Origin of the sequence: Pseudomonas sp. MWU12-2037 (assembly GCF_023242345.1) — a bacterium.
In the GTDB taxonomy this organism is placed as follows: Bacteria; Pseudomonadota; Gammaproteobacteria; order Pseudomonadales; family Pseudomonadaceae; genus Aquipseudomonas; species Aquipseudomonas gingeri_D.
On record NZ_JALLIZ010000009.1, the window covers coordinates 57,138 to 280,980 of the forward strand.

At 61.6% G+C, this 223,843-nt stretch carries 215 protein-coding genes, 3 pseudogenes and 1 riboswitch (1 of these 219 running past the window's edge); of the genes and pseudogenes, 107 read left to right on the forward strand and 111 right to left on the reverse strand.

All coding sequences use genetic code 11. The annotated features are described in order from the left end of the window. Positions 1–29: 29 nt before the first annotated feature. The 4 genes from M5B42_RS17760 to M5B42_RS17775 all read right to left on the reverse strand — a co-directional run bounded on the left by M5B42_RS17760 (position 30) and on the right by M5B42_RS17775 (position 2,578). A complete protein-coding gene (locus M5B42_RS17760) occupies positions 30–254 on the reverse strand; it encodes a type II toxin-antitoxin system RelB/DinJ family antitoxin (RefSeq protein WP_248746577.1) in 225 nt (74 codons plus the stop codon). Positions 255–362: 108 nt separating this feature from the next. After that, the gene (locus M5B42_RS17765; RefSeq protein WP_248746718.1) at positions 363–671 is read right to left on the reverse strand and encodes a hypothetical protein; all 309 of its coding nucleotides are present in this window, start codon (positions 669–671) and stop codon (positions 363–365) included. A 459-nt stretch (positions 672–1,130) separates the two neighbouring features. Then, on the reverse strand, positions 1,131–2,327 hold the full coding sequence (locus M5B42_RS17770) for a type II toxin-antitoxin system HipA family toxin (protein WP_248746578.1): 1,197 nt from the start codon (positions 2,325–2,327) through the stop codon (positions 1,131–1,133). Continuing rightward, positions 2,327–2,578: a helix-turn-helix domain-containing protein gene (locus tag M5B42_RS17775; protein ID WP_248746579.1), complete on the reverse strand. Its 252-nt coding sequence runs from the start codon at positions 2,576–2,578 to the stop codon at positions 2,327–2,329. The genes M5B42_RS17770 and M5B42_RS17775 overlap by 1 nt, the downstream gene beginning before the upstream one ends. Before the next feature lie 198 nt (positions 2,579–2,776). Here M5B42_RS17775 and M5B42_RS17780 point away from each other — a divergent pair, with 198 nt between their 5' ends. Continuing rightward, the gene (locus tag M5B42_RS17780; RefSeq protein WP_248746580.1) at positions 2,777–3,919 is read left to right on the forward strand and encodes a Fic family protein; all 1,143 of its coding nucleotides are present in this window, start codon (positions 2,777–2,779) and stop codon (positions 3,917–3,919) included. A gap of 1 nt (position 3,920) precedes the next feature. Here the strand turns inward: M5B42_RS17780 and M5B42_RS17785 are convergent, their stop codons facing one another. Together M5B42_RS17785 and M5B42_RS17790 are read right to left on the reverse strand one after the other, a co-directional pair. Beyond that, positions 3,921–4,226, reverse strand: coding sequence for an XRE family transcriptional regulator (locus tag M5B42_RS17785; RefSeq protein WP_152741060.1), 306 nt, complete (start codon positions 4,224–4,226; stop codon positions 3,921–3,923). Then, positions 4,219–4,632, reverse strand: coding sequence for a type II toxin-antitoxin system RelE/ParE family toxin (locus M5B42_RS17790; protein WP_248746581.1), 414 nt, complete (start codon positions 4,630–4,632; stop codon positions 4,219–4,221). The genes M5B42_RS17785 and M5B42_RS17790 overlap by 8 nt, the downstream gene beginning before the upstream one ends. A gap of 208 nt (positions 4,633–4,840) precedes the next feature. Between M5B42_RS17790 and M5B42_RS17795 the strand changes: the two genes are divergently transcribed. From M5B42_RS17795 to M5B42_RS17810, 4 genes are all read left to right on the forward strand, one after another. Then, positions 4,841–5,302: an Lrp/AsnC family transcriptional regulator gene (locus M5B42_RS17795; RefSeq protein WP_248746582.1), complete on the forward strand. Its 462-nt coding sequence runs from the start codon at positions 4,841–4,843 to the stop codon at positions 5,300–5,302. Positions 5,303–5,591: 289 nt separating this feature from the next. Continuing rightward, a complete protein-coding gene (locus M5B42_RS17800) occupies positions 5,592–7,274 on the forward strand; it encodes an NAD(P)/FAD-dependent oxidoreductase (RefSeq protein ID WP_248746583.1) in 1,683 nt (560 codons plus the stop codon). A 13-nt stretch (positions 7,275–7,287) separates the two neighbouring features. Then, complete coding sequence (locus tag M5B42_RS17805; RefSeq protein ID WP_248746584.1) at positions 7,288–8,082, forward strand: carbon-nitrogen hydrolase family protein; 795 nt, start codon at positions 7,288–7,290, stop codon at positions 8,080–8,082. A gap of 48 nt (positions 8,083–8,130) precedes the next feature. Further along, entirely contained in the window at positions 8,131–8,325 is a 195-nt protein-coding gene (locus M5B42_RS17810) for a hypothetical protein (protein WP_248746720.1), read from the forward strand. Here the strand turns inward: M5B42_RS17810 and M5B42_RS17815 are convergent. The 4 genes from M5B42_RS17815 to M5B42_RS17830 form a co-directional block, all read right to left on the reverse strand. Beyond that, the gene (locus M5B42_RS17815) at positions 8,322–8,642 is read right to left on the reverse strand and encodes a DNA-binding transcriptional regulator (protein ID WP_103497065.1); all 321 of its coding nucleotides are present in this window, start codon (positions 8,640–8,642) and stop codon (positions 8,322–8,324) included. The genes M5B42_RS17810 and M5B42_RS17815 overlap by 4 nt on opposite strands. Continuing rightward, on the reverse strand, positions 8,626–8,991 hold the full coding sequence (locus M5B42_RS17820) for a type II toxin-antitoxin system RelE/ParE family toxin (protein ID WP_152741066.1): 366 nt from the start codon (positions 8,989–8,991) through the stop codon (positions 8,626–8,628). Before M5B42_RS17820 ends, M5B42_RS17815 begins: the two co-directional genes overlap by 17 nt. A gap of 220 nt (positions 8,992–9,211) precedes the next feature. Beyond that, positions 9,212–10,489, reverse strand: coding sequence for an aminotransferase class III-fold pyridoxal phosphate-dependent enzyme (locus M5B42_RS17825; protein ID WP_248746585.1), 1,278 nt, complete (start codon positions 10,487–10,489; stop codon positions 9,212–9,214). After that, positions 10,486–11,184, reverse strand: coding sequence for an MOSC domain-containing protein (locus tag M5B42_RS17830; protein WP_248746586.1), 699 nt, complete (start codon positions 11,182–11,184; stop codon positions 10,486–10,488). Before M5B42_RS17830 ends, M5B42_RS17825 begins: the two co-directional genes overlap by 4 nt. A 101-nt stretch (positions 11,185–11,285) precedes the next feature. On the opposite strand from M5B42_RS17830, the gene M5B42_RS17835 reads away from it, so the two are divergent. Next, a complete protein-coding gene (locus M5B42_RS17835; RefSeq protein ID WP_103497069.1) occupies positions 11,286–12,215 on the forward strand; it encodes a LysR substrate-binding domain-containing protein in 930 nt (309 codons plus the stop codon). Between the two features lie 232 nt (positions 12,216–12,447). Here M5B42_RS17835 and M5B42_RS17840 read toward each other — a convergent pair whose 3' ends face one another. From M5B42_RS17840 to bioB, 10 genes are all read right to left on the reverse strand, one after another. Then, positions 12,448–14,226 carry an acyl-CoA dehydrogenase C-terminal domain-containing protein gene (locus M5B42_RS17840; RefSeq protein WP_103497070.1) on the reverse strand — a complete coding sequence of 593 codons (1,779 nt, stop codon included), beginning with the start codon at positions 14,224–14,226 and terminating at the stop codon, positions 12,448–12,450. Between the two features lie 299 nt (positions 14,227–14,525). Then, positions 14,526–16,322 (reverse strand): acyl-CoA dehydrogenase C-terminal domain-containing protein, encoded by a 1,797-nt coding sequence (locus M5B42_RS17845; protein ID WP_248746587.1) that lies wholly within the window; start codon positions 16,320–16,322, stop codon positions 14,526–14,528. An 89-nt stretch (positions 16,323–16,411) separates the two neighbouring features. Beyond that, positions 16,412–17,704, reverse strand: coding sequence for a GGDEF domain-containing protein (locus tag M5B42_RS17850; RefSeq protein WP_248746588.1), 1,293 nt, complete (start codon positions 17,702–17,704; stop codon positions 16,412–16,414). A 228-nt stretch (positions 17,705–17,932) separates the two neighbouring features. Continuing rightward, positions 17,933–19,738 carry a phenylacyl-CoA dehydrogenase gene (locus M5B42_RS17855; protein WP_103497073.1) on the reverse strand — a complete coding sequence of 602 codons (1,806 nt, stop codon included), beginning with the start codon at positions 19,736–19,738 and terminating at the stop codon, positions 17,933–17,935. Positions 19,739–20,128: 390 nt separating this feature from the next. After that, positions 20,129–20,422, reverse strand: a complete 294-nt coding sequence (locus M5B42_RS17860) for a pyrroloquinoline quinone biosynthesis protein PqqE (protein ID WP_152741071.1) — start codon at positions 20,420–20,422, stop codon at positions 20,129–20,131. Between the two features lie 151 nt (positions 20,423–20,573). Beyond that, positions 20,574–21,254: a dethiobiotin synthase gene (gene bioD / locus M5B42_RS17865; RefSeq protein WP_248746589.1), complete on the reverse strand. Its 681-nt coding sequence runs from the start codon at positions 21,252–21,254 to the stop codon at positions 20,574–20,576. Next, positions 21,251–22,063, reverse strand: a complete 813-nt coding sequence (bioC, locus tag M5B42_RS17870; protein ID WP_248746590.1) for a malonyl-ACP O-methyltransferase BioC — start codon at positions 22,061–22,063, stop codon at positions 21,251–21,253. Before bioC ends, bioD begins: the two co-directional genes overlap by 4 nt. Continuing rightward, a complete protein-coding gene (locus tag M5B42_RS17875; protein WP_103497077.1) occupies positions 22,056–22,787 on the reverse strand; it encodes an alpha/beta fold hydrolase in 732 nt (243 codons plus the stop codon). Before M5B42_RS17875 ends, bioC begins: the two co-directional genes overlap by 8 nt. After that, positions 22,780–23,970, reverse strand: a complete 1,191-nt coding sequence (gene bioF, locus M5B42_RS17880) for an 8-amino-7-oxononanoate synthase (RefSeq protein ID WP_248746591.1) — start codon at positions 23,968–23,970, stop codon at positions 22,780–22,782. The genes M5B42_RS17875 and bioF overlap by 8 nt, the downstream gene beginning before the upstream one ends. A gap of 16 nt (positions 23,971–23,986) precedes the next feature. Then, the gene (bioB, locus tag M5B42_RS17885) at positions 23,987–25,042 is read right to left on the reverse strand and encodes a biotin synthase BioB (protein WP_100938536.1); all 1,056 of its coding nucleotides are present in this window, start codon (positions 25,040–25,042) and stop codon (positions 23,987–23,989) included. Between the two features lie 94 nt (positions 25,043–25,136). Here bioB and M5B42_RS17890 point away from each other — a divergent pair, with 94 nt between their 5' ends. From M5B42_RS17890 to rarD, 5 genes are all read left to right on the forward strand, one after another. Further along, positions 25,137–25,874: a ComF family protein gene (locus tag M5B42_RS17890; RefSeq protein ID WP_152741076.1), complete on the forward strand. Its 738-nt coding sequence runs from the start codon at positions 25,137–25,139 to the stop codon at positions 25,872–25,874. Positions 25,875–26,069: 195 nt separating this feature from the next. After that, positions 26,070–26,834 (forward strand): TOBE domain-containing protein, encoded by a 765-nt coding sequence (locus tag M5B42_RS17895; RefSeq protein ID WP_248746592.1) that lies wholly within the window; start codon positions 26,070–26,072, stop codon positions 26,832–26,834. A gap of 158 nt (positions 26,835–26,992) precedes the next feature. Next, positions 26,993–28,894: a PhoX family phosphatase gene (locus tag M5B42_RS17900; protein ID WP_248746593.1), complete on the forward strand. Its 1,902-nt coding sequence runs from the start codon at positions 26,993–26,995 to the stop codon at positions 28,892–28,894. 187 nt (positions 28,895–29,081) lie between these two features. Continuing rightward, positions 29,082–30,056 (forward strand): serine/threonine protein kinase, encoded by a 975-nt coding sequence (locus tag M5B42_RS17905; protein ID WP_152741079.1) that lies wholly within the window; start codon positions 29,082–29,084, stop codon positions 30,054–30,056. 102 nt (positions 30,057–30,158) lie between these two features. Continuing rightward, the gene (gene rarD / locus M5B42_RS17910) at positions 30,159–31,046 is read left to right on the forward strand and encodes an EamA family transporter RarD (RefSeq protein WP_248746594.1); all 888 of its coding nucleotides are present in this window, start codon (positions 30,159–30,161) and stop codon (positions 31,044–31,046) included. 216 nt (positions 31,047–31,262) lie between these two features. Here rarD and M5B42_RS17915 read toward each other — a convergent pair whose 3' ends face one another. After that, the gene (locus tag M5B42_RS17915; protein WP_248746595.1) at positions 31,263–31,784 is read right to left on the reverse strand and encodes an ACT domain-containing protein; all 522 of its coding nucleotides are present in this window, start codon (positions 31,782–31,784) and stop codon (positions 31,263–31,265) included. Positions 31,785–31,930: 146 nt separating this feature from the next. Between M5B42_RS17915 and M5B42_RS17920 the strand changes: the two are divergent. Next, positions 31,931–32,097 (forward strand): annotated as a pseudogene (locus tag M5B42_RS17920) (IS3 family transposase); the annotation flags it as partial. Between the two features lie 20 nt (positions 32,098–32,117). Here the strand turns inward: M5B42_RS17920 and M5B42_RS17925 are convergent. Beyond that, entirely contained in the window at positions 32,118–32,627 is a 510-nt protein-coding gene (locus M5B42_RS17925; RefSeq protein WP_152741081.1) for an RICIN domain-containing protein, read from the reverse strand. Positions 32,628–33,232: 605 nt separating this feature from the next. Between M5B42_RS17925 and M5B42_RS17930 the strand changes: the two genes are divergently transcribed. After that, a complete protein-coding gene (locus tag M5B42_RS17930) occupies positions 33,233–35,410 on the forward strand; it encodes a malate synthase G (protein ID WP_248746596.1) in 2,178 nt (725 codons plus the stop codon). A 188-nt stretch (positions 35,411–35,598) separates the two neighbouring features. Here M5B42_RS17930 and M5B42_RS17935 read toward each other — a convergent pair whose 3' ends face one another. Then, complete coding sequence (locus M5B42_RS17935) at positions 35,599–36,042, reverse strand: response regulator (RefSeq protein WP_103497087.1); 444 nt, start codon at positions 36,040–36,042, stop codon at positions 35,599–35,601. A 251-nt stretch (positions 36,043–36,293) separates the two neighbouring features. Here M5B42_RS17935 and M5B42_RS17940 point away from each other — a divergent pair, with 251 nt between their 5' ends. The 7 genes from M5B42_RS17940 (at position 36,294) to M5B42_RS17970 (ending at position 44,894) form a co-directional block, all read left to right on the forward strand. Then, entirely contained in the window at positions 36,294–38,228 is a 1,935-nt protein-coding gene (locus tag M5B42_RS17940; protein WP_248746597.1) for a putative nucleotidyltransferase substrate binding domain-containing protein, read from the forward strand. Continuing rightward, positions 38,225–38,932 carry a 3'-5' exonuclease gene (locus tag M5B42_RS17945; RefSeq protein WP_248746598.1) on the forward strand — a complete coding sequence of 236 codons (708 nt, stop codon included), beginning with the start codon at positions 38,225–38,227 and terminating at the stop codon, positions 38,930–38,932. The genes M5B42_RS17940 and M5B42_RS17945 overlap by 4 nt, the downstream gene beginning before the upstream one ends. Before the next feature lie 352 nt (positions 38,933–39,284). Further along, complete coding sequence (locus tag M5B42_RS17950; RefSeq protein WP_248746599.1) at positions 39,285–39,803, forward strand: RNA polymerase sigma factor; 519 nt, start codon at positions 39,285–39,287, stop codon at positions 39,801–39,803. Further along, positions 39,800–40,780, forward strand: coding sequence for a FecR family protein (locus M5B42_RS17955; RefSeq protein WP_248746600.1), 981 nt, complete (start codon positions 39,800–39,802; stop codon positions 40,778–40,780). Before M5B42_RS17950 ends, M5B42_RS17955 begins: the two co-directional genes overlap by 4 nt. Before the next feature lie 339 nt (positions 40,781–41,119). Beyond that, positions 41,120–43,525 carry a TonB-dependent siderophore receptor gene (locus M5B42_RS17960; RefSeq protein WP_248746601.1) on the forward strand — a complete coding sequence of 802 codons (2,406 nt, stop codon included), beginning with the start codon at positions 41,120–41,122 and terminating at the stop codon, positions 43,523–43,525. Positions 43,526–43,593: 68 nt separating this feature from the next. Further along, a complete protein-coding gene (locus M5B42_RS17965) occupies positions 43,594–44,712 on the forward strand; it encodes a PepSY-associated TM helix domain-containing protein (protein ID WP_248746602.1) in 1,119 nt (372 codons plus the stop codon). Then, the gene (locus M5B42_RS17970; protein ID WP_177102982.1) at positions 44,709–44,894 is read left to right on the forward strand and encodes a hypothetical protein; all 186 of its coding nucleotides are present in this window, start codon (positions 44,709–44,711) and stop codon (positions 44,892–44,894) included. The genes M5B42_RS17965 and M5B42_RS17970 overlap by 4 nt, the downstream gene beginning before the upstream one ends. A 181-nt stretch (positions 44,895–45,075) precedes the next feature. On the opposite strand, the gene creD is transcribed toward M5B42_RS17970, so the two are convergent. The 4 genes from creD to M5B42_RS17990 form a co-directional block, all read right to left on the reverse strand. Next, positions 45,076–46,449, reverse strand: coding sequence for a cell envelope integrity protein CreD (gene creD / locus M5B42_RS17975; protein WP_248746603.1), 1,374 nt, complete (start codon positions 46,447–46,449; stop codon positions 45,076–45,078). Between the two features lie 92 nt (positions 46,450–46,541). After that, positions 46,542–47,963 carry a two-component system sensor histidine kinase CreC gene (gene creC / locus M5B42_RS17980; protein WP_248746604.1) on the reverse strand — a complete coding sequence of 474 codons (1,422 nt, stop codon included), beginning with the start codon at positions 47,961–47,963 and terminating at the stop codon, positions 46,542–46,544. After that, positions 47,963–48,643, reverse strand: a complete 681-nt coding sequence (gene creB / locus M5B42_RS17985; protein WP_103499639.1) for a two-component system response regulator CreB — start codon at positions 48,641–48,643, stop codon at positions 47,963–47,965. The genes creC and creB overlap by 1 nt, the downstream gene beginning before the upstream one ends. Positions 48,644–48,701: 58 nt before the next feature. Then, positions 48,702–49,202 carry an ATP-dependent zinc protease gene (locus tag M5B42_RS17990; protein ID WP_248746605.1) on the reverse strand — a complete coding sequence of 167 codons (501 nt, stop codon included), beginning with the start codon at positions 49,200–49,202 and terminating at the stop codon, positions 48,702–48,704. 196 nt (positions 49,203–49,398) lie between these two features. Here M5B42_RS17990 and M5B42_RS17995 point away from each other — a divergent pair, with 196 nt between their 5' ends. After that, positions 49,399–50,304: an acyltransferase gene (locus M5B42_RS17995; RefSeq protein ID WP_248746606.1), complete on the forward strand. Its 906-nt coding sequence runs from the start codon at positions 49,399–49,401 to the stop codon at positions 50,302–50,304. A gap of 70 nt (positions 50,305–50,374) precedes the next feature. On the opposite strand, the gene M5B42_RS18000 is transcribed toward M5B42_RS17995, so the two are convergent. Continuing rightward, the gene (locus M5B42_RS18000) at positions 50,375–50,917 is read right to left on the reverse strand and encodes a DUF2780 domain-containing protein (protein ID WP_248746607.1); all 543 of its coding nucleotides are present in this window, start codon (positions 50,915–50,917) and stop codon (positions 50,375–50,377) included. Between the two features lie 221 nt (positions 50,918–51,138). Here M5B42_RS18000 and M5B42_RS18005 point away from each other — a divergent pair, with 221 nt between their 5' ends. The 3 genes from M5B42_RS18005 to M5B42_RS18015 all read left to right on the forward strand — a co-directional run bounded on the left by M5B42_RS18005 (position 51,139) and on the right by M5B42_RS18015 (position 53,229). After that, positions 51,139–51,726 (forward strand): fasciclin domain-containing protein, encoded by a 588-nt coding sequence (locus M5B42_RS18005; protein ID WP_248746608.1) that lies wholly within the window; start codon positions 51,139–51,141, stop codon positions 51,724–51,726. Positions 51,727–51,913: 187 nt separating this feature from the next. Continuing rightward, positions 51,914–52,558: a sigma-70 family RNA polymerase sigma factor gene (locus M5B42_RS18010; RefSeq protein ID WP_248746609.1), complete on the forward strand. Its 645-nt coding sequence runs from the start codon at positions 51,914–51,916 to the stop codon at positions 52,556–52,558. Then, the gene (locus M5B42_RS18015; RefSeq protein ID WP_248746610.1) at positions 52,555–53,229 is read left to right on the forward strand and encodes an anti-sigma factor; all 675 of its coding nucleotides are present in this window, start codon (positions 52,555–52,557) and stop codon (positions 53,227–53,229) included. The genes M5B42_RS18010 and M5B42_RS18015 overlap by 4 nt, the downstream gene beginning before the upstream one ends. A 48-nt stretch (positions 53,230–53,277) precedes the next feature. Here M5B42_RS18015 and M5B42_RS18020 read toward each other — a convergent pair whose 3' ends face one another. Both M5B42_RS18020 and M5B42_RS18025 read right to left on the reverse strand, forming a co-directional pair. Beyond that, a complete protein-coding gene (locus M5B42_RS18020; protein ID WP_248746611.1) occupies positions 53,278–53,937 on the reverse strand; it encodes an AAA family ATPase in 660 nt (219 codons plus the stop codon). Beyond that, positions 53,937–54,281, reverse strand: coding sequence for a type II toxin-antitoxin system Phd/YefM family antitoxin (locus M5B42_RS18025; protein ID WP_103499646.1), 345 nt, complete (start codon positions 54,279–54,281; stop codon positions 53,937–53,939). The genes M5B42_RS18020 and M5B42_RS18025 overlap by 1 nt, the downstream gene beginning before the upstream one ends. Positions 54,282–54,708: 427 nt before the next feature. On the opposite strand from M5B42_RS18025, the gene M5B42_RS18030 reads away from it, so the two are divergent. Then, positions 54,709–54,969, forward strand: a complete 261-nt coding sequence (locus tag M5B42_RS18030; RefSeq protein ID WP_248746612.1) for a short-chain dehydrogenase — start codon at positions 54,709–54,711, stop codon at positions 54,967–54,969. A gap of 242 nt (positions 54,970–55,211) precedes the next feature. Here the strand turns inward: M5B42_RS18030 and fdhA are convergent, their stop codons facing one another. From fdhA to glyA, 7 genes are all read right to left on the reverse strand, one after another. Next, a complete protein-coding gene (gene fdhA, locus M5B42_RS18035; protein ID WP_103498198.1) occupies positions 55,212–56,411 on the reverse strand; it encodes a formaldehyde dehydrogenase, glutathione-independent in 1,200 nt (399 codons plus the stop codon). A gap of 211 nt (positions 56,412–56,622) precedes the next feature. Continuing rightward, positions 56,623–57,480 carry a formyltetrahydrofolate deformylase gene (gene purU / locus M5B42_RS18040; protein ID WP_248746613.1) on the reverse strand — a complete coding sequence of 286 codons (858 nt, stop codon included), beginning with the start codon at positions 57,478–57,480 and terminating at the stop codon, positions 56,623–56,625. Positions 57,481–57,697: 217 nt separating this feature from the next. Further along, on the reverse strand, positions 57,698–58,330 hold the full coding sequence (gene soxG, locus M5B42_RS18045; protein WP_100938565.1) for a sarcosine oxidase subunit gamma family protein: 633 nt from the start codon (positions 58,328–58,330) through the stop codon (positions 57,698–57,700). Between the two features lie 210 nt (positions 58,331–58,540). Then, positions 58,541–61,558, reverse strand: coding sequence for a sarcosine oxidase subunit alpha (locus tag M5B42_RS18050; protein ID WP_248746614.1), 3,018 nt, complete (start codon positions 61,556–61,558; stop codon positions 58,541–58,543). Next, on the reverse strand, positions 61,555–61,884 hold the full coding sequence (locus M5B42_RS18055; protein WP_100938567.1) for a sarcosine oxidase subunit delta: 330 nt from the start codon (positions 61,882–61,884) through the stop codon (positions 61,555–61,557). The genes M5B42_RS18050 and M5B42_RS18055 overlap by 4 nt, the downstream gene beginning before the upstream one ends. Positions 61,885–61,898: 14 nt before the next feature. Continuing rightward, positions 61,899–63,149 carry a sarcosine oxidase subunit beta gene (locus M5B42_RS18060; RefSeq protein ID WP_100938568.1) on the reverse strand — a complete coding sequence of 417 codons (1,251 nt, stop codon included), beginning with the start codon at positions 63,147–63,149 and terminating at the stop codon, positions 61,899–61,901. A gap of 23 nt (positions 63,150–63,172) precedes the next feature. Then, positions 63,173–64,426 (reverse strand): serine hydroxymethyltransferase, encoded by a 1,254-nt coding sequence (glyA, locus tag M5B42_RS18065; protein ID WP_248746615.1) that lies wholly within the window; start codon positions 64,424–64,426, stop codon positions 63,173–63,175. 439 nt (positions 64,427–64,865) lie between these two features. Here glyA and M5B42_RS18070 point away from each other — a divergent pair, with 439 nt between their 5' ends. Together M5B42_RS18070 and M5B42_RS18075 are read left to right on the forward strand one after the other, a co-directional pair. After that, positions 64,866–65,906: a low specificity L-threonine aldolase gene (locus M5B42_RS18070; protein WP_248746616.1), complete on the forward strand. Its 1,041-nt coding sequence runs from the start codon at positions 64,866–64,868 to the stop codon at positions 65,904–65,906. A gap of 390 nt (positions 65,907–66,296) precedes the next feature. After that, complete coding sequence (locus M5B42_RS18075) at positions 66,297–66,560, forward strand: hypothetical protein (protein WP_248746617.1); 264 nt, start codon at positions 66,297–66,299, stop codon at positions 66,558–66,560. A 166-nt stretch (positions 66,561–66,726) separates the two neighbouring features. Here M5B42_RS18075 and M5B42_RS18080 read toward each other — a convergent pair whose 3' ends face one another. Next, positions 66,727–67,032, reverse strand: coding sequence for a cell division protein ZapA (locus M5B42_RS18080; protein WP_103498192.1), 306 nt, complete (start codon positions 67,030–67,032; stop codon positions 66,727–66,729). Continuing rightward, a complete protein-coding gene (locus M5B42_RS18085; RefSeq protein ID WP_100938572.1) occupies positions 67,029–67,259 on the reverse strand; it encodes a hypothetical protein in 231 nt (76 codons plus the stop codon). The genes M5B42_RS18080 and M5B42_RS18085 overlap by 4 nt, the downstream gene beginning before the upstream one ends. Positions 67,260–67,540: 281 nt before the next feature. On the opposite strand from M5B42_RS18085, the gene M5B42_RS18090 reads away from it, so the two are divergent. Next, positions 67,541–69,166: a methyl-accepting chemotaxis protein gene (locus tag M5B42_RS18090; RefSeq protein ID WP_248746618.1), complete on the forward strand. Its 1,626-nt coding sequence runs from the start codon at positions 67,541–67,543 to the stop codon at positions 69,164–69,166. Between the two features lie 227 nt (positions 69,167–69,393). On the opposite strand, the gene gbcB is transcribed toward M5B42_RS18090, so the two are convergent. Then, a complete protein-coding gene (gbcB, locus tag M5B42_RS18095) occupies positions 69,394–70,494 on the reverse strand; it encodes a glycine-betaine demethylase subunit GbcB (RefSeq protein ID WP_152741104.1) in 1,101 nt (366 codons plus the stop codon). 284 nt (positions 70,495–70,778) lie between these two features. On the opposite strand from gbcB, the gene gbcA reads away from it, so the two are divergent. Next, positions 70,779–72,074: a glycine-betaine demethylase subunit GbcA gene (gbcA, locus tag M5B42_RS18100; RefSeq protein WP_103495267.1), complete on the forward strand. Its 1,296-nt coding sequence runs from the start codon at positions 70,779–70,781 to the stop codon at positions 72,072–72,074. A gap of 138 nt (positions 72,075–72,212) precedes the next feature. On the opposite strand, the gene M5B42_RS18105 is transcribed toward gbcA, so the two are convergent. From M5B42_RS18105 to M5B42_RS18115, 3 genes are all read right to left on the reverse strand, one after another. Continuing rightward, complete coding sequence (locus tag M5B42_RS18105; RefSeq protein WP_248746619.1) at positions 72,213–73,457, reverse strand: metallophosphoesterase; 1,245 nt, start codon at positions 73,455–73,457, stop codon at positions 72,213–72,215. Positions 73,458–73,467: 10 nt separating this feature from the next. Further along, positions 73,468–75,336, reverse strand: coding sequence for a hypothetical protein (locus tag M5B42_RS18110; protein WP_248746620.1), 1,869 nt, complete (start codon positions 75,334–75,336; stop codon positions 73,468–73,470). 161 nt (positions 75,337–75,497) lie between these two features. Then, positions 75,498–78,950 carry a GMC oxidoreductase gene (locus M5B42_RS18115; RefSeq protein ID WP_248746621.1) on the reverse strand — a complete coding sequence of 1,151 codons (3,453 nt, stop codon included), beginning with the start codon at positions 78,948–78,950 and terminating at the stop codon, positions 75,498–75,500. 893 nt (positions 78,951–79,843) lie between these two features. Here M5B42_RS18115 and M5B42_RS18120 point away from each other — a divergent pair. Beyond that, complete coding sequence (locus M5B42_RS18120; RefSeq protein ID WP_248746622.1) at positions 79,844–80,305, forward strand: transglycosylase SLT domain-containing protein; 462 nt, start codon at positions 79,844–79,846, stop codon at positions 80,303–80,305. A 7-nt stretch (positions 80,306–80,312) separates the two neighbouring features. Here M5B42_RS18120 and M5B42_RS18125 read toward each other — a convergent pair whose 3' ends face one another. The 6 genes from M5B42_RS18125 to M5B42_RS18150 form a co-directional block, all read right to left on the reverse strand. Further along, positions 80,313–81,083, reverse strand: a complete 771-nt coding sequence (locus tag M5B42_RS18125) for an electron transfer flavoprotein subunit beta (protein ID WP_103495262.1) — start codon at positions 81,081–81,083, stop codon at positions 80,313–80,315. A 15-nt stretch (positions 81,084–81,098) separates the two neighbouring features. Continuing rightward, the gene (locus M5B42_RS18130) at positions 81,099–82,319 is read right to left on the reverse strand and encodes an electron transfer flavoprotein subunit alpha/FixB family protein (RefSeq protein ID WP_103495261.1); all 1,221 of its coding nucleotides are present in this window, start codon (positions 82,317–82,319) and stop codon (positions 81,099–81,101) included. Beyond that, positions 82,319–84,262, reverse strand: a complete 1,944-nt coding sequence (gene dgcB / locus M5B42_RS18135) for a dimethylglycine demethylation protein DgcB (protein WP_248746623.1) — start codon at positions 84,260–84,262, stop codon at positions 82,319–82,321. The genes M5B42_RS18130 and dgcB overlap by 1 nt, the downstream gene beginning before the upstream one ends. Positions 84,263–84,388: 126 nt before the next feature. Next, positions 84,389–86,449 (reverse strand): dimethylglycine demethylation protein DgcA, encoded by a 2,061-nt coding sequence (gene dgcA, locus M5B42_RS18140; RefSeq protein ID WP_248746624.1) that lies wholly within the window; start codon positions 86,447–86,449, stop codon positions 84,389–84,391. Between the two features lie 15 nt (positions 86,450–86,464). Beyond that, positions 86,465–86,995, reverse strand: a complete 531-nt coding sequence (locus M5B42_RS18145) for a DUF5943 domain-containing protein (protein WP_248746625.1) — start codon at positions 86,993–86,995, stop codon at positions 86,465–86,467. A gap of 95 nt (positions 86,996–87,090) precedes the next feature. Further along, positions 87,091–88,068 carry a dipeptidase gene (locus tag M5B42_RS18150; protein ID WP_100942521.1) on the reverse strand — a complete coding sequence of 326 codons (978 nt, stop codon included), beginning with the start codon at positions 88,066–88,068 and terminating at the stop codon, positions 87,091–87,093. Positions 88,069–88,337: 269 nt separating this feature from the next. On the opposite strand from M5B42_RS18150, the gene M5B42_RS18155 reads away from it, so the two are divergent. The 6 genes from M5B42_RS18155 (at position 88,338) to M5B42_RS18180 (ending at position 91,280) form a co-directional block, all read left to right on the forward strand. Next, on the forward strand, positions 88,338–88,739 hold the full coding sequence (locus M5B42_RS18155) for a lysozyme inhibitor LprI family protein (RefSeq protein ID WP_248746626.1): 402 nt from the start codon (positions 88,338–88,340) through the stop codon (positions 88,737–88,739). A gap of 86 nt (positions 88,740–88,825) precedes the next feature. Further along, a complete protein-coding gene (locus M5B42_RS18160) occupies positions 88,826–89,602 on the forward strand; it encodes a DUF4239 domain-containing protein (RefSeq protein ID WP_248746627.1) in 777 nt (258 codons plus the stop codon). Positions 89,603–89,671: 69 nt separating this feature from the next. Beyond that, positions 89,672–90,157, forward strand: a complete 486-nt coding sequence (locus M5B42_RS18165; protein ID WP_152741114.1) for a DUF3592 domain-containing protein — start codon at positions 89,672–89,674, stop codon at positions 90,155–90,157. A gap of 115 nt (positions 90,158–90,272) precedes the next feature. After that, entirely contained in the window at positions 90,273–90,527 is a 255-nt protein-coding gene (locus M5B42_RS18170; RefSeq protein ID WP_100942525.1) for a type II toxin-antitoxin system RelE/ParE family toxin, read from the forward strand. Beyond that, a complete protein-coding gene (locus M5B42_RS18175) occupies positions 90,511–90,834 on the forward strand; it encodes a helix-turn-helix transcriptional regulator (RefSeq protein ID WP_248746628.1) in 324 nt (107 codons plus the stop codon). The genes M5B42_RS18170 and M5B42_RS18175 overlap by 17 nt, the downstream gene beginning before the upstream one ends. Positions 90,835–90,863: 29 nt before the next feature. Next, positions 90,864–91,280, forward strand: a complete 417-nt coding sequence (locus M5B42_RS18180; RefSeq protein ID WP_248746629.1) for a DUF3010 family protein — start codon at positions 90,864–90,866, stop codon at positions 91,278–91,280. Between the two features lie 8 nt (positions 91,281–91,288). Here M5B42_RS18180 and M5B42_RS18185 read toward each other — a convergent pair whose 3' ends face one another. Continuing rightward, positions 91,289–92,233 (reverse strand): GlxA family transcriptional regulator, encoded by a 945-nt coding sequence (locus M5B42_RS18185; RefSeq protein ID WP_248746630.1) that lies wholly within the window; start codon positions 92,231–92,233, stop codon positions 91,289–91,291. A gap of 194 nt (positions 92,234–92,427) precedes the next feature. Between M5B42_RS18185 and choX the strand changes: the two genes are divergently transcribed. The 5 genes from choX (at position 92,428) to M5B42_RS18210 (ending at position 97,200) form a co-directional block, all read left to right on the forward strand. Beyond that, positions 92,428–93,372: a choline ABC transporter substrate-binding protein gene (gene choX, locus M5B42_RS18190; RefSeq protein WP_248746631.1), complete on the forward strand. Its 945-nt coding sequence runs from the start codon at positions 92,428–92,430 to the stop codon at positions 93,370–93,372. Between the two features lie 72 nt (positions 93,373–93,444). After that, positions 93,445–94,332, forward strand: coding sequence for a 3-keto-5-aminohexanoate cleavage protein (locus tag M5B42_RS18195; RefSeq protein WP_100942531.1), 888 nt, complete (start codon positions 93,445–93,447; stop codon positions 94,330–94,332). A 67-nt stretch (positions 94,333–94,399) separates the two neighbouring features. Beyond that, positions 94,400–95,365 (forward strand): L-carnitine dehydrogenase, encoded by a 966-nt coding sequence (locus tag M5B42_RS18200; RefSeq protein WP_100942532.1) that lies wholly within the window; start codon positions 94,400–94,402, stop codon positions 95,363–95,365. Positions 95,366–95,535: 170 nt separating this feature from the next. Further along, positions 95,536–96,012: a thioesterase family protein gene (locus tag M5B42_RS18205; RefSeq protein WP_248746632.1), complete on the forward strand. Its 477-nt coding sequence runs from the start codon at positions 95,536–95,538 to the stop codon at positions 96,010–96,012. A 24-nt stretch (positions 96,013–96,036) separates the two neighbouring features. Further along, positions 96,037–97,200, forward strand: a complete 1,164-nt coding sequence (locus tag M5B42_RS18210) for a gamma-butyrobetaine dioxygenase (protein ID WP_248746633.1) — start codon at positions 96,037–96,039, stop codon at positions 97,198–97,200. A gap of 202 nt (positions 97,201–97,402) precedes the next feature. Here the strand turns inward: M5B42_RS18210 and M5B42_RS18215 are convergent, their stop codons facing one another. From M5B42_RS18215 to M5B42_RS18225, 3 genes are all read right to left on the reverse strand, one after another. Further along, complete coding sequence (locus M5B42_RS18215; RefSeq protein ID WP_248746634.1) at positions 97,403–97,681, reverse strand: hypothetical protein; 279 nt, start codon at positions 97,679–97,681, stop codon at positions 97,403–97,405. 171 nt (positions 97,682–97,852) lie between these two features. Next, positions 97,853–98,125, reverse strand: coding sequence for a type II toxin-antitoxin system RelE/ParE family toxin (locus tag M5B42_RS18220; RefSeq protein WP_248746635.1), 273 nt, complete (start codon positions 98,123–98,125; stop codon positions 97,853–97,855). After that, complete coding sequence (locus M5B42_RS18225) at positions 98,109–98,333, reverse strand: TraY domain-containing protein (protein ID WP_248746636.1); 225 nt, start codon at positions 98,331–98,333, stop codon at positions 98,109–98,111. Before M5B42_RS18225 ends, M5B42_RS18220 begins: the two co-directional genes overlap by 17 nt. 348 nt (positions 98,334–98,681) lie before the next feature. Here M5B42_RS18225 and M5B42_RS18230 point away from each other — a divergent pair, with 348 nt between their 5' ends. Then, positions 98,682–98,942 (forward strand): hypothetical protein, encoded by a 261-nt coding sequence (locus tag M5B42_RS18230; RefSeq protein WP_103499517.1) that lies wholly within the window; start codon positions 98,682–98,684, stop codon positions 98,940–98,942. 185 nt (positions 98,943–99,127) lie between these two features. On the opposite strand, the gene M5B42_RS18235 is transcribed toward M5B42_RS18230, so the two are convergent. After that, the gene (locus M5B42_RS18235) at positions 99,128–100,231 is read right to left on the reverse strand and encodes a GlxA family transcriptional regulator (RefSeq protein ID WP_103499851.1); all 1,104 of its coding nucleotides are present in this window, start codon (positions 100,229–100,231) and stop codon (positions 99,128–99,130) included. A gap of 433 nt (positions 100,232–100,664) precedes the next feature. Then, complete coding sequence (locus M5B42_RS18240) at positions 100,665–102,044, reverse strand: L-serine ammonia-lyase (RefSeq protein WP_100942537.1); 1,380 nt, start codon at positions 102,042–102,044, stop codon at positions 100,665–100,667. A gap of 442 nt (positions 102,045–102,486) precedes the next feature. Here M5B42_RS18240 and M5B42_RS18245 point away from each other — a divergent pair, with 442 nt between their 5' ends. The 14 genes from M5B42_RS18245 to yccS all read left to right on the forward strand — a co-directional run bounded on the left by M5B42_RS18245 (position 102,487) and on the right by yccS (position 121,928). Beyond that, positions 102,487–103,434, forward strand: a complete 948-nt coding sequence (locus tag M5B42_RS18245) for a choline ABC transporter substrate-binding protein (RefSeq protein WP_103498301.1) — start codon at positions 102,487–102,489, stop codon at positions 103,432–103,434. A gap of 69 nt (positions 103,435–103,503) precedes the next feature. Further along, positions 103,504–104,349, forward strand: a complete 846-nt coding sequence (choW, locus tag M5B42_RS18250; protein ID WP_103498304.1) for a choline ABC transporter permease subunit — start codon at positions 103,504–103,506, stop codon at positions 104,347–104,349. Next, positions 104,346–105,524 carry a choline ABC transporter ATP-binding protein gene (choV, locus tag M5B42_RS18255; protein ID WP_103498302.1) on the forward strand — a complete coding sequence of 393 codons (1,179 nt, stop codon included), beginning with the start codon at positions 104,346–104,348 and terminating at the stop codon, positions 105,522–105,524. Before choW ends, choV begins: the two co-directional genes overlap by 4 nt. 211 nt (positions 105,525–105,735) lie before the next feature. Further along, positions 105,736–106,329 carry a transcriptional regulator BetI gene (gene betI / locus M5B42_RS18260; RefSeq protein ID WP_103498303.1) on the forward strand — a complete coding sequence of 198 codons (594 nt, stop codon included), beginning with the start codon at positions 105,736–105,738 and terminating at the stop codon, positions 106,327–106,329. 108 nt (positions 106,330–106,437) lie between these two features. Continuing rightward, on the forward strand, positions 106,438–107,910 hold the full coding sequence (betB, locus tag M5B42_RS18265) for a betaine-aldehyde dehydrogenase (protein ID WP_248746637.1): 1,473 nt from the start codon (positions 106,438–106,440) through the stop codon (positions 107,908–107,910). 187 nt (positions 107,911–108,097) lie between these two features. Continuing rightward, on the forward strand, positions 108,098–109,801 hold the full coding sequence (gene betA, locus M5B42_RS18270) for a choline dehydrogenase (RefSeq protein ID WP_248746638.1): 1,704 nt from the start codon (positions 108,098–108,100) through the stop codon (positions 109,799–109,801). A gap of 268 nt (positions 109,802–110,069) precedes the next feature. Continuing rightward, positions 110,070–110,765, forward strand: a complete 696-nt coding sequence (locus tag M5B42_RS18275) for an RraA family protein (protein ID WP_103498132.1) — start codon at positions 110,070–110,072, stop codon at positions 110,763–110,765. Between the two features lie 145 nt (positions 110,766–110,910). Next, on the forward strand, positions 110,911–112,353 hold the full coding sequence (locus M5B42_RS18280) for a TldD/PmbA family protein (RefSeq protein WP_248746639.1): 1,443 nt from the start codon (positions 110,911–110,913) through the stop codon (positions 112,351–112,353). Beyond that, positions 112,353–113,690, forward strand: coding sequence for a metallopeptidase TldD-related protein (locus M5B42_RS18285; RefSeq protein ID WP_248746640.1), 1,338 nt, complete (start codon positions 112,353–112,355; stop codon positions 113,688–113,690). The genes M5B42_RS18280 and M5B42_RS18285 overlap by 1 nt, the downstream gene beginning before the upstream one ends. Before the next feature lie 334 nt (positions 113,691–114,024). Continuing rightward, positions 114,025–114,858 carry an alpha/beta hydrolase gene (locus M5B42_RS18290; protein ID WP_248746641.1) on the forward strand — a complete coding sequence of 278 codons (834 nt, stop codon included), beginning with the start codon at positions 114,025–114,027 and terminating at the stop codon, positions 114,856–114,858. A 204-nt stretch (positions 114,859–115,062) separates the two neighbouring features. Beyond that, positions 115,063–116,493 carry a multidrug transporter subunit MdtD gene (gene mdtD, locus M5B42_RS18295; protein ID WP_248746642.1) on the forward strand — a complete coding sequence of 477 codons (1,431 nt, stop codon included), beginning with the start codon at positions 115,063–115,065 and terminating at the stop codon, positions 116,491–116,493. Positions 116,494–116,849: 356 nt separating this feature from the next. Then, positions 116,850–118,187 (forward strand): ATP-dependent RNA helicase DbpA, encoded by a 1,338-nt coding sequence (gene dbpA, locus M5B42_RS18300; RefSeq protein WP_247263367.1) that lies wholly within the window; start codon positions 116,850–116,852, stop codon positions 118,185–118,187. A gap of 252 nt (positions 118,188–118,439) precedes the next feature. Beyond that, on the forward strand, positions 118,440–119,618 hold the full coding sequence (locus M5B42_RS18305; RefSeq protein WP_248746643.1) for an NAD(P)/FAD-dependent oxidoreductase: 1,179 nt from the start codon (positions 118,440–118,442) through the stop codon (positions 119,616–119,618). A gap of 117 nt (positions 119,619–119,735) precedes the next feature. Continuing rightward, positions 119,736–121,928, forward strand: coding sequence for a YccS family putative transporter (gene yccS, locus M5B42_RS18310; protein WP_248746644.1), 2,193 nt, complete (start codon positions 119,736–119,738; stop codon positions 121,926–121,928). A 244-nt stretch (positions 121,929–122,172) separates the two neighbouring features. Here the strand turns inward: yccS and M5B42_RS18315 are convergent, their stop codons facing one another. Further along, positions 122,173–122,910 (reverse strand): transporter substrate-binding domain-containing protein, encoded by a 738-nt coding sequence (locus M5B42_RS18315; RefSeq protein ID WP_103499119.1) that lies wholly within the window; start codon positions 122,908–122,910, stop codon positions 122,173–122,175. A gap of 324 nt (positions 122,911–123,234) precedes the next feature. On the opposite strand from M5B42_RS18315, the gene M5B42_RS18320 reads away from it, so the two are divergent. Then, a complete protein-coding gene (locus tag M5B42_RS18320; protein WP_248746645.1) occupies positions 123,235–123,687 on the forward strand; it encodes a GNAT family N-acetyltransferase in 453 nt (150 codons plus the stop codon). Positions 123,688–123,827: 140 nt separating this feature from the next. Here the strand turns inward: M5B42_RS18320 and M5B42_RS18325 are convergent, their stop codons facing one another. The 4 genes from M5B42_RS18325 to M5B42_RS18340 form a co-directional block, all read right to left on the reverse strand. Continuing rightward, on the reverse strand, positions 123,828–124,124 hold the full coding sequence (locus tag M5B42_RS18325; RefSeq protein ID WP_103499122.1) for a winged helix-turn-helix domain-containing protein: 297 nt from the start codon (positions 124,122–124,124) through the stop codon (positions 123,828–123,830). 56 nt (positions 124,125–124,180) lie between these two features. Continuing rightward, positions 124,181–124,690, reverse strand: a complete 510-nt coding sequence (locus M5B42_RS18330; protein ID WP_103499123.1) for a M48 family metallopeptidase — start codon at positions 124,688–124,690, stop codon at positions 124,181–124,183. Between the two features lie 43 nt (positions 124,691–124,733). Next, positions 124,734–126,857 carry an EAL domain-containing protein gene (locus M5B42_RS18335; RefSeq protein WP_248746646.1) on the reverse strand — a complete coding sequence of 708 codons (2,124 nt, stop codon included), beginning with the start codon at positions 126,855–126,857 and terminating at the stop codon, positions 124,734–124,736. Positions 126,858–127,093: 236 nt separating this feature from the next. Next, a complete protein-coding gene (locus M5B42_RS18340) occupies positions 127,094–127,333 on the reverse strand; it encodes a hypothetical protein (RefSeq protein ID WP_103499125.1) in 240 nt (79 codons plus the stop codon). Between the two features lie 307 nt (positions 127,334–127,640). Here M5B42_RS18340 and M5B42_RS18345 point away from each other — a divergent pair, with 307 nt between their 5' ends. From M5B42_RS18345 to M5B42_RS18355, 3 genes are all read left to right on the forward strand, one after another. Continuing rightward, positions 127,641–128,312 carry a polysaccharide lyase family 7 protein gene (locus M5B42_RS18345; RefSeq protein WP_248746647.1) on the forward strand — a complete coding sequence of 224 codons (672 nt, stop codon included), beginning with the start codon at positions 127,641–127,643 and terminating at the stop codon, positions 128,310–128,312. 245 nt (positions 128,313–128,557) lie between these two features. Beyond that, the gene (locus M5B42_RS18350) at positions 128,558–129,085 is read left to right on the forward strand and encodes an RICIN domain-containing protein (RefSeq protein WP_248746648.1); all 528 of its coding nucleotides are present in this window, start codon (positions 128,558–128,560) and stop codon (positions 129,083–129,085) included. 541 nt (positions 129,086–129,626) lie between these two features. After that, complete coding sequence (locus M5B42_RS18355) at positions 129,627–130,013, forward strand: DUF3077 domain-containing protein (RefSeq protein WP_248746649.1); 387 nt, start codon at positions 129,627–129,629, stop codon at positions 130,011–130,013. 100 nt (positions 130,014–130,113) lie between these two features. Here the strand turns inward: M5B42_RS18355 and M5B42_RS18360 are convergent, their stop codons facing one another. Next, on the reverse strand, positions 130,114–130,257 hold the full coding sequence (locus M5B42_RS18360) for a hypothetical protein (RefSeq protein WP_177145724.1): 144 nt from the start codon (positions 130,255–130,257) through the stop codon (positions 130,114–130,116). A gap of 308 nt (positions 130,258–130,565) precedes the next feature. Here M5B42_RS18360 and M5B42_RS18365 point away from each other — a divergent pair, with 308 nt between their 5' ends. Then, positions 130,566–130,787: a hypothetical protein gene (locus tag M5B42_RS18365; protein WP_248746650.1), complete on the forward strand. Its 222-nt coding sequence runs from the start codon at positions 130,566–130,568 to the stop codon at positions 130,785–130,787. 15 nt (positions 130,788–130,802) lie between these two features. On the opposite strand, the gene M5B42_RS18370 is transcribed toward M5B42_RS18365, so the two are convergent. The 7 genes from M5B42_RS18370 to tkt form a co-directional block, all read right to left on the reverse strand. Next, positions 130,803–132,062, reverse strand: coding sequence for a type II toxin-antitoxin system HipA family toxin (locus M5B42_RS18370; protein ID WP_248746651.1), 1,260 nt, complete (start codon positions 132,060–132,062; stop codon positions 130,803–130,805). Next, on the reverse strand, positions 132,055–132,306 hold the full coding sequence (locus M5B42_RS18375) for a helix-turn-helix transcriptional regulator (RefSeq protein WP_248746652.1): 252 nt from the start codon (positions 132,304–132,306) through the stop codon (positions 132,055–132,057). Before M5B42_RS18375 ends, M5B42_RS18370 begins: the two co-directional genes overlap by 8 nt. Before the next feature lie 157 nt (positions 132,307–132,463). Continuing rightward, positions 132,464–133,528 carry a class II fructose-bisphosphate aldolase gene (gene fba / locus M5B42_RS18380; protein ID WP_100942561.1) on the reverse strand — a complete coding sequence of 355 codons (1,065 nt, stop codon included), beginning with the start codon at positions 133,526–133,528 and terminating at the stop codon, positions 132,464–132,466. 244 nt (positions 133,529–133,772) lie between these two features. Continuing rightward, positions 133,773–134,117 (reverse strand): MliC family protein, encoded by a 345-nt coding sequence (locus M5B42_RS18385; protein ID WP_248746653.1) that lies wholly within the window; start codon positions 134,115–134,117, stop codon positions 133,773–133,775. A gap of 109 nt (positions 134,118–134,226) precedes the next feature. Beyond that, positions 134,227–135,390, reverse strand: a complete 1,164-nt coding sequence (locus M5B42_RS18390; RefSeq protein WP_248746654.1) for a phosphoglycerate kinase — start codon at positions 135,388–135,390, stop codon at positions 134,227–134,229. Positions 135,391–135,406: 16 nt separating this feature from the next. Then, complete coding sequence (gene epd, locus M5B42_RS18395) at positions 135,407–136,456, reverse strand: erythrose-4-phosphate dehydrogenase (RefSeq protein ID WP_152742414.1); 1,050 nt, start codon at positions 136,454–136,456, stop codon at positions 135,407–135,409. Positions 136,457–136,685: 229 nt separating this feature from the next. After that, the gene (tkt, locus tag M5B42_RS18400; RefSeq protein WP_247263398.1) at positions 136,686–138,683 is read right to left on the reverse strand and encodes a transketolase; all 1,998 of its coding nucleotides are present in this window, start codon (positions 138,681–138,683) and stop codon (positions 136,686–136,688) included. 272 nt (positions 138,684–138,955) lie between these two features. Here tkt and M5B42_RS18405 point away from each other — a divergent pair, with 272 nt between their 5' ends. From M5B42_RS18405 to M5B42_RS18425, 5 genes are all read left to right on the forward strand, one after another. Next, entirely contained in the window at positions 138,956–139,951 is a 996-nt protein-coding gene (locus M5B42_RS18405; protein WP_248746655.1) for a metalloregulator ArsR/SmtB family transcription factor, read from the forward strand. An 18-nt stretch (positions 139,952–139,969) separates the two neighbouring features. Continuing rightward, entirely contained in the window at positions 139,970–141,160 is a 1,191-nt protein-coding gene (metK, locus tag M5B42_RS18410; RefSeq protein WP_152736860.1) for a methionine adenosyltransferase, read from the forward strand. A 188-nt stretch (positions 141,161–141,348) separates the two neighbouring features. Continuing rightward, on the forward strand, positions 141,349–141,744 hold the full coding sequence (locus tag M5B42_RS18415; RefSeq protein WP_248746656.1) for a DUF1090 family protein: 396 nt from the start codon (positions 141,349–141,351) through the stop codon (positions 141,742–141,744). A gap of 97 nt (positions 141,745–141,841) precedes the next feature. Further along, positions 141,842–143,512, forward strand: a complete 1,671-nt coding sequence (gene ligB / locus M5B42_RS18420; RefSeq protein ID WP_248746657.1) for an NAD-dependent DNA ligase LigB — start codon at positions 141,842–141,844, stop codon at positions 143,510–143,512. Between the two features lie 100 nt (positions 143,513–143,612). Next, positions 143,613–144,008, forward strand: coding sequence for a DUF1090 domain-containing protein (locus M5B42_RS18425; protein ID WP_103499424.1), 396 nt, complete (start codon positions 143,613–143,615; stop codon positions 144,006–144,008). A 179-nt stretch (positions 144,009–144,187) separates the two neighbouring features. Here M5B42_RS18425 and M5B42_RS18430 read toward each other — a convergent pair whose 3' ends face one another. Next, positions 144,188–144,637: a cytochrome c gene (locus M5B42_RS18430; protein ID WP_152736857.1), complete on the reverse strand. Its 450-nt coding sequence runs from the start codon at positions 144,635–144,637 to the stop codon at positions 144,188–144,190. A 146-nt stretch (positions 144,638–144,783) separates the two neighbouring features. Between M5B42_RS18430 and M5B42_RS18435 the strand changes: the two genes are divergently transcribed. Then, a complete protein-coding gene (locus M5B42_RS18435; RefSeq protein ID WP_152736856.1) occupies positions 144,784–145,935 on the forward strand; it encodes an MltA domain-containing protein in 1,152 nt (383 codons plus the stop codon). A gap of 146 nt (positions 145,936–146,081) precedes the next feature. On the opposite strand, the gene M5B42_RS18440 is transcribed toward M5B42_RS18435, so the two are convergent. Beyond that, entirely contained in the window at positions 146,082–146,468 is a 387-nt protein-coding gene (locus M5B42_RS18440; RefSeq protein ID WP_248746658.1) for an MAPEG family protein, read from the reverse strand. Between the two features lie 228 nt (positions 146,469–146,696). On the opposite strand from M5B42_RS18440, the gene M5B42_RS18445 reads away from it, so the two are divergent. Beyond that, positions 146,697–147,866, forward strand: a complete 1,170-nt coding sequence (locus M5B42_RS18445; protein WP_248746659.1) for an MFS transporter — start codon at positions 146,697–146,699, stop codon at positions 147,864–147,866. Here the strand turns inward: M5B42_RS18445 and M5B42_RS18450 are convergent. From M5B42_RS18450 to M5B42_RS18460, 3 genes are all read right to left on the reverse strand, one after another. Then, positions 147,863–148,087 carry a helix-turn-helix transcriptional regulator gene (locus M5B42_RS18450; protein WP_103498383.1) on the reverse strand — a complete coding sequence of 75 codons (225 nt, stop codon included), beginning with the start codon at positions 148,085–148,087 and terminating at the stop codon, positions 147,863–147,865. The two genes, M5B42_RS18445 and M5B42_RS18450, sit on opposite strands and share 4 nt — an antisense overlap. A gap of 12 nt (positions 148,088–148,099) precedes the next feature. Further along, the gene (locus M5B42_RS18455; RefSeq protein ID WP_248746660.1) at positions 148,100–148,648 is read right to left on the reverse strand and encodes a DUF2975 domain-containing protein; all 549 of its coding nucleotides are present in this window, start codon (positions 148,646–148,648) and stop codon (positions 148,100–148,102) included. Between the two features lie 128 nt (positions 148,649–148,776). Then, positions 148,777–149,184: a hotdog domain-containing protein gene (locus M5B42_RS18460; protein WP_152736852.1), complete on the reverse strand. Its 408-nt coding sequence runs from the start codon at positions 149,182–149,184 to the stop codon at positions 148,777–148,779. 316 nt (positions 149,185–149,500) lie between these two features. Here M5B42_RS18460 and M5B42_RS18465 point away from each other — a divergent pair, with 316 nt between their 5' ends. The 6 genes from M5B42_RS18465 (at position 149,501) to M5B42_RS18490 (ending at position 156,494) form a co-directional block, all read left to right on the forward strand. Beyond that, positions 149,501–150,004: an inclusion body family protein gene (locus M5B42_RS18465; RefSeq protein WP_100944655.1), complete on the forward strand. Its 504-nt coding sequence runs from the start codon at positions 149,501–149,503 to the stop codon at positions 150,002–150,004. 121 nt (positions 150,005–150,125) lie between these two features. Continuing rightward, positions 150,126–150,638, forward strand: a complete 513-nt coding sequence (locus tag M5B42_RS18470) for an AidA/PixA family protein (RefSeq protein WP_248746661.1) — start codon at positions 150,126–150,128, stop codon at positions 150,636–150,638. A gap of 146 nt (positions 150,639–150,784) precedes the next feature. After that, a riboswitch (S-adenosyl-L-homocysteine riboswitch) is annotated at positions 150,785–150,891 on the forward strand. Positions 150,892–150,912: 21 nt separating this feature from the next. Further along, positions 150,913–152,322, forward strand: a complete 1,410-nt coding sequence (locus M5B42_RS18475) for an adenosylhomocysteinase (RefSeq protein ID WP_248746662.1) — start codon at positions 150,913–150,915, stop codon at positions 152,320–152,322. Between the two features lie 133 nt (positions 152,323–152,455). Then, a complete protein-coding gene (metF, locus tag M5B42_RS18480) occupies positions 152,456–153,301 on the forward strand; it encodes a methylenetetrahydrofolate reductase [NAD(P)H] (protein ID WP_248746663.1) in 846 nt (281 codons plus the stop codon). 112 nt (positions 153,302–153,413) lie between these two features. Further along, positions 153,414–154,169 (forward strand): transporter substrate-binding domain-containing protein, encoded by a 756-nt coding sequence (locus M5B42_RS18485; RefSeq protein ID WP_248746664.1) that lies wholly within the window; start codon positions 153,414–153,416, stop codon positions 154,167–154,169. 450 nt (positions 154,170–154,619) lie between these two features. Continuing rightward, positions 154,620–156,494: a DEAD/DEAH box helicase gene (locus M5B42_RS18490; protein WP_248746665.1), complete on the forward strand. Its 1,875-nt coding sequence runs from the start codon at positions 154,620–154,622 to the stop codon at positions 156,492–156,494. A 161-nt stretch (positions 156,495–156,655) separates the two neighbouring features. Here the strand turns inward: M5B42_RS18490 and M5B42_RS18495 are convergent, their stop codons facing one another. Beyond that, a complete protein-coding gene (locus tag M5B42_RS18495; protein ID WP_103498390.1) occupies positions 156,656–157,252 on the reverse strand; it encodes a YceI family protein in 597 nt (198 codons plus the stop codon). A 31-nt stretch (positions 157,253–157,283) separates the two neighbouring features. Beyond that, positions 157,284–157,835 (reverse strand): cytochrome b, encoded by a 552-nt coding sequence (locus tag M5B42_RS18500; RefSeq protein WP_248746666.1) that lies wholly within the window; start codon positions 157,833–157,835, stop codon positions 157,284–157,286. Positions 157,836–158,119: 284 nt separating this feature from the next. Between M5B42_RS18500 and M5B42_RS18505 the strand changes: the two genes are divergently transcribed. Together M5B42_RS18505 and M5B42_RS18510 are read left to right on the forward strand one after the other, a co-directional pair. Continuing rightward, on the forward strand, positions 158,120–159,526 hold the full coding sequence (locus M5B42_RS18505) for an adenosylmethionine--8-amino-7-oxononanoate transaminase (protein ID WP_248746667.1): 1,407 nt from the start codon (positions 158,120–158,122) through the stop codon (positions 159,524–159,526). 176 nt (positions 159,527–159,702) lie between these two features. After that, a complete protein-coding gene (locus M5B42_RS18510; protein WP_103499348.1) occupies positions 159,703–160,422 on the forward strand; it encodes a 16S rRNA (uracil(1498)-N(3))-methyltransferase in 720 nt (239 codons plus the stop codon). A gap of 128 nt (positions 160,423–160,550) precedes the next feature. Here M5B42_RS18510 and M5B42_RS18515 read toward each other — a convergent pair whose 3' ends face one another. After that, positions 160,551–161,168: a hemolysin III family protein gene (locus M5B42_RS18515; protein ID WP_152736846.1), complete on the reverse strand. Its 618-nt coding sequence runs from the start codon at positions 161,166–161,168 to the stop codon at positions 160,551–160,553. 300 nt (positions 161,169–161,468) lie between these two features. On the opposite strand from M5B42_RS18515, the gene M5B42_RS18520 reads away from it, so the two are divergent. Both M5B42_RS18520 and M5B42_RS18525 read left to right on the forward strand, forming a co-directional pair. Beyond that, positions 161,469–162,038 (forward strand): chromate transporter, encoded by a 570-nt coding sequence (locus tag M5B42_RS18520; RefSeq protein WP_152736845.1) that lies wholly within the window; start codon positions 161,469–161,471, stop codon positions 162,036–162,038. 3 nt (positions 162,039–162,041) lie between these two features. Continuing rightward, complete coding sequence (locus tag M5B42_RS18525) at positions 162,042–162,584, forward strand: chromate transporter (protein ID WP_248746669.1); 543 nt, start codon at positions 162,042–162,044, stop codon at positions 162,582–162,584. A gap of 198 nt (positions 162,585–162,782) precedes the next feature. Here M5B42_RS18525 and M5B42_RS18530 read toward each other — a convergent pair whose 3' ends face one another. Next, on the reverse strand, positions 162,783–163,805 hold the full coding sequence (locus tag M5B42_RS18530; RefSeq protein ID WP_248746670.1) for a type II toxin-antitoxin system PemK/MazF family toxin: 1,023 nt from the start codon (positions 163,803–163,805) through the stop codon (positions 162,783–162,785). Positions 163,806–164,224: 419 nt separating this feature from the next. On the opposite strand from M5B42_RS18530, the gene M5B42_RS18535 reads away from it, so the two are divergent. Beyond that, the gene (locus tag M5B42_RS18535; RefSeq protein WP_248746671.1) at positions 164,225–164,563 is read left to right on the forward strand and encodes a DUF3077 domain-containing protein; all 339 of its coding nucleotides are present in this window, start codon (positions 164,225–164,227) and stop codon (positions 164,561–164,563) included. A 259-nt stretch (positions 164,564–164,822) separates the two neighbouring features. Beyond that, positions 164,823–165,737, forward strand: a complete 915-nt coding sequence (locus M5B42_RS18540) for a LysR substrate-binding domain-containing protein (RefSeq protein ID WP_103499352.1) — start codon at positions 164,823–164,825, stop codon at positions 165,735–165,737. Positions 165,738–165,826: 89 nt separating this feature from the next. On the opposite strand, the gene madM is transcribed toward M5B42_RS18540, so the two are convergent. The 10 genes from madM to M5B42_RS18590 all read right to left on the reverse strand — a co-directional run bounded on the left by madM (position 165,827) and on the right by M5B42_RS18590 (position 173,762). Next, positions 165,827–166,591: a malonate transporter subunit MadM gene (gene madM / locus M5B42_RS18545; protein ID WP_248746672.1), complete on the reverse strand. Its 765-nt coding sequence runs from the start codon at positions 166,589–166,591 to the stop codon at positions 165,827–165,829. 1 nt (position 166,592) lies between these two features. After that, complete coding sequence (gene madL / locus M5B42_RS18550) at positions 166,593–167,009, reverse strand: malonate transporter subunit MadL (protein WP_248746673.1); 417 nt, start codon at positions 167,007–167,009, stop codon at positions 166,593–166,595. A 65-nt stretch (positions 167,010–167,074) separates the two neighbouring features. Further along, complete coding sequence (gene mdcH, locus M5B42_RS18555) at positions 167,075–168,004, reverse strand: malonate decarboxylase subunit epsilon (protein WP_248746674.1); 930 nt, start codon at positions 168,002–168,004, stop codon at positions 167,075–167,077. Beyond that, positions 168,001–168,630 (reverse strand): malonate decarboxylase holo-ACP synthase, encoded by a 630-nt coding sequence (locus M5B42_RS18560; RefSeq protein WP_248746675.1) that lies wholly within the window; start codon positions 168,628–168,630, stop codon positions 168,001–168,003. The genes mdcH and M5B42_RS18560 overlap by 4 nt, the downstream gene beginning before the upstream one ends. Before the next feature lie 6 nt (positions 168,631–168,636). Then, positions 168,637–169,440: a biotin-independent malonate decarboxylase subunit gamma gene (gene mdcE / locus M5B42_RS18565; RefSeq protein ID WP_248746676.1), complete on the reverse strand. Its 804-nt coding sequence runs from the start codon at positions 169,438–169,440 to the stop codon at positions 168,637–168,639. Continuing rightward, the gene (locus tag M5B42_RS18570; RefSeq protein WP_248746677.1) at positions 169,437–170,288 is read right to left on the reverse strand and encodes a biotin-independent malonate decarboxylase subunit beta; all 852 of its coding nucleotides are present in this window, start codon (positions 170,286–170,288) and stop codon (positions 169,437–169,439) included. The genes mdcE and M5B42_RS18570 overlap by 4 nt, the downstream gene beginning before the upstream one ends. Then, complete coding sequence (locus M5B42_RS18575) at positions 170,281–170,580, reverse strand: malonate decarboxylase subunit delta (protein ID WP_121135287.1); 300 nt, start codon at positions 170,578–170,580, stop codon at positions 170,281–170,283. The genes M5B42_RS18570 and M5B42_RS18575 overlap by 8 nt, the downstream gene beginning before the upstream one ends. After that, entirely contained in the window at positions 170,580–171,470 is an 891-nt protein-coding gene (locus tag M5B42_RS18580; protein WP_248746678.1) for a triphosphoribosyl-dephospho-CoA synthase, read from the reverse strand. The genes M5B42_RS18575 and M5B42_RS18580 overlap by 1 nt, the downstream gene beginning before the upstream one ends. After that, positions 171,471–173,147, reverse strand: a complete 1,677-nt coding sequence (mdcA, locus tag M5B42_RS18585) for a malonate decarboxylase subunit alpha (protein ID WP_248746679.1) — start codon at positions 173,145–173,147, stop codon at positions 171,471–171,473. A 279-nt stretch (positions 173,148–173,426) separates the two neighbouring features. Continuing rightward, entirely contained in the window at positions 173,427–173,762 is a 336-nt protein-coding gene (locus M5B42_RS18590) for a hypothetical protein (protein ID WP_248746680.1), read from the reverse strand. Positions 173,763–174,195: 433 nt separating this feature from the next. Between M5B42_RS18590 and M5B42_RS18595 the strand changes: the two genes are divergently transcribed. Beyond that, positions 174,196–174,696 carry a hypothetical protein gene (locus tag M5B42_RS18595; protein WP_248746681.1) on the forward strand — a complete coding sequence of 167 codons (501 nt, stop codon included), beginning with the start codon at positions 174,196–174,198 and terminating at the stop codon, positions 174,694–174,696. 128 nt (positions 174,697–174,824) lie between these two features. Here M5B42_RS18595 and M5B42_RS18600 read toward each other — a convergent pair whose 3' ends face one another. Together M5B42_RS18600 and M5B42_RS18605 are read right to left on the reverse strand one after the other, a co-directional pair. Further along, entirely contained in the window at positions 174,825–175,259 is a 435-nt protein-coding gene (locus M5B42_RS18600; protein ID WP_248746682.1) for a hypothetical protein, read from the reverse strand. Beyond that, complete coding sequence (locus M5B42_RS18605; RefSeq protein WP_152736833.1) at positions 175,222–175,851, reverse strand: nucleotidyltransferase domain-containing protein; 630 nt, start codon at positions 175,849–175,851, stop codon at positions 175,222–175,224. Before M5B42_RS18605 ends, M5B42_RS18600 begins: the two co-directional genes overlap by 38 nt. Before the next feature lie 123 nt (positions 175,852–175,974). Here M5B42_RS18605 and M5B42_RS18610 point away from each other — a divergent pair, with 123 nt between their 5' ends. Next, positions 175,975–176,388, forward strand: a complete 414-nt coding sequence (locus M5B42_RS18610; RefSeq protein ID WP_177104258.1) for an RDD family protein — start codon at positions 175,975–175,977, stop codon at positions 176,386–176,388. A gap of 254 nt (positions 176,389–176,642) precedes the next feature. Here the strand turns inward: M5B42_RS18610 and M5B42_RS18615 are convergent, their stop codons facing one another. The 3 genes and pseudogenes from M5B42_RS18615 to M5B42_RS18625 all read right to left on the reverse strand — a co-directional run. Beyond that, positions 176,643–177,995 (reverse strand): S8 family serine peptidase, encoded by a 1,353-nt coding sequence (locus M5B42_RS18615; RefSeq protein WP_152736832.1) that lies wholly within the window; start codon positions 177,993–177,995, stop codon positions 176,643–176,645. Positions 177,996–178,378: 383 nt separating this feature from the next. Continuing rightward, positions 178,379–178,587, reverse strand: a pseudogene (locus tag M5B42_RS18620) (OprD family outer membrane porin); the annotation flags it as partial. A 913-nt stretch (positions 178,588–179,500) separates the two neighbouring features. Next, positions 179,501–179,650 (reverse strand): annotated as a pseudogene (locus tag M5B42_RS18625) (chemotaxis protein CheW); the annotation flags it as partial. Positions 179,651–179,836: 186 nt separating this feature from the next. On the opposite strand from M5B42_RS18625, the gene M5B42_RS18630 reads away from it, so the two are divergent. Further along, positions 179,837–180,340 carry a hypothetical protein gene (locus tag M5B42_RS18630; RefSeq protein ID WP_248746683.1) on the forward strand — a complete coding sequence of 168 codons (504 nt, stop codon included), beginning with the start codon at positions 179,837–179,839 and terminating at the stop codon, positions 180,338–180,340. A gap of 23 nt (positions 180,341–180,363) precedes the next feature. Here M5B42_RS18630 and M5B42_RS18635 read toward each other — a convergent pair whose 3' ends face one another. From M5B42_RS18635 to pilG, 6 genes are read right to left on the reverse strand one after another with little or no spacing between them, the layout of a single operon-like run. Further along, the gene (locus M5B42_RS18635; RefSeq protein WP_100944631.1) at positions 180,364–180,819 is read right to left on the reverse strand and encodes a chemotaxis protein CheW; all 456 of its coding nucleotides are present in this window, start codon (positions 180,817–180,819) and stop codon (positions 180,364–180,366) included. Continuing rightward, positions 180,812–186,739, reverse strand: a complete 5,928-nt coding sequence (locus tag M5B42_RS18640; protein WP_248746684.1) for an Hpt domain-containing protein — start codon at positions 186,737–186,739, stop codon at positions 180,812–180,814. The genes M5B42_RS18635 and M5B42_RS18640 overlap by 8 nt, the downstream gene beginning before the upstream one ends. A 10-nt stretch (positions 186,740–186,749) precedes the next feature. Next, positions 186,750–188,807 (reverse strand): methyl-accepting chemotaxis protein, encoded by a 2,058-nt coding sequence (locus M5B42_RS18645; protein ID WP_103494424.1) that lies wholly within the window; start codon positions 188,805–188,807, stop codon positions 186,750–186,752. Between the two features lie 3 nt (positions 188,808–188,810). Then, entirely contained in the window at positions 188,811–189,362 is a 552-nt protein-coding gene (locus tag M5B42_RS18650) for a chemotaxis protein CheW (RefSeq protein ID WP_103494425.1), read from the reverse strand. Positions 189,363–189,374: 12 nt separating this feature from the next. Further along, positions 189,375–189,740: a twitching motility response regulator PilH gene (gene pilH, locus M5B42_RS18655; RefSeq protein WP_103494426.1), complete on the reverse strand. Its 366-nt coding sequence runs from the start codon at positions 189,738–189,740 to the stop codon at positions 189,375–189,377. Positions 189,741–189,785: 45 nt separating this feature from the next. Then, positions 189,786–190,193 (reverse strand): twitching motility response regulator PilG, encoded by a 408-nt coding sequence (gene pilG / locus M5B42_RS18660; RefSeq protein WP_100944626.1) that lies wholly within the window; start codon positions 190,191–190,193, stop codon positions 189,786–189,788. Positions 190,194–190,444: 251 nt separating this feature from the next. On the opposite strand from pilG, the gene gshB reads away from it, so the two are divergent. From gshB to M5B42_RS18695, 7 genes are all read left to right on the forward strand, one after another. Then, positions 190,445–191,398 carry a glutathione synthase gene (gshB, locus tag M5B42_RS18665; RefSeq protein WP_100944625.1) on the forward strand — a complete coding sequence of 318 codons (954 nt, stop codon included), beginning with the start codon at positions 190,445–190,447 and terminating at the stop codon, positions 191,396–191,398. Between the two features lie 77 nt (positions 191,399–191,475). Further along, positions 191,476–192,375: an energy transducer TonB gene (locus tag M5B42_RS18670; RefSeq protein WP_103494428.1), complete on the forward strand. Its 900-nt coding sequence runs from the start codon at positions 191,476–191,478 to the stop codon at positions 192,373–192,375. Between the two features lie 52 nt (positions 192,376–192,427). Then, positions 192,428–192,997 carry a YqgE/AlgH family protein gene (locus M5B42_RS18675; protein ID WP_103494429.1) on the forward strand — a complete coding sequence of 190 codons (570 nt, stop codon included), beginning with the start codon at positions 192,428–192,430 and terminating at the stop codon, positions 192,995–192,997. Then, the gene (gene ruvX, locus M5B42_RS18680; protein WP_103494430.1) at positions 192,997–193,437 is read left to right on the forward strand and encodes a Holliday junction resolvase RuvX; all 441 of its coding nucleotides are present in this window, start codon (positions 192,997–192,999) and stop codon (positions 193,435–193,437) included. Before M5B42_RS18675 ends, ruvX begins: the two co-directional genes overlap by 1 nt. 67 nt (positions 193,438–193,504) lie before the next feature. Further along, positions 193,505–194,011, forward strand: a complete 507-nt coding sequence (gene pyrR / locus M5B42_RS18685; protein WP_152736827.1) for a bifunctional pyr operon transcriptional regulator/uracil phosphoribosyltransferase PyrR — start codon at positions 193,505–193,507, stop codon at positions 194,009–194,011. A 13-nt stretch (positions 194,012–194,024) separates the two neighbouring features. Next, a complete protein-coding gene (locus M5B42_RS18690) occupies positions 194,025–195,029 on the forward strand; it encodes an aspartate carbamoyltransferase catalytic subunit (RefSeq protein ID WP_103494432.1) in 1,005 nt (334 codons plus the stop codon). Beyond that, complete coding sequence (locus M5B42_RS18695) at positions 195,026–196,297, forward strand: dihydroorotase (protein ID WP_177100994.1); 1,272 nt, start codon at positions 195,026–195,028, stop codon at positions 196,295–196,297. Before M5B42_RS18690 ends, M5B42_RS18695 begins: the two co-directional genes overlap by 4 nt. 208 nt (positions 196,298–196,505) lie before the next feature. Here M5B42_RS18695 and M5B42_RS18700 read toward each other — a convergent pair whose 3' ends face one another. After that, complete coding sequence (locus M5B42_RS18700) at positions 196,506–196,925, reverse strand: TM2 domain-containing protein (protein ID WP_152736825.1); 420 nt, start codon at positions 196,923–196,925, stop codon at positions 196,506–196,508. Between the two features lie 252 nt (positions 196,926–197,177). On the opposite strand from M5B42_RS18700, the gene M5B42_RS18705 reads away from it, so the two are divergent. After that, the gene (locus tag M5B42_RS18705) at positions 197,178–197,831 is read left to right on the forward strand and encodes a C40 family peptidase (RefSeq protein ID WP_103494435.1); all 654 of its coding nucleotides are present in this window, start codon (positions 197,178–197,180) and stop codon (positions 197,829–197,831) included. A gap of 179 nt (positions 197,832–198,010) precedes the next feature. Here the strand turns inward: M5B42_RS18705 and M5B42_RS18710 are convergent, their stop codons facing one another. Both M5B42_RS18710 and M5B42_RS18715 read right to left on the reverse strand, forming a co-directional pair. Beyond that, complete coding sequence (locus M5B42_RS18710) at positions 198,011–199,117, reverse strand: PilT/PilU family type 4a pilus ATPase (RefSeq protein WP_248746685.1); 1,107 nt, start codon at positions 199,115–199,117, stop codon at positions 198,011–198,013. A 64-nt stretch (positions 199,118–199,181) separates the two neighbouring features. Then, positions 199,182–200,216, reverse strand: a complete 1,035-nt coding sequence (locus tag M5B42_RS18715; protein ID WP_103494437.1) for a type IV pilus twitching motility protein PilT — start codon at positions 200,214–200,216, stop codon at positions 199,182–199,184. Positions 200,217–200,272: 56 nt separating this feature from the next. Between M5B42_RS18715 and M5B42_RS18720 the strand changes: the two genes are divergently transcribed. The 9 genes from M5B42_RS18720 to M5B42_RS18760 all read left to right on the forward strand — a co-directional run bounded on the left by M5B42_RS18720 (position 200,273) and on the right by M5B42_RS18760 (position 206,851). Further along, positions 200,273–200,959 carry a YggS family pyridoxal phosphate-dependent enzyme gene (locus tag M5B42_RS18720; protein WP_152736823.1) on the forward strand — a complete coding sequence of 229 codons (687 nt, stop codon included), beginning with the start codon at positions 200,273–200,275 and terminating at the stop codon, positions 200,957–200,959. Between the two features lie 33 nt (positions 200,960–200,992). Next, positions 200,993–201,811 (forward strand): pyrroline-5-carboxylate reductase, encoded by an 819-nt coding sequence (gene proC, locus M5B42_RS18725; RefSeq protein WP_248746686.1) that lies wholly within the window; start codon positions 200,993–200,995, stop codon positions 201,809–201,811. A gap of 18 nt (positions 201,812–201,829) precedes the next feature. Continuing rightward, on the forward strand, positions 201,830–202,420 hold the full coding sequence (locus tag M5B42_RS18730) for a YggT family protein (protein WP_248746687.1): 591 nt from the start codon (positions 201,830–201,832) through the stop codon (positions 202,418–202,420). 77 nt (positions 202,421–202,497) lie between these two features. Then, positions 202,498–203,637 carry a homoserine O-acetyltransferase gene (locus tag M5B42_RS18735; protein ID WP_248746688.1) on the forward strand — a complete coding sequence of 380 codons (1,140 nt, stop codon included), beginning with the start codon at positions 202,498–202,500 and terminating at the stop codon, positions 203,635–203,637. Positions 203,638–203,644: 7 nt separating this feature from the next. Then, positions 203,645–204,265, forward strand: coding sequence for a methionine biosynthesis protein MetW (gene metW / locus M5B42_RS18740; RefSeq protein ID WP_103494442.1), 621 nt, complete (start codon positions 203,645–203,647; stop codon positions 204,263–204,265). 26 nt (positions 204,266–204,291) lie between these two features. Then, complete coding sequence (locus tag M5B42_RS18745; RefSeq protein WP_248746689.1) at positions 204,292–204,726, forward strand: DUF4426 domain-containing protein; 435 nt, start codon at positions 204,292–204,294, stop codon at positions 204,724–204,726. Then, entirely contained in the window at positions 204,723–205,319 is a 597-nt protein-coding gene (rdgB, locus tag M5B42_RS18750; protein ID WP_152736818.1) for an RdgB/HAM1 family non-canonical purine NTP pyrophosphatase, read from the forward strand. The genes M5B42_RS18745 and rdgB overlap by 4 nt, the downstream gene beginning before the upstream one ends. A gap of 59 nt (positions 205,320–205,378) precedes the next feature. Continuing rightward, positions 205,379–206,518: a radical SAM family heme chaperone HemW gene (gene hemW / locus M5B42_RS18755; protein WP_248746719.1), complete on the forward strand. Its 1,140-nt coding sequence runs from the start codon at positions 205,379–205,381 to the stop codon at positions 206,516–206,518. Positions 206,519–206,527: 9 nt separating this feature from the next. Continuing rightward, positions 206,528–206,851, forward strand: coding sequence for a DUF3392 domain-containing protein (locus tag M5B42_RS18760; protein ID WP_060781995.1), 324 nt, complete (start codon positions 206,528–206,530; stop codon positions 206,849–206,851). Positions 206,852–207,307: 456 nt separating this feature from the next. Here the strand turns inward: M5B42_RS18760 and trmB are convergent, their stop codons facing one another. The 4 genes from trmB to M5B42_RS18780 all read right to left on the reverse strand — a co-directional run bounded on the left by trmB (position 207,308) and on the right by M5B42_RS18780 (position 209,568). After that, the gene (gene trmB, locus M5B42_RS18765) at positions 207,308–208,033 is read right to left on the reverse strand and encodes a tRNA (guanosine(46)-N7)-methyltransferase TrmB (protein ID WP_152736816.1); all 726 of its coding nucleotides are present in this window, start codon (positions 208,031–208,033) and stop codon (positions 207,308–207,310) included. A gap of 9 nt (positions 208,034–208,042) precedes the next feature. After that, positions 208,043–208,837, reverse strand: coding sequence for a thiazole synthase (locus M5B42_RS18770; RefSeq protein WP_100944605.1), 795 nt, complete (start codon positions 208,835–208,837; stop codon positions 208,043–208,045). Between the two features lie 65 nt (positions 208,838–208,902). Beyond that, complete coding sequence (thiS, locus tag M5B42_RS18775; protein ID WP_100944604.1) at positions 208,903–209,103, reverse strand: sulfur carrier protein ThiS; 201 nt, start codon at positions 209,101–209,103, stop codon at positions 208,903–208,905. Positions 209,104–209,190: 87 nt separating this feature from the next. Beyond that, positions 209,191–209,568: a DUF423 domain-containing protein gene (locus M5B42_RS18780; RefSeq protein WP_248746690.1), complete on the reverse strand. Its 378-nt coding sequence runs from the start codon at positions 209,566–209,568 to the stop codon at positions 209,191–209,193. Positions 209,569–209,638: 70 nt separating this feature from the next. On the opposite strand from M5B42_RS18780, the gene mtgA reads away from it, so the two are divergent. Further along, entirely contained in the window at positions 209,639–210,361 is a 723-nt protein-coding gene (mtgA, locus tag M5B42_RS18785) for a monofunctional biosynthetic peptidoglycan transglycosylase (protein ID WP_248746691.1), read from the forward strand. Positions 210,362–210,547: 186 nt separating this feature from the next. Here the strand turns inward: mtgA and rpoH are convergent, their stop codons facing one another. The 4 genes from rpoH to ftsY form a co-directional block, all read right to left on the reverse strand. Beyond that, a complete protein-coding gene (rpoH, locus tag M5B42_RS18790; RefSeq protein ID WP_100944601.1) occupies positions 210,548–211,402 on the reverse strand; it encodes an RNA polymerase sigma factor RpoH in 855 nt (284 codons plus the stop codon). 129 nt (positions 211,403–211,531) lie between these two features. Further along, positions 211,532–212,554: a permease-like cell division protein FtsX gene (gene ftsX / locus M5B42_RS18795; RefSeq protein ID WP_248746692.1), complete on the reverse strand. Its 1,023-nt coding sequence runs from the start codon at positions 212,552–212,554 to the stop codon at positions 211,532–211,534. Then, a complete protein-coding gene (gene ftsE / locus M5B42_RS18800; protein WP_100944599.1) occupies positions 212,551–213,222 on the reverse strand; it encodes a cell division ATP-binding protein FtsE in 672 nt (223 codons plus the stop codon). Before ftsE ends, ftsX begins: the two co-directional genes overlap by 4 nt. Next, complete coding sequence (gene ftsY / locus M5B42_RS18805) at positions 213,219–214,739, reverse strand: signal recognition particle-docking protein FtsY (RefSeq protein ID WP_248746693.1); 1,521 nt, start codon at positions 214,737–214,739, stop codon at positions 213,219–213,221. Before ftsY ends, ftsE begins: the two co-directional genes overlap by 4 nt. A gap of 174 nt (positions 214,740–214,913) precedes the next feature. Between ftsY and M5B42_RS18810 the strand changes: the two genes are divergently transcribed. The 6 genes from M5B42_RS18810 (at position 214,914) to M5B42_RS18835 (ending at position 222,416) form a co-directional block, all read left to right on the forward strand. Next, positions 214,914–216,266 (forward strand): pitrilysin family protein, encoded by a 1,353-nt coding sequence (locus tag M5B42_RS18810; RefSeq protein WP_248746694.1) that lies wholly within the window; start codon positions 214,914–214,916, stop codon positions 216,264–216,266. After that, the gene (locus tag M5B42_RS18815; protein WP_248746695.1) at positions 216,263–217,753 is read left to right on the forward strand and encodes a pitrilysin family protein; all 1,491 of its coding nucleotides are present in this window, start codon (positions 216,263–216,265) and stop codon (positions 217,751–217,753) included. The genes M5B42_RS18810 and M5B42_RS18815 overlap by 4 nt, the downstream gene beginning before the upstream one ends. Continuing rightward, entirely contained in the window at positions 217,753–218,367 is a 615-nt protein-coding gene (gene rsmD, locus M5B42_RS18820; protein WP_248746696.1) for a 16S rRNA (guanine(966)-N(2))-methyltransferase RsmD, read from the forward strand. Before M5B42_RS18815 ends, rsmD begins: the two co-directional genes overlap by 1 nt. A 112-nt stretch (positions 218,368–218,479) precedes the next feature. Next, positions 218,480–219,826, forward strand: a complete 1,347-nt coding sequence (locus M5B42_RS18825) for a pitrilysin family protein (protein ID WP_248746697.1) — start codon at positions 218,480–218,482, stop codon at positions 219,824–219,826. Next, positions 219,819–221,282: a pitrilysin family protein gene (locus M5B42_RS18830; RefSeq protein ID WP_248746698.1), complete on the forward strand. Its 1,464-nt coding sequence runs from the start codon at positions 219,819–219,821 to the stop codon at positions 221,280–221,282. The genes M5B42_RS18825 and M5B42_RS18830 overlap by 8 nt, the downstream gene beginning before the upstream one ends. 78 nt (positions 221,283–221,360) lie before the next feature. Beyond that, a complete protein-coding gene (locus M5B42_RS18835; protein ID WP_248746699.1) occupies positions 221,361–222,416 on the forward strand; it encodes a hydrolase in 1,056 nt (351 codons plus the stop codon). A gap of 27 nt (positions 222,417–222,443) precedes the next feature. Here M5B42_RS18835 and M5B42_RS18840 read toward each other — a convergent pair whose 3' ends face one another. Together M5B42_RS18840 and M5B42_RS18845 are read right to left on the reverse strand one after the other, a co-directional pair. Then, the gene (locus M5B42_RS18840; RefSeq protein WP_248746700.1) at positions 222,444–223,463 is read right to left on the reverse strand and encodes a hypothetical protein; all 1,020 of its coding nucleotides are present in this window, start codon (positions 223,461–223,463) and stop codon (positions 222,444–222,446) included. Positions 223,464–223,538: 75 nt separating this feature from the next. After that, positions 223,539–223,843, reverse strand: the 3' portion of a protein-coding gene (locus M5B42_RS18845; protein ID WP_248746701.1) for a sulfurtransferase. It continues 550 nt past the right edge of the window; the window shows 305 of its 855 coding nt (coding positions 551–855); its start codon lies beyond the right edge, outside the window; its stop codon occupies positions 223,539–223,541.

Consider the following 223,843-nt stretch of genomic DNA (forward strand, 5'->3'; position numbering starts at 1 on the left):
GAAAAAACGCCGGCGCATCGAACTCAAAGCTATAGCTCGTCTAGTGAAACCTTAATTCGCTGGGGAGCTGCCAATCGCTCCCGCACCGTCGCGTCCTTGGTTATCAGAATGGGCTTAAACGGCAGCTGATCGCGCGCTGCTACGTACTGCAAGGCTTGACGCATCAGCTCGGAAGGAGTGACACCGAGTTTTCCCAGCTCCTGGCAAGCACGTGCCTTGAGGTCGTCGTCAATGCGGACTTTGATGGATGTCATGGGATACCTCTCACTGTCATGACAGCGAGACAAAAAGGCTTTTTTTGCAAGCCCGCACGGTGGCCGTTCAGTCTGCTGATCAGCAACCCAACCGCAGCATGCGCTACTTCAATCAAAAGAGTGGTCGTCCAACGCCGCTGAGCCGTGATGGGGCGAGGACGATCCTTCAAGTAGAGCATCCACCACAGCCCGTGCCATTTCTACCGAGTGAAGCATGCCCCAAAACAGAGATCGCTCCACCGGATTCGTGTGCAAGCTGATTTCATCACCATTCAGTTCGGCGGCTTCGAGCAATTTCGAGACGTAGATCAACGCGTCCTGAGCATTGACGCCTGGTTGGATGGCAAAAATCGAGGGTTTGAGAGGGTCAGCGTGATCGATGGTTTTGGATACGGTTAAAGCGAGGGTATCAAGCAAATGGGTTGTATCAGAGCGGAGTGCTTTCACAGAGCCACTAGCGCCGTCAGCAGCGCCACGAAAGAGAGACCCATCACCATCTGGCGTAGGGTCTTTAGAAACAGAAACAAGATGCGGATCAGGGACAATTTTCTTGGACACAGGCAAAACTCCTACGCGGTATGGATGACTACGTTTGAAATCCGCGGGTGTCCAGCCCGGTCGCTGAATTTGCAGCGACGGTCAAAATGTAGTTGTCGTACTTGGCTGACGCAACGTGAAAACCGTGTGCAAATGTATGCACCTCAAGGAGCACACACCTGGTGTTGAAGTCACCTGCTGACGGCGACTCTTCCAGTCACCCCTTTTTCGACAGGATGTGCAGCGTCTTGGCCAAGGCATCCTGACTTAGCCGTTGAGCCTCGCTAGGCTCAACGGCTCATGCTGGCCCGGCTTCAATTCAGCGAGCGTGTGCATGCACTAGCCGAAGGTTTTCATAAACGGCTCAGCACATTGCCTAATTGCCGTGACTACATTCGGTGCCTGTTCACAAAGCTCAGTCGAGCGAGCCAGTACCCGTTCCAGTACTTGCAACTGATCGCGGATTACCTCTTCTGGCCGGGCTACCTCACACACTAGAGCGAAGTCCAGCAGCCCCTGCCGTGAGGCGAATAACGATTTGTTGCCGACAAGATCAAGCGCCAATACGTCCTTTGGAAGGTAAGCCGTGGTGTTGACGATGTCGTAGGCAGGTGCCAGCCGCGCATCGCGCTGCGTGGGGTCGGAATACAGCAGCCCGAAGTTCTTCAGATGAGCGTCGCCGTTACCAACGATGCAGCTCAAGGTCACGATGGCAAATAGCTGGGCCAGTGAGCCTTGCACCTGCTCGGGCGAGCAGAATAGACGGATGGCCTTGGCAATGGCCGAATAGCTCTTGCTGTACTTTTGCTCTGCAGCAAGCCCCATCAGTACCGCCATGTCCTCGAAGCCAATGGGATTGAGTTGCTCATCCCTATCGAAGCGGCGCATGACGAACAGCTTGGCATTATCGGAAAGGTAGAACTCCGGCACCGTAATCCCGGCTTCCCTGGCCACGGACATACAGAGGAACTCGTTAATCGCGAGCCCCGGAAACTCGTCTCGGCCGCTCTTGACGATCAGGTCAGAGGTTTTCGAGGTAAACCGTTGAGGCGCACCATCCGGATGCTCCGGCACCAACACCTTGGGCTGCACGCCCGATATCCCGGCGCGCAGAATATAGCGATCTACCAAATCGGCAAAAATGTCTTGTGCGCCATCCCAGGCCAGGATTTCCTCCAGCTTTTCTCCAGGGTACTGTTGACGCTGCAAGAGCGCATCGACCTCCGGCGAACTCACCGCTACCCGCCCAATAGGCGAACTGCTACCAGACAGCGCAAGCAGCAGCATGGGATCGACATTCGCCACCTTGGCAAGACGGTTGCGCAACTGCTCCAGGACATAACCTTCCGGGAGGTTCATCTGGAAGATCGGATGCAATTCTCGGTGACGGTATTCATCCAGACGCACAGGCATCAGCAAACTGATCGCGGCTTGCGTCTTGGCCTCTTCGTGATAACGAAACAGATAGTCTCCACCGCTGCCAAGGATCCTCCCGCTGTCACCTTGAGGCGTCGCAACTTGCAGTACGGTTGTCATCAGTCGAACACTCCCTGTATTTCATCCAGCGTGGGCATTACCGCCGGCACCACGGCGAACTCACAGTCCATAGCGCCCAGGACTCGCGCATAGGCGACCATGCCTACTGACAGGTCACCCTTCTCGATGGCGATGACCTTCTGTCGGGTGATGCCAGCTAAGGTAGCGAGCCTGGCTTGAGTCAGCCCGCGATTCAGACGACGCTGCCGGACCTGATCGCCGAGACGCACTGTGATGAGGGAATAGTCCATGTTCTGTATACGCGACAAATGATATTAAATGTAACGTATACCGAACTTTAAGAAAAATCAAAGCAGATATACGGCTCAACCCAAGAGCAGCCTGCAAGCGTCTCCCAGCTAGACGATGAGCCGAATAAATCGCACAATCGGCTCACAAAATGAGCCGAATAGGCCTTTTATTCGGCTCACGCTCATGCGGAGTCCTCTATGAACGATCTGCCTCACTGGATCTGGCAACAGCCCGACTGGCCTCATTTCACCTGGCAGGAAAAGGCCCTGACGCCGCTGCTGCTGGAATGCGGACACGCCCAGGGACGCTTGCTCGGCATGGCCGCAGCCATCGGCGAGGACAGCAGCGCGCAGAACGAGCTGGATGCCTTGCTGCAAAACATCATCACTTCATCGGCCATCGAAGGAGAGCCACTGAATGTCGGCTCTGTCAGGTCCTCACTGGCAAGACGCCTGGGGCTGAGCGCCGACCAATCCGCCAGCCCACGTAGCGAGGGCCTGGCGGAACTGCTGTTGGACGCAACGCAACACCACCAATCGCCGTTGAGCCTTGAGCGCCTGCTGTATTGGCAAACACTGCTTTTCCAGCCCGACGAAAGCCCTCTGGCACCGAAAATCCGTATCGGCAAGCTGCGCGGTAACGAGCCGATGCAGGTGGTCTCCGGACGTCTGGATCGACCTGTCGTGCATTTCGAGGCACCACCGCGGGCCGGGCTCGACGAAGAGCTGATGGCGTTTATCCACTGGTTCAACGCCAGTCAGGCAGATACGGCACTCGACCCACTGCTGCGTGCCGGCGTTGCGCATTTCTGGTTCGTGACCTTGCATCCATTCGATGATGGCAATGGTCGCCTGACCCGCACCCTCACCGATCTGGCACTGGCGCAGGGCGAACAACAGGCGATTCGGTTCTATGCGATGTCCGCGAGCATTCTCGAAGACCGGAAGGGCTATTACGAAATACTCGAGTCCAGCCAAAAGGACTCGCTGGATATCACCCCTTGGCTGCAATGGTTCCTGAAAACCCTGCTGCGCAGCCTGGAGCAGGCCCAGGCCAACATCAATCGGGTACTGGTCAAGGCACGGTATTGGCAACAACATCGCCATCTTCAACTCTCGCCGGAGCAACTCAAAGTTATCAACAGGCTGCTCGATGGCGGTGAGAGAGGTTTCGAGGGTGGTATCAATGCCGCGCAATACCAGGCAGTCACCAAAGTCAGTAAGGCGACCGCGACCCGCCATCTGGCGGATCTTCTGGAGAAAGGTTGCCTCTACCGACTTCCCGGGGGCGGACGCAGTACCCGCTATCAGATTCCCAGCTTGCGCGGCGCTCCCACCTGATTCAACCGGCGAAGTTATCGATCTTGACCTGCCCCTCGGGAAAGGTTGCGATGATCTCCAATTCACCACCCATGGCACGGATGTAATTGCGCAACGTGCTGATGTACATGTCCGTGCGCCGCTCCATCTTGGAAACGGCGGCTTGATTGATGTGCAATGCCTTGGCCAAGGCATCCTGACTTAGCTGTTGCGCCTGACGAAGCTCATGTAACGGCATTTCAGCACGCAGTTGTTGGTACATGGCATCGACACGCACGCGCGATTCAGGCGAGCGCCGTGCCACCAAATCGGCGAATTTCTTAGCCATTGTCAAAACCCTCTTTTCTCAAGGTATCCAGATGCTCGTCGTACAGCCGTTCGGCCTTGGGGATGTTTTCTTCGTACCAGCGGTCCTGACCCGTCTTGTCGCCCCCCAATAGCAAAATGGCACAACGGCGCGGGTCGAATACGTACAACACGCGATAAGGCCTTCCCCCATGCTGTATTCGCAACTCGCGCAAATGCCCATAACGTGAGCCTTTGATGTGGCTGCTGTGAGGGAAACCCAGGTGTGGACCGAGGTCGCCCAGCAACATGACCGTCACCTCGACAGAATCTTGCTCGGATTCAGTCAAGCGATCCCACCAACACTCAAATTCATCGGTGTATTCAACTTCCCAGTTCGCGCTCAAAGTATGCCATCCAAGGAATATAACCCCCAAGGAATTTTTCATGGTTTTTGACCTGAGGCAATAGAGGCAAACAATGAGAAACAATAAGGCCAGAGCCGGGCCCCATCTTGACGTCCTCTCCCGGCTCCTCGTCGTGCGAGCGATCAGTCCGCCCTATTCATGCACCACTCGCACGAGCGCTTCGAATCCCGCCCATGCATCCGAATCTGTAACATGTGAGGTCTTCAACACCCGCCACCGGAGCCCGACCTTGTCCGACACCCGCCCTCCCGCCCTCGATGAAATCGACCGTCAGTTGATTTCCGCGCTACAGATCAATGCCCGTGAAAGCGTGGCGATGCTGGCTCGGCAGTTGGGGATCGCGCGCACCACGGTCACCTCAAGGCTGGCACGCCTGGAAAAAGCCAAGGTGATTACCGGTTATGGCGTGCGACTGGGTCAGCGGGTGGTCGATGGCGGTTTGCAGGCCTATGTCGGGATCACGGTGCAGCCGCGTTCGGGCAAGGATGTGGTGCGGCGCCTCAGTGCCATGGCGCAGATCCATCAGCTCTGCGCTGTAAGCGGCGAGTTTGACTATGTGGCCTGGCTGCGCAGCGATTCGCCGGAACAGCTGGACCAGTTGCTCGACCAGATCGGCAGCGTTGAAGGGGTGGAGAAAACCACTACCTCGATCATTCTCAGTAGCAAGGTGGATCGGGGGCAACCGGTTTAGCCCCGCAAATTTGCTGGCTGAATGCAGTATCTGTAGGAGCGGCCGGTCGACGCTCGATTGCCCGCGAAGCTTTTAGCGCCCTCAAGGTCCTCTTCGCGGGCAAGCACTGCTCCTGCAGGTACGCGTCACCTCGAACAAATAGTTCGTCATAAAGCATCATTTAAGATCAAAACGACGACACTTTGCGTCTTATTAACGCACTCCCCGCTCCCTACAATGGCCTCAGTCTTTTCCTATCTATACTCCAGCCGGATACACCGCCCGGCCCGAGTCGCCAGCAAGGTCAGCCATGAACAAGAACAATCGCCATCCTGCCGACGGTAAAAAACCCATCACCATCTTCGGCCCGGACTTCCCGTTCGCCTTCGATGACTGGATCGAGCACACGGCCGGACTGGGTAGCATCCCGGCGGAAAATCACGGGTCGGAAGTGGCGATTGTCGGCGCCGGGATCGCCGGATTGGTGGCCGCCTATGAACTGATGAAACTGGGCCTCAAGCCGGTCGTCTACGAAGCCTCGAAAATGGGCGGCCGTCTGCGCTCCCAGGCCTTTGAAGGCGCCGAAGGCATCATCGCCGAACTCGGCGGCATGCGTTTCCCGGTCTCGTCCACGGCGTTCTACCACTACGTCGACAAGCTCGGCCTCGAGACCAAACCCTTCCCCAACCCGCTGACCCCGGCCTCCGGCAGCACGGTGATCGACCTCGAAGGCGAAACCTACTACGCCGAGAAACTCGCCGACCTGCCCGCCCTGTTCCAGGAAGTCGCCGACGCCTGGGCCGACGCCCTGGAAGACGGTTCGCGCTTCGGCGATATCCAGCAGGCCATTCGCGACCGCGACGTGCCGCGCCTGAAAGAACTGTGGAACACCCTGGTCCCACTGTGGGACGACCGCACCTTCTACGACTTCGTCGCCACCTCCAAGGCCTTCGCCAAGCTGTCGTTCCAGCACCGCGAAGTGTTCGGCCAGGTCGGTTTCGGCACCGGCGGCTGGGACTCGGACTTCCCCAACTCGATGCTGGAAATCTTCCGCGTGGTGATGACCAACTGCGACGATCACCAGCATCTGGTGGTCGGCGGTGTGGAGCAAGTCCCCCTGGGCATCTGGCGCCATGTGCCGCAACGCTGCGCCCATTGGCCGGCCGGCACCAGCCTGAGCAGCCTGCACCACGGCGCGCCACGTACCGGCGTCAAACGTATTACCCGCGATGCCGACGGTCAGTTCGCGGTCACCGACAACTGGGGCGATACCCGTCAGTACGCCGCCGTCCTCGTCACCTGCCAGAGCTGGCTGCTGACCACCCAGATCGAATGCGAGGAGTCGCTGTTCTCCCAGAAGATGTGGATGGCCCTGGATCGCACACGCTATATGCAGTCCTCGAAGACCTTTGTCATGGTCGACCGGCCGTTCTGGAAGGACAAGGATCCGCAAACCGGTCGCGACCTGATGAGCATGACCCTCACCGATCGCCTGACCCGTGGCACTTACCTGTTCGACAACGGTGACGACAAGCCCGGCGTGATCTGCCTGTCGTACTCGTGGATGAGCGACGCCCTGAAAATGCTTCCGCAACCCATCGAAAAACGGGTGAAGCTGGCCCTGGACGCGCTGAAGAAGATCTACCCGAAAGTGGATATCGCCGCGCGCATCATCGGCGATCCGATCACTGTGTCCTGGGAAGCCGACCCGCACTTCCTCGGCGCCTTCAAAGGCGCCCTGCCCGGCCACTACCGCTACAACCAGCGGATGTACGCGCACTTCATGCAGGCCGATATGCCCGCCGAACACCGCGGCATCTTCATTGCCGGTGACGATGTGTCCTGGACGCCGGCCTGGGTCGAAGGCGCGGTACAGACTTCGCTCAATGCCGTGTGGGGCATCATGAACCACTTCGGTGGACGCACCCACGCCGAGAACCCGGGACCGGGCGATGTCTTCAAGGACATCGGCCCGATTGCCCTGGCCGACTGAAAGGAACGCGCCTGTGCAGATCGCTCTCTATCAATGCCCGCCGCAACCGCTGGATGTCGCGGGCAACCTGCAACGCTTGCAGCGCCTGACCGTCGAGGCCCGTGGCGTGGATGTGCTGGTGCTCCCGGAAATGTTCCTGACCGGCTACAACATCGGTGCCGAAGCGGTAGGTGCCCTGGCCGAAGCTAGCGATGGCACCAGCGCACAGCATATTGCCGCCCTCGCCCGGGCGGCGAACATGGCCATTGTCTACGGCTACCCGGAGCGTGCCGAGGACGGCCAGATCTATAACGCGGTGCAGTTGATCGACGCCCAGGGTCAGAGCCTGTGCAACTATCGCAAGACCCACCTCTACGGCGACCTGGATCATTCGATGTTCAGCGCCGGGCCTGACCACTTCCCCGTGGTGGAACTGGGAGACTGGAAGATCGGGCTGTTGATCTGCTACGACGTCGAGTTCCCGGAAAACACCCGGCGCCTGGCCTTGAGCGGCGCCGAGGTGATTCTGGTGCCCACCGCCAATATGGTGCCGTTCGACTTCGTCGCCGATGTGACCATTCGCGCCCGGGCCTTCGAGAACCAGTGTTTTGTGGCGTACGCCAACTACTGCGGGAACGAGGGCGATATCCAGTACTGCGGCCAGAGCAGCATCGCCGCACCGGACGGCAGCCGCCTGGCCCGCGCCGGCCTGGATGAAACCCTGATTGTCGTCACCCTGGACCGTTCGCTGATGCAGGCCTCACGGGCCAGCAACCGCTATCTGCTGGACCGCCGTCCGGAGCTCTATACGGACCTGAGCCAGGACTGAGCGAGCGTTATCCGCTAAAATGGGCGTTCCTCTTCCAAGGAAACGCCCATGTCCCTGCCAACCGCTCCCGACTCCGAAGGTCCGGTGTCCTCGAACGAATCCGGGGAGCCAGCACAAACACCGCCGCCCGTACCGCCCTCAGAACCTGCCGATCGCGCCGGCTTGATTCGCGGACAAACCAGCGCCCACCGTGGGCTGCGCACCTTTGCCCAGGACCGCTCACGCAATCGTCGCGAACGTTAGGCCAATATCTGCAAGCCGTATTTCTGCACGATGCTCAACAATTTGAGCGCCATGCCGCTGGGTTGCTTGTCGCCCGCCTCCCACTGCTTCACGGTCGAGGCGCTGGTGTTCAGGTAACGGGCAAAAACCGGCTGGCTGACGTGGTTACGCTCACGCAGCTGCTTGATCTGTTCCGGTGCGATTTCATCCGGGACCTGCGCCAGGCAGGACTCATCGAACTCACGCATGGTCGCCTTGCTGATCGCCCCAATGGCCTGCAACGCGCTGGCCGATTCATGAATCGATTCCAGTGCCTCGCTTTTAAATGTCTTGGTCATGACCTATCTCCACAAACTCTTTCATTTCCACTAGCTGTTGAACCTGCTGTTCGCTGAGTCCCTCATAGGCTTTGGCCAGCGCCTTGAAGGCACTGAGCTCCTGTGCCGTGATATTGCTCTGATCGCTTTTGGCGAACAGAAACTGGAAGACCCAGTAACAACGCCCCCTCGCCAATACAATGGAGCGATGACGGTTCTCGTTGAGCCGCTTCTTCCAGACACCGCCGCCCAGATTGTCCGCCTGACCACTAATGGCTTCCCTCATAGCCGCGACTAGCGCTGCATCGGTGATCAGTGCCTTTCTCGCATCGACGCTGAAGCGCCGAGTTTTGAAAAACCTATATGGCATGGAAATCCTTCTCCAAAAAACATACCACTCAGTGGTATATAAATTCAAGTCCGTCACACACCTCGTTGGTCGGACTCCTGAAGGAGCGTCCTTGTGTAAACAGTGCGCCCTGAACGCCGCCCACAAAAAAACACCCCGTGCCAAAAGAGTCAGGCACAGGGCGACGCGTTATACCGCGAGACGGTTCTTGAATTCGTTGGGGAAAAGGCGCCAGTCAATATCAGACGGCAATGCCCTTGCGGCACTGGACCTGAGCGGTCCGCACTCGGGAAAAGGCGCGGGCCAGGCGCAACAGCATCTCGTCGATGTCGCCCTTGCTGACGTTCAGTGCCGGTGAAAAACGCAGGCAATCGGCTTTCGGCGCATCCAGCAGCAGTCCTTCCTGCAGCGCCGCCTTGAGCAGCGCATCCGCCGAATCATCCCCCAGGGTCAGGCCCCAGAGCAGGCCCGTACCGCGCAACTCTCCCTGTGCATAACGTTGGGCCAGGCGCGTCAGCCCATCACGCAGGTACTGCCCGGTTTCGCGGACCCGTGTGAGAAAATCACCCGCGAGCAGCGTCTCCAGCACCGCCAGCCCGGCACTGCACATCATCGCATTGCCATGGTGACTGCCACCGATTTCGCCGGGTGCGAAGCAGCAAGCCTTGCCCCGCGCCAACAGGGCGGCCAGCGGCACGCCGCCGCCCAGGCCCTTGCCCAGGGTGACGATGTCCGCCGTCACGCCATACTGCTGTTCGACCAGCAAGGTGCCACAGCGCCCCATGCCGGTCTGCACTTCATCCAGGATCAGCAGGATGCCCAACTCACGGCATAGCCGTTCGACCCCCTTGAGGTAGTGCCCGGTCGCCGGAATCACCCCGGCGGCACTCTGGATCGGTTCCAGCATGATCGCGACGGTCTTGGCATCCACGGCGGCATGCAAGGCCGGCAAATCATTGAATGGCACCTGGCTGAAGCCCGGCAGTTGCGGCTCGAACCGATTGTCAAAAGCCTCCGACGCTGCCATGGCGCCGAAACCACCGCCGTGACAGGCGTTGCTCACCGAGATGATCCGAGACGCACCACCACGATTTAGTTGCCCCCACTTGCGTGCCAGCTTGATCGCGCCGTCGCAGGCTTCGGAGCCGCTATTGAAAAAATGTACCTGGTCGCAGCTGGTGCTCTCGCACAGTCGCTGGGCCAGATTCAGTTGCCCTTGGTTATGAAACCCCGCCCCGACATTGATCAACCCGTAGGCCTGGTCGGACAAAGCCCGGGCCAGAACACCGGGGCTGTGACCGAGACTGTTGCTGCCACCACCCTGGCTGAAATCCAGATAAGCCTGGCCCTGCGTATCCCATACCGAAGAGCCCTGGCCACGAACGAACACCGGGGCGAGACGCGCATTAGCCGGCATCAGGTATTCATGGCTGACACTGTCTTGCCGGGAGACTTGCCGGTACTCGGCCGTCAGGTCATCGAGACTCGGCGGCGTACGACGTAAGCTGAACAGGTTCATGCGCGCAGACCTTCCAGCGGCAGGCCGAGCAACCGCGCCGACCAGTCTTCCACTCGCCCGCTGCGCAGGCGCTTGATGGCCGTGTCGCGCCAGCGCGAAGACAGCGCAGGACAATCCACCAGCATCTTCAAGCCCGCCTGTTCCAAGGGCTCCTGGAAGAAGGCCTGCAGCGCCCAGGCCACGGTCAAGCCGGGATAGCTGCGCTGAATCAGTTCGAACGGTTGGTCGGCGCTGACAAAGCCCGACTTGAGCACCCGATAGAACCAACCGCAGCGCCCTGTGTCCTGGGCCTCTTGCGGCAGGTCCGGCAAGGTTCCGAGACGACTCAGGCGATAACAGGCCGAGCGCGGCTGGCTGACCTGCAACAACGCACCGCCCCAGCGAAACAGATCGCCCAGGCAGACCTGCTCCTCGGTCAGGCCCTGCGTCGACACGTTCTCGCCAAAGGCCGGTGCCGCCCAATCGAGCTGTGGATAACGTTGCCGCCAGTAGGCGTAATGCTCGGCGGGATAGTGATGCAGCGCCCGCTCGGGCCCGGTATGGAAGCGCGGATCGCCGTGCTCGTCGCTGCCCAGGCCCTGTGGCCACAACCAGAGCCGGTTGGCAACCCGGTGTTTATCCGTATCGCCGAGCAAACCCTGTCCGAGATTTTTTGCCTTGCCTATGTAAACACCGTCCACGCAAACAGTATTCATCGCGTTCTATGGCCCTGTAAGCCTTGTGATTGGGGTTAGACTAGGCTTCCCCGGCACTCGCGGCCATTTCGTTTTTCGAGCATTTTCGATAAGTACAGCTTATGGATTTCAAGCAACTGCGTTATTTCGTCGCGGTGTATGAAGAAGGCCATGTCGGCCGGGCCGCCGAACGCCTGTCGATCTCGCAACCGGCCCTGTCGCAGCAGATCCGCCAGCTCGAACACAACCTCGATGTGGGCCTGTTCGAACGCAGCAGCAAGCGCCTGCTGCCGACCCTCGCCGCCCATACGCTCTACAACCACGCACTACCGCTGCTCGATGGTCTGCAACGGGCTCGGGACGACCTGCGCAACTTCCAGGGCCAGGCCCTGCGCACCCTGGCCATCGGCGTGCTGCAGACCGTGCACACCAGCCTGGTGCCGCAGATGCTGGAACGGGTGCGCAAGGCCCAACCGCACCTGGTGGTGCAGATCTACGAATTGACCGGCATGGAGATCGAGCGACGCCTGCTCAATGGTTCGCTGGATATCGGCATCAGCTATCTGCCGCCGCGCCAACCTGGCTTGCATGGGGTGCTGTTGTACGAAGATGAGCTGCAACTGGTGATCCCGAGCGATCATCCACTGCGCGAATTCAAGAAGGTCTCCTTGAGCCAGGCCGCCGAACTGCCGATGTTGCTGCTCGGTGAGGAATTCCAGATCCGCCAGATCTGGCAGGGGCAACTGGCCAATCTGGGGCGACGCCCTCAGGTCCAGGCCGAGCTGAACAATATGGCCGGCATCCTCGACAGCCTGCCACACACACGATTGGCAACGGTGCTGCCGGGCCGCTCACGGCATGAGCATGACGACGACCTGTTGCTGTGGAAGCCGCTGACCGAACCGCGGGTTGCCTTGAAAGTCGGGCTGGTATGTCGCGATGTGCAGCGCCAGCAGGCAACACTGGAGTTGTTGCGCAACTTGCTCGAAGACGTGATGGTGACAAACCGCCCGGGCGGGCATCCGCCGCCAGTACGAGAAGGGCTGAACTGACCGCTACTTTTTCGCGGGCAAAAGAAAACCCCGCCTAAGCGGGGTTTTGCAGACTGTTTCCCTGACATCCCTTTCACTCCGCCGTCCTGGCAGAATCCTACGTGTCCCTGTTGTTGCTTTTGAGCTTCCTGCTCGACGTCCTTGTTGCAAAGATTATCGCTGGATCCAATTTGGCGATAGGGGCAAAAAGCAGCGCGTTATGTAAGTAAATGCTTACATAGCATCCGAAGAATCAAAATTGCTCGGCATCCAGTAGGAACAACGACTCGCTCCCGGCTTTCACCGAGGCTGTCAGCGAGTGAATACGCGGCAACAGACGTGCGAAATAGAACCGCGCGGTGCCCATTTTGCTCGCGTAGAACGTCTCCTGACTCTCCTTGCCCAACGCTGCCTTGGCCATCAGTGCCCACATGTAGGCATAGGTGGTGTAACCGAAGGCTTGCAGGTATTCGACAGATGCCGCACCGATCTCGTCCGGATTGCTCTTGGCGCGCTCCAGGACCCAGGCGGTCAGGTCATCGAGGTTATCCAGCGCGGCGCCCAGCGGCTGGGTGAACTCGGCCAGCCCGGCGTCGGCGGTCTGGATGAAATGGCGAATCTCTTCGGCGAACAACTTGTAATAGGCGCCGCCGTTGCCGACGATCTTGCGCCCCACCAGGTCCAGGGCCTGGATGCCGTTGGTGCCTTCGTAGATCTGGGTGATGCGCACATCGCGCACCAACTGCTCCTGTCCCCACTCGCGGATATAGCCGTGGCCGCCGAACACCTGCTGGCCGTGCACGGTGGTTTCCAGGCCGAGGTCGGTGAGGAAGGCCTTGGCCACTGGGGTCAGCAAGGCCACCAGGCCATCCGCGCGTTCGCGGGTGGTAGCGTCTTCGCTGAACTTGGCGGTGTCCAACTGCATCGCCACATAGGTGGAAAATGCCCGGCCACCCTCGTTCGACGCTTTCATGGTCAACAGCATGCGCCGTACATCGGGGTGCACGATGATCGGGTCGGCCACCTTGTCCTTGGCCTTTGGCCCGGTCGGCGAACGGCTTTGCAGGCGATCACGGGCGTACTCGACCGCGTTCTGGTACGAGCGCTCGCCCGATGCCAGGCCCTGGATGCCCACCCCCAGGCGCTCGTAGTTCATCATGGTGAACATCGCCGCGAGGCCCTTGTTCGGCTCGCCGATCAGGTAACCCACGGCTTCGTCGAAGTTCATCACGCAGGTCGCGGACGCCTGGATACCCATCTTGTGTTCGATGGAACCACAGCTCACCGGGTTGCGCGCGCCGAGGCTGCCGTCGGCATTGACCATGAACTTCGGTACCAGGAACAGCGAGATGCCCTTGGGACCGGCCGGGGCGTCCGGCAGCTTGGCCAGCACCAGGTGAATGATGTTCTCGGTCAGGTCGTGTTCGCCGCCGGTGATAAAGATCTTGGTGCCGCTGACCTTGTAGGAGCCGTCCGCCTGGGGCTCGGCCTTGGTGCGGATAATCCCCAGGTCGGTGCCTGCGTGGGGTTCGGTCAGGCACATGGAGCCGGCCCAGACACCCGAATACATGTTCGGCAGGTAAGTGGCTTTCAGCTCTTCGCTGGCGTGGGTGTTGATCGAGACACAGGCACCGGCCGTCAGCATCGGGTACAGGCCGAAGGCGAGGCTGGAGGAGTTGATCATTTCTTCGACCTGGGCCGACACCGCCTTGGGCATGCCCATGCCACCGAAGGCCGGATCACCGCCGACGCCGACCCAACCGCCTTCGGCGTAGGTCTGGTAGGCCTGGGGGAAACCGGCGGGCGTGAACACCGCACCGTTGTCCCAGCGGCAGCCTTCCTCATCGCCGCCACGGCTCAAGGGCGCGATGCTCTTGGCGGTGACCTTGCCGGCCTCTTCGAGAATCGCTTCGACGGTTTCGGCGTCGACGGTCTCGGCCAGGGCAGGTAGTTGAGCCCAGAGTTTCGCGACCTCGAACACTTCATTGAGGACGAAGCGCATATCGCGCAGGGGCGCTTTGTAGTCAGCCATGGCAAACCTCGCAGGATCTAAACGACGGGCCCCGGATGGGGCCGATTTTCTATGGCTCGAGTTTACCCTAACAACTTTTACGACACATAGGGTCTATGCGTGACTTTTTTGTTATTTTTAGTCACGCGCATATCCGAGGCATGAGGTGTCTGTTCTGACGCCTTCGCGGGCAAGCCCTGCTCCTACAGTTTTTCGGTGGGCACGATATCTGCGCACAACACAAAACCTGTAGGAGCAGGGCTTGCCCGCGAAGAGGCCCTCAAGATCGCCCACACTCCTTCAGCCTCACTCGAAAGCAGCTACAGCGCAAACAACTCCGCCGGCAAACGCATCAAACACTCACTCCCCGCCTCCACCGCCGCCCGATGGGCAGTCGTGCGCGGTAACAACCGCTTGAAGTAGAACTCGCAAGTCGCCAGCTTGCCCTGGCAATACTCGGCATCACCACTACCCTCCTCCAACTGGGCCTGCGCCACCAGCGCCATGCGCAGCCAGAGGTAAGCAAGAATGATGTAGCCGCTGTACATCAGATAATCCAACGCCGCCGCCCCCACTTCATCCGGGTTCTTCATCGCCGCCATCCCGACCTGAGTCGTCAGCTCACCCCACTGCTGGTTCAACCCCTCCAGCTGCTCCACATAGCCCTTGAGCTGCGGATGCCCGGCATTCGCCAGACAGAACCGGTGCACGATCCTGGTAAAGCCGCGCAGCAACTTACCCTGGCTGCCAAGCACCTTGCGCCCCAGCAGATCCAACGCCTGAATCCCGTTGGTACCCTCATAGATCGGCGCAATCCGACAATCACGAACCAACTGCTCCATGCCCCACTCACGAATAAAGCCGTGGCCACCAAACACCTGCATCCCATGGTTGGTCACCTCAAGACCGGTCTCGGTCATAAAGGCCTTGCAGATCGGGGTCAGGAAGGCCAGCAGGTCCTCGGCCTCCTGGCGCTGGGTCGCATCGCTACCCAGATGGGCAACATCCAGCCACTGTGCGGTGAAGTAGGTCAGCGCCCGGTTGCCTTCGTTGAAAGCCTTCATGGTCAGCAGCATGCGCCGCACATCGGGATGGACGATGATCGGGTCGGCGGCCTTGTCCGGTGCCTTGGGACCGGTGAGCGAACGCATTTGCAGACGGTCGTTGGCGTACCGGACCGCGCCCTGGAAACTGCTCTCGCCCAGGCACAGGCCCTGCATCCCGGTGCCGAGCCGGGCATGGTTCATCATGGTGAACATGCAGTTCAGGCCCTTGTTGGCCTCGCCGATCAGATAGCCCTTGGCATCATCGAAGTTCAGCACGCAGGTCGCGGAAGCCTTGATCCCCATCTTGTGCTCGATGGAGCCGCATTGCACACCATTGCGCTCGCCCGCATCACCGGCGGCATTGACCAGGAACTTGGGCACGATAAACAGGGAAATGCCCTTGGTCCCCGCCGGCGCGTCCGGCAATTTGGCCAGCACCAGATGCACGATGTTCTCGCTCATATCGTGCTCACCGGCGGAGATGAAGATCTTGCTGCCGCTGATGGCATAACTGCCGTCGGCCTGGGGCACGGCGCGGGTCTTGATAAGCCCCAGGTCAGTGCCGCAATGGGCCTCGGTCAGGCACATGGTGCCGGTCCAGCGACCCTCGGTCAGTTTGCTCAGGTAGGTGTTTTTCTGTTCCTCGGTGCCGTGGGCATGGATCGCCGACATGGCGCCGTGGGTCAGGCCCGGGTACATGCCCCAGGAAGTATTGCTGGAGCCGATCATCTCGCTGATCACCAGCCCCAGGGACAGCGGCAGGCCTTGCCCGCCATAGGCCGGGTCCGCCGCCAGGCCATGCCAGCCGCCTTCGACATACTGGGCAAAGGCCTGCTTGAAGCCCTTGGGCGTGGTCACCACGCCATTGTCGAAATGGCAGCCTTCTTCATCCCCGGAGCGGTTCAGCGGCGACAGCACCTGCTCGCAGAACTTCGCGCCCTCTTCGAGGATCGCGCCGACCATATCGGGGCTGGCATCGTTGGCGCCGAGGGCGAGGTAGTGGGCGTGGAAATCGAAAACATGGTCGATCAGAAAGCGCATATCCCGTAGCGGGGCTTTGTACTCAGGCATGGTCATTTCTCCGGCAGCAGATACCCCAACCTACTGCCCTGCCCGGCCCCGGACAATCACCGTCCAACCGCTGAATGCTCCACCATCACTCAGCCGACAGCTTCTCCCGTGCGAACCGCGCCACGCCGGGTCTGTCCTGCCGCGACCACGCAGTTACGCCCCGCGCCCTTGGCGGCATAGAGCGCCTGGTCGGCGGACTTGAGCACTTCTTCCGGGGTACGCTGCTCCGGCTGACGCTCGGCGACCCCGATACTCACGGTCACCGAGACACTGGTCGCCCCACTGCCGGCCCGGCGTTGACGCCCTTGCTGGTCGTCCTGGGGACGATTGTCCTGGTTGCGCAACTGGATATGGTAGTTGGCGATCACTTCGCGAATGACCTCCAAGTGCGGCATGCACTCTTCCAGCGTCTTGCCGGCAAACACCACCGCGAACTCTTCACCGCCATAGCGATAGGCACGACCGCCACCGCTGACCTTCGCCAGCTTGCTCGCCACCAGGCGCAACACCTGGTCGCCGACGTCGTGACCGTGGGTGTCGTTGAATTTCTTGAAGTGGTCGACGTCGGTCATCGCCAGCACATAGTTGCGCCCCAGGCGCTGCATGCGTTCGTTCAGCGCGCGGCGTCCCGGCAGGCCGGTGAGCTCGTCGCGGAAGGCCATCTGATAAGCCTCATGGGCCACCGCCGCGGCAATCATCAACATCACCTGGCTGCACATGATATTCAGGGTGAACGGCAGGATGAAGGTCTTGGGCAACATCCAGAACAACCCCAGCAGCCCGGTCAGTTGCGCCGCGTGCAGCGGTCGCGGGTGGCGCCAGTACTGGACCGTGAGCAACAGGAAGGACGCGAAGAACACCGGATAGGACAGCTGGATCAGGCTCATCCAGTCCCCGTGCAGCGCCGGCCAGCGGATTTCCGCCAGCCAGTCGAGCAAGGTCTGCGGATAACTCTGCTCCAGGCCCAATGCCACACTGCCCACCGCCAGCAGCACGGCGAACCGCGCGACCATGTCCTGGAACAGGTGCGTGCGCTCCTCCCAGGCGGCGTACACGCCAAACAGCAGGGGCAGCAGCAGGCAACAGAGGTGGAAGACCACCGCGGCGTCCTCGCGGACCTTGCCGTGATCACGGTAATAATCGGTCTGGGTGGAGAGCAGGAAATAGGCGATATACACCGTCACCATCAGGAACAGTTCGCGCTGACGTCGATACACCGCGCAGTAGGACCCGCCCAGCAGCAAAACCAGGGTCGGCAGCACATTGAACAGCGAGGTGAAGAAGACGTTGAGTTCCTTGACGTAGGCAGCCGCGAGCCCCGCAAGCAACAACAGGAGGGAGGGTAAAAAATGACCAGCATGGACAGTGGAAGAACGCGGCAAGGGTAAAGCTCCGACCGGCAACGCAATAAATGGCATTGTGCCTGTATTGTAAAACCTAAGGTACGGCAATGTGACATCAGTCACAAATGCCATCTCTTTAACGGCAGCGCGGCGATTCTTCTTAGCGATTTAGTCAGGAATTTTTTCTCCGCCCGTCGCCAAGGGCCACACGCAAAAAAGCCGCTTCCCCCGAAGGCGAAGCGGCTTTTGCAGAAGGCTCAGTGAGGCTTAGTAGCCCAGGCTGAAGTTCTCTTCTTTCATGTCCATCAGGTTGTTCGCGCCCGACAGCATGGTTGCCACGTGAGTGCGGGTACGCGGCAGGATGCGCTGGAAGTAGAAACGCGCGGTCTGCAGCTTGGCGGTGTAGAAGCCTTCCTCGCTGGTACCGGCAGCCAGTTTCTCGGCAGCCAGGCGCGCCATGTCGGCCCAGAAGTAAGCCAGGCAGGCATAACCGGAGTACATCAGGTAGTCCACCGAAGCGGCACCGACTTCTTCACGGTCCTTCATCGCGGCCATGCCGACTTTCATCGTCAGCTCGCCCCATTCCTTGTTGATGGCCGCCAACGGAGCGACAAACTCGCTGACCGCTTCGTTGCCTTCGTTGGCCTGGCAGAACTTGTGGACGATCTTGGTGAAGCCCTTCAGCGCTTCGCCCTGGGTCATCAGCACCTTGCGACCCAGCAGGTCGAGGGCCTGGATACCGGTGGTGCCTTCGTACAGCATGGAGATGCGGCTGTCGCGAACGTTCTGCTCCATGCCCCACTCGGCGATAAAGCCGTGGCCGCCGTAGATCTGCACGCCATGGTTGGCGGCTTCGAAGCCGACTTCGGTCATGAACGCCTTGGCGATCGGAGTCATGAAGGCCAGCAGTGCGTCGGCTTTCTTCTTCTCTTCTTCATCCTGGCCGTACTTGACGATGTCGACCTGCTTGGCGGTGAAGTAGACCATTGCCCGGTTGCCTTCGGCGAAGGCCTTCATGGTCAGCAGCATGCGACGCACGTCAGGGTGCACGATGATCGGGTCGGCGGCCTTGTCCGGCGCTTTCGGGCCTGTCAGGGAACGCATCTGCAGACGCTCGCGCGCATATTTCAGGCCACCCTGGAAACCGATCTCGGCGTGGGCCAGGCCTTGCAGCGCGGTCCCCAGGCGAGCGGTGTTCATGAAGGTGAACATGCAGTTCAGGCCCTTGTTCGGCGGGCCGATCAGGAAACCGGTGGCCGCGTCGAAGTTCATCACGCAGGTGGCGTTGCCGTGGATGCCCATCTTGTGTTCGAGGGAACCGCAGGAAACGGCATTGCGCTCACCGACGCTACCGTCGGTGTTCGGCAGGAACTTGGGCACGATGAACAGCGAAATACCCTTGGTGCCGGCCGGGGCATCCGGCAGGCGGGCCAGGACGATATGGACGATGTTGTCGGCCATGTCGTGCTCACCGGCCGAGATGAAGATCTTGGTGCCGCTGACCTTGTAGGAACCGTCGGCCTGAGGCTCGGCCTTGGTCCGCAGCATGCCCAGGTCGGTCCCGCAGTGCGGTTCGGTCAGGCACATGGTGCCGGTCCACTCGCCGGAGACCAGCTTGGTCAGGTAGGCCTCTTGCTGCTCGGGGGTACCGTGTTCGGAAATGGTGTTCATCGCGCCATGGGACAGGCCCGGGTACATGCCCCACGACCAGTTGGCTTCGCCGACCATTTCGCTGACCGCCAGGCCCAGGGACTCCGGCAGGCCCTGGCCGCCGTGTTCGACGTCGTGGGCCAGGCTTGGCCAGCCGCCTTCGACGAACTGCTTGTAGGCTTCCTTGAAACCGGTGGGCGTCTTAACGCCGGACTCGCTCCAGGTGCAACCTTCGGTGTCGCCGACCCGGTTCAACGGGGCCAGTACCTGCTCACAAAACTTGGCGCCTTCCTCGAGGATGGCGTCAACCATGTCCGGGGTAGCGTCCTGGCATGCCGGCAGGCTCTGATAGTGCGCTTCGTAACCGAGCAGCTCGTCACGGACGAAGCGAATATCACGCAAGGGGGCCTTGTAGTCAGGCATAGCGATAAACCTCTGCTGATGAATCCTGGAATGAGCGACCGCGTCGATTTGCCACGCCGGTCAAACGGTTGTTTGAAACATACGTTTGCGCTCAATTCTTGTCAAGTGTCGTTCATAGTCCATTCGTCATACATGGATGAAGGAGGCGCAGGAAAAGGCCGGCCGCCGTAGGGGCAGCCAGGGGGCGCGTCATTAGAGAATAGTCGAGGATGAGGCGGGTTATGCGAGGGGAGGGCTGATGCAGAGGACTTGAAAACACACAACCCCTTGTAGGAGCTGGCTTGCCGGCGATGAGGCCAGTAAGTCTTGCATCAACTTATCGGCCGCCATCGCTGGCAAGCCAGCTCCTACACAGGATCGCGTTTCAATTCTAATGGAGAGGTGAAGCTATCAAGCGTAGGTATCGATCAACGTACCGAGGGCCTGATCCGCGGCCTTCTCCACCTTGGCACCCGCTTCGACCTGAAGCTTGCCCTGGGTCATGTCCACCATGGTGCTCGACAGATCTTGCTGGCTGCGGTCCACCGACAGCAGCCGGTTGACCTGGGTATCGGACGATTGGCTCTTCAGCGAGCGTCCGTCTATGGTATCGGCGACTTGACTGGCCGACTGGTCAACGCGGTTCTGCCCGGACCGAATAGTACTCAGACCGGCATAAACAGCGGTATTTCCTGAGATTTCCATGGGCAGACTCGACTGAATACGGGATCGACAGTCTGCATTTAAGCAGACCTGTCAAAGAAACACCCGTCAAAAACAATAATGGCAGATTGCCTGTTGATAGGCAGAGTCTTAGGGAAGCCTCAACCAACCCGCAGACGCCGCAGCTCGGCGTCTAATCCAGCAGATCCAACTGCAGGTACTGCGCAACGGCCTCGGCGCTCGCCACCTTGAGCCTCGGCACCCGTCCCAGGCAAGGCGCCGGCAGGCGTTCGGCCAGGGTCGCGAGGTTCTCTTCCAGGCGCGAAGTCTTCGGCTCGATGATATTGGCGACCCAGCCGGCCAGTTGCAGACCATCTCGCTCGATGGCTTCGGCGGTCAGCAGGGCATGGCTGATGCACCCCAGGCGTACCCCCACCACCAGGATCACCGGCAAGGCCAGCGCCTGGGCCAGATCCGACAGGCTGGCCTGATCCGCCAAGGGCACCCGCCAGCCCCCGGCGCCTTCGATCAGGGTGAAGTCGGCCTGCTTGGCCAATATCCGCTGCATCGGTCCCAGCAAGGACTGCACGGTCAACTTCACCCCCGCCTCGCGCGCCGCCAGATGCGGGGCAATCGCCGGCTCGAAGGCCACTGGATTAACCTCGGCATAGGCCAGCGGCAGCGAACATTCGGCCAGCAACGCCAGGGCATCGGCGTTGCGCAGCCCTTCGGGCGTCACCTCACAGCCGGACGCCACCGGCTTACCCGCCGCGGTACTCAGGCCGGCCTGACGGGCCCCGTGCAACAACCCGGCGGCAATCGTGGTCTTGCCCACATCGGTGTCGGTGCCGGTAATGAAATAGGCAGCATTCATAATGGCTTCTCCAGAATGGCGTAGACCACCTGATAGGTCGCCGGCAAACCCTCGGCCTGGCGAAACGCTTCATAGGCCTGCACCAACCCGAGAATCCGCGCCCGCCCGGTCAAACCGCCCGGCCGGCCAGGATTGAGGTTATGCGCGCCCAGCGCCTTGAGTTCATGGGTCAGCCTGCGCACATCGGGGTAGTGCAGCACCTGCGGCCGGCTTTCCAGGCTGACCACGCGCAAACCGCTGTCCCGGCACAACTGCTGATAGTCGCTGAACAACCGGAAGCGGTTGACGTGCACCAGGCCATCCACCGCCCGCCAGCTTTCCCGCAACTCGTGCAGGGTGCCAACGCACAGGCTGGCAAAGGCCATCACGCCGCCCGGTCGCAGTACCCGGTGGGCCTCGCCGAGTACCGCGGCAAAATCGGCACACCACTGCACGGCCAGACTGGAGAACACCAGATCGCAACTGCCGGCCTGCAATGGCAGGCGCTCGGCATCCCCGGCGACAAAGTGCCGGGCACCGCCGAGCGGACGCGCGTGCTCCAGCATGCCCTGGGCAATATCCAGTGCCACGCCTTCGCTCTGCTCGAAACGAACGGCCAAGGCCCGGCTGAAGTAGCCGGTACCGCAGCCCATATCGAGCCAACGGGACGGGCTCAACTCATCCGGCAAGCGTGCGAGCAATTCATGACCGATATCGCGCTGCAATTGGGCGACGCTGTCATAGCTGGCCGCCGCGCGGGAAAACGAGGCAGCAACCTGACGCTTGTCGGGCAAGCCGCCCGGCAAGACAGGGTGGGAAAGATCAGTCATCACCGGACTCATGCAAAAAGGCCTGGATCGCCCCGGCCACTCCATGGGGGTCGTCCAGTAGAAAGGCGTGGCCGGCCTGTTCGATCAGGCCGATTTCGACATCCGGCAGCAGCGCCAGCAAATCACTGGCGGCCTCGGCCGGCACCAGGCCATCCTGGCCGGCGAACAAGTGCAATTGCGGACCGCGAAAAGCCTGCAGGGCCTGGCGGGTATCCAGTTGTGCCAGCACCTCCAGCCCGTTCAACAGGGTCTCGGGGGTAGTCTGCGGCGCACCGGCCAGGAGCAGTCGCGCCTGGCCGCGCGGGTCCGCCGAACCCTGGGCACAGAGCAGGCTGAAACGCTTGAGGGTCGTTTGCGGATCGGCGCGGCAGCCGGCCAGGAACAGGTCGAAGGTGTCGTTGGCCATCGCCCCGGACCAGTCGTCACTCACCACAAAACACGGGTTGCTCGCCAACGTCAGCAGACCGCAGCAGCGCTCGCCACGCCGCGCCGCCAGCGCCGAGGCGAGCATACCGCCCAGGGACCAGCCGCCCAGCCAGGCATTGTCCGGCAGGGTGGCGTCCAGTTCGTCGAGCCACTCTTCGGGATCGCCGCTGGCCAGTTCCGGCAAGGGTTCGATTTCCACCCGCAAGTGCTCATCCAGCCCGCGCAAGGCCGCCGCCAGGGGTTCCAGCGGCGAGATGCCGAGGCCCCAACCGGGCAACAGGATCAGACGATCACGCATGGTTTGGCTCCACTGGATCAAAGGGGCCCAACAGGCTGAAACACGCGGCCAGCCCCTCTAACAATAGCTGCACCTGCGCCTCGCTGTGGGCCGCGGACAAGGTCACCCGCAACCGGGCACTGCCCGCCGGAACGGTCGGCGGACGAATCGCCGTCACCATCAGCCCGCGCTCACGCAGCAACTGCGAGAAGCGCAACGCCCGACCGCTGTCGCCGATCAGGATCGGCTGAATCGGGGTAAAGCTGTCCATCAGGGTCAGGCCGATCTGTTCGGCGCCCTGGCGGAACTGGCGAATCAACGCATTCAGGTGCTCGCGCCGCCAGTGCTCGGTGCGCAACAGTTCCAGGCTTTTCAACGTCGCGCAGGCCAAGGCCGGCGGTTGGCTGGTGGTGTAGATATAGGGGCGGGCGAACTGGATCAGGCTTTCGATCAACTCTTCACTGCCGGCGACAAAGGCGCCCGCCGTGCCGAAGGCCTTGCCCAGTGTGCCGACCAGTACCGGCACGTCCTCCTGGCTCAGACCGAAGTGCTCGACGATCCCGCCACCGTTGGCCCCCAGCGGGCCGAAGCCGTGGGCATCATCGACCATCAGCCAGGCGCCCTTGGCCCGGGCTTCGCGGGCCAGGGCCGGCAAGTCGGCCAGGTCGCCGTCCATGCTGAAGACCCCGTCGGTGACCACCAGGATATTACCGGTGGCCTTTTCCAGACGCTTGGCGAGACTGGCGGCGTCGTTGTGCAGATAACGATTGAAGCGCGCGCCCGAGAGCAATCCGGCATCCAGCAGCGACGCATGGTTGAGACGGTCCTCCAGCACCGTGTCACCCTGCCCGACCAAGGCCGTGACCGCACCGAGGTTGGCCATATAACCGGTGGTGAACAGCAGCGCCCGCGGGCGCCCGGTGAGATCGGCCAAAGCCTCTTCCAGGGCGTGATGCGGCCCGCTATGACCAATCACCAGATGCGAAGCACCGCCGCCGACACCCCAGCGCGCCGCGCCGGCCTGCCAGGCTTCGATGACCTGCGGATGATTGGCCAGGCCCAGGTAGTCGTTGTTACAAAAGGCCCGCAGGGGCTGGCCATCGACCACCACCTGCGGGCCTTGCGGACTCTCCAGCAACGGGCGCTGGCGATAGAGGTTTTCGGCGCGCCGGGCGGACAGCCGGGCGCTGAGATCGAAGGGCATGCAAGGCCTCGCGGGATCAGACAGCGGCGTTATAGAACTGCTCGCTGCTCTTTTGCTCCACCAGCGCCTGCTCGATGGCCGCCTGGTGCACTTCGTCAGCGTGCTCTTCACGGGCTTCGGGGAGGATGCCCAGGCGCGAGAACAACTGCATGTCCTTGTCGGCCTGCGGGTTGGCGGTGGTCAGCAATTTATCGCCGTAGAAGATCGAGTTCGCGCCGGCAAAGAACGCCAGGGCCTGCATCTGATCGTTCATCGCCTCACGGCCCGCCGACAGGCGAACGTGGGATTGCGGCATGAGAATCCGCGCCACCGCGAGCATGCGGATGAAATCGAACGGATCGACATCATCGGCGTTTTCCAGCGGCGTACCGGCAACCTTCACCAGCATGTTGATCGGCACCGACTCCGGGTGTTCCGGCAGGTTCGCCAGCTGGATCAGCAGCCCGGCGCGGTCGTCGAGGGACTCACCCATGCCGAGGATACCGCCGGAGCAGATCTTCATCCCGGCATCACGAACATAGGCCAGGGTCTGCAGGCGCTCGCCGTAGGTACGGGTGGTGATGATGCTGCCGTAGAACTCCGGCGAGGTGTCGAGGTTATGGTTGTAGTAGTCCAGGCCGGCGTCGGCCAGGGCGGCGGTCTGGTCCTGGTCGAGCTTGCCCAGGGTCATGCAGGTTTCCAGGCCCATGGCCTTGACCCCTTTGACCATCTGCAGCACGTACGGCATGTCCTTGGCCGACGGGTGTTTCCACGCCGCGCCCATGCAGAAACGGGTCGAACCGATGGCCTTGGCCCGCGCGGCCTCTTCCAGCACCTTCTGCACTTCCATCAGCTTTTCTTTTTCCAGCCCGGTGTTGTAGTGGCCGGACTGTGGGCAGTACTTGCAGTCTTCCGGGCAGGCGCCGGTCTTGATCGACAGCAGGGTCGACACTTGCACGCGATTGGCGTCGAAGTGCGCGCGGTGCACGGTCTGGGCCTGGAACAGCAGGTCATTGAACGGCTGGACGAACAGAGCCTTGACCTCGGCCAAAGACCAATCGTGACGCAAAGTGGCGGTGATGCTGGCGCTCATCGGCGGAGTTCCTTGTTTTATGCTGGGCAAGCGTCTGGGGCAAAGGAATACCCACAGGCGCGACACGGATGCTCGGCATATTTAAGGAAGACTCATGCGCTGTCAACCACGATACGAAGGACCGGTTTACATCTGGTTAAAAAACAAACAGACCTGTTTGTTGTGCGATGAAACCACCGATACACCCCACCCGATCTGTACGCCCTGCGAGAGCGAACTACCCTGGCTGATGGAGGCCTGCCAGGTCTGCGCCCTGCCCTTGGCGGCGACGGGGCTGACCTGCGGACAGTGCCTCAAGCAGCCGCCAGCCTTCGAGCAGGTGATTGCGCCCTGGACCTATCGCTTTCCACTGGATAGCCTGATCACCCGCTTCAAGCACCAGAGCCAATGGCCGCTGGGGCGACTGCTGGGTGAATTGCTGGCCCAGGCGTTGCGCGAGCGCTTTGACGATGGCTTGCCGCGACCGGACCTGTTGCTGCCGGTGCCCATGGCGACCCGGCGCTTGCGTCAGCGGGGTTATAACCAGGCGGCGATGCTGGCGAACTGGCTGAGCCAGAGCCTGGAAATCTCCGCAGATGAACAGCGTTTACGGCGTGTTCAGGACACTATCGCGCAACAGGAACTGGACGCCAGGGCTCGCCGACGCAACCTGCTGAATGCCTTTGCCCTGGCGCCTGGCGCGGAGGTCGAAGGCCTGCACCTGGCGCTGGTGGACGATGTACTGACCACCGGTGCCACCGCCGAAAGCCTGGCCCGCTTGCTGATGAAGGCGGGAGCGCGGCGGGTCGATGTCTATTGCCTGGCGCGTACACCGAGCCCGGAAAATCGCTAACCTCCCCAAAGACACCACAAAACCTGTAGGAGCCTGGCTTGCCAGCGAAGAGGCCCTTGAGCCTTGTGGCGCCCCGACGGCCGCCATCGCCAGCAAGCCGGCTCCCACAGAAACCGCGTTTGGCTTGCGGCGGCTTGACGTCGAAAGCACCGAGAGGCACCTTGCCCAATACCCCCGCCGCCCGAAGTCCGCCCCATGTCCCTGCCCGTCCTGCTGACCCAACACATCGTCCGCCGCCCGCAGCGTATCGCCCTGCTGCAACATATCGCCGAACAGGGCTCCATCACCCGCGCCGCGAAAAGCGCAGGCTTGAGTTACAAGGCGGCCTGGGACGCCATCGACGAGTTGAACAACCTGGCGCAAAAGCCCCTGGTGGAGCGCAGTGTCGGCGGCAAGGGCGGTGGTGGCGCCAAGCTGTCGGCGGAAGGCGAACGGGTGCTGCGTCTCTATCAACGCCTGCAAACCCTCCAGGCCCAGGTCCTCGAAGCCGCCGAAGACAGCGGCGACCTCGACCTGCTCGGCCGCCTGATGCTGCGCACCAGTGCCCGCAACCAGCTTCACGGCACAGTGCAGGACATCACCCACCACGGGCGCAACGACCTTGTGCGTCTGGCCCTGGCCGGCGGACTTACGCTGCAGGCACAGATCACCCACGACAGCACCCAACGCCTGGAACTGGAGAGCGGCACCGAAGTCGTCGCCCTGATCAAGGCCGGTTGGCTGGAATTGAGTGCGATCGGGCATCCCGCAAAATCCGGACACAATTCTCTAAGCGGTCAAATCGAGGACATTTCCGAGGATGAAGATGGCCCTTCGGAGGTCAGAATCGCCCTGCCGAACGGACAAATCCTCTGTGCGCTGGCGCAACCGGAGCAGATAAAAAACCTCGGCCTGAGGGTGGGAAGCCCGGCGCAGACGGTGTTTGCGCCGTCCCTGGTGATTTTGGGTACACCGTTATGACGCCATCGCCAGCAAGCCGGCTCCTACAGAAGAACATATCCCACCTGTAGGAGCCGGCTTGCCGGCGATCGATCGCGCAGCGATCCCCTGCTTTTCCTGCAACAAATCCGTCACAACGCATTACTAAGGTGACCCCCTGACCCGCAGGGAGCCTGATCATGAAGCTCTTAGAAGAAAACCAACCCACCGACCTGGAACAGATGGTCGGCCTCAGCCGTCGTGGCTTTATCAGTGCCGGCGCCTTGTGCGGCGCGGCGATGTTCCTCGGCGGCAACCTGTTGAGCCGCAGCGTGATGGCTGCCAGCGCCAGCGCCGCCTCCGGCCAACTGCTGGGTTTCGACAGCATCGCCGCCGCCACCAGCGACACCCTGACCTTGCCACCCGGCTATACCTCCTCAGTGCTGATCAGCTGGGGCCAACCCCTGGCCAAGAACGGCCCGGCCTTCGACCCGAGCGGCAACGGCAGCGCCAAGGCCCAGGAAGTCCAGTTCGGCGACAACAACGACGGCATGAGCCTGTTCCCCTTCCCCGGCGACGACAACCGGGCGCTGATGGCGATCAACAACGAATACACCAACTACCGCTACCTCTATCCCCATGGCGGCCAGCCGCAATCCCTCGAAGACGTGCGCAAGGCCCAGGCCAGCGAAGGCGTGTCGGTGATCGAAATACAGCGCAAGGACGACCAATGGCACTTCGTCCAGGGTTCGGCCTATAACCGGCGGATCCACGGCAACACACCGATCAAATTCGGCGGCCCGGCAGCCGGTCACCCCTGGTTGCAGACCCAGGCCGACAAGCAGGGGCGCAAAGTCCTCGGCACCTTCCAGAACTGCGCCAACGGCAAGACACCCTGGGGCACCTACCTGACCTGCGAAGAGAACTTCACCGACTGCTTCGGCAGCAGCAATACCGAACAGAAATTCGATGCCGCGCAAAAGCGCTATGGCGTCGTGGCCACCAGCAAGGAGATCAACTGGCACGCTCACGATCCGCGCTTCGACATGGCCCTGAACCCCAATGAACTAAACCGTCATGGCTGGGTGGTGGAAATCGATCCGTTCGACCCGCAGTCCACCCCGGTCAAACGCACCGCCCTGGGTCGCTTCAAGCACGAGAACGCCGCCCTGGCCGAAACCCGTGACGGCCGCGCCGTGGTCTATATGGGCGACGATGAACGCGGTGAGTTCATCTACAAGTTCATCAGCCGCGACCAGATCAACCACAAGCACCCCAAAGCCAACCGTGACCTGCTGGATCACGGCACCTTGTATGTCGCACGTTTCGACAACGGCGACGGCAACCCGGATCGTCCGAAAGGTTCGGGTGAATGGGTCGAGTTGACCTTCGGCAAGAACGGCATCGACGCAGGCAGCGGTTTCACCAGCCAGGCCGAAGTGCTGATCCATGCCCGGCTGGCCGCCAGCGTGGTCAAGGCGACACGCATGGACCGTCCGGAGTGGATCGTCGTCAGCCCCATCGACGGCCAGGTCTATTGCACCCTGACCAACAACGCCAAGCGTGGTGAGGACGGCATGCCGGCCGGCGGACCGAATCCCCGGGAGAAGAATGTCTACGGACAGATCCTGCGCTGGCAGGCCGCTGGCAATGATCATGGCGCCCACACATTTGGCTGGGACTTGTTCGTGGTAGCAGGTAACCCGGCGGCACATCCCGGCACGGCCAAGGCCGGCTCTTCCAATATCACCCCGCAGAATATGTTCAACAGCCCCGACGGCCTGGGTTTCGACAAGGCCGGCCGCCTGTGGATCCTTAGCGACGGCGACTACAGCAACGCCGGGGATTTTGCCGGCATGGGCAATAACCAGATGCTCTGCGCCGATCCGGCCAGCGGGGAAATCCGTCGATTCATGGTCGGCCCGGTGGGTTGCGAAGTGACCGGTATCAGCTTCTCGCCAGATCAGAAGACCTTGTTCGTCGGCATCCAGCATCCGGGTGAAGCCGGCAACTCGACCTTTCCCGAGCATCTGCCGAACGGCAAGCCACGCTCATCGGTGATGGCGATCCGGCGGGAGGATGGCGGGATTATCGGCGCCTGATCAACCGCCTTCGCGGGCAAGCTCCGCTCCCACAGTATTTGAGTCGAGACTGGATACCGCATACGACGGAAAACCTGTGGGAGCGGAGCTTGCCCGCGAAGAAGCCGGAACAGCCGACACCTTTCTACGCCCCGGTGCGCTAACATGCTTGGCCGGACGCGGCCGCCTGCCGCTCGCAGGAGTCAGCATGTCCCACCCGTTTGAAACACTCACCCCCGACCTGGTGCTCGACGCCGTGGAAAGCATCGGCTTTCTCAGTGACGCCCGGGTCCTGGCGCTCAACAGCTACGAAAACCGTGTCTATCAGGTGGGCATCGAAGACGGCGAACCCCTGATCGCCAAGTTCTACCGCCCCCAGCGCTGGACCAACGAGGCCATCCTCGAAGAACACCGCTTCACCTTCGAACTGGCCGACTGCGACGTCCCGGTCGTCGCGCCGATGATCCACAACGGCGAAAGCCTGTTCGAACACGCCGGTTTTCGCTTCACCCTGTTCCCCCGGCGTGGCGGCCGGGCCCCGGAACCGGGCAATCTCGACCAGCTCTATCGCCTCGGACAACTGCTCGGCCGCCTGCACGCCGTGGGCGCCACCCGTCCGTTCGAACACCGCGAAGCCCTCGGGGTGAAGAACTTCGGCGAAGACTCGCTGACCACCCTGCTGGAAGGCAACTTCATTCCCCGCAGCCTGCTGCCGGCCTACGAATCCGTGGCCCGCGACCTGCTCAAGCGGGTGCAACAGGTCTACGCCGAGACCCCGCACCAGAACATCCGCATGCACGGCGACTGCCACCCCGGCAACATGATGTGCCGCGACGAGATGTTCCATATCGTCGACCTCGATGACTGCCGCATGGGCCCGGCGGTGCAGGACCTGTGGATGATGCTCGCCGGCGACCGCCAGGAATGCCTCGGCCAACTGTCGGAACTGATGGACGGCTACAGCGAGTTCCACGACTTCAATCCCCGCGAACTGGCGCTGATCGAACCCCTGCGCGCCCTGCGCCTGATGCACTACAGCGCCTGGCTGGCCCGCCGCTGGGACGACCCGGCGTTTCCCCACAGCTTCCCGTGGTTCGGTAGCGAGCGCTACTGGGGCGACCAGGTCCTGGCCTTGCGCGAACAACTCTCCGCGCTGAATGAAGAACCTCTGAAATTATTCTGACGGTTGTGGCAGGATTTGCTGATGCCCGCAAGGGCGTCATCCCCATACAATAAAATAAAACGCCTACAAGAAATTAGTTAGCAGCCTAAGCAAGGACTCTGCATGCAAGCCGCCAACCCGCGTCGCGGGTACATCCTTGGCCTCAGCGCCTACATCATCTGGGGCCTGTTCCCCATCTACTTCAAAGCCATCGCCGCCGTACCGGCCGTCGAGATCATCATCCACCGCGTGCTCTGGTCCGCCCTGTTCGGCTCCCTGCTGCTGCTGGTCTGGAAACACCCGGGCTGGTGGCGCGAACTGCGGGACAACCCGCGCCGCCTGGCTATCCTGGCCCTGAGCGGCACCCTGATCGCCGCCAACTGGCTGACCTACGTCTGGTCGGTCAATAACGGACGCATGCTCGAAGCCAGCCTCGGCTACTACATCAATCCGCTGGTCAACGTGCTGCTGGGCATGCTGCTGTTGGGCGAACGCCTGCGCCGCCTGCAATGGATCGCCGTCGGCCTCGCCGCCGTGGGCGTGGCGCAGCAGGTCTGGCAGGTCGGCAGCCTGCCCTGGATCTCCCTGGTGCTGGCGCTGACCTTCGGTTTCTACGGGCTGATCCGCAAACAGGCACCGGTCAAGGCCCTGCCGGGGTTGGTGGTGGAAACCTGGATGCTGGTGCCCATCGCCATCGGCTGGCTGTTGCTGAATCCGCTCGCCACCAGCGCCCAGGCCGAATTCTGGAGCACTTCGCAAGCCTGGTGGCTGATCGCCGCCGGCCCGGTCACGCTGATCCCGCTGGTGAGCTTCAACGCGGCGGCGCGTCACCTGCCCTACACCACCCTGGGTTTCCTGCAATACATCGCGCCAACCCTGGTGTTGCTGCTGGCCGTGCTGCTGTACGACGAACACCTGACCGCCAGCAACCTGATGGCCTTCGTGTTTATCTGGACGGGACTGGCGGTGTACAGCGTCGATGCCTGGCTCAGCCTGCGCAAGCGCAGCTGATCAAAAAACACACAAAATCCTGCAAGCCTTGCTCCACCTGGGCTGCAGGCTTCTACCCCAAGGTTATCCACAAGCCGGTCCACGCCGTTTGTGCACAAGCCCTTGAAACTGCTCGTTTTTTGCTCAGCTCCTGGAAAGCCCCGGCCGGCCTGGTCGGGCGCCGGCTCTCCCCAGGTTATCCACAGGCCCGTCCCCGTTAAAACTGGATAACCCGCTTCACTCTTCGTCACTGCGCAGCATCAACTCCACCATCAGCTCATCAGCCAGGGTTTCCAGGCCCGACTGCAAGGCTTCCAGCGGCAGGTCATACGGCACCGCCAGGATCGCCTCGGCATGAAACAAAGGATCGCCGCTCATGGGCGCGGGGCTCACGTCGGTCACCAGTTGCTCCAGGTTGATGCCCTGTTCCGTCAGCAAGCGGGTGATGTCCCGCACAATGCCCGGGCGATCGTTGCCCACCAGTTCCATCGCGATGGGTTTCCAGCGGCCGGGCGCTTCGCCGCCACCGGGAATCACCTGAATCTGAATCCCCTGGCTGGCGAGGGCTTGGAGTGCCTTGATCAACGCGTCATGGGCCTCGGCGGGTGCCTCGACCCGGACAATCCCGACAAACTGCCCGGCCAGGCCCGACATGCGGCTTTCCAGCCAGTTGCCGCCGTGCTCGGCGATGCACAGGGCAATCTGCTCGACCTGGCCGGCCTTGTCGGGTGCGAATACTGTCAGTACGAGATGGTCCACGGGATAGCCCTCTTGTCGTTGGTCGCTCCAGTATAGGCAAGCGGGCCACACCCGTGGGCACTTGGGGGATTGATATAACTCGATCTTTCGAGCCGGGCTCTCAGTAATGGCTGATATACATCAAAACGTAGTTCAAGATGCATCGTTCGATGTCACGCAAGGGCAACTGTTTCGACAAGGCACTGATAGAAAGCTTTTGGGGGCGCTGAAGAACGAACTCATCCATCATCGCCAACGCCGCCACTCACGACTTGCTTACCCGGCCCTGGCTGAACTTACCCGGAAATACTGGAACCCAGCCAGGGCCGTTTGAAGCGCAACTGTCTGCTCTTGTCAGGGCTGTACAGCGTTAATACCTATCATGAAATCTTCAGCGGGGATATGAGGACCACCCCTGAGAATGACCAGCGTATCATCTGTTGTACTGGAGTCATCGACCGCCAAGAGGAATCTGCTCACGCTGCTTTCAATAGTTACAAAACGGCTTCCCGAGCGCCTAATTATCCAAATTTGATTATTTTCCCCATTCTTCTCGACAACGACGACATCTGTGCCTTTTGCAGTCATGTACGCGTTAAACGGAAAGCATTGAATCTCTCCCTCCCACACACCGACAGGCGACGACTCGGTAGTATTAAACGTCCACAATGCGAATAACAAATTATCCCTAGTGGTAATCCTAAGATCAGGATTACTAGCGCTATGATGAAAGAGAAAACTTCTTTCATTTAAAGCCGTGAATATTTTTCTTGGCTCAGCTGGAAGGCTTAACGCCCCAACCGAGCCATCCTCAAGCACCTGATCTGGCGTTGCAGGTTCAGGGGTATTGGTACTCTTTTTCATAAAGGCTCTCCTTTACTTACTGGTTCTTGCTGATTGAGGTAACAGCAATGAAGACAGCAATGGCGAAGAACCGAGGAAGCTTGCCAACAACCGGCTGACACACAATACCCAAGCCCTCAGTGTAGCTTGATGAGGAAAGGTACAAGCTCGACCAGGCCCTGTACGCGCAAGATACGGACAAGCGGATGACATCGGGCCTGCCCTTCGAAAGATCAGGCACGCTTCCACACCATCCCCACCACACACCACGGCGCCGTACGGAAAAACAAATCGTGTACCATTTTCAGATTTATCTGGAACAATCCATACATTTCTTGAGAACATTAGCGGCTTTTGCGTGACCGGACAGAACCCACTGGTCGCGAAACGACGTATTTAGTCTAATTTTCACAACCGCAATGCATCATGTAGTATGCGCCGGCACGCACTACATAACGTTGGATGGACGTCTGCCCGAGTGTCTGTGAAACCACGGAAAGCCCCGCCGGCTCAGGTCGGCCGGGCGAGCCCAGCCGCCCGCGAGGGCATGTTCTGGTACTGTGTTCAGAGAAGCACGCAAGGCTTTAAACAGAAGAGCTGAATAGCTGAGCAGAGTGAGGCAAGCAATGACTGAACACGTTCAAGTCGGTGGCCTTCAGGTCGCCAAAGTCCTGTTCGACTTCGTGAATAACGAAGCCATTCCCGGTACCGGTCTGACCGCCGACCAGTTCTGGGCCGGCGCCGACAAGGTCATCCATGACCTGGCCCCGAAGAACCAGGCCCTACTCGCCAAACGCGATGATTTCCAGGCCCGGATCGATGCCTGGCACCAGTCCCGGGCCGGCCAGGCCCATGACGCCGTGGCTTACAAAGCCTTCCTGCAAGACATTGGCTACCTGCTGCCAGAAGCGGCGGATTTCCAGGCCACGACCCAGAATGTCGACGACGAGATCGCCCGCATGGCCGGCCCACAGTTGGTGGTGCCGGTGATGAACGCGCGTTTCGCCCTCAACGCCTCGAACGCCCGCTGGGGTTCGCTGTATGACGCACTCTATGGCACCGATGCCATCAGCGAAGCGGACGGCGCGGAAAAAGGCAAAGGCTACAACAAGGTCCGTGGCGACAAGGTCATCGCCTTCGCCCGCGCCTTCCTCGACGAAGCCACGCCCCTGGCCGCCGGCTCCCATGTCGACGCCGTGGGATACAAGATCGTCGACGGCAAACTCGTGGTCGCCCTCAAGGGCGGCAGCAACAGCGGCCTGCGCAACGACGCCCAGTTGATCGGCTTCCAGGGCGCTGCCGCAGCCCCCACCGCGATCCTGCTGAAAAACCACGGCCTGCACTTCGAAATCCAGATCGACGCCAGCAGCCCCGTCGGCCAGACCGATGCCGCCGGCGTGAAGGACCTGCTGATGGAAGCGGCCCTGACCACCATCATGGACTGCGAAGACTCGGTCGCCGCCGTCGATGCCGATGACAAGGTGGTGATCTACCGCAACTGGCTCGGCCTGATGAAGGGCGACCTCGCGGAACAGGTCGCCAAGGGCGGCACCACCTTCACCCGGACCATGAACGCCGACCGCCGCTACACCGCCGTCGACGGCAGTGAATTGAGCCTGCACGGTCGCTCGCTGCTGTTCGTGCGCAACGTCGGTCACCTGATGACCATCGATGCGATTCTCGACAGCCATGGCAACGAAGTGCCCGAAGGCATCCTCGACGGCCTGATCACCAGCCTCGCGGCGATCCATAGCCTCAACGGCAACAGCGTGCGCAAGAACAGCCGCACCGGCTCGGTCTACATCGTCAAGCCGAAGATGCACGGTCCGGAAGAAGCGGCGTTCACCAACGAGCTGTTCGGCCGTATCGAAGAGGTCCTGAACCTGCCGCGCAATACCCTGAAAGTCGGGATCATGGACGAAGAGCGACGCACCACCGTCAATCTGAAAGCCTGCATCAAGGCCGCCAGCGAGCGCGTGGTGTTTATCAACACCGGCTTCCTCGACCGCACCGGCGACGAGATCCACACCTCCATGGAAGCCGGCGCGATGGTGCGCAAGGCCGCCATGAAGACGGAAAAATGGATCGGCGCCTACGAGAACTGGAACGTCGATATCGGTTTGAGCACCGGCCTGCAAGGTCGCGCCCAGATCGGTAAAGGCATGTGGGCCATGCCCGACCTGATGGCGGCGATGCTCGAACAGAAAATCGCCCATCCACTGGCCGGCGCCAACACCGCCTGGGTCCCGTCGCCGACCGCGGCCGCGTTGCATGCGCTGCATTACCACAAGGTCGACGTGTTCGCCCGCCAGGCCGAACTGGCCAAACGCGCGCGGGCTTCGCTCGACGATATCCTGACCATCCCGTTGGCGAGCAATACCGACTGGTCGGCCGAGGAGATCCGCAGCGAGCTGGACAACAACGCCCAGGGCATCCTCGGCTACGTGGTGCGCTGGATCGACCAGGGTGTCGGTTGCTCGAAGGTGCCGGACATCCATGATGTCGGCCTGATGGAAGACCGCGCCACCCTGCGCATTTCCAGCCAGCACATCGCCAACTGGCTGCGCCATGGCGTGGTCACCCAGGACCAGGTCATGGAAAGCCTCAAGCGCATGGCCCCGGTGGTCGATCGGCAGAATGCCGGTGACGCGCTGTACCGCCCGCTGGCCCCGGACTTCGACAGCAATATTGCCTTCCAGGCGGCGGTCGAACTGGTGATCGAAGGGACCAAACAGCCCAACGGCTACACCGAGCCGGTACTGCACCGTCGGCGTCGTGAGTTCAAGGCCCGCAACGGCCTGTAATCCCGCGCTGATGGCGAAAAGAAAAAGCCCTGATCGGTAACGATCAGGGCTTTTTCATTCCGGTCGCCTCAAGACACCGCTCCCTGTAGGAGCGAGCTTGCTCGCGATGGGCGTCAACGATAACGCTGGGCATCTGATACCCCACGGTGCCTGGGCCACCATCGCGAGCAAGCTCGCTCCTACAGGGCCTAAGCCACCATCCCCAGCTCACGCTTGACCAGCTTCAGCAACTGCGTGGTATCGATGGGCTTGAGCAAGAAATCCACCACGCTCAAATGCATCGCATCAATGGCATCACGCACCTGGGCATTGCCGGAGACGATGATGATCGGCAGCGCCGCCCGCTCCGAGCCGCGCACCTTGCGGATCAGGTCCAAGCCATCATCGGCCATGCGCAAATCAGTGATCAGCAGACCGATGCCGCGGTTGGACTCCAGCAACGCAAAGGCCGCCGCGCCACTGGCGGCGGTCACGCAGTGGATATCGTGGAGGGCGAGAATTTCCGACAGCAACTCCCGGGCATCCTGGTCGTCATCGACAATCAGGACCCGCTGATACGACAATTGCGGTGCCTGCATCACCTGCAGAATGGCCTCGCGCTCGGCATCGCTTAAAATATCGTGGTCAGACATACGGCTCTCTGGTATCCCTTCGGCAATCCAATCCCCTAGCACAGTGCTCAGACATCGCTAAACGGATGCTCAATGTGCACTTCGTCGGAAAGTTTTCCAAGTCGATATTTGTTAAGAATCTGCTTCTTCAACTGTAGGCCATTTCTCAAACCTAGACTTACGTCCAATGGGCACCCGGGAAGCGGGGGCCGACCATGGGTAGAACGGCGATTCTTCGCGCCCATAACAACGGACAAAAATCGGTAGCGGTCATGAGCAAAGCGGATGCCTTCACCCAGGCCGGGAAGACCGCGGTGTTGCAAAACATCCACGGCACCTTGCAGTTCCTGCAGCGATTCCCACCCTTCAATCAGATGGAGAACGCCCATCTGGCCTATCTGGTTGAACAGTGTCAACTGCGTTTCTACAGCACGGGCGAGAGCATCATCAAGCCCGCCGACGGGCCGGTGGAGCACTTTTATATCGTCAAGCAGGGACGAGTGGTCGGCGAGCGCCCGCACACGGCCAAGGGCGGCAGCGAAACCGTCTTCGAAATCACCACCGGCGAGTGCTTCCCCCTCGCCGCGCTGCTCGGCGAGCGGGCCACCCGCACCGAACACCTGGCGGGTGAAGACACCTTCTGCCTGCAACTGAACAAACCGGCGTTCATCAAGCTGTTCTCGTCCTCCGAGACCTTTCGCAACTTTGCCCTGCGTTGCGTCAGCAGCCTGCTGGACCAGGTCAACCAGCAAGTCCAGCGCAAGGCCGTGGAAACCCTCGGCACCCAGTACTCGCTCAACAGCCGCCTCGGCGAGCTGGCGATGCGTCATCCGGTGACCTGCAGCCCGAGCACCCCGCTGCGCGAAGCGGTGACCCTGATGCACGAGCAGCAGGTCGGCAGCATCGTGGTGGTCAATGAGGCCAAGGCCCCACTCGGCATCTTCACCCTGCGCGACCTGCGCCAGGTGGTGGCCGACGGCGTCCATGACTTCAACCAGCCCATCGACCAACACATGACCCAGGCCCCCTTCGCCCTGACCCCGGACCACAGCGCCTTCGACGCCGCGATGGCCATGACCGAACGGCACATCGCCCATGTCTGCCTGGTGAAGGAGCAGCGCCTGTGCGGCGTGGTCTCCGAGCGCGACCTGTTTTCCCTGCAACGGGTCGACCTGGTACACCTGGCGCGGACCATCCGCAGCGCGGCGCGCCTGGACAACCTGATCGCCATTCGCGGCGAGATCGGCCAGTTGGTGGAACGCATGCTGGCCCACGGTGCGTCATCGACCCAGATCACCCAGATCATCACCCTGCTCAACGACCACAGCGTCTGCCGGGTCATCGAACTGACCCTGGCCGAGAAAGGCGACCCGGGCGTGCCGTTCAGTTGGCTGTGCTTCGGCAGCGAAGGCCGCCGCGAGCAGACGCTGTACACCGACCAGGACAACGGCATCCTGTTCGAGGCCCGCGACGCCGCCCATGCCGCCGAGATTCGCGGCAAGCTGCTGCCCCTGGCGCAGCAGATCAACCAGAGCCTGGCGCTGTGCGGCTTCAGCCTGTGCAAAGGCAATATCATGGCCGGCAACCCTGAGCTGTGCCTGTCGCGGGCCGAATGGGCGCGGCGCTTCTCCGCCTTTATTCGCGAAGCCACGCCGGAGAACCTGCTGGCCTCGAGCATCTATTTCGATCTGCGGGTGGTCTGGGGCGAGGAACAGGCCTGCCAGCAACTGCGCCAGGGCATCCTCGCCCAGGTCGCCGACAACCGGCTGTTCCAACGCATGATGGCCGAAAACGCCCTGCGCCAGCGCCCACCGGTGGGGCGTTTGCGTGAGTTCGTGCTGAGCCGCAACGGCAGCGACAAGGCCACGCTCGATCTGAAAGTCCAGGGCCTGACCCCGTTCGTCGACGGTGCCCGCCTGCTGGCGCTGGCCAATGGTATCGAGGCCAGCAATACCCTCGAACGCCTGCGCCAACTGGTAGCCAAGGAAGTCATCGAAAGCCTCGACGGCGCGGCTTATGAAGAGGCCTATCACTTCATCCAGCAGACCCGCTTGCAGCAACATCAACTGCAGACCCGGCAGAATCTGCCGTATTCCAATCGGGTCGATCCGGAAAGCCTCAACCAGCTGGACCGACGCATCCTGCGTGAAGCCCTGCGCCAGGCCCAACGCCTGCAAAGCAGCCTGGCCCTGCGGTATCAGCTATGAAGCTGTTTTCCTGGCTGAGGGCCAACGAGCCGACACTGGATGCCGCGACACAGGCGCGGCTCAGGCAACTGCCCGCCGCCAAGTCCTTGGGCGAGTGTTCGCTGCGGGAACAGCGCTGGGTTGTCCTCGACCTGGAAACCAGCGGCCTGAACCTGAACCGCGACCAGGTGCTGTCCATCGGCGCGGTGGTGATCGAAGACGGCGCCATCGACCTGGGGCAGTGCTTTGAACGGACGTTGTTGCGGCCTGGGCAGAGCGTCAACCCCAGCGTGCTGATCCATGGCCTGGGGCCGAGTGCCCTGGCCGCCGGCAGCGATCCGGCGCAAGCATTGCTGGAGTTTATGGAGTTCGTCGGCGACAGCCCGCTGCTGGCGTTCCATGCGCCCTTTGACCAGCACATGCTCACCCGTGCGCTGAAAGACAGCCTCGGGTATCGCCTGCAACATCCATTTTTTGATGTCGCCGATATCGCGCCGTTGTTATGCCCGCAAGCGACCTTGCGCGAAGCCGGGCTGGACGATTGGATCGACCATTTCAAGTTGCAGGTGGAGGAGCGGCATAACGCCAGCGCCGACGCCCTGGCCACCGCCGAACTGGCGCTGATCCTGTTCAGCCGGGCGCGGCAGCAGCAGATCGATAGCCCGTTGAAGCTGCAACAACGCCTGGGACAGTGGAAACGTCGTCAGCAGAGCCCCTCTTTCTAAAGCCTGCCACATCCCCTTGTAGGAGCCCGGCTTGCCGGCGATGGCGGCCGCATGGGCGGTGCAAGGCTCAAGGGCCTCTTCGCGGGCAAGCCCTGCTCCTACAGTTTTGCGTCGAGCACAGATTTGGCGCACGACATAGAACTGTAGGAGCAGGGCTTGCCCGCGAAGACGTCAGTCCCGGCACCGCAATACCCAAGGAGCCCACCACCAGCAAGCCCACCTCCCACAACCCAATCTCCATTAAGACAAATGGCACACCGCCAATCGACCAGCAGCCATTGCGCCTTTTCCTGGGCCCTGACACAATCGCGAATAATTCTCGTTATTTTAAACTTCTTGTCGGTGATGTCCGTTGTCGTCAGTCCGAAGCCCCCATCATGCCCTTGTCGACGCGCTGTATCGCGACCATCGCAGCTGGCTGTTGGCTTGGCTGCGCCGCAACATTGCCTGCCCGCAGCGGGCCGAAGACCTGAGCCAGGACACCTTCGTCCGCCTGCTGGGCCGCGACGAACTGAACACACCGCGACAACCCCGGGCCTTCCTCGTGGCCATCGCCAAAGGCCTGCTGTTCGACCACTTCCGCCGCGCCGCGCTGGAACAGGCCTACCTCAGTGAACTGATGCTGATCCCGGAGGGCGAGCAACCGTCCCCGGAAGAACAACACTTGATCCTCGAAGACCTGCGGGCCATCGACCACCTGCTCGGCAAGCTCTCGAGCAAGGCCCGCGCCGCGTTCCTCTACAGTCGCCTAGACGGCCTCGGCCATGCCGAGATCGCCGAAAAGCTCGGCGTTTCCGTGCCCCGCGTGCGCCAGTACCTGGCCCAGGGCATTCGCCAGTGCTATGTCGCACTGTACGGCGAGCCGACATGAATCAGTTCAGCGCCAAACCGGTTTCCGCCCGCGTCCTCGATGCCGCCATTGCCTGGCAGTTGTGCCTGGACTCGGGCGGTCGCAACACCGTGGAACAGGCCGAGTTCGAGAAATGGCACGCGGCCCATGAAGAACACGCCCGCGCCTGGTCGCAGTTGGGCATGCTCGACCAACGCTTCAGCGGTACCAGCGGCCCGGCGCGGGGCGCCCTGCTGAAATCCCGCGACGGCGTCCGCCAGCGGGTACGCAAGCTCGGCAGTGGCGTGGCCAGTGTGATGCTGGCCTGCGGCCTGGCGCTGTTTCTCGGCAATCACTACCTACCCATCGATTACTGGCTGGCCGACCAGCGCACCGCCACCGGTGAACAACGCACCCTGCACCTGGCCGACGGTACGACGATCCAGCTCAACACCCACAGTGCCCTGGATGTGCGCTTCGATAAGAAGACCCGGCGCATCGTCCTGCGCGAGGGTGAAATCCTGATCGAGACCGGGCATAACGACACCCGACCGTTTATCGTCGAAACCGATGAAGGGCGCATGCGCGCACTGGGTACGCGTTTCCTGGTCAAGCGTGAAGACGACGGCACGCTATTGAGCGTCCTGCAATCGGCGGTGGCGGCCCGTCCACAGAGCAGTGCCGACGAACAGATCCTCCATGAAGGCCAGCAGGTGCTGATGCGTCGTGACAGCCTCGGTCCGTTGCAGGTCCTCGACCCCGGCGCCGATGCCTGGACCCGGGGCATGCTGGTGGTGGACAACGTGCGCTTGGCCGACATGCTCGAAGAGTTGGGCCGCTATCGGCGTGGCCATCTGGGTGTCGATCCGCACGTTGCCGACCTGAGGATCACCGGCAGCTTCCCGCTGCACGACACCGACCTGGCACTGACCGCCTTGCTGCCGACCTTGCCGGTACAGATCGAGCGGCATACCCAGTGGTGGGTGACGGTGCAGGCCAAGGCCGAAACCAAGCCTTGAGTCGTAATGGGTGCAAATCTCCTGGCAAGGATGTTTGCACCACTCTCCGCCGGTTCAGAAACCTTGAAGCGGAGCGCGCTCTTGTGGCGAGCGGGCTTGCCCGCGCTGGGGGGCGAAGCCCCCCTAAAACCGAAAAACGCGCTCTATCAGGCAGACCGCGATTGCCGGTTTACGACTGCTGCGCAGCCGAACGCGGGCAAGCCCGCTCGCCACAAGGGACATCTCCGTTCATCCACACTGGCGATGTGAATCTAAATTATTTCCAATCAACCCTATCAGTTTCTGAATTTCGCTCGGCCCATAGGCATTGAGAAACATTTCCATTCAGGAACCCGCCCTATGTCCCGCCCGCTCGACACCTTGCTGCGCCCCAGTCTCCTCGCCGTCGCCATTGCCCTTGGCACCCCGTTGCTCAGCCCGACGCTGATGGCGGCCGAACAGGCTTCCAGCGTTCACGCCTACAACCTGCCCGCCGGACCGCTGGGTTCGACCCTGAGCCAGATCGCCAGCCAGGCGGGCCTGGCCCTGAGCCTCGACCCGGCGCTGGCCTCGGGCAAAACCTCGGCACCGGTCAAAGGCCAGTTCGACGCCATCACCGCCCTGCACACCGCTCTTGGCGGTACCGGCCTGCAATTGATCCAAAGCAGCGCCGGGACCTACACCCTGATCGCGATCCCGAGCGGCGTCGTGGCCTTGCCGGAAACCAACATCACCGGCCAGGGCATCGCTGAAAGCGCCTGGGGCCCGGTCGAAGGCTATACCGCCACCCGCACCGCCGCCGGCACCAAGACCGATACGCCGATTGTCGAGGCGCCGCGCTCGATTTCGGTCATTACCCGTGAACAGATGGAAGACCGCGGCGTCCAGAACCTCGACGACGCCCTGCGCTACACCCCCGGCGTGATCGCCAGCAGCTACGGCAGCGACTCGCGCGCCGACTGGTTGCGGATCCGTGGCTTCGAACCCACCCAGTTCCTCGATGGCCTGCCGCTGCCCAAAGGCTCCTACGCCAACCCGAAACTCGAAACCTGGGACCTGGAACGTATTGCCGTCCTGCGTGGCCCGGCTTCTTCGGTCTATGGTCAAACCCCGCCGGGCGGCATGCTCGACATGGTCAGCCGTCGCCCCGAGGCCGAGAGCAGCCACGAAATCCGTGCCGAAGTAGGCAGTAATAACCGCAAACAGGTCAGTTTCGACAGCACCGGCAAAATCGACGACGACGGCCGCTTCCTCTATCGCATCGACGGGGTCATCCGTGACGGCAACACGCCCATCGACGATGTCAGCGACAAGCGCTACAACATCGCACCCAGCCTGACCTGGAATGTCGACGACGACACGCACCTGACCTTCCTGTCCGCATTCACCCGCGACGATACCGGTATCAGCGGCCAGTTCCTGCCCCTGCAAGGCACCAAGCTGCCTTCGGCGGCCGGGCCGATTTCACACAGCAAAAACCTCGGCGATCCGGATTCGGACTACTACGACCGCACTTACTACGCCCTGGGTTACGCCTTCGATCACCGCTTCAACGATGTCTGGCAGTTCAAACAGAACCTGCGCTACACCAAGAGCGAGCTGAATTTCCGTCAGGCCTACGCCTCCTTTGGCAATGTCGTCGCTCCGGACGGCACGCTGACCCGTCTGGTCGACAAGGTCGATGAAAACATCAGCCAGATCGCCGTGGACAACCACTTCCAGGCCGACTTCCAGACCGGCGCCCTCAGCCACACCGTCCTGCTGGGCCTGGACCATCAGCGCACCGATACCCGCTACAAATGGCAGGAAGGCAACGCGCCTGACAGCAACGTGAACAACCCGATCTACGGGCAAAACTTCTCCAATATCGCTTACAACACCTTCTACAACTACAACCAGAAAACCAACCAGACCGGCCTGTATGCCCAGGACCAGATCGCGTTGGACAAGTGGCGCCTGACCCTCGGCGGTCGCGAAGACTGGATTCACACCGGCACCACCTTCTTCAACAATAACAACGCCACCCACACCCAGCGCGACAGCGCCTTCAGCGGCAACGCCGGCCTGAGCTATGTGTTCGACTCCGGGATCACCCCTTACATTTCCTACACCGAGTCGTTCCAGCCGTCCGCGGGCGCCAACGCCAGCGCCACCCAGTCCTTCAAGCCAACCCAAGGCCACCAGTACGAAGCCGGTGTGAAGTACCAACCGCCAGGCAGCAAGACCCTGCTCACGGCGGCCGTCTTCGACCTTCGCCAGAAAAACGTCTCGGTCAGCGACCGTGGCATCACCAGCCAGATCGGCGAAACCAAGGTCCGAGGCCTGGAGCTGGAAGCCACGTCCGACGTGAGCAAAAACCTCAAGCTGGTCGCGGCCTACACCTACACCGACTCGGAAATCCTCAAGGGCGACGACCAGGGCAACCGCCTGCAACTGGTACCGCGTAACCAGGCTTCCCTCTGGAGCGACTACACCTGGCGCAGCGGTTTCCTCGATGGCTTCGGTGTCGGCGGCGGTGTGCGTTATGTCGGCGACACCTTCGGCAACACGGCCAACACTCCCAATGGTCACGTCAGCTCCTACACCGTCTATGACGCTGCGGTGCATTACGACCTGGGTCGCCTGAGCAGTTCCCTGGCCGGTGCGGCGGTGGAAGTCAACGCGAAGAACCTGTTCAACAAGGACTACCTCTCCACCTGCGACGGCACCTGGTGCTACTACGGTGACCAGCGCAGCGTGGTCGCCGCCGTGAACTACAAGTGGTAACCCGCTAGCCGCATCGCGTCGAAACAAGGGTCACGGTCCGCCGTGGCCCTTTTGCATTTGGAAATGCCATGAAAAGCCAAACCATCCGCCGCTGGTCCTTTGTCCACACCTGGGCCAGCCTGATCTGCACGCTGTTCCTGCTGTTGCTGGCGCTGACCGGCCTGCCGTTGATCTTCCACCACGAGATCGACCACCTGCTGGGCGACTCCGCCGCGCTGCCAACGCTGCCCGCCGACACCCCGCGCCTGGACCTGCAGCAACTGGTCCGCGCCGCCGAGGCCCATCGTCCGGGCGAGGTCATGCAGTATTTCGGCTGGGACGAGGACGAGCCCGACGGCGTGACCACCATCATGGCGAAAACCGCCGGCACCGAACCCAACACCTCCCACACCTTCATGCTCGACGCCCGCAACGGCCAGGCCGTGGAACTGCCCTCGGCCAACGGCGGCCTGATGATGGTCATGCTGCGCCTGCACGTGGATATGTTCGCCGGGCTCCCCGGCAAACTGCTGCTGGCCTTTATGGGCGTGCTGTTCGTGCTGGCGATCATCTCCGGCGTGGCGCTCTACCTGCCGTTCATGCGCCGACAGACGTTCGCCAGCGTGCGCCGCGATAAATCCACCCGCCTGCGCTGGCTCGACCTGCACAACCTGATCGGCATCGTCACCCTGACCTGGTGCCTGGTGGTAGGCATCACCGGGGTGATCAGCGCCTGCGCCGACCTGCTGATCGCCGCCTGGCGCGCCGACACCCTCGGCGCCATGGTCGCGCCGTACCGCGACGCCCCACCGCTGACCGAACTCGCCCCGGCCACGCGCCTGCTGGAGATCGCCGCCGAGGCCGCCCCCGGTATGCGCCCGGACTTTATCGCCTTCCCCGGCACGCGCTTTTCCAGCGAACACCACTACGCCGTCTTTATGAAAGGCAGCACCCACCTCACCTCGCACCTGCTGACCCCGGTGCTGATCGACGCCGCCACCCTGCAAGTCACCGCCGTCGGCCAACGCCCTTGGTACATGGACGCCATGGGCATGTCGCAACCGCTGCATTTCGGTGACTACGGCGGCCTGCCGATGAAGGTGCTCTGGGCGGTGCTGGATGGCTTGACCATTATCGTGCTCGGCAGCGGCGTGTACCTGTGGTGGGTACGCCGACGGACTAGCCTGAAAACCGAGGGCGCACGATGAAACCGCGCGCTTCGAATTTCTGGAAGGTCTTCGGCATTCCCGTGTTGATCGCCCTCCTCAGCGCGGCCGGCCTGTTCGCCGCGCTGTTGGGCGACGGCGCCTGGGATGCGCTGAGCTGGGTGGGGCTGGGGATTCCGGCGGCTATTTCCCTGCGCGGGCTGTTCGGCCGTCGCCATGGATAACCGCCGGAGAGGCTTTCAAGACAGAGCGCCACGTGACCTGCCTGTAAAGCTTTCAGTGGTCTCACGGGCCCTATCGCGAGCAAGCTCGGCTCCTACAGGGACCGTGCTCGGTCTTGTCTGACTAGCCAACAAGCGGGCCAACTCCGCGCCCCATTGCTGATCCTCGCGTAACCCCAGCGACCTACTCATGGGCAGCTCCCCTATCAAAGTTCAGCGCCTCGGCAGGCTTGCCCTGGCCAATCCCGTACCAGTCGAGTTTGCGGGTCAGCACCATAAACACCCCGAGCAGACAGAACAGCAGCAGCGAGCCCATCAGCAACGCATAGTCCTCGGCGCTCAGCAGCCCATAGAGCAAACCATACAACGCGGCCAGGCCGATGCCGAAACCCAGGCCATGGGTCAGGCTGCGCAAGACATGGCAGACATAGAAGCCGATCAACGCCACACAGGCCCCAGCCGACAACAGATAAGCCAGGCCAAACCCAAGGTGCTCCGACAACGACAGCAACAGCAGATAGAAGAAAGCCAACGCCACGCCGACCAGGGCGTACTGGACCGGATGCACCGCCAGGCGCTTGAGCACTTCGAAGAGGAAGAAGCCGGCAAAGGTCAGGGCGATAAACAGCAGCGCATATTTGATCGCCCGGTCGGACTTGAGGTACTGGTCCACCGGTTCGATAAAACTCACGCCGAAGTTGCGGGCCTTGAAGCCATCGCAGTCGCTGGTCGCCAGGCAGTTGTTCAAGGCTTCACGCAGATTGGTGGAGAAGAACGAGGTCTGCCACTGGGCGCTGAACCCCTGGTCGGTGACTTCCCGTTTGACCGGCAGGTAGTTGCCGATAAAGCTCGGGTGCGGCCAATCGGCACTCAGATGGATGCTGCTGGTCTTGCCCACCGGCAGCACCTGCAACTGACCGGTGCCTTGTAGCACCAGGTCGAAGGAAAAATCGAGGCGCTGCTCTTCGCGGCCATCGACCCGCGGCAAGTTCACATGCACACCGTCACCCAGCCAACTGACCTGGGTCCCGGGCCGAAACTCCAGGTTCTGGCTGCCCACCTGCAAGGTCAGGGCGTTTTCGATGCCACGGATATCGCTGATGCCCACCGCCAGGTACGGCTCGTCGAAGCGGTAATCGGCAAAGTCCTCGGTGATACCCAATTGCAACGGCAGCACGAAGTTACCGCTGATCTGGTTATTGGCATGAAACAGCCGCGCCTCGTAAATGCCCCGCGAGCGCAGTTCGGTCTGAACCTTGCCATCGAGCTCAAAACGCTCCGGCAAGAAGTACAGGCGCCCGCTGACTTCGCTGCTTTGCTGGTAGCGCTCGCCCTTGGCATCGGTCTTCCATTCGCGCACCGTCTGGCGATACGGCACCACCAGCAGCGGACCATTCAATTGCTGGCTGTAGCTGGAACTGCGGGCGATATCTTCCAGGACACCGTCGCGCAAGCGCTGACGTTCGCTGATCACCCCGTCGATCATCATCAACGGGACCAGCAACAACAGCATCAGTAGGGCAATCGCCCCGAGTTTTATAGCCAGACCGCGGTTCATGGGTTCTCTCCCTGTTGGTATGGGGGAGAGTCTGCGCAGCCTGTGTGGGGGCTTGATGGGACGAATGTGGAGACTGTGTGGAGATGCGGTGTTTATCCGGGAAAGCTCAGGCTGACCTCGACCCCGCCGGGCACATTGCCGATGTGCAGTTCGCCGCCGTGCAGCTTCATCACTTCCTCGACAAAGTTCAGCCCCAGCCCGGTGCTTTTGCGGCCGCTACCTGGCCGTGGAAGGGAGTAGAAGCGTTCGCTCAGTCTCGGCAGCGCATACTCGGGAATCGCCTCGGCCTGGTTGAACAGCGTCAAACACAGCTGCCGGCCCTGGCGTTCGGCCTTGAAGTGCACAAGCCCCTCCGGCGGCGTAAAGTCCAGGGCATTGTCCAACAGATTGCCGATGGCCTGACGCAGCAGGAAGGGTTCGCCGAATACCTTCAGGTCCGGTGCAATCGACTGCTGCACCTGCAAGCGTCCGCGTTCGATCCGCGCGGCCTGGGCCTGCAAGACTTCATCCACCAGGCTCCCCAAGGGGATCTCGACCTGCTCCTCCAATACCTGACGCTGCTCCACCAGTGCCAGGTTCAGCAACCGCTCGATCAACCGCTGCATCCGCGCGCTTTCGCTGTCGATATTGCCGACAAAACGCTCGCGCTGGGCTTCCGGCATCTCGCCCTGCAACAGCTCCGCCGCCCCACGAATCGCCGCCAACGGGCTTTTCAGTTCGTGGGTCAGGGTGTGCACGTAACGCTCGACATAGGCCTTGCCCTCCAACTGCGTGCGCATATGCTCCACGGCATTGGCCAACTGCGCCATCTCTCCGCCGCGATAGCGTGGCAGCTCGGCCTTTTGACCTTCACTGACCGCCTGGGCGTAAGCGGTCAGGCGCCGCAACGCCGCACTCAGCCACCAGGACAACAGCGCGCCGAACAACAGGCCCAGGCCGATAAGCCCGGCGCCGTACATCAGCAGGCGGTGCTCGGTGCGGTCCACATAAGGCTGCAACGAACTATTGGGCTTGGCCACCGTGACCACGCCAATGATCTGGCCATTGTCGGTGATCGGCGCGCCGACGTGCATCACCGAGGAGTTCGGGTCACCGTCCACCGTGCGGGTCGAGCGGGCGCCGTACTCGCCGCGCAGGGTCAGGTAGACATCGTTCCAGTTCGAATAGTCCTGTCCCACCGCCTGCTCGGCGGAATCGAGCAAGACGATGCCACGGGCGTCGGTCACGTAGATCCGGTGGTTGACCTGATTCTTCTCCAGGCCCCAGATGGTCGCCGCCGGCTTGCGCTGGCCATAGGCCTTGAGTGCCTGCGGCAGGCGACTCTGGCTGAGGGTGCCGTTCTTCACATCGTCATGGAGAATTTCCGCCAGCAGGTTGGCGGTGTCCACCAGGGTTTCTTCGGTGGACTGACGCACGCCGGGGCGGATTTCCTTCATCACCGTGTTCAGCACGAAATAGCCGGTCAGGCCGACGAAAAGGAAGTACACCAGGAAAATCCGGATCCCCAACGGCATCAGCTGTTCCCCGGACTGTAGCTGTAGCCCAGGCCGCGATGGGTCTGGATCGGTTCGGCATCGCCAGCCACCGCACGCAGCTTGGCTCGCAGGCTCTTGATATGGCTGTCGATGTTACGCTCGTAGCCGGCGTCCGCCGCCACGCCCAGCGCATCAAGCAACTGCTCGCGGCTGAAGACCCGTTCGGGTTGCTCCAGCAGACTGGCGAGCAGGCGGAATTCGTGACGGGTCAGGTTCAAGGGCTGGCCGCGATAGCTGATCTGTACCCGTTCGTGATCGACCAGGAAGCGTTCACTGGAAACCGCCGACAGCGCCGGGGGCACCACACGCTTGAGGATCGCCCGCACCCGCGCCGCGACTTCCCGTGGGCTGAAGGGCTTGACCACATAATCGTCGGCGCCGATTTCCAGGCCCACCACGCGGTCGATCTCGCCATCACGGGCGCTGAGAAACATCACCGGCACTTCGGTAAAGCGCCGCAGCTGCTTGCACACCTCGAAACCGCTGATATCCGGCAGGCCGATATCGAGGATCAGCAGGTCGGCCGGCGTCGTGCGCTGGTGCTCGACCGCCGCGCCCCCCAGGTTCAGCCAGGTGGTGGTAAACCCCTCGCCTTGCAGGGCGTAGATCAGGGTATCGGCAATCGCCGCTTCGTCTTCGACAATCAGGATATGGGGCATGGCGTCCGAGCACTGGTGTTGATCGCGCAACGGTGCCGGACCCGTGCCGCCCCGTCAATCAGCAGTGAGGCTGGTCGGCGGTATAACGCCGCGCCGGGTTCACCGCCGCGCCGAATTCGCGCAGGGCCTTGGCGCCGATCAGCAGCGGGTAGTTGAAGCCGCTGCGGTTGGTCAGGTTGACCTCCACGCTACGCTTGACGTTACCCAGGCACATTTCCAGTTCCACCACCGGGCGCTTGCTCGCGTCGCTGGCTTCGCCGTCTTCGTCTTCCTCGGTACGGGTCTTGATCTTGCTGATGCGCGCGACCTTGTGCTCGTAGACCTTGCCGTCGGCATCGGCCGTGCCCAGGCGGAAACGCACCCAGTCCTCGCCGTTGCGCTTGAACAGCTCGATGTCCTTGGCCGACAGCGAGGCGGTCAACGCACCGGTGTCCATCTTGGCCTTGAAGGTCTGGCCGATTTCCGGCAGCTGGATATATTCGTAGCGCCCGTAGAGGGTCGGTTCGGCCGCCATGACCGGCAGGGCCAGGAGGGACAACAGGGCAAGAATGGATTTCACTTCGGCTGTACCTTTGGGTGGACGCACAAGGGGCGCCATTTTAGACCGCTGTTCGCGCGTTGGTTCATGAACAAATCTGACAGACCACTATCAACCTATCCGACATCCCGTGAAACATTTGTCGCCCGGGCAATTTGGCGTCTGCCCGCGCCCGCCTTTATCATGGCGCGCCCTCACGTTTTGAAAGAGTCCCTGTATGCGCCGCCTGCTCACCGGCAGTTTCGTCACGTTCCTGCTTTTGCTCAACACGCTGGTACTGTTCGGCCCGCTGATGCTCTTCGCCCTGCTCAAGCTGCTGCTGCCCGGTCGTTTTCGCGACTACGCCAGCGCGGCGGTGATGTGGATCGCCGAAACCTGGGCCGAGATCGACAAGCTGATCTTCGCCCTGTGCATCCCCACCCGCTGGGATATTCGCGGTGCCGAAGGCCTGCGCCGCGACACCTCGTACCTGGTGGTCTGCAACCATCAGTCCTGGGTCGATATCCCGGCGCTGATCCAGACCCTCAACCGGCACACGCCGTTCTTCAAGTTCTTCCTCAAGAAAGAGCTGATCTGGGTGCCGTTCCTGGGCCTGGCCTGGTGGGCGCTGGACTATCCGTTCATGAAGCGCTACTCCAAGGCCTTTCTCGACAAGCACCCGGAACTCAAGGGCCATGACCTGGAAATCACCCAGGCCGCCTGCGAGCTGTTCAAGCGCCAGCCGGTGACCGTGGTCAACTACCTCGAAGGCACCCGCTTCAGCCCGGCCAAACGCCAGGAGCAGGACTCGCCCTTTACCCATCTGCTCAAGCCCAAGGCCGGCGGCGTGGCCTTCGTGCTGGCGGCCATGGGCGAACAGCTGGACGCGATCCTCGATGTCACCGTGGTTTATCCACAAGAGCGGATTCCGGGGTTCTGGGATTTGATCAGCGGCAACCTGCCCAAGGTCATCATCGACTTCCAGACCCGCGAATTGACCGCCGATCTGTGGCAAGGCGACTACGAGAACGACCCGGTGTTTCGCCAGCAGATCCAGGACTGGGTCAACCAGCTCTGGAGCGAGAAGGACCAGCGTATCGCGGCGCTGCGCAGCGAGAGCGCGTCGACAGAACGGTCCGTTTGATCAGCCCATAAAAAAACGCATCGCGCGGCTTGAACCGTGCGATGCGTTTTTATTCGAGCCCGATGCCTGATCAGCTACCGGCGCCCCAGATACCACCCAGGCTCTTGAGCAGCGGACCACCGACACCCTGCTGTCCCAGGTATTGCAGGATCACCGGAGCAAACTGGCCGACCATGCCGCTGTCCATGCCCAGGGCACCGAAGGCCTTGTTCAGGTCACCGGTGTTCTGCACATTGCCCAGCGCGCTGCCCACCGCCGACGAGTTACCCGACTGGCCGAGCAAACCGCCCAGGCCGGACAGGACACCGCCGCCCGAGAGCTGGTCGAGCCCCGGCACGCTCTTGCTCAACTGCGAATAGTCGTTGCCGCTGAGTTTGTTCTTGGCCAGGCCGAGCATCGCACCGGTCCCCCCCACCGCCTGTTCCGGGGTGACGTGCAACTGCGACCCCAGGGTACTGAGCAGACCACTGGCCGGTGCCGCCGCATTGCCATTTTGCCCGCCTTGCATGGACGAAACCGCATTGGCCGCATCGTTCAGGCTGAACGCCGCAAACACCGGGGTAGCGGCGAATGCCAGGAGCGAAGCCAGTACAACACCGCGTGGAATCTTCATTGCAACACCTCGAAAGTCATCATGACCACCCGCCAGCAGGGACAGGCGCCGAACACTTGCCGTTGGAGTCAAAAAAACCGGACTTGTTCCGCACGCGCCGAATCCTCCTACCGTCCCCATAAAAAATTCAGCGGTCCCTGCATCCGATCCCCGCCCCCTTGCGTATATCAAGCACGGACAGAACTTCCTGGCCGACTTCATACCGACAAGGATTCCCCATCATGAAATGCACTTCGATCAAAGCGCCCCTGATTGCCAGCTTGTTGACCCTCGCGTTGTCCGCTGGCCTGGCCCAGGCGGCGAGCATGAGCATGGACCACGACAATGTGATGGTCGGCGGACAAAGCATGCTGCCGAGCAAGGACATCGTCGACAACGCGGTCAATTCCGCCGACCACACCACCCTGGTCGCCGCCGTGAAGGCCGCCGGACTGGTGCCGACCCTCAAGGGCCAGGGCCCGTTCACCGTCTTCGCCCCGGTCAACTCTGCCTTCGCCGCCCTGCCCGCCGGCACCGTCGACACCCTGCTCAAGCCGGAAAACAAAGGCACCCTGACCCATATCCTCACCTACCACGTGGTGGCCGGGAAACTGGACATGGCCGAACTGAGCAAGCGCATCAAGGCCGGCGGCGGCAAGACCGAGCTGACCACCGTGGCCGGCGGCAAGTTGTGGGCGATGATGAACGGCCCGCACAACATCGTGATCAAGGATGAGAAAGGCACCACCGCCGACATCACCACCTACGACGTGATGCAATCCAACGGCGTGATCCAGGTGATCGACAAGGTGCTGCTGCCCAAAAGCTGAGACTCGCCACACCGCCACTCTACCTGTAGGAGCCCGCTTGCGGGCGATGGACTCAAGAACGCCGGGGTGTTTCAGGCACCCCGCGTCATCGTTGACCTCCATCGCCCGCAAGCGGGCTCCTACAGGGGCGCGTTGACTGTAATAACTGGTCTATGGCCGAGGCCGTGTGACCTGTGAGGAAACCCCCATGAATGGAACAACCGCGTGCCGTGAACTACCCTCAGGCGGCAACGAGCGCACAGCGCGGCCCATACATCGTCTTTTGATTGTCTGGAGAACACCCATTTCCACCGCCGACGCCGATCAACTCAGGCAGCTGTTGGCCCAGTGCTCACTGGGTAACCGCCGCGCATTCGAGACGCTGTATCGTAGCGTCGCCCCACGCCTGCACGGTGTAGCCCTGCGTTGCCTGGGCCGCGCCGACCTGGCCGAAGAAATCCTCCAGGAGAGCTTCGTGCGCATCTGGAACAACGCTTCGCGTTACGAGGCCCACCTCTCGGCGCCCATGACCTGGATGACCAACATCACCCGTAACCTGGCCATCGATCAGTTGCGCAGGTTCCGCGAGGTGCCCCTGGTCGAGGGCCAGGAAGACAGCCTGGCCGACGACAGCCCCTCGGCCCACGAACTGCTCGACAGCGCCCGGGAGGCCAGTGCCCTGAACCGCTGCCTGGAGACCCTGGAAGGCATGCAACGCCAGTCGATCACCCTGGCTTACTTCCACGGTTTGTCCTACGCGGAACTGGCCGAACAACTGCCGGCGCCGCTGGGCTCGGTCAAATCCTGGATACGTCGCGGCATGGAACGCCTGCGCAGGTGCCTTGAATCATGAACTACCAGAACCCCCGCCTGCGCCGCGCCCTGGCCGCCGACTACGCCATCGGCGTGATGTCCAAGGCCGCGCGCCGGCGTTTCGAAGCACTGATGCGCGACGACGCCAAGCTGCGCGCCCAGGTCGCCGAGTGGCAGGAAAACCTGATGGCCCTGACCGAATCGGTGGCCGAACAGCCGGTGCCGGATCGGGTGTGGCAAGGCATCGTCGCGCGGATCGATCCGCAACGGCTGCACCTGCCTGAGAAACGGCCGTTCTGGAGTCGGTTGCGCATCCTCGCGGCGGCCTGTTCGCTGGTGCTGGTGGCGGCCCTGGGCGTGTTCTATAACCATGACCCGGTGAGCGCCAGCGCAACCCTGCTCAGCGGCACGCAAACCCCGGCATTGCGGGTCAAGGCCCATGCCGACTACCTGCAAGTGGAACCGCTGAGCCTGGCGGCGGTGACCGCCGACCGCAGCCTGGAATTGTGGGCGATTCCGGTGGGTGGCAAGCCGGTGTCCCTGGGGCTGGTGCCCAAGGAAGGCAAGGGGCGAGTGGAATTGAGCGAAGCACATAAGGCCTTGCTCGGCACCTCGGTGGTGCTGGCGGTCAGCCTCGAGCCGGCGGGCGGGTCACCAACCGGGCAACCGACCGGACCGGTGTTGTACCAGGGGCCGTTGGCGGCCCTCTGAACCCAAAAGCCGCGAGGTCCTTGCAGGATCGGCGGCGTTTCAGACCGACTACTCCGGAAGATATTCAATAGCCGCCTGTACCAGCGGCCGCGCCCATTGTGGTGTGTCCTGCAAGGCAACGGCATCTTCCGGATCCGGGAAAGTGATCTGTCCAGCCACCATCTCCAGAATCAGCACAGGGTCTGGAATATCTTCACCCGGTAAGACGTCGGCGCTGTTATCGAACACCTGCAAGTGCGCCAACAGCGGCATCAGACTGACCAGATTCGCTCGAGAGGATACCCAACGCTCGCGAATTTTCTTTTCCGCAATATCGTGACCACCGACGGACACGCGAAAACGTACCCGTTGTAGGTGCTGCTCCGCGGACGACAATCCGCAAAACAGCATCACCACGTCATGAGTGCGAGCGGCCTGAGCCAGCAAGCGCGCAATCGTGTTACCACCCAGCGTGGTTTCGAACGCGTAGTTACGCCCCTGGAGCAGTGCGGTTTCCAACAGGGAGCGGCCGTGCTCCCAAGCCAGGGCATTGGCCTGAGCAGGATCAATGCCCTGCGAGCCGACCAACTCACGTGCAAAACTATCCGGGTTGAACCAATCCAGCCCGTGTTCAGCCAGGAGCGCACCACCCACGGAGCTTTTACCTGCACCGTTGACACCAGCCAAGACGAAAATGTAAGGACGTTCGCTGGGTAATACTTCACTCATCAGTAGGAGGATCCTGCCTTGGGGCGCTTGCCCAGCTTGCCTTTGGCCGCCAGCAGTGAACGCACGCCAGTGACAGATTCAGGCTGTTGCAGAACCTCCAGGCGGGCATCGAAACGTTGGGTCAACTCCTCCAGGGCCGATTGCTCCCGGGCCTTGTAGGCTTGTACTTCGGCGATCAGCTGCTGATAGGTCTCGGCGGCCAGCAGCACCATTTCCACAGTCGAGTGGTTGGTCACCGCCACAGTGCCGGACTGATGGACCAGACGGACAACGTCGGCCCACTTGTTCTTCACCTGGGAGGCATTCTGGCGGGGCAGATCAAGGAGGTCAGGCAAGGCAATCATGGCATGTGCTCGCAAGCTGAGATGGCCAGCTCACTATAGCAACGCCGAAGCAATCTGGCTATTTTTGCCATATTCAGCTTTTTCAAGGTTTGTTTCGGCTAGAAGATAGCCGATCCTTAGATCCACCCATCAGAATGACCCGTAACAATTCCCCGCCTTGCGTCCTCAGAAGCCTGCGGCTTATAGTCCGCCGGTCGCCCTGATTGGCGATACGGGTTTGGCGACTCGTTAAACTCCCATGCGAAAGCTCTGTGCTTGTTTGCAGGTGCCTTCGCACCCGCAAAGCCGCTTTATGGCGGCTGTGCGCGGGAGACCTTCGGGTCTGCCGGCTTGGGAGTTTCCGGTTCGCCAACCTGCGTACAGCTGCCACCTTTCGTTTGGCGACGGATGTGTGGTGGCCTCGTCCTAAACTCCCGAGGTTTTACCCATGACGAAATACATCCCCCTCACCGCCATCGACTGCCTGATCCCCAGCCTGTTGATCTACGCCGAAAGCCCGACCGACGTGCTCCACGCCAACGCCGCCGCCCGCTTCCTCGCGGCGACACAGATGCTCGAAGCCCTGTCCCACATTGAATTGCACAACGCCAATGACATCGACTTCCAACATATCCTCCAGGTCCCCGCGATGGTCATGCGCGATGGCTGCGACCTGATGGATGTACTGGGCTGGCGGCTACGGGCCTGATCGCAGAATACGCAACGAAACAAAACTGTAGGAGCAGGGCTTGTCGGATCGCCGCACCGCCGCGAAGAGGCCCTTGAGATCGCTAAAAGCTTCGCGGGCAAGCCCTGCTCCTACAGAAACGATGTGCTGCCAACAACCGTGTACCGCCGAAATATCGACCAAAAGGTCCTCATCCAAACTGGATTCGCGCCCACTAAAAAGGGCGACCGAAGTCGCCCTTTTTCCGTCTTGCCCTTTACTGCTTACGCCGCGCTGAACAGCTTGTGCGGGTCGATCACGAACTTCTTCGGCACGCCCGCATCGAACTCGCCGTAGCCCTTCGGTGCGTCATCCAGGCTGATGACCTGGACACCGACGATCTCGGCAATATTGATCCGATCCCACATGATCGCCTGCATCAGCTGGCGGTTGTACTTCATCACCGGGGTCTGGCCGGTGTGGAAGCTGTGGGACTTGGCCCAACCGAGGCCGAAGCGGATGCTCAGGCTGCCCATTTTCGCGGCAGCATCCACCGCACCCGGATCTTCGGTCACGTACAGGCCCGGAATACCGATCTTGCCCGCCACCCGGACCACGCCCATCAGCGAGTTGAGCACGGTGGCCGGAGCCTCGTGCTTCACGCCTTCATGGCCGTGACCACGGGCTTCGAAGCCCACGGCATCGACGGCGCAATCCACTTCAGGTTCGCCCAACAGCGCGGCGATCTGTTCGTGCAGCGGGGTGTCCTTGGACAGGTCGGCGATTTCGAAACCCTGGGCCTTGGCGTGGGCCAGGCGGATCGGGTTGACGTCACCGATGATCACCACCGCCGCGCCCAGCAGGCGGGCCGAAGCCGCCGCCGCGAGGCCGACCGGACCGGCACCGGCGATGTATACGGTGCTGCCTGGACCAACACCCGCGGTGACCGCGCCGTGGTAGCCGGTAGGCAGGATGTCGGAGAGGCAGGTCAGGTCGCGGATCTTCTCCATGGCCTTGTCGCGATCCGGCAGCTTGAGCAGGTTGAAGTCGGCGTACGGCACCAGCACGTATTCGGCCTGGCCACCGGTCCAGTCGCCCATGTCGACATAACCGTAGGCACCGCCGGCACGGGCCGGGTTGACGGTCAGGCAGACGCCGGTGTGTTGCTCCTTGCAGGAACGGCAGCGTCCGCAAGCCACGTTGAAAGGGACCGAGACCAGGTCGCCGAGTTTCAGGTTCTCGACGTCGCTGCCCTTCTCGATCACTTCACCGGTGATTTCATGACCCAGGACCAGGCCGGTCTGGGCAGTGGTACGGCCACGGACCATATGCTGGTCCGAACCACAGATGTTGGTGGAGACAACGCGCAGGATGACACCGTGCTCAATCTTCCTGCCGCGTGGGTCCTGCATTTTCGGATAGTCGATTTTCTGCACCTCGACCTTGCCATTGCCGAGATACACCACACCACGATTGCCAGACATGCTTTCACCTCGCTGTTGTTTTTATGTAGCAACACGTTGCCAGGGGGCAGCGCGTAGATTGCTCGGGTTATTGCCTGTGGTTGTTGCGTTGTTCTTGCAGACCTCATCGCCGGCAAGCCGGCTCCTACAGGGGTATTGCTTCACGGCAGGCACCGCGTCCTCTGTGGGAGCCGGCTTGCCGGCGATGAGGCCGGCACCGGCAGCAAAAAAATCAGAGAACGACCGTCCTGTTGGCGTTCAAGAAAACTCGCCGCTCAATGTGATAACCCACCGCCCGGGCCAGAGTCAGCCCTTCGATATCGCGGCCCTTGGCGATCAGGTCCTCGGGGTAATGACTGTGGTCCACCGCTTCCACGCCCTGGGCAATGATCGGGCCTTCGTCCAGGTCGTTGTTGATGTAGTGCGCGGTGGCCCCCACCAGTTTCACACCCTTGTTATAGGCCTGGTGATAGGGCTTGGCGCCCTTGAAGCCGGGCAGCAACGAGTGGTGGATATTGATGGCCTTGCCGTCGAGCTTGCGACACAGCTCGGGCGAGAGCACCTGCATATAGCGGGCGAGAATCACCAGCTCCGCACCGGACTCCTCGATCACCTGCCAGACCTGGCGTTCCTGGCCCGGCTTGTCGTTCGGGTCCAGCGGGAAATGGTAGTAGGGAATCTGGTGCCAGTCGGCCAGGGGCTTGAGGTCCGGGTGGTTGGAGACCACGGCGGCCACGTCCATGGACAATTGGCCGATGCGCTGGCGGTAGAGCAGGTCGTTGAGGCAGTGATCAGCCTTGGAGACCATGATCACCACTTTCGGCCGGTAGTTCGGCGCGGTCAGTTCGAACAGCATGCCGAAGGACTCGCCGCGCAGGGCGAGGCCGGCGCGGAAGGCCAGTTCGTCGAAACCGTCGGGCTGGCGAAACTCCACGCGAATGAAGAAACGCCCCGAGAGGCGGTCATCGAACGAGTGGTGCTCGGTGACGTAGCAGCCCTGCTCGAACAGATAGCGGGTCACCGCATCCACCGTGCCGAGCACGCTGGGGCAGTCGGCGGTCAAAATCCATGTATCGGGGGCGCGGCTCATTGCTTGACTCCTGTTCGTGAGGGGCAACCGCCAAGCGGTTGATCGCGAGCCTCTTGGTAGAGAACTCCAGGCAATCCTTACCCTTGTATACGACACCAAACCCTGTAGGAGCCAGCTTGCTGGCGATGGAGGCCAACGATAACGCTGGGCGCCTGAAACACTGCGGCGCCCGTGAGTCCATCGCCAGCAAGCTGGCTCCTACAGATCACACAAAACCTCAGGCCTGGACGCTGAGACCGTACTCGGCCGCCGCATCCTGCAACCACAACCACCAGTAATCCGAGAAGCTGCGACGGATCACCAGCTCCCAGGTGTCTTCGGCGGTGTGGCGGATCATCAGTTGCGACTTGGCGAACACCGTCCCGACGGCTTTACCCACCGGAAAGCTGTTCGGGTGCACGTCATAGCTGGTGGACTTCATCAGCACCTGGCGCACGTTCGGGCCGCTCAGCTCCAGCAGTTGCTGGCCGCCGCTGACATTGACGATAGCGATATGCAGGTCGCCCAGGGCTTCGCGCAGCGCCTTCTCGGCAGCGAACTCTTCGCCACTCGGGACGATCAGCAGCCACTCGTCAGGGCCAAGCCATTGCAGGCTGGTATCGCCCTTGGCAACCACGGTCAGTGCCACGGGCAGTTCCAGGCCCAGGGCCTTGTGCACGCCGGCGGCGAAGGCCGCGTCATGGCCATCGCCACGAATGGTCAGGTGACCGAGCAATTTTTTTTCCCGCACGGTGACACCGGCGTTCTTGCGGCCTTTACCCACCAGGCTGGCGAGGTCGGCATGGTGCAACGACGACTCGGCCTTGGCCCCGGAAGTCGGGCGTTGTTGGTAAACGTTGGCTGTGGTCATGTGAAACACCTGTGTTGAATTCTGTCTTTGCGGTTGTCCGTGGACCCTGTGGTGACTGTGCTGCCGTCATCGCCAGCAAGCCGGCTCCTACAAAAGTCCGCGTCCGACCTCAATTCTGTGCCTTACCGAAACCTGTAGGAGCCGGCTTGCTGGCGATCCGTACAACGCGGTGCCCGGATCGCTGGCAAACCCTCTCCCACAAGGAGCACCTCAGATGTTCTGGCGATCACCCTTCGGATCGAAGAACACCGAAGAAACGATTTCCGCCTCGATCACGCTGCCATCGGCCAGCGGTGCGAACACCCGCTCGCCCATGCGCTTCAGGCCGCCCTTGACCACCGCCATGGCAAACGAATAGCCAAGGGAGTTGTGGGCATAGCTGGAGGTCACGTGACCGACCATTTTCATCGGGATCGTCTGCTTGGTGTCGAACACCAGCTGGGCGCCTTCCGGCAGCCACTTGGTCGGATCGATCGGCTTGAGCCCGACCAACTGCTTGCGCTCTTCACGCACGCAGTCTTCACGGTTCATCCCGCGCCAGCCGATCCAGGAGAACGGCTTGGTCCGGCCGACACACCAGCCCATGTTCAGGTCGTCCGGGGTCATCGAGCCGTCAGTGTCCTGGCCGACGATGATGAAACCCTTCTCGGCCCGCAGCACGTGCATGGTCTCGGTGCCGTACGGGGTCAGGTTGTACTGCTTGCCCGCCTCGACGATTTTCTCCAGCACACCCATGGCGTAGTCGGCCTGGACGTTGACCTCATAGGACAGCTCGCCGGTAAAGGAGATCCGGAACACCCGCGCCGGCACACCGCCGACCAGGCCTTCTTTCCAGGTCATGAACGGGAACGCGTCCTTGTCCAGGTCGATGTCGGTCACTTCGCTGAGCAGCTTGCGGCTGTTCGGCCCGGACAGGGTCATGGTCGCCCAGTGGTCGGTCACGGAGGTGAAGTACACCTTCATGTTCGGCCACTCGGTCTGGTGGTAGAGCTCCAGCCACTGCAGGACGCGAGCCGCGCCGCCGGTGGTGGTGGTCATCAGGAAGTGGTTGTCGGCCAGACAGGCGGTGACGCCGTCGTCGAAGACCATGCCGTCTTCCTTGCACATCAAGCCGTAGCGCGCCTTGCCCACGTCGAGCTTGGTCCAGGCGTTGGTGTAGATACGGTTGAGGAATTCACGGGCGTCCGGGCCCTGGATATCGATCTTGCCCAGGGTCGAGGCGTCGAGCAGGCCAACGCTGTCACGCACGGCCTTGCACTCACGCTTGACCGCCGCGTGCAGGTCTTCGCCGTTGCGCGGGAAGTACCATGGACGTTTCCATTGACCCACGTCCTCGAACTCGGCGCGCTGCTTCACATGCCAGGCCTGCAAGGCGGTGTAGCGCACCGGCTCGAAGATATGCCCGCAGTGACGGCCGGCGACCGCGCCGAAAGTCACCGGCGTATAGTTCGGGCGGAACATGGTGGTGCCCATCTGCGGGATGGTCACGTTCAACGAACGGGCGGCGATGGCCAGGCCGTTGACGTTGCCCAACTTGCCCTGGTCGGTGCCGAAGCCCAGCGCGGTGTAGCGCTTGACGTGTTCGACCGACTCGAAGCCCTCGCGGGTCGCCAGTTCGATGGCGGCGGCGGTGACGTCGTTCTGCAGGTCGACGAATTGCTTCGGCGCCCGTGCGGTAGCTTTTTCATGGGGCACCTGGAACAGCGCCAGGGTCGGCTCTTCCAGACGCGACAGGGCTTTGGGCAGCACGCCTTCGACCGCCTTGAAACCGGCTTCGCTGGCCGCGCGAACGCCGCCTTCAAAACCGTCGGCCAAGGCATCGGCCAAGCCGTAGACGCCGTTGATACCGCCGACGCACACGCGTTTCTGCGGTGCTTCGCCCGGTACGAAACCGAGGATATCTTCACGCCAGGTCGGTTTGCCGCCCAGGTGCGAGGCCAGGTGAACCACCGGGCTGTAGCCGCCGGAGCTGGCCACCAGGTCGCACTCCAGCCACTCGCCAGGACTGGTGACTTTATGAGCCTTGACGTCGATGGCGGCGACGCGCGCCGCAGTCACGTGCTTGCTGCCACGGGCTTCGATCACGGCGCTGCCGGTGAGGATACGAATCCCCTTGGCCCGCGCCTCTTCCACCAGTGCGCCGCGCGGGTTGCTGCGGGCATCGGCGATAGCCACCACTTGCAGGCTGGCATCGAGCCAGTCCAAAGCCACGCGATAGGCGTGATCGTTGTTGGTGCTCAGCACCAGCTTCTTGCCCGGGGCCACGCCGTAACGGCGGACGTAGGTCGAAACGGCACCGGCGAGCATATTGCCCGGCACGTCGTTGTTGCCGTAGACCAGCGGACGCTCATGGGTACCGGTGGCCAGGACCACGCGCTTGGCGCGAACCCGGTGGATACGCTGACGCACCTGGCCGATCGGCGCACGGTCACCGAGGTGATCGGTGAGGCGCTCGTGAATGGTCAGGAAGTTGTGGTCGTGGTAGCCGTTGACGGTGGCGCGCGGCAACAGCAGGACGTCCGGCAGGCCTTTCAATTCGGCGATAACGCTGGCGACCCACTCGGCCGCCGGCTTGCCATCGAGGCTTTCGCGCGAATCGAGCAGGCTGCCACCGAACTCTTCCTGTTCATCGGCCAGGATCACCCGCGCACCGCTGCGCGCGGCGGCCAGTGCTGCGGCCAGACCGGCAGGGCCGGCACCGACGATCAGCACGTCGCAGTGCTGGTTCATGTAGTCGTAGGTGTCCGGATCGTTCTCGGTCGGCGAGCGACCGAGGCCCGCGGCCTTGCGGATGTACTTCTCGTAGGTCATCCAGAACGACTGCGGGTACATGAAGGTCTTGTAGTAGAAGCCCGGTGGCATCAGCTTGCCGCCGACCTTGCCGAGAATCCCCATCATGTCGTTGTTGACGCTCGGCCAGCCGTTGGTGCTGGTGGCCACCAGGCCCTGATACAGCGCTTGCTGGGTGGCACGCACGTTAGGAATCTGGGTCGCTTCGGTGGCGCCGAGTTGCAGGACCGCGTTCGGCTCTTCGGCGCCGGCGGCAAAGATGCCCCGTGGCCGGGAATACTTGAAGCTGCGACCGACGATATCCACACCGTTGGCGAGCAACGCGGCGGCCAGGGTGTCGCCTTCAAAGCCTTTGTAGACCTGGCCGTTGAAGGTGAAGCTCAAGACTTTGTTGCGGTCGATCCGACCACCGTTGGACAGGCGATTGACCTGGCTCATACCTTCTCTCCCACAGCCGCGCCGGGCACTTTCGAACTGTCTGCTTTAGCGGTGAATTGCGGCTTCTCGCCAATCTTGTAGCTTTCGAGAATCTCGTAGGTAACGGTGTCGCGGGTCACGTTGAAATACTGACGGCAACCGGCAACGTGGTCCCACAGCTCGTGGTGCAGGCCGCGGGGGTTGTCGCGGAAGAACATGTAGTCGCCCCACTGCTCGTCGGTGCAGGTGCCCGGGTCCAGTGGACGCGGGATATGCGCCTGGCCGGAAGCGTGGAATTCCTCTTCGGAGCGCAGCTCGCCGCAATGAGGACAGAAGATATGCAACATAGGGATTTCTCCTGTTAGTGGGCGACCGCAGCAGCACCGTGTTCGTCGATCAACGCACCGTTGTGGAAACGGTCGATGGAGAAGGGAGCGGCCAACGGGTGCATTTCACCCTTGGCCAGGCTCGCGGCAAACACGTTGCCCGAGCCAGGTGTGGCCTTGAAGCCGCCGGTGCCCCAACCGCAGTTGAAGAACATGTTCGGGACCGGGGTTTTCGAAATGATCGGGCAGGCGTCCGGGGTGGTGTCGACGATGCCGCCCCACTGGCGGTTCATGCGCACGCGGGACAACACCGGGAACATCTCGACGATGGCCTGGATGGTGTGCTCGATCACCGGGTACGAACCACGCTGGCCGTAGCCGTTGTAGCCGTCGATACCGGCACCGATCACCAGGTCGCCCTTGTCGGACTGGCTGATGTAGCCGTGCACGGCGTTGGACATGATCACGCTGTCGATAATCGGCTTGATCGGCTCGGACACCAGCGCTTGCAGCGGGTGCGATTCGATCGGCAGGCGGAAACCGGCCAGCTTGGCCATATGCCCGGAGTTACCGGCGGTGACCACACCGACGCGCTTGGCGCCGATAAAGCCCTTGTTGGTTTCGACACCAATGCACACGCCGTTTTCCTTGCGGAAACCGATCACTTCGGTCTGCTGGATCAGGTCCACGCCGAGGGCGTCGGCCGCACGGGCGAAGCCCCAGGCCACGGCATCGTGGCGGGCCACGCCGCCGCGACGCTGGACGGTAGCGCCCATCACCGGGTAACGGGCGTTCTTCGAGCAGTCCAGATACGGAATCTCGTCCGCCACCTGCTGGGCGTTGAGCAGTTCGCCGTCGACGCCATTGAGGCGGTTGGCGCTGACCCGACGCTCCGAATCACGGATGTCCTGCAGGGTGTGGCAGAGGTTGTAGACACCGCGCTGGGAGAACATCACGTTGTAGTTCAGGTCCTGGGACAGGCCTTCCCACAATTTCATCGCGTGTTCGTACAGGTGCGCCGACTCGTCCCACAGGTAGTTGGAACGCACGATGGTGGTGTTACGGGCGGTGTTGCCGCCGCCCAACCAGCCCTTCTCGACCACGGCCACGTTGGTGATGCCGTGTTCCTTGGCCAGGTAGTAGGCGGTCGCCAGACCATGCCCGCCACCACCGACGATGACCACGTCATAGACCTTTTTCGGGGTCGGCGTGCGCCACATTTTCTGCCAGTTTTCGTGATGGCTGAGAGAGTGCTTGAAGAGGCCGAAGCCCGAATAGCGTTGCATAGTCATTTACTCCAAAACCGCTCTCAGCGATAAACCGGGAAATCCGCGCACAGGGCTGTCACGTGCTTGGCGACGTTCGCTTCGACATCGGCGTCGCCGAGGTTGTCGAGGATGTCGCAGATCCAGCCCGCCAGTTCAACGCACTGGGTCACTTTGAACCCACGGCTGGTGACGGCCGGGGTACCGATGCGCAGACCGGAAGTGACAAACGGCGACTGTGGATCGTTCGGCACGGCGTTCTTGTTCACGGTGATATGGGCACGGCCCAGGGCGGCATCGGCCTCTTTGCCGGTCAGGCCCTGACGGATCAGGCTGACCAGGAACAGGTGGTTGTCGGTACCGCCGGACACTACATCGTAGCCGCGTTTGATAAATACGCCCGCCATGGCCTGGGCGTTATCGATCACTTGCTGCTGGTAGACCTTGAAGCTCGGCTCCAGGGCTTCCTTGAAGCTCACCGCCTTGGCGGCGATCACGTGCATCAGCGGGCCGCCCTGGCCGCCGGGGAATACCGCGGCGTTGAATTTCTTTTCCAGTTCTTCGTTGGCCTTGGCCAGGATCAGGCCGCCACGGGGACCGCGCAGGGTCTTGTGGGTGGTGGTGGTGACCACGTCGGCGTAGGGCAGCGGGTTCGGGTACAGGCCGGCGGCGACCAGACCGGCCACGTGGGCCATGTCGACGAAGAAGTAAGCACCGACCTTGTCGGCGATTTCACGGAAGCGTGGGAAATCGAGGGTTTTCGAGTAGGCCGAGAAACCGGCGATAATCATTTTCGGCTTGTGCTCGACGGCCAGGCGCTCGACTTCGTCGTAGTCAATCAAGCCGGTGGTGGTGTCGATGCCGTACTGCACGGCGTTGTAGAGTTTGCCGGAGAAGCTGACCTTGGCGCCGTGGGTCAGGTGACCGCCGTGGGCCAGGCTCATGCCCAGCACGGTGTCGCCGGCGTTGAGCAGGGCCAGGTAGACCGCGGCGTTGGCCTGGGAACCGGAGTGCGGCTGGACGTTGACGTAATCGGCGCCGAACAGTTGCTTGGCGCGTTCGATGGCCAGGGCCTCGACCTTGTCCACGTGTTCGCAACCGCCGTAGTAGCGCTTGCCCGGATAACCTTCGGCGTATTTGTTGGTCAGGCCGCTGCCCTGGGCCTGCATGACGCGCTTGCTGGTGTAGTTTTCCGACGCGATCAGCTCGATATGATCTTCCTGGCGCTGCTCCTCGGCATTCATGGCCGCCATCAGTGCATCGTCATAACCCTGGATCTGGTCTTGCTTGCTGAACATCGCGTCTCTCCCAGCGGCGGCGGTGCGCCATTTTTATCAGTGGGGCCGTTGCCTGACGGCAGTGCCCTTTGAATGCGATGGTAGGGCCGACGCAGACCGATCAAATGCCTATGGACGCCACGCAAAGGTGCGTTTACGACATGGCTTGGCGCGCTGAGATAGTCGAGGGCCGAACAGCGTCTGGAACAGGGATATTGAAAACGCCACAACCCCTGTAGGAGCTGGGCTTGCCCGTGAAGAGGCCGGTGCGGGCTATCCGAAAGATCGGGTTGATAATACCGACGCCTTCGCGGGCAAGCCGGAACGCCGGACCGCCTGCTCCTACAAGGACAGCGTCAACCTTTCGATCTATAGAGGCTTTTCCTACGGAAACTGTGCCTGTGCGATAAGGTCAATTCTGGTTACAGTGCGCACCATAATCGTTCACAAGGACCGGGCCATGACCGACAAGAGCCAACAATTCGCCAGCGACAACTATTCCGGTATCTGCCCCGAGGCCTGGGCCGCCATGGAACAGGCCAACCACGGCCACCAGCGCGCCTACGGCGACGACGAATGGACCCAGCGCGCCGCCGACGGCTTCCGCCAGCTGTTCGAAACCGACAGTGAAGTGTTCTTCGCCTTCAACGGCACCGCGGCCAACTCCCTGGCCCTGTCGTCGTTGTGCCAGAGCTACCACAGCGTGATCTGCTCGGAGACCGCCCACGTCGAGACCGACGAGTGCGGCGCGCCGGAGTTTTTCTCCAACGGCTCCAAGCTGCTCACCGCGCGCACCGAAAACGGCAAGCTGACCCCGGACTCGATCCGCGAAATCGCCCTCAAGCGCCAGGATATCCACTACCCCAAGCCGCGCGTGGTGACCCTGACTCAAGCGACCGAAGTCGGCAGCGTCTACACCCCGGATGAAATCCGCGCCATCAGCGCCACTTGCAAGGAACTCGGCCTGCACCTGCACATGGACGGCGCGCGGTTCTCCAATGCCTGCGCCTACCTCGGCTGCACCCCGGCCGAACTGACCTGGAAGGTCGGCGTCGACGTGCTGTGCTTCGGCGGCACGAAAAACGGCATGGCGGTGGGTGAAGCGATCCTGTTCTTCAATCACGACCTGGCGGTGGATTTCGACTACCGCTGCAAGCAGGCCGGGCAGTTGGCCTCGAAAATGCGCTTTCTCTCGGCGCCCTGGGTCGGCCTGCTGGAAAACGACGCCTGGCTCAAGCACGCACGCCACGCCAACCACTGCGCGCAGTTGCTCAGCAGCCTGGTCAAGGATATTCCCGGTGTGGAACTGATGTTCCCGGTGGAGGCCAATGGCGTGTTCCTGCAACTGTCAGAATCGGCCATCGCCGCGCTGACTGCCAAGGGCTGGCGCTTCTACACCTTCATCGGCAAGGGCGGCGCGCGCTTCATGTGCTCGTGGGACACCGAGGAAGCACGGGTACGGGAACTGGCGGCGGATATTCGGGAAGTCATGTCGATCTGACCCGACCGCTTTTAATCGCGCTTTATCTTAAGATAAAGCGCGATATATCAGGTCGACCTCTTCAACCCACAGACACACCAGTTTTTTTATAACCTTTAATAATAAAACCCTCTCCTCTGATCGGCGATGGAAATAATCCATCTCCAAATACTCAGCCGTAAAAAATAAAACCTATAAAAAACAATCTCTACTCTCCGCCATATCACCTCAAGTTCGAGAACATAAAAGCCCTGCCACGTCTACTGTCAGTTCTGACAGTAGACGCTGTCCCGCACGTCAAAATAATATCGGTGCGACCTTGAGCGATGAGACAGGCAGTGAGCGCTCGGCAGTATCGATTAAGGCATAGGAAATAACCCTACCTGGAATAAATAATTGAGGTTACTTGCCATGCCACAACCACTAGAAATTCTGATTTTCTTCGACAATCTTCCGCAATTTGAAGTTCCAACCAATGAAGCGCACCGTGAGATTCTTGTTAGCGCACAGGTCGGTGATTATATCGCCGTACGTATTAACGGTCAGAATCACCATGGAAATGTAACCGAGAAGGCTCTCCTGCAAAATCTAAGTTTCAGTTGGGATCTTGTTTTATTCGTACAAACATCTCCAACACCAACCCATATTGAGACACTTCTAAAACGCCCAGCCTGAATGCCATAGCCCTGGTGCCGGGTATGCCGGGTTCATTTATCCAAGGGAGGTCGTCAATACGGCTCACCGGTTCAACACGGATAAATGAACCCTCCATATAAGCGGGCCTTGATCGCCGTCAACGTTCCCTATTCGGCCCAAGACAGCCAATACGGCCCCCACGAAACTATCCCGGCTGCCCCACTGACCGCGCAATCACATCGACCGTGGCGTTGACCTGCTCTTGATAACGGTCGAGCTCCTCACGGTGACGCTGCTGTGCTTCGATCTGCTGCGAACACAGGTTCAACGCCGCCAATACCAGCAGCTTGTCGCCGATCAGCGTGGGGAACTTCTTCTTGGTGTCGGCCAACGCCGCCCGGAGCATTACCGTCGCGTCCTGCAAGGTCCGCTCCTGGCCGGCGGGGGCCTTGATCGAGTACTCCTCGCCGAGGATCGAGATGACGGTCACCCCATCGCTGCTGGTTCTCATGCGCTCACGGGACCTGCGCTGACACGCTCGACCAGCGCCTGGATACGGGCGGCGGTGGCGCCGTGCTTTTCTTCCTGTTCCATCAGGCTCAGTTGCAGGCTTTCGTTTTCGTCCTTGGCCTGGGCCAGCTCGGTGCTCAGCGCGGTATTGGCGGCCAACAGTTCCTGTTTTTGCTGAACCAGCTCGCTGACCAGTTGTTCCAATTGACTCAGGGAAGCTTCCAACATTTTCTTGATCTCTCGGGCAGTTTCAAAGGGCGCGTACGATAAAGAAAAGCCCCCCTGTTTGCCAGGGGAAAACTGTCGCAAAGCCTTGATTTTCCTGGCGGGACACTTTTCTTCGAACCTTAGGGACTGCGATTGCCAGGACATGTTCCCCACCCTCTGTCGGAAACCTTCACCTGCGACAAATACGCGCAGGGGCTTAAGACTTTAGTCGAATGACCGATAGGTCATTCAGACACGCTTTAAAAGTCGCACGGAATGCGCCCTCCTCTCAGGTAGCCACCATGTCCCTACGCAATATGAACATCGCCCCGCGCGCATTCCTCAGCTTCTCCCTGATCGGCGCGCTGATGCTGATCCTGGGGATCTTTGCCCTGAACCAGATGAGCAAGATCCGCGGCGCCGCCGAAGAGCTCAGCACCAACAGCGTGCCGAGCATCAAGAGCCTCGACGACCTCACCCAACTGACCCTGCGCCTGCGGGTCCTGTCCTATCGCCTGGTGACCAACCGCGCGCCCGACGAGCAACAGAAAATCCTCGACCTGTTCACCCAGCGCAACCAGCAGATCGGCAAGGCCCAGGCGATTTACGAAAAACTGATCACCAGTCCTGAAGAGCGTGCGGCCTACGACCGCTATGTGCAGGTGCTCGGCCAGTACCGTCAGCTTGAAGACCGGATGAAGGGCCTGTCGCGCAACAATCAGGTCACGGAACTGGCGGCCCTGATCAACAGCGAGTTGCTGGCCAACTCCGAACAAATCAACAACGTGCTCGAGAAGCTGGTGCAGATCAATACCCAGCAGACCGACGATACCCATCAACAGGCCGCCGACCAATACAGTCTGGCGTTCAATATGGTGGTGGGCCTGCTGCTGGCCGCCACCGGCCTGACCCTCCTGCTCGCCTGGTTGCTGACCAACAGCATCACCCACCCTATCGCCGACGCCCTGACCGCCGCCGAGCAGATCGCCGAAGGCGACCTGACCCGGCCGATCAAGGCCGAGGGCAACGACGAAGCCGGTCGCCTGTTGCAGGCCATGGTCAAGATGCAGCAGAAACTGCGTGACACCCTGCAGCGTATTTCCGGTTCGGCAACCCAGCTGGCTTCGGCGGCGGAAGAGCTGAACGCCGTCACCGACGAAAGCGCCAAGGGCCTGGTACGGCAGAACAACGAGATCGAGCAGGCCGCCACCGCTGTCAATGAAATGACCAGTGCCGTGGAAGAAGTCGCGCGCAATGCCGTGAGCACATCCGAAGCCTCGAAGCATGCCACCGCCTCGGCCGGCGACGGTCGTGACCTGGTCCAGGAAACCGTCGGCGCCATCGAACGCATGAGCAGCGATGTGCAGAGCACCGCGACGCTGATCGGCAACCTGGCCAAGGAATCCCAGGATATCGGCAAGGTGCTGGATGTGATCCGCGGGCTGGCCGACCAGACCAACCTGCTGGCCTTGAACGCGGCGATTGAAGCGGCACGGGCCGGGGAAGCCGGGCGTGGTTTTGCCGTGGTGGCGGATGAGGTTCGTGCCTTGGCGCACCGGACCCAGCAGTCCACCAGCGAAATCGAACGGATGATCGGCAGTATCCAGGGTGGGACCGAGCAAGCAGTGGATTCGATGCGCAACAGCACCGATCGGGCTGAGTCGACCTTGAATATCGCCAAGGGCGCAGGGATGGCGCTGGACACCATCAACACGGCGATTGTCGAGATCAACGAACGCAACCTGGTGATCGCCAGTGCGGCGGAAGAACAGGCTCAGGTGGCCCGCGAGGTGGATCGCAACCTAGTGAATATCCGCGATCTGTCGGTGCAATCGGCGACCGGGGCAAACCAGACCAGCGCCGCGAGCAATGAGCTGTCGCGCCTGGCGGTGGATTTGAACAGCATGGTGGCGCGCTTCAGTCTGTAAGGCTTAAGACTGGGTCGGCCCATTCGCGGGCAAGCTCCGCTCCCACAGGATCTATGTCGCGCCGCAGTTTTGCGACCGATCACAAAACCCTGTGGGAGTGGAGCAAAACTGTGGCGCGACGCAGATCCTGTGGGAACAGGACAAAACGGTGATGCGACGCAGATCCTGTGGGAGCGGAGCTTGTCGGGACGCCGCACCGCCGCGAAGGGAGCGCCGCGGTGTTTCGGTCAGTACTCGATCCGCACATCACCCTTCGGCACACTGCAGCACGACAGGATATAACCCTCGGCCACATCGTCGTCGGTGATCCCGCCGTTGTGCTCCATCTCCACTTCGCCGCCCAGCTTCAACACCTTGCAAGTCCCGCAGATCCCCATGCCGCAGGCCTTGGGAATCATCAGGCCAAGCTTGGCCGCCGCCGCGTGCACGGTTTCCCCCGGTGCCACGCGAATGCTCTTGCCAGTCGCGGTGAACTCCACCTGATGCAGATCCGCCGCATCCACTTCCGGTGCCTCTGCAGCCTGTTCGGCCTGTTCCACCGCGTCGGCACGAGCCTCCGGCGGCGTCGCACCGAACGACTCTTCGTGGTAGCGGCTCATATCGAACCCGGCCGCTTCCAGCAAACGCTTCACCGCGTTCATATACGGCGTCGGCCCGCAGCAGAACACCTCACGCTCCAGGAAGTCCGGCGCCATCAACTCCAGCATCTTGTGGTTCAGATAACCGCGATAACCGGCCCACGGCTCGCCCAAACCATGCTTCTCACAAATCAGGTGCAGGCTGAAGTTGTCGATCCGCGAGGCCATATGCTCCAGCTCGCGGTGATAGATGATGTCCTTGGGCGAACGGGCGCTGTGGATAAACACCATGTCGACATTGCCGTTGGTATCGTAGAACCAGCGGGCCATGGACATCACCGGGGTGATACCGACGCCGCCGCTCAGGTACAGCACCTTGGGGCTCGGGAAGTCGATGGCGTTGAACAACCCCACCGGACCGTGCACCGCCAGCTCCTGGCCTTCGTGCAGGGTGTCGTGCAACCAGTTGGAAACCTTGCCGCCGGGGACACGCTTGATGGTCACCGAAAAGCTGTAGGGCACCGACGGCGAGCTGGAAATGGTGTAGGAACGCATGATCGGCTGGCCTTCGATTTCCAGCTCCAGGGTGACAAACTGCCCCGGCTTGAAAAAGAACATGATCGGCTGGTCGGCCATGAAGCAGAAGGTGCGCACATCCCAGGTTTCCTGGATGACCTTCACGCAGCGCACGATATGCCGACCATTGGCCCAGGTCTGGGTTGTTACCGGATTGAGGAAGTTGTTCGACATATTGTTCTCCACCGCCGACTGTCGGCTCTATGTTGGCGATTCTGCGCAAGGGTCGAAGCGACCATTTACCTATCCGCGACATTGGCATGCTTATCGCGACCAGCCCGCAACGACCGGGGGTTGCGCGTCGGGAACGGATTCGGCCATGTCGCCCATGGATAAGGTTCATGTCGCTGCCAGCCGCACACTCCATCGCAAATGATCCAATGTATTTCCGTACTTGCGTGCTAACCGTATCAGCCACTATTCGCCGGCCACACCGCATGGCCATGAGGACTAAATCGATGGACGTCACCGCAACCCTGAGCCTGGGCGATCCGCTGGAACCCGCACGCAAGGCCACCGCGCAAATGCTGCAAGAGCGCGAACGCACCTTCTCCCTGCCGCAACCGTTCTACTCCGATGAGCGGCTGTTCGAAATCGATATGCAGGAAATCTTTCAGAAAGAGTGGTTGATCGCCGGCATGACCTGCGAAATCCCGACCAAGGGCAACTACATGACCCTGCAGATCGGCAAGAACCCGATCATCGTGATTCGCGGCGCCGACGGCGTGGTCCACGCCTTCCATAACGTCTGCCGCCACCGCGGTTCGCGGTTGTGCACCAGCGACAAGGGCAAGGTAGCCAAGCTGGTCTGCCACTACCACCAGTGGACCTACGAACTGGACGGGCGCCTGCTGTTCGCCGGCACCGAGATGGGCGCCGACTTCGACATGAAGCAGTACGGCCTCAAGCCGGTGCACGTGAAGACCTCCGGCGGCTACATCTTCATCAGCCTGGCGGAAAACCCGCCCGCCATCGATGAGTTCCTGACGACCCTGAACCACTACATGGAACCCTACGACATGGAAAACACCAAGGTGGCGGTGCAAACCACCTTGATGGAGAAGGCCAACTGGAAGCTGGTGCTGGAAAACAACCGCGAGTGCTACCACTGCGGCGGCTCCCACCCGGAACTGCTGAAGACCCTGCTGGAATGGGACGACGTCACCGACCCGCGGGCCGACCAGAAATTCAAGGACCACGTGGCCGAATGCACCGTGGCCTGGGAAGCCGAGAAGATCCCTTACGCCCACGCCAGCTTCGGCCTGCGTAACCGGATCGTGCGCATGCCGCTGCTCAAGGGCACCGTGTCCATGACCATGGACGGCCAGCAGGGCTGCAAAAAGCTGATGGGCCGGATCAAGAACCCGGATTTGGGTTCGATGCGCATCCTGCACCTGCCGCACTCGTGGAACCACTGCATGGGCGATCACATCATCGTGTTCACCGTGTGGCCGATCAGTGCCCAGGAAACCATGGTCACCACCAAGTGGCTGGTACACAAGGATGCGGTGGAAGGCGTGGACTATGACGTGGCGCGCATGCGTGAAGTCTGGGATGCGACCAACGACCAGGACCGTCGCCTGGCCGAGGAAAACCAGCGCGGTATCAACTCCACGGCCTACCAGCCCGGACCGTACTCGAAGACCTATGAGTTTGGCGTGGTCAACTTTGTGGATTGGTACAGCGAGCGGCTGTTGAGCAACCTGGGGGCCGAGCCTGCGCCTTACCTCAAGGGTGTGCCGGTGCACGGCTAAGAGCAAAAGCTTCGCGGGCAAGCCCTGCTCCTACAAATTGACGTCGTTCACCGCACTTGTGCACGACACCGACCTGTAGGAGCAGGACTTGTCGGATCGCCGCACCGCCGCGAAAGCGTCAGTACAGTCACCACCGGATTATCCGTGAGACGCCCACCTCACCGACCCATCCTCGCCAATAAACTCCTCGATAATATTCTCCCCGCTCAGCCGCACCTTCGCGTACCCATTGAGCACCCGCTCCGGGTATTCGTCGTCCATGGCATTCTGCACTTCGGAAAACAGCACCCGCTCATTGCCATCCAGCTCGCTGGTCACGCCATAGGGAATCGCCCCGTGCCCGGCACAACGCGCCCGTAACCCGCCCTGCTCGGCATACACAATCCCATTGTGCAGGTGCCCCCAGTACCAATAATCCGGCACCCGGCCCAAGGCATCACACACCGGCTGATACAGCGTGGTCTTGTTTGCCCCACTGATATCGAAACCCTGGTGATGACTGAGCACCAGCAACTTCTTGCCCTTGGGCAGGCTCTTCATCCAGTCGATCTGCTGCTGGTTCAAGGTACCGTCCATATAAAGACCGAGCGGCGCCGAGGCATAGGCCGAATCCAGTCCGACAATCAGCCAGTCATCGTTGTACAACGCAAAGTAGCTGGTGCCCTGCTGCACCGGGAACCGTGAGTTGAGTTCCGCGAAATAACCATGGGCGCCGCTGTACATCTCATGGTTGGAGTTGAGGGTGAAGGCGCCGTGCTTGCCCATCGGCCAGCCGGCCATGTCGACATCTTCCTCGGAGCCGGTGCCGGCGTAGTAGACGTCGCCCAGGTGAATGGTGAAATCGGCCTGGGCCAACTGCATCTGGTTGGCGACATTGACCGCCGGGGCATGGCTTTCAAAGGGCCCGGTGCCCCAGTCGCCGGCAATCGCCAGGGTCACGTCGTTGTCGATCATCATCACCATCGGCGTGGTGGCAAACGGCGCATGGCGCCGCAGGTTCTCGATCCACTTGATCAACGCCTCGCTCCACAGCAGGTCGAGCAACTCCCATTTGCGACAGCCCAGCAACGTGCCGTCCTTGAGGACCCGGGTTTGCAGCTGCGACTCCGAGGTCGGCAAGGCCTTGGCGTTGCCCATATGCAGGATCGACAACCCATGGGACAACTCCCAGGGCACCGCCGGCTCGTCCGTCGGCAGGTCGCCATGGTCCAGCACGTATTGGGCCTGGTCATGCCCTCGTTGCAACAACGCCTGGATGGCCTGGAACTCCTCGGGCTCGATGTCACTGGTGAGTTTTTTCCAGGACAACTCCAACCGGGCTTTCAGACCGCTGAGGCGGACGCGGATTTTCGCAAGTTCATGTTCCAGATGAGGCAAATTCATAGCTGTCTCCCTACAACGTCTTCATGAATTCGATCAGCGCCCATTTCTCGGCGTCGGTCAGTTGGGTCCCGTACAGGTGACCACTGTTGTGGTTGCCCTCCAGGCGTGTGTCATACCTGAAGTAGGTCGGCGCCTGGACCTGGGCACCGCTGGTGATGAAACCGACCTTGACCGGGTCATAGACATCCGAGCCGGTGTTGAACACCACCGGCCGTTTGTCCGGTGTCTGCAACAGGTCCCACAGGCTCGGCACCGAACCGTTGTGCAGGTACGGCGCGCGCATCCAGATGCCGTCGGTGGGGGTGTTGCTGTAGCTCTGGGTCTTGCGATAAGCGTTGAAATCGAATGGCGGTTTCTTGAAGCCATGGAACGCCTGCACGAGGCCGACGGTGAAGGAATCCAGGCGATGGGGGTCGGTGCCCAGTTGGTCGATTTGGGTGGTGACCTGGCCGGTGTCGGCCTTGCCGAACTCATGGCAGCCCGAACAGTTGTTGTCCCAGATCGGCTTGCCCTGGGCTACCCGCGCCTGGTCCAAAGCGAACGGCCAGGCCGGCGGCTTGGTGCCGAGCAACCACTGGGTGACCCGATTGAAACTCTCCGGCAACACCGACTGCGGCGTCGCGCCCACGGCCATGGCCGCGGCGTAGTTACGCTCGTGGATATCGTTGTTGTTGCCGTCCCAGTGCAGGTACAGCGATTCGCGCGGCTTCTGGTTCCAGATCTGCGGCAGGTCGACGGTGCCGATGGTCGAGTCATCCGGGAAACCGAAGACCACCATCTTGGTCGGGTTGAAGGTGTCGGTGCGCCCGGGCCCTTGTGCCGGCCGCAGTTTCTGCCAGGCGTAGGCCTGCTTCTGCTTGAGCAGCGCGGTCTTGGCCATGGGGATGATCAGGTAGCGGTTGTACAGGCGCTCGAAGAAGCCCAATTGGAACTTGGCGTTGATCGCCGTCATCACTGCGTCGGTGGTGAATTTCGGGTCGCTGGCGCAATCGTAGGCGAACCACTGGAAGGCTTGCAGTTGCAGGGTATTGGCCGGCGCGGTGGCGATCGGCTTGGCCACATCGCTCGCCGAGGCGCGGTAGGAGCCGGTGTGGCACAGCGCGCAGTTGGGTTCCACGGTCGGGTAGCCGATCTGCCGCTTGGCCATGCCGATGGGCAGGTCGCGACCGTTTTCATAGAGGAAGCCGAACGCCTCCCAGCCACCGGGCTTGGGCATTTTTTCCGGGCACATTTGCGGCAGCACGGCAAACAGGTAATAAGGGATTCGCGCTTCGATGCCCAGGCCGATGGCGGCGTACTTGAAGTGGTCTTCGTCGGAGGCGAATTTCTCTTCGGGCACCACCCGCAGCATGTTGTACCAGGTTTCGTAGCCGATAAAACCCAGCACCAACAGGGTGATCAGCAGGCCGACCCGAAAGCCGTGGCGATGCCAGCGGGCTTCCCAACCCTGGCACCAGGCATGCCAGCCATCGACCAGCAAGGCCCAGGGCCGGTGGGCCGGCGTGCTGCCCATGAAGAGCGTGACGCCCAGGACCAGGAACATGCTCAGGTCGCCGTAGAGCATGGGCACGAACACCGTGGGGGTGTTGCTGGTGTCGATCAGGTAGATCCAGAACGCCACGGCGACCAGCCGGCTCAAGACGCACAACCAGGAGTGGATCACGAAGCGCGGGGCGTTGAAGCCCGACGGCATGTAGAACAGGCTGATCCCCACCAGCAGCATGCCGGCGTTTTCCAGCCAGGGGTCCGAGAGCACCGGCGGCAGGCCGACCACCGAGGTCAGCAGCGCCGGGGCGAACAGGGCAGGCAGTGCGAACACCATGTTCATCACGATGCCTATCCAGATAAAGCGTTGGAACCAGCGGATGTAATTGTCCATATCACCCTTCCTTGCCAATCCGTTTTTACCGGCCGATCACGGTCCTTGTGGGAGCAGGCTTGCCGGCGATGGCGTCCGCAAGATCGATGCAAGGCTTACGGGCCTCATCGCCAGCAAGCCGGCTCCTACAGGCGTGGCGGCGTTTTCGAGACCGCTGCGCATCAGCCCAACGCGGTTTTCTCCAGATGTTCAAGGATCAGCGGATACACATCGACCACCGCGTTCTTGCCGAACATGCAGTCGATATGGCCATAACCCGGCACCACATGGCGGCTGAACAACTCGGGGCCATGCAGATCCACCAGCCGGTCGTAGGTCCTCTCCGTGCTCTCCGGCAAATAGCACTGGTTATCGGCACCGCTGATAAAACAGATCGGCAACTGCAGCCGGCTGAAATGCGGCATGTAGACGTCGTTGCCCTTGAAGTCCACCAGATGCCCCTTGCGGCAGATCAGCGCCAGGTGCTCGAAGGTCTGGATATTCGACTCGCCGAACAACTCATGCAGGTTGTCGTGCAGGGTTTCATTGAGGGTGTCGTGACGGTACAACGAGGCATACATGAAGGTGATCCGGTGACAGACCGGGTTGGTGCAATAGCCCTGGGCCTCGATCCGCGCATAGACGTTGAGGGCCTTGTCATAGAGTTTGTTGAACCAACTCTCCTTGCTGTCGGCATAGGCGGTCAGCGACTTGATGCCCACCGCCTCCAGCGCCCCCGGCAGGTGCAGGCCGGCCTTGATCCCGGTCGCCGTGGCCACCACCGTATCCGCGGCAATCTGCGAGCAGACCACCGAGCGCACATCCTGCAACCCCGCCAGCATCGACATGAAGAAGGTCGTGGCGCCATAGCAATGCACCACGCACTGCACGTCGCGGGCACCGGTGGCCTGGCGAATCTGCGCGATGGCCGCCTTGTAGTCGTACCGGGCGATCTGGTCGCCGTTCCACTCGTGCTTGCTCGCCGGCAACAGGATGCTGACCCGGAAATCCAGCAGCCAGACGTCGTAGTCGTGCTTGCACAGGTACTCCAGCAGGTTGGTCTGGATGGTATCGGTGGAGAAGATATTCGAGCCCACGCCCAACCCATGCACCAGCATCACCGGGCCTTTGCTGCCGGCCTGGTAACGGGTCAGGCGCAGTTGCACCTGGTCCTCGGTCTCGAAGAAATGCACCGTCGGCACCGGCGCATCCAGTGGCCGCTTGTGCCGGGGCGGCGCGTCCGGGTTGAAGTAGATATCGCCGGCAAACACCCCGCCGTAGCTTTCCCAGAGAATCCCGGCGAAGAACTTGCCGAAACGCGCCAGGGCCTCGATGCGCTCGCGCTCGTTACGGGCATTGAGCACCTTCATGGTGGTCATCTGCTTGGCGAAGTCGGCGGGCTTGATATGCATGACCCCGGAGCCGATCACCGCGCCGGTCTTGTCCGGGCCTTGGTAGAGCGTGACGTAAAGGGTGCTGGTGTCCGGCCAGATATTCAGCACACCGTTGTCTTCGGGCACGGTCTTGAAGGCACTGAAGAAATAGTCGCGACCGTCCTCGGCGGTCAGCTTCATGTCGTAGTTCATATGGCGCACGCCGACCTGTTCCTGGTACTGCTCGAACAGATTGAACACGCCGTTGCTGGCCGTCAGCGGATAAGGCGACAGCGCAGGGGCATTGAGGGTGCCGACCAGGGTCGCGGCATGCTCCGGCTCCTTGATCAGGCGATTGAGGTCGTTGCCGGTGATGGTCAGGGTGAACTCGATGGGTGAGTTCTGCGCCTCGCCGCTCTTGGCGGCCGCCTGGTAGACCGCCAGGTCGGTGCCCTGGGGCTGGGTGAAGTCCTTGGAGAAATAACCCTTCATGGTTTCGGTGAACTGCACCCCCAGGGTCGGCGGCGGCACCGGCTTGCGCGGTGCCGAGGGCAGGCGGTAGTCGATGACCCAGCCGCGATCGGCGGCCAGCAGGCCCATGTTGCGCTCGCTGACCGCCGAGATGGTCAGCAGCGGGTTGACCGCCAGCGAGGTCGGAATCACCGCCCCGTCGGTCACATACAGCCCCGGATAAACCGCATCGCCGTGGCTCCCGCTGAACACCTGGCCCTTGTGATTGACCACGCCTTGCGCGGCATCCTCGCCCATCACGCAGCCACCCAACGGGTGTACCGAGACGATGCTGTGCTTGAGCAACTTGGTCCAGATCGGGTTCGGCACCCAGACCCCGCCCAGGGCCTTGGTCGACTGATGCAGGCGCTCGTTGCCGAGCTTGAAGTTCTCCTGCTCGCCCACCCCGGGCCAGTCGATACGCAGCTGGTCCTTGTCGTCCAGCAGCATTCGGCCCTTGCCGTCGTCATGACTCATGATCAGGTAGGTCTGCATATTGTGCAGCGCGCCGTAATACGGGCCGCGCAGAAAGCTCTCGGCCTCGCGGGCCTTGTAGTGGAGCTGGGCGCTGACGCCCTTGTCGGTGGCCTCGCCGATCATCCCGGCAAACCCGGCCATGGCCGGCACCATCGGCCGCCCCAGCGCGCCCGGGATCGAGCCCTCCTCGATCACCATGCGACTGCGCCAGTCACCTTCGGTGCGCATATCGATGATCGAGGTGATGCACGGCCCGACCGGCTCCATCTCCTTGGCCGAGTGGGCGCCGAAACCGATGCCGTTGATGGTCTGCTCGCAATTGTGGCCGAAGCCGAGGATATCGCCGTTGCCGCTCATGTTTTCGCCGAGCTGGTCGGACATCGGCACGCCCTTGCTGCGCGAACGCAGGAGGATTTCCGTGGAACCCAGGGTGCCGGCGGAAACCACCACCACGTTGGCTTTGACGAACAACGTCGGTGCCGAGAATTTTTCCCGGCCGCTGTCCAGGTACTGGAAGTGCACGATCCAACCGTCACCGTCACGCTCCAGATGGCGCACCTCGGCCTGGCAGAAAATCTCCGCGCCGTGATTCCAGGCATCCGGCAGGTAGTTCATCAGGGTGGTGTTCTTGGCTTTGTTGTTACAGCCCGAGACGCAGTCACCACACTGGTTGCACGGCAGCTGTTCGACGCCGACATGGTTGAGGTTGTTGGGCAGCTTGTCGAAGGTCACGTTGATCGGTGGCGTATAGAAATGCGCTTTTTCCTCGAGAAAGTCCGCCGACTTGCGGTTGGCGTCCAGCTTCGCCAGTTTCGGTCCGGAGGCCGGATACGGATTGGGCTTGAGCATTTCCCGAGCCCGCGCATAACCTTCGGCCAGCAGCGTGTCACGATGATCGCGCACCGCCTGGGGCCAGCGTGGGTCCTCGAAGACCCCTGGCTCCGGCTCCAGGGACACGTTGGCGTTGATCAGCGAAGTCCCGCCCAGGCCGCAACCGACCACCACGTTCTGCTGGGCATTGACGTGCAGGTCGAACAGACCGGTGCGCGAACCGATATGGCCGTCCGGGTCATGCACCTGCAACTCCTCCGTCGCCGCGATCATGGTGTTGGGGTATTCCCCCGGCTGGATCTCGCGTCCGCGCTCCAGCAGGCAGACACTTTTCCCGGCCCGCGCCAGCCGCGACGCGGCGATACCACCGCCGTAGCCGGAACCGATCACGATGACGTCGTAGCGTTCCTTGATCTCACTGATGGATGTCGAAATCCGTGTCATGACTATCTCCCTGGGCGTGGGCATGGCTGGCAGAAACGTTGTGTACCTGAGCCTTGAGTCAAGGTGGCGCCCAAGAGGGTGTCAATAAACACCCTTAGAACTGTATGAAATTTGATCTATAGCGCTATGGGCTATAAGAACCGGGGCTTTGCGGCCTTAGCGAACAACTTATCCACAGAGCCACCCACAGTAAATGTGCGCAAGTAGCGCTTTATGCACCGTCGACACTGAAGGAATCTGAATAAAATCCGTGACTTATTCAGAAAGGTCTATTCAGGCAGTCTTTGATCGTTTTTTAATCAAAACCTTGAAGACCACGTTTTTAAAGGCCTATAGAGGACCGCGAACACCTTATCCACAGAAGCGCCAACAGACTTTGTGTGCAAGTCGGGCACTTTTCCAGTCATCTGTGGAAAACCGCTGAAAGCCGCGAGATATGAAGGTTTCAGGCCTGTCGAGGGCTGTAAAAGGCCTGCTTGGGTGTTTTTTGACCAACCCTCTACAGACCATATAAAACAAGGCCTACAGAGGACAGCAAACATCTTATCCACATATACGCCAACAGACTTTGTTAACAAGTCGGCGCCCGAGCGAACCTCGGCAACGCCCTTATCCACATAAAAATCCGAATAAAAACCGTCGGTTAGGTTGATCATTTTTCATACGAAGGGCTACAGACGTTGATTGGCATGGGCTGTAGCCATGCACAAACACCTTATCCACAGGCCGGCCCACAGTCTCTGTGGACACTTGGCCGTCAAGCGAAGGCTTGTGGTTTTACACGGCGGGAAATGAAGCCCTCAAGCGTCCGACTACACTCTGTCCACAACGCGCCATGTTCTTGCAGTGGAGGTATGGAGGTGTCTTGGCCACACGCTTTGCGAGAGAACCCGATGCGCCATCCATACACCCTGCTCGTCGTCTTCTACCTGATCCTGGCCGGCAGCGCCGAGGCCAACTGTTTTCAGGACGCCGGCGAGCGTTATCACATCGACCCGCTGCTGCTCTACGCCATCGCCCAGGTCGAGTCGGGCATGAACCCGGCGGCGCTCAATATCAACCGCGACGGCAGCCGCGATATCGGCCTGATGCAAATCAACAGCCGCCATCTGCCGCGCCTGGTGGCCTTTGGTATAGACGAGAAGAAGCTGCAGAGCGAGCCCTGCACCAGTGTCATGGTCGGGGCCTGGATTCTGGCGCAGTTTATTCAGCAGTTGGGTTACGGCTGGCAGGCCGTGGGCGCCTACAACGCCGGCGCCCTGCCGGAGCAGGGCGACGGACGCGAGCACTATGCGTTGCAGGTGTGGCACTACTACCGTGAGTTGTTGGTGCTGTACCGACCGGCGCGGCGCTGAACGGGCTTCAGCGCAGCACGCCTTCCTCGATCAACAGCTTGAGAATGGCATCGGCCCCGGCCTCGGCACTGACGCCCTTGAGCACCTGCCCACCGCCGCCGCTGGCCTTGGCCGTGGCCGCTTTCATCCGGTCGGCGCCGCTCTTGGCCTTGATCACCTTCAAGCGCTTGGGCCGTGGCTTGGCCGGTTGCAGCAAGGCGCCTGTGAATAACTCATCCTCCAGCACCTCCACTTCCTCGGCCTGCAGCACACCCCGTTGCGCCGGGCCGTAGGCGCTCTGCCGTGGCTTGGGCGCGGCGTTATCCACCGTCGCGAGAAACGGCAGACGGACTTTCAAACGACGCCGCTGCCCCCGCGGCAAAGCTTGCAGTACATGGGCCACGCCGTGTTCGATGGACTCGACCTGGGCCAAGCCCACCACCAGCGGCCAACCGAGGTTTTCCGCCAGCAGGAACGGCAGCATGCCCGAGCCTTCACCGGTTTCCGCCTGGCTGCCGGTGAGCACCAACTGGGCGCCGGCGTCGCGCAGATAATCGGTCAGGACTGGCAGCGCATCGGCGCCGGCCGGTTGTTCCAGCACCCGCAATTCGTCCAGGCCCATGCCCAGGTAAGCCCGCAGCGCCGGCTCCGAGACATCGCCGGCATGCACCACCTGCAAGTTATCCCCAGCCAGTTGCAAACCCAGTTCCACCGCGCGGGCATCCTGTTCGGCGCGACGGGCGCGGCCGGAGGTGGGGTGGGCGCCGATGGAGACCAGGCTGATTACATTCGTACTCATGACGTCATCCCTACCTTAAGCCGCATCGCGCTTGGCGCCGTTGCGGTATGCCGTCACCGCCGCGATCAGGGCGCGGAAGATCTCGCTGCTTTCGCCGATCACCGACAGGTCGGCCCGCTTGATCATGTCGCAACCCGGATCGAGGTTGATCGCCACCACCTTGTCGCAGGCACCGATGCCTTGCAGGTGCTGGATCGCCCCGGAAATCCCCACGGCCACGTAGACCCGTGCGGTGACCCAGGTGCCGCTGGCGCCGACCTGGCGCTCACGGGCCATAAAGCCGTCGTCCACCGCCACCCGTGATGCGCCTTCGGTGGCGCCCAAGGCCGCCGCTGTTTCGTGGAACAGCGCCCAGTCCTTGACCCCGTTGCCGCCGGAGAAAATAAATTCGGCTTCGGCCATGGGAATCGCCCCTGGGTCCACCGCCACCGCGCCGAGATCTTCGATCCTCGGCAAGCTGCGCACCACGCTTGTGGATAACTCCACGGGCAAGGCTTCATGACGGGTTTCGCTGACCGGCTCGGCGCATTCGGCGGCGGCCAGGATCAACCGGGCCAAGGGTCGCGCCAAGTCCTGCAGGCCTGCACCGGCACGGCCGATGCACTCCTCGCCCTTGACCTGCCAGACCCGCGTGGCCGGGCGCTCACCCAGGCTCGCGGCCAGGCGGCGGCCCAGTTCACCACCACCGCTGCGGCTGTCCGGCAGCAACCAGTGACGGGGATTGAACTGGTTATCCACAGCCCGCAGGCCCTGGACCCGTTGTTCCGGTGAATAACCGCTGAACTCATTGCCGTCGAGCACCAGCAGACGGTCGACGCCAGCGGTTTCGAAAGCGGATTCCTTGTGCTCGCCAAAGACCACGGCCAATACCGCGCCGTCCTTGCCGGCCATCTGATGGGCCAGGCCCAGCAGGTCGCGGTCGTGGCTGCTCAGGCGACCGCCGACCATATCCGGCACCACGCTGATATAGAACGCCGGTTGCGGCACCTGATGCAGTGGCAGCAGCACTTCGACGCTGGCCGAACGCTTGGTGGCGCCGCCCTGCTGGGCGCCGCTGCGGTCGATGCGCTTGATACCGTTGGGGCCGATAAAGCCGACGCCATGGACATTCTTGCGGACCAGGCCGTTAGGCCCCATCCAGCTCTGTTGCTGCGGTTGCATGGCCGCGTGCAACGGGTGCAGGCGGTTACGGGCGATCCACTCGGCGCGAGGGTCGCGGCGGATAATATCGCTCATCAGTGCACCTCCGCGGGTTCACGCTTGGGGGCTGGTTTGCTCGGCGCCGCTTCTTCAAGCAGGGCGTCGGCCACCAACTCGGCCAGATCCTTGATCAGCGGACGCGGTTCGACCACGCCTTCGAGCATCGCCGTGCATTGCGGGCAACCGACCGCCACCAGTTCGGCACCGGTTTCGCGGATGTCGTCCATGCGCATATCGGGAATCCGCTGCTTGCCGGGAATATCGGTGATCGGCGCGCCGCCACCGCCGCCGCAGCAACGGGAACGGAAGCCGGAGCGCTGCATTTCCTTGACCTCGATCCCCAGGGCCCGCAGTACATCGCGCGGCGCTTCATACTCGCCGTTGTAGCGGCCGAGGTAGCACGGATCGTGATAGGTCACGCTGTTGCCTTTGTGCTGCCCGAGGTTCAGGGCACCGGCGCCGATCAGTTCGGCCATATAGGTGCTGTGATGCTGCACCAGGTACTCGCCGCCGAAAGCACCGTATTCGTTTTTCAGCACATGGAAACTGTGGGGGTCGCAGGTGACGATGCGCTTGAAGCTGTATTTGGCCAGGGTCTGGATATTGCGTTTGGCCAACAGCTGGAAGGTTGCCTCGTCGCCCAGGCGCCGGGCCACGTCACCGCTGTCGCGCTCTTCCAGGCCGAGTACCGCGAAGTCGACCTTGGCCGCCTTCAGCACTTTGACGAAAGCACGCAGGGTGCGCTGGTTGCGCATGTCGAAGGCACCGTCGCCGACCCAGAACAGCACGTCGGTGGTTTTCTTCTCGCCGAGCAGGTTGAGGTTCAGGTCCGCCGCCCAGTTCATCCGACCGCCCGGGGCGAAACCGCCGGGGTTGTCGGTGGCGATCAGGTTTTCCAGGACTTCGGCGCCCTTGTTCGGGGTCGCGCCTTTTTCCAGGGTCAGGTGACGACGCATATCGACGATGGCATCGACGTGCTCGATCATCATCGGGCATTCCTCGACGCAGGCGCGGCAGGTGGTGCAGGACCACAGGGTCTCGGCGTCCACCAGGCCGTTGACGATCGGCTGGTGCGGGTTACCTGCATGCTCGCCGATGGCTTTGCCTGGATACGGGCTGCCGGCGAAGTTCGCGTCGGTGCCACCGGCCAGGCCGACCACCATGTCCTGAATCAGTTTTTTCGGGTTCAACGGCTGGCCGGCGGCGAACGCCGGGCAGGCGGCTTCACATTTACCGCACTGCACGCAGGCGTCGAAGCCCAGCAGTTGGTTCCAGGTGAAGTCCTTGGGTTTCTCCACGCCCAGCGGCGCCTTCGGGTCGCTCAGGTCCAGCGGCTTGAGGCCGGTGGAACGGCCGCCGCCGAAGCGTTCGGCGCGACGGTGCCAGGCCAGGTGCAGGGCACCGGCGAAGGCGTGCTTCATCGGACCGCCCCAGGTCATGCCGAAGAACAGCTCCGACACGCCCCACAGCACACCGAGGCCGAGGATCAGCGCCAGCACCCAGCCGCCAAAGTCTTCCGGAAGGATACCGGCCACCGGCAGGGTCACCAGGAAGAACGACGCCGAGAACGCCAGCAGGCTTTTCGGCAGGCGCATCCACGGGCCTTTCGACAGACGGGAAGGCGGGTTGCGGCGACGCAGGTAAACAAAGATCGCACCGACAAACATCACCGCCGACATCAGCAGCAAGGCATAGCCGAGGATGCGGTTATGCAGACCGAAGCCGTGCACCAGGATTGCCAGGACGATGGATGCCACCGCGCCGCCGGCCGTGGCAACGTGGGTGTTGGCAATGTATTTGTCCCGCGCCACCACATGGTGCAGATCGACCATATAGCGCTTGGGCATGGCAAAGAGGCCGCCGAGCAGATCGACTTTCGACGGTCGACCGCGACGCCACATGGCTACCCGCCGCAGCGCGCCGAGGACGGCAAGGCCCAGGGCGGCAAACAACAGGATGGGAAGAAGGGTGTTCAACATGGTGCAGCTCCCAAAGACCTCGGGGCTCGGTAACAGCCGGCTGGCTGGCGATTCAGGCGACGCGGTGCATCAGGCAGTCCGCGTTATCGTTCATCGCCAGCAAGCCGGCTCCTACAGGAGGTTGGCTTAGAAATCCTTGCACAGACGCAACGCGTCATAGATCGCCGCGTGCGTGTTGCGCTGGGCCACACAGTCGCCGATGCGGAACAGCAAGTAACCGTCGCCCGACTCGCTCAGCGAAGGCTGCGGCTTGATCGCGAACAGGGCTTCGACATCGATCTGGCCCTTGTTGCGCGAACCTTCCTTGAGCCCGTAGTAGATTTCCTCGTCCGGACGCACGCCGTTCTCCACCACCACCTGGTCGACCACCCGCTCTTCCTTGGCACCGGTGTATTCGTTCTCCAGCACCGCCACCAGCTTGTCGCCCTCGCGATAGACCTTTTCCAGCATCATGTCGCCGGTCATGATCACTTCTTTCGGGTACATGCTGCGGTAGTAGGTTGGGAACGACGTACCGCCAATGGCTACGCCCGGCTTGATATCGTCGGTGACGATTTCCACCTGGCTGCCCTTGTCGGCGAGGAAGTCGGCCACCGACATACCGGTGAACTCGCAGATGGTGTCGTAGACCAGCACATTCTTGCCCGGTGCGACCTTGCCATCGAGCACGTCCCAGCTGCTGACCACCAGCCCTTCGGCGGCGCCCCAGTGTTCGTTCTGCTCCAGGTTCGGATGCCCGCCGACAGCCAGCACCACGATATCCGGACGCAGGTCGAGGATAGTCGCCGCATCAGCAGCGGTGCCCAGACGCAGGTCGACCTTCAGACGCGCCAGCTCCAGCTGGAACCAGCGGGTGATACCGGCGATCTGGTCACGCTGCGGCGCTTTCGAAGCCGTGGTGATCTGCCCGCCGATGGCGTCTTTCTTCTCGAACAGGGTCACGTCGTGCCCGCGTTCGGCGGCCACGCGAGCGGCCTCCATCCCGGCAGGACCGGCACCGACGATCACCACCTTGCGCTTGACCCCGGTGGATTTCCCGATGATATGCGGCACGCCCATGTATTCACGGGAGGTCGCGGCGTTCTGGATGCAGAGTACGTCCAGGCCCTGGTACTGGCGGTCGATGCAGTAGTTGGCACCGACGCACTGCTTGATCTGGTCGATCTGGCCCATCTTGATCTTGGCGATCAGGTGCGGGTCGGCGATATGCGCGCGGGTCATGCCGACCATATCGACATAACCGCCTTCGAGAATACGGGTAGCCTGGTTCGGGTCCTTGATGTTCTGCGCGTGCAGCACCGGGACCTTGACCACTTCCTTGATCCCGGCCGCCAGGTGCAGGAACGGCTCCGGCGGAAAGCTCATGTTGGGGATCACATTGGCCAGGGTGTTGTGGGTGTCGCAACCCGAGCCGACCACACCGAGGAAATCGAGCATGCCGGTGTCATCGTAATACTTGGCGATCTGCTTCATGTCCTCGTGGGACAGGCCATCCGGGTGGAATTCGTCACCGCAGATACGCATGCCGACGCAGAAATCGTCGCCGACTTCCTTGCGCACGGCCTTGAGTACTTCCAGGCCGAACTTCATCCGGCCTTCGAAGGTACCGCCCCATTCATCGGTGCGCTTGTTGACCCGCGGGCTCCAGAACTGGTCGATCATATGCTGGTGCACGGCGGACAGTTCGACGCCGTCGAGACCGCCTTCCTTGGCCCGGCGCGCAGCCTGGGCGTAGTTGCCGATCACCCGCCAGATCTCTTCCGGCTCGATGGTCTTGCAGGTGGCACGATGCACCGGCTCACGCACACCCGAGGGCGACATCAGGGTCGGCCAGTTGAAGCCATCCCAACGCGAGCGACGACCCATGTGGGTAATCTGGATCATGATCTTGGCGCCATGCTTGTGCATGGCGTCGGCCAGGTTCTGGAAGTGCGGGATGATGCGGTCGGTGGACAGGTTCACCGAGCTCCACCATTCCTGCGGGCTGTCGATGGCCACTACGGACGAACCGCCGCAGATCGCCAGGCCGATGCCGCCCTTGGCCTTCTCTTCGTAATAACGGATATAACGCTCGGTGGTCATCCCGCCGTCGGTGGCATAGACCTCGGCGTGGGCGGTACTGAGCACGCGGTTGCGGATGGTCAGTTTGCCGATCTGGATCGGCTGGAACATTGCTTCGAAAGCCATGGTGCGATCCTCGACTTACAACGGCTTGACGGTGAACAAGCCGTCGTCGTGACCTTCTTCGGAGCCACCGTAGACCTGCTCGGCCACGGTACGAATCGCGCTGCCGCGTGCGGCCAGGATCTGGTCCATGGCGCCGGCGAACCAGCCGGTGAACATATAGTCGACCTTGCGCCCGACCTTGCCGTAGACATAGACGAACGCCGAATGCTCGAGCTTGACGCTGGCGGTGCCTTTGTCCAGGTCGATGTCCTGGATCTTGAACAGGCCCCAGCCGCGTTGCGACAAACGCTTCATGTAGTGCTCGAACACCGCGACGCCTTCCAGGCCATGGCATTCGGCTTCTTTTTCACACCAGTGCCAGGCGGACTTGTAGCCGGCCTTGTAGAGGATCTCGGCGTAGGCGTCGGCGCCCAGGACGTCTTCGATGCCCATGTGATTGTTGACGAAGAAGTGCCGTGGCACGTAGAGCATCGGCAGGGCGTCGGACGTCCAGACACCGGTTTCGCTGTCGACTTCGATAGGCAGTTGCGGGGCGATTTTAGCCATGGGTAACACTCCAGAATTCGTTGATCGCGGCTGGCCGCTTACGCCCTGCGCGACCGGCGCGCAGGGTGTGTGTCAGTTGGGAAAAGACCGCGGCGTTATTCGCCCCAGACGTCCTTGAGGACGGTGACCCAGTTTTCGCCCATGATTTTTCGCACCACGCGCTCAGGGTGACCGCGCTTGAGCAGGGTCTCGGTGAGGTTGGGGAACTCGCCCACGGTGCGGATGCCCAGCGGGTTGATGATCTTGCCGAAGCTGGTCAGACGACGGGCGTAGCCCTTGTCGTGGGTCAGGTATTCGAAGAAGTCCTGGCCGTGGCCCTGGGTGAAGTCGGTGCCGATGCCGATGGCGTCTTCGCCGACGATATTCATCACGTATTCGATGGCCTCGGCGTAGTCGTCGATGGTCGAATCGATGCCCTTGGCGAGGAACGGCGCGAACATGGTCACACCGACAAAACCACCATGGTCGGCAATGAACTTCAGTTCGGCGTCGGACTTGTTGCGCGGATGTTCTTTCAGACCCGAAGGCAGGCAGTGGGAATAGGTCACCGGCTTCTTCGATTCGAGGATGACTTCTTCGCTGGTCTTGGAACCGACGTGGGACAGGTCGCACATGATGCCGACGCGGTTCATTTCAGCGACGATCTCGCGACCGAAGCCCGACAGGCCGCCGTCACGCTCATAGCAGCCGGTGCCCACCAGGTTCTGGGTGTTGTAGCACATCTGCACAATGCCGACGCCCAGCTGCTTGAAGATCTCGACATAGCCGATCTGGTCTTCGAAAGCGTGGGCATTCTGGAAGCCGAAGAGGATGCCGGTCTTGCCCAGCTCCTTGGCCTTGCGAATATCGGCGGTGGTGCGCACCGGCATCACCAGGTCGCTGTTCTCGCGGATCAGTTTCTGGCTCGAGGCGATGCTGTTGACGGTGGCCTGGAAGCCCTCCCACACCGACACGGTGCAGTTGGCGGCGGTCAGCCCGCCTTTGCGCATGTCCTCGAACAGTTCGCGGTTCCACTTGGCAATGATCAGCCCGTCGATAACGATGCTGTCGGCGTGCAGTTCGGCTGGGCTCATCAGGCTGTCCCCTATTAGCGATTCACGCGCCGAATCGTCTGCCGGCGCTTTGGGGTCAGCATATGCCCAGGGGACCGGAGAGCCGGGTGCAAAAACGACAGGGGAATTGCCGAAAGCGTCAATCCGCGACAAAGGGGCGTTGCCATGGGCATTTCCGGCCCGTAGGTTTAAGTACTTGTCCATGTACGACTATTCTTTGGCCCGGGCTTGAGACAGAATTGCCCTCCATCGCTCTGCCACCTCTTTTGATCAAGGATCGGGACGCCGCAATGAAATCGATTTTCCTGGCTTTGGCGCTTGTCAGCCTGGCTGCCCACGCGGCCGAAGACGCGGACAACTCGCCCTGCGACGCGGTCGAAAACGACCAGCAGACCCTGGAGTGCGCCACCTACAGCAAGAACACCGCCGAGCAATTGCTCAAGGAAAACTTCGAAGCACTGCTGGAACGGGTCAAGACGCAATACGCCAATGACAAGGCGCAAGCAGCCGATATCACCGGCAAGCTGCAGGCGGCCCAACAGCTCTGGATCAAGTCGCGGGATGCCGATTGCGCCATTGCGCCGCTGCCGGCCAAGCCCGGGAGCAAGCCGTTCACCATCGACCAGTACGACTGCCTGGCGAGCAAGAGCGACGAACGGTCGGAGTTTCTTGAGTCGATTGCCCAGGAATAATCCCGGGCGGCTGTCTACACTGGAGCACATCCCGTCCTGAATTGGCTGTACAGGCGAGTCGTTGACGATCATCACAGGATCTTCATATGCGCTCACTTTCAGCCATTCCGCTGTATGCCTTGGCGATTTTTATCGCCATTGTGCTGTTTATTGAAATCGGTCGCCGCATCGGCAACCACCATCTGGCCCTCGACCCCGAGGGTGCGCGGACCGGCACCAGCGCCATCGAAGGCGCGGTTTTTGGCCTGTTGGCGCTGTTGATCGCCTTCACCTTTTCCGGCGCGGCCACCCGGCTGGATGCCCGGCGCAATCTGATCGTCGAAGAAACCAACGCCATGGGCACCGCCTGGTTACGCCTGGACCTGTTGCCGCCGGCCAACCAACCGGCCTTGCGCCAGGCGTTTCGCGACTATGTGGACGCACGCATCGCCTACTACCGCGACCTCAACGAACTCGACCGTTCCAGCCTGGACAACGCGCGGGGCAATGCCTTGCAGCTGGAGATCTGGAAACAGTCGGTCGCCGCGCTGCCGCAGATGCCCACGCCGGCGCTGGGCTCCAATCTGCTGCAAGCCCTCAACTCGATGATCGACATCACCACCACCCGGGGAGTGGCCCAGGACACCCACCCGCCACTGGTGATCTACCTGATGCTGGTCGCCCTGACCCTGGTCAGCGCCCTGTTCATCGGCTACGACATGGCCGGTACGGCCAGGCGCAACTGGCTGTACAGCCTGGGTTATGCGCTGGTGATGGTCTGTGTGCTGTATGTGATCCTGGATTTCGAGTACCCGCGGATCGGCCTTATCCGCGTCGACTACTTCGACCAGATCATGCTCGACCTGCGCAAAACCATGGATTAACGCGCCCTGCACGGGCCACGGACAGCGACTAGACTGGGCAGTGAACCCACTCATTCAAAAGGAACTTGAATGTACGCGCCCCGAGAAACCGAACATGACTACCTCTTTACCCGAGGCGTCCTGCTGCTTTTCCTGATTTTCCTGGCCTTTGGCATGGCGGCGCTGTCCAAGAGCGGCGGGCTGCTGTATGCCGCCATCAAGGCGGCGCCACGGGAAGTGACCGGCACCATCACGCAGGTCATCAATACCCGCAAAGAGGCTTCCCCGGCGGATATCTACTACGCCTTCGACTACGAAATGGGCCACCGCGGCCAGGGCATTCACTCGCTGAACGCCAGGGTACAGAACCCGACGTACCAGATCGGCGATCATGTGCAGATCGTCTATTCCGACTGGTTCCCGAGCTTTCACAGCCTGAAGACCGAATTCAGCTTCAAACGCGCGGATTTTTACATCTTCAGCGCCAGTGTCAGCCTGATCGCGTTGTGCCTCTGCCTGCTGTGCTGGAATTACCGGCAGATGGCGAGGTTTCGTGAGGAGGGTGTCTATTACTGATTGGCCCCTGAATAGCTTGGCCCGCCGACGTAACATCAGGACAATGTTCATGCGTTGTCCTGAGGGAAGATATAAGTAAGTATTCGCAATTCTTATAAAAGACTTATATCATCCCATGAATACGATTTTCTGGACCCGAAAGGCGGCCAAGCAACTTCTGAGATTGCATTCCCGGGATCAGGTTCACATTCGCGATGCGGTGACCATCCTCAGCGGCATGCCTGACGTCAGCAACGTCAAGGCGCTGAGTCAGCATGACTATGGCTACCGTATGCGAGTCGGTCGCTACAGGATTCTGTTCGATTGGGAAGGGACGATCAAAGTAGTCAGTATTCAAGAGGTCAAGAAGCGCGATGAACGTACCTACTGAAATCCAGATCATCAACGGTGCCGACGGGCGGCCGGCGTTCGTCGTCATACCCTATGCGCAATACGTGGCACAGCAGACTGAAGCCGATTTGATTCCCCACGAAGTCGTCAGCCGTATAGTGGACGGCGCCACCCCCATTCGTGCGTGGCGTGAACATCTGGACCTGACGCAGGACGAAGTGGCCAAGCGCCTGGGTATTTCCCAACCGGCTTACGCCCAGCAGGAATCCGTGAACAAACCTCGCAAGGCGACCCGCGAGAAGATTGCCGCGGTCTTCGGCATCAAAGCCGATCAACTGGAACTCTAAGCCTTCCCTCTTTTTCTCCAAGGACTCCAATGACCCTCTGCGGCATCGAAATCAAAGGAAGCGAAGCTATCTTCGCCATCGCCACCTTGCAGGGCAGCGCCCTCGCGCATGTGGCCGTCGCCATCAAGAAAATCGCCCTGGACGAGGATGACGAGGCCGCCAACGTCAAAGCCTTCGCCGCCCAGGTCAAGGCGTTCGTCCAGGACGCGGGCATCGAACGGATTGCTATCAAGAAGCGCAGCAAGAAAGGCGAATTTGCCGGTGGGCCGACCACTTTCAAGATCGAAGGGATTTTCCAGTTGCTGGAAAACTGCGAGGTGACGCTGCTGTCACCGCAGACCATCAACGCCCAGAACAAGAAGTTCGACTTCGCCCTGCCGGCCACGCTGAACAAATATCAGCATGAAGCCTACAAGGCCGCCTGTGCGGCGCTGATGAAAAAGTAAGTCAGCGCCTACGCCTTTATCCCGCGCCGATCCTCCCGCGGACACTGGGCAAATCGCGCCCGGTAGCTGCGGGTGAAATACGACGGCGATTCAAACCCACTGGCGATGCTCACCTCCAGCACGCTCATGTCCGTCTGGCGCAACAACTGCCGCGCCTTCTCCAGCCGCAAGCCCAGGTAGAAATTGCTCGGTGTGTCCTTGAGATACAGCCGAAACAAACGCTCCAACTGGCGCCGTGTCACCTTGATCGACTCCGCCAGCTCCAGCGTGCTCAACGGCGGCTCCATATGCTGTTCCATCTCCCCAACCACATGCACCAGCTTCTTGTTACTGATGCCGTAGCGCGTGGCGATCTGCATGCGCTGGTGATCCTTGCGCGGGCGGATACGCCCCAGCACGAACTGCTCGGACACCTGGATCGCCAGTTCCGGGCCGTGGGCCTGGCCGATCAGGTCGAGCATCATATCGATGGACGCAGTGCCGCCGGCACAGGTGATCCTCCGGCGATCGATCTCGAACAGTTCCTGGGTCACTTCCAGCTGTGGATAAGATTCCTTGAAGGCCTCCAGCGCCTCCCAGTGCAGGGTCACCCGGTGCCCTTCCAGCAGACCGGCTTCGGCCAGCACCACGCTGCCGGTGTCGATACCGCCCAACGTCACGCCTTCATGGTCCAAACGCCGCAACCAGTGCGCCAACGTTGGGGAGGCGAACTTCAGCGGCTCGAAACCCGCCACCACCAATAACGTCGCCCCCTTCTTCAACGGCTCCAGCGCCGCATCGGCGTTGACCGACATGCCATTGCTCGCCAGCACCGCCCCACCATCGGCACTCAACACGTGCCAGCGATACAGCTCGCCGCGAAAGCGATTGGCCACCCGCAGGGGCTCGATCGCCGAGATAAAACCCATCGCCGAAAAACCCGGCATCAACAAGAAATAGAAATCCTGGGACATGGAACGCGCTCGCAAGACGGGTAGCGTTCCCGACGTGATACGCCAGTTGCACGACGGCCACAAGAGCACAGGTCGCTGCTGTGCAAGAGTCGGTCGCCGCTGTGCGTTTTCAGCAAGGCCGGGCTGCGTAACGTGGCATCACCGGCGCACGAAGACGCCGGGCCCCACAATAACGTCCTGCCGAGGAAACCATCATGAAACGACTGATCAGCCGCTGTGCGCTTGCACTCACCGGTACCGCGCTCCTGAGCACAGGGGTCATGGCCGCGGACCAAGCCTCCTGCCAGAACGTTCGCCTCGGCGTGGTCAACTGGACCGATGTCATGGCCACCAGTGCCATGACCCAGGTGCTGCTCGATGGCCTGGGCTACCAGGTCAAACAGACCAGCGCCTCCCAGCAAATCATCTTCGCCGGCATCCGCGACCAGCGCCTGGACATGTTCCTGGGCTACTGGAACCCGCTGATGACCCAGACCATCACCCCGTTCGTCGACGCCAAGCAGGTCAAGGTCCTGGCCGAACCGAGCCTCAAGGATGCCCGCGCCACCCTGGCCGTGCCCACTTACCTGGCCGACAAGGGCCTGAAGACCTTCGCCGACATCGCCAAGTTCGAGAAAGAGCTGGGCGGCAAGATCTACGGCATCGAGCCCGGCTCGGGCGCCAACACCCAGATCAAGGAAATGATCGCCAAGAACCAGTTCGGCCTGGGCAAGTTCCAGCTGGTGGAATCCAGTGAAGCGGCCATGCTCTCGGCGGTGGATCGCGCCGTGCGGCGCAAGGAAGCCGTGGTGTTCTTCGGCTGGGCGCCGCACCCGATGAACGTCAACATCCAGATGACCTACCTCACCGGCAGCGAAAACGCCCTGGGTCCGAACGAAGGCATGGCCACCGTCTGGACCGTCACCGCGCCGACCTACGCCGAACAATGCCCGAACGTGAACAAGCTGCTGAGCAACCTGACCTTCAGCGCCGCCGACGAGAGCCGCATGATGCAACCGCTGCTCGACCACAAGGACGCGCTGGAGTCAGCCAAGCAGTGGCTCAAGGATCACCCACAGGACAAGGCCCGCTGGCTGGAGGGTGTGACCACCTTCGATGGCAAGCCGGCCGCTGAAAACCTGCAATTGACCAGCAAGTAAATCACCGAAAATCGCACCCGCAGCCCTTGATGGCTGCGGTGTGAACCACCACGCCTGTAAGGAACCCGCACCATGAACCACGACGTCATCATCACCTGCGCACTCACCGGTGCTGGCGACACGACCGGCAGAAGCCCTCACGTTCCGGTCACGCCCAAACAGATCGCGGCGGCTGCCGTGGAGGCGGCCAAGGCCGGTGCCACCGTGGTGCATTGCCACGTGCGCAACCCCGAAACCGGCAAGTTCAGCCGCGACGTGGCCCTGTATCGCGAAGTGATGGAGCGTATCCGCGAGGCGGACGTGGACATCATCGTCAACCTCACCGCCGGCATGGGCGGCGACCTGGAGATCGGTGCCGGCGAGAACCCGATGGAGTTCGGCCCGAACACCGACCTGGTCGGTCCGCTGACCCGCCTGGCCCACGTCGAGGCGTTGCTGCCGGAAATCTGCACCCTGGACTGCGGCACCCTGAATTTCGGCGACGGCGACACCATCTACGTCTCCACCCCGGCGCAACTGCGCGCTGGCGCCAAACGTATTCAAGAGCTGGGTGTGAAAGCCGAGCTGGAAATCTTCGACACCGGTCACCTATGGTTTGCCAAGCAACTGATCAAGGAAGGCCTGCTGGACGACCCATTGTTCCAACTGTGCCTGGGCATTCCGTGGGGCGCTCCGGCGGACACCACCACCATGAAAGCCATGGTCGACAACCTGCCGGCGGGCGCGGTGTGGGCCGGTTTCGGCATTGGCCGCATGCAAATGCCGATGGCGGCGCAAGCGGTGCTGCTGGGCGGCAACGTGCGGGTCGGCCTGGAAGACAACCTGTGGCTGGACAAGGGCGTGCTGGCGACCAACGGCCAGTTGGTCGAACGCGCCTCGGAAATCCTCAGCCGTCTCGGTGCCCGCGTCCTGACCCCGGCCGAAGGGCGGGTGAAGATGGGGCTGACCAAGCGCGGTTGATCCACTGACACACCTCTGCTCCTACAAGTGATCGTATTGCCAAAACCCTATTGCGCAGGAAGTTGCCATGAGCTTTATCACCGAAATCAAAACCTTCGCCGCCCTGGGCAGCGGTGTCATCGGCAGCGGCTGGGTCTCCCGCGCCCTCGCCCACGGCCTCGATGTGATCGCCTGGGACCCGGCGCCCGGCGCCGAAGCGGCCCTGCGCAAGCGCGTCGCCAATGCCTGGGGTGCCCTGGAGAAACAAGGCCTGGCCCCTGGCGCTTCGCAAGACCGCCTGCGTTTTGTCGCAACCATCGAAGAATGTGTGAAGGACGCCGACTTTATCCAGGAAAGCGCTCCGGAACGCCTGGAGCTGAAACTCGAACTGCACGGCAAGATCAGCGCCGCGGCCAAGCCCAACGCCTTGATCGGCTCCAGCACCTCGGGCCTGCTGCCCAGCGAATTCTATGAAGGCGCCACCCATCCGGAGCGCTGCGTGGTCGGTCACCCGTTCAACCCGGTGTACCTGCTGCCGCTGGTGGAAGTGGTCGGCGGCAAGAACACCGCCCCCGAAGCCGTGCAAGCCGCGATGAAAGTCTATGAATCCCTCGGCATGCGCCCACTGCACGTGCGCAAGGAAGTCCCGGGCTTTATCGCCGATCGCCTGCTGGAAGCGCTGTGGCGCGAGGCGCTGCATCTGGTCAACGACGGCGTCGCCACCACCGGCGAAATCGACGATGCGATCCGCTTTGGCGCGGGTCTGCGCTGGTCGTTCATGGGCACCTTCCTGACCTACACCCTGGCCGGTGGCGATGCCGGTATGCGGCACTTCATGGCCCAGTTCGGCCCGGCGTTGCAGTTGCCGTGGACCTACCTGCCTGCACCGGAACTGACCGAGAAGCTGATTGACGATGTGGTCGACGGGACCAGCGATCAGTTGGGCAAACACAGCATCTCGGCCCTGGAACGCTATCGTGACGACTGCCTGCTGGCGGTGCTGGAGGCGGTGAAGACCACCAAGGCCAAACATGGCATGAGTTTCAGCGAGTAAGTTTTTCCGGTGTCTGGGCGGGCCCTTTCGCGGGCAAGCCCTGCTCCTACAGTTTTGTGTCGTACGCAAAAAATCATTCGACGCTGGACTGTAGGAGCAGGGCTTGCCCGCGAAGACGGCCTGACAGACACCCCTCATTCGTGATCTGTTCACCTCTTCGGACACCCACCATGCCCACCCTCACCACCTACACCACCGAAGTCATCCCCGACTGGGTCGACTACAACGGCCATCTGCGCGATGCCTTCTACCTGCTGATCTTCAGCTACGCCACCGACGCCCTGATGCTGCGCCTGGGCATGGACAGCGATAACCGCGAAGCCACCGGCAGCTCGTTGTTCACCCTCGAACTGCACCTCAACTACCTGCACGAAGTCAAACTCGCCGCCCAGGTCGAGGTGCGCACCCAGATCATCGGCCACGACGCCAAGCGCCTGCACCTCTACCACAGCCTGCACCTGGTGGGCGGCGACAAGGAACTGGCCGGCAACGAACAGATGCTGCTGCACGTCGATCTGGCCGGCCCGCGCTCGGCCCCCTTCACCGACGCCGTGCTGGAAAAACTGCAAGCCATCATCGAAGGCCAGAGCGACCTGTCGCCCCCCGAATACATCGGCCGCGTGATTGGATTGCCCGCGAAAAAATAAGAATCCCCCGAAAAGGAGCTCACCGTGAACACCGCCGCCGCGTTTGCCGATTTCCGCAGTTACCCGCTGATCAGTGCCCTGACCGCCGCGCATCCGCTGCCGGATCGCATCGAGGTCTACTGGGCGGACGGGCGTATCAGTCCGTACCATCACGTGTGGCTACGGGACAATTGCCCGTGCCCGCAGTGCGTGTACACGGTGACCCGCGAACAGGTGCTGGAAATCGTCGATGTGCCCGAGGGCCTGGCCCCCGCCACCATCCGCATCGACAACACTGGCTGCCTGTGCATCGACTGGCAGGACGGTCACGCCAGCCGCTTCGACCCGGGCTGGCTGCGGGCGCACGCCTATGACGACGAGTCGCGGGTCGAGCGCCAGGCCAGCAAGCCGAAAAGCCGGCTGTGGAGCAGCAGCCTGGAGTTGCCGGTATTCGAGTTCGCCGCCCTCAAGGAGGACCCGAAAACCCTGCTGCACTGGCTATTGGCCTTGCGCGACACCGGCCTGACCCAGGTGCGTGGCGTACCGACCGAGCCTGGTTCGTTGACTGAGGTGGCCAAGCTGATCTCGTTTATCCGCCAGACCAACTTCGGCGTGCTGTTCAACGTGCAATCCAAGGCCGACGCCGACAGCAACGCCTACACCGCCTTCAACCTGCCGTTGCACAGCGACCTGCCAACCCGCGAGCTGCAACCGGGCCTGCAATTTCTGCATTGCCTGGTGAATGATGCCGAGGGTGGCGAGAGTATTTTCGTCGATGGCTTTGCCATTGCCGACGCGCTGCGCCGGGAAGACCCGGCGGCGTTCCGTGCCTTGAGCGAGATCCCGGTGGAGTTTCGCAACAAGGACCGGCACAGCGACTACCGCCGCCTGGCGCCGGTCATTGCGCTGGACAGTACCGGGCAGGTCAGCGAGATCCGCATGGCCAACTTCCTGCGGGGCCCGTTCGAGGCGTCGGTGGAACAGATGCCGGTGCTGTACGGCGCCTATCGGCGCTTTATTGCCATGACCCGTGAAGCGCGCTTTCGGATCATGCGGCGGCTCAACCCGGGTGAACTGTGGTGCTTCGACAACCGCCGCACCCTGCACGCCCGCAATGCCTTCGACCCGGCCACAGGGGCCCGGCATTTCCAGGGCTGCTATATCGATAGGGATGAATTGTTGTCGCGGATATTGGTGTTGCAGCGCTGAGTCCAGGATGAACTGAAAAATCGCGTTCCCAGGCCTGTTGCGATCCGTAGGAGCCTGGCTTGCCAGCGAATCTTTTGGCGATCTCAAGGGCCCTTTCGCGGGCAAGCCCTGCTCCTACAGTTTCGCGGCGTGCGCAGCATTGGCGCACGACACCGGACTGTAGGAGCAGGGCTTGCCCGCGAAGAACGATAACGCGGTCTACCTATTGAACCCGATCTGCCTGTTTCATCACCCGCTGCTCCACCACTTCCAGCACATCGCAACCATCATCGAGCAACGCGTACATCACCTCCAGCACGTGCCGGAAATCCTGCTCATCCAGATTGTTGATCGTGGCACAGGTCAAGGTTTGCGAAAGATCGCGGGCACCACGCAGTCGGCGACTGGCGAATGCGCAAAGGTCGCGCAGGGGTGCATCAGGATTGAAGAATAAGACGGGGGTATCGGTGGTGTTGGATTGAAATGCAAGGAAGTTCGTCATTAAGGGCTCCATTTCAAGGGTAACAAACCACCTTCAATGCGAGGGTGATTGGATGGCTCCGTGAATGGACCGCGACGTCCAGTCATTGAATTGGCAATGACTGGAGGGACTATAGAGACGTTACACGGCCATGTACAAGCAAGTACGAGCCGGGATGTTTGAGAAAATGCTTCAATGTTTGTAGACGTCACGTCGATTACCGATCCTCACGACCAGGATACAAACCACTTGGTCCTGGATCTCCGAGATGATGCGGTAGTCGCCGACACGGTACTTCCAGAAATCTCCCAACTTGGAACCCTTCAAGGCCTCGCCAATACTGCGAGGATCCTCAAGATCCGCCACGCGCCCTCTGAGAAATTTCAGAATTCGCTGTGCCGTCTGTGGGTCGAGTTTGCTCAGTTCTTTGGCTGCAGAAGATTCAAACTCAATCTTCCACGCCATACTGCCGCTCCAACTCTTCCAGCGTTATGGTTTGACTTCGGCCAGACCGAACATCCGCCAAGCGTTGCTCGGCCAGATAGATATCCTCAAGATGATCAAGGTGTTCGAGGATCGCTTCTCGGGCATAAAATGTCTTGGTGCGACCGGTCGCGGTCGCCAAAGCTTGCAGACGGCTCTCGATCTCCACGGGCAGACGGATGGCGAGCATGTTCTGTACTCCCTCATAAGAATTGCTATACACGTATAGCTTAACAGTTCACCAGCCAACAGCGGCTGCCTTTCATCGGAAGCAGACTGACCTTTCAAGGCAAAAAAAACCCCGATCAAGCCGTGACAGGATCGGGGTGAGAGAGTGTGTCCGCAGAAACCCGCGCCGAGGGTGACCAAACCGTCGACAGGTCTACTGGTACCCAGTGTGCTCGCTTGCCCTGCCTGCGAGTTAGCCGAAAACGACCTGTTCATAGGTATCAGAGCCACTCGGGCAATCGGCTCTTGCCGACACCGCGCAGGGCTACCAGAATCGAAACACGATCACATCGGAACAAGGACCAGCGCCATGATGTACGCGGATTTGATTGACCAGGAAGACCTGTTGGGCCAGCTCAAATCCCTCGGCCTGCAAGTGCCGAGCGGTGCCACCGCCGAGCAAGCCTGCGAATGTGCGGTACGCGGCCTGGACGACGCCCGGGCCTATGAGCTGCGCAAGATGGTCAAGGATATGTACACCAGCAGCGCGACGATCCTGCCGGCCGTGCGCCAGGCGATAGACAAGCAGTTGTTGCCGGCGTTGGCGCGGTATCAGCAGACGCGGCCCTGACAGACCCGCCCTGTAAGCTTTCTGCCGCAAGCTGATTTTTCTGCATCGTTTGCAAAACTTTCAGCGATCTTGAAGGCCTCTTCGCGGGGAAGCCCTGCTCCTACAATCCTGCGTCGTGCGCCAATGCTGCGCACGCCGCGAAACTGTAGGAGCAGGGCTTGCCCGCGAATGAAGGCGACTCGGGCTTAGAGCCTCACGCTGGCAAACGTCGACTCATTACGCGCCTGGCTCAACGCCGACATCGGCCCGGACAACGGCGCCAATACCAACGCCTGCGGAATCGGCATCATCGCCACCTGCTGCGTAGTGTTGGAACCCACGCGCTCGTCACGCGGCGGAATACCGAAGTACTCGCGGTAGCACTTGGAGAAGTGCGGCGTCGAAACAAACCCGCACACCGACGCCACTTCGATAATCGACATCGGCGTCTGCTTGAGCAACTGCCGCGCCCGGATCAGCCGCAGCTTCAGGTAGTAACGCGACGGCGAACAATGCAGGTACTTCTGGAACAACCGCTCCAGCTGTCGACGGGACACGGCGACATACACCGCCAGTTCGTCCAGGTCGATCGGCTCTTCCAGGTTGGCTTCCATCAGCGCGACGATTTCCTGCAGCTTCGGCTGGTTGGTGCCGAGCATGTGCTTGAGCGGCACACGCTGGTGATCCTGTTCATTACGGATACGCTCGTAGACAAACATCTCCGAAATCGCCGCCGACAGCTCACGGCCATGGTCACGGCTGATCAGGTGCAACATCATGTCCAGCGGCGCGGTACCGCCGGAGCTGGTGAAGCGGTTACGGTCGAGGGTGAACAGGCGGGTACTCATGGCCACGCGCGGGAAAGCTTCCTGCATCGAGGCCAGGCACTCCCAGTGCACGCTGCAATCGAAACCGTCGAGCAACCCGGCGCAGGCCAGGGCCCAACTGCCGGTGCACACGGCGCCGAGGCGACGCGACTGACGCGCCTGGCTCTGCAACCAGGACACATGCTCACGGGTGACAGTACGTTGAATGCCAATGCCGCCGCAGACAATCACGGTGTCCATGGCGGGCGCTTTGTGCATGGAGGCATCAGGGGTGATCTGCAGGCCGTCGCTGGCCCAGACCTGTCCGCCGTCGACGCTCAGGGTCGTCCAGCGATACAGCTCGCGGCCGGACAATTGGTTGGCCATCCGTAGGGGTTCTACGGCGGAAGCCAGGGAAATGAGCGTGAAATTGTCCAGCAGCAGGAAGCCGATGGATTGAGGCGCACGGTTCTGGGGTTGAGCCCCGGGCTGGAACGACGTCATCGCGATATCTCCTCACACAAAGCGGGTGATGGCCTCAGGCGGAGGCTCTTGTTATGGCCCTCGATCTCTCGCGGAGAGGGGCTTTGCAATGACAGAGCAATTGCCATGCCGAAAGTTGAATGGGTATTCAATAACTCCTGAAAACGACGTCGCGGTGTGTCTATATAGCCCTTGCCACGAGTGCGGGTTATAAGGCGTGGGAAAGGTCTGTAAGCGCCAGGCTCAAGGGGCTTGAGCACTTCGGTAGCACTTGTGTTCCGGGCGCTGAGCGGCGCCGGGAAGGAGTGTCACCGCAAGCACGGTCGACCGGCGGTAACAGGGTGAAAAGCGGGTGTTGCGAAGGCCTATCAGTTACCTGTTTGCGACGCGCCAAAAGGTGGCGCGTCCCAGGGACAGTGGTCGATTTATGCACAGTCTTGGCAGTGGGCTGACCTCAGCACTCCACCGCACTGACCGCCAACCCGCCCCGCGAAGTCTCTTTATATTTGTCATGCATATCGGCCCCGGTATCGCGCATGGTGCGGATCACCCGGTCCAGGGAAATAAAGTGCTGACCATCACCACGCAAGGCCATCTGCGCCGCATTGATCGCTTTTACCGCCGCAATCGCATTACGCTCGATGCACGGCACCTGCACCAACCCGCCGACAGGATCGCAAGTCAGCCCCAGATTGTGTTCCAGACCGATTTCCGCCGCGTTGCACAACTGCTCCGGCGTCGCCCCAAGCACCTGCGCCAACCCCGCCGCCGCCATGGCGCAAGCCGAACCCACTTCACCCTGGCAACCGACCTCGGCTCCCGAGATCGAGGCGTTCTTCTTGCACAGGATGCCCACCGCCGCCGCCGCGAGGAAATAGTCGACGACATTGGCGTCGGTCACCACCTCGCTGAACTTCATGAAGTAATGCAGTACCGCCGGGATAATACCCGCCGCGCCATTGGTCGGCGCCGTGACCATGCGCCCGCCCGCCGCGTTCTCTTCGTTGACCGCCAGGGCGAACAGGTTCACCCACTCCATCGCACTCAAGGTCGAGCCGATCACATTGGGCTTGTTCAGTTCCTGCAGGCTGCGGTGCAACTTGGCCGCGCGCCGGCGCACATTCAAACCGCCAGGCAGGATGCCTTCGTGCTTGAGGCCCTGCTCGACGCAATCCTGCATCGCCCGCCAGAGTTTCATCAGGCCGCTGCGAATCTCGTCCTCACCCCGCCAGACCTTTTCATTGGCCAGCATCAGCTCGGCAACGCTCAGGCCATGTCGCTGACACAACTCAAGCAACTCCACCGCACTGGAAAAATCATACGGCAACACCGTGCGGTCCATATCCGCCACGCCGCTTTCCGCCTGGGCCTGGTCGACGACAAAACCACCGCCCACCGAATAGTAGGTATCGCGATGCAGTTCTTTACCTTCTTCGCCGAAAGCGACCAGGGTCATGGCATTGGGATGGAACGCCAGGTTCTCGTCGATCAGGCGCATGTCCCGCGCCCAGACAAACGGAATCGCCAGGCGGTTATCCAGCAGCAAGGTGTCGGTTTCCCGCAAGGTGGCGATGCGCAGGCCGATCTGCGACGGATCGATCGCATCCGGCCATTCGCCCATCAGGCCCATGATCACCGCGTTGTCGCTGCCATGACCGATGCCGGTGGCCGACAGCGAACCGTAAAGCTGCACTTCAACCCGCGTCACCTGCGCAAGCTCCCCCCGCTCACGCAGCCCCTGGACGAACAACGCCGCAGCGCGCATAGGCCCCACGGTATGGGAGCTGGAAGGGCCGATGCCGATCTTGAACAGGTCAAACACGCTGATTGCCATTGTTGCGAAGTCCTCTGAGTGCCTGTTCCAGACGCCTGAGCGTCCGGTGGCGAAGCTGCTACGCTCAAGCATCGCAATCCGCCGGGATAAAGCATCATCAGCCTTTTGAAAGCCCACACGACGTCTCACACCGACGCACCCATGCCCAGCAACGCCAGCGTCCGCGCACAGGTAATTTTCGGCGTTTTTTTGCGGCGCAGAGGGGAAAAAAGGCCGGAAAAAAGCTGTAAACGACCTCACCGACACTGGAAGCGACCCTCCCTGTACTGGATACGACGCACCCTGTAGGCGACAGATTTAGGCTGGTACATGATCAGTCTCGACTCGATTGCAAGGCACCGGGGTAGAGCCGTCCTCAGCGCCTACAACCGCAACACAAAATAACTAAGCGCGATCGTCCAGTCGGACCACTGCCAAAAATAAACATCCAGGAGTCCACCCCATGAAAGGTTCCCCGTCGTTGTTGTTGGCCGCCATGCTGAGTCTGCCGATGCTGGCCCAAGCCGCAGAGCCAGCACAGTGCAGTACCGTTAACTTCTCGGATGTCGGTTGGACGGACATCACCGCCACCACCGCCACCACCAGCGTGGTACTCGACGCCCTGGGCTACAAAACCAAGACCACGATGATTTCCGTGCCGGTGACCTACAAGTCCCTGGCCGACGGCAAGAACATGGACGTGTTCCTCGGCAACTGGATGCCGACCATGGAAAACGACATCAAGGCCTACCGTGATGCCGGCACCGTGGAAACCGTGCGCACCAACCTCAAGGGCGCCAAGTACACCCTCGCCGTCCCTCAGGCGTTGTACGACAAGGGCCTGCATGACTTCGCCGATATCGCCAAGTTCAAGAAGGAACTGGACGGCAAGATCTACGGCATCGAGCCGGGCAACGACGGCAACCGTCTGATCCAGAGCATGATCGACAAGAACGCCTTCGGCCTGAAAGACGCCGGCTTCAAAGTCGTCGAGTCCAGCGAAGCCGGCATGCTCTCGCAGGTCGACCGTGCGCAGAAACGCGACACCGCCGTGGTCTTCCTGGGCTGGGCGCCGCACCCGATGAACAAGCGCTTCAAGATCGAATACCTCACCGGTGGTGATGAGTACTTCGGCCCTGACTTCGGCGCCGCGACCGTCCTGACCAACACCCGCAAGGGCTACACCCAGGAATGCAGCAACGTCGGCCAACTGCTGAAGAACCTCGAGTTCACCGTCGACATGGAAAGCTCGCTGATGGGCAACATCCTCGACGACAAGATGAAGCCTGAAGCCGCTGCCAAGGCGTGGCTGAAGAAGAACCCACAGGTGTTGACCACCTGGCTGGCGGGCGTGACCACCATTGACGGTAAACCAGGCCTGGAAGCCGTGAAAGCCAAGCTCGCGCAATAACCGCCACGTCCGGGCGGGTTCGCCCGCCTGGACTGGCATTTATTTCCCCGCATGTGGACGTTCAATACCATGCTGACTGAACATAAAATCCCCCTGGGCCAGTACATCGCGGCGTTCGTCGAATGGTTGACGAAGCACGGTGCCAACTACTTCGATTTCATCGCCTCGACGCTGGAAGCGATGATCCACGGCGTGACCTTCGCGCTGGCCTGGTTCAATCCGCTGGCATTGATCGCGCTGATCGCGGCGATCGCCCACCTGATCCAGCGCAAATGGGGGCTGACCGCCTTCGTGATCGCCTCCTTCCTGCTGATCCTCAACCTGGGATACTGGCAGGAAACCATGGAAACCCTGGCCCAGGTGATGTTCGCCACCCTGGTCTGCGTGGTGATCGGCGTGCCGCTGGGCATCGTCGCCGCGCACAAGCCGATGTTCTACACCCTGATGCGTCCGGTCCTCGACCTGATGCAGACCGTACCGACCTTCGTGTACCTCATTCCAACCCTGACCCTGTTCGGTCTGGGTGTCGTCCCCGGTCTGATCTCCACGGTGGTGTTCGCGATTGCCGCGCCCATCCGCCTGACCTACCTGGGTATCCAGGATGTACCGCAAGAACTGATGGACGCCGGCAAGGCCTTCGGCTGCTCGCGTCGTCAACTGCTCTCACGGATTGAACTGCCCCACGCCATGCCGAGCATCGCCGCCGGTGTCACCCAGTGCATCATGCTGTCGTTGTCGATGGTGGTGATCGCCGCGCTGGTGGGTGCCGATGGCTTGGGCAAACCCGTGGTCAACGCACTGAACACCGCTGATATCGCCCTCGGCTTCGAAGCCGGCCTGGCGATCGTATTGCTGGCAATCATGCTCGACCGTATCTGCAAACAACCCGACGCACAGGTAAGGGGTGACGCATGAGCATCATTCGCTTCGACAAGGTAGACGTCATCTTCTCCAAGAATCCGCGAGAGGCCCTCGCGTTGCTGGACAAAGGCCTCAAGCGTGAAGAGATCCTGAAAAAGACCGGCCAGATCGTCGGTGTGGAAAACGCCAGCCTGGAAATCGAGAAAGGCGAGATCTGCGTGCTGATGGGGCTGTCCGGTTCCGGCAAGTCCAGCCTGCTGCGCTGCATCAACGGCTTGAACACGGTCAGCCGTGGCCACTTGTTCGTCGAACATGAAGGTCGACAGATCGACATCGCCAACTGCACCGACGCGGAACTGAAGATGATGCGCACCAAGCGCATCGCCATGGTGTTCCAGAAGTTCGCCCTGATGCCCTGGCTGACGGTGCGCGAGAACATCAGCTTCGGCCTCGAGATGCAGGGTCGTCCTGAAAAGGAACGCCGCCAACTGGTGGACGAGAAGCTGCAACTGGTCGGTCTGGAACAATGGCGCAACAAGAAGCCCGACGAACTGTCCGGCGGTATGCAACAACGCGTGGGCCTGGCCCGCGCCCTGGCGATGGACGCCGACATTCTGTTGATGGACGAACCCTTTTCGGCCCTCGACCCGCTGATCCGCCAAGGCTTGCAGGACGAACTGCTCGACCTGCAACGCAAGCTGCACAAGACCATCGTGTTCGTCAGCCACGACCTGGATGAAGCCCTGAAGCTGGGCAGCCGTATCGCCATCATGAAAGACGGCCGGATCATCCAGTACAGCAAGCCGGAAGACATCGTGCTCAACCCGGCGGACGAATATGTGCGCACCTTCGTCGCCCACACCAATCCGCTCAATGTGCTGTGCGGGCGCAGCCTGATGCGCACCCTGGACAACTGCAAGCGGGTCAACGGTTCGGTGTGCCTCGACCCGGGCGGCGATTCGTGGATCGACCTGGCCGAAGGCAACACCGTCAAGGGTGCCCGCCAGAACGGCGCCGTCCTGAACCTGCAAAGCTGGGTGCAGGGGCAAGCGGTGGAAGGCCTGGGGCGTACGCCGACCCTGGTGGATTCGAACATCGGTATGCGCGATGCCTTGCAGATCCGCTACCAGACCGGCCACAAGCTGGTGCTGCACGACAACAACAAGGTGGTGGGGATTCTCGGCGACAGCGAGCTGTATCACGCACTGTTGGGCAAGAACCTCGGTTGAGACCGATGCAAAAACGCCGCGAGCGCATCGCGGCGTCTTTGTTTTCGGAATGTCGTTTTACCGCTGGCCGCAGGGGAAGAGCCACCGGATAACGGTGATTTGTCGTAACCTCGGTTTTTTGTTAATTGAACGTTCAATCAAAACAAAATAGACTGGTCCCCATGCCGGTAGCCGCTTCCTGGCTACCAACAGGTCTGAGGAGAGGTGCACGATGCCCAAGGTCGGTATGCAACCCATACGCCGTCAGCAATTGATCGCCGCGACGTTGACGGCGGTCGACCAGGTCGGGATGGCGGATGCCAGCATTGCGCTGATCGCCCGCTTGGCCGGGGTTTCGAATGGCATCATCAGCCACTATTTTCAGGACAAGAATGGCCTGATCGCCGCCACGATGCGCTACCTGATGAATGTCCTGATCGAGAACGTCGCCGCGCGTCGCCTGGCACTGACAGACGACAGCCCGCAGGCCCATCTGCAGGTGATTATCGAAGGCAACTTCGATGCCAGCCAGGTCAATGGCCCGGCCATGAAAACCTGGTTGGCCTTCTGGGCCACCAGCATGCACCACCCGTCTTTGCACAGGTTGCAGCGGATCAACGATCACCGTCTGTATTCGAACCTGTGTTGCCAGTTCCGCCGCGTCCTGCCGCTGCCCGCAGCCCGCAGCGCCGCACGCGGGCTGGCCGCGCTGATCGACGGTTTGTGGTTGCGCGGCGCGTTGTCGGGAGACGCTTTCGACACCGCACAGGCGCAACGGATCGCTTACGAATACATGGATTTCCAACTGGCTAAGCAGGAGCGCTAGAGCACCGGGAAACGCTCGGCCCCTGAACGACTGCCGACCGGTGTTGCCAGAACCTTACTGGCGTACCTGGCGGTTAACGCCAACCACTTATGCACTTGCGAGGACACTATGGCCCGTTTCGAACTGCAAAAACTCTACATCGACGGCGGTTACTCCGACGCTAGCGGCGATGCCACTTTCGATGCCATCAACCCGGCTAACGGTGAAGTTCTCGCCACAGTGCAACGCGCGACCAAAGAAGACGTCGAGCGGGCCGTGGTCAGTGCCGAAAAGGGCCAGAAAATCTGGGCCGCGATGACCGCCATGGAGCGTTCGCGCATCCTGCGTCGTGCCGTCGACATCCTCCGTGAGCGCAACGACGAGCTGGCCGCCCTGGAAACCCTGGACACCGGCAAGGCCTACTCGGAAACCCGTTATGTCGACATCGTCACCGGTGCCGATGTGCTGGAGTACTACGCAGGCCTGGTGCCGGCCATCGAAGGCGAGCAGATTCCGCTGCGCACCACTTCGTTCGTCTACACCCGTCGCGAGCCGCTGGGCGTGGTCGCCGGTATCGGCGCATGGAACTACCCGATCCAGATTGCCCTGTGGAAATCCGCCCCGGCCCTGGCCGCCGGCAACGCGATGATCTTCAAGCCAAGTGAAGTCACCTCGCTGACCACCCTGAAACTGGCCGAGATCTACACCGCGGCTGGCGTGCCGGACGGCGTGTTCAACGTTCTGACCGGCAGCGGCCGGGAAGTCGGCACCTGGCTGACCGAGCACCCGCGCATCGAGAAAGTCTCCTTCACCGGCGGCACCGACACCGGCAAGAAGGTCATGGCCAGCGCTTCCAGCTCGTCGCTCAAGGACGTGACCATGGAACTCGGTGGCAAGTCGCCGCTGATCATTTTCGACGACGCCGACCTCGACCGCGCCGCCGACACCGCGATGATGGCCAACTTCTACAGCTCCGGCCAGGTCTGCACCAACGGCACCCGCGTGTTTGTGCCGAGCCACCTGAAAGCCGCTTTCGAAGCCAAGATTGTCGAGCGTGTGGCACGGATCCGCGTCGGTAACCCGGAAGACGAGAACACCAACTTCGGCCCGCTGGTCAGCTTCGCCCATATGGAAAGCGTGCTGGGCTACATCGCCAAGGGCAAGGAAGAGGGCGCGCGCCTGCTGTGCGGGGGCGAACGCCTGACCGCCGGTGAATTCGCCAAGGGCGCTTTCGTCGCGCCGACCGTGTTCACTGATTGCAGCGATGACATGACCATCGTCCGTGAAGAAATCTTCGGCCCGGTGATGAGCATCCTCAGCTACGAAACCGAAGAAGAAGTGATCCGCCGGGCCAACGACACCGACTTCGGCCTGGCCGCCGGTGTGGTGACCCGCGACCTGAACCGCGCCCACCGCGTGATTCATCAACTGGAAGCCGGTATCTGCTGGATCAACGCCTGGGGCGAGTCCGACGCCAAGATGCCGGTCGGCGGCTACAAGCAGTCGGGTGTCGGCCGTGAAAACGGCATCAGCTCGCTGAACAACTTCACCCGGATCAAATCGGTACAGGTCGAGTTGGGTGACTACGCCTCGGTGTTCTAAGACCCGAGTCTTGTATTGCCCGTGAGGCCGTCTTCGCGGGCAAGCTCCGCTCCCACAGGTTTTTCGTCGTTCGCAGCTATTGCGTCTGGCTCAAACCTTGTGGGAGCGGAGCTTGCCCACGAATCGAGTGCAAGGCACTCGTCCTGAGACGCCCCGCCCCGACCCACTTCAACGAGGGCTGCATTTCATGTCCCAAGAATTCGATTACATCATCATCGGTGCCGGCTCCGCCGGTAACACCCTGGCCACCCGCCTGACCGAAGACGCCGGTGTCACCGTCCTGCTGCTCGAAGCCGGCGGCCCCGACTACCGCTTCGACTTTCGCACCCAGATGCCCGCCGCCCTGGCTTTCCCGCTGCAAGGCCGGCGCTACAACTGGGCCTACGAAACCGACCCGGAACCGCATATGGACGGTCGCCGGATGGAGTGCGGACGCGGCAAGGGCCTCGGTGGTTCCTCGCTGATCAACGGCATGTGCTACATCCGTGGCAACGCCCTGGACTACGACGGCTGGGCCAAGCTGCCCGGCCTGGAAGACTGGGCCTACCTCGACTGCCTGCCGTATTTCCGCAAGGCCGAAACCCGTGACATCGGTCCAAACGACTATCACGGCGGCGAAGGCCCGGTCAGCGTGACCACGCCCAAGGCCGGCAACAACCCGCTGTTCCACGCCATGGTCGAAGCCGGCGTGCAGGCCGGTTACCCGCGTACCGTCGACCTCAACGGCTACCAGCAGGAAGGTTTCGGTCCGATGGACCGCACCGTCACGCCCAAGGGCCGTCGCGCCAGCACCGCCCGTGGTTACCTGGACACGGCCAAGCAGCGCTCGACCCTGACCATCGTCACCCACGCCCTGACCGACAAGATTCTGTTCGAAGACAAGCGTGCGGTCGGCGTGCGTTACCTGCTGGGTTCGGCCGAAGAACCGGTCGAAGTCCGCGCCCGCAAGGAAGTCCTGCTGTGCAGCGGCGCCATCGCCTCGCCGCAGATCCTCCAGCGCTCCGGCGTCGGCCCGGCCAAGCTCCTGCAAAGCCTGGATATCCCGCTGGTCCACGACCTGCCGGGCGTCGGTGAAAACCTCCAGGACCACCTGGAGCTGTACCTGCAATACGCCTGCACCCAGCCGGTCTCGCTGTACCCATCGCTGCTGTGGTGGAACCAGCCGGCCATCGGTGCCGAATGGCTGTTCAACGGCACCGGCATCGGCGCCAGCAACCAGTTCGAAGCCGGCGGTTTCATTCGCACCCGCCCGGAATTCGAGTGGCCGAATATCCAGTACCACTTCCTGCCGGTGGCGATTAACTACAACGGCAGCAACGGCGTGAAAGAACACGGCTTCCAGGCGCACATGGGTTCCATGCGTTCGCCGAGCCGCGGTCGGGTGCAGGCCAAGTCCAAGGACCCGCGCCAGCACCCGAGCATCCTGTTCAACTACATGGCCACCGAGCAGGACTGGCAGGAATTCCGCGACGGCATCCGCCTGACCCGGGAAATCATGCAACAGCCGGCTTTGGATATTTACCGTGGGCGTGAAATCAGCCCGGGGATCGAGGTGCAGACCGACGAGCAACTGGACCAGTTTGTCCGCGAGCACGCCGAGACCGCCTTCCACCCGTCCTGCTCGTGCAAGATGGGCACCGACGAGATGGCGGTGGTCGACAGCCAGGGTCGCGTGCATGGCATGCAAGGCCTGCGGGTGGTCGACGCGTCGATCATGCCGATCATCACCACCGGCAACCTGAACGCGCCGACGATCATGATCGCCGAGAAAATCGCCGACAAGATCCGTGGCCGCCAGCCACTGCCGCGCAGCAAGGCCGACTACTATGTGGCGGGTGAGGCGCCGGTGCGTGGCAAGCCGCTGCGTGAAGTGAACCGCACTGCGCAGTAACCGCTGAAAAGCTTCGCGGGCAAGCCCTGCTCCTACAGTTTTTTGTCGTTCACAGAATTTGTGTACGCCACCACCTTGTAGGAGCAGGGCTTGCCCGCGAATGCGTCAGTTCAGGCAACATCAATCTCCCACCACATAACGTAAACAATCCCCACACCGCCCTACCCTTGCTCCTACCCCCCGCGCAGGCCTAATCTAATGGCGCGCAAACGTTTCACCCCCGCCCCAATTCGACACGCCGCCACATTGCTGGCCACGAGGCTTTCCCATGTTTGATGTCGTATCTTCGAGCAAATGGCCCACCGGCTACCTGATCAATCCCAACCCCGAGCCCATGGACCCCAAGTGGCTGACGGAATTCAGCAAGATCCCGGCCGCCGCGGTCAGCGACTGCCTCGGTCGTAACGTCGGTGGACTGGGCCTGCGACCGTTCCACGGCAACACCCCGATGCTCGGCAATGCCCTGACCGTACGCGTGCGCCCGGGCGACAACCTGATGATCCTCAAGGCCATGCAGATGGCCCGCCCTGGCGATGTACTGGTGATCGACGGCAGCGCCGACCTGACCCGCGCCGTGTTCGGCGGCATCATGCGCGCCATGGCCCTCAAGGCCGGTATCGTCGGCGTGGTGATCAACGGCGCCCTGCGCGACCTCGACGAATGGCAGACCGGCGAACTGCCGGCCTACGCCATCGGCGGCGTGCACCGTGGCCCGAGCACCGACGGCGGTGGCGAGATCAACGTACCGATTTCCTGTGCCGGCATGCTGGTGACCCCGGGCGACCTGATGATCGGCGACGGTGACGGCGTTGTCGCCGCGGCCCGCTCCGAACTGCCGGAATTGCTGATCCGCTGCCACGACCTGCTGGCGCGGGAAAAGGCGACGCTGGCGGCGATTGAAGCCGGCACCCTGGACCCGGACCGCTTCGACGCGATCCTGCGCGCCAAGGGCTGCCCGCTCTAAGGTCAAAAGCCTCAAGAGCTTCGCGGGCAAGCCCTGCTCCTACAGTTTTTCGTCGCTCACGGCACTTGTGTACGACACTACCCTGTAGGAGCAGGGCTTGCCCGCGAAGAGGCCCTCCCGAACACCCCGCACAAGGAGGTTCCCCATGTTCGACTTCCACCCCCAGCTCAAGCAGCGTTTCGCCGGCTTGCGCACGGGCGCTGAATTCTTCTCGCTGCGTTACGTGCGCGAATCCGGCCAATACCTGTCGGTGCGCAAGAACGTGGCCGAACCCCCAAGCCTGCGCCTCGACGAAGGCGCGATGCTGACCGTCCGCGTCAACGGCGTCGAAGCCTATGCCGCGACCAACGACCTGTCCCAGGCCGGCCTGCAAAGCGCCCTCGAACGTGCCGAAAACTACGCCCGCTTGATGGCCCCCCACGCCCTGCTCGACCTGCGCCAACAGGCCGTCTCCAGCGACCGCGCCGATTACCGCTCGCCCCAGCTCGACCAGCCCTTCCCGTCACTGAGCGACTGCTACGCCCTGCTCGGCGCCGAATCCGCCGCCGTGCCCAAGGACGAGCGGCTGGTCAACTGGGAAGTCAGTCTCGGCCTGACCCAGGTCGAACAGATCTACCTCAACAACGCCGGCGCCGAACTGCGCCAAGCCCTGCGCTTCGTCTACCCGGGCCTGAGCGTCACCGCCTACGACGGCGCGGACAGCCAGACCCGGACCCTGGGCCGGGAAAACTTCGGCCAGCAAGGCAGCGCCGATGTCATCGGCCGCTCCGGAATGATCGGCGCCGGCACCCGGATCGCCGACCAGGCCCTGCAATTGCTGCTGGCGCCCAACACCCCGCAAGGCCCGCGCGACCTGCTGTTGACCCCGGACCAGATGATCCTGCAGATCCACGAATCCATCGGCCACCCGCTGGAACTGGACCGCATCCTCGGCGACGAACGCAATTACGCCGGCACCAGCTTCGTCAAGGCCAGCGACTTCGGCAGCCTGCAATATGGCTCGGCGCTGCTCAACGTGACCTTCGATCCGACCATCGCGCAGCAACTGGCCAGCTACGGCCATGACGACGACGGCACCCCGGCCCGCAAGGAGTTCCTGATTCGCGAAGGCCGCCTGCTGCGTCCACTGGGCGGCGCGCTGTCACAGTTCCGCTCCGGCCTCGACGGCGTCGCCAACAGCCGCGCCTGCAGCTGGAACCGCGCGCCCATCGACCGCATGGCCAACCTCAATATCGAACCGGGCGACCAGTCCTTCGCCCAACTGGTCGGCGCTATCGAGAAAGGCATCCTGATGTCCACCAACCGTTCCTGGTCCATCGACGATGCCCGCAACAAATTCCAGTTCGGCTGCGAATGGGGCCAGCTGATAGAAAATGGCGAGCTCAAGGGCGTGGTGAAAAATCCCAACTACCGGGCAATTTCCGCACAGTTCTGGCGCAATCTCAGCGCCGTCGGCAACGCCGAGACCTTCCAGGTCCTGGGCACGCCGAATTGCGGCAAGGGCGAGCCCAACCAGGTGATCCGCGTCGGGCATGCCTCGCCCGCCTGTGTCTTCAGCAATGTCGATGTGTTTGGAGGAGATGCCTGATGAGTACTTCACTGAGTCAGGTCGAACACTTCCGCGCGCTGGTCAACGGTTTGCAGGAACAACTGCACGCCACGGAACGTTTCACCCTGGGTTATGCCGCCGAGTCGTCGGACTTTATCCGTTTCAATCAGGGCCGGGTGCGCCAGGCCGGGCAGGTGCAACAGGCCAGCTTGAGCTTCAAGCTGATCGACGACGGTCGCCACGCCGACTTGCAGATCACCCTCTCCGGCGAACCTGAGCCGGACCGTCAGCGCCTGGCGGACGGCCTGCAACAACTGCGCGAAATCCTCCCGCTGTTGCCGGCGGACCCGTACCTGCTGCTCAACCACAACGCCTGGCAAAGCCAGAATGTGCAGAGCCATCCGTTGCCGGAGACGGCGCGAGTACTGGAGGAAATCAGCCGCGCCTCGGTCGGCCTGGACCTGGTCGGGTTCTACGCCGCCGGTCCCATCAGCCGGGGCTTTGCCAGTTCCGACGGGGCCTTTGGCTGGCACCAGGCCAATAGTTTCAACTTTGACTGGAGCCTATTCCACGAAAACGGCCAGGCGGTGAAAGCCAGCTACGCCGGCCATGACTGGAACAGCGACGGCTTTGCCCGGCGCTTCCAGCAGGCCCGTGAGCAACTCGAGTTTCTCGGCCGACCGTTGCGCACCCTGGCGCCGGGCGAGTATCGCGCCTACCTGGCACCGGCGGCGCTGGAAGAAGTCATGGGCATGCTCAGTTGGGGCGGCTTCTCGGCCCAGGCCATCGGCAGCAAGCACAGCCCGCTGCAGAAGCTTTACGCGGGCGAGGCCAGCTTCAGTCCCAGCGTCTGGCTCAGCGAGCAGATCAGTGGTTCGTTGAGCCCGGCGTTTTCCAACGAAGGCTATCCGCGTGGCGACGTGTCGTTGGTGGCCGCGGGCGCGGCGGACCAGCAGTTGATCAACTCCCGCAGTGCCGCCGAGTACGGGCTGACCACCAACGGTGCCAGCGGCGGCGAGTATCCCGGTGCCTTGCAGATGCGCTCCGGGCAACTGGCCCAGGCCGATATTCTCAAGCGACTGGGCACCGGCTTGTATATCAGCAACCTGTGGTACCTGAACTACTCGGACCAACCGGCGGCGCGGATGACCGGCATGACCCGCTTCGCCACCTTCTGGGTGGAGAACGGCGAGATCCAGGCGCCGGTCAGCACCATGCGCTTCGATGACAGTGTCTACAGCCTGTTGGGCAGCCAGTTGGAAGCCCTGACCCAGGAACGCGAGCTGCTGCTGTCGGCGAGCACCTACGACCAGCGACAGACCGCGTCGAACCTGCTGCCGGGGGCGTTGATCAGCAAGTTGACCCTGACCCTGTAAACCTGGAGTCCGCTCTCACGGACACCGCAAAACCTGTAGGAGCAGGGCTTGCCCGCGAAGCTTTTAGCGCTCTCAAGGGCCTATTCGCGGGCAAGCCCTGCTCCTACAGGTCCGCGGCGGTCACAAGATCTCTGACCGAAACACCCGCATACCTATCCGTTCAGTCAGTTGCCCTGACGCCGCCCGGCGCGCTATATATCCCTCTGTTTTTTTCACACTATCAAAACGCCACCCTCATACGGCAACACCCAGAGAAACCAGACTCGACCCGCGATTTCCTTACTCAATGCCGCACCTCTTTCATCCCCCCGAAAGTGCTTTGCTGGAGCTTGATATGAATCATGGAAGCTTTGTCATCAACAACCTGTACCGGCACTTCAACATCCATGTCGAACGTATCGGCGACGATCCCCGGCGCAGGACGGTCCTGCTGGTCAACGGTGCCCTGGCCACCACCAGCTCTTTCACCCGTACCGGCAAGTGCCTGGCCGAACACTTCAACGTGGTGCTGTTCGACCTACCCTTTGCCGGGCGCTCGCAACCCTACAATCCCGATCCGGGGCTGGTGACCAAGGACGACGAGGTGGAGATCCTCCTGGCCCTGGTGCAGCGCTTCGAGGTCAATCACCTGGTGTCCGCCTCATGGGGCGGCATTTCCACCCTGCTGGCCCTCACCCGGCACCCGCCGACCATCGAAAGCTCGGTGGTGATGGCCCTGGCGCCCGACCTGAATCCACCGATGCGGGCGTATGTGCAGCGCGTCCACGAACTGATCGCGGTGGACGACAAATCCGCCATCGGCCACCTGCTCAACGACACCGTCGGCCACTTCCTGCCACCACGCCTCAAGGCCACCAACCACCAGCACCTGTCCTCGATGCCCAGCACCGAATACCGCCAGGCGCGCTTTCATATCGACCAGGTGCTGCAGCTCGGCGACGGTAATTACCTGCGGGCCTTGTCCGCGATCCAGAGCCCGGTGCATTTCATCAATGGCGCCAAGGACATCTACACCCCGGCCGCAGGTGCGCGGGTGTTCCAGGAATATATCCCCCGCAGCAGTTTCTCCGTCGCCGAAGACACCGGCCATTTGCTCGACCTGGAATCACGCCAGGCCGCCAACGCGGTGCATCAGGCTTTGCTGGGGTTTCTGCTGTCGCCCGGATAGCATCGCGTCCTGTAGGAGCCAGCTTGCTGGCGATCCAGGCGACGCGCTCCATCAGACACACCGCGTCATCGCTCATCGCCAGCAAGCCGGCTCCTGCAGGTGGCGGGTGTGTTCAAGATCTCCGGCAACGAGCACGCGCCTACACCGTTCCTGACCGATCAGGCATACTGCAACTACGTAGCCAGCTAACAAACAGAGCCGCCCATGCCTGATCGTGCCCCACTCGACGTAACGACCGCTCGCTGGCTACCGTGGGTGGTAGCCATTGCCTTCTTCATGCAGTCCCTCGACGGGACCATCCTCAACACCGCACTGCCCGCCATGGCCCTCGACCTGGCGGAAAACCCCCTGCGCATGCAAGGCGTGGTGATCGCCTACATGCTCACCGTGGCCCTGCTGATCCCGGCCTCGGGATGGGTTTCCGACCGCTTCGGCACCAAACGCATCTTCTTCAGCGCGATCCTGCTGTTCAGCATCGGCTCCCTGCTCTGCGCCCTGTCGAGCTCGCTGAACATGCTGGTGGGCGCGCGGATCATCCAGGGCCTCGGCGGTTCGCTGATGCTACCGGTCGGCCGGCTGGTGGTGCTGCGGGCCTACCCGCGTTCGGAGCTGGTGCGGATCATGGGGTTCATCACCATACCCGGCCTGCTCGGCCCGTTGATCGGCCCGACCATGGGCGGCTGGATGGTGCAGTACCTGACCTGGCACTGGATTTTTTTGATCAACCTGCCGGTGGGCCTGCTCGGCTGCTACGCGGTGTGGAAGTTCATCCCGGACCTGCGCGGCAGCGAACGCACGCGCTTCGACGGCATCGGCTTCCTGTTGTTCGGCGCGGCGATGCTGCTGATCACCATCGCCATGGAGGGCCTGGGCGAGCTGCAACTGCCGCACCTGCGGGTGATGTTGCTGCTGTTCGCCGGCCTCGCCTGCCTGGCGGCGTATTGGCTGCGGGCCGGGCATATCGATAACCCCTTGTTCGCGCCGTCCTTGTTCAAGACCCGGACCTTTGCCGTGGGCATCCTCGGCAACCTGTTCGCCCGCCTGGGCAGCGGCGCCCTGCCGTTCCTGGTGCCGTTGCTGCTGCAAGTGGCCCTGGGTTATTCGCCGTCCCAGGCCGGGATGAGCATGCTGCCCCTGGCGGCGGCGGCGATGTTTGCCAAATCGATTGCCCGCCCGCTGATCGAGCGCCTGGGTTATCGCATCGTGCTCACCGGCAACACCCTGGCCCTGGGCATCATGCTCGCGGTCATGGGCCTGGTCACCGAGCAGACGCCTTACCCCTTGTTGCTGGCCATGCTGGCGATTGCCGGGGCGATCAACTCGCTGCAGTTCACGGCGATGAACACCGTGACCCTGATCGATCTCGACGACAAGTCCGCCAGCAGCGGCAACAGCCTGCTGTCGGTGGTGGCGCAATTGTCCCTGAGCCTCGGGGTGGCCTGCGCCGGTGCCCTGCTCGGCGGCTTTACCGCCGCGGTCGGCAACGATGGCGTGGAGACGGTGCTCGGTGCGTTCCAGCTGACCTTCCTCACCGTGGGCATCCTGGCGATGCTGGCGGCGACGATTTTCCTGCAGCTTTCACCCCAGGACGGGCGGCGGGCCAGGGTGGTTCAGGAGCAGCATATCGAGCACTAGGTGCCTGGGATTTATTGGGTGTGCTCAGGGGCCTCTTCGCGGCGGTGCGGCGATCCGACAAGCTCCGTTCCCACAAGTTGCGCGGTGCCTGCAACACTTGCGCCTGGCTCCGATCTCAGTGTGGGAGCGGAGCTTGCCCGCGAAGAGGCCAGCAGCCACACAACAGGTTCAAGCCATTGCCCCAAAGCAGCGCCTCCCACAACAATCAGCCTGCACTACCAGTATTTGGCTACTTTTCGTCCAGAATTTGCAGCGCCGCCAGTCGGGACTGATACACTGCGCGACATTTTGTTTTGCAGGCCAGTCCCGTGACCACCATCGCCACCGCGTTTAACTCTTTGCCACTGTCCGCCGCCATGCTGGCTAACCTCGACTCCCTCGGTTATGCCCAGATGACGCCGATCCAGGCGCAAAGCTTGCCGGTGATCCTCAAGGGCATGGACCTGATCGCCCAGGCCAAGACCGGCAGCGGCAAGACCGCGGCCTTCGGCATCGGCCTGCTGAACCCGATCAACCCGCGCTTCTTCGGCTGCCAGGCGCTGGTGATCTGCCCCACCCGCGAGCTGGCCGACCAGGTCGCCAAGGAAATCCGTCGCCTGGCCCGCGCCGAAGACAATATCAAGGTGCTGACCCTCTGCGGCGGCGTGTCCCTCGGACCGCAGATCGCCTCCCTGGAACACGGCACCCATATCATCGTCGGCACCCCGGGGCGTATCCAGCAGCACCTGCGCAAGGGCTCGCTGGTCCTGCACGGCCTCAACACCCTGGTCCTCGACGAAGCCGATCGCATGCTCGACATGGGTTTCTACGACGCCATCGAGGAAATCATTGCGCAGCTCCCGGAACGTCGGCAGACCCTGCTGTTCTCCGCCACCTATCCGGTGAGCATCAAGCAGCTGGCCTCCAAGTTCATGCGCAACCCGCAGCAGGTCAAGGCCGAGGCGATGCACGCCGACAGCCAGATCGAACAGCGCTTCTACGAGATTTCCCCGGAAGAGCGCATGGAAGCCGTGGTCAAGGTGCTCAACCATTTCCGGCCTGAGTCCTGCGTGGCGTTCTGCTTCACCAAGCAGCAGGTCCAGGAAACCGTCGACCACCTGACCGCCAAGGGCGTGTCCGCCGTGGCCCTGCACGGTGACCTGGAACAGCGTGACCGCGACCAGGTCCTGGCGATGTTCGCCAACCGCAGTATCTCCGTGCTGGTGGCCACCGATGTGGCGGCCCGCGGCCTGGATATCGATGCCCTGGACATGGTGATCAACGTCGAGCTGGCCCGTGATTCGGAGATGCATATCCACCGCGTCGGCCGTACCGGTCGGGCGGGCGAGACCGGCCTGGCGATCAGCCTGGTGGCGCCGTCCGAAAGCCTGCGCGCGCGGGCCATCGAGGAAGTGCAGAAGTCGCCGTTGAACTGGGACCAGCTCGACAACCTCAAGTCCCAGGGCGGCAGCCCGCTGCTGCCGGCCATGAGCACCCTGTGCATCGCTGCCGGGCGCAAGGACAAGGTCCGTCCGGGCGACATCCTCGGTGCCCTGACCGGCGACGCCGGGATTCCCGGTGCCCAGGTCGGCAAGATCGCGATTTTCGACTTCCAGGCCTACGTGGCGGTGGAGCGTGGCGTCGCCAAGCAGGCCTTGCAGCGCCTGAACGACGGCAAGATCAAGGGCCGCTCGCTGCGCGTGCGGATTCTCTGAATATCAAGGGCCAGCTCGGTCCCCACCATGGATCGGCTGGCCTTGCTAGCGCAAACAGCGGAAACCTGTAGGAGCAGGGCTTGCCCGCGAAGACGTCAGTATTATCAACCTGATCTTTCGGATAGCCCACACCGGCCCCTTCGCGGGCAAGCCCTGCTCCTACAAGGTTTCGTGGTGTTTTCAAGATCACGTTACCCTATCCGCAGTGTTTTCAAGACCGCATTATCCTAATCGCCTTCCGAGGACATCGTTGTGCCCGTTACTGAAGTTGTGATCATCGGCGCCGGTGCCGCCGGCTTGATGTGCGCCTTTACCGCCGCCGCCCGTGGGCGCCAGGTGATGCTGATCGACCACGCCAACAAGGCCGGCAAGAAAATCCTGATGTCCGGCGGTGGTCGCTGCAATTTCACCAATATGTACAGCGAGCCCGGCAACTTTCTCTCGCAGAACCCGCATTTCTGCAAGTCGGCCCTGGCCCGCTACACCCAGTGGGATTTCATCGCGATGGTGGCCAAGCACGGCGTGCCCTACCACGAGAAAAAACTCGGCCAGCTGTTTTGCGACAACAAGTCCAGCGACATCCTCGGCATGCTCCTCGACGAGTGCGACCAGGCCGGCGTCAGCCTGCACCTGGACACCGCCATCCAGCACATCGAAAAGCTCGAAAGCGGCTACCTGCTGCAAACCACCCTTGGCCAGATCACCTGCCAGTCGCTGGTGATCGCCACCGGCGGCCTGTCGATCCCGACCCTGGGCGCCACCGGCTTCGGTTATCAGGTGGCCAAACAGTTCGGCCACCAGGTGTTACCGACCCGCGCCGGGCTGGTGCCGTTCACCATTACCGATCAACTCAAGGCGCTCTGCACCGAGCTGTCCGGGACTTCAGTGGATTGCCTGGTGAGCTGCAACGAGCAGAGCTTCCGGGAAAATATCCTGTTCACCCACCGCGGCCTCAGCGGCCCGGCGATCCTGCAGATTTCCTCGTTCTGGAATCCCGGCGATACGCTGCATATCAACCTGCTGCCGGACCACGACGCACTGGACTGGCTGCAACAGCAACAGGCCGAGCGGCCCAACAGCGAACTGAAAACCCTGCTGGGCGAGTTGTTCACCAAGAAAATGGCCAACCTGCTGGCCGAACACTGGTTCGTCTCCAAGCCGATGAAGCAGTACACCCCGGTGGAGTTGGCCGAGGTCGCGCAGAAGCTCGGCGACTGGCGACTGGTCCCGGCCGGCACCGAAGGTTATCGCACCGCCGAAGTGACCCTGGGCGGTGTCGACACCCGGGAAGTGTCGTCGAAAACCATGGAATCGCTGAAAAGCCCGGGGCTGTATTTTATCGGTGAAGTGCTGGACGTCAGCGGCCATCTGGGGGGCTTCAACTTCCAGTGGGCCTGGGCCTCGGGCTATGCGGCGGCGCAATTCGCCTGATCCTTGGGACAATCGCTGATCACGGAACAAATTTTGCTGTAGACGATGTGGCGCCATTGTAATGCCGCCCGTCTACCCATCATTCAGATCAATCGCTTGGCAGGCTCTCTCACCTTCATGGCATCCACCTCGTTCAACCAGTCCCTGCGCCGTCTCTGGGCGCTGGACAAATTCAGCTATAGCGTTCGGGTGTTTATCGCCCTGACCGGCATCATGACCCTGTGCTGGTTCCAGAACGAGATGAAGCTCCTGATCCCGTTGTTCCTCGGGGTCATCGCCAGCGCCCTGGCCGAGACCGACGACAGTTGGCAAGGCCGCCTCAACGCCCTGGCGGTGACGCTGGTGTGCTTCAGTGTCGCGGCGTTCTCGGTCGAGTTGCTGTTTCCCTATCCGCTGGTCTTCGTCTGCGCCATGGCCCTGGCGGCCTTTGGCCTGACCATGCTCGGCGCCCTGGGCGAACGTTATGGCGCGATAGCCTCGGCAACCCTGATCCTCTCGGTCTACACCATGATCGGCGTCGACCAGCGCGGCGGCGAAGTCGCCAACCTCTGGCACGAGCCGATGCTGCTGGTGACCGGCGCGGCCTGGTACGGCGTGCTCTCGGTGCTCTGGCAGGCGATGTTCTCCAACCAGCCGGTGCAACAGAGCCTGGCCAGACTGTTCCGCGAACTGGGTTACTACCTCAAGCTCAAGTCCTCGCTGTTCGAACCGATCCGCCAACTGGACGTCGAGGCCCGGCGCCTGGAGCTGGCCCAGCAGAACGGCAAGGTGGTGGCGGCGCTGAACAGCGCCAAGGAAATCATCCTGCACCGGGTCGGCAATGGTCGGCCGGGGTCGAAGGTCAGCCGCTACCTGAAGCTGTACTTCCTCGCCCAGGATATCCACGAACGCGCCAGTTCCTCGCACTACCCGTACAACGCCCTGGCCGAAGCGTTCTTCCACAGCGACGTGCTGTTCCGCTGCCAACGCCTGCTACGCGAGCAAGGCAAGGCCTGCCAGGCCCTGGCGGTGTCGATCCAACTGCGCCAGCCGTTCGTCTACGACGCCAGCTTCGCCGAAGCCCTGGGCGACCTGCACGCCTCCCTGGAACACCTGCGCATCCAGAGCAACCCGGCCTGGCGCGGCCTGCTGCGTTCGCTGCGGGCCCTGGCGGCCAACCTCGGCACCCTCGACCGCCTGTTGAGCGACGCCAGCAACCCCGACAGCCTGGCCGACGCCACCGACAGCAGCCTGCTGGACCGTTCACCGCGTAATTTCAAGGATGTCTGGACGCGCCTGCGCACCCAACTGACCCCGACTTCGCTGCTGTTCCGCCACGCCCTGCGCCTGCCGCTGGCGCTGAGCATCGGCTACGGCATGGTGCACCTGGTGCACCCGTCCCAGGGCTACTGGATCATCCTCACCACGCTGTTCGTCTGCCAGCCGAGCTATGGCGCCACCCGGCGCAAACTGGGCCAGCGGATCCTCGGCACCGCCATCGGCCTGACCGCCGCCTGGGCCTTGTTCGACCTGTTCCCGAGCCCGTTGATCCAGGCCTTGTTCACCATCGCCGCCGGGGTGGTGTTCTTTATCAACCGCACCACCCGCTACACCCTCGCGACCGCCGCCATGACCCTGACGGTACTGTTCTGTTTCAACCAGGTGGGCGACGGCTACGGCCTGTTCCTGCCGCGCCTGCTCGATACCCTGCTGGGTGCGCTGATCGCCGGCCTGGCGGTGTTCCTGTTCCTGCCGGACTGGCAAGGTCGGCGCCTGAACAAGGTGCTGGCCAATACCCTGAGCTGCAACAGCCTGTACCTGCGCCAGATCATGCGCCAGTACGCCCAGGGCAAGAGCGACGACCTCGCCTACCGCCTGGCCCGACGCAACGCCCACAACGCCGATGCGGCGCTGTCGACCACCCTGGCGAACATGTTGATGGAGCCGGGGCACTTCCGTAAGGAAGCCGACGTGGGGTTCCGCTTCCTGGTGCTCTCGCACACCTTGCTCAGCTACCTGTCGGGACTCGGCGCGCACCGCGACAATCAACTGCCGGAAGCGGTGCGCGATCATCTGCTCGAGGGTGTCGGCGCGACGCTGGCGGCGAGTATCGAAGAAGTCGCCACGGGCCTGGCGAACAAGACCCCCATCGCCATTCAAAGCGATGCCGAGGAAGCCTTGGCCAATGAGTTGGAACAGATGCCGGACGAGATCGACGAGATCCAGCGGCTGGTGCAGACCCAGCTGGCGTTGATCTGCCGCCAGCTAGGACCGTTGCGTACCTTGGCGGCGCACCTGATCAAGGATCCGGAAGAAAACGCAGAATCCTAAAAACGCCACACTCCCCTGTAGGAGCTGGCTTGCCAGCGATGAGGCTCTCAAGACCGCCAAAAGCTTCGCTGGCAAGCCAGGCTCCTACAGACCGCACTGAACACAGATTTCGCGTACGACAAAAACCTGTAGGAGCAGGGCTTGTCGGGGCGCCGCAGCGCCGCGAATAGGCCCTTGAGCCTTGCATCGCCCTTGCGGCCGCCATCGCCGGCAAGCCGGCTCCTACAAGGTTTCGCGGAGGTGGTTACATCCCATGCAGCTTGAGCAGCCGATCATAGCTGCCGTCGGCCTTCATCGCCGCGATCTCGCGGTCGAAGCCGGCGACAATCTGCTCATGCTGCGGGTTCTTCAGGCTGACCAGGATATGCAGGCTGTTCTCGCTCAGCGGCTTGGGCAGGAACTCCACGGCGTTGCGCACCCGTGGCGCCTCGCTCTTGAGGTAATAACGCGCCACATACTCGTCTTCCAGGGTCAGCTTCACGCGGTCCGCCGCGAGCATGCGCACGGCCATGGCAAAGTTGTGCACCGGGATCTTCTGCAACTGGGTGTCACCGTCAAAATCGGCGCTATAGGCGTAGTCACGCACCACCGCAATCGGCAGGTCGTGCAACTGGCCCAGGTTATCGAACTCGATGGCCGACTCCTTGCGCTTGAGAAACAGCACACGGTTGACCAGGTACTCGGCCGAGAACTGCCCCAGCAAGGTGCGTTCGTCGCTGTACCAGGCATTGACCAGCACGTCATAGCGCCCTTCGCCCACGCCCTTGAGCGCGCGTGCCCAGGGCACCTGCTCGAAGTCGCTGGCATAGCCGGCCCGCGCCAGCGCCGTGATGACGATATCGGTGGCCAGGCCACCGTTGACCAGCGTCGCGTCGGTAAACGGCGGCCAGCCATCGGCCACCAACCGTAACTTGTCCGCGGCAGCGCCCTGTGAAAGCAGCAGCAATCCAAGCAAAACAAAAGCTCGATGCAATCGCGGCATGCTAAAGATCCTTAGCGGGCACTTAGCCCAACAGAGTTAGCCGAAGCCGGAGGAGCACATCCAAAAGCAACCGGCTACCTCCCTGGTCCTAACATTAGCTCATCCGAGCCAGAGCAAAAGCACGGCTTGGCAGATTACACAAAGATGACGATGGCGAGCAAAGCCAATGATATCAAGTAGCCGCCAGTGAACCGAAATACCGGTTCAGGATTCCTTGCAAGGAGCTTTCCAGCTCCGGCCCTCTCGGGCAATAGAAATCCGCGGTTGGCGACCTCGGATAACGCGCTTAGTATCGCTATCAAGTTATTGAATCCAGAGGCGAGCATGACCACCGACTGGCTCTGCAAACACCATGGCGACCTGAGCAAGGAACAGTTGTACAGCATCCTGCAACTGCGGACCGAAGTCTTCGTGGTCGAGCAAAAATGTCCCTACCAGGAAGTCGATGGGCGTGACCTGGAGGGCGACACCTGCCATCTGATGGGCTGGCGCGATGATCGACTGGTGGCTTACCTGCGTCTGCTCGACCCGGAATCCCAGGGGGGTGACGTGGTGATCGGGCGGGTGGTGATCGCCCCCGAGGCCCGCGGCCAGGGGTTGGGGCATGAGCTGATGGCCCAGGCGTTGAAGCAGGCCGGGAAGCTTTGGCCGGAAGTACCGATCTATCTGTCGGCCCAGGCGCACTTGCAGGCTTATTACGGGAGCTATGGGTTCGAGGGGGTGGGCGAGGTGTATCTGGAGGACGATATTCCGCATATCGGGATGCGTAGGGCCTGAGGTTTGTGGTGTGCTCCAGGGCCTCTTCGCGGGCAAGCTCCGCTCCCACAATGTCCGGGGCTGACCAATAGTTTGCGGCGTGGCTCAGTCCTGTGGGAGCGGAGCTTGCCCGCGAAAAGGCCGACACAGGCGCCACAAACTCAGGGATAACCCAGCACCTGCTTGATCGAAACCAGGTTGCGACCAATCCAGCTCTTGTCGATCGCCCCCCAACTACGAATCCGGTATTGCCCTGCGTGATTGCGCGCGCCGTCTTCCTGTTCGAACTCGCAGACGATATCCAGGTCCGCCAGGGCCAGGATCGTATCCTGCGCCGTGCGCCGTGGCATGCCCGTGGCTTCGGTCAGGGCCGGAACGCTGCTGGCAATCTCGCTGTCGATCAACCATGCCACGTACAGACGGCGGTAGAAACTGCTCTTGGTCTTGCTGACGTCCATCCGGTAGTCCTTGAGGTTGACCTTCCAATGCTTCGACTCAAGCGCACACTCGGCGCCTACGGAGTTGCAGATTTGCCCTGCAGATCGCGCCAGGTCAGGTACACCCGCAGGTCGAACTCCAACTGGTGATAACCGGGCTGCATGTATTCGCACAGCTGGTAGAAGGCCTTGTTGTGATCGGACTCCTTCAGGTGCGCCAACTCGTGCACCACGATCATCTTCAGAAACTGCGGCGCCGCCTCCTTGAACAGCGAGGCGATGCGGATTTCCTTCTTGGCCTTGAGCTTGCCGCCTTGGACCCGCGAGATCGCCGTGTGCAGGCCGAGGGCGCGATGGGTCAGGTCCAGACGGTTATCGAAGAGCACCTTGTCGATGGCCGGCGCATTGCGCAGATGTTCCTGCTTCAACGCCAGGGCATAGCTGTACAACGCCTTGTCGCTCTGCACCGCATGCCGCTCCGGATAACGCTGGCTCAGGTAGTCGCCCAGGGCGTCCCGGGCGATCATCTGGCGGACCTGTTCCTGCAAGGACGTGGGATAAGCCTGAAGGTATTTCAGCACAGTCATGACAGGCCTTACGTACACCGAAAAAGAAACCAGTGTAGCGAATTCAGGCGGACAACGCGCTCCAGTCAAACGCCGAGCCGAAGCTGGTGGCGTCCTTGGCCGTCAGCGGCCGGGCCACCAGGAAGCCCTGGACCATCGGGCAACCATTGGCCTTGAGCCACTGCCATTGCTCCACGGTTTCCACGCCCTCGGCGATCACCAGCAGACCAAATTCCTTGCACAGGTCGATCACGGTGCGGGCCAGGGCCGCATCCCGTGGTGAGTCGAGGATCTTGGCGATCAACTGTCGGTCGAGCTTGAGCGTGTCCAACTCGAGGTCACGCAGGTGGTTCAGCGAACAGTGTCCCGAACCGAAATCATCCAGGGCCACGCGCACGCCCTGGGCACGAATCCGCCGCAGTTGCTTGCGCGAAGCCTCGTAGTCCTGCATCAGCGCCGCCTCCGTCACCTCGACCTCCAGCTGGTGCGCCCGCAGGTCATGGCGCTCCAGCACCTCCTGCAACTCGTCCGCCAGGTTCGGCATACAGAACTGTGTGGCGCTCAGGCTGACGCTCAGCACCAGGTCATCGGCAAACACGCCACTCCAGGCATGCCGCTGAGTGGCCGCCTGGCGATAGATCCAACTGCCCAGCCGGCTGATCAGCCGTACTTCTTCCAATAAAGGCAGGAACAACCCCGGCGGCACATCACCGACACTCGGATGGTGCCAGCGCAGCAACGCCTCGAACCCGCGCAGGCGGCCATCCTCCAGGGACACCTGGGGCTGGTAGACCATCTTGAATTCCTTGCCCTCGATCGCCGAACGGACACTTTCCTCGAGCATCAGGCGCGAGCGGGCCCGACCATTCATCTCGTGGTCGTAGTAGCGATACTGTTGGCGGCCGGCGCGCTTGGCCTCATACATGGCGATATCCGCCGCCCGCAGCAGGCCGTCGAGGTTGGCCCCGCAATCGGGGTAGGTGGCAATGCCGATGCTGACGCCGAGCGTCATTTCCATGCCGTCGATTTGCTGGCGAATCGAAACCCGCTCGATCAACCGCTCGGCGATTTTCGCCGCCTGCTCCGCGTGCTCCAGATTGAGCAGGGTGGTGAACTCATCACCGCCCATGCGCGCAAGAATATCGAAGGGATTGAGGCAGGACTTCAACTGTTCCGAGACCCAGCGCAGCACCCGGTCGCCGGCTTCGTGCCCCAGGGAATCGTTGACCCGTTTGAAGCCGTCGAGATCCAGGTACATCAGCACCAGGGACTTTTCCGCGCTGTCGCTGCGGCGCAGGGTATTTTCCGCCGTCTGGTAGAACCCCCGGCGGTTGAGCAAGCCGGTCAACGGGTCGGTGACCGCCTGGAACTCCAGTTGCTGGTGCAAGTGCCGCACCACCGACATGTCCAGCACCGTCACCACCATGGCCTTCTGGTCGGCGGGCAGCGGCGCGCAGGACAAGGCCACCGGCAGCATCTGGTCCTGGCTGGTGCGCAAATACGCATCATGCAGGCGATAGGTTTCGCCCTTGCGGTACTCCTCGTACAGCAATGAGCTGTGCCAGTTGGGAAAGTGCGGGTTCTGCAGGAAATCCAGGAACGGCTGGCCGGCCAGGGCGTCCAGCGACAGATTGAGCAAGCGCGAAATGGCCGGGTTGGCGAAGCGGATCGTGCCGTCTTCGTTGACCACCAGAATGCCTTCGGCGGCATTCTCCAGCACCGAGGCATTGAACGCCCGCGCGGCTTCCAGATCGCGGCTCAGGCATTGCAGGGCCCGGCGGTTGCGCTGCTGCTCCAGCAACGCCTGGACCTTGGGCCTGAGGATATCGGGGTTGAAGGGCTTGAACAGGTAATCCACCGCGCCACTGGCATAGCCCTTGATCACAGCGTCCGGGGACTGCTCGTTGGCGGTGAGGAAAATAATCGGGGTCAGACGGGTGCGCTGGCTGCCGCGCATCAGGCGGGCCACTTCAAAACCGTCCATCCCGGGCATCTGTACATCCAGCAGCACCAGGTCAATCTCATGCTCAAGCAGCAACGTCAGTGCCTCAATGCCTGAGGCGGCAGTAACCACCTGCCAATCCTGACGTTCCAGCAAGGCACGCATGCTGATCAGATTTTCAGGGTAATCATCGACGACCAGAAGGACGGAACTACCATCACCGGGTATCTGTTGCACGCAATCCATGCTGCTTCTCTTGTTCGGGGAACTCCACCGGAAATCTAGGAAACCGGGCTAAACCTAAGGACTACTCTAGACCGGGATTGTGCAAAGCGTAGTGAGCAATAGGCCATCATCCAGACATGGCCACAATCTCCCGACTAACGGTCGTTTATCACCTTCAGGACGCGGCCCGGAAAACGCCTCGGGCCTGCAAGACCGCGTCATACCACGGTGACGACCGTTAATACGGCCGGTCAGTGTTATGAGGTCCTATATTCCGCAATTGGTTCAATTTCGTAGATTTCGTCGAAACGCACCGTATTGTATAAGCCGAATTCGCCGTGATAGGTCAGTGTTCGGTGCGTCCAGTCGATGCTGCACAGCTCGCCGCGCTCGGACTCCACCGTCCCGCCGTGCAGCCTGCCGCGCAGGTTGATCTTTTGTTTGCGCTTGAAGTACTTCAGATATTCAGGCTCGTTCTGTGCTTCCTCTTCGTCCATAGTGAGACCCTTTTTTTGTTAGCGATGGAACGTTCATCGTGGGAAGTCGCCCTGTGAAAAACAACTGTCATAAATAACAGGTGTTTATATCGCTTCTTAATAAAAGCCCAACACGATCCTTCTATAGCGGGCCGCGCTGGCCGGTTTCGTCGACGGATTGGCGTCAACCGTTCGCCGGTTCGGCGTTAACAAACTATTCTTCAGCCGTTATAAAGGACGCCGAAAGCGCGGCCCCAAGCGGTTTGTCTGAATTTTCCCAGGCTGAATCGCGGCCCGCGCGTAAACGGCTTACAAGGAAGGAACAGACATGATCGACCTGACCACCTGGAACCTCAGCGTTCCCGTCGGTACCCCGCCGGCGACGATCGATACGCCCAAGCTGGTGCAGGGCTTCAAGGATCAGTACTTTCACTCCGACAGCGGCACCTTGTTCTTCTGGTCGCCGGTCACCGGTTCCAAGACCGAAAACGCCATCTACCCGCGCAGCGAATTGCGCGAGACCTGGCCCGATGGCCGGCTGCGCAACTGGCTATATGGCGAGTCCAACAACTACCTGCGCGCAACCCTGGCGGTGAACCAGGTGCCTTCGTCGGGCAAGATCGTCATCGGCCAGATCCATGCGTACAACAGCACCCAGCCGATGCTCAAGGTCGAGTACCAGTACAAGGACAGCCGCAAGAGCGGGATCATCGTGGTCAAGATCCGCAACCACCCCGACGACAAGGAAAGCCGGGTGATCGAGATTGCCGATAATGTGCCGTTGGATAAAGCCTTCACTTATGTGATTCACCTGAGTCGCGGCGGTTATCTGAGCGTGCAGGCCGCCGATGCGTCCTGGTACACCCAGATCAGCAGCACCTGGCGCGGAAAGCCGCTGTATTTCAAGGCCGGGGTCTATGTGCAGGACAATACCGGCTATACCAGCGAGGGCGGCATGGTGACCTTCTACAAGTTGGATATTGATCATGTGAAGGGGTGATATTACCGCCGCTTCTTAAAGAGAGCTTTTATGCATTGAGGCGCTCTTCCCTATTCGGAAACCGTCTATAAACCTGTCAGTTCTGACAGTAGACCGGTTTGCAAAACCTGACCAACATGCTCGATAGCGGACCCTCCGGCGCGTGTTTTTTACCTGGCATTCTGGCCTGCAAGGCAAAACCTCGGAAAGCGCCTTCATCCGGAGAGCGCCAGACTCCCACTGCGCAACGTTCGAAGAGAATGATCATGAAAAGAAAATCGACGCCTCATCAGAGTGAGCCCTCTGAACAAAAAAACCGGGGTGCTCCTGGTTCGCCGGTAAGAATCGAAGCCGGCCTCTATAAAATCTATACGGCTCTGCCTTCAACACCTCGGAAGCTGGTTGAGATGTCTCTAACCCAAAATAGTGACCTATCTTACAACGTGGAATTATTTAGGGACAATAATGAAGCCCAATCAAAGTGGCAAATTCATCTCAGCGCCCAAGGCGATCTGGAGTGCCTGCTGATTAATTCAAAAATCTTCCGAGCGCTAGAGGCCAAAGGCGGAAATGTCATTGCTTCAATTATTCCAGCCAGCGATTCTAAACCAGGTCATGGATGGTTTTTCAAGAGCGCAGGTAGAGAGGGCGGCATTGATCTTTTCTATATAGAAAACAGACATACCGGTAATGTTATGGATGTGAAAGAGTCCAACACCGCGGACGGTGCCGATATTATCGAATTCAATTATGTCGGAACGACAAACCAGAAATTTATACTGGAAAAAATATGAGCTCTTCAAAGCAGCCGTAAAATCACATGCATGGTAAAGACTGTTGGTGAGCGGATACCCGGATAACAGGGTGAAGCCCCACGAGCGCTGGCAAGCTCATTCCTTTCACCCCCTCTGAAATAGTGAAAATTTGTGGCGAGCGGGCTTGAGGACCGACACGACTATTAGTGCCCCAGCTGTTGAGGCCCGTACCCGCGCGATACATAACCTGGGATGACCTGTCAGAATTTTACGCTGTCATTTGCAGGGCATTTCCTAGAAAATCGTAATCGCCCCTGAGCGGCTTGCGCCTTTGAATTCTTCGCGTCTAGTCTTCGTTCACCACTGCTTATCAGTGGTCGGATGTGGAAGTCCGGAAGTGATTTCAACGGCGCACAAATGCTCCTCTTTAATGGTGGCTGTGCGCGGGGCGCCTTCGGGTGCGCCGGGTCTTTTCCGTTGAGATCCCCCGGTCTTCCACACCTGCGCACAGCTGCCACCCTCTCGTGTGGAAGCGAGACTGGCAGCTTTTTCAATCTTGGTATCTCAACGGATAACGACCATGAAAAAGCTCGTCCCCGATCCACCCATCAACTACACCCGCCAACGCATCACCGCAATCCTCAAGGAAACCAACGAGGCCTTGCTGCAAGTGGTGCGCGACAGTAAGCGTCACCTGCTAGAAGACCTGCCCTCCACCGGCCTGAAGGCTTTCGGCTGTCTCGACGGGGAAAATCACCCACTGTTTGCCGTGCGTCCCGGTATCACTGCCGAAGAAGCGTTGCGGCATGTTTCGCTGTTGCTGATTGGGGCGGAAGAAATCTCCGATGAAATCACCGAGGCCAGCGGCATTGAACGCGGCCTGATCGGTTCCATGGTCCGCTCCGTGGAAATGGCCCGGGCGGTGGTGGATGCACTACTGGAAGGCGCGGCCATACGGCCGGCGTAAACGCGGAGAGCCACGAGGAAGGCGGCGGATAATCAATCATTCCGCCGCCCTTTTATATCAGGCTTGAGCTTATCGCTCGCAGCCTTGCCCAGCATGTCGACTAAGGCTTGGCCTGACCTTTGGGTGGTAGCGTGGCCTCAGCCGCGCCCTTGAAACCGGGTTTCACCTCCGGCGCGAGCGTAGCCTTAGCCGGACCTTTAAAACCCACCTCTGCTTTTTTTACCTTCTTGCCTTTTGAGCTCATGACCGTACACTCCCTTACAGTAAATGAACCCTGAAAGTGCCGGACTCGAACTCCTCTGACTACTGTCAGAACTGACAGTTTTTTATATTATTTTCGACTTCCTCATATTCTGTAAGCTTCCATAAAGTCGCTCCCCATTGCCAAATAGCAAACTGACATCCTCACCTCTTAGAACCCCTCTTTATGCTTTAAGGCGCTATTCACTATTCGGAAACCGTCTATAAAACTGTCAGCATTGACAGTAGACCGACTTGCAGACCACAGGTAACACTTTCCACACCTACTATTAGCGACCTGTAGAGGTGGATATGAAATGGGCCTTGGTCATGGAGTCCAGTGTTCACGGTTTTTACGTGAGTGAAATAATGGAATCGGAAGGCAAACCAGACTATCACCCCACCCACCTTCGGGGCTGGCGCTGGATCGCCGTCAATCAGGATGAAGAAGTGCGCGTGGGAGACATCTGGCACGGTCAGTCTTTCCACCCTCCGGAGGTCGGACAGGAGAAGGATCACAGCAGTCTGAAATAAATTCACCAGCCGCAGTCAACGCACGGGTTTACGTTTGAGGCGTGGCGGCACCGAGTTATGTTGCGCCGTCATCCGCCCGATATCCCATTGCGCCGCCATACCCTGGAACAACTCAGTGTCAATGCGCGATCGATGGGTCGTCAGCGCTGTACTCATCGCCTCGCTGATTCGCTCTATGATCAATTCGGGCTTATCGACAGCGCAGTGTTTACGTCCGAAATCAATCAGTTGCTGACGGTCCGGGTAGGCCTTGGACTTGTTCATTTTGATCGCCAAAGTACGATCCACCAACGCCTGACCGGACTTGGGGTTGTAGTGCTCATAAACAGTGGTGGTCGTCACATCGAACACCGGCGCCAATCGCACCGTTTCAGGCCGAGCCGGGGTGACATAGATCACACCAAAGTTCTTCAAGTGCGCGTCGCCATTACGCACCATCACCGAGAGGCAGACCGATGAGAACAATGCCTCAAGTGCACGTACCGGATCTCCCTTACGACACACCTGCCCCACCACCGCCGCCAGGGTTTCGTAGCTTTGGGAGTATTTATAGTTGTCATGAGGGTCTTTATTGAGCCCTAACAGCACGGCCATATCTTCAAAACCCAGGTGCCCTTCGGGCGTCAGGTCAAAGCGTTCCATGACAAATAACTCGCCATTGTCTGAAAGCCAGAACGGCGGAACCTCCAGACCTGCGAGGCGTGCAGCCTCCATGCAGAGAAACTCGTTCTGGGCCAGGTGTGCGTATTCATCGGCCCCCGACTTCACTATCAGATCAGAACTGAGCAGCGTCTTACGATCACCCTTGAGCTTGTCCAGATCGGGCACCAGCACCTTGGGCTGCACCCCGGAAACACCGGATTCGAAATAAGTATCCACAAGGAACTCGAAAACATCCTGGGAGGTGTCAGCGGTCAGTATTTCATGCAGGCCGACCTGTGCCGACACAGGAGCTGAGACTTCAACAGGATTACGGTAGGTGAGACGTCCGATCTGGTTGCCGCCGATCACCGAGAGCAAACGCATCTCATCCATTTGCATATGCTTGGCCATGCGACGCTTGATCTGATCAGCCAGGTAACCTTCCGGCACGTTCATGTCGAAGATGGGGTGCAGGACGTTGGCCACTGCAGGTGTCGGGTCATACGGCATGACCAGCGAGACCTCCGTGGCAGCTTCGGCGGACGCATAGGCAAACGAGAACTGCGAGCCCTTCGACAACTCCCCGGAAAGCCCTTGAGGCACAATCACTTCCAGCCGTTTGACCCTACTCATCGTACTCAACCAGTTCCGCAAGAGACTTGAGATCAATGCGCTCATCGACCAGATCAAGTGCCATACCCAGGGCTGCAATCACCCGGAACAAGGTATAGACCTCCACATTCTCGCCGGCCTCAAGATCAATGATGGTTTTACGGTTGCAGTGGGCCCTCTCCGCAAGCTGGGCTTGGCTGTAACCTTTCGCACGCCGCAAGAGACGTACTCTTTCGCCGAGAGCAACTGGATTGAGGATTAGCATTTTGTAACCTATAGTGGACTTTTTTCGCTAAAAAATCGATTATGTCCGTTATAGCGGACACTTCCAAGCACCTTACGTCAGAAACAACGATCAACGTGGTCAAAAAACGAACAATAAAAAACCGTCTTTCGACGGTTTTTTATAACACCCAGTGGTCTTAGTTGACCTTGGCGTTCAACTCACCTTTCAGGTAACGCTGGAACATCGCTTCCAGGGAGATCGGCTTGATCTTCGAAGCGTTGCCGGCGGTGCCGAAGGCTTCGTAACGGGCGATACACACGTCACGCATGGCGGTCACGGTGGCGCCGAAGAATTTGCGCGGGTCGAACTCGCTCGGGTTGGTGGCCATCAGGCGACGCATCGCACCGGTGGACGCCAGGCGCAGGTCGGTGTCGATATTGACCTTGCGCACGCCGTGCTTGATACCTTCGACGATTTCTTCAACCGGGACGCCGTAGGTTTCCTTGATGTCGCCACCGTACTGGTTGATGATCGCCAGCCACTCTTGCGGCACCGAAGAGGACCCGTGCATCACCAGGTGGGTGTTGGGGATGCGCTTGTGGATTTCCTTGATGCGGTCGATCGCCAGCACGTCACCGGTAGGCGGCTTGGTGAACTTGTAGGCGCCGTGGCTGGTGCCGATGGCGATGGCCAGGGCGTCGACCTGGGTCTTCTTGACGAAGTCCGCGGCTTCTTCCGGGTCGGTCAGCATCTGGCTGTGATCAAGCACGCCTTCGGCGCCGATACCGTCTTCTTCACCGGCCATGCCGGTTTCCAGCGAACCCAGGCAACCCAGCTCGCCTTCAACCGAAACACCACAGGCGTGGGCCATGGCCACGGTCTGTTGGGTCACGCGGACGTTGTAGTCGTAGTCAGTCGGAGTCTTGCCGTCTTCGCCCAGGGAACCGTCCATCATCACCGAGCTGAAGCCCAGCTGGATGGAACGCTGGCAGACGTCCGGGCTGGTGCCGTGGTCCTGGTGCATGCACACCGGGATATGCGGGAATTCTTCGATGGCGGCCAGGATCAGGTGACGCAGGAACGGGGCACCGGCGTATTTGCGGGCACCGGCCGAAGCCTGGACGATCACCGGGGAGTCAGTCTTGTCAGCGGCTTCCATGATGGCGCGCATCTGCTCAAGGTTGTTGACGTTGAAGGCTGGAACGCCGTAGCCGTATTCGGCTGCGTGGTCCAACATCTGGCGCATGCTGATAAGTGCCATTGTGTGTGTCTCTCCCGGTCGAGGGTCGTTAATCGTGCAAGCCTGCCGGAGCGGCGGCTGCTATTCAAGTCATTGCAGATCAGGGGTCAGCCCGGCCTGCGGATTCAGTGTCAAACGCCGGCCCCTTGTAGGAGCGAGCTTGCTCGCGATGGTGGTTCAGGCACCGCGGGGTATCAGGTACCCCGAGTTATCGTTAACGTCCATCGCGAGCAAGCTCGCTCCTACAGGGGACCGCGCTCGGCCGTTATTGCGCCTTGCAGGCCCGGCCGATCAAATCGTTGGTGGCAACCCAGTAAACCAGGCCTTCCTCACCTTTTTTGTGAAACGCCAAAACGTTATCGCTGTACAGCACACCGCTGTCGACGGCACCAACCTCAGGCTTGAGGCGATACACCTGGTCACCGCTGGCCAAGCGCACATCCACCGCCTGCTGCGTCGTGTCGACATAACGCCAGAGCACTTCGGCGTGGCTGTCACAGGTCCAGTGCGTCCAGTTGTCCGCCGGAGCCGACGCCTGGTTGAAGGTGGCATTGAAAGCCGCGCAACCACTCAGTGCTGCCAGTGAAACAAGGGCGATAAAGCCTTTCATGCCGGTTCCTCGACTGGCGACCCCTGGCCGCCAGCACTGCACGTAGTGAATCTGACCCGTCAGGGACAACACCGTTCCCGGGTCCCGGACGATGCGTCGTATTCGGGACTCAGGCCTTGGCGCGCGCTTCCAGCACTTCCACGGCCGGCAGTACCTTGCCCTCGACGAACTCGAGGAACGCACCACCACCAGTGGAGATGTAGGAGATATCCTTGGCAACACCGTATTTGTCGATGGCCGCCAGGGTGTCGCCACCACCGGCAATGGAAAACGCCGAGCTGTCGGCGATGGCCTGGGCCAGGACCTTGGTGCCGTTGCCGAACTGGTCGAATTCGAACACGCCGACCGGACCGTTCCAGAGGATGGTCTTCGACGACTTCAGCAGTTCGGCGAAGTGCGCGGCGGTTTGCGGGCCGATATCCAGGATCATGTCGTCAGCGGCCACGTCGGCGATCAGCTTCACGGTCGCCACGGCGCTCTCGGCGAACTCCTTGGCCACGACCACGTCCACCGGCAGCGGCACGCTGACCTTGGCGGCAATGGCGCGGGCGGTGTCGAGCAGGTCCGGCTCGTAGAGGGACTTGCCCACTGGATGACCGGCTGCGGCCAGGAAAGTGTTGGCGATGCCACCACCGACGATCAGCTGGTTGCAGATCTGGCTCAGGCTGTTGAGCACGTCGAGTTTGGTCGAGACCTTGGAACCGGCGACGATGGCAGCCATCGGCTGGGCCGGGGCGCCCAGGGCCTTGCCCAGGGCATCCAGTTCAGCCGCCAACAGCGGACCAGCAGCGGCCACCTTGGCGAACTTGGCCACGCCGTGGGTCGAACCCTCGGCGCGGTGCGCGGTGCCAAAGGCGTCCATCACAAACACGTCGCACAGGGCGGCGTATTGCTGGGCCAGCTCGTCGCTGTTCTTTTTCTCGCCCTTGTTGAAGCGCACGTTTTCGAACAGCACGATATCGCCGGCCTTGACCTCGACACCGTTCAGGTAGTCGGTCACCAGCGGCACGTCACGGCCCAGGGCCTTGCTCAGGTAGTCGGCGACCGGCTTGAGGCTGTTCTCGGCCGAGAACTCGCCTTCGGTCGGACGGCCCAGGTGCGAGCAGATCATGACCGCCGCGCCTTTTTCCAGGGCCAGCTTGATGGTCGGCAGCGAAGCCAGGATACGCGCATCGCTGGTGACAACACCGTCCTTGACGGGGACGTTGAGGTCTTCGCGGATCAGTACGCGCTTACCTTGCAGATCGAGGTCGGTCATCTTCAACACGGTCATGGTCGCAATCTCTGGTTTACGGTTGTTGGTGGACAACGTGCAGGTAATGTTCTGCAACGTCGATCATTCGGTTGGCAAAACCCCATTCGTTGTCGAACCAGGCCAGCACGTTGACCAGCCTCGGGCCGGAAACGCGGGTCTGACTCGCATCGACAATCGCCGAATGAGGGTCATGGTTGAAATCACAGCTGGCGTGGGGCAGCTCGGTATAGGCCAGAAGCCCCTTGAGCGGGCCGCTGGTGGCGGCCTCGCGCAGGATCCGGTTGACCTCCACGGCATCGGTGTCGCTGACGGTCTGCATCGTGATGTCGAGGCAGGACACGTTCACCGTCGGCACCCGTACGGCTTTGGCCTGGATTCGCCCGGCAAGTTCCGGCAGCAGGCGTTCGATGCCTCGCGCCAGACCGGTGGACACCGGGATCACCGACTGGAACGCCGAGCGCGTCCGGCGCAGGTCTTCGGCGTGGTAGGCGTCGATCACCGGCTGGTCGTTCATCGCCGAGTGAATGGTGGTGATGGACACGTATTCCAGGCCGATGGCCTGGTCCAGCAGGCGCAGCAGCGGCACGCCGCAGTTGGTGGTGCAGGAGGCGTTGGAGACCAGACGCTCGCCGCCGGTCAGGCAGTCCTGGTTGACGCCGTAGACGATGGTGGCGTCGACATCGGTCTCGCTGGCCATCGGCTGGGAGAACAACACCCGGGGGGCGCCGGCGGCGAGGAAGCGCTCGCCGTCCTCGCGGGTGTGGTAGGCGCCGGAGCATTCCAGCACCAGGTCGACGTCGAGCGCGGCCCAGTCGATGTGTTCGGGGGTGGCACAGCGGAAAACTTTCACGCAGTGACCATTGATATGCAGACAATCGTCCTCGACCCGCACTTCGCCAGGAAAGCGGCCGTGGGTGGAGTCGAAACGTGTCAGGTATTCGAGACTGGCCATGTCGGCCAGATCGTTGAGGGCAACGATTTCAAAACCGGCCCGATCCCCTCGCTCGAACAGCGCACGCAGGACACAACGACCGATACGGCCATAGCCGTTGAGTGCAACTCTGTAAGGACGCGGTTGGGGCATGGGGATCTCGCCGAGGCTTGAATATCAAGCAGCCCGTGCCGAAGCAGGGGTTTTGTGGGAACGGGCTTGCCTGTGAGTCAGAGGGTGAGGCGGTGTCTGTGAGGACGCTTTCGCGGGCAAGCCCTGCTCCTACAGTGTTGTGTCGTACACAGATGTTGTGTTCGACGGCGAACTGTAGGAGCAGGGCTTGCCCGCGAAGAGGCCGGAGCAGACAACCCCACTCTCGAACTTAGTCTTCCAGCAGTTCTTCAGCCTGACCCAGGATATTTTCCAGGGTGAAGCCGAACTCTTCGAACAAGGCTGGCGCAGGTGCCGACTCACCGTAGGTGGTCATGCCGATCACACGACCTTCCAGGCCCACGTACTTGTACCAGTAGTCGGCATGGGCGGCTTCGATGGCGATACGCGCACCGATCTGCAGCGGCAGCACCTCCTGCTTGTAGCTGGCATCCTGGGCATCGAAAATGCTGGTACACGGCATCGACACCACACGAACCTTGCGGCCCTGCTCGGTCAGCTTGTCGAACGCCTGCACCGCCAGGCCCACTTCCGAACCGGTCGCGATCAGGATCAGTTCAGGCTCGCCCGCACAATCCTTCAACACATAACCACCACGGCTGATGTTGTCGATCTGCACGGCATCGCGGGTCTGGTGCTGCAGGTTCTGCCGGGAGAAGATCAGCGCCGAAGGACCGTCCTTGCGCTCCAGGGCGTTTTTCCAGGCCACGGCGGATTCCACCGCGTCGGCCGGACGCCAGGTGTCGAGGTTCGGCGTGCAACGCAGGCTCGCCAGTTGCTCGATCGGCTGGTGGGTCGGACCGTCTTCGCCCAGACCGATGGAGTCGTGGGTGTAGACATGGATCACACGCTTCTTCATCAGCGCAGACATACGCACGGCGTTGCGGGCGTATTCCATGAACATCAGGAAGGTCGCGCCGTAAGGCAGCAGGCCGCCGTGCAGGGTCACGCCGTTCATGATCGCGGTCATGCCGAATTCACGCACGCCGTAGTACATGTAGTTGCCGCTGGCATCTTCAGCGCTGACGCCCTTGCAACCTTTCCACAGGGTCAGGTTGGAACCGGCCAGGTCGGCCGAACCGCCCAGCAGCTCAGGCAGCAACGGGCCGAAAGCGTTCAGGGTGTTCTGGCTGGCTTTACGGCTGGCGATGGTTTCGCCCTTGGCCGCGACTTCGGCGATATAGGCCGAGGCTTTTTCGGAGAAGTCAGCCGGCAACTCGCCGCTCAGGCGACGGACCAGTTCATTGGCTTCGACCGGGAAGGCAGCGGAGTAGGCCGCGAAACGCTGGTCCCACTCGGCTTCGACAGCACGGCCGGCTTCCTTGGCGTCCCACTCGGCATAGATGTCGGCCGGGATTTCGAACGGGCCGTGGTTCCACTTCAGCGCCGCGCGGGTCAGGGCGATTTCCGCGTCACCCAGTGGGGCGCCGTGGCAGTCTTCCTTGCCTTGCTTGTTCGGCGAACCGAAGCCGATGGTGGTCTTGCAGCAGATCAGGGTCGGACGGTCGCTTTTGCGCGCGGTCTCGATGGCGGTCTTGATCTCTTCCGGATCGTGGCCGTCGACGTTGCGGATCACCTGCCAGTTGTAGGCTTCGAAACGCTTCGGGGTGTCGTCGGTGAACCAGCCTTCGACTTCGCCGTCGATGGAGATGCCGTTGTCGTCATAGAAGGCGATCAGCTTGCCCAGGTCCAGGGTACCGGCCAGGGAAGCGACTTCGTGGGAAATGCCTTCCATCATGCAGCCATCACCGAGGAACACATAGGTGTGGTGGTCGACGATGTTGTGGCCGGGACGGTTGAACTGCGCCGCCAGGACTTTTTCCGCCAGGGCGAAGCCCACGGCGTTGGCCAGGCCTTGGCCGAGCGGACCGGTGGTGGTTTCCACACCCGGGGTGTAGCCGTATTCCGGGTGACCCGGGGTGCGGCTGTGCAGTTGGCGGAAGTTCTTCAGGTCGTCGATCGACAGGTCGTAGCCGGTCAGGTGCAGCAACGAGTAGATCAGCATCGAGCCATGGCCGTTGGACAGCACGAAGCGGTCACGGTCGGCGAACGACGGGTTGCTCGGGTTGTGCTTCAGGTAATCACGCCACAGTACTTCGGCAATATCCGCCATACCCATGGGGGCACCGGGATGGCCGCTGTTGGCTTTTTGCACGGCATCCATGCTGAGGGCACGAATGGCGTTGGCACGCTCACGACGGCTGGGCATCGCTGATCTCCTGGGAATGCTGAATTGAAAGTGAATAAAACGAAACGGAAAAAAGGCGAGCATTTTCCCTCAGGGACCGCCAAGGGGCAATGACAGATAGTCGCTGCGGGGCGTTTTTCCTGCGGATAGTTGCGCATTCCTTCGGTGAAACCTTTCCGCTGTCGGTCTGTAGAGGGCCACGAAGGCCTGAAAGTGCCATCCATCACCCAATATCAAAACTTTTTGATATTGATCTTGCTAGGCGACCGAGGGGTCACTAGACTGCTGGCCTTATGAATTTACCTGTGTCCGCGATTCGTCATGACGCCAGCGACGACCTGTCCGCCCTGTGCAAGGCCGGCGGCGATCCGTTGCGCCTGAACGTCCTGCGGGCCTTGGCCAACGATTCGTTCGGCGTGCTGGAGCTGGCGCAGATCTTCGGCATCGGCCAATCCGGCATGAGTCATCACCTGAAGGTACTGGCCCAGGCCGACCTGGTGGCGACCCGTCGTGAAGGCAATGCGATTTTCTACCGCCGCGCCCTGCCCCACACCGAACGTCTGGGTGGCAAGCTGCATGCGGCGCTGCTGGAGGAAGTCGACGCGCTCGACTTGCCCGACGACGTACAAGCCCGCATCGGCCTGGTCCACGGCCAGCGCGCCGCCGCCAGCCAGGACTTTTTCGCCCGGGTGGCGGAGAAATTCCGCGCCCAGCAAGACTTGATCGCCGGCCTGCCGCAGTACCGCGAAAGCGTGCTGGCGCTGCTCGACAAGCTGAGCTTCGGCCCCCAGGCCACGGCCCTGGAAGTCGGCCCCGGCGACGGCGCTTTCCTGCCGGAACTGGCGCGGCGCTTCCAGCAGGTCACGGCGCTGGACAACAGCCCGGCGATGCTCGAACTGGCCCGCCAACTGTGTGAGCGTGAAGCCCTGGCTAATGTCAGCCTGCATCTGGCCGATGCCCTGCAAGATATCCGGTTGCAGGCCGATTGCGTGGTGCTGAACATGGTGTTGCACCACTTCGCCGCGCCGGCCGAGGCCCTCAAGCAGATGGCCGGCCTGCTGCAACCTGGCGGTAGTTTGTTAGTGACAGAATTGTGTAGCCACAACCAGAGCTGGGCCAGGGAGGCCTGCGGTGATCTCTGGTTGGGGTTCGAACAGGACGATCTGGCCCGTTGGGCCATCGCTGCAGGGCTCGTGCCCGAGGACAGCCTCTATGTAGGCTTACGTAATGGTTTCCAGATTCAGGTTCGCCATTTTCAGCGACCGGCTGGCACCACTGACCATCGGTAACTCAGGAAAACCATCGATATGAGCGAATATTCCGTTTTCACCTCCGAGTCCGTGTCCGAAGGGCATCCGGACAAAATCGCCGACCAGATCTCCGATGCGGTGCTGGACGCCATCATTGCGGAAGACAAGTTCGCCCGTGTCGCGTGCGAAACCCTGGTGAAAACCGGCGTGGCAATCATCGCCGGCGAAGTGACCACTTCGGCCTGGGTCGACCTCGAAGACATCGTCCGTAACGTGATCCTCGACATCGGCTACAACAGCTCCGATGTCGGCTTCGACGGCGCCACCTGCGGCGTGATGAACATCATCGGCAAGCAGTCCGTGGACATCGCCCAGGGCGTTGACCGCAGCAAGCCGGAAGACCAGGGTGCCGGCGACCAGGGCCTGATGTTCGGCTACGCCAGCAACGAAACCGCGGAGCTGATGCCCGCGCCGATCGCCTTCTCCCACCAACTGGTTCAGCGCCAGGCCGAAGCCCGTAAATCCGGCCTGCTGCCTTGGCTGCGCCCGGACGCCAAGTCGCAAGTGACGTGCCGTTACGAAGGCGGCAAGGTGGTCGGCATCGACGCCATCGTGCTGTCGACCCAGCACAACCCGGAGGTCTCCTACAAAGACCTGCGCGAAGGCGTGATGGAGCTGATCGTCAAGCACGTGCTGCCTGCCGAACTGTTGACCAAGGACACCCAGTTCCACATCAACCCGACCGGTAACTTCATCATCGGTGGCCCGGTGGGCGACTGCGGCCTGACCGGTCGCAAGATCATCGTCGACAGCTACGGCGGCATGGCCCGTCACGGCGGTGGTGCGTTCTCCGGCAAGGATCCATCCAAGGTTGACCGTTCCGCCGCCTACGCCGGTCGTTATGTAGCCAAGAACATCGTCGCCGCCGGCCTGGCCGATCGCTGCGAAATCCAGGTGTCCTACGCCATCGGCGTCGCGCAACCGACCTCGATCTCGTTGAACACCTTCGGCACCGGCAAGATCGGCGATGACAAGATCATCAAGCTGGTTCGCGAAATCTTCGACCTGCGCCCATACGCCATCACCACCATGCTCGACCTGCTGCACCCGATGTACCAGGAAACCGCGGCCTACGGCCACTTCGGTCGCACCCCGGAGCAGAAGACCGTCGGCGACGACACCTTCACCACCTTCACCTGGGAAAAGACCGACCGCGTAGACGCGCTGCGAGCGGCTGCCGGCCTGTAATGTAGCCTGCGTCACAAAAGCCCTCCATGGCCGGCCATGGGGGGCTTTTTCATGCCCGTCGAAACTTGCGCGTCGACGCATGCCTCCCTAAAATCCCGCCCCCTCTCGAACCCTTTTCCCACTTGGATATTGCACGGCGCCCGTTCGAGACTCCCTTTAGCGCCGTCAATCGAACATTGAGGTTTGCCATGCGTCTCTCCGCACTCGCCCCCGCCGCCATCCTGCTCGGCCTGTTTTCCCTGTCCGCCCAGGCCGCCGATCTGAGCACCCTGGCCGGTGGCCTGACATCCCAGCTGGGCGGTACCGCCGCAACGCCGCCGGCCACTACCGCCGCCGGCGCAGGCCCTTGCAACAAGCAGATCCAGGACCTGCAGGCGAAGATCGATAGCGCCAAGGCCAAGGGCGACGACCTGAAGGTCAGCGGCCTGCAAATGGCCATGGACCAGGCGTCCAAGGGCTGCACCAAGCTCAACGGCCAGGCGGCCGCGGCGCCACAACCGGCGGCGGCTCCCGCTGCCGCCCAGGACCCCAAGGCCCAGGCCATGGATACTGGCATGAAGGCACTGGGCGGTCTGCTCAAGTAAGCCGACACACGCAGTAAAACAGCCCCGCCTCGCGCGGGGCTTTTTTATGCGCGGGGTGATCTAGGCTTGGGTTTTAGTCCGAGCAAGGATGCTCACGATGCGCTTCTTCAGTGGTTTTCTGTTGTTGGTCTTTTACCTCGCGGCCCAGGCCGACGTTTGCCCGGACTGGCAAGCGGAACGCGCCCGGCGAGAAGTCGACGCCCTGCAAACCCAGTTGGCTGAATGGGACCACAGCTACCATCAACAAGGTCGCTCGCCGGTGGCCGACGAACTCTACGACCAATCCCGGCAGCGACTTGAACAGTGGCGCGGCTGTTTCCGGCTGCCCTCCGCCAAGCCGGACACCCCAGCGGGCGCGGGCGGCCCCGCCCTTCATCCAACCGCCCATACCGGCCTCGACAAACTGCCGGACGCCGAAGCCGTCCGGGCCTGGATAAAGGGCCGCGAAGGCCTGTGGATTCAGCCCAAGGTCGATGGCGTGGCGGTGACCCTGGTGTATCGCCAGGGCCGGCTGCATCAGGCCATCAGTCGCGGCAATGGGCTGAGCGGGCAGGACTGGACCGCCTCGGCCCGCAAGATTCCGGCAATCCCCGGCACCTTGCCGGAGGCCCGCGACCTGGTGCTGCAGGGCGAGTTGTACTGGCGCTTGCCGAACCATGTGCAGGCCCGCCAAGGTAGCTTGAATGCCCGTGGCACCGTGGCCGGTTTGATGGCCCGGTACCAGCTCGGCAGCACGGAGGCGGCGGGCATCGGCCTGTTTGTCTGGGACTGGCCGGAAGGGCCGGCGACACAGGAGGAACGGTTGGACGGATTGCAGGCACTGGGCTTCCCGGACAGCAAGACCTACAGCCAGCCTATCGGTGACTTCACGGAAGCCGAACACTGGCGCGATCACTGGTACCACCAGCCATTACCGTTCGCCAGCGACGGAGTGGTTCTGCGCCAGAGTCGACGCCTCGCCGCAAAAAACTGGCAAGCCCAACCCCCCTATTGGAGCGTGGCCTGGAAATACCCCCACGCCCAGGCCTTGGCCCATGTGCGCAAAGTCAGTTTCAATATCGGGCGGACCGGGCGGATTACCCCCATGCTGGAGCTGACGCCGGTGCTACTCGATGACCGGCAGATCAAGCGGGTCAGCCTCGGTTCGCTGCCACGCTGGCAGGCCCTGGATATCCGCCCCGGCGACCAGGTGGCGATCAGCCTCGCCGGCCTGACCATCCCGCGCCTGGACAGCGTGGTCTGGCGCAGCCGCGAACGTGAACCGCTGTCCGTCCCCGACCCTCGGCACTTCCATGCCCTGAGCTGCTGGCAATATGGCCCGGGATGCGAAAGCCAGTTTCTTGCCCGCCTGCGCTGGCTGAGCGGCAAGCAGGGGCTGGACCTGCCGCACCTGGGCGGCGGCACCTGGGAAAAGCTGCTGGCGAGCGGGCACATCCATCGACTGCTCGATTGGTTGACACTGGAGGAGGAAGAGCTTGCTACCATTGCCGGCTTCGGCCCGCGCAGCCGCGCGCGATGGCTGGAAACCGTGCAACTGGCCCGACAACGGCCATTCGAGCGCTGGCTCAAGGCGCTGGGGCTGCCTCCTAGTGCAACGGCACCGCTGGACGAGTCCTGGCCGGTATTGGCAGGCCGTACGACCGAGGCGTGGCAGGCCATACCGGGCGTCGGCGCGGAGCGGGCCCTGCAACTGAGCGCTTTTTTCCGCGACCGGGAAGTGCAGGCCCTGGCCGAATCTTTGCGTAATGCCGGTATCGCGGGATTTTAAGGAGACAATCCCTGTCTATTTCAGATTATTCATACAGACAACACGGCCATCTATTTTCAGAGTGACTGTTTTTCAATCAGTGTTTCAGTCCGGAGTGTTTATGCAATTTTTTCCACCGCTGGCGATTTTTACCTTGTGCAGCGTCCTCGCCGCCCCCTTACTGGCTGCTGAAGAACCCACCGAACTGACCGGTTGCGCGGCCAAGCGCCAGGCCATCAGCAACCAACTCGACATCGCCAAGGCCCAGGGCAACAGCGAGCAACAGACCGGCCTGGAAAAGGCACTGGACGAAGTGACCACCCATTGCACCGATGCCTCGCTGAAAAGAGAGCGGGAAAACAAGGTGCTCGATGCCAAGCACGAAGTCAGCCGCCGTCAGGCCGACCTCGACAAGGCGATGAAAAAGGGTGATCCGGACAAGATCAACAAGCGAAAGGAAAAGCTCGCCGAGTCGCGCAAGGACTTGCAGAACGCACTGGATGAACTGGACAAGTAGGCCACCGGCCCCCTGAAAACACCGCCCCCCCCTGTAGGAGCCGGCTTGCTGGCGATTCAGGCGACGCGGTTTACCAGATCGACCGCGTTATCGTTCATCGCCAGCAAGCCGGCTCCTGCAAGATCACGTTGTCCGTGAATGACCGCGTAGGCGCTGTTGCCCTTTATCGTCCGTCCACCTCAATGATCGCGAAACTCCTTATGACAGGCATCGCAGGCATCCTCGACCTTCTCGACCGCCGGCTTCAGGGTACTGGCCTTGTAAGGCTGGACCTGACTGGCAACCCGCAGCTCCCCGGTCGCCGCTTCCAGCGAGCGCGCCAACTCCTGGAAATGCGCCTGCTTCTGCCAGACCGCGTCCCGGGCGCTGGTATGCTCCGCTTCCTTGACTTGCGGGAAGTGTTTCCACGGCTCGCGGGACAGGCTGTCGAGCTGGTTCGCGCCCTCGACGAAACGCGGCCCGTCAAAAGGAATGCGACCGCGCAGCATGCCGCCCAGGTCTTCGCTGGTCTTGAGCATCTGCTTGAAAATGGCCTTGCGCTGGCCCAAAGGAGAATTCGGGTCGACACCGCCGCACGCACTGAGGGTCAGGCAGGCCAGCAATACAACAGAAAGTCTTTTAAGAGTCATGATGGCTTCAGGTCACGGGAAACGGCGGCCAGTATCCTCGCCTGATCGCCAAAGACCAAGAGCCCGAACCTTTCTTAACCACACTAAATCAGTGGATTTACTGAACAAAGTCTGAACAGGCCATTACCCAAGGAATTCACCGCTGTATGAACACCTCTTTCAAACGACTGGCCGCAAGCCTTTGCGTACTTGCCCTGCTCGCCGGCTGCAAACCCAAGCAACCTCCAACACCTCCAGCCCCGGTGGACACCTACCTCAAGGCCGACTGGCAAGCGCTGCCAACCGTGTCCGACGCCGACCTGCAAGCGGGTTTCACCTCGTGGCGTAGTGCCTGTGCCCGGCTCAAGGCCGATACCAACTGGGGGCCGACCTGTCTGGCGGCCGCCTCCGTGGCCAATACTCCGGCAGCCATTCGCGATTTTCTCCAGCAGAACCTCGAGGTCTACAGCCTGCGCTCCGCGCAGAACAGCGCCGACGGCCTGATCACCGGCTACTACGAGCCCGTCTACCCCGGCAGCCTGACCCAGACCGCCAAGGCCACGGTGCCGGTGTATGGCGTACCGGACGACCTGATCATCGTGCAGCTCGACAGTCTCTACCCCGAACTCAAGGGCAAGCGCCTGCGCGGACGGCTGGAAGGTCGGGTGGTGAAACCCTATGACGATGCGGCGCTGATCGCCACCCAGGGCGTCAAGGCCCCGGTACTGGCCTGGCTGACCGACCCGATGGACCTGCAATTCCTGCAGATCCAGGGCTCGGGCCGGATTCGCCTGGACAACGGCCAGCAGCTGCGGATCGGTTACGCCGACCAGAACGGCTACCCCTACCGCGCCATCGGCCGCTGGCTGGTGGAACAGGGCGAGTTGAAGAAGGAAGACGTCACCATGGGCGCCATCAGCGCCTGGGCCAAGGCCCATCCGACACGTATCCCGCAATTGCTCGGTAGCAATCCCAGCTATGTGTTCTTCGCCCGCAACCCGGACAGTAATGAAGGGCCACGCGGTTCGCTGAACGTGCCGCTGACCGCCGGCTATAGCGTGGCGGTGGATCGCAAGGTGATTCCGCTGGGCAGCTTGTTGTGGTTGTCGACCACCAAGCCGGACGGCAGCGCTCTGGTGCGTCCGGTGGCGGCCCAGGATACCGGCGGCGCGATTGCCGGCGAGGTCCGTGCCGATCTGTTCTGGGGCACCGGCGATGCGGCGGGACAACTGGCCGGGGATATGAAGCAGAAAGGCAATATCTGGATGTTGTGGCCCAAGGGCGTGGCGTTGCCCAAGGCAGCGGATGTCGGTAGCTGATTAGTGCGTAGCCTGTACGGGCCTCTTCGCGGGCAAGCCCTGATGTCGTTCGCTAACTTTGTGTATGACACAACCCTGTAGGAGCAGGGCTTGCCCGCGAAGAGGCCCGTACAGACGCTGCACAACCCAATGACTGAAACGCCCCCTCAGATCGACACGAAAAAGAACGCCGCAATCAAGGCCATCCCGACAAACCACACCAGCGAGCGCAGCATCGCCCAGTCCGCCAGGTAGCAGATGATGTAGAGCAGGCGGCTGGTGATAAACAGCACCGCCAGCACATTGATGGTCACCAGTGACGCCGTGCCGACGAAATGAGCAATGATCACCGCCGCCGCAAAGGCCGGGCTCACCTCGAAGCTGTTCAAATGCGCCGAATGGGCCCGTTTGGCGAAACCTTCAAGACCGGCGAGAAAGGCCCGCGGATCATGGTTCTGGCGCGGACCGAACTTGCCGCCACTGAACTTGGCGATACCGATACACAGGTAAGGCAGGCAAAACGCGATCAATACACACCAGAAAGCAGCGGTCATAACAGGGTCCTTGAAGAGTGCCCAGAGGCGTCGCCGACAACACTAGCGCATAACCGGACAATCCGCAGAAACCGATTCGCCAACGCTGTGCGGCTGTTTATACTGACCGCACCACGCCGCACTTCATGCGCATAGACCTATTCCAATAAATTCCGCTTCTGCCCGATCGCACGTGATCGGGCCAGTGGCATGCGTACGCCCGGCCCCGCTGCCCAGGAGATCACCCGCATGCCACTCGCCTTGCTTGCCCTCGCCGTTGCCGCCTTCGGCATCGGCACTACCGAATTCGTCATCATGGGCCTGCTGCCCGATGTCGCCCGCGACCTTGGCGTCAGCATTCCCAGCGCCGGCCTGCTGATCACCGGCTACGCCCTGGGCGTGGTCTTCGGCGCGCCGATCCTGGCCATCGGCACCGCGAACATGCCGCGCAAGGCCACGCTGCTGGGCATGACCCTGATGTTCATTCTCGGCAATATGCTCTGCGCCCTGGCGCCGAACTACACCACCCTGATGGCCGCACGCGTGGTCACGGCCTTGTGCCATGGCGCCTTCTTCGGCATCGGCTCGGTGGTGGCCGCCGGTTTGGTCGCGCCCAATAAACGGGCCCAGGCCATTGCGATGATGTTCACCGGCCTGACCCTGGCCAATGTGCTCGGCGTACCGCTGGGCACTGCCCTCGGGCAATACGCCGGCTGGCGCTCGACCTTCTGGGCGGTATCGGTGATCGGCGTGATCGCGGCCATTGCGCAGTGGGTCTGGCTGCCGAAACATATCGCCATGGACAAGGCCAACCTGGCCAGCGAGTTCCGCGTACTGGGCAAGACCAATGTGCTGATGGCCCTGGGCATGAGTGTGCTGGCCTCGACCAGCCTGTTCAGTGTCTTCACCTATATCGCGCCGATCCTGCAGGACGTCACCGGTGTCAGCCCCCACGGGGTCACGATCATGCTGCTGTTGTTCGGCGTCGGCCTGACGGCGGGCAGCATGCTCGGCGGGCGCCTGGCCGACAGCCGCCTGCTGCCCTCGCTGGTGGGCATGGCCCTGGCGGTGGTGCTGGTGCTGGCGGCGTTCAGCCAGACCAGCCGCTCGGTCATCCCGGCGGCGATCACCCTGGTGCTGTGGGGGATCTTCGCCTTTGCCCTGTGCCCGATCCTGCAACTGCTGATCATCGACCAGGCCCATGAAGCGCCGAACCTGGGTTCGACCCTGAACCAGAGCGCCTTCAACCTGGGCAACGCCACCGGCGCCTGGCTCGGCGGATTGGTGGTGGGCAGCGGCATCGACCTGGCGGACCTGCCCTGGACCGGGGCATTGAGCGGCTGCGTCACGCTGCTGGCGGCGCTGTTCTTTATCTTCCTGCAACACCGTACTCAGTCCTTGGTCAATACCTCGGCTTAAGCGTCAGCGCCTGTTACGACGGGTCGATATTTCAGCAGATCGCCGGGCTGGCAATCGAGCGCCTGGCAAATGGCCTCAAGGGTCGCCAGGCGAAAGCCCTTGACCTTGCCCTGCTTCAACAACGAAAGGTTCTGTTCGGTGATGCCAATCTGCGCCGCCAGGTCCTTGGACTTGACCTTGCGCATGGCCAGCATCACATCCAGCGTTATTTCAATCGACATCGACACACCCTGCTAGATGAACTGTTGATTTTCACGGGCCATCCGGCAGGCATTGCCCATGATCCGGGCCACCAGCATGACCGCGGCGGCCAGAAACAGGGCCACCAGTTGAGCGGGGCTGAAACCGAGACTCAGCAGGCGCTCTCCCGGTGGCCGCAACAGGGTTATCCACACGCTCATCAGCGGGTACAGCAACACGCTGCACAGCACCCAGAGACCGACACTCTTGCCTACCGCGCCCAGCAGCCCGGCGGTTTCCCGGGAAAAATATTCACCCTGCGCATAGGTCTGGAACAAAGCACGCAACGCTTCCAGCCCACGCGTCAGGACCAGCAACGGAATGCTGCTCAGCAACATGCCGCCAGCCACCTGCCACCAGGGCATTGCGGCGATGTCGACTTCAAGATCCCTGACCAGGGAGGTCAGGTTGAAGTCCAGCCCATGCTCGACAAGCACCGGGAAAAGCCAGCAAGCCACGTTCAACAGCAACATGCTCACCAACAAAACCAAGGTGGCATTCGCCAACCAGCGGCTGTGCCTGATCAAACGATCGTCGTTCATTGAATACTCCTGTCAGTTCTTTGGCCGGATGACCCGGCAAAGAAACTAACAGGGAGTAAAATTATCGCAAAACGATAATTTATTACAAGATAACAGCAAAAAATAGCCTTATGCCACAACCCAACCGATCACGCCTGGGCCGCCTCGTCTTCCTTGAACTGATCCTTCACGTACTTGATCTCGGTCCGCCCGTGGGGCGCTGGCAAGCCATCCTCGCCAAGGTTTACGAAGACCATTTTCTCCACGGTCAGGATGCTTTTGCGGGTGATCTTGTTGCGCACTTCGCAGGTCAGAGTGATGGACGTACGACCGAACTCGGTGGCGGTGATGCCCAGCTCGATGATGTCGCCCTGGCGCGAGGCGCTGACGAAGTTGATCTCGGAGATGTACTTGGTCACGACACGCTGGTTGCCCAATTGGACGATGGCGTAGATCGCCGCTTCCTCGTCGATCCAGCGCAGCAGGCTGCCGCCGAACAGCGTGCCATTGGGATTGAGGTCTTCGGGTTTGACCCACTTGCGGGTGTGGAAATTCATGCATTCTCCTGACCGTCTTGCCGCCGGATGAAAATATCCGACAGGCCTGAGCCCTCATGTTAGAACGCTTGCCCACCGACTCCAACCACCCGCGACCACCAGTCTAAAAATGACCCATTAGCCACAAGGCTGTTTGACAGCTCTTTGCCCTTGGCTATTCTCCGTCCGTGACCTGCTGGAACGGACCCAGCATTCAGCCAACCGGAACTTGGCAACATAGCGCCATCAGACGAACGCGCAGGACGCGCAAGCTCCGCGAGGCCATGGGAGACCAGCATCTCACCATTGACCTACCACCAAGTAAGGACGCTTAAACATGTCTAGAGTTACTGATGTACTTGTCAGCTTTGACACTGAAACCATCCTGAAAAAATACCCCAACCCCAGCCGCAACCCCGATCAGCCGACGCTGATCGACTGGCAACACGTCTACATGATCACCAACCAGGACAACGTGGTCAGCGGCCAGGCCGGTGGCGAACTGGATCTCAAGGCGCAGGTCGGCGACCTGATCCGCTGGCGGGAAACCAGCCTGTCCCTGGGCTTCGAGAAATCGGTGATTTTCTACCGGTTCATCGGCAACGTCGGCGCCAACCTGATCTCGACCCCGACGCCACGCAAGGCAACCGCCTCGTTCGCCCAGCCCAACACCAGCAACCCGGTCATTCCGACCTGTCAGAAAGTCGACAATTACTACTGGTCGTCCGAGACACTGGAGACCGGTCGTGTGACCTACCACTTCAACTTCATGATCGTGGACCGCGACTGCAAACCTTGCGGCTACTTCTCCTGGGATCCATTCATCACCATCCATAACTGAGGCGGCTGTTGCGCTGACGCTTCGTGGCCAACGCGAGGCGTCATCCCTGGCGGCCCGCCACGGCTGACCGCGGCAAGCTGGCCAGGGCGCAGCATCGGCAGACTCAGGGAAGGAGACCTCCATGCCCCAAGACGCATTCGACAGACACCTGCTGTTTGTCCTCGACACCGAAACCCTGCTCGAGAATCATCCCGGTCCCAGTGCCTCGGCTGATTCGCCGACCACGGTCCAGTCCCGCCACCTGTTTATCCAGGGTGCTCGTCCGGAACACTGGCAAGGCCCGGAAGAACAGCCCTTCAGCCTCTCGGCACACCCCGGGGACAGCCTGCATATTCGCTTTGCGCCGATTGCCCTGCGCGGCGAAAACCTGCTTTTTGTGCACGACCTCCAGGTCCTGAACAACAGCATCCTCAGCCCCCCGACGGCGTCCACGCGGTCCGGCGTCAGCCTGGCACGGCCGCGCTTCGACAACCTGCTGGAGATTGAAACAGAAACAGCGGATGACTATTTCTGGGAAAGCCGCCTGAATGCCCATGGTCGTACCGGCCTCGATATCCGCTTTGCCCTGCTTGGGAACGACTGCTCGATCCTCGGCTATTTCTCCATGCCCCTGGAGCTCGACTTTCAGCCCTGACCCCCTGCTGGAAACCTTCAGCGTCGACCCACGGCGGGTCGGCGCGACAAACTGCACGCTAATCACTTGGGCAAGCCGCAAAAGCCGCGTTATAATGCCGGTCGTTTCAAAACGGTCATCTTCCCTTGATACCGTTTTCCCGCCACCTGTCCGAGGGGCGCTGCAGCAGGCTCGACCTGTCAGGCTCGGATGGGGCGTTGTTTGTTCAGGACTCCCTGCACGGACACTAAACGCACAACGGCGCCCATTCGCATACTACGAATGGAGGCTCTTCATGAGCGCTGTCAACACGCCTGCAGATTTCAACGACTACAAAGTCGCCGACATGTCCCTGGCTGCCTGGGGCCGTCGCGAAACCATCATCGCCGAATCTGAAATGCCGGCCCTGATGGGTCTGCGCCGCAAGTACGCCGGCGAGCTGCCGCTCAAAGGCGCCAAGATCATCGGCTGCATCCACATGACCATCCAGACCGCCGTACTGATCGAAACCCTGGTTGTCCTGGGTGCCGAAGTACGCTGGTCGTCCTGCAACATCTTCTCGACCCAGGACCAGGCCGCTGCCGCCATCGCCGCTGCCGGTATCCCGGTGTTCGCCTGGAAAGGCGAAACCGAGCAAGAGTACGAGTGGTGCATCGAGCAGACCATCCTCAAGGACGGTCAGCCTTGGGACGCCAACATGATCCTCGACGACGGCGGCGACCTGACCGAGATCATCCACAAGAAATACCCGGCCATGCTGGACAAAATCCACGGCGTGACCGAAGAAACCACCACTGGCGTGCACCGCCTGCTGGACATGCTGGCCAAGGGCGAGCTGAAAATCCCGGCCATCAACGTCAACGACTCGGTGACCAAGAGCAAGAACGACAACAAGTACGGCTGCCGTCACAGCCTGAACGATGCCATCAAGCGCGGCACCGACCACCTGCTGTCCGGCAAGCAAGCGCTGGTGATCGGCTACGGTGACGTGGGCAAGGGCTCGGCCCAGTCCCTGCGTCAGGAAGGCATGATCGTCAAGGTCTCCGAAGTCGACCCGATCTGCGCCATGCAAGCCTGCATGGACGGTTTCGAAGTGGTTTCGCCGTTCATCAACGGCCTGAACGACGGCACCGCCGCCAGCATCGACGCGGCCCTGCTGGGCAAGATCGACCTGATCGTGACCACCACCGGTAACGTCAACGTCTGCGATGCCAACATGCTCAAGGCCCTGAAAAAGCGCGCCGTGGTCTGCAACATCGGTCACTTCGACAACGAAATCGACACCGCTTTCATGCGCAAGAACTGGGCATGGGAAGAAGTGAAGCCACAGGTGCACAAGATCCATCGCACCGGCCATGGCGATTTCGATCCACAGAACGACGACTACCTGATCCTGCTGGCCGAAGGCCGTCTGGTAAACCTGGGTAACGCCACCGGTCACCCAAGCCGCATCATGGACGGTTCGTTCGCCAACCAGGTACTGGCACAGATCTTCCTGTTCGGCCAGAAGTACGCCGACCTGCCCGCCGCTCAGAAAGCCGAGCGCCTGACCGTGGAAGTGCTGCCGAAGAAACTCGACGAAGAAGTGGCCCTGGAAATGGTCCGCGGCTTCGGCGGCGTGGTCACCCAACTGACCAAGACCCAGGCCGACTATATCGGCGTGGCCGTCGAAGGTCCGTTCAAGCCGCACGCCTATCGCTACTGATACGCCTGGTTCCTTGTAGGAGCGAGCTTGCTCGCGATAGCGGTGTCACTGACACTCCGCGTCGCGTTCATCGCGAGCAAGCTTGCTCCTACAAGAGCCAGCATCCGGCTTTCGCGTTTCCAAGGATCCGACCATGTCCCAAGATCGTCGCTACAGCTTCGAGTTCTTCCCGACCAAGACCGATGCTGGGCAAGAAAAACTGCTCGCCACTGCCCGTCAGTTGGCCAGCTACAACCCCGACTTCTTCTCCTGCACCTACGGTGCCGGTGGCTCGACCCGCGACCGCACGATCAACACCGTGCTGCAGCTCGAGAGCGAAGTAAAGATTCCCGCCGCACCGCACCTGTCCTGCGTCGGCGACAGCAAAGCCGACCTGCGCGGCCTGCTGGAGCAGTACAAGGGCGCCGGCATCCAGCGCATCGTCGCCCTGCGCGGTGACCTGCCTTCCGGCATGGGCATGGCCAGCGGTGAGTTGCTGCACGCCAATGACCTGGTGGCCTTCATTCGTGAAGAAACCGGCAGCCACTTCCATATCGAAGTCGCCGCCTACCCGGAAATGCACCCGCAAGCGCGCAACTTCGAAGCCGATCTGCAGAACTTCGTGCGCAAGGCCAACGCCGGCGCCGACAGCGCGATCACCCAGTACTTCTTCAACGCCGACAGCTACTTCTATTTCGTCGAGCGCGTACGGGCGATGGGCGTGAATATCCCGATCGTGCCGGGCATCATGCCGATCACCAACTACAGCAAGCTGGCGCGCTTCTCCGACGCCTGCGGCGCGGAAATCCCACGCTGGATACGCAAGCAACTGGAAGCCTACGGTGACGACACCCAAAGCATCCAGGCCTTCGGCGAGCAGGTGATCAGCCAGATGTGCGACCGCCTGCTGGAAGGTGGCGCGCCAGGGCTGCACTTCTATACCCTGAACCAGGCGGAGCCGAGCCTGGCGATCTGGAACAACCTGAGGCTGCCGCGCTGAAAACTGCAAGCCCCTGGAAATCCGGGGGCTGCAACCGTGTTACCCGAGCAAGCCCCCCTGAGAAAACGCGCCAGCACTTCTATTCGCCGCTCCGGCGTCGTAATCTCCAGCCATGCCCGTCATTGCCCAACTTCTGACAGCCGTGCTTTTTGCTTGCCTGAGCTTTGCCGCTCAAGGTGAAAAGCTGCGTATTGTCACCGACCCCTGGGCCCCCTACGTCTACGAAGAAAACGGCCAGGCCAAGGGGCTCGACTACGAAACCACGGCCTTTGTCCTCCAGCGCCTGGGCGTCGAGGTGGAGTGGCAGTTCCTGCCCTGGAAACGCTGCCTGATGCTGCTCGACCAGGGCCAGGCCGATGGCGCCCTGGATATCTTCCACAACCACGAGCGCGACAACAGCCTGCTCTACCCCGGCGAACCCTTGTCGGAAGTGGAGTTCGTGATGTTCTACGCCAAGGCCCGCCCTCATCCCTTTACCACCCTGGGAGAACTCAAGGGCCTGACCATCGGCACTTCGCCTGGTTATCTGTACGGTTCGGTGTTCAAGGACACCACAGGCCTCAAGCGCGAAGACGGCCCCACTCCCGAAGCCAACTTCGGCAAACTGGTCCGCGGCCGTATCGACCTGCTGATCACCGATCGGCGGGTCGGCCAGCGCCTCCTGAAACAACTGCAGTGGCAGGACCAGGTCGACCAGTACCCGCGGGTGATTGCCCGGGAAAGCCAGTACCTGGCGATCCGCCGTAACGCCGGAATGGACCTGCTGGTCCAGCGTTTCGGCGCCGAGCTGCGGCGTTTCAAGCATGAGCCGGCCTACGCCGCGCTGGTTGCCCGCTATACCGACAAGACCAAAAACGCGCAGCCTTGATACCCATGCGACCTGTAGGAGCCGGCTTGCTGGCGATAGCGGCCGATCAGGCGATGTAAGACTCACGGGCCTCATCGCCGGCAAGCCGGCTCCTACAAAAGCAGCGCGTATTGACGCCACGGTAACGAAAGCACAAACCGTTGAGCAGCAGGAAAGCGGCGCGCGGCGTTTGCTCTGTTATACTCCGGCGTTCCCGCCAGGCTCACGCCCGGACGCTCGACCTTGCATCAGGTATTCCGACACTGCGACCAGCGCCGCCCAAGGGCCCGCGCGAGCAGTGCGTAGAGCCTCAAGGCCCAGCAGGACCGGACGGGATGCGCCCCAGGGGTCTGCAAGAAAACTCGCCGGGCCGCAAGACATGCGGCCAGCTTTCCTCTTGCTGAACCTGAAACGCCATTCGCGCCAGGCAAGATTCCCATCGGGCCAAGCCCTAACTGAACAGGATTACTCATGTCCTTTGCTTCCCTCGGTCTCTCCGAGGCTTTGGTCGCTGCCATCGAGGCAGCCGGCTACACCGAGCCTACTCCGGTGCAACAGCGGGCCATTCCCGCCGTGTTGCAAGGTCGCGACCTGATGGTCGCGGCACAGACAGGTACGGGTAAAACCGGAGGCTTCGCCCTTCCGATTCTGGAACGGTTGTTTCCCAACGGTCACCCGGACAAATCCCAGCGTCACGGCCCGCGCCAACCCCGCGTCCTGGTCCTGACCCCGACCCGTGAACTGGCTGCCCAGGTCCACGAGAGCTTCAAGGTCTACGCCCGTGACCTGAAATTCGTCAGCGCCTGCATCTTCGGCGGCGTCGGCATGAACCCACAGGTTCAGGCCATGTCCCGTGGCGTCGACGTGCTGGTTGCCTGCCCGGGTCGTTTGCTCGACCTGTGCGGCCAAGGCAGCGTCGACCTGTCCCACGTGGAAATCCTCGTGCTGGACGAAGCCGACCGCATGCTCGACATGGGCTTTGTCCATGACGTGAAGAAGGTCCTCGCGCGCCTGCCGTCCAAGCGTCAGAACCTGCTGTTCTCGGCGACCTTCTCCAAGGACATCACCGACCTCGCCGGCAAGCTGCTGCACAACCCGGAACGCATCGAAGTCACGCCGCCGAACACCACGGTCGAGCGTATCGAACAGCGCGTGTTCCGCCTGGCCGCCAGCCACAAGCGTTCGCTGCTGGCGCACCTGATCACCGCCGGCGCCTGGGAACAGGTCCTGGTGTTCACCCGCACCAAGCACGGCGCCAACCGCCTGGCCGAGTACCTGGACAAGCACGGCCTGAGCGCTGTCGCCATCCACGGCAACAAGAGCCAGAACGCCCGCACCAAAGCCCTGGCCGACTTCAAGGCCGGTGAAGTGCGCATCCTGGTGGCCACCGATATCGCCGCGCGCGGTTTGGATATCGACCAGTTGCCGCACGTGGTGAACTTCGAACTGCCGAACGTCGACGAAGACTACGTGCACCGTATCGGCCGTACCGGCCGCGCAGGTCGTTCGGGCGAGGCCATTTCCCTGGTCGCGCCGGACGAAGAGAAGCTGCTGAAAAGCATCGAGCGCATGACCAAGCAGAAAATCGCCGACGGCGACCTGATGGGTTTTGATTCCAGCGCCGTGGAAGCCGAGAAGCCGGAAGTGCGCGAGCGTCCGGATGTGCGTAATCCACGCACGCCTCCACGCGGTCCGAAAGGCGATGGCCCGAACGGCGGCGGTGGTGGTGGCGGTCGTCGGGATAAAGGCAAGGACAAGGGCGGCAAGGAAAAGGCCCCCGCCAACGGTCGCGGTGAGCGTCCGGCCCGCGAGCAGAAGCCCCGTGAAGGGACTCCGGCCCGCGAACAGCGTCAGCCAAGCCAGCCGCCACGCGCGGCGGCGGATCGTGCTCCGGATGAGTTCCTGGATGACGATGTGGATAACTTTGGGAATCGCGTTGACTACGTGCCTCAGGCCAAGCCGGCTCAAGGTCGTGGTCGTCGTCCGGGGGCTCCGGCTCAGGGTGGCGCCGCGGGTGCTCCGCGTACCGGGCAGCCGCAAGGTCGTCAGAATGGTCCGCGTAGCAGCAACGGTGCAACTACCGGGACGCCTCCGGCCAAGCGCAGCGGTCCACGTAATGGCGCTCCCCGTGATGGGCAAGCCCGTCGCGAAGAGTCGCGTAACCGTCGTCCGGCGCGGGATGATCAGCCTCGGGAAGAGCCAGCGGTGCAGAATCCGCGCGGGCCAGGGCCGAAGATCATTCATAAGGAGTCGAAGAGCGATCGCTTCCCGACTCCTGAGCAGTTGGATCAACTGCCAGGGCGTCCACGCGGTGAGAAGCCGGCGTTGTTGACTCGCAATCGCTGAGTTGATGGTGCAATGAAAAACGCCCCCGGTTCGTGAGAGCCGGGGGCGTTTTTTATGGGGCCCTTTCAGGCCCCCATTTATTGTGGGAGCCGGCTTGCTGGCGATTCGATGGTGCATTCACCAATGCTATCGCTGGCAAGCCAGCTCCTACATTCTCAGCATTACTTCGCTTTCACACCTTCAAACGTGATGTACAGCTCTACCGCATCAGACGCTGGACCCAAATCCATCATCTTGCCGAAGTCCGAACGCTTGATGTGCGCTACACCTTCGAAACCAGCGCGGTAGCCGCCCCATGGATCCTTGCCTTCACCCAGGAAGGTAGCCTTGACCACGATCGACTTGGTCACGCCGTGCAAGGTCAGGTCGCCCGTCACGTCAGCCGTGTCTTTGCCATCGGCATTCTTGCCAGTGGATTTGACCGCAGTGGAGACGAACTTGGCATCGGCAATATTGGCAACGTCCAGGAAGTCCTTGCTGGAGATGTGCTTGTCACGCTCGGCATTGTTGGTGAACACGCTGGCGGTACGCACGTTGACTTCGATCTTGCTGTCTTCAGGCTTGGCCGCATCAAAGCTGAATTTGCCGTCCAGGTCCTTGAAGGTACCGGTGATGTAGCTGTAGCCCAGGTGGCTGATCTTGAAATTGACGAAGGCGTGCTGGCCCTGCTTGTCGATCACGTAATCCGCAGCCATCGCCTGACCGGCAACAAACAGTGCAGAACCGATTGCCAGAGCGGCGAGAGTCTTTTTCAACATACTTCTATTCCTTTTGAGTCGAGGTTGAACATCAGGCTTTGCGACCCAGCATGCGGGTCAGCGTCGCATCACGGTCGATAAAGTGGTGTTTCAGAGCAGCCAGACCATGGAGAACCGCAAAGATCACCACGGTCCAGGCCAGGAACAAATGCACACTGCCGGCCACATCCGCCTGATTGGGGATGCTGGAAATCAAGGCAGGCACATCGAACAGGTTGAACACCGGAATCCCGACACCTTCGGCGGTGGAAATCAGGTACCCGGAAAACATCAAGGCAAACAGGCCGAGATAGAGGAACGCATGACCGAACTTGGCACCCAGGCGGGTCAGTCGACCATGGCTGGCCGGTGACGGCGGCGGCGGGCTGATAAAACGCCAGATCAGCCGCAGCACCATGACCGCGAACAGGGTCAGGCCGATGCTTTTATGCAGGTCCGGCGCCGCCTTGCGCCATTCGCTGTAGTAGTCGAGCCCGACCATCCACAAGCCCAGCGCAAAAAGACCAAACACCACCAGGGCAACGCCCCAATGCAGGAAGATACTGACAACACCGTAGCGAGAGGATGAATTGCGTAGCTGCATTGCCGGAATCCTGTAAGTGATGCGCCCAAGACTAATGGTTTACCTATCGAATTAAAGCGGAAAATTTCGCTTTGAAATATCGAAAAATACGATTATCAGTCTGAGACGAGCGCGTTAAGAAAATATTAAGGTCGATCCGTGAAGTGAACACCTGGGCCCACGGGTTTATTCGGGCTCTCCATGTTTCGGCAACGACGCCATGGGTTGTCCTGCGGCCGCGCATTGCATAGGCTTGCGCGATTGTGTGTCCGCCTGCGTCGCGGACAAGCGCCCGGAGAGTGGAAATGAGCCTGAATAACCAGTGGATGCAACGCGACCTCGCGGTGGTATGGCATCCCTGCACCCAGATGAAAGATCACGAGCAACTGCCGATGATCCCCATCAAGCGCGGCGAAGGCGTCTGGCTGGAGGATTTCGACGGCAAGCGCTACCTCGACGCGGTCAGTTCCTGGTGGGTCAATGTGTTCGGTCACTGCAACCCGCGCATCGGCCAGCGGATCAAGGATCAGGTCGACCAGCTCGAGCACGTGATCCTCGCCGGTTTCAGCCATCAGCCGGTTATCGAACTGTCCGAACGCTTGGTCAAGATGACACCCGAAGGCCTGACCCGCTGCTTCTATGCCGACAACGGTTCGTCCTGTATAGAAGTCGCGCTGAAGATGAGCTTTCATTACTGGCTCAACCGCGGCCTGCCGGACAAGAAGCGTTATGTGACCCTGACCAACAGCTATCACGGCGAGACCGTGGCGGCGATGTCGGTGGGCGATGTGCCGCTGTTCACCGAAACCTACAAGGCCCTGCTGCTGGACACCATCAAGGTGCCGAGCCCGGATTGCTACCTGCGTCCGGAAGGCATGAGCTGGGAAGAGCATTCGCGCAATATGTTCCTGATCATGGAACAGACCCTGGCGGAAAACCACGCCAGCGTCGCCGCGGTGATCGTCGAGCCGCTGATCCAGGGTGCCGGCGGCATGCGCATGTACCATCCGGTCTACCTCAAGCTGCTGCGCGAGGCCTGCGACCGGTATGGCGTGCACCTGATCCACGATGAAATCGCCGTGGGCTTCGGCCGGACCGGGAGCATGTTCGCCTGCGAGCAAGCCGGTATCCGCCCGGACTTCCTCTGCCTGTCCAAGGCCCTGACCGGCGGTTACCTGCCGCTGGCGGCATGCCTGACCACCGAAGACGTCTACAGCGCCTTCTACGACGACTATCCGACCCTGCGGGCGTTCCTGCATTCCCACAGCTACACCGGCAACCCACTGGCCTGTGCGGCGGCGTTGGCAACCCTGGATATCTTCGAACAGGACAACGTTATCGAGAACAACAAGGCTTTGGCCCAGCGGATGGCCAGTTCCACCGCGCATCTGGTGGGCCATCCGCATGTCGCCGAGGTTCGCCAGACGGGTATGACCCTGGCGATCGAGATGGTCCAGGACAAGGCGAGCAAAACCGCCTATCCGTGGCAGGAGCGCCGTGGTTTGAAGGTCTTCCAGCACGCCCTGGAGCGCGGCGCCTTGCTGCGGCCGCTGGGCAGCGTGGTGTATTTCCTGCCGCCGTATGTCATTACCCCGGAGCAGATCGACTTCCTGGCTGAAGTGGCCAGCGAGGGGATCGATATCGCTACCCGCACGGGTGTCAGCGTGGCGGTGCCGGGCAATTTCCATCCGGATTTTCGTGATCCGGGCTAGGATATTGCGGCGCCTGTAAGGCCGCCTTCGCGGGCAAGCCCTGCTCCTACAGTACTGCGTCGATCACAAGGTTTGTGTACGACACAAACCTGTAGGAGCAGGGCTTGTCGGATCGCCGCACCGCCGCGAAGAGGCCCTCCCAAGCAACATATCATTCCGATATCCAGAGATTCACCATGCGACTGTCCCGCTTCTTTATCGACGCCCCCCTGAGCCTCGGCGAACACGAACTGCCCGAGGCCCAGGCCCACTACATCGGCCGCGTGCTGCGCATGGCCGAAGGTGACGCCCTGCAAGTGTTCGACGGTTCGGGCACGGAATTCCTCGGCACCTTGCTGGAGGTCGGCAAGAAGCGCGTGCGCATCCAACTGGCCGAAAGCTTCGCCGGGCAAACCGAATCCCCCCTGCGCATCCACCTCGGCCAGGGCCTGTCCCGAGGCGAGCGGATGGACTGGGCGATCCAGAAAGCCACCGAACTGGGCGTCAGCGAAATCACCCCGATCGTCAGTGAACGTTGCGAAGTCCGCCTCAAGGACGAACGCGCCGACAAACGCCTGGCCCACTGGCGGCAGATCGCGATCAGCGCCTGTGAACAGTGCGGCCGCTCCAGCCTGCCAGTGATTCATCCGCCGCTGTTGCTGGCCGAGTGGGTGAAACAGACCGAAGCCGAACTCAAGCTGGTGCTGCACCCGGTGGCCGAGCCACTGACCAGTCACCCCAAGCCGGGGACGCTGGCATTCCTGATCGGCCCGGAAGGCGGATTGTCGGACGGCGAAGTGGCCCAGGCCGCGCAAGCCGGTTATCTGCCGGCGCGCCTCGGCCCAAGGGTGCTGCGTACCGAGACCGCGCCAGTGGTGGCTTTGGCGGTGGCCCAACAGCTGTGGGGCGATTTCTGACTTTCTGACACACCGCAAACCCTGCAGGAGCCGGCTTGCCGGCGATGGCGGCCGATCAGGCGATGCAAGGCTCACTGGCCTCATCGCCGGCAAGCCGGCTCCTACAAAGGTCTGCGCTCGACCTCAAGTCAGATCACGTACCAGGAAATCGCTACAAAATGCAGCACGCTGCCGGCAATCACGAACAGGTGCCAGATCCCATGGGCATGCCGCAGCCGATAATCCAGAGCAAAGAAGATAATCCCCAGGGTATATAGCGCCCCGCCGGCTGCCAGCCAGACAAACCCCGCCGTCCCCAGTGCGGCGAGCAGCGGCTTGACCGCCACCAGCACGATCCAGCCCATCACCGCGTAGATCACGATGGACAGGATCCGCGCTTCGGAACGCGGCTTGATCTCCTGCAACATGCCGATCACCGCCAGGCCCCACACGATCCCGAACAGCGTCCAACCCCAGGGCCCGCGTAATGTCACCAGGCAGAACGGCGTGTAGCTGCCGGCAATCAACAGGTAGATCGACAGGTGATCGACCTTCTGCATGATCACCTTGGCCCGCCCGCGCACGCTGTGATAAACCGTCGACGCGCTGTACAGCAACAACAGGGTCACGCCATAGATCGCTACGCTGACAATCTTCCAGGGGCTGCCGTCGAGGCTCGCCACCACCAGCAACCAGATCGCCCCGATACACGCCAATACGGCCCCTACCAGATGGGTCCAGGCGTTGAGTCGTTCCCCGTGATACATCTGCCACTTACCTCGCTTGGTCGAAACAACTGCGCCCAAGGCTCAGGCCTGACGGACAAAAGCACAAGAGTCTTGGCATGACATCGTCAGGAAGAACCTCTCTCCAGGCGCCTTCCCACAAAAAACAAAGCCTCTACCTTCTATATATCGCCCCATAGATTAAGAAAAAAAGACCACGCCTTATAGAAAATAGAAAGCCGGGACGTCCCCCCTGGCGTGCCACGCCCGAACCGGTTTTACTGATGGCCCGTTGCTCGCTCAACGGCGTCATGACCTGAACCCAGGCGTTCAACGGAGCCCATGCTGATGTCCGCGCCCGCACTCACCTCCCCCGCTCCTTCGCCCAGCCTCTGGCAACTCTTCTACAACTTCGCCATGGTCGGCCTGTTCGGTTTTGGCGGGGTCATGCCCTGGGCCCGGCAGATGATGGTCGACCGCCGACGCTGGGTCGACGAGCCGGCCTTCAACGAACTGCTGACCACCGGCCAGTTCTTCCCCGGCCCGAATATCGGCAATGTCAGCATCATCTACGGCCGCCGCCAACATGGCCTGGCCGGGGCTTGCGCGGCGTTGTTCGGGTTGTACCTGTTTCCGTCGATCATCACCGTGCTGGCGGGTTTCGCCTATGCCCGCTGGTGGAGCAATGACGCGGTGCAGCAAGTGTTCGGCGCCATCATGCCGATTGCCACCGGGCTGATGCTCGGCACCACCTTGCGCCTGCTCAAGGCCATGCCGCGCAATCTCGCCAACTACTGCGCCTTCGGCGTGACCTTTATTCTGATGGGGGTGCTGGTGCTGCCGTTATGGAGTGTCTTGCTGATCTGCATTCCGCTGTCGATTGCCCTGCGTTTTCTCGACAAACGAGCCTGAGCCATGCAGACCGTGCTGTTCCACCTGATGATCCAATGCGCGCTCTGGTCCTTGATGGCCATTGGCGGCAACACCGTGGCCCTGGGCGATATCCACCGCTACACGGTGACCCAGATGAACTGGATCAGCGACGCCCAGTTCGTCGCCTTCTTCGCTTTGTCCCAGGCGCTGCCGGGGCCTAACGGCATGTTCCTGGTGTTTATCGGCCAGCAGACGGCGGGCCTGCCCGGGGCGCTGGTGGCGCTGACGGCCAAGCTGCTGCCCTGCTCGATGCTGACCTGGTTCGGCGCCGGCTGGCTGGAAAAACACACCGAGACCCCATGGGTGCAACGGATCAAGCGCGCCTTGCTGCCGATCTCGGTGGGCCTGATCCTCGCGGCCAGCTACATCCTGATTCGCAGCATGGAAACCAGCACCTTGAGTTTGCTGCTGACGCTGGTCAGCGCCGCCGTGGTCTATTTCAGCCGGGTCAATGCCATCTGGTTGATTCTGGCGGGGGTTGGGTTGGGGTTGTTGAGTTCGGTGCTGGGGGTTGGGTGGTTCTGAAAGACATTTCTCAGTACACAAAAAAGCCGCCCTTGAAGGCGGCTATTTTGTACATTTTACTTTCACAGAAAAGGGTACTAGCCCTGTCGCCCGGGTAGAGTTCTGCTCTCGATTTCCGGACCATGTTTTCCAATGCTATTGAAAGCCGTAGTTCATGTCAATCTGCTCAGGCCCAACTGACCGGACAAGCCGTGTCAGTCAAAGCCCATTCTCGGCGTCCAGAGCGCACTGAAACTCAAGCTCATCTTCATAGTCACGCCCCATGGACTCAGCCCAGCTTTTGGCCAATCGCTCGACTGCCGACAAATGATTGAGGCGTTGCGCCTGGGCCTTCAATTGAGCCGTCAAAGACTCGACAGATGCCTGAAGCTGGGCAACCTGGCGCTGGCTCTGTAGGACATCGTTATAGGGAACATGGTCACCCGCTCCAATCGCGTGAATCAACGCGCTCTTGAGCTTTTTGCTCTCGGAGCGACTGAGGGCAATGCCATAGTTGGCGTTACGCCCTGAACTTCGCCCCTCTTTGAAATAGCTGACCGGCGGTAAAATCCTCTGTACAGACACACACTCAAGCATGCTGCAAATAACGTAACTTTCTTTACCGCTGCTCTGATACCTAGGCATTTTTTCGAGTGTACTTCGATCAAGCTTGAACGCCGTTCGATCACCCGGCTTTATCTCTTGGGACGTAACAGGAGCGACCTGAATCAGGTTCGCTGATATCACTTTCACGACCACCGCTAACCGTCGCTTGTGCATTTCCGCCTCAAGCAACGTATCCATATAACGCTTGTTCGTTTTACTGATCGCGTTCATCCGACCAGCCCTCTGGACAAACCCGTAATCCACCTCCACCAACGTGCCCTGCTGCCCCAAAATTTTCTGTGCCGTCAGCCCCTTGTTTGATTTCAGAGTCTGGTAAAGAAATATTTCCTTGGACACATCATGTCGTTTGATCAAGACCGAGAAGAAAGCTGGCTGCTGTGCATCCGCGGGTGTCGCCGCTACCGACTCCACCCGCCACAGATGATTATCGATACCAAGAAAGCATTTCGTGAAGAACACCGGATGCAAGGCACGATCACCCTTTGGCTGGGGTATTCCTGGAATGAGTACCTCTTTAATATTCTCGTAAATTTCAGTCCCCAGCAGGACCGATGTTCCAGGCACTCCGTCGCGAGACGTAATGACCTCCAAATAACGAACAACAATTGTCTGCATGTGCGTCCTTGAGATTGTGATTAAGGGGCCGCTCATGCCCACGCCAGTTGCTGGGGTGATCATAGTCCGAAAAAATCGCCAGTTTGCAGACCACTGAATGCGACTTTACTCTTTCACTTGAGTGAAATTTCCTAGAAAATCCTGAGCGCTTGCGCCTGCCAAAACACGTGGCTAGTCTTCGTTCGTCACTGCCAATTCAGTGATCGGGTTTAGCAGCCCGCGTTGAGTCAAGGCGCATAGCGCCCCCGCCCTGTCAGGCGCTTTTTTTGTGGCCTGCGCATTATGGTGGCTGTGCGCAGGGCATCTTCGGGTGCGCCGGTTTCTTGACTCGCCGGTCTGCTAACCTGCGTACGGCCGCCACCTAACCATTTAGCAGTGGTGTTTGGCGGCTCAACTCACATGTTGAGAGAGTCGAGAATATGTCGAAGATTACCCCCGCCCCCCCCGTCAGCCCGCTGCACAGGCGCGACAAAAACAGCGACCGGGTATTCGCCCACTACAACCTGCCACCGGTTGAACCACCCGAACCTTACAAACTACCGGAAAGCCTGTTCCAGATTCGCGCGGATGCGCGCTCGGAAGAGTCGCTGACCACCGCCTACGAGTTGCTGGAGTCGGCCGCCGCAACAGCCTATGAATCCGTGGAAAACCTGAATGGCGCCAACCGCAAGGTGGTGCTGGGCGTGGTGCATCTGATCGAGTTGGCGAAGGCGCTGGTCGATTCGGCGTTGGATAAGCGCGGGGTAGACCACCCGTAAAACTCGTAGCGCCTGAGCGGGTGCCTTCGCGGCGGTGCGGCGATCCGACAAGCCCTGCTCCTACAGTACGGTGGCGCACACGAGTTCTGTGAACGACGGAAAACTGTAGGAGCAGGGCTTGCCCGCGAAGAGGCCTGGGAGAACGCTAAAATCCTCACAGGCAATCGAGCGTCCCTCAAGCCGGCTCCATTCTGAAAAAGCCCCAGCCAAAACCCCAGGACTTGGGCACAATCGGGGCATTCGAAAAAGAGCCCGCGCCATGCTGATCGACGAAGAGCTGACCTTGAAAAAGCTGGAGGTGTTCCTGGCCTTTATGCGTACCGGCAACCTGGCGCGGGCGGCGGCCGAGTTGCAGACCAGCAATGTCAGCGTGCACCGGGCCATCCACTCCCTGGAAAACGCCCTGCGCTGTCCGTTGTTCAAGCACGAAGGCCGCAACCTCACACCGCTGGAAAGCGCCTATGTGCTGGAAGAGCGCGCGCAGAAGCTGATCCAGGATGTGGTCGAAAGCGTGCGCATGACCCGCGAAGCCGCCGGGTTCTCCGCCGAACGCTTCAAGCTCGGGTCGCTCTATTCGCTGACGGTGAAAACCGTGCCGCAACTGATCATGGGCCTGAAGATCCGTCGCAGCGAGCTCAATATCGACCTGATCCTGGGCTCGAACTTCGACCTGCTGTACAAGCTCAAGAACATGGAAGTGGACGCGATCCTGGTGTCGTTGGATGAGACCACCAACGACTCCGACTGCGAGCATCTTCCGCTGTTTTCCGATGATATTTTCCTGGCGACACCCGCTGACTCGCCGTTGTCCCAACAGGACGAAGTTGACCTGGCGGACCTGAAAGACATGACCTTCATTACCCTGACCCAAGGCTTCGCCACCCACCGGGACGGCAATCGGGTGTTCGAGCAGGCCGGGTTCGAGCCGAAGGTGGCGATGCAGGTCAATGACATCTTCACGCTGTTGAGCATGGTCAGCTCCGGCGTCGGTTACGCCTTGCTGCCGGGGAGGATTGCGGCGGTATACGAGAATCGGGTGAAGCTGATTCCATTGCAGGCGCGCTACCGCCTGCAACAGCATATCGGGGTGGTGTTTCTCAAGGCCAAGGAGCGTGATCCCAACCTGCTGGCGCTTCTGGCGGAGTGCCGGATGTACGCCAACCGATTGACTTGAGCAGCCAACGACCAGGTTCGATCATGCATTTCCGGTGGCCTCAAGGGCTTGCCCGCGAAAACGGTAGAACAGGCACAAAATAATCAGGATCAGCCCACCAGCCCACGCACAACGAAAAACAGCACCGAAGGCCCAAGCAGACAACCCAGCCCGGTATGGAAAGTCGCCGTCAATGCGCCATAGGGCACCAACCGCCGATCCGTCGCCGCCAGCCCCGCGGTCACCCCACTGACCGTGCCCGCCAAACCACCGAACACCATCGCCGAACGCGGGTTGTCCAACCCCATCCAACGCGCCGCCACCGGCGTGCCGACCATCACCAGGATCGCCTTGATCAAGCCCGTCGCAATCGACAGCGCCACCACCTCGGAACTCGCGCCAATCGCCGCCCCGGTCACCGGCCCGACGATATAGGTCACCGCCCCGGCACCAATGGTGGTGATGCTCACCGCATCGCGATAACCGAAGGCCCAGGCCATGCACGAGCCGACAATAAACGGCAACAACGTACCCAGCAGCAACGCCAGCGCTCCAACCAATCCCGCCTTCTTCGCCTCGGTCGCCTGGACCTCGAAGGCCGTGGCGACGATGGCGAAGTCCCGCAACATCGCCCCGCCCATCAAACCGACACCGGAAAACAGCGCCACATCCGCCAGCCCCTTCTGCCCGCCGGTCAACGTACCGCCGATCCACGCCAGCACCAGGCCGATCGCGATGGCAATCGCCGAACCGTGGATCCGGCCATAGGTCAGGCGCTTGGACAGCACCACCGACACCCACATCACCAGGCCAACACCGGCGAATGCCGTGATCAGCGAGTTCTGCCCCAGGTCCTTGCCAATGAGATCCCACATATCAGCGACCTCCCGCGACGGTGGTGGTCGGGACAACCGCCATCGGCTCATCCGGCAGCGGATCGCCTTTATGGATCCGGCTGATCAGGGCAATGGTGCAACCGCAGACCACCACCGAGCCAATCGCCGCCAGCAGCGCCAGCGGCCCGCCGTGCAGCGCCGCGACCACGTTCTGGTTGGCCGCCATGGCGACCACCACCGGAATGTACATGGCACCCCAGAAACCGACGCCCATCTCGCAATCCTTGGTCAGGCCGCCCCGCTTGTGCATCCACAAACGGGCGCAGATCAACAGGATCATCGCGATCCCGACCCCACCGACATTGGACTTGACGCCTAGCAGCACGCCCAGCATATCCCCCAGAATCACCCCTGCCAGCGTACAGATCGCCAGCAGCGCCACACCGTAGATAATCATTCTTGTTGTCCTCACATTGCATTGTCGAAGTTGTTGTTTTTGTCCTTCGAAGCAGCAGCCGGTGTTTATCGGTGACGGCGTCCCTCCTCATCCAACAGCGCCTTGAGGGTGTCCAGGCGGGCGCCGTCGAACGCAATGACGGCGCCTTGCTCGAACACCCAGCGCGCCAGGCCGGTCAGGACCGAGCCCGGAGGCAGTTCAATCTGCAGGCGGGCACCGCGCTCATAGGCGCTTTGCACGGTGCCGCGCCAATCGACGACCCGGCGCATATTGAAGGCCAGGTCATTGCGGATCTGTTCAGCACTACGCAGCAGCCGCGCACTGCTGCCACTGAGGTAGCCCAGGCGCGGTGCCTGCATCGACACCCTGGCAAAGGCGGCGGCCAATACCTGGGCCGGCTCATCCAATAGCGGGCAATGGGACGGCACGCTGACCGCAAGGCGTTTGGCTACACCCTCCTTTTTCATCAGGGCAACCAGCGCGCTCATGCCCTCGTCGCTCCCGGCGATCACGCATTGGTTATCGGCGTTGATATTCGCCAGATAGACCGGTGTCCGTTCGCTATGCACCTGGGCCAATAACTTATCCATAGCCGCCAGATCCAACCCGATCAGGGCGGTCATGCCGTAGCCCTGTGGATAAGCCTGTTGCATCAACTCACCACGCAGGCTGACCAGGCGCAGGGCATCGCTGAACGTCAGGCTCTCGGCCAGTACCGCCGCCGGATAGGCGCCGATGGACAAGCCGGCGACATAAGCCGGCGGCGCCGTGTCTTCCAGCAACAGCCGGGCACAGGCCACACCGGCGATCAGCAGGCAAAGCTGAACCGCCCGGGTCGAAGCCAGGGCTTGCGACGTATCCAGCAAGCTCACGTCCTCGCCCAGCACATCGCTCGCTTCGCGCAGGCAGCCACGAACGATAGCGGCATCGGGCAGGCGCTGCAGCATGCCGGGCTGTTGCGCGCCCTGGCCGGGAAACACCAGCAGACTGCTCATGCCACGCGCTCCCGGGTATCCCAGGGATCGAGCACCAACTGCACGCTATCGGCCCGCTTGAGCAGGACCCGGCGCGCCGTGCCCGCCCACTCCACCAAGGCCACCGCGCCCAGCGGGGTTTGCAGTTGCAGGTCGACACGACAGAACGGGTTGTCGAGTCGCTGCAACAAGCCATTGGCCTGACGACGGGAAAGCGTTTGCGGCACGCGCAGAATCAGATCCAGGTCGCTCTGTTGATGCAGGGTCGGCAAACCGGTGGCCAACTCGAAACCGGCACTGCCGCTGACGCCCCACGCCAGGCCCGACGCATTCAACAACGGCCGCAAGTAATGCAGCGCCTGCAAGGCCGGCCAATCCTGTGCACAGACTTCAATATCGACAAGGGCTTCGGGTCGCACACAACGCTCGACCAGCGCCCTAGGCATCAATGTGGCGAAACGCTGTTCACGCAAAACCCCGCGCACGCCCACCGCCACCTGGTCCGGCGCCGTCAGCGCCCGGCGCACCACCACTGGTTGGCCCAGGCTCAGCGCCTCAGCCACCCAATCCGGTGCCTCCTCCGGCAACTGCGCCGGGGTCAGTCCCCAGAGCAGGTCGTGGGGCAGGAAGTCCTGGTCAGCGTGCATCGCGGCTCACCACTGCTCGCGCAACAGTTGCCGAACCCGACTCGACGCCGCCCGATTGCTCGCGCCCAGGCGCCCACTCAAGTCCGCGCCCTTGGCCGTCACATCGTGGATAGCTTCAACCAGACAGTCTTCCACCTGTGCCAAGTCGGCCGCCGAGGGCTGTTCGATCTGCTCCACGCCCAGGGTTTTCCACAGCAGCCCCAGGCTGGCGTAACTGTCGATGTCATAGGCCATTGGCGGTACGCTGGCGGCCAGGGCCTCCAGTTCTTCGACGCTGCGCAAGGTCACCCGCGCCGCCGAGGCCTTGCCCATGGCATGCACCATCACCCCCGGATCGCGCAGGGCGATCAACCGATTGGCCTGATAACCATGGGCGAGAAACGCCCCGGACATTGCCTTGCCCACCAGCAGCGCGATCACCGCATGACCGGCCAGGCGGGCACGGGCATAACTGTCCGCCGCACCGGCCAGGGCCTGGTGAATCCCCAGTGCCTCTTCACGACGGCCGTAAGCCTGGCTCGGCACATCGACAATGGCGATCAAGGCACGCTTCCCGGCACGACCGCTATCGGCCTCGATCACCTCGTCCACGGCCTTGGCCAGGCCCCAACCTTCCAGCAATCCGACCTCGCCATTGCGGGCACGAACAAACCGGTTGGCCGGATCGGCCACCACCGCCAGAAAGCGCACCGGCTGATCACCGAGTTGGCCATCGGCGACTTTCAATGAAGGCGGCAGCCCGGACACTTCAACAGCCTCCGCCGCCAGCGCCTGGAACCAGTGCAAACCCCGCAGGGAATAAGCGCTCATGGACGATCTCCTTGGAAAAGACGGCGTACCGTGGCCGGATCGATTTGCGGTTCGGCATCCAGTTCGGCCAAGCGTTGCAGGTACCACTCCGCCTGCCGACTGCGTTGTACACCGGGCAAACCGGCTTCCAGCAATTCGGCAATCTGTTGCCGGATCAACGCCACATCGTCGGCCACATAACGATCCACCAGGCCGCTGGCGAAACGCTGCTCACCACCGGTCAGGCTCCAGATAAACGGCCGGTCGCGGGAGTCGTACTCGTCCAGCCCCGCCTCCTGCTCGATCACTTGCGGGCCATTGAGGCCCAGGCGCGCCTCCTGGGTCACCACCAGATAACTGCACAGCGCCGCCGCGATGGACATGCCGCCAAAACACCCGACACTGCCCGCCACCACGCCGATCACCGGCTGATAACGACGCAGGTCAACAATCGCCGCGTGAATATCGGCGATGGCCGCCAGCCCCAGATTGGCTTCCTGCAAACGCACGCCACCGGTTTCCAGCAGCAACACGGCGCGAGTGGGAATACCATTGCGGTTGTCTTCAGCGGCCAGCTCCAGGGCACCGGCGATTTTCGCACCGCCCACTTCACCGAGGCTGCCGCCCTGGAACGCACCTTCGATGGCGGCGATCACCACCGGCAAACCATCGATGCTGCCCTTGGCGATCACCACGCCGTCGTCGGCCTGGGGCACTACGCCCTGGCGTTCGAGCCAGGGCGACATGACCCGGGCAAAGGGGTCGAGCAGTTCGCGAAAACTGCCGCTGTCGAGCAAGGCCCGGGCACGCTGGCGGGCGCCGAGTTCGACGAAGCTGTGCTTGTGCAACAAACGCTCGCTGTCAGTCATGGCCGATCTCCTCGAAACCTTGTTCCAGACGCAAGCGGACCACACCGGGGGTGGCGCCGAAATCATGGATGTCGATGGCCAGCGCGGGCGGCAACTGGCCGTCGAACAGGCGCTCGAACAGGTGCTGCCAGCGCGAGGCACTGCCGTTTACCGAAGTCGTTACCTGGATCGACAAGGTGCCGGGATGGCCGGGTTCCAGCAGTACCTCCAGGTCACCCGAGCCGACACAACCCACCAGCGCCCGGCCTTTGGGCGGTTGCCCGGCGGGGAATTCAAAGGACAACTTTTCCATCACAAGGCTTCCTGTTCGAGGCGGTCGATCAGCAGGCAGGCGGCGAGCAGATCCGCCGCGCCTCCCGGTGAAGCGTTCATCGCCAACAGCTGTTGATCCAATTCATGCAGGCAGCGCCGACCGGCCAGGCTGGCGCTACCGCCGGCTTCCAGCACTGCGCGGGCGCCCTGTTGCATGGCCTGCAAACCCGGCACGCCGGCGCGGTAGAGCACGCAGGTATCGGCCAGGGTGGTCATGATGGCGAGCAAGGCATCCAGCCGGGCGTTCTGCTCGCCGTGGCCGGCGAGGCGGGTTCGTTTGAGTTGTGGCAGACCGAGTTGGGTAACCGCTGGGAAACCCAGTTGCGCTTCCTCACGGGCACCGCGTGCGCCATAGCGTTGGGCGACCTGGCTGCCGTGGCTGCTGCTGTTGGGGGCGTAACGGTCGTCCAGCAAGGCCAGGCGGGCGGCGCGCAGGGTCAGGGCGTTGGCGCTGACGGCGCTTGGGTCCAGCGCAGCCGCAGCGACCAACAGCCCCAAGGCCCAGATCGCACCGCGATGAGTATTCACGCCGCCGGTGGTCTGGAGCATCGCCTGCTCGCCGTCGCGACCGATACGGCCCAGGGCTTCACGCAGTGATAGATCGATGACAATTGTTGAGTGTGGCGAAGCTGCTTGTTGTGGCGCGCCACCATAAGCAGCCTCGGCCATCTCCTTGAACATCGGCCACAGTGACAACGCCGAGGCATGCATCAGGCCCAGGTGCAGATCGGTATGCGCACCGTTGCCACGGCGATCCACCAACGCCGGCTTGGGCGACAGGTCGGCTTCGTCGATCAGCGCTTCCACCGCGAAATCCGCCAGGCGCTCGGCCAATGACAGGGGTTGGGCTTGCAGATTGAAGGCGTGCATTTACCAACTCCTGAATTTGGCGGGCGGGTTGTAGAGGCCTCCCGACCATTCCACCAGGTCGGCCACGCTCTTGGCCGCCAACAACTCGCGGCTGGCGTCGGTGCGCCGGATGCCCAGGTCTTCAGGCAAGGCGATCAAGCCTTCGCGACGCATCCGCGCCGTGTCCTTGGGGTTATGCCGCAAGCCGATAGCGGTGACACCGGCCACGGCGGCAATCATTGCCTGACGCTCTTCCAGGGAGCGGGCCTTGTACAGGTAGGCGATGCCCTCTTCGGTCAGCAAGTGGGTGACGTCATCGCCGTAGATCATGATCGGTGCCAGCGGCATCCCGCTTTTCCTCGCCACCTCAACGGCATCGAGGGTTTCGACGAAGGTCGGTTTGCCGCCCTCCTGGAACGTCTCGACCATCTGCACCACCAGCTTCTTGCCACGTTCGAGCAAGGCTTCGGGGGCATCACCGGTGTCGAGGCGCATATCGAGCCAGGCCGGGGTGCCATGCCGACGACCGCGCGGGTCATGCCCCATATTCGGCGCCCCGCCGAAACCGGCCAGCCGGCCACGGGTCACGGTGGACGAATGACCGTCACCGTCGACCTGCAAGGTCGCGCCGATAAACAGGTCCACCGCATACTGCCCGGCCAGCTGGCAGAACATCCGATTCGAACGCAACGAGCCGTCGCGCCCGGTGAAGAACACATCCGGGCGGGCGGCGATGTAGTTCTCCATCCCCAGTTCGGTGCCGAAGCAATGCACGCTTTCGACCCAGCCACTTTCGATGGCGGGAATCAGGGTCGGGTGCGGGTTGAGCGTCCAGTTGCGGCAGATCTTGCCTTTCAGGCCGAGGGATTCACCGTAGGTCGGCAGGATCAGTTCGATGGCGGCGGTGTTGAAACCGATCCCGTGGTTGAGGGACTGCACATTGTGTTTTTCGTAGATCCCGCGAATCGCCATCATCGCCATCAGCACATGCACCGGCTTGATATGGCGCGGGTCGCGGGTGAACAGCGGCTCGATATAGAAGGGTCTGTCGGCCACCACCACGAAGTCGACCCAGGACGCGGGGATATCCACCCGTGGCAGCTCGCTGACGTCATCCACCAGCTGATTGACCTGGACGATCACAATCCCATCGCTGAACGCCGCCGGCTCGATCAATGCGGGGGTGTCTTCGGTGCTGGCCCCGGTGTAGATATTGCCGGCGCGGTCGGCCATGAAGCCGGCACTGAGCACCACGTTGGGGATCAGGTCCACCACCAGGCGGGCATAGAGTTCGATGTAGGTGTGAATCGCGCCGATTTCCAGCAGGCCATCTTCCAGCAACTGGCTGATGCGCAGGCTCTGGGTGCCGGCGAAGGAGAAGTCGAGCTTGCGGGCAATACCGCGCTCGAACAGGTCCAGGTGCTCGGCGCGGCCAACGCTGGGCATGATCATGTGCAAATCGTGGAGTTTGGCCGGGTCGGCCTTGACCAGGGAACGGGAGAGGAAATCCGCCTGCTTCTGGTTATTGCCCTCCAGCACCACCCGGTCGCCGGGCATGATCAGGGCTTCGAGGGCGGCAACGATCTTGTCGGCCGGCAACACCACGCCATCGGCGAGGGCTCGTACCTGTTCGAGACGGCGCTGCTTCTCGGTGCGCCGCCGCGTCCAGCGCGAGTCGGGGGATATTGTTGTTGTCATGACCACTCCACGGGTTCGCTTTCGTGGAGTAGACAGTAGGAGTGAATCAGCCTGGCATCAATCAAGCCCAGCGGTGGATCGTTACGGTCAGGGTAATGGTTCTTTCAGACGGGGAGTTCGCGACACCTGATGACAGGTCCCAACAAGGGACCGATCAGTCCCTTATTGGGACCGTTCAAAAACACTGGCATCGAATCAGTTGACTGTCGAGGTCGTATTAATCATGCCACCGTCCACGCCTACCACTGAGATGGCGTGGAACGTAGGCCCACCGGAAAACTATGTCACTACCTTGATATCAACCTTCGGTGACACCGCCTCATTGCCAGATGGCAACGTTACGGAATAGCCCACCGCAACAGTCTTCCCGATATCATTTTTCACCGCATCATTAGGGATCAAAAACATCAGTGGCAGCCCTATCTCGCCGGCGCTCACAGCATGTAGCGTGTGGTAGGTGCCAAAATGCAGATCGATAATGCTTCCAACCTCGATCGAATAAATAGCAGGCACCAGAACAGTGGCGGGCCCTCCTGAGAGTTGTGCATAACTCAATTTTCCATCTTCCGCATCCTGCACCAATGGCGGGTGCAGCGGAGTTTTCTTGTTTGCCATGATTGATATCCTTTCAAAGTCAAAGTCGAGTCAACGAGTCGCGTTGCAGGCTCGCAAGCGACTGGCACAGTTAATCGACAAATTTCAGCGGGGATAACTGTCAGAAATGACAGTCCCGACAAGCGGCAATCGTCAGGAAAAATGCTAATTCTGGGGAGGCGTCGCTATGACGTCTTCGCGGGCAGGCCGCTGTCACGGGGCTTTGTAGTGAATTCGAATTATATGGCGAGGGGATTTATCCCCGCTGGGGCGCGAAGAGATCCTCAAGCCGGTCTCCCCCGTTGCGAACCGTTTGTCGGCTAACCGCTTCACCCTGTCAATTCTGACAGTAGTCAAACATCCGTCTCCAGCGCCTACTAAAAACCGCGCTGTGACCTCCGATGTCCGGCTCCACGGGCAGGGTCGAAAGCGCCTGTGAGCGGAGAAACCAAAGATGAAAAACCTGGATGATTTTGTCGATTTCGAAGATGGAGAAAGGCACGGCTGGGAAAATGATATTGGATCTCCAGAGGGGGTACTCAAAACGGAAGATGGCCCGGAAGGCTCGAATACTTTCTGGTCCGGCAAGCTGCAATCGAGACAACCCCCAGACCCGTTTCAGGCCTCTCTCGCCAAAATATTTACCCTTCCTGGCGAAGAGCAGCAGAGCGGGATCCTTTTAACATCCTTCAGATACCGCGTTCACCCGCCAGAGCCGGGGGAAGCCACAACGATCGCGGTCACGGTTACAGGGCACATATCGCTGGGCTATGGCAACTTTTTTATAGATGAGCACACTCCACAGGGCATGTGGCTCCAAAGTGGTCCAATCAAAGTTCCCTACTACCATAGCAGGGCCCCTGTCTTGATCGGTACGCAAGGCGGGAGTGGGCCCGCTGTGTTCCGTAAGCTGGACATCGATGACATCAAGGTTGTGCAGTTTCCCAATAAATAGAAACTCACGAACGGCCGCCTGACTTGCGGATGTTTTTCCCCCGAGGGTCCAGTTCCCTCGCCCCGCGTTTCAGGCGGCCCGACGTATCAGGTTGAAGTGGTTACGCTCAAGGTAATCCTTCTTCTCACTCAGCAGGAATAGAGCCCAACCATTGTTTGCTCGACGACGGCCTTCAATGCAGTGGTGTTGTCGATCAACTCCGCCAACAACCTCTCGTCTTCATCCATATAACCTTCATATTCCGCCAGGTTTCGGCGCTCGTGACACAACGCGAACAAGCGAACCTGCAACTTGTTGATCCCGGCAGTATGAACCAGGCACTGGAACACCAGATAACGGCGGTCGGAACGAAAGCCCGATAAGCGCAATGCCGTGAGAGCAATGCCGTGGGCGGCGTTGTAGGCTAGGTCGAAGCGACTGGCAAAGGAAAGTTGGGCGCTACGTGCATCCTGCAAACGATCACTCGCCGAGCGCATCAGACCTTCGCACTCCTTGCGGTCCGCTGGCTCGGCCTTCAGGCCGCCGCTACGTTGCAGGTTTTCCAGGCTTTGGTTTTTGTCCATCCTTAGACTCCACTGGGTTTTCACCCATGATGTTGAGCTTCTCCTGCTCCACCACCCGCTGAACGAAGCTGTTGCCAGTGGCAAGTTTTGCGTTCCAATCCTCCAAGCTGTACAGCGTGGGGTTGATGGTGCGGCCCACTTGTTCTTCCATGGGCAACAGCCGCTCCATCACTTCGCTGTAGTGCAGGTCGTCGCCAATCAACATCAGGTCGATATCGCTGCCGGCATGGGCTTGGTCCTTGGCGATGGAGCCGTAAACAAACGCCCAAGCTACTTGATCCGCAAACGGACCGAGCGCCACACGCAACTGCTCGACGATGCCGAATGTCTTGCGCACAATGCCCAGCAATTCCTGGTAGATAGGACACGCCGGATTGGCTTGGTAGTGTGTCTGATTACCCTGCCGACTGAGGGTCAGGATGCCAGCCCGTTGCAAGCGCTCCAACTCACGCATCAGGCTGCCCTTACCGATCTTCGCCCAACGGGCTATCTCATTGGCATAAAAACTATGGTCCGGCTTGCCGAAGAGCAAGCCCAGGATTCGCTGTTGTGTTGCAGTAAATAACGCGTCACTGAGGGAGAGGGTTTGCATGGTCGCGCCAAAGAGTCCCAAAAAGGGAACGATAGGTCCCTTTTTGGGACTTATCAAGGGCCATTTGATGCCAATCGCAAAGCGTTTTCGGGGGCCAAACGAGGACTTGGCTCTTTCGCTTGAGTGAAATTTCCTAGAAAATCCCGGCGGCTTGCGCCTGCCAAAACACCTGGTCTAGGGCGACGCAGGGGAGGACAAATCATTGACTCCCTGGTCACCTTTTTCCTGTTCTTTCTCGCAGGCCGAGCGGCCAAATTTGTCGGATTGCCACCGAATGTAGTCGGTCTTCTGGCGTTAGGCTCCACTGCAGCGTATTACTTGTTTTCCGATGCAATGCCGAACGGGCAAAGCGTGGGTAAAAAGCTGTTGGGGATGTCAGTGATTGATGAGCGTAGTTACCTGAACTGCAATTTATATCAATCGTTTATGCGCAATATTACGACGCCATTTCTAAATTTTTTTGACTGGATATTTATTTTCTTTGGTTCAAGGAAGCGGTTGGGTGACATGCTCGCGTCTACGATTGTCTTCAGATAATGGCCGAGCAGGCACAACGTACCGCCGAAGAGGCCACCCTACGCGCCACTCGGATGACCGATAAGGCCTCGCGCAAGTAAACAGCGGATGTACGAGGCGCGGCGTTAGCTGCGCCAGGGTCAGAACGACCCCAGTTTGACTGGCCTTGTATCACACTGATCTGGTCGGCACTTGCGATATCATCGTATTGCGACACCAGCACCGTCAGCGTGGTCAACGCCGCCAGCGGATCGAGCTGGCGGCTGCTGACCTCTTTAGATCGCCGGCGCCGGCAGTTCGACCGCAGACATTGAAGCAATGGCGTTCACGATATGGGGAAGTGGACCGATATGTCCACCTGTTCCTTGAGGTGTACCCGTCCGAATTAATAGCTCTCTCATGTGTCTTGGCGTTATTACCGTGCCAGTCCTTTTAAACCATGACTGCACCGCAATGACGGCTGCTCCTACAATTGCCGTGGCCGCAGAGGTTCCTGCAAACTCTGCGGCATAAGTCCTCGTACGCCCCTCATTAAAAAGATCACCAACGCCGCAAGTAGCCACATACCCATCACCACCCCACCCCTGTAAATGTATCGGGCTACCATATGTAGAAAAAACGGAGCAATTACGGCCGGTCCGTGTTCCAGAGCCGACGAGAATACTTCCATTGTCGCCACGGCTTCTATATTCCTCATAAAACGGATGGTCTAAATCTTCATGACCATTACCGGCAGCGGCGACAACAATAATTCCAGCATCAGTGGCCTGTTTTGTTATGTCCCAAACACCCCTATTAAAATCAGCGGGTACCAATCGGCCCTCACGGCCGCCCGTTTGCATTTCATATATAAATACGTCTCCGGCTCTTAAATGTTTCAAACCCTCAGCAATACCGCCAACGCGACCAAGAGGACCCTGCGAAATCCCGTAAAATACATCAACTTCATAGGCAACGCCCAGCATGCCAAATCCATTGTTTCTAGCAAAGACGACACCAGCAACTTGAGTCCCGTGGTCATTGGTATTCTCACCGGGCATTGGAACGAGCTCTATAAAATTAGCGCCTTCCAGATCTTCATGATCGTAAGCAAACTCGCCGTTTTCGATATCTGCACATCTAATTCCTCGCCCGGTAGCCTCAAATAATCGCCAAGCATTCATGGCATCAATACCAATGACATTTGATCCCAAATCACCTTGGAGATACTCTTGCCGATCAACGAAGTTCGGAGTTGTACTTGTGGGGCCTGCTGTACATTCGCCTGACGGCGTCGGAGCAGGCCCGACTGGATCAAGCTCAGGCTCGACTGGCTCAATTTCAACATATTCTACAATATCCATATCCCTCAACGCCGTTGCGAGGCGCTGCAATTCTTCAAATGACATGGAGGGTGCGTTTTTGATATAGACGAGCCCCTTATATTGAGAAAAATCAATACTATTTTCTTCGTTTTTTATTTTGCCCGTCTCTGCCAATCCTGGAATGGCATGGCGATATTCTAAATCAGATAAAAAACTCGCATCCTTTGCTAGTTTTTCTGATTCATGAAAAAATATCTTTCCATTTGTTACATTGGAAATACTGTCTGGAGTGAACTTCACAAGTAAGTTATAGGCTTCATTCATCACGCACCTCCATGGAGCATACTGAGAATTACTTGCCCCGCAAACTGCAGCCAGGGCTGGGTATGTCCAGCTTCAGCCCGCCTTCTGGTCCCACTGCAGTAGCGCTCTTGCCGCTCTCGACTGCTTGCTCGTTATCGTCATTTAAGTCCTTAGGGAGCTCGGATCATGGCTGAGAATAGCAGAAGTGTGTCCGCCGTCACGCGTCGGAAACTGTTGGCGGGGACTGCAGTGGCGGTTATCGGGCAGTCCGTCCAGGCCGCTGACGTCGGCGATACGCACATTGGCGACGATGAACAGACAGGCCGACCCGCATGCCGGGGTCGAGGAGAAGAACATCGAACCGTTGCCAAAATCTTATTCAGCGGCGGAAATGTCAGAACGGCCCCCAGCTCGAGCGGGTACTCAATGACGAGGTACGGCCGGTCGATGTCATCGCCGCCCTGACTGCTGTTGGCGCGATGGGTGACGTGGGACTGTTGCAGCGAAGGTCCTTGGCCGGGCACTGATTGCACGATGTAGTGCAGGTTCAGATCGCGCTCCCAATGGCGTCCGCCGTCCCTTGTTGTGGACGGTAACCGCCGGTGTCCGTATCGAGCTTTTCCGGGACAGACCACGTTTTATCGGAGGGAGCGATTAAAGTGTGGTTATCACTGTTTTTGTGAACGAAGAAAAATCGCAGCAACGGCCAGTCGTTCGTTATAAGACACCACTCTTTCTATTGAGTGAAATTTCCTAGAAAATCCCGGCGGCTTGCGCCTGCCAAAACACCTGGTCTAGTCTTCGTTCGTCACTGCCAATTCAGTGATCGGGTTTAGTAGCCCGCTGTTTAGCTAAGGCGCAATGCGTCACCGTCCTGTCAGGCACTGTTTGTTGCCTGCGCGTTATGGTGGCTGTGCGCAGGGCACCTCGGTGCACCGGTTCTTAGCTCGCCGGCTACTAACCTGCGTACAGCTGCCACCCTGTCGTGTAGTAGCGTCTCGGTAGCAGCTCAACCTGCGTTGAGAGAGCTAAATCAATGTCGAAGATAACCCCGACCCACCCGTCACACTTAACCCGATAGACGCCGACATCGAGCGCATATTCGCCCACTACAACCTGCCACCGGCAGAACCACCCATTCGCTACAAACTGCCTGAAAGCCTGTATCAGATTCGGGTGGATGTGCGTTCCGAGGAATCCCTCGTCACTGCTTATGAACTGTTGGAAGCCGCAGCCGCTACCGCCTACGAAGCGGTAGAAAACCTCAGTGGGTCAAACCGAAAGGTGGTGCTGGGCGTCGTGCACCTGATCGAGATGGCGCGGGCATTCGTGAATTCGGCGTTGGATGAGCGGGTAGTGGTACGTCCGTAAAAACGCCATAAAACCTGTAGGAGCCAGCTTGCTGGCGATAGCGATGTGCACAGCGCAGATAATGTGTCGAATGTACCAGCATCATCGCCAGCAAGCCGGCTCCTACAGGGTGATGTCATCTGCGAGGCCTGTGAACGAAAAAAACCGGCCGTTCGTCAAGCCAACCCCGACTCCAGCACCAACTGCTCCAACCCCAGCAAGTCCGGCACCTTCGCCACCCACTCGCCCACCTGCACCGCCGCCTTCTCCAGCCGGCACAGCGGCACATCGACAAAATTCAACTGGCTGTCGAGCTTCTACGAACGGATCGAGACTAGAGGTGATTCTGTGTTGCGAAAGCATCAGAACCTTTTGTCGGATAGTGACTTCGACCTGTCAGTTCTGACAGTAGTCAAACAACCGTCTCCAGCGCCTACTAAAAACCGCGCTGCGATCTCCAATGTCCGGCTCCACGGGCAGGGTCAAAAGCGCCAGTGACCGGAGAAACCAAGATGAAGAACCTGGATGATTTTACCGATTTCGAAAATGGAGAAAGGAACGGATGGGAAAATGAGATTGGATCTCCAGACGGGATACTCAAAACGGAAGCTGGCCCGGAAGGCCCGAATACTTTCTGGTCCGGCAAGCTGGAATGGAGACCCCCAAACACGTTTCTGCCCTCGCTCTTCAAGATGTTTACCCTTTCTGGCAAAGAGCAGGAAAAAGAGTGGCTTGAAATATCCTTCAAATACCGTGTTTACCCGCCGGAGCCGGGGGAAGCGACAACGATCACGGGCGTGATTACACAGCACTTCTCGATAGCCTATAACAGTTTTTTTATAGATGAGTACACTCCAACCAACGAGTGGCTCCAAGGTGATCCAATCAAAATCCTAGTTGTCTACTCCAATAACTTGAGCCATCTCTTGATCGGTGCGCGTAACGGGACAGGGCCCGGCGTGTCCCGTAAGATAGACATCGATGACATCAAGGTTGTGCGGACTCCCGTTAAATAGAAAGTTACTCCGGGTCCGGGTTGTCAGGCCAACCCGGACTCCAACACCAACTGCTCCAGCCCCAGCAAGTCCGGCACCTTCGCCACCCACTCACCCACCTGCACCGCCGCCTTCTCCAGCCGACACAGCGGCACATCGACAAAACTCAGCTGGCTGTCGAGCTTGTACGAGCGCGGGATCCCCTGGATCACCAGCGCGATAAACTTCAATTCCGGCCGCCCACCCAGGGCATTGAGCACCACGATCCGTGCCCGATCCCCCACCGCCAGCGGACAGCCGCAGGCCGCCTCGAAGCTGATCAATGGCAATTGCTGGTTGCGCCAAGTCACCTGCCGCAGATACCACGGCGGCGCATCGCTGGCCGGCTCGCCGCGCTGGTAGTCGATCAACTCCGCCACCGCGACATTCGGCAGCAACAGGTAACGGTCCGCCAACGGCAGCATCAACCCTGTCAGGCTGCTGGTGCTGTGTTCATGCATGGAGCTGACTCCAATGGGCGATGCTTTCCAGCAACGCCGACTCCTGGTACGGCTTGCCCAGGTATTCGTTGACGCCAATGGCCATGGCCCGGTCCCGGTGTTTCTGCCCGGTACGCGAGGTGATCATGATAATCGGCAGGTCCTTGAGGCGTTCATCGTTGCGGATCCGCGTCGCCACCTCAAAACCGTCCATACGCGGCATTTCAATGTCCAGCAGCATCAGGTCCGGGGTGTGCTCCTCCAGCAACATCATGGCGTCCACCCCATCCTTGGCCGTCAACACGTTCATGCCGTTGCGCTCCAACAGGCGACTGGTGACCTTGCGTACGGTGACCGAGTCGTCCACCACCATGACCAGGGTCGGACGCACCGGCGTCGCATCCACGCTGGTACCACTGGACATGGACTGTACCGGCGCCCGCGACAAGGCGTTGCGCACATGGGCGAGCAAATCGAGAATCAGCACCACGCGACCGTCGCCCAGGATGGTCGCCCCCGACAGCCCCGGTACCGCGGCGAACTGCGGCCCGAGGTTCTTCACCACGATTTCCCGCGAACCCGCCAGGGCATCCACTTGCAGCGCCATGCGCTGATCGTTGCAGTGCACCAGCAACACCGGCAACGCCAGGCTCTGGCCGAATAATTTCGGCTTGCCCACGGTTTGCAGCAGTTCGCCGAGGTAACGCAGTTCGTAGGTCTGCCCGGCGTATTCGTAGCGCGGCGGATCGAGTTGGTAATAATCTTCCAGCTCACTCGGCAAGACCCGCACCAGCCCTTCGACGGTGTTCAGCGGCACCGCGTATTGCTCGTCGGCGCATTGCACCATCAATGCACGGTTCACCGAGACGCTGAACGGCAGGCGGATCTGGAAGTGCACGCCCTGCCCCGGGATGGAGTCGATACGCATGGTGCCGCCCAGTTGCCGCACCTCTTCGTGGACCACGTCCATGCCCACGCCGCGCCCGGAAATCTGGGTGATCTTTTCCGCCGTGGAAAAGCCCGGCTGGAGGATGAACTGCAACACGTCGCGATCGCTGATCGGCATGTCCGGCTCCAGCAGACCGCGCTTGATCGCCTTGCGCCGCACCGCTTCGAGGGGTACCCCGGCGCCGTCGTCACGTATATCGAAGACGATATCGCCACCTTCGTGGGACAGGTCCAGGCTGATCAGCCCCTGCTCCGGTTTCCCGGCCGCACGCCGGCCTTCGGCACTTTCCAGGCCGTGGTCGACGGCATTGCGCAACATATGCTCCAGGGGCGCGACCATGCGTTCCAGCACATTGCGGTCCATTTCGCCCTCGGCATTGCCGACCACGAAATCGACCTCCTTGCCCAACTCCCCCGCCACCTGCCGGACGATACGCTTGAGGCGCGGCACCAGACGCTCGAACGGCACCATGCGCGTGCGCATCAGGCCTTCCTGCAACTGGGTGTTGACCCGCGCCTGTTGTGCCAGCAGGTTTTCCGCATCCTGGTTGCGCCCGGACAGGGTCTCCTTGAGGTCCAGCAGGTCGGAGGCGGATTCGAACAAGGCCCGGGACAATTGCTGCAACTGCGAATGCCGGTCCATTTCCAGCGGGTCGAATTCTTCATAACCCAGGCGTTCGGCTTCCACCTGCTGGCGACTGAGAATCCGCCCCTGGGTCTCGGTGTCGAGGCGGCGCAACTGATCGCGCATACGCTCGATGGTGGTCTCCATTTCGTTGAGCGCGATCCTGGCGTCGTTGACCTGCTGCTCGATACGGCCACGGAAGATCGAGGTTTCACCCGCCAGGTTGACCAGGTCTTCGAGCACATCCGCCGAAACCTTGACCATATCCTGGGCCGCCCGCTCGGCCTCGGCGACCGTCGGGGCCTCGGGCTTGGGTGCTGCCGGCGCGACAATCGGGGCGGCGACCGGCAGATTGACCGGCGACTGCCGGCCAAACGCCTGGATATCCTGGATCAGCGCATCGGCGGGCAGCACCGGCTGTTCGGCGCGCACCGCATCGAGCATATGCGCCAGCCGGTCATGGCCGGCCTGCAACAAGCCGAACAGCTCCGGCCCCGGTTGCAGCAGCCCGGCCGACAGCCCTTCGTAAAGAAACTCCAACTCGTGGGCCAGGTCGCCGATCGGCACGATTTCCACCATGCGCGCGCTGCCCTTGAGGGTGTGCAGGTCACGCAGCAGGGTTTCCACGTCCTGGCGATTTGCCGGCTCAGCCTGCCAGCGCAGCAAGGCCGCGCCGGAGCTTTCGAGGATATCGAACCCCTCTTCGAGGAAGATCTCCAGCAACTCCGGATCGTTGCCGGTCACCGACGCGGGCGCTTCGGCGGCCTCGCTCACCTCCAGCGGTGCGCTGCTGCCCTGGCGAAACTGGCGCAAGCACTCGATCAGCGCACTCGGATCGCCCAGGGGCTGATGCCCTTGAAGCTGGTCCAGCAGGACCGCCAGGCGGTCATGGCTTTTCTGCAACAGCAGCGCCAGTTCGGGAGAATGGTTGAAGCGCCGGTCCACCAGGCCTTCGTAGAGATTTTCCAGTTCGTGGGCCAGATCGCCCACCGGGCCGATCTCGGCCATGCGCGCGCCGCCCTTGAGGGTGTGCAGGTCCCGTTGCAGGGACAGTAGCGGCGCGGCGTTGTCCGGATCGTCGAGCCAACGCTGCAAGGCCAGACCGGCACTGTCGAGGATATCCGCGGCCTCTTCGAGGAAGATCACCACGATCTCGTCGTCGAGGTCCACTTCATCGAGGACCTGGCTCGCTTCGGCGGTGGCGGCGCCCAGTTCGGCGATGCTCAGGGCGCGGCTGCCGTCGGTCTTGATCAGGCCGGTGGCGGATGGATCGAGGGCCTCGTCGAGCAGCTCGCGCAGGGCCCGCAGTCGCTCCGGTTGCGCCTTGATTTCCTGGCCGGCGGCCAGTTCGTCGAACATGTTGATCAGCGCTTCATGGGCGCTCTGCGCCTCATGGAAAAACCGTTCGCTGACCGCCAGGCTGCTTTCTTCGACGGCACCGTAGAGGTCGAGCAAGGCTTCGCAGAGTTCATCCACCGGGTGCAAGTCGGCACTGTGGGCGCCCTGGCCGAGGGTGGTCAGCTCGTCCAGCAGGCTGCTGAGCTCCTCACGCTCGCCGGGGTGCTGCTGCCAGCGCAGCAGCAGGTTTTCCGCGTCCAGCAGGATATCCATGCCCTGGGCCAGGAAGTTGTTGATCAGTTGCGGGTCACGCTTGGTGCCGCTGGTAACGCTGAGCAGCGACTCCAGCCGGGCCGCGAGCAGGGCCTCGGCACGTCGGATCAGTTCCGCGGCGCCGTCGATGGCCGCCAGCGGGTCGTCAGCCAGTTGCTTCAACCCTTGGTGCAACAGGACCTCGGCCTCCAGCAGCAACTCGACCTCATCCAAGTCCAGTGGCAACAGGTGGGCCTTGAACTCACGCACCAGGTGGTAAAACGGTGCCGCCAGTTCGGCGATCGGCCGCACCCCGGCCACGTAGGCGCTGCCCTTGAGGGTGTGCAACGCCCTTTGCAATTCGTCGCTGGCGGCCAGCGGCAGGTGTTCGGTGGCCTCTTCGAGAAAGTGGTTGAGGCTGTCCAGATGCGTCTCGGCCTCGTTGCGGAAAATATCCAGCAGCTGCCGGTCGATGGCCTCATCGTCGGTCTCTCCCACGTCCCCGGGCGTGGCTTCGTCCGCAGCCGAACCCGCCAACTCATGGGCTCGGGCGGCCAGCAGGTCGACATCGTCGCGCTGGCGCTGGGCCTGTTCGGCAAACTCGATGACCAGTTCCGGCAACACCTGCAGCACATCGTCGAGCAACTGGTGGACCGGCGCGTCGGCCTCGACGCTGTGTTCGAGCACACGGTTGAGCAGGTTTTCCACCGCCCAGGCCAGCTCGCCCAGCACCAGCGCCCGGACCATCCGGCCGCTGCCCTTGAGCGTGTGGAAGGCGCGACGCAGCTCGGTCAGGGCCGATTTGCTCTCGGTATTCAGCGCCCAGCGCGGCAGGTATTCGCGCAGCACATCGAGCACTTCCGCGCATTCCTCCAGGAAGACTTCACGTAATTCGTCGTCCACCGGAGCTTCGTCGCCCGGTGGCGGCAGCAGGCTGCCCGGGACCTGGCGGGCCGGCGGATTGAGGGCGGACACGGGGCTGGCCAGGACATCGGCCAGGGACTGCACCACCTGCGGGTTGTCCAGCACCTGCAAGTCCTGCATCACCTGGGCTTCGTTAGGGCTCAGGACATCTTCGAGCACCGGTACGTCCTGCTCGGCAGGCGTATAACCCAGGGCATCGAGGCTTTCCTCGGCCATGTCCAGCACCCGCTCACCCGGCGCCTCGTGGTCTTCGCCCAAACGCTCGAGGTAGTACTCGATACTGCTCAGGGCATCGGCCAGGCGGTCGAGTTGCTGCCAGGACGGCGGTTGCGGACCGTTCAACAGGTGGTCGTGGATATAACGATTACAGGTTTCCAGCAGGCTCGCGGCCCGGCCGAGGGGAATCATCGACAAGGCGCCACGGACCGAGGTCAGCAACTCGGGCAAGGGCAACAGGCGCTCGCGGTCCCAGTCGGCATCGATGTACTCGATGATCAGGTCCTTGGCCTGTTGCAGGCAGATCCGCGATTCCTTGACCACCAACTGGTGGATCTGGGTCAGGTCGGTGGTCGGCAGGCGGCTTTCTTCACGGCTTTCCGGCTCCACGGTGCCGATCATCCCGGCCAGGGTCGCCTCGACGTAGAGCAAGGCGCCGGCAACGTCCATCAGCACCGAGTCATTCGGCTCGCGCTGGCCCTGGACCAGGCCCAGGACCACCGCCGTCTGGTCAATGATGACCTTGCGCGGCTGGCCGAAGCCGAGCACCGCCAGGGTATCGGCGATCTGCCGCAGGGGCGCCAGCAGGCTCGACAGTTCGTCGGTGTGCTGGCGGTCGCCGCGCACGAACAGGTCCAGCCGTTCCTTGCACCGCACCAGTTCCTCGCACAACGCCGCGACCACCGAACGCATGGCATCGCGGTCGGGGCCTGCCAGACGCGCCCGCTCCTCGTCGACCACCGCCGTATCGGGCAGGGCTTCATCCAGGCCATAACGTTCTTTAAGGGCGAGCATCTGCGCCGTCGGCTGGCGCGCCTTGGCGATATAGAACAGCAGGCTCTTGAGCAATTCTTCCGGGGCCGGCTGGTTGATTCCGGCGATGCCCTGCTCCAGCAGGCGCTTGAGTTCCTTGTCGGAGTCCTTGAGCAGACTGCGCAGGGCCGGGCTGTTGGCGATGACACCCGCGAGCATGCCCTCGACCAGCGCCGACGCGACTTGCCAGAGCGCCCCCAACGGCGCATTCAGACAGAGGATTTCAAGCCGGGCAAAGACCTTGGCCATATAACCGAGGTTGGTTTCGTCGTCCTGTTCACGTAGCAAACCGACCAGCGCGGTCTGCAGCATCTGCCGCAACTTGCGCAACAAGGCCGGCAGTTCCGCCGGGGTCAGTTCGGCGAGGGTCGCCTCGGCCAATGGCGGCAACTCCGGCAAGGTCGGGCTGAACAGGCTGGTTTCCGACAGCAGGCTTTCGCCCCGGGCACTGCGCAGGTCATTGAGCAGCGGCAGCACCACCAATGGCAGATCGCGGCGGGCACTGTGGACCCGGTCCAGATACAACGGCATCTGCCCCAGGGCCTGGCGCAACAACTTCAGCGCTTCCGGCAGATCGACCACCCGCCCTTGCTGTACGGCCAGGGCCAGGGCTTCGGTTTCCTCGGCGAGCAGGGCCGCGCCGTAGAACTCGACCATCTGCAAGCTGCCATGGACCTGGTGAATGCATTCCAGGCATTCGGCGATGTCCTGGACCGAATGCGTCGGCTCATCGAACGCATCCAGGGCCTGGCGCGCCTGCTTCAGGGTATCGGCGATTTCGCCCTTGACCCATTCGAGGGCCACATAGTCGTGCTGATCGCTCATGACGACTCCACTAACGGGTTTCACGCGCATCTTGCGCAGCAGGCAGGGTAAAGCCGGAGACCGAGCGCCGCAGCTGGCTGGCCATTTTCGCCAGGTTGCCGATGCTGTCGGCGGTGGCGGTCGAGCCCGACGAGGTCTGGGTGGTGATCTGTTGGATCACGTTCATGGTCAGCGAGATCTGTCCCGCCGACGTGGTCTGTTGCTGGGCCGCGTTGGAAATGCTCTGGATCAAGGCCGCCAGGGTCTTGGAGACCCCTTCGATTTCTTCCAGGGCAACCCCGGCATCCTGGGCCAGCCGCGCGCCGCGCACCACTTCGGTGGTGGTCTGCTCCATGGAGATCACCGCCTCGTTGGTGTCGGTCTGGATCGCCCGCACCAGGGTTTCGATCTGCCGGGTCGCCGCCGACGAACGTTCCGCCAGGCGCTGGACCTCATCGGCCACCACCGCGAAACCGCGCCCGGCATCGCCGGCCATGGAGGCCTGGATCGCCGCATTGAGGGCAAGGATATTGGTCTGGTCGGCAATGTCGTCGATCAGGCTGACGATATCGCCGATTTCCTGGGAAGACTCGCCCAGGCGCTTGATCCGCTTGGCGGTGTCCTGGATCTGTTCGCGAATATTGTCCATGCCGTGGATGGTGTTGTGCACCACCTCGTTGCCCTTGTTGGCGATCTCCACCGAACGCTCGGCCACCGCCGACGATTCGGCGGCGTTGGCCGAGACCTGGTCGATGGACTCGGCCATGTCGCTGATGGCGGTGGACGCTTCGGAAATCTGCTGGGCCTGGTGCTCGGAGGCCTCGGCCAGTTGCATGGCGGTGGCCTGGGTTTCCTGCACGGCGGCGGCGACCTGGCCGGCGGTGAGGTTGATGGTGGCCACCAGATCCCGCAGCTGGTCGACGGAATAGTTGATGGAGTCGGCAATGGTCCCGGTGAAATCTTCCGTGACGGAAGCGGTCACGGTCAGGTCGCCGTCGGCCAGGTCTTCGATTTCATCCAGCAGGCGCATGATCGCGTGCTGGTTGCGCTCGTTCTTTTCGGCGGTCTCGTGCAACTGGCGATTGGTCTCGCGGACCATCACCAGGCCGATCAGGATGATCGAGGCCAGGGCCAGCAGGCCGAGGACATAACCGCCGATAGTGTCCAGGGAGCGTTCGCCGGCGAGGTTTTCAAAACCGTTGGCCAGGTGCGAGGCTTCGTCCAGCAGGGTTTGCGACAGGCTGAAGATATTCCCGGCCGACTCGCGAACCTGGAACAGCTGCGGTGAGGTTTCGAGGATTTCATCCACGGAGCCTGAGACGAATTCGAACAGTTCGGCGATATCCCCCAGACGGGCGCGGGCGTCCTTGTCTTCGACCTGGGTGATTTTCAGCGCCGCATTGCCCTGGAGCATGCCGTTGAGCACCTGGCCGAAACGGGCGGCGTCACGACCGAAGGCATCGGCGGCCTGGGACGAGGTTTCGTCGCCGGCCAGCACCGTGTTCACCGCGCCGAGGATCCGCTCGGCCAGCAACGACTGGCGCTGGGCCATGGCCACCTGGGCCGCCGGGGCGCCGCGTTGCAGGAGAATCTCCACGACCTTTTCATATTCGACCTGCAACTGCGGCACGGTTTCGGCCAGGGTCGCGGCCACCTGATGCAACGACAGCACGGTCTGTTCGCTGGCGAGGATGGCATCGGTGTTGCGCAGCAGGTTTTCCCAATCCTGCTGCACGGCGTGCATTTCCGTACGCACGGCGGGCGGCGCGGCGGGCAGGCCAGTGGCCGGGTCGCCTTTTTTCAGGTAACCCCAGCGTTGGGCGAAGTCGTTGCGCGCGTCGCTCAGCAACTTGAACGCCGCGGCCTTGCCGGAAGCCGCTTCCGTGGCGTTCTTGGCGATACGCTGGGACAGCACCCGCAGCTCGCCGGCATGGCTGATGTATTGCTTGTCGTAGGTGGACTGGGTGTTCAGGTAGGCGAAGTTGGCGAACAACAGCATGATGAACACGATCAGGGCGATAAACAGCACGATGATCTGCGAACGACTGCGCGAAGCCTCCAACGGCTTGCCGGTTTTAGCGTTTGTCATCGATCAGGCCCCTGCCTGTAAGGCTACATCCAGAAACCCCGGCGCCTGCGCCAGGGCAAACGGGCTGAACACCCACCAACTGCGTTCACGCTCGAAACGGCCCTGGACAAAGGGCGCCACCGCCGCATCCGGCGGCTGGACCGAAAGGCCCTGCTGCCCGCCCTGGGGAAAGTGCTGCAAACCGGCCACTTCGTCCACCATCAGGCCGGCGAACACGTCCTTGTATTCCACCACCAGTACCCGCCGCTGTTTGCGCAACGCGGACAGCTCATGGCCGAAAAACCCACACAGGTCCATGATCGGCAGCAGGCGCCCACGCAGGTTGGCCACGCCCTTGACCCAGGGTTTCACCCCCGGCAACAGGGTGTGACGCGGCTCATGCAGGACTTCGCCGACTTCGCCCATCGGCGCCACATACCAGTGCTCGCCGAGGCGAAAGCCGATACCGCTCCAGGTGTCCTGGCGGGCCTGTTGCGACGGCAGGTCGGCCGCCAACAGGCGACAGCGCTGGTCGATTTCCAGCAGCAGCTGGAAGGCAGTCTGCGACGGGCTCATGGGCGCGGGCCGTCAGCCGGCGAGGACGCTGTTCAGGGTCTTGATCAGGGTGTCTTCTTCCACCGGTTTGGTCAGGTAGTCGCGAGCGCCCTGGCGCGTGCCCCAGACCTTGTCGGTTTCCTGATCCTTGGTGGTGATGATGATCACCGGGATATGGCTGGTTTCACTGTCTTTGGTCAGCTGCCGGGTGGCCTGGAAGCCATTGAGGCCCGGCATGACGATGTCCATCAGGACCGCGTCGGGCTTTTCCTGGCGGGCCAGGGCCACGCCGTCGGCACCGTTTTCGGCCTTGAGCACTTCATGACCGTGCTTCTCCAGCATGGTGGTCAGTTTGTACATTTCAGTCGGCGAATCATCGACGATCAGGATACGTGCCATGGTGTTCCCCACTGCTTATAAGGCGGGCGGCCAGGCGGCCGACCGTCAATGTGCTTGTTCTACCGCCGCGAACCCCGGCACATGGGCCTTGATCGCGGCCAGCAGTTCTTCCTTGCTGAACGGCTTGGTCAAAAACTGATCGGAACCGACGATACGCCCCTTGGCCTTGTCGAACAGGCCGTCCTTGGAGGACAGCATGATCACCGGCGTGGACTTGAACGCACGGTTGTTCTTGATCAGGGCGCAGGTCTGGTAGCCATCCAGGCGCGGCATCATGATATCGACGAAGATGATACCCGGATGGTGATCGGCGATCTTGGCCAGGGCATCGAAGCCGTCGATGGCCGTGATCACTTCGCAACCCACGTGTTTCAACAGCGTCTCGGCGGTGCGACGAATCGTCTTCGAGTCGTCGATGACCATCACTTTCAAGGCTGTGGAATGCTGTTCCATATCTGCTCTACCATCGCCACAGCGACTCGATTGACTGCATTTAAGCGCTTTCCAGGCGCGAAGCCCTTGATGTGTAAGCGCTTCGAGCGGCATGCGAGCCTTTTTAGCACAGTCTCAAGATGCAATCTATCAACCGCCCCCGGCCCCACCCGGACAGGCGGTTTTTCCTTGACCGGGAATCGGTGTAGCGCCACTCTGACGCCACTTTTTCAAGTCATTTCGGCCATCACGGCCCATAGAGGATATAGCCCATGAGCGTTCGTCTCGGGATTGTCATGGACCCCATTGCCAACATTTCCTATAAAAAGGACAGTTCCCTGGCGATGTTGCTGGCCGCCCAGGCGCGCGGCTGGACCCTGTTCTACATGGAACAGCAGGACCTGTACCAGGACGCCGGCGTGGCGCGGGGGCGCATGCGTCCACTGAAAGTGTTCGCCAACCCCGAGCACTGGTTCGAGCTGGAAGCCGAGACCGACACGGCCCTGAGCGACCTGGACGTGATCCTGATGCGCAAGGACCCGCCCTTCGACATGGAGTTCGTCTACTCCACCTACCTGCTGGAACAGGCCGAGCGCGCCGGGGTGCTGGTGGTCAACAAGCCGCAGAGCCTGCGCGACTGCAACGAAAAGCTCTTCGCCACCCAGTTCCCGCAGTGCACCCCGGCCACCGTGGTCAGCCGTCGCGCCGATGTGTTGCGCGAGTTTGCCGCCAAGCACGGTGACGTGATCCTCAAGCCGCTGGACGGCATGGGCGGTACTTCGATCTTCCGCCACCGGGTCGGCGACCCGAACCTGTCGGTGATCCTCGAGACCCTGACCGCCCTGGGCAGCCAGCAGATCATGGCCCAGGCCTACCTGCCGGGAATCAAGGACGGCGACAAGCGCATCCTGATGGTCGACGGCGAGCCGGTGCCCTATTGCCTGGCGCGGATCCCGGCAGCCGGTGAAACCCGTGGCAACCTGGCCGCCGGCGGTCGCGGCGAAGCCCGTCCGCTGACCGACCGCGACCGCTGGATCGCCGCCCAGGTCGGCCCGACCTTGCGGGAAAAAGGCCTGTTGTTTGTCGGCCTGGACGTGATCGGCGAGCATCTGACGGAAATCAACGTCACCAGCCCGACCTGCATCCGCGAGATCGACAACGCCTTCGGCACCGACATCGGCGGCCTGCTGATGGATGCCATTGAGCGCAAGCTGCAAGCCCGTTGATGTAGAACAGCCGAGAAAAAGCCAACATTGCGTTATCATTCCGCGCTTTCGATACATGCGATGTTGGTTTCCTGGTCATGACGCTTCCCGCCGATCTGCCTCCCGAACTTTCCCGCCCCGGCGTACGCCCGGCGGATCGGCTTGGCTTCACGCTTTTCCTGGCGGCGCTGATCCACCTGGCGCTGCTGCTCGGCGTGGGCTTCAGCGTCGTCGAGCCCAAGCAGATCAGCAAGACCCTGGAAATCACCCTGTCCACCTTCAAGAGCGTGAAACCGCCGGAAAAGGCTGATTTCCTCGCCCAGGACAACCAGGAAGGCAGCGGCACCCTGGATAAAAAGGCGATACCCAAGACCACCGAGGTCGCGCCGTTCCAGGACAACAGCATCAATGAGGTCACCCCGCCGCCACCGGCCAAGCAGGAAGTAACCGAAGCGGCACCGAAGGCGGTGGTCACCACGGTGGCGCCGAAGCCGAAGAAAGCCGTGATCAAGCATGAACAGGTCAAGACCGAGGCGGCGCCCCAGCAACCGGCACCGACCTTCGACAGCTCGCAGCTGTCCAGCGACATCGCCAGCCTTGAAGCGGAACTGGCCAAGGAACAACAGTTGTATGCCAAGCGCCCGCGGATTCATCGCTTGAGCGCGGCCTCGACCATGCGCGACAAGGGCGCCTGGTACAAGGATGACTGGCGCAAGAAGGTCGAGCGCATCGGCAACCTCAATTACCCCGAAGAAGCCCGTCGCCAGCAGATCTACGGCAATTTGCGGCTGATGGTCTCGATCAACCGCGACGGCTCGCTGTATGAAGTGCTGGTGCTGGAATCCTCCGGGCAGCCGCTGCTGGACCAGGCGGCGCAGCGGATCGTGCGCCTGGCGGCACCGTTCGCGCCCTTTACCGGCGATCTGTCGGACATCGACCGCCTGGAGATCATCCGCACCTGGCGTTTTTCCCGGGGCGACAAGCTTTCCAGCAACTGAATCGCGCCTACACCGCTTGTCAGGTCGCCCGCCCACGGCCACACTAGGGCTCATGAAAAACCTCACCCCGACGTACCTCAAGCATCATTTCCTGATCGCCATGCCGCATATGGCCGACCCGAATTTCGCGCAGACGGTGACCTATATCGTCGAGCACAGCGCGAACGGTGCCATGGGGCTGGTGATCAACCGCCCGCAAGCGCTGAGCCTGGCCGATATCCTCGAACAACTGCGCCCGGACATCGAGCCGCCAGCCCTCTGCCAGCATGTGCCGATCTATACCGGCGGTCCGGTGCAGACCGACCGCGGGTTTGTCCTGCACCCCATCGGCCAGACCTACCAGGCCACCGTCGAACTGGAAGGCCTGGCGCTGTCCACGTCCCAGGATGTGCTGTTCGCCATTGCCGACGGTGAAGGCCCATCCCGCAGCCTGATCGCCCTCGGCTACGCCGGTTGGGAAGCCGGGCAACTGGAAGCGGAACTGGCCGACAACGCCTGGCTGACCTGCCCGTTCTCCCCGGACATTCTCTTCGAAACCGACAGCGACGCCCGCCTCGCTGCCGCCGCCGCGCACCTGGGGATCAACCTCAGCCTGCTCACCAGCCAGGCGGGCCACGCCTGATGGCCGCCATCCGCCTGCTGCTGGGTTTCGACTACGGCACCAAACAGATCGGCGTCGCCGTCGGCCAGATGATCACCGGCCAGGCCCGTGAGCTCTGCACCCTGAAGGCGCAGAACGGGATTCCCGACTGGAACCAGGTCGAAGCCCTGATCAAGGAATGGAAACCCGACGCCGTGGTGGTCGGCCTGCCGCTGAACATGGACGGCACCCCCAGCGACATGTGCGCCCGTGCGGAGAAATTCGCCCGCCGGCTCAACGGTCGCTACAACCTGCCGTTCTTCACCCAGGACGAACGCCTGACCACTTTCGAAGCCAAGGGCGAACGCATGGCCCGTGGCGGCCAGAAAGGCACCTATCGCGACAACCCGGTGGACGCCATCGCCGCCAAGCTGCTGCTGCAAAGCTGGATCGAAGAACACCCGACACCTGCCGAGTCCTGAACAGCGGCGCTGCCCGAACCTCTTACCCTCGCCTTGATCCCCCGCAAGGGCCCTTGAAGGAGCAACCATGAGCCTGCCCAATCCCGCCGACCTGATCAGCCAGATGGCCGTCGATCTCAACGCCCACCTGAGCAAGCGCGCCATTGTCGAACCGCGCTTTATCGGTATTCGTACCGGCGGCGTGTGGGTGGCCCAGGCGCTGCTCAAGGCCCTGGATAGCACATCGCCCCTGGGCACCCTGGATGTGTCCTTCTACCGCGACGACTTCAGCCAGAACGGCCTGCACCCGCAGGTGCGCCCGTCCGAGCTGCCGTTCGAGATCGAAGGCCAGCACCTGGTGCTGATCGACGACGTGCTGATGAGCGGCCGGACCGTCCGCGCGGCCCTCAACGAACTCTTCGACTACGGCCGCCCGGCCAGCGTGACGCTGGTCAGCCTGCTGGACCTTGATGCCGCCGAACTGCCGATCCGTCCCGATGTGGTCGGTGCAACACTGTCGCTGGCTCCCACGGAACGGGTAAAATTGTCCGGCCCCGCGCCGCTCCAACTTGAACTTCAAGACCTCGCCCTTTAAAGAGTCCCTTGCGATGACGCCTCTAGACGCCAAGCGCCCGCTGCAGCTCAATGATCAGGGCCAGCTACGCCACTTCCTCTCGCTCGACGGCCTGCGCCGCGAGCTGTTGACCGAAATCCTCGATACCGCCGACTCCTTCCTCGAAGTCGGCGCCCGGGCGGTAAAGAAAGTCCCGCTGCTGCGCGGCAAGACCGTGTGCAACGTGTTCTTCGAGAACTCCACCCGTACCCGCACCACCTTTGAAATGGCCGCCCAACGGTTGTCGGCGGACGTGATCACCCTGAACGTGTCCACGTCCTCGGCGAGCAAGGGTGAAACCCTGCTCGACACCCTGCGCAACCTCGAGGCCATGGCCGCCGATATGTTCGTCGTGCGTCACGGCGAGTCCGGCGCCGCGCATTTCATCGCCGAACACGTCTGCCCCCAGGTGGCGGTCATCAACGGCGGCGACGGCCGCCACGCGCACCCGACCCAGGGCATGCTCGACATGCTGACCATCCGTCGGCACAAGGGCGGCTTCGAAAACCTCTCGGTGGCCATCGTCGGCGACATCCTGCACTCGCGGGTGGCCCGTTCGAACATGCTGGCGCTCAAGACCCTGGGTTGCCCGGATATCCGTGTGATCGCGCCGAAAACCTTGCTGCCGATCGGCATCGAGCAATACGGGGTGAAGGTCTACACCGACCTGGCCGAAGGCCTGAAGGACGTCGACGTGGTGATCATGCTGCGCCTGCAGCGTGAACGCATGACCGGCGGCCTGCTGCCCAGCGAAGGCGAGTTCTACCGCCTGTTCGGCCTGACCACCGCGCGCCTGGCCGGCGCCAAGCCGGATTGCATCGTCATGCACCCGGGCCCGATCAACCGTGGCGTGGAAATCGAATCGGCGGTGGCCGACGGCCCCCATTCGGTGATCCTCAACCAAGTCACCTACGGCATCGCCATACGCATGGCCGTGCTGTCCATGGCCATGAGCGGGCAGACTGCCCAGCGCCAATTCGACCAGGAGAAGGCCAAGTGAAACTCAGCATACTCGGCGCCCGCGTCATCGACCCGAGCAGCGGCCTGGATCAAGTGACCGACCTGCACCTGGAAGCCGGCAAGCTGATTGCCATCGGCGCCGCCCCGGCGGGTTTCGCCGCCGTCGACGTGATCGATGCCAAAGGCCTGGTGGCCGCTCCCGGGCTGGTGGACCTGAACGTCTCCCTGCGCGAGCCGGGCTACAGCCGCAAGGGCAATATCGCCAGCGAAACCCGCGCGGCCGCAGCCGGCGGCGTCACCAGCCTGTGCTGCCCGCCCAAGACCAAACCGGTGCTGGACACCTCGGCGGTGGCCGAACTGATCCTCGACCGTGCCCGCGAAGCCGGCAACACCAAGGTGTTTCCTATTGGTGCCCTGAGCAAAGGCCTGGAAGGCGAACAGTTGGCCGAGCTGGTGGCCTTGCGCGATGCCGGCTGCGTGGCGTTCGGCAACGGCCTGGAGAGCTTCCGCAACACCCGCACCCTGTGCCGGGCGCTGGAATATGCGGCGACGTTCGACCTGACGGTGATTTTCCACTCCCAGGACCATGACCTGGCCCATGGCGGCCTGGCCCATGAAGGCCCGACCGCCAGCTTCCTCGGCTTGTCGGGGATTCCGGAAACCGCCGAGACCGTAGCCCTGGCCCGGGACCTGCTGCTGGTGGAGCAGAGCGGCGTGCGCGCGCACTTCAGCCAGCTGACCAGCGCGCGCGGCGTGGCCCTGATCGCCCAGGCCCAGGCCCGTGGCTTGCCGGTGACCGCCGATGTGGCCTTGTACCAGCTGATCCTGACCGACGAAGCGCTGATCGACTTCTCCAGCCTTTATCACGTGCAACCGCCGCTGCGCACCCGCGCCGACCGCGACGGTTTGCGCGCTGCGGTGAAATCCGGGGTGGTGAGCGCCATCTCCAGCCATCACCAGCCCCATGAGCGCGATGCCAAGCTGGCGCCGTTCGGCGAGACCGAGCCGGGCATCAGCAGCGTCGAGCTGTTGCTGCCGCTGGCGTTGACCCTGGTGGAAGATGGCCTGCTGGACCTGCCGACCTTGCTGAAGCGCCTGAGCGCCGGTCCTGCCGAGGCTTTGCGCCTGCCGGCGGGCAAGCTGGCGGTGGGGGCGGCGGCGGATCTGGTGCTGTTCGATCCGAGCACCTCGACCGTGGCCGGTGAGCACTGGTTGTCCAAGGGCGAGAACTGCCCGTTCCTCGGCCATGCGTTGCCGGGAGCGGTGCGTTATACGCTGATGGATGGGCGGATCACACACCAGGCGTGATCCAGTATTTGTAGGAGCGGTGCTTGTCGGATCGCCGCACCGCCGCGAAGCTTTTAGCGTCCTTAAAACCGCCTTCGCGGGCAAGCCCTGCTCCTACAGATTTATGTCGTACACCAGATTGATATTCGACGAAGAACTGTAGGAGCAGGGCTTGCCCGCGAAGAGGCCCTTGAGGTCGCCACCCCCCCCAGAGAAAAGGGATTCGACCTCAACCCCGCCCGCTGTTCCTCAGCGACACCTGGTCATTCAGTGTCCAGAAGTCATACAGCACGCCAAGCCCCAGCAACCCGCCCGTCAGCAGATAAAGCAGCCCGGTCAGCCATTTGCCCTGGTACATCCGGTGAATACCGAACAACCCCAGGAACGTCAGCAGCAACCAGGCGACGTTATAGTCCAGCGGCCCGGCGGTAAAACGCAGATCCGCCTCGCGGTCCATGCCCGGAATCAGGAACAGGTCGATCAACCAACCGATCCCCAGCAACCCGAAGGTAAAAAACCAGATCGTCCCGGTAACCGGCTTGCCGTAATAGAAGCGGTGAGAACCGGTAAAACCAAAAATCCACAGCAAATACCCGAGTAAAACGTTGTGGGTATTCGCCGGTGTGCCGTCCTGCCGATAGCTGTTCATCAACGCCTTCTCCGAGCTCGATAGATAAATATTTCGTAAAACCGTGTGACTTTTTTACTGTCTCAAAACATGTAACAAACCCTTACCGAAAATCGCTGAAAGCCTTGTGGGGCCTGACTTTCACGTGACTCGTGGGTCGGATTTCACAGCCGCAGGCCACTTTAAACCCCTGTATTGATTCGACAAACGGGCCCAGAAGTGACCAAAAAGCTGTTATAAAGTTGCGCGATTACCTATTTAGAGCCTTGCCTAATGCGACCATTTTTCAAGACATGGCTAACCATCTGCCTATTAATGCCACTGGCCGCCCACGCCACCAACCGTGAGCAACGTCTTCCTTCCGTCAACGGTCACACTGCCAAATCACCGGCTACCGTTGCCCATGCTACCGATCTGACCGCCCCTGTGGTCAAGCGCCCTGGCAAGCACGGCAGCCATGGCAAAGCCCGCCATGATAGCGTGGTGGCCATCAATCCGGCCGCACCGAACGCCAAGCAGAGCAGCGCCGTGCTCAGCCGTGCGGTGAACGTGTTGGGTACGCCCTATCGCTGGGGCGGCAGCAGCCCGAGCAAGGGCTTCGACTGCAGCGGCCTGGTCAAGTATGCCTTCAACGGCGTAGCGGCCAGTGATCTGCCGCGCACGTCCAATGCCATGGCCGCCGGCCACGGGCAGAAAGTCGCGCGCAAGGACCTCAAGCCGGGCGACCTGCTGTTCTTCACCCTCAAGAGCCGCAAGGTCAACCACGTGGCCATCTACCTGGGCAACGACCGGTTTATCCACGCACCGCGTCGCGGCAAGTCGGTGACCATCGACACGCTGAAGAAGCCGTACTGGGACAGCCATTACGTGATTGCCAAGCGCGTGATCCCGAAAGAGCAGAACCATATGCGGGTTGTGCAGCGCTGATTGGATTCGTGGTGCACCTGTGATGCTTTGGGCGCTCTCGAGGGCCTCTTCGCGGGCAAGCCCTGCTCCTACAGTGTTGGGTCGTTTACAAAATCGGTGAACGACGACGTACTGTAGGAGCAGGGCTTGTCGGGTCGCCGCACCGCCGCGAAGGCGTCAGAACAGCCACCACAAAGCTCCTAGGCCGGCCCCAGGCTCAAGCTATCCGCCCCCGCACCACCCGCCCCCTTCTCCAACTTGATCATCAGCCGCAAGTCATTGGCTGAATCCGCATACGCCAATGCATCGCGGTAGCTGATCACCCCCTCCTGATGCAATGCATACAACGCCTGGTCCAAGGTCTGCATCCCCTGTTCGGTCGAGCGTTTCATCAACGCCTTGAGCTCCTTGATCTCGCCCTTGCGAATCAGGTCGGCCATCAGCGGCGTATTCAGCAGCACTTCCACCACCGCCCGCCGTCCCTGGCCATCCCGGGCCGGAATCAACTGCTGGGCGACAATCGCCCGCAGGTTGAGGGACAGCTCCATCCAGATCTGCGGGTGCCGGTCCACGGGAAAGAAGTTGATGATCCGCTCCAGCGCCTGGTCGGCATTCGGCGCATGCAGGGTCGCCAGGCACAGGTGCCCGGTTTCCGCGAACGCCAGCGCATGGCCCATGGTCTCCCGGGTGCGCACTTCGCCGATCATGATCAGGTCCGGGGCCTGGCGCAGGGTGTTTTTCAGCGCCACCTCGTAGGAATCGGTGTCGATCCCCACTTCGCGCTGGGTAATGATGCAGTTCTGGTGTTCATGAACAAACTCGATGGGGTCCTCGACCGTGACGATATGGCCGCTGCCCTGCTGGTTGCGGTGGCCGATCATCGCTGCCAGGGTGGTCGACTTGCCGGTGCCGGTGGCCCCGACCAGCATCACCAGCCCGCGCTTGAGCAGTGCCAGTTGCTCGATGATCGGCGGCAGCTTCAGCGTGGCCAGCTCGGGAATCCGCGTCTCGATGCGCCGCAACACCATGCCCGGTTGGCTGCGCTGGTAAAAGGCGCTGACGCGGAACCGGCCAATGCCCTTGGGATGGATGGCGAAATTGCATTCGTGCAGGTGGATGAAGTCGAGCTTCTGACGTTCGCTCATCAGGCCGAACACCGCGTCCTGGGCCTGTTCCTGGGTCAGCGGGACGCGGGTCACCGGCAGGATCTGGCCGTTGACCTTGAGCGACGGCGGCAGGCCCGGGGTGATAAACAGGTCGGAAGCGCCCTTCTCGACCATCAGGCGCAGCAGTTTCTCGAACTCCATGGCTTCTCCGCGTCGAATCAGGCACACACCTGTGTGACAGCGTAGAAGCTCACGGGGGTTCGCGTCAGAAGTTGTCCGGGATCTTCGCCTTCTCCCGGGCATTGTCGCGGGTGATCAGGCCCTTGGTCAGCAGTTCCTTGAGGCACATGTCCAGGGTCTGCATGCCCAGCGAACCGCCGGTCTGGATCGAGGAGTACATCTGCGCCACCTTGTCCTCGCGGATCAGGTTCCGGATCGCCGGGGTGCCGAGCATGATCTCGTGGGCGGCGATACGCCCGCCGCCGACCTTCTTCAGCAGGCTCTGGGAAATCACCGCCTGCAGGGATTCGGAGAGCATCGAGCGAACCATCGACTTCTCCTGCGCCGGAAACACGTCGACCACCCGGTCGATGGTCTTGGCCGCCGAGGTGGTGTGCAGGGTGCCGAACACCAGGTGACCGGTTTCCGCGGCGGTCAGCGCCAGGCGGATGGTTTCCAGGTCACGCATCTCGCCCACCAGGATCACGTCCGGGTCCTCCCGCAGGGCCGAACGCAGGGCCGCGGAGAAACTCTGGGTGTCGCGATGCACTTCACGCTGGTTGACCAGGCACTTCTTCGACTCGTGGACGAATTCGATCGGGTCCTCGATGGTCAGGATATGGTGATGCTTGTTGTTGTTCAGGTGGTCGATCATCGCCGCCAGGGTGGTCGACTTGCCCGAACCGGTCGGCCCGGTCACCAGCACCAGCCCGCGCGGCACCTCGGTGATCTTGCGGAACACCTCGCCCATGCCCAGGTCGCTCATGGTCAGGACTTTCGAGGGAATGGTCCGGAACACCGCGCCCGACCCGCGGTTGTGGTTGAAGGCGTTGACCCGGAAGCGCGCCACGCCCGGCACTTCGAAGGAGAAGTCGGTCTCCAGGAACTCCTCGTAGTCCTTGCGCTGGCGGTCGTTCATGATGTCGTAGATCAGGTCGTGGACCTGCTTGTGGTCCAGCGCCGGCAGGTTGATCCGCCGTACATCGCCGTCGACCCGGATCATCGGCGGCAGGCCCGCCGAGAGGTGCAAGTCCGACGCACCCTGTTTGGCGCTAAAGGCCAGCAGCTCGGTGATATCCATGAGGCTCCCCAATACAGGTAGAATGCCGCAGACTTTTGACCTGCTGGCGAATTTGAATGACCACGATAGCAGACAACATCACCACCGTTGCAGCCCGCATCGCTGCCGCCGCACAGGCCGCCGGCCGCGACAGCGCCAGCATCGGCCTGCTCGCCGTGAGCAAGACCAAGCCCGCCGCCGCCGTGCGCGAAGCCCATGCCGCGGGCCTGCGGGACTTCGGCGAGAATTACCTGCAGGAAGCCCTGGGCAAACAGGCCGAATTGACCGACCTGCCCTTGTGCTGGCACTTTATCGGCCCCATTCAATCGAACAAGACTCGCGCCATCGCCGAGCATTTCGATTGGGTGCACTCCGTGGATCGCCTGAAAATCGCACAACGCCTGTCCGAACAGCGCCCGGCTGACCTGGCGCCGCTGAATATCTGCATCCAGGTCAATGTCAGCGGCGAGGCCAGCAAGTCCGGCTGCACCCCGGCCGACCTGCCGGCCCTGGCCGCAGCCATCAGCGCCTTGCCGAACCTGAAGCTGCGCGGGCTGATGGCGATCCCCGAACCGACCGAAGAGCGTGCCGAACAAGACGCCGCGTTCGCCACCGTGCGGACTTTGCAAGACAGCCTCAACCTGCCGCTCGACACACTTTCCATGGGCATGAGCCACGATCTCGAGTCGGCCATTGCCCAAGGCGCCACCTGGGTGCGGATCGGTACCGCGCTGTTTGGCGCCCGCGATTATGGCCAGGCCTGACATGGCCTCACACACTCGTCTTAAGGATCCGTCATGAGCAAGAATCGAATCACTTTCATCGGCGCCGGCAACATGGCGGCCAGCCTGATCGGCGGCCTGCGTGCCGAGGGCCTGGACGCCGCGCTGATTCGCGCCAGCGATCCCGGCGCCGAGACCCGCGCCCGGGTCCAGGCCGAACACGGTATTGAAGTGTTCGCCGACAACGCCGAGGCCATCCTCGGCGCGGATGTGGTGGTGCTGGCGGTCAAGCCGCAAGCCATGAAGGCCGTGTGCGAAGCCTTGCGTCCCAGCCTTAAGCCCAATCAGCTGGTGGTGTCGATTGCCGCCGGTATCACCTGCGCGAGCATGAACAACTGGCTGGGTGAGCAGCCGATCGTGCGCTGCATGCCGAACACCCCGGCGCTGCTGCGCCAGGGCGTCAGCGGCCTGTTCGCCACCGCGCGGGTGTCCGCCGAACAGCGCCAACAGGCGCAAACCCTGCTGTCGGCCGTCGGCAGCGCCTTCTGGCTGGACGAAGAACAGCAACTGGACGCGGTGACCGCCGTGTCCGGCAGCGGCCCGGCGTACTTCTTCCTGCTGATCGAAGCCATGACCGCCGCCGGCGAGAAACTTGGCCTGCCCCGTGACATCGCCAGCCAACTGACCCTGAAGACCGCCCTGGGCGCCGCCCATATGGCCGTCTCCAGTGACGTCGAGGCCGCCGAGCTGCGCCGTCGCGTGACCTCGCCGGCCGGCACCACGGAAGCCGCGATCAAGACATTCCAGGCCGGCGGCTTCGAAGCCCTGGTAGAAAAGGCGCTTGGCGCCGCCGCCCACCGTTCGGCCGAAATGGCCGAGCAACTCGGTCAGTAATCCTCGAGGGAACCCTTAATGTTTGCATTAAATAGCGCTGCCATTTTTGTCATTCAAACCCTGGGCAGCCTGTATCTGTTGGTGATTCTGCTGCGTTTCATCCTGCAACTGGTCCGGGCCAACTTCTACAACCCGCTCTGCCAGTTCACCGTGAAAGCCACGCAACCCCTGCTCAAGCCCCTGCGCCGGATCATTCCAAGCCTGTTCGGCCTGGACATGTCCTCGCTGGTGCTGGCGATTGTCGTGCAGATGCTGCTGATGGCGGTGATCCTGCTGCTCAGCTACGGCGTCACCGGCAATATCGCCTACCTGCTGATCTGGGCGGTCATCGGCATCACCTCGCTGTTCCTCAAGGTGTTCTTCTTCGCCATGATCATCAGCGTGATCCTTTCCTGGGTCGCGCCCGGCAGCCATAGCCCGGCGGCCGAGCTGGTATACCAGATCAGCGAACCGGCCCTGGCGCCGTTCCGCAAGATCGTGCCGAACCTGGGTGGCCTGGATATCTCGCCGATCCTGGCGTTCCTGGTGATCCAGTTGATCCAGAGCTATGTGATTCCGCCGCTGGCGGTCATGAGCGGCATGCCGGAAGTGCTGTTCCGCTTGATCTGATCAACTGTGGGAGCGGCGCTTGCCGCTGCTCCCCCCGCTCATTAGACTTACGCCTCATTCAAGCGTGAGCAGGGTCGATGTCCACTGTCTTTCCCCACGATTCCGTCGGGCTGGTCGTGCCGCAAACAGCACATTTCAGCGAGCCCCTGGCCCTGGCCTGCGGCCGTTCCCTGCCGGCCTACGACCTGATCTACGAAACCTACGGCACCCTCAATCCCGCGGCGAGCAACGCCGTGCTGATCTGCCATGCCCTTTCCGGCCATCACCACGCCGCCGGTTTCCACAGCCCCGACGAGCGCAAGCCCGGCTGGTGGGACAGCTGCATCGGCCCCGGCAAGCCCATCGACACCAACAAGTTCTTTGTCGTCAGCCTGAACAACCTTGGCGGCTGCAACGGCTCCACCGGCCCGAGCAGCATCAACCCCGAGACCCGCCGTCCCTTCGGCGCCGATTTCCCGGTGTTGACCGTGGAAGACTGGGTCCACAGCCAGGCCCACCTCGCCGACCGCCTGGGCATCGGCCAATGGGCCGCGGTGATCGGCGGCAGCCTGGGCGGCATGCAGGCCATGCAATGGAGCATCACCTTCCCCGATCGCGTACGCCATTGCGTCGCCATCGCCTCGGCCCCCAAGTTGTCGGCGCAGAACATCGCCTTCAACGAAGTGGCGCGCCAGGCAATCCTCACCGATCCGGAATTCCACGGCGGCTCGTTCCAGGAAAAAGGCGTGATCCCCAAGCGCGGCCTGATGCTGGCGCGCATGGTCGGGCACATCACATACCTGTCCGATGACTCCATGGGCGAGAAATTCGGCCGCGGCCTCAAGAGCGAAAAGCTCAACTACGACTTCCACAGCGTGGAGTTCCAGGTCGAGAGCTACCTGCGTTACCAGGGCGAGGAGTTTTCCGGGCGTTTTGACGCCAACACCTACCTGTTGATGACCAAGGCCCTGGACTACTTCGACCCGGCGGCCAACTTCAACGATGACCTGGCGCGAACCTTCGCCGGTGCCACGGCCCGCTTCTGCGTGATGTCCTTCACCACCGACTGGCGTTTCTCGCCGGCCCGCTCGCGGGAAATCGTCGATGCGTTGATGGCCGCGCGCAAGGACGTCTGCTACCTGGAAATCGACGCACCACAAGGCCATGACGCCTTCCTGATCCCGATCCCGCGTTACCTGCAGGCGTTCGGCAACTACATGAACCGAATTACGCTGTGAGGACGCCATGAGAGCCGACCTGGAAATCATCCAAGACTGGATCCCCGCCGGCAGCCGCGTGCTCGACCTCGGCTGCGGCGACGGCGAACTGCTGGCCTGGCTGCGGGACAACAAGCAGGTCACCGGCTACGGCCTGGAAAACGACCCGGAGAACATCGCCACCTGCGTGGCCAAGGGCATCAACGTCATCGAGCAGGACCTGGACAAGGGCCTCGGCAACTTTGCCAGCAACAGCTTCGATATCGTGGTCATGACCCAGGCCCTGCAAGCCGTGCACTACCCGGACAAGATCCTCGACGAAATGCTCCGGGTCGGGCGCCAGTGCATCATCACCTTCCCCAACTTCGGTCACTGGCGCTGCCGCTGGTACCTGGCGAGCAAGGGTCGGATGCCGGTTTCGGAATTCCTCCCGTACACCTGGTACAACACGCCGAACATCCACTTCTGCACCTTCGAGGACTTCGAGGCACTGTGCCGCGAGCGAACCGCCAAGGTGATCAACCGGCTTGCCGTGGATCAACAGCACCGCCATGGGTGGGCCAGTAAGCTATGGCCTAATCTATTAGGTGAGATCGGCATTTATCGCGTCAGCAGCCCAGGTCTCAGCGATCACCAGATCGCGGTATAAACCGCACTGTCTCGAGGAGAACGATCATGCTGCGTTCAATTGTGTTTCTAGTGGCGGCCTGCTTCGGCGTCACGGCCATGGCCGCCGATGCCATCAAGGGCGAGCGCCAGGAAGTCTTCGGTGACCTCACCGTGCACTACAACACCTTCAACTCTACCTATATTCAACCGGACACTGCCCAGCGTGCGGAGTTGGTACGCAGCAAGGACCAGGGTGTGATCAACATCTCGGTGGCCAAGGCCGGCAAACCGCTGGTCGCCCAGGTCAGCGGCAATGTGAAGGACCTGACCGGCAAGAGCGTCACACTGAACTTCAAGCAGATTACCGAGCAGGGCGCCGTCTACTACCTGGCGCAATACCCGGTACCGCAGCAGGAAAACCGCATCTTCGAAATCACCGTCACCGTCGGCGGTGATGCCCACACTTTCAGCTTCAATCAGGAACTTTTCCCAGGCGAATGATGAACTTCAGCCAACTGGTACTGGCCAGCCACAACGCCGGCAAACTCAAAGAACTCCAGGCCATGCTCGGTGGGTCGGTGCAACTGCGCTCGATCGGTGAGTTCAGCAGCGTCGAGCCGGAAGAAACCGGCTTGTCGTTCGTCGAAAACGCCATCCTGAAAGCCCGTAATGCGTCACGCATTTCCGGCCTGCCGGCGCTGGCCGACGATTCCGGGCTGGCGGTGGACTTCCTCGGTGGCGCGCCGGGTATCTATTCGGCCCGCTATGCCGATGGCCAGGGCGATGCGGCGAACAACGCCAAGCTGCTCGAGGCCCTGAAGGACGTCCCCACCGCCGAGCGCGGCGCGCAGTTCGTCTGCGTGCTGGCCTTGGTGCGGCATGCCGATGACCCGCTGCCGATTCTCTGCGAAGGCCTGTGGCACGGGCGCATCCTCACCGCCGCCAGCGGCGAGCACGGTTTTGGCTACGATCCGCTGTTCTGGGTGCCGGAGCGTGACTGCTCGAGCGCCGAACTGGGTCCGGTCGAGAAAAACCAGCTCAGCCACCGCGCCCGCGCCATGGCCCTGTTGCGCCAGCGCCTGGGCCTGCAATGACCCAGCCCCACGTAGCGCCGCCGCTGATCCACGGCAGCGCGCCAATCCCTCGGGCGGCCATGGCGCAGTTGCCGCCCCTGGCGCTGTATATCCATATCCCCTGGTGCGTGCGCAAATGCCCGTATTGCGACTTCAACTCCCATGCCGCCAGCCCGGTGCTGCCGGAAGAGGAGTATGTCGACGCGCTGCTGGCCGACCTCGACCAGGACCTGCACGCGGTGTATGGCCGTGAATTGAGTTCGATCTTCTTCGGTGGCGGCACGCCCAGCCTGTTCAGCGCCCCGGCGCTGGGGCGTTTGCTCAAGGGCGTCGAGGCGCGTATTCCATTTGCCGGCGATATCGAAATCACCCTGGAAGCCAACCCCGGGACCTTCGAGCAGGAAAAATTCATCGCCTATCGCCAGTTGGGCATCAATCGGCTGTCCATCGGTATCCAGAGTTTCCAGGAAGACAAGCTCAAGGCCCTCGGCCGCATCCATACCGGCGGCGAAGCCGTGCGGGCGGCGGATATGGCGCGCCAGGCCGGGTTCGACAACTTCAACCTGGACCTGATGCACGGTTTGCCGGACCAGTCCCTGGACGATGCCCTGGCTGATCTGCGCCAGGCCATTGCCTTGAAGCCCACGCACCTGTCCTGGTACCAGCTCACCCTGGAGCCGAACACGGTGTTCTGGAACCAGCCGCCGACCCTGCCGGAAGACGACACCCTGTGGGATATCCAGGAAGCCGGCCAGGCGCTGCTGGCCGAGCACGGTTACGCCCAGTACGAAGTCTCGGCCTATGCCCAGCCCGGACGGGCGGCGCGGCACAACCTCAATTACTGGAGCTTCGGTGATTTCATCGGCATCGGTGCCGGCGCCCATGGCAAGCTCAGCCACCCGGACGGGCGCATCGTCCGGACCTGGAAAACCCGCCTGCCGAAGGACTACCTGAACCCGGCCAAGGCCTTCCAGGCCGGGGAGAAAGTCCTGGCCAACGAAGAGCTGCCGTTCGAGTTCCTGATGAATGCCCTGCGCCTGACCGAGGGCGTTGACGCCGTCTTGTTTGCGCAACGTACCGGGCTTAGTCTCGACAGCTTGAACGAAGCACGCGCCGAGGCCGAACAAAGTGGCCTGTTGCAGGTCGAACCGTCACGCCTGGCGGCCACCGACCGCGGGCAGCTGTTTCTCAACGACCTGCTGCAATACTTTTTGACCTAAGGAAACCCCATGGACCTGGTACTCGACCTGCTCGCCACGGTGTCACGCTGGAGTCGCAGCAACCTGTCGGAAATCGCCCTGGCGCTGGTGGGCTGCCTGCTGGTGCTGTTTGGCGCGGATATCAAGGGTTGGATCGATCAACGCCTGGGCAGCATTGCCGGTGCCTTGCGCGTACCGCTGCTGGCCCTGCTGTGCATGATCGGCAGCGGCGCGGCCTTGATCTACGCCACGCCCTGGGTGGTGCGCGGCTTGAGCCAGTTCAACAACTACAGCCTGGCGCCGGTGTTGTTGGTGGTGCTGGTGTTGATCGGGGTGGTGGCGGATCGGCGCTGATTAAAAGCACCGCAACCTGTAGGAGCAGGGCTTGCCCGCGAAGCTTTTAGCGATCTTGAGGGCCCTTTCGCTGGCAAGCCAAGCTCCTACAGTTCATCGCCGTACACCAATTCCGCACACGCCAAAACTCTGTAGGAGCAGGGCTTGCCCGCGAAGCTTCTGACGATCTTGAGGGCCCTTTCGCTGGCAAGCCAAGCTCCTACAGTTCATCGCCGTACACCAATTCCGCGCACGCCATAACTCTGTAGGAGCAGGGCTTGCCCGCGAAGCTTCTGGCGATCTTGAGGGCCCTTTCGCTGGCAAGCCAAGCTCCTACAGTTCATCGTCGTACACCAATTCCGCGCACGCCAAAACTCTGTAGGAGCAGGGCTTGCCCGCGAAGCTTTTAGCGATCTTGAGAGCCCCATCGCCGGCAAGCCGGCTCCTACAGGGGCTGCGATGTATCCGCCATCGGCCTCAGGCCAGTTTCTCGAACTTCAGGTCCCACACCCCGTGCCCCAGTCGCTCGCCACGGCGTTCGAACTTGGTGATCGGGCGTTCGGCCGGACGCGGCACGCATTTGCCGTCTTCGGCCAGGTTGCGATAACCCGGGGCGACGTTCATCACTTCCAGCATATATTCGGCATACGGCTCCCAGTCAGTGGCCATATGCAAGATCCCGCCGACCTTCAGCTTGCTGCGCACCAGCTCGGCAAAGGACGCCTGGACGATACGCCGCTTGTGATGGCGGCTCTTGTGCCACGGATCCGGGAAAAACAGCATCAGCCGGTCCAGACTGTTGTCCGCCACACAGCGGTTGAGCACTTCAATGGCATCGCAGTCGTAGACCCGCAGGTTTTTCAAACCCTGGGTCAGCACGCCATTGAGCAGCGCCCCAACACCCGGACGGTGCACTTCCACACCGATAAAATCCTGCTCGGGTGCCGCCGCCGCCATCTCCAGCAGCGAATGCCCCATGCCGAAGCCGATTTCCAGCGAGCGCGGTGCCGAGCGACCAAACACCTGGTCGAAATCCACCGGCGCATCGGCCAGCGGCAGGACGAACAGCGGCGTGCCCTGTTCCAGGCCCTTCTGCTGGCCTTCGGTCATGCGCCCGGCGCGCATCACGAAACTCTTGATACGGCGGTGTTGGCGCTCTTCGCCTTCTTCCGGCTGGATTGGCGTGTCGTTCGATTCAGTCATCAAAGGCTCTTACTTGATCAGACCATCCAGCGGCGAGGAAGCGCTGGCATAGAGTTTTTTCGGCATGCGACCGGCGAGGTAGGCCAGGCGACCGGCAACGATGGCGTGTTTCATGGCTTCGGCCATCAGGATCGGCTGCTGGGCGTGGGCGATGGCCGAGTTCATCAGCACCGCCTCGCAACCCAGTTCCATGGCAATGGTGGCGTCGGAGGCGGTACCGACACCAGCATCCACCAGCACCGGGATCTTGGCTTCTTCGAGGATGATCTGCAGGTTGTACGGGTTGCAGATCCCCAGGCCCGTGCCGATCAGGCCGGCCAGCGGCATGACCGCGATACAGCCGATTTCCGCCAGTTGCCGGGCGATGATCGGGTCATCGCTGGTGTAGACCATCACGTCGAAACCTTCCTTGACCAGCACTTCGGCGGCCTTGAGGGTTTCGATCACGTTGGGGAACAGGGTTTTCTGGTCGGCCAGGACTTCCAGCTTCACCAGGTTGTGGCCGTCCAGCAACTCACGGGCCAGGCGGCAGGTGCGCACGGCTTCGATGGCGTCGTAGCAACCGGCGGTATTCGGCAGGATGGTGTAGCGATCCGGCGGCAGGATATCCAGCAGGTTCGGTTCGCCCGGGTTCTGCCCCAGATTGGTCCGGCGCACCGCCACGGTGACGATCTCGGCCCCCGAGGCCTCGATGGCCAGGCGGGTTTCTTCCATATCGCGGTATTTGCCGGTACCCACCAGCAGACGGGACTGATAGGTACGGCCGGCCAGCACGAAGGGCTTGTCGCTGCGAACAGTGCTCATTCGGAAATCCTCTTGAAAGGTTGAGGGCTTGCAGGGTGGATCAGGGCGTGGGACCGCGGGGGCGATTAACCGCCACCGATAGCGTGTACCACTTCGACCTGATCGCCTTCACGCAGGGCGGTGTCGGCATGCTGGCTGCGCGGGACGATATCCAGGTTCAGCTCCACCGCCACCCGCCGCCCGACCAGGTCGAGCCGGGCCAGCAACGCCGCGACGGTCTCGCCATCGGGCAGTTCAAAGGGTTCACCGTTCAATTGAATGCGCATGCGCCGGGCTGCCATCATTTTTAGGGGTCAGCATTCTAGCCCGATCAGTCCGGGCGACCCAAGCCATTCGTCGACCTGGCGGTCAGCTCAAGCCGCCTGCAGGCGCCAGGCGGCCAGACCGAGGCAGAACCAGCCGATCAGGAAGCCCAGGCCGCCGAACGGGGTGATGATACCCAGCTTGCTCACACCGGTCAGGGTCAACAGATACAGGCTGCCGGAGAACAGGATAATCCCGAGGGCGAACGACAGGCCGGCCCAGGTGACCAGACGCCCCGGAATATGGGTCGCCAGCAGCGCCACGCCGAACAGCGCCAGGGCGTGCACCAGCTGATAGGTCACCCCGGTGTGGAAGATCGCCAGGTACTCCGCGCTCAGGCGGTCTTTCAGGCCGTGGGCGGCAAAGGCACCGAGGGCGACACCGGTAAAACCGAAAAAGGCGGCCAGCAGCAAAAAACCACGCAACATGACGAACTCCATTCAGGGGGCACAGGGTCTGTATAATGGCCCGCTCCCACGCCCCGGCCAAGCCATCTCTATGTTGTCATTCCTTTTCCGCCGCCTCGTCACCGTCCTGAAATGGTTCGCCATCGGCAGTGTGTTGCTGGTGCTGCTGTTTCGTTGGGTGCCGCCGCCCGGGACCGCGCTGATGGTCGAACGCAAGATCGAGTCCTGGACCGATGGCGAGCCCATTGACCTGCAACGCAGCTGGCGCCCGTGGGAACAGATCTCCGACGAGTTGAAAGTGGCGGTAATGGCCGGCGAGGACCAGAAATTCCCCGAGCACTGGGGGTTCGACTTCGATGCGATCCAGGCCGCGTTTGAACACAACGAGCGCGGCGGTTCGATTCGCGGCGCCAGCACCTTGAGCCAGCAGGTGTCGAAGAACCTGTTCCTGTGGTCGGGGCGCAGTTATTTGCGTAAAGGGCTGGAAGCCTGGTTTACCGCGCTGATCGAACTGACGTGGCCCAAGCAGCGGATTCTCGAGGTGTACCTGAACAGCGTGGAGTGGGACGACGGCGTGTTCGGCGCGGAAGCGGCGGCGCGGCATCACTTCGGCGTGAGCGCGGCGGGCCTGTCGCGCCAGCAGGCCAGCCTGCTGGCGGCGGTACTGCCCAATCCGCGGGAATGGAGCGCCAGTCACCCGAGCATCTACGTGGCGCGCCGGGCGGGCTGGATTCGCCAGCAGATGAGCCAGTTGGGTGGGGATGAGTACCTGAGCGGGCTGAACAACTCGCGCAAGGCGCCCTGGGCGTTGTGATCTCCAGGGCCTCATCGCGAGCAAGCTTGCTCCTACAGTGTTGGCGGCGAGCCACAATGTTGTGAACGACGCTGGCCCTGTAGGAGCAAGCTTGCTCGCGATGAGGCCTGTCCAGACGCCGAAAATTTCGAACGTCGAAACAAAAACGCCCCGATCAGATCGGGGCGTTTTTTATTGCTTCAGCACTTAAGCGGCAATCGACAACTTCAGCTTGTTCATCGCGCTCTTTTCCAGCTGGCGAATCCGCTCGGCCGAAACGTTGTACTTCTGTGCCAGGTCGTGCAGCGTGGCTTTCTCTTCCGCCAACCAGCGCTGGTAGAGAATGTCGCGGCTGCGCTCGTCGAGCACTTCCAGGGCTTCATGCAGGTTGCTGTTGGAGTTTTCGCTCCAGTCGGCATCCTCCAGCTGACGCGCCGGGTCATACCGGTGGTCTTCCAGGTAGTTGGCCGGAGACTGGAAGGCACTGTCGTCGTCGGCTTCCGCCGCCGGGTCGAAGGCCATGTCCTGGCCGGTCAGCCGGCTTTCCATCTCGCGCACTTCACGGGGTTCCACGCCGAGGCTTTCAGCCACGCGGTGGACTTCCTCGTTGTTCAGCCAGGCCAGACGCTTTTTCTGGCTACGCAGGTTGAAGAACAGCTTGCGCTGGGCCTTGGTGGTGGCCACTTTCACAATGCGCCAGTTGCGCAGGATGAACTCGTGGATTTCCGCCTTGATCCAGTGCACGGCGAACGACACCAGGCGCACACCCATTTCCGGGTTGAAGCGCTTCACGGCCTTCATCAGGCCGACGTTGCCTTCCTGGATCAGGTCAGCCTGGGCCAGCCCGTAGCCGGAATAGCTACGGGCGATATGGACGACAAAACGCAGGTGGGCGAGCACCATCTGCCGAGCCGCCCCAAGATCCTGCTCATAATAGAGACTCTCGGCCAGTTCACGCTCCTGCTCCGGCGTCAGCAAGGGAATGCTGTTCACCGTGTTCACGTAGGCTTCCAGATTCGCACCCGGGACCAACGCGTAGACAGGTTGCAAAGAAGTGGTCATACGAAAAAACCTCCGACTCACATAACTCGTGCAGTGATGCACTGCGAAAATTGACCGGGAACCGTAGGACAAGTTCCCTAAACCACCAATACGGTCAATACAAACGAAACCACATTAATCTGACATTAACTACTTCGGTGCCAGCTCACGTAAATGCCGTGCGACCGCAATCCAAGCACCGATATACCCCAAGAGCACCGCCCCAAGCAACAATGACAGACCATCGGCAACCGGCACGCCGGCCAGGGCGAAATCGCTGCCGTAGAGACCGGCCAGCCCGACCACCGCGTCATTCAGCCAGTTCAGGCCGTAAGCCAACACGCCCCAGGACAAAAACCCGGCACCAAAGCCATAAAGCGCACCCATATAGAGAAAAGGCCTACGCACATAGCTATCAGTGCCGCCGACCAGTTTAATCACTTCGATCTCGGTGCGGCGGTTTTCAATATGAAGACGAATGGTATTGCCTATCACCAAAAGTAATGCAGACACCAGCAGCACCGTCAGGCCGAAGACAAACCGGTCGCCCAGCTTGAGAATAGCCGCCAGACGCTCGACCCAGACCAGGTCCAGTTGCGCCTGTTGCACCTTGGGCAACTCGGCCAGGCGCTGGCGCAGGGCTTCCAATGTCGCCTTGTCGACTTCGTTCGGCGTCACCAGCACCACCCCCGGCAGGGGGTTCTGCGGCAATTCCTTGAGGGCTTCGCCCAGGCCCGACTGCTGCTGGAACTCGTCCAGGGCCTTTTCCTTGCTGATGTACTCGGCATCCGCGACGCCGGGCATGGCCTTGATCTGTTCGCTGAGGTGCGCGCCTTCGGTCGGGCTGGCATCCAGTTGCAGGTACAGGGAGATCTGCGCCGCGCGCTGCCATGAGCCACCCAGGCGCTCGACATTGTTCAGCAGCAGCGACAAGCCCATGGGCAGGCTCAGGGCCACGGCCATCACCAGGCAGGTAAAGAAGCTGCCGATCGGCTGCTTGCCCAGGCGGCGCAGGCTGTCCACCAGGCTGGCGCGATGGCTTTCGATCCAGGCGCTGAGCAGGGTGCCGAAGTCCGGACCGTCGTCTTCGTTGCGTTTTTTCTTCGGCGGCTGCGGGTCGCTGGCTTTCGGGGCCACGCGTTCGGCTACCTTGGGGCTGCGAGTCGCACTCATTCGCCGGCCTCCCCGTCGCCGATCAATCGGCCGCGTTGCAGGGTCAGCATGCGGTGGCGCATGCGGGCGATCAGGGCCAGGTCGTGGCTGGCGATCAGCACGCTGGTGCCCAGGCGGTTGATGTCTTCGAACACGCCCATGATTTCCGCCGCCAGGCGCGGGTCGAGGTTACCGGTGGGTTCGTCCGCCAGCAGCAAGGCCGGGCGATGGACGATGGCACGGGCAATACCGACGCGCTGTTGCTGGCCGGTGGAAAGATCGCCGGGGTAGAGGTCGGTCTTGTCCGAGAGCGCCACGCGCTCCAGGGCCGAATCCACCCGCTTGACGATCTCGGCCTTGGACAGGCCGAGGATCTGCAACGGCAAGGCGACGTTGTTGAACACGGTGCGATCGAACAGCAACTGGTGGTTCTGGAACACCACGCCGATCTGCCGGCGCAGGAACGGAATCTGCGCGTTGCTGATCTGACCCAGGTCCTGCCCGGCCAGCAGCAGTTTGCCGGTGGTCGGACGCTCCATCGCCAGCAGCAGGCGCAACAAGGTACTTTTGCCCGCGCCGGAGTGCCCGGTCACGAACAGGAATTCACCACGACGCACCCGAAAGCTCAGTTCATGCAAGCCGACATGACCGTTCGGATAGCGTTTACCGACCTGTTCGAAACGAATCATGAATGCTCCCGCTCAGCGAAAAGGGCCTGGACAAAGGGCTCGGCTTCGAAGGTGCGCAGATCGTCGATCCCTTCGCCGACGCCGATGTAACGAATCGGCAGGCCAAACTGCTTGGCCAGGGCAAAGATCACCCCGCCCTTGGCGGTCCCATCGAGCTTAGTCAATGCCAGGCCGGTCAGCTGGACCGTCTGGTTGAATTGTTTGGCCTGGTTGATAGCGTTCTGCCCAGTACCGGCGTCGAGCACCAGCAGCACTTCGTGGGGCGCTTCGACGTCAAGCTTGGCGATGACCCGGCGAACCTTCTTCAGTTCTTCCATCAGGTTGTCTTTGGTGTGCAGGCGACCGGCGGTGTCGGCGATCAGCACGTCGATACCGCGGGCCTTGGCCGCCTGTACCGCATCGAAGATTACCGAAGCCGAATCGGCACCGGTGTGCTGGGCGATAACCGGAATCTGGTTGCGCTCACCCCACACCTGCAGTTGCTCCACCGCCGCCGCGCGAAAGGTATCGCCCGCCGCCAGCATGACTTTCTTGCCGTCGAGCTGCAGCTTCTTCGCCAGTTTGCCGATGGTGGTGGTCTTGCCGGCGCCGTTGACGCCCACCACCAGGATCACGAAAGGTTTGTGCTGTGAAACGATCTTCAGCGGCTGTTCGACCGGCTTGAGCATCGCGGTCAGCTCGGCCTGCAACGAGGCGTAGAGCGCGTCGCTGTCGGTCAACTGCTTGCGGGCGACCTTCTGGGTCAGGCTCTGGATGATCACCGAAGTGGCTTCGACGCCCACGTCGGCGGTCAGCAGACGGGTTTCCAGCTCTTCGAGCAGCTCGTCGTCGATGGCCTTCTTGCCCAGGAACAGGCTGGCCATGCCTTCGCCAATACTGGCGCTGGTCTTGGACAGGCCCTGCTTGAGGCGGGTGAAGAAGCCGACCTTGGTCTCTTCGGAAACGGGCTTGGCCGGTTCGGCAGTCACCGGTTCAGCCACCGCAACCGGAGCCGGAGCCGGAGCAACCACAGGGGCCACGACCGGCGCGGGTGCCGGGACTGGTGCAGGTGCAGGTGCAGGTGCAGGTGCAGAGACTGGAGCTGGAGCTGGAGCTGGAGCTGGAGCTTCGACAATCGGCGCAATGACCGGCGCTGGCACCGGTTCGGCGATGAACGGTTCAGGTGCGGCCACTTCAGCGACAGACGCAACCGCCGTCAGCGGAATCGGCGGGGTGATATGCGGCGCCTGAACATCCTCGACCAGGGCCACCGGCTCCTCGGCCACGGGCAGGCTCAGCCAGGGCTCATGCACCGGGGCAGCCGGCGCGGCAGCAGGCGCTTCAACCACCGGCACGCTGATCGGCAACGGCTCGGCGGCCACCGGCAACGCCTCGCTCACTGGCGCGGGGGTGACCTCAGGAGTCGGTTGTGGCTGTTCGACGACGGCTTCCTGCGGTTTTTTACGCAGCCAGCCGAACAGGCTTTTTTTCTCGCCAGCCGGGGCTGGGGTCTTCTTGTCGTCGTTGGAACCAAACATGGAGGACGGCTATCTCACGGTAGCGACGCGCCAAGGTGGCGCTTCGGCAAATAATATTCTGATGCGCAACAGACTGCCTTTTGACCAGATTGTTCGCGCGCAACGCAGTATCCTAGCACCTCCTCGCCCGCCGACGCTAAGATCACGCGGGCCGTACTACAGGTTTGAAAACGAATGAATGCTCTAGCCCGCCGTGCCGCTGGCCTGTTGCTCAGCACGCTTTGCCTACCCCTGGCCGCCTTGGCCGCCGACCCGCAACCGACCCACGAATTCACCCTCGACAACGGTTTGAAGGTCGTCGTGCGCGAGGATCACCGCGCGCCCGTGGTGGTCTCGCAGATCTGGTACAAGGTCGGCTCGAGCTACGAAACCCCGGGCCAGACCGGCCTGTCCCACGCCCTGGAACACATGATGTTCAAGGGCAGCTCCAAGGTCGGACCGGGCGAAGCCTCGCTGATCCTGCGGGACCTCGGCGCGGAAGAAAACGCGTTCACCAGCGACGACTACACCGCCTATTACCAGGTCCTGGCCCGCGACCGCCTGGGCGTGGCCCTGGAGCTGGAAGCCGACCGCATGGCCAGCCTGCGCCTGCCGGCCGACGAGTTCAGCCGGGAAATCGAAGTCATCAAGGAAGAGCGCCGCCTGCGCACCGACGACAAGCCCATGGGCAAGGCCTTCGAGCGCTTCAAGGCGATGGCCTACCCGGCCAGCGGCTACCACACGCCGACCATCGGCTGGATGGCCGACCTCGATCGTATGAAGGTCGAAGAACTGCGCCACTGGTACCAGTCCTGGTATGTGCCGAACAACGCCACCCTGGTGGTGGTCGGCGACGTCACCCCGGATGAAGTCAAAACCCTGGCCCAACGCTATTTCGGCGCCATCCCCCGGCGTGACACACCGCCGGCGAAGATCCCACGGGAACTCGACGAGCCCGGCGAACGCCTGATCACCCTGCATGTGAAGACCCAGTTGCCGAGCCTGATGCTCGCCTTCAACGTGCCGAGCTTCGCCACCGCCGAAGACAAGCGTTCGGTCACCGCCCTGCGCCTGATCGCCGCCCTGCTCGACGGCGGCTACAGTGCGCGCCTGCCGTCGCAACTGGAGCGTGGCGAGGAGCTGATCTCCGGCGGCTCGTCGAGCTACGACGCCTACACCCGTGGCGACACCCTGTTCCTGCTTTCGGCCACCCCCAACAGCCAGAAGAAAAAAACCCTGGCCGACACCGAGGCCGGCCTCTGGCGCCTGCTCGACCAACTAAAAACCCAGGCACCGAGCGCCGAAGAGCTGGAACGCGTACGTGCCCAGGTGATCGCCGGCCTGGTCTACGAACGTGACTCCATCACCAGCCAGGCCAGCGCCATCGGCATCCTGGAAACCGTCGGCCTGTCCTGGAAAATGATGGACAGCGAATTGTCCGACCTGCAAAGCGTCACGCCGCAGGATCTGCAGAAAGCCGCCCGTACCTATTTCACCCGCGAGCGCCTCAGCGTCGCCCATGTATTGCCCGAGGAGAGCGCCCAATGAGTCAGTCCAAGGGGCCACGTTTCGCCCTGCTCGCCCTGACCCTCGCCGTCGCGGCGGGCGGTATCGGCTTTTATCTGTTCGATGCGCGTAATACCCAGGCCAGCCAGGCCCTGGACGCGGCCAAGTCCGGCCACAAGCTGCAATCGCTGGCGGAGCTGGACGGCAAGGCGCCGGCGCACCGCAGCCTGAACGTACAGACCTGGAAAACCGCCGAAGGCGCCAAGGTGCTGTTCGTCGAAGCCCATGAACTGCCGATGTTCAACCTGAACCTGACCTTCGCCGCCGGCAGCAGCCAGGACGGCAACGCGGCCGGCCTCGCCGCGCTGACCAACGCCATGCTCAACGAAGGCGTGGCCGGCAAGAACGTCGGTGCCATCGCCCAGGGTTTCGAAGGCCTCGGGGCTGACTTCGGCAACGGTTCCTACAAGGACATGGCGATTGCTTCGCTGCGTAGCCTCAGCGCCCCGGACAAACGCGAGCCGGCACTGAAGCTGTTCGCCGAAGTGGTGGGCAAGCCGACCTTCCCCGCCGACTCCCTGGCGCGGATCAAGAACCAGCTGCTGGCCGGCTTCGAATACCAGAAGCAGAATCCCGGCAAGCTGGCGAGCCTGGACTTGTCCAAGCGCCTGTATGGCGATCATCCCTACGCGCATCCCAGCGAAGGCACGGCCCAGAGCATCCCGCCGATCACCCTGGAACAGTTGCGCGCCTTCCATGCCAAGGCCTACGCGGCCGGCAACGTGGTGATCGCGCTGGTCGGCGACCTCTCGCGCAGCGAAGCCGAAGGCATCGCCAGCCAGGTCTCCGCCGCCCTGCCCAAGGGCCCGGCCTTGCCGAAGATCGCCCAGCCGGCCGAACCGAAAGCCAGCGTCGGGCATATCGAGTTCCCGTCCAAGCAGACCACCATCCTGATGGCCCAACAGGGCATCGACCGCACCGACCCGGACTACGCGGCCCTGTCCCTGGGCAACCAGATCCTCGGCGGCGGCGGTTTCGGTACCCGCCTGATGAGTGAAGTGAGGGAAAAACGCGGCCTGACCTATGGTGTCTATTCGGGTTTCTCGCCGATGCAGGCCCGTGGCCCGTTCCAGATCAACCTGCAGACCCGCGCCGAAATGAGCGAAGGCACGCTCAAGCTGGTGGACGACGTGATCGCCGACTACCTGAAAAACGGCCCGACCCAGAAGGAAGTCGACGACGCCAAGCGCGAAATGGCCGGCAGCTTTCCGCTTTCCAATGCGAGCAACAGCAGCATCGTCGGCCAACTGGGCCTGATGGGTTTCTATGACCTGCCACTCGATTACCTGGAAAACTTCGTGCAACAAACCCAGGCGCTGACCGTCGAGCAGATCAAGTCCGCCATGAACAAACACCTGAGTGTCGACAAGATGATCGTCGTCACCGCAGGGCCCACCGTGCCGCAAAAGCCCCTGCCGCCACCGACTGACAAACCCGCCGAGCAGCCGCTCGGGGTTCCGGAGCATTAATGGCCAGCCCATCGCGTCCCAGCAAGAAACCCGCTCACCCCCATAACGGTGTGAATCAACTGCGTATCATCGGTGGCGAATGGCGCAGCCGACGCCTGAGCTTCCCGGATGTCCCGGGACTGCGGCCGACCCCGGACCGGGTGCGCGAAACCCTGTTCAACTGGCTGGCGCCCTATGTCGCCGGGGCCAAGGTGCTCGACCCGTTCGCCGGTAGCGGCGCCCTGTTCCTCGAGGCCCTGTCCCGTGGCGCGGCCATGGGCCAGGCACTGGACGCCAGCAACCTGGCGGTGGCCAACCTGCGCGAGCACCTGGGCACCCTGCGTTGCAGCGTCGGCCAGGTGCAGACCGCCGACGCCATGCGCTACCTGGAAACCCAGGCGGCCACGGCCTTCGACCTGGTGTTCCTCGACCCGCCGTTCAACCAGAACCTGCTGCCCGGCATCTGCGCCCTGCTGGAAGAACGCCAGTGGCTGGCCGACGACGCGTGGGTCTACACCGAAAGCGAAAACGCCCCCTCGGGCCTCGGCCTGCCGGGCAACTGGCGCCTGCACCGCGAGCAGAAGTCCGGGCGTGTCCACTACGCGCTGTGGCAGCGCAGCGTAGCCAGCCAATAACCTGAGCGGCGGTTCGAGCCAAGCCTCGGGCCGCCGTCACTATCCCGCTACCGCCAGCCCCTCCGTCATCCGGATCAAGGTGTTCCTTTGCAACTCAAAAGGCCCCTGAAGGATGAAATGCCCCTACCCACGATGTGCACTCGGCCTGCTTTTCCTGCCGGTCATCGCTCTCGCCACCCCCTTGCCCAGCACCCACGAGCTGATGCTCGACAACGGTTTGAAAATCATCGTGCGCGAAGATCATCGAGCCCCCGTCGTGGCGGCCCAGCTCTGGTACAAAGTCGGCTCCAGTCACGAACCACCGGGTGAATCAGGGCTTTCCCATGCCCTGGAACACCTGTTGTTCCAGGGCAGCAGCAAAGTCTGCCCCGGCCAGGCGTTCGAGGTCATGGAACGCCTGGGCGCGCGGATCAACGCCTTCACCAACCATGACAGCACCACCTACGAATACCTGATGCCACGCCATGCCCTGGGCGTCGCGCTGGAAATCATGGCCGACCAGATGAGCACCGCCCGACTTTCGCCAGCCGCCTTCCGGCGTGAAATCGAGGTGATCAAAAACGAGCGGCTGCAGAACGTCGATGACACCCCAGGGACACTGCTCGACGAGAAGATGCGCAGCATCGCCTTTACCACCAGCGGCTATCGCACCTCGACCATCGGCTGGCTACACGACCTGCAACGCATGAACGTCCAACAACTGCAACGCTGGTACGCCACCTGGTACGCGCCGAACAACGCCACCCTGGTGGTGGTCGGCGATATCACCCCCGGGGAGGTCGAAACCCTGGCCCGGCGCTACTTCGCCGACCTGCCCGGCCGAACGCTGCCAGAGACCAAGCCCCCGCTGGAGCTGAACGAGCCGGGCGAGCGACGGATCATGCTCCAGACCCGTAATGAGTTTCCCAGCCTGATCATGGCGTTCAACGTGCCCAGCCTGGTCACCGCCGCCGATCCGCATACCGCGCACACCTTGCGCCTGCTCAACGAACTGCTTGGCGTCGGCTCCGGCTCGCGGCTTTTCAGGGAGTTGAAGTTCCATGAAGAGCTGGTCACCCGGGCTCACTCGCGCTATGAGGCCTTCAACCGGGGAGACGCCTTGTTGAAGATCGTCGTCGACCTGGACACTCTGAAAAATCCCAGCCTGGACGACCTTCAGACACGTCTGTGGCAACTGCTCGACGAGCTCAAACGCTCACCTGTCAGCGCCCAGGAGCTGGAGCGCGCGCGCACCCGGATAATGGCGAAACGCGTCTTTGCCCTCGACTCCCTGGAAAACCAGGCGCAGAAACTCGGCGGCCTGGAAAGCGTCGGCCTGTCGTGGCCCCTGGAGGAACTGGAAGAAGAACAACTGAAAGCCGTCACGCCCCTGGATATTCAACGCGCCGCGCAAACCTACTTCACCCACGAGCGACTCAGCGTTGCCCTGGCCAGCCCAGGGAAAACCCACCATGAATAAGACTAACCTGGTGTTATCGAGCATTCTGCTGACATTCATCTGCACCCTTGCCACCCCCGGGCCGAGGGCATCCTCCGGCGGCGAGCTGTCGACCGTCAATCCCCTGCAATCGCTGAGCGCGGTCCAGTACCTGGCCCCCACCCCCACCACCCGCCTTGTTCGCGGCTGGAAAACCCTCAGCGGGACCAAGGTGCTCTTCGTTGAAACCCATGGCCTGCCCTTGCTCGATGTGGCCGTGAGCTTTGCCGCCGGCAGCCGTTATGACGGCGAGCAACCCGGCTTGGCGGCCATGGCCCTGAGCCTGCTCAACGAAGGGTCGGAGGGCAAGGATGTCGACACCATCCTGACCGCGTTCGACAGCCTGGGGGTGAAGCTGGGCAATGGCATTGACCGAGACCATGGCTTTTTCACCCTGCGCAGTCTCAGCGACGAAGCTGTCCGCACACCGGCCCTGCAGTTGTTGAGCGAAGTGTTGAGCAAACCCAGCTTCACCCGCGACGCCATCCGCCGGGTCAAGAGCGAGATCATCGACCGGCAAATGCGCGAAGATGTCGCCATCGACACCTGGATCAGTCATCGCTTTGCACCGCCGCTCTACCCACGGCACCCGTATGCCCAGCCTCTCTATGGCACTCGGGAAAGTATCGGGGAAATCACTGCCGAGCAGTTGCGCAGCTTTCACAGCAAGGCTTACAGCGCGGGCAACGCCATTATCCTGCTGGTCGGTGATCTCTCATTGGAGCAGGCACAGAGCATCAGCGTGAAGATTTCCGACGCTTTGCCCAAAGGTCCGGCATTGCCACCCACCGCCAGCGCCCGGCCTGAAGACAGTGTCGTCGGTACCTTCCATATCGAACAGCCGACCACCCTGATTCATCTGGATTTCGCCCAGATCGCTCCGCCCCGGAATCATCCCGATTACGTCGCCCTCTACGTGGCCAGCCTGATTTTTGGCGGCGGCTTCGACAGCCGCCTGATGAAAGTCCTGCGCGAACAGCACGGCGTCACCTATTCGGCAGAGGCCCAACTCAAGAACTGGCAAGCCCGGGGCCCGTTCCATATCAACCTCTCGACCCCTCCCGAATACCGCGAAGCCGTTATCCGGCGGGTCAAGCGGATGTTCGAACAACTCCTGAAAGACGGCCCGACCGAGCAGGAACTGCAGAACATCAAGCTGAGCCTGCGCGGTGACATGGCCCTGAATGGCGCCAGCAATGCGGATATCCTCCAGGCGCTGCTGGTGATCGCGCGTCACGACCTGCCACTGAGCCTGACGGACTACGCCGAACAGGCCCAGCAACTGACCCGCGAAATGATCAGGACGGCCTTGAACAAGCACTTTGATGCCGAGAGCTGGGTGGTGACCAGTACCGGCCCGAGCGTCACCCAGCAAGCGTTGCCCGATCTCCAGGTGCGGGGACCCAGTTGCCAGCCTCGCGCCCTGCCGCCCGGATAAAAAGCTGCGGCAATGGACAGGACTGTGGCAATTTAGATGCATCGCACGCACAAGCGTGGCCGCCATGGCGACTTGCCAATGGCAGCACCCGACCTGTCCATTCCCACTTCGAGACTTGCTGCGTTGCCGCCATTTTCCCAGCCCACTCATTTACCGGGTTTCACCCCCGCCACAGGCCTGGGCAACCCACACCTGCAGACCTTGTGGGGGCCGCTCTGGCGCAAGACCGTCCACCTTGACCGTCGGCGTGAGCGCCTGTGGCTTGACGATGGCGACTTCCTCGACCTCGACTGGCACGGCCCGCATGCCGCCGAGACGCCGTTGGTGCTGATCCTCCACGGGCTCACCGGTTCGTCGAACTCGCCTTATGTCGCCGGCCTGCAACAGGCGCTGGGCAACCAGGGCTGGGCCAGCGTGGCGCTGAACTGGCGGGGCTGTTCGGGAGAGCCCAATCTACTGGCGCGCAGCTATCACTCCGGGGCCAGCGAAGACCTGGCAGCCACGATCGCCCACCTCAAGGCCCAACGCCCGCTGGCGCCGCTCTATGCCGTCGGCTACTCCCTGGGCGGCAACGTGCTGCTCAAGCATCTGGGGGAAAGTGGCCAGGACAGTGGCCTGCAAGGCGCCGTGGCGGTGTCGGTGCCGTTTCGCCTGGACCAGTGCGCCGACCGCATCGGCCTGGGCCTTTCGCGGATCTACCAGGCGCATTTCATGCGCGAGATGGTGGCCTATATCAAGAACAAGCAGCGCCAGTTCCAGCATGACGGGCGGATCGAGGGCCTGACGACCCTGAACGACCTGGGACCGCTGACGGGGATGCGTACCTTCTGGGATTTCGACGGACGGGTCACCGCGCCATTGCACGGTTTTGCCGATGCCCAGGATTATTATCGCCGCGCCTCCAGCCGCTATTTCCTTGGAGCGATTCGCACCCCGACGCTGATTATCCAGGCCAAGGACGATCCCTTCGTGTTTCCCCACAGCCTGCCGGAGCCTGACGAGTTGGCGCCGGGCATCCAGTTCGAATTGCAGGCCAAGGGCGGGCATGTGGGGTTTGTCGACGGCTCGCTGGGCAAGCCAACTTACTATCTGGAGCGGCGCATTCCGCAATGGCTGGCCGATAGGCAATATTGAACGGAATGCGCGATGCCTTTCTATCGATCAGGCATATTCGTGGTAGCTGACAGCGCCAAGCGGCGTGGCGATATCATTCACTAGTGGCACCAGCACTTGCCCATCCGAATAGCCATCTGGCTGATCCTCGACCCAGGCAAAAACTTCGGCTTCGAGTTCCGCATCCACCAGCCAGTCCTCCAGCATTTCAATCTCACGGTCTTGCAAGGATGAGTTATCGGCCCCCGGGTCTGCTACCAATACCTCGTAGTCCTCATCCTCAACCCGGGCCCATTCCGCTCTCGGATCGAGCTTTTCGGTCAATCCGGTTTCCTTGGGGCTGTCTGCCAACTCTTTGAACTCAGGGCCTCGCAATGCCCATGTCTGCATGTCCAAAGCGACACCTACGTCCAGGTCCAGGTCCAGATCTATGTCTCTGGCATAGATCCGATCCAACACATCAACCAGCGGCCCGTCCTCACCCGCGAATGAGACCAATGACTCGACAACCTCTTTCTCGGCAACCTGTAGAAAGCCTTCGAAATCGCTCATCTCTCCATCGCGCGCCAGACGCAGGCCGAGCTCACGGATATTCAAGGAGGTGCTGCCCGCGACCAGGCCAACCAGATGGTCAATGCTCCCTGAAAACCGCGCCAATGGTTCATCGGCCACTTGATCGAGTGCACCGGAATCAAACTGACGGAAGATAAACGCCGCCTGAGTCGAAATATTCGAGGTGGGGTGCAGCGCATCCTGAATAAGCTGCAGGGAGGCCTGATGCAGTTCGAGCGCCCGCGCCTCGAACGCCTTGTAGGTCTCGACACTTTTGTCCAACAACAGACTACGACCCAGCGCGAGCATCTTGTGATGGGTATTGTTCGCCAGGGTTTCAAAGTGTTTGGCGAGAGGTTCCATCTGCCCGCTGTATCGTGGCTCGGCAGGGGTTCGCGCCCCTGCCGATTCGTCCATTTCCTCTACCGACCTCGGATCGAGTTGATTATTCAACACGGCCTGTCCCATAAAAATCTCCTGTATCCGTTCTATCAAAGAGGTTTCTACAGCGTGCATCGCTCCACGCTCATGGGGATTAAGCCGGTTACGGAGTCCGGCCTGTAGGTAGATAAATCTCGGCCGCCGGGATAATCAGTCGCCCGTCGCCACCGCTCGCTGCGGATCGGTAATCCACTCGCTCCACGAACCGGCATACAAGGTTCCCAACGGATAACCCGCCAGGCACAGGGCAAACAGGTTATGACACGCCGTCACCCCGGAGCCGCAATACGCCACCAGTTCCCGTGGCGAGCGATCCCCCAGCTTGGCGGCGAAACGCTGCTTGAGCTGTTCCGCAGGCAGAAAACGCCCATCCGCGTCCAGGTTCTCGTTGAACGCCGCACACTGTGCGCCGGGAATATGGCCGGCCACCGGATCGATCGGCTCCACTTCACCAC

What these genes read in the sequence shown, in the direction of transcription:
- M5B42_RS17820 (WP_152741066.1), bottom strand. Translation starts at nt 8,991, where the DNA reads ATGCCATATAGGTTTTTCAAAACTCGGCGCTTCAGCGTCGATGCGAGA.
- M5B42_RS18000 (WP_248746607.1), bottom strand. Translation starts at nt 50,917, where the DNA reads ATGAAGATTCCACGCGGTGTTGTACTGGCTTCGCTCCTGGCATTCGCC.
- gbcB (WP_152741104.1), bottom strand. Translation starts at nt 70,494, where the DNA reads ATGTCGAACAACTTCCTCAATCCGGTAACAACCCAGACCTGGGCCAAT.
- M5B42_RS18415 (WP_248746656.1), top strand. Translation starts at nt 141,349, where the DNA reads ATGCGTCTCTCCGCACTCGCCCCCGCCGCCATCCTGCTCGGCCTGTTT.
- choV (WP_103498302.1), top strand. Translation starts at nt 104,346, where the DNA reads ATGAGCATCATTCGCTTCGACAAGGTAGACGTCATCTTCTCCAAGAAT.
- M5B42_RS17890 (WP_152741076.1), top strand. Translation starts at nt 25,137, where the DNA reads ATGCGCTGTCAACCACGATACGAAGGACCGGTTTACATCTGGTTAAAA.
- ligB (WP_248746657.1), top strand. Translation starts at nt 141,842, where the DNA reads ATGCGCTTCTTCAGTGGTTTTCTGTTGTTGGTCTTTTACCTCGCGGCC.
- M5B42_RS18840 (WP_248746700.1), bottom strand. Translation starts at nt 223,463, where the DNA reads ATGCACGCTGTAGAAACCTCTTTGATAGAACGGATACAGGAGATTTTT.
- M5B42_RS18435 (WP_152736856.1), top strand. Translation starts at nt 144,784, where the DNA reads ATGAACACCTCTTTCAAACGACTGGCCGCAAGCCTTTGCGTACTTGCC.
- M5B42_RS18635 (WP_100944631.1), bottom strand. Translation starts at nt 180,819, where the DNA reads ATGCATGAACACAGCACCAGCAGCCTGACAGGGTTGATGCTGCCGTTG.
- mdcE (WP_248746676.1), bottom strand. Translation starts at nt 169,440, where the DNA reads ATGAGCGCTTATTCCCTGCGGGGTTTGCACTGGTTCCAGGCGCTGGCG.
- bioB (WP_100938536.1), bottom strand. Translation starts at nt 25,042, where the DNA reads ATGAGCGCCAGCATCACCGCCACTTTGCGTCACGATTGGTCTTTGGCC.
- metF (WP_248746663.1), top strand. Translation starts at nt 152,456, where the DNA reads ATGTCCCAAGATCGTCGCTACAGCTTCGAGTTCTTCCCGACCAAGACC.
- M5B42_RS18005 (WP_248746608.1), top strand. Translation starts at nt 51,139, where the DNA reads ATGAAATGCACTTCGATCAAAGCGCCCCTGATTGCCAGCTTGTTGACC.
- fba (WP_100942561.1), bottom strand. Translation starts at nt 133,528, where the DNA reads ATGGCACTTATCAGCATGCGCCAGATGTTGGACCACGCAGCCGAATAC.
- M5B42_RS18070 (WP_248746616.1), top strand. Translation starts at nt 64,866, where the DNA reads ATGACCGACAAGAGCCAACAATTCGCCAGCGACAACTATTCCGGTATC.
- M5B42_RS18150 (WP_100942521.1), bottom strand. Translation starts at nt 88,068, where the DNA reads ATGAGCCCAGCCGAACTGCACGCCGACAGCATCGTTATCGACGGGCTG.
- M5B42_RS18830 (WP_248746698.1), top strand. Translation starts at nt 219,819, where the DNA reads ATGAATAAGACTAACCTGGTGTTATCGAGCATTCTGCTGACATTCATC.
- M5B42_RS18770 (WP_100944605.1), bottom strand. Translation starts at nt 208,837, where the DNA reads ATGAGCACTGTTCGCAGCGACAAGCCCTTCGTGCTGGCCGGCCGTACC.
- M5B42_RS18160 (WP_248746627.1), top strand. Translation starts at nt 88,826, where the DNA reads ATGCGCTCACTTTCAGCCATTCCGCTGTATGCCTTGGCGATTTTTATC.
- M5B42_RS18355 (WP_248746649.1), top strand. Translation starts at nt 129,627, where the DNA reads ATGAAAAAGCTCGTCCCCGATCCACCCATCAACTACACCCGCCAACGC.
- M5B42_RS18370 (WP_248746651.1), bottom strand. Translation starts at nt 132,062, where the DNA reads ATGAGTAGGGTCAAACGGCTGGAAGTGATTGTGCCTCAAGGGCTTTCC.
- M5B42_RS18745 (WP_248746689.1), top strand. Translation starts at nt 204,292, where the DNA reads ATGCTGCGTTCAATTGTGTTTCTAGTGGCGGCCTGCTTCGGCGTCACG.
- M5B42_RS18020 (WP_248746611.1), bottom strand. Translation starts at nt 53,937, where the DNA reads ATGAGTGAAGTATTACCCAGCGAACGTCCTTACATTTTCGTCTTGGCT.
- M5B42_RS17775 (WP_248746579.1), bottom strand. Translation starts at nt 2,578, where the DNA reads ATGGACTATTCCCTCATCACAGTGCGTCTCGGCGATCAGGTCCGGCAG.
- M5B42_RS18340 (WP_103499125.1), bottom strand. Translation starts at nt 127,333, where the DNA reads ATGGACGAAGAGGAAGCACAGAACGAGCCTGAATATCTGAAGTACTTC.
- M5B42_RS18490 (WP_248746665.1), top strand. Translation starts at nt 154,620, where the DNA reads ATGTCCTTTGCTTCCCTCGGTCTCTCCGAGGCTTTGGTCGCTGCCATC.
- glyA (WP_248746615.1), bottom strand. Translation starts at nt 64,426, where the DNA reads ATGTTCAGCAAGCAAGACCAGATCCAGGGTTATGACGATGCACTGATG.
- M5B42_RS17905 (WP_152741079.1), top strand. Translation starts at nt 29,082, where the DNA reads ATGTCCCACCCGTTTGAAACACTCACCCCCGACCTGGTGCTCGACGCC.
- ftsE (WP_100944599.1), bottom strand. Translation starts at nt 213,222, where the DNA reads ATGATTCGTTTCGAACAGGTCGGTAAACGCTATCCGAACGGTCATGTC.
- hemW (WP_248746719.1), top strand. Translation starts at nt 205,379, where the DNA reads ATGGCGCAGTTGCCGCCCCTGGCGCTGTATATCCATATCCCCTGGTGC.
- dgcA (WP_248746624.1), bottom strand. Translation starts at nt 86,449, where the DNA reads ATGGCTTTCGAAGCAATGTTCCAGCCGATCCAGATCGGCAAACTGACC.
- M5B42_RS18285 (WP_248746640.1), top strand. Translation starts at nt 112,353, where the DNA reads ATGAGTACTTCACTGAGTCAGGTCGAACACTTCCGCGCGCTGGTCAAC.
- M5B42_RS18105 (WP_248746619.1), bottom strand. Translation starts at nt 73,457, where the DNA reads ATGAATTTGCCTCATCTGGAACATGAACTTGCGAAAATCCGCGTCCGC.
- fdhA (WP_103498198.1), bottom strand. Translation starts at nt 56,411, where the DNA reads ATGTCTGGCAATCGTGGTGTGGTGTATCTCGGCAATGGCAAGGTCGAG.
- bioF (WP_248746591.1), bottom strand. Translation starts at nt 23,970, where the DNA reads ATGCCCTTCGATCTCAGCGCCCGGCTGTCCGCCCGGCGCGCCGAAAAC.
- M5B42_RS18115 (WP_248746621.1), bottom strand. Translation starts at nt 78,950, where the DNA reads ATGACACGGATTTCGACATCCATCAGTGAGATCAAGGAACGCTACGAC.
- M5B42_RS17855 (WP_103497073.1), bottom strand. Translation starts at nt 19,738, where the DNA reads ATGCCTGACTACAAGGCCCCCTTGCGTGATATTCGCTTCGTCCGTGAC.
- M5B42_RS18360 (WP_177145724.1), bottom strand. Translation starts at nt 130,257, where the DNA reads ATGAGCTCAAAAGGCAAGAAGGTAAAAAAAGCAGAGGTGGGTTTTAAA.
- M5B42_RS18810 (WP_248746694.1), top strand. Translation starts at nt 214,914, where the DNA reads ATGAATGCTCTAGCCCGCCGTGCCGCTGGCCTGTTGCTCAGCACGCTT.
- M5B42_RS17830 (WP_248746586.1), bottom strand. Translation starts at nt 11,184, where the DNA reads ATGAATACTGTTTGCGTGGACGGTGTTTACATAGGCAAGGCAAAAAAT.
- M5B42_RS18815 (WP_248746695.1), top strand. Translation starts at nt 216,263, where the DNA reads ATGAGTCAGTCCAAGGGGCCACGTTTCGCCCTGCTCGCCCTGACCCTC.
- M5B42_RS17760 (WP_248746577.1), bottom strand. Translation starts at nt 254, where the DNA reads ATGACATCCATCAAAGTCCGCATTGACGACGACCTCAAGGCACGTGCT.
- purU (WP_248746613.1), bottom strand. Translation starts at nt 57,480, where the DNA reads ATGAGCCGCGCCCCCGATACATGGATTTTGACCGCCGACTGCCCCAGC.
- M5B42_RS18675 (WP_103494429.1), top strand. Translation starts at nt 192,428, where the DNA reads ATGAAAAACCTCACCCCGACGTACCTCAAGCATCATTTCCTGATCGCC.
- betB (WP_248746637.1), top strand. Translation starts at nt 106,438, where the DNA reads ATGGCCCGTTTCGAACTGCAAAAACTCTACATCGACGGCGGTTACTCC.
- M5B42_RS17790 (WP_248746581.1), bottom strand. Translation starts at nt 4,632, where the DNA reads ATGAAAAATTCCTTGGGGGTTATATTCCTTGGATGGCATACTTTGAGC.
- madM (WP_248746672.1), bottom strand. Translation starts at nt 166,591, where the DNA reads ATGTGGGATCTCATTGGCAAGGACCTGGGGCAGAACTCGCTGATCACG.
- M5B42_RS18275 (WP_103498132.1), top strand. Translation starts at nt 110,070, where the DNA reads ATGTTTGATGTCGTATCTTCGAGCAAATGGCCCACCGGCTACCTGATC.
- M5B42_RS18055 (WP_100938567.1), bottom strand. Translation starts at nt 61,884, where the DNA reads ATGTTGCATATCTTCTGTCCTCATTGCGGCGAGCTGCGCTCCGAAGAG.
- bioD (WP_248746589.1), bottom strand. Translation starts at nt 21,254, where the DNA reads ATGAATGCTGCCTATTTCATTACCGGCACCGACACCGATGTGGGCAAG.
- M5B42_RS18290 (WP_248746641.1), top strand. Translation starts at nt 114,025, where the DNA reads ATGAATCATGGAAGCTTTGTCATCAACAACCTGTACCGGCACTTCAAC.
- pilH (WP_103494426.1), bottom strand. Translation starts at nt 189,740, where the DNA reads ATGGCACGTATCCTGATCGTCGATGATTCGCCGACTGAAATGTACAAA.
- M5B42_RS18330 (WP_103499123.1), bottom strand. Translation starts at nt 124,690, where the DNA reads ATGACTGTGCTGAAATACCTTCAGGCTTATCCCACGTCCTTGCAGGAA.
- M5B42_RS18350 (WP_248746648.1), top strand. Translation starts at nt 128,558, where the DNA reads ATGAAAAGAAAATCGACGCCTCATCAGAGTGAGCCCTCTGAACAAAAA.
- M5B42_RS18515 (WP_152736846.1), bottom strand. Translation starts at nt 161,168, where the DNA reads ATGTATCACGGGGAACGACTCAACGCCTGGACCCATCTGGTAGGGGCC.
- M5B42_RS18705 (WP_103494435.1), top strand. Translation starts at nt 197,178, where the DNA reads ATGCGACCATTTTTCAAGACATGGCTAACCATCTGCCTATTAATGCCA.
- M5B42_RS18475 (WP_248746662.1), top strand. Translation starts at nt 150,913, where the DNA reads ATGAGCGCTGTCAACACGCCTGCAGATTTCAACGACTACAAAGTCGCC.
- M5B42_RS17875 (WP_103497077.1), bottom strand. Translation starts at nt 22,787, where the DNA reads ATGCGTGATCGTCTGATCCTGTTGCCCGGTTGGGGCCTCGGCATCTCG.
- mtgA (WP_248746691.1), top strand. Translation starts at nt 209,639, where the DNA reads ATGTTGTCATTCCTTTTCCGCCGCCTCGTCACCGTCCTGAAATGGTTC.
- mdtD (WP_248746642.1), top strand. Translation starts at nt 115,063, where the DNA reads ATGCCTGATCGTGCCCCACTCGACGTAACGACCGCTCGCTGGCTACCG.
- M5B42_RS18710 (WP_248746685.1), bottom strand. Translation starts at nt 199,117, where the DNA reads ATGGAGTTCGAGAAACTGCTGCGCCTGATGGTCGAGAAGGGCGCTTCC.
- creD (WP_248746603.1), bottom strand. Translation starts at nt 46,449, where the DNA reads ATGAACCGCGGTCTGGCTATAAAACTCGGGGCGATTGCCCTACTGATG.
- M5B42_RS18640 (WP_248746684.1), bottom strand. Translation starts at nt 186,739, where the DNA reads ATGAGCGATCAGCACGACTATGTGGCCCTCGAATGGGTCAAGGGCGAA.
- M5B42_RS18235 (WP_103499851.1), bottom strand. Translation starts at nt 100,231, where the DNA reads ATGACGTCGTTCCAGCCCGGGGCTCAACCCCAGAACCGTGCGCCTCAA.
- M5B42_RS18320 (WP_248746645.1), top strand. Translation starts at nt 123,235, where the DNA reads ATGACCACCGACTGGCTCTGCAAACACCATGGCGACCTGAGCAAGGAA.
- M5B42_RS18600 (WP_248746682.1), bottom strand. Translation starts at nt 175,259, where the DNA reads ATGGACAAAAACCAAAGCCTGGAAAACCTGCAACGTAGCGGCGGCCTG.
- M5B42_RS18230 (WP_103499517.1), top strand. Translation starts at nt 98,682, where the DNA reads ATGATGTACGCGGATTTGATTGACCAGGAAGACCTGTTGGGCCAGCTC.
- M5B42_RS18015 (WP_248746610.1), top strand. Translation starts at nt 52,555, where the DNA reads ATGAACTACCAGAACCCCCGCCTGCGCCGCGCCCTGGCCGCCGACTAC.
- mdcA (WP_248746679.1), bottom strand. Translation starts at nt 173,147, where the DNA reads ATGACAACAACAATATCCCCCGACTCGCGCTGGACGCGGCGGCGCACC.
- M5B42_RS17900 (WP_248746593.1), top strand. Translation starts at nt 26,993, where the DNA reads ATGAAGCTCTTAGAAGAAAACCAACCCACCGACCTGGAACAGATGGTC.
- gshB (WP_100944625.1), top strand. Translation starts at nt 190,445, where the DNA reads ATGAGCGTTCGTCTCGGGATTGTCATGGACCCCATTGCCAACATTTCC.
- M5B42_RS18715 (WP_103494437.1), bottom strand. Translation starts at nt 200,216, where the DNA reads ATGGATATCACCGAGCTGCTGGCCTTTAGCGCCAAACAGGGTGCGTCG.
- M5B42_RS17965 (WP_248746602.1), top strand. Translation starts at nt 43,594, where the DNA reads ATGAAAAGCCAAACCATCCGCCGCTGGTCCTTTGTCCACACCTGGGCC.
- M5B42_RS18080 (WP_103498192.1), bottom strand. Translation starts at nt 67,032, where the DNA reads ATGAGAACCAGCAGCGATGGGGTGACCGTCATCTCGATCCTCGGCGAG.
- M5B42_RS18110 (WP_248746620.1), bottom strand. Translation starts at nt 75,336, where the DNA reads ATGGACAATTACATCCGCTGGTTCCAACGCTTTATCTGGATAGGCATC.
- M5B42_RS18375 (WP_248746652.1), bottom strand. Translation starts at nt 132,306, where the DNA reads ATGCTAATCCTCAATCCAGTTGCTCTCGGCGAAAGAGTACGTCTCTTG.
- ruvX (WP_103494430.1), top strand. Translation starts at nt 192,997, where the DNA reads ATGGCCGCCATCCGCCTGCTGCTGGGTTTCGACTACGGCACCAAACAG.
- M5B42_RS18215 (WP_248746634.1), bottom strand. Translation starts at nt 97,681, where the DNA reads ATGACGAACTTCCTTGCATTTCAATCCAACACCACCGATACCCCCGTC.
- M5B42_RS17810 (WP_248746720.1), top strand. Translation starts at nt 8,131, where the DNA reads ATGTCCCTGCCAACCGCTCCCGACTCCGAAGGTCCGGTGTCCTCGAAC.
- M5B42_RS18780 (WP_248746690.1), bottom strand. Translation starts at nt 209,568, where the DNA reads ATGTTGCGTGGTTTTTTGCTGCTGGCCGCCTTTTTCGGTTTTACCGGT.
- thiS (WP_100944604.1), bottom strand. Translation starts at nt 209,103, where the DNA reads ATGCGCATTCAATTGAACGGTGAACCCTTTGAACTGCCCGATGGCGAG.
- M5B42_RS18345 (WP_248746647.1), top strand. Translation starts at nt 127,641, where the DNA reads ATGATCGACCTGACCACCTGGAACCTCAGCGTTCCCGTCGGTACCCCG.
- M5B42_RS18030 (WP_248746612.1), top strand. Translation starts at nt 54,709, where the DNA reads ATGACGAAATACATCCCCCTCACCGCCATCGACTGCCTGATCCCCAGC.
- betI (WP_103498303.1), top strand. Translation starts at nt 105,736, where the DNA reads ATGCCCAAGGTCGGTATGCAACCCATACGCCGTCAGCAATTGATCGCC.
- M5B42_RS18505 (WP_248746667.1), top strand. Translation starts at nt 158,120, where the DNA reads ATGAGCCTGAATAACCAGTGGATGCAACGCGACCTCGCGGTGGTATGG.
- M5B42_RS18530 (WP_248746670.1), bottom strand. Translation starts at nt 163,805, where the DNA reads ATGCAGACAATTGTTGTTCGTTATTTGGAGGTCATTACGTCTCGCGAC.
- M5B42_RS18450 (WP_103498383.1), bottom strand. Translation starts at nt 148,087, where the DNA reads ATGTCGATTGAAATAACGCTGGATGTGATGCTGGCCATGCGCAAGGTC.
- M5B42_RS18590 (WP_248746680.1), bottom strand. Translation starts at nt 173,762, where the DNA reads ATGGCAAACAAGAAAACTCCGCTGCACCCGCCATTGGTGCAGGATGCG.
- M5B42_RS18495 (WP_103498390.1), bottom strand. Translation starts at nt 157,252, where the DNA reads ATGTTGAAAAAGACTCTCGCCGCTCTGGCAATCGGTTCTGCACTGTTT.
- M5B42_RS18735 (WP_248746688.1), top strand. Translation starts at nt 202,498, where the DNA reads ATGTCCACTGTCTTTCCCCACGATTCCGTCGGGCTGGTCGTGCCGCAA.
- mdcH (WP_248746674.1), bottom strand. Translation starts at nt 168,004, where the DNA reads ATGAGCAGTCTGCTGGTGTTTCCCGGCCAGGGCGCGCAACAGCCCGGC.
- M5B42_RS18010 (WP_248746609.1), top strand. Translation starts at nt 51,914, where the DNA reads ATGAATGGAACAACCGCGTGCCGTGAACTACCCTCAGGCGGCAACGAG.
- M5B42_RS18175 (WP_248746628.1), top strand. Translation starts at nt 90,511, where the DNA reads ATGAACGTACCTACTGAAATCCAGATCATCAACGGTGCCGACGGGCGG.
- rarD (WP_248746594.1), top strand. Translation starts at nt 30,159, where the DNA reads ATGCAAGCCGCCAACCCGCGTCGCGGGTACATCCTTGGCCTCAGCGCC.
- M5B42_RS18050 (WP_248746614.1), bottom strand. Translation starts at nt 61,558, where the DNA reads ATGAGCCAGGTCAATCGCCTGTCCAACGGTGGTCGGATCGACCGCAAC.
- M5B42_RS18605 (WP_152736833.1), bottom strand. Translation starts at nt 175,851, where the DNA reads ATGCAAACCCTCTCCCTCAGTGACGCGTTATTTACTGCAACACAACAG.
- M5B42_RS17960 (WP_248746601.1), top strand. Translation starts at nt 41,120, where the DNA reads ATGTCCCGCCCGCTCGACACCTTGCTGCGCCCCAGTCTCCTCGCCGTC.
- M5B42_RS18180 (WP_248746629.1), top strand. Translation starts at nt 90,864, where the DNA reads ATGACCCTCTGCGGCATCGAAATCAAAGGAAGCGAAGCTATCTTCGCC.
- M5B42_RS18535 (WP_248746671.1), top strand. Translation starts at nt 164,225, where the DNA reads ATGTCGAAGATTACCCCCGCCCCCCCCGTCAGCCCGCTGCACAGGCGC.
- M5B42_RS18445 (WP_248746659.1), top strand. Translation starts at nt 146,697, where the DNA reads ATGCCACTCGCCTTGCTTGCCCTCGCCGTTGCCGCCTTCGGCATCGGC.
- M5B42_RS17995 (WP_248746606.1), top strand. Translation starts at nt 49,399, where the DNA reads ATGCGCCGCCTGCTCACCGGCAGTTTCGTCACGTTCCTGCTTTTGCTC.
- M5B42_RS17835 (WP_103497069.1), top strand. Translation starts at nt 11,286, where the DNA reads ATGGATTTCAAGCAACTGCGTTATTTCGTCGCGGTGTATGAAGAAGGC.
- M5B42_RS18560 (WP_248746675.1), bottom strand. Translation starts at nt 168,630, where the DNA reads ATGCACGCTGACCAGGACTTCCTGCCCCACGACCTGCTCTGGGGACTG.
- M5B42_RS17825 (WP_248746585.1), bottom strand. Translation starts at nt 10,489, where the DNA reads ATGAACCTGTTCAGCTTACGTCGTACGCCGCCGAGTCTCGATGACCTG.
- M5B42_RS18485 (WP_248746664.1), top strand. Translation starts at nt 153,414, where the DNA reads ATGCCCGTCATTGCCCAACTTCTGACAGCCGTGCTTTTTGCTTGCCTG.
- rpoH (WP_100944601.1), bottom strand. Translation starts at nt 211,402, where the DNA reads ATGACCACTTCTTTGCAACCTGTCTACGCGTTGGTCCCGGGTGCGAAT.
- M5B42_RS18440 (WP_248746658.1), bottom strand. Translation starts at nt 146,468, where the DNA reads ATGACCGCTGCTTTCTGGTGTGTATTGATCGCGTTTTGCCTGCCTTAC.
- M5B42_RS18205 (WP_248746632.1), top strand. Translation starts at nt 95,536, where the DNA reads ATGCCCACCCTCACCACCTACACCACCGAAGTCATCCCCGACTGGGTC.
- bioC (WP_248746590.1), bottom strand. Translation starts at nt 22,063, where the DNA reads ATGACTGATCTTTCCCACCCTGTCTTGCCGGGCGGCTTGCCCGACAAG.
- rdgB (WP_152736818.1), top strand. Translation starts at nt 204,723, where the DNA reads ATGATGAACTTCAGCCAACTGGTACTGGCCAGCCACAACGCCGGCAAA.
- M5B42_RS18425 (WP_103499424.1), top strand. Translation starts at nt 143,613, where the DNA reads ATGCAATTTTTTCCACCGCTGGCGATTTTTACCTTGTGCAGCGTCCTC.
- M5B42_RS18520 (WP_152736845.1), top strand. Translation starts at nt 161,469, where the DNA reads ATGCTGATGTCCGCGCCCGCACTCACCTCCCCCGCTCCTTCGCCCAGC.
- M5B42_RS17945 (WP_248746598.1), top strand. Translation starts at nt 38,225, where the DNA reads ATGAAGCTGTTTTCCTGGCTGAGGGCCAACGAGCCGACACTGGATGCC.
- M5B42_RS17815 (WP_103497065.1), bottom strand. Translation starts at nt 8,642, where the DNA reads ATGACCAAGACATTTAAAAGCGAGGCACTGGAATCGATTCATGAATCG.
- M5B42_RS18240 (WP_100942537.1), bottom strand. Translation starts at nt 102,044, where the DNA reads ATGGCAATCAGCGTGTTTGACCTGTTCAAGATCGGCATCGGCCCTTCC.
- M5B42_RS18670 (WP_103494428.1), top strand. Translation starts at nt 191,476, where the DNA reads ATGACGCTTCCCGCCGATCTGCCTCCCGAACTTTCCCGCCCCGGCGTA.
- pyrR (WP_152736827.1), top strand. Translation starts at nt 193,505, where the DNA reads ATGAGCCTGCCCAATCCCGCCGACCTGATCAGCCAGATGGCCGTCGAT.
- ftsX (WP_248746692.1), bottom strand. Translation starts at nt 212,554, where the DNA reads ATGAGTGCGACTCGCAGCCCCAAGGTAGCCGAACGCGTGGCCCCGAAA.
- M5B42_RS18575 (WP_121135287.1), bottom strand. Translation starts at nt 170,580, where the DNA reads ATGGAAAAGTTGTCCTTTGAATTCCCCGCCGGGCAACCGCCCAAAGGC.
- M5B42_RS18245 (WP_103498301.1), top strand. Translation starts at nt 102,487, where the DNA reads ATGAAAGGTTCCCCGTCGTTGTTGTTGGCCGCCATGCTGAGTCTGCCG.
- M5B42_RS18825 (WP_248746697.1), top strand. Translation starts at nt 218,480, where the DNA reads ATGAAATGCCCCTACCCACGATGTGCACTCGGCCTGCTTTTCCTGCCG.
- proC (WP_248746686.1), top strand. Translation starts at nt 200,993, where the DNA reads ATGAGCAAGAATCGAATCACTTTCATCGGCGCCGGCAACATGGCGGCC.
- M5B42_RS18390 (WP_248746654.1), bottom strand. Translation starts at nt 135,390, where the DNA reads ATGACCGTGTTGAAGATGACCGACCTCGATCTGCAAGGTAAGCGCGTA.
- M5B42_RS18085 (WP_100938572.1), bottom strand. Translation starts at nt 67,259, where the DNA reads ATGTTGGAAGCTTCCCTGAGTCAATTGGAACAACTGGTCAGCGAGCTG.
- M5B42_RS18645 (WP_103494424.1), bottom strand. Translation starts at nt 188,807, where the DNA reads ATGACAAACGCTAAAACCGGCAAGCCGTTGGAGGCTTCGCGCAGTCGT.
- dbpA (WP_247263367.1), top strand. Translation starts at nt 116,850, where the DNA reads ATGCTGGCTAACCTCGACTCCCTCGGTTATGCCCAGATGACGCCGATC.
- M5B42_RS18185 (WP_248746630.1), bottom strand. Translation starts at nt 92,233, where the DNA reads ATGTCCCAGGATTTCTATTTCTTGTTGATGCCGGGTTTTTCGGCGATG.
- M5B42_RS18615 (WP_152736832.1), bottom strand. Translation starts at nt 177,995, where the DNA reads ATGAATGAAGCCTATAACTTACTTGTGAAGTTCACTCCAGACAGTATT.
- M5B42_RS18325 (WP_103499122.1), bottom strand. Translation starts at nt 124,124, where the DNA reads ATGGACGTCAGCAAGACCAAGAGCAGTTTCTACCGCCGTCTGTACGTG.
- M5B42_RS17970 (WP_177102982.1), top strand. Translation starts at nt 44,709, where the DNA reads ATGAAACCGCGCGCTTCGAATTTCTGGAAGGTCTTCGGCATTCCCGTG.
- M5B42_RS18145 (WP_248746625.1), bottom strand. Translation starts at nt 86,995, where the DNA reads ATGGCTAAAATCGCCCCGCAACTGCCTATCGAAGTCGACAGCGAAACC.
- M5B42_RS17800 (WP_248746583.1), top strand. Translation starts at nt 5,592, where the DNA reads ATGAACAAGAACAATCGCCATCCTGCCGACGGTAAAAAACCCATCACC.
- ftsY (WP_248746693.1), bottom strand. Translation starts at nt 214,739, where the DNA reads ATGTTTGGTTCCAACGACGACAAGAAGACCCCAGCCCCGGCTGGCGAG.
- M5B42_RS18365 (WP_248746650.1), top strand. Translation starts at nt 130,566, where the DNA reads ATGAAATGGGCCTTGGTCATGGAGTCCAGTGTTCACGGTTTTTACGTG.
- madL (WP_248746673.1), bottom strand. Translation starts at nt 167,009, where the DNA reads ATGATTATCTACGGTGTGGCGCTGCTGGCGATCTGTACGCTGGCAGGG.
- M5B42_RS18120 (WP_248746622.1), top strand. Translation starts at nt 79,844, where the DNA reads ATGCGCCATCCATACACCCTGCTCGTCGTCTTCTACCTGATCCTGGCC.
- M5B42_RS18220 (WP_248746635.1), bottom strand. Translation starts at nt 98,125, where the DNA reads ATGGCGTGGAAGATTGAGTTTGAATCTTCTGCAGCCAAAGAACTGAGC.
- betA (WP_248746638.1), top strand. Translation starts at nt 108,098, where the DNA reads ATGTCCCAAGAATTCGATTACATCATCATCGGTGCCGGCTCCGCCGGT.
- M5B42_RS18595 (WP_248746681.1), top strand. Translation starts at nt 174,196, where the DNA reads ATGAAAAACCTGGATGATTTTGTCGATTTCGAAGATGGAGAAAGGCAC.
- M5B42_RS18225 (WP_248746636.1), bottom strand. Translation starts at nt 98,333, where the DNA reads ATGCTCGCCATCCGTCTGCCCGTGGAGATCGAGAGCCGTCTGCAAGCT.
- M5B42_RS18430 (WP_152736857.1), bottom strand. Translation starts at nt 144,637, where the DNA reads ATGACTCTTAAAAGACTTTCTGTTGTATTGCTGGCCTGCCTGACCCTC.
- M5B42_RS18405 (WP_248746655.1), top strand. Translation starts at nt 138,956, where the DNA reads ATGAATTTACCTGTGTCCGCGATTCGTCATGACGCCAGCGACGACCTG.
- tkt (WP_247263398.1), bottom strand. Translation starts at nt 138,683, where the DNA reads ATGCCCAGCCGTCGTGAGCGTGCCAACGCCATTCGTGCCCTCAGCATG.
- M5B42_RS17895 (WP_248746592.1), top strand. Translation starts at nt 26,070, where the DNA reads ATGTCCCTGCCCGTCCTGCTGACCCAACACATCGTCCGCCGCCCGCAG.
- M5B42_RS17940 (WP_248746597.1), top strand. Translation starts at nt 36,294, where the DNA reads ATGAGCAAAGCGGATGCCTTCACCCAGGCCGGGAAGACCGCGGTGTTG.
- M5B42_RS18465 (WP_100944655.1), top strand. Translation starts at nt 149,501, where the DNA reads ATGTCTAGAGTTACTGATGTACTTGTCAGCTTTGACACTGAAACCATC.
- M5B42_RS18720 (WP_152736823.1), top strand. Translation starts at nt 200,273, where the DNA reads ATGACCACGATAGCAGACAACATCACCACCGTTGCAGCCCGCATCGCT.
- M5B42_RS18195 (WP_100942531.1), top strand. Translation starts at nt 93,445, where the DNA reads ATGAACCACGACGTCATCATCACCTGCGCACTCACCGGTGCTGGCGAC.
- M5B42_RS17925 (WP_152741081.1), bottom strand. Translation starts at nt 32,627, where the DNA reads ATGAAAAAGAGTACCAATACCCCTGAACCTGCAACGCCAGATCAGGTG.
- M5B42_RS18500 (WP_248746666.1), bottom strand. Translation starts at nt 157,835, where the DNA reads ATGCAGCTACGCAATTCATCCTCTCGCTACGGTGTTGTCAGTATCTTC.
- M5B42_RS18460 (WP_152736852.1), bottom strand. Translation starts at nt 149,184, where the DNA reads ATGAATTTCCACACCCGCAAGTGGGTCAAACCCGAAGACCTCAATCCC.
- choX (WP_248746631.1), top strand. Translation starts at nt 92,428, where the DNA reads ATGAAACGACTGATCAGCCGCTGTGCGCTTGCACTCACCGGTACCGCG.
- metW (WP_103494442.1), top strand. Translation starts at nt 203,645, where the DNA reads ATGAGAGCCGACCTGGAAATCATCCAAGACTGGATCCCCGCCGGCAGC.
- M5B42_RS18385 (WP_248746653.1), bottom strand. Translation starts at nt 134,117, where the DNA reads ATGAAAGGCTTTATCGCCCTTGTTTCACTGGCAGCACTGAGTGGTTGC.
- yccS (WP_248746644.1), top strand. Translation starts at nt 119,736, where the DNA reads ATGGCATCCACCTCGTTCAACCAGTCCCTGCGCCGTCTCTGGGCGCTG.
- M5B42_RS17845 (WP_248746587.1), bottom strand. Translation starts at nt 16,322, where the DNA reads ATGCCTGAGTACAAAGCCCCGCTACGGGATATGCGCTTTCTGATCGAC.
- M5B42_RS18510 (WP_103499348.1), top strand. Translation starts at nt 159,703, where the DNA reads ATGCGACTGTCCCGCTTCTTTATCGACGCCCCCCTGAGCCTCGGCGAA.
- M5B42_RS18075 (WP_248746617.1), top strand. Translation starts at nt 66,297, where the DNA reads ATGCCACAACCACTAGAAATTCTGATTTTCTTCGACAATCTTCCGCAA.
- M5B42_RS18155 (WP_248746626.1), top strand. Translation starts at nt 88,338, where the DNA reads ATGAAATCGATTTTCCTGGCTTTGGCGCTTGTCAGCCTGGCTGCCCAC.
- soxG (WP_100938565.1), bottom strand. Translation starts at nt 58,330, where the DNA reads ATGACCACAGCCAACGTTTACCAACAACGCCCGACTTCCGGGGCCAAG.
- M5B42_RS18060 (WP_100938568.1), bottom strand. Translation starts at nt 63,149, where the DNA reads ATGCAACGCTATTCGGGCTTCGGCCTCTTCAAGCACTCTCTCAGCCAT.
- M5B42_RS18125 (WP_103495262.1), bottom strand. Translation starts at nt 81,083, where the DNA reads ATGAGTACGAATGTAATCAGCCTGGTCTCCATCGGCGCCCACCCCACC.
- pilG (WP_100944626.1), bottom strand. Translation starts at nt 190,193, where the DNA reads ATGGAACAGCATTCCACAGCCTTGAAAGTGATGGTCATCGACGACTCG.
- M5B42_RS18730 (WP_248746687.1), top strand. Translation starts at nt 201,830, where the DNA reads ATGTTTGCATTAAATAGCGCTGCCATTTTTGTCATTCAAACCCTGGGC.
- M5B42_RS18470 (WP_248746661.1), top strand. Translation starts at nt 150,126, where the DNA reads ATGCCCCAAGACGCATTCGACAGACACCTGCTGTTTGTCCTCGACACC.
- M5B42_RS18315 (WP_103499119.1), bottom strand. Translation starts at nt 122,910, where the DNA reads ATGCCGCGATTGCATCGAGCTTTTGTTTTGCTTGGATTGCTGCTGCTT.
- M5B42_RS17935 (WP_103497087.1), bottom strand. Translation starts at nt 36,042, where the DNA reads ATGTCTGACCACGATATTTTAAGCGATGCCGAGCGCGAGGCCATTCTG.
- M5B42_RS17930 (WP_248746596.1), top strand. Translation starts at nt 33,233, where the DNA reads ATGACTGAACACGTTCAAGTCGGTGGCCTTCAGGTCGCCAAAGTCCTG.
- dgcB (WP_248746623.1), bottom strand. Translation starts at nt 84,262, where the DNA reads ATGTTGAACACCCTTCTTCCCATCCTGTTGTTTGCCGCCCTGGGCCTT.
- M5B42_RS18525 (WP_248746669.1), top strand. Translation starts at nt 162,042, where the DNA reads ATGCAGACCGTGCTGTTCCACCTGATGATCCAATGCGCGCTCTGGTCC.
- M5B42_RS18200 (WP_100942532.1), top strand. Translation starts at nt 94,400, where the DNA reads ATGAGCTTTATCACCGAAATCAAAACCTTCGCCGCCCTGGGCAGCGGT.
- M5B42_RS18760 (WP_060781995.1), top strand. Translation starts at nt 206,528, where the DNA reads ATGGACCTGGTACTCGACCTGCTCGCCACGGTGTCACGCTGGAGTCGC.
- M5B42_RS18090 (WP_248746618.1), top strand. Translation starts at nt 67,541, where the DNA reads ATGTCCCTACGCAATATGAACATCGCCCCGCGCGCATTCCTCAGCTTC.
- M5B42_RS18335 (WP_248746646.1), bottom strand. Translation starts at nt 126,857, where the DNA reads ATGGATTGCGTGCAACAGATACCCGGTGATGGTAGTTCCGTCCTTCTG.
- creB (WP_103499639.1), bottom strand. Translation starts at nt 48,643, where the DNA reads ATGCCCCATATCCTGATTGTCGAAGACGAAGCGGCGATTGCCGATACC.
- M5B42_RS18630 (WP_248746683.1), top strand. Translation starts at nt 179,837, where the DNA reads ATGAAGAACCTGGATGATTTTACCGATTTCGAAAATGGAGAAAGGAAC.
- M5B42_RS18650 (WP_103494425.1), bottom strand. Translation starts at nt 189,362, where the DNA reads ATGAGCCCGTCGCAGACTGCCTTCCAGCTGCTGCTGGAAATCGACCAG.
- epd (WP_152742414.1), bottom strand. Translation starts at nt 136,456, where the DNA reads ATGCCCCAACCGCGTCCTTACAGAGTTGCACTCAACGGCTATGGCCGT.
- M5B42_RS18025 (WP_103499646.1), bottom strand. Translation starts at nt 54,281, where the DNA reads ATGATTGCCTTGCCTGACCTCCTTGATCTGCCCCGCCAGAATGCCTCC.
- choW (WP_103498304.1), top strand. Translation starts at nt 103,504, where the DNA reads ATGCTGACTGAACATAAAATCCCCCTGGGCCAGTACATCGCGGCGTTC.
- metK (WP_152736860.1), top strand. Translation starts at nt 139,970, where the DNA reads ATGAGCGAATATTCCGTTTTCACCTCCGAGTCCGTGTCCGAAGGGCAT.
- trmB (WP_152736816.1), bottom strand. Translation starts at nt 208,033, where the DNA reads ATGACTGAATCGAACGACACGCCAATCCAGCCGGAAGAAGGCGAAGAG.
- M5B42_RS17785 (WP_152741060.1), bottom strand. Translation starts at nt 4,226, where the DNA reads ATGGCTAAGAAATTCGCCGATTTGGTGGCACGGCGCTCGCCTGAATCG.
- M5B42_RS18690 (WP_103494432.1), top strand. Translation starts at nt 194,025, where the DNA reads ATGACGCCTCTAGACGCCAAGCGCCCGCTGCAGCTCAATGATCAGGGC.
- M5B42_RS18580 (WP_248746678.1), bottom strand. Translation starts at nt 171,470, where the DNA reads ATGCACGCCTTCAATCTGCAAGCCCAACCCCTGTCATTGGCCGAGCGC.
- M5B42_RS17860 (WP_152741071.1), bottom strand. Translation starts at nt 20,422, where the DNA reads ATGGAAATCTCAGGAAATACCGCTGTTTATGCCGGTCTGAGTACTATT.
- M5B42_RS18165 (WP_152741114.1), top strand. Translation starts at nt 89,672, where the DNA reads ATGTACGCGCCCCGAGAAACCGAACATGACTACCTCTTTACCCGAGGC.
- M5B42_RS17780 (WP_248746580.1), top strand. Translation starts at nt 2,777, where the DNA reads ATGAACGATCTGCCTCACTGGATCTGGCAACAGCCCGACTGGCCTCAT.
- M5B42_RS18835 (WP_248746699.1), top strand. Translation starts at nt 221,361, where the DNA reads ATGGCAGCACCCGACCTGTCCATTCCCACTTCGAGACTTGCTGCGTTG.
- creC (WP_248746604.1), bottom strand. Translation starts at nt 47,963, where the DNA reads ATGCCGTTGGGGATCCGGATTTTCCTGGTGTACTTCCTTTTCGTCGGC.
- M5B42_RS17955 (WP_248746600.1), top strand. Translation starts at nt 39,800, where the DNA reads ATGAATCAGTTCAGCGCCAAACCGGTTTCCGCCCGCGTCCTCGATGCC.
- rsmD (WP_248746696.1), top strand. Translation starts at nt 217,753, where the DNA reads ATGGCCAGCCCATCGCGTCCCAGCAAGAAACCCGCTCACCCCCATAAC.
- M5B42_RS18455 (WP_248746660.1), bottom strand. Translation starts at nt 148,648, where the DNA reads ATGAACGACGATCGTTTGATCAGGCACAGCCGCTGGTTGGCGAATGCC.
- M5B42_RS18280 (WP_248746639.1), top strand. Translation starts at nt 110,911, where the DNA reads ATGTTCGACTTCCACCCCCAGCTCAAGCAGCGTTTCGCCGGCTTGCGC.
- M5B42_RS18700 (WP_152736825.1), bottom strand. Translation starts at nt 196,925, where the DNA reads ATGAACAGCTATCGGCAGGACGGCACACCGGCGAATACCCACAACGTT.
- M5B42_RS18540 (WP_103499352.1), top strand. Translation starts at nt 164,823, where the DNA reads ATGCTGATCGACGAAGAGCTGACCTTGAAAAAGCTGGAGGTGTTCCTG.
- M5B42_RS18170 (WP_100942525.1), top strand. Translation starts at nt 90,273, where the DNA reads ATGAATACGATTTTCTGGACCCGAAAGGCGGCCAAGCAACTTCTGAGA.
- M5B42_RS17770 (WP_248746578.1), bottom strand. Translation starts at nt 2,327, where the DNA reads ATGACAACCGTACTGCAAGTTGCGACGCCTCAAGGTGACAGCGGGAGG.
- gbcA (WP_103495267.1), top strand. Translation starts at nt 70,779, where the DNA reads ATGGACGTCACCGCAACCCTGAGCCTGGGCGATCCGCTGGAACCCGCA.
- M5B42_RS17840 (WP_103497070.1), bottom strand. Translation starts at nt 14,226, where the DNA reads ATGGCTGACTACAAAGCGCCCCTGCGCGATATGCGCTTCGTCCTCAAT.
- M5B42_RS18130 (WP_103495261.1), bottom strand. Translation starts at nt 82,319, where the DNA reads ATGAGCGATATTATCCGCCGCGACCCTCGCGCCGAGTGGATCGCCCGT.
- M5B42_RS18570 (WP_248746677.1), bottom strand. Translation starts at nt 170,288, where the DNA reads ATGACTGACAGCGAGCGTTTGTTGCACAAGCACAGCTTCGTCGAACTC.